Consider the following 230,686-nt stretch of genomic DNA (forward strand, 5'->3'; position numbering starts at 1 on the left):
ACCAGCCGACCCCGGCGCCCAGGCCGCGCGACGCGACGATCGACCCGTTCGTCGAACACCGCAGGCTACTTTTCGGCACCGCCTATCACATGCTGGGCAGCGTCGCCGACGCCGAGGACATCCTGCAGGACGCTTGGTTGAAGTGGCATGCGGCAGACCAGGCTTCGGTGGAGCACCCGAAGTCCTACCTGGTGCGCACCGTCACCAATCTCGCCCTGAACCGCCTCACATCCGCCCGGGCCACCCGCGAAACCTATCTAGGACCATGGCTGCCCGAACCGCTGATCACGGCACCGAACGCCGCTGAGGAGACCGAAATGGCCGACACGGTGTCGACGGCGATGCTGGTCGTCCTCGAAACCCTCAACCCCACCGAGCGAGCCGTATTCGTGCTGCGCGAGGTCTTCGGCTACTCCTGCGCCGAAATCGGCGGTTTTCTCGATCGCCCCGAGGCCACCGTCCGCCAGATCTCGCACCGCGCCCGCTCGCACATGCAGGCCCGCCGCCCCCGCTTCGAGACGGACGAGGCGGCCCGCCAGGAGATCACCGAGAAATTCATGGCCGCCTGTCACGGCGGCGACCTCAACGCCCTCATGGAACTGCTCGCCCCGGAGGTGACGCTGTGGAACGACGGCGGCGGCATCGTCACCGCAGCGCGCCGTCCGCTGCACGGCCCCGACCATGTGGCGCGCTGGCTGCTCGGCGTCATGGCGAAACCGGTCTCCGCAGGCATTCGCCTCGAATCCGCTGTCGTCAACGGCGAGTTGAGCATTGTCGGCTTGATCGGCGACTATCCCGTCGGCGTACTGACCTACGACATTCACGCCGGCCACGTCGAGAACATCCGCTTCCAGGTCAATCCACAGAAGTTGGGTGGCATCCAGGCGGCTGGCGACCCCTCCTGAGCACCGCGCTTTCGCGCGCCGCCTCCTCCCCCGCCGCTGCGCCCTCCGAGCGCGGAGTCGCTCGCGTCCGGCACCGCCCCTACCGCACGGTGGGGATGGCCGAGCGATGCTTGGCAGAAGCCCTCGGACGTAATTCACGGACGCTGCAGGCCCTTTGAACCGGAGCCGTTGCCAGGAGACGGAATCGCTGGCACGTGTGGTGGGTCAGCCGTTCTCGGTGACGGTGGTGTCGGGGTGGCGGCGGCTGGTGTCGGGCTTGACGAAGTGCCCGGTGATCGCCGAGCGGTCGCGCCGGTTGTCACCGCCGTGCGGCTCATCCTCACCGAGAGTGGTCTTCGGATTCTCCGCCGCGGTCTCCTCGCTCACGTATTCGCCGGTTTCGGCGGAGCGATAGCTCTTCTCGGCCACGAAATCCTCCTTGAACAGTCTGGTCGAAACCCTCAGCAGGGCACTGTGTCCGGTACTTCACCGAATAGCACCTCCGCGCCGCGGGAAACCTTCCGCAGCAGAAGTTTCGACCTGTTCCACGCGGGTGAAGGTCGCGCCGCCGGGTCAGGCGGCTCGGAGCAACTTCGCCAGTCCAGGGCAGCAGCCGTGTAGCCGGCCGGCGGCGGGTGTCATTCCTCGAAGCCTTCGATGAATGCTGAGCGATAGGTCTGCTGATGATACTTTCAGGGGCATAGCCGCCGGTGCATCCGTGTTCAGCAGCCAGCACAGCACCGTTGGTCGGCGACCCGCCGTGCGCGGTGTCGCGTCCTATACGGGTGGGGCAGAACGAGGATGAGCATGACGGATACGGCGGCATCTGTCCGCGCCGCGGCGGAGCAGGCTGTCATGGCCGCGGACCAGGACGAGTTGCGCCAGTTGCTGGCCGGGTTGACGGCCGTGCGCGACGGTGATTTCGGCACTCGGCTACCGACCGACGCCGACGGGCTGCTCGGCGAGATAGCAACGGTGTTCAACGGCATGGTGGATCAGCTGTCGCTGTTCACCTCGGAGGTCACCCGGGTTGCGCGCGAGGTCGGGACGGACGGGCGACTGGGTGGTCAAGCCGAGGTGCCGGGCGTGTCCGGTACCTGGAAGGACCTCACCGACTCGGTGAACGCGATGGCGGGCAACTTGACCAGTCAGGTGCGTGACATCGCCCAGGTCGCGACGGCCGTGGCGCGCGGCGACTTGTCCCAGAAGATCGATGTGGACGCGCGCGGTGAGATCCTGGAGCTGAAGAACACCGTCAACACGATGGTGGACCAGCTCTCCGCGTTCGCCGACGAGGTCACCCGCGTCGCCCGCGAAGTCGGTTCGGAGGGCCGCCTGGGCGGTCAGGCGGAGGTGCCCGGCGTCGGCGGCGTGTGGCGCGACCTCACCGCCTCGGTGAACTTCATGGCGGGCAACCTGACCGATCAGGTCCGCAATATCGCCCAGGTCACGACCGCGGTGGCGCAGGGCGATCTGAGCCAGAAGATCACGGTGAGCGCCCGCGGCGAGATTCTGGAACTGAAGAACACCATCAATACGATGGTCGATCAGCTCTCGTCCTTCGCCGACGAAGTGACCCGGGTATCGCGCGAGGTCGGCACCGAGGGCATCCTCGGTGGCCAGGCGGACGTCAAGGGCGTCTCCGGCACCTGGCGCGACCTCACCGACTCCGTGAACTTCATGGCAGGCAACCTCACCGCGCAGGTCCGTTCGATCGCCCAGGTGGCCACCGCGGTGGCGCAGGGCGATCTGTCCCAGAAGATCAGGGTTGACGCGCGTGGCGAGATCCTGGAGTTGAAGAACACCATCAACACCATGGTGGACCAGCTCTCCGCGTTCGCCGACGAGGTCACCCGCGTCGCCCGTGAGGTCGGCACCGAAGGCAGGCTGGGCGGCCAGGCGGACGTCAAGGGCGTCTCCGGCACCTGGAAGGATCTCACCGAGTCGGTCAACGTCATGGCCGACAATCTGACCGCGCAGGTCCGGTCGATCGCGCAGGTGACCACCGCGGTGGCCCGTGGCGATCTGAGCCAGAAGATCAGGGTGGACGCCCGCGGCGAGATCCTGGAGCTCAAAGAGACCATCAACACGATGGTCGATCAGCTCTCCGCCTTCGCCGACGAAGTCACCCGCGTCGCACGCGAGGTCGGCACGGAGGGCAATCTCGGCGGCCAAGCGACCGTACGTGGCGTCTCGGGCACCTGGAAGGACCTGACCGACAACGTCAATGTGATGGCCTCCAACCTGACCGGCCAGGTGCGGTCGATCGCCCAGGTCGCCACCGCGGTGGCACGCGGTGATCTGAGTCAGAAGATCACGGTGGAGGCCAAAGGCGAAGTCGCGGCACTCGCCGGTGTGATCAACACGATGGTCGACACGCTGTCCGCGTTCGCCGACGAGGTCACCCGCGTCGCCCGCGAGGTCGGCACCGAGGGCATGCTGGGCGGTCAGGCTCGCGTTCCGAACGTGGCGGGCACGTGGAAGGACCTGACCGACAACGTCAATTCCATGGCGAACAATCTGACCAACCAGGTCCGCAACATCGCCCAGGTCACCACCGCGGTCGCGCAGGGCGATCTGACCCGCAAGATCGACGTGGACGCCCGCGGCGAGATTCTCGAGTTGAAGACCACGATCAACACGATGGTCGATCAGCTGTCCGCGTTCGCGGCCGAAGTGACCCGCGTCGCCCGCGAGGTGGGCTCGGAGGGCCGGCTGGGCGGGCAGGCCGAGGTCGAAGGCGTCTCGGGCACGTGGAAGCGGCTGACCGAGAACGTCAACGAGCTGGCGGGCAACCTCACCCGCCAGGTCCGCGCGATCGCCGCGGTCACCAGCGCCGTGGCCGAGGGCGACCTGACCCGCTCCATCACCGTGGAGGCTTCCGGCGAGGTCGCGGAGCTGAAAGACAACATCAACGCGATGGTGGAGTCGCTGCGCGAGACCACCAAGGCCAACCAAGATCAGGACTGGCTGAAGACCAACCTGGCCCGTATCTCCGGTCTCATGCAGGGCCAGCGAGACCTGCACGTGGTGGCCGGGCTGATCATGGACGAGCTGGCGCCGTTGGTTTCCGCGCAATTCGGCGCGTTCTACCTCGCCGACGACAGCGAGGAGCAGCCGGAACTGCGGCTGATCAGTTCCTACGGCAGCCCGGAGGAGCCCGGCAGCCCGTCGCGATTCGCCTTCGGCCAATCCCTGGTAGGCCAGGCGGCCCGCAGCCGTCGCACGATCGCCGTGGAGAACGTGCCCGGCGACTATGTCACCATCTCCTCCGGACTGGGACAGACCGCGCCGGTCCATCTGCTCATGTTGCCGATCGTGGTGGAGGACCAAGTCCTCGGTGTGATCGAACTGGCCACCCTGCACCGCTTCACCCGCATCCACCGGGACTTCCTCGACCAGCTGATGGAGACGGTGGGCGTCAACGTCAACACGATCATCGCCAACGCCCGCACCGACGAGCTGCTGGTCGAATCCCAGCGCCTGACCACCGAACTGCAAGCCCGGTCGGAGGAATTGCAGGTACAGCAGGAAGAGCTGCAACGTTCCAACGCCGAGCTGGGAGACAAGGCGGCGCTGCTGGCCATGCAGAACCGCGACATCGAAGCCAAGAACTTGCAGATCGAGCAGGCTCGGCAGGAACTGGAGACCCGCGCCAGGGAACTCGCGCTCGCCTCGAAGTACAAGTCGGAATTCCTGGCCAACATGAGCCACGAGCTGCGCACTCCGCTGAACAGTCTGCTGATCCTCGCGCAGCTGCTTGCCCAGAACCCGAGCCGCAATCTCACCCCCAAGCAGGTCGAGTACGCGGGCATCATCCATTCTGCGGGTTCGGACCTGCTGCAGCTGATCAACGACATCCTCGACCTGTCCAAGGTGGAGGCGGGCAAGATGGACCTCGCCCCGGAGCGCGTGTCGTTGCGTCAGCTGCTGGACTACGTCGAGGCCACCTTCCGGCCGATGACCACCCAGAAGAGTCTCCGCTTCCATGTCACGACCGCGCCCGGCCTGTCGTCGGACCTGCTCACCGACGACTCGCGGCTGCGGCAGGTGCTGCGGAACCTGCTGTCCAACGCGGTCAAGTTCACCGAGACCGGATCGGTGCAGCTGCGGATCGAACCGGCGGAGGCGAGCGAGCTGCCCGCCGCCGTGCGCCAGCACGGCGCGGCCGTCGCGTTCCGGGTGATCGACACCGGTATCGGCATCGCCGAACACCAGCTGGAGTCGATCTTCGGCGCCTTCCAGCAGGCCGACGGCACGACCAGCCGCAAGTACGGCGGCACCGGTCTGGGCTTGTCGATCAGCCGCGAGATCGCCTACCTGCTCGGTGGCGCCATCACCGCCGAGAGCGTGCCCGGCCAGGGCAGCACGTTCACCCTGTATCTTCCGGTCGCCCGCCCGGACTTCCAGGAGGCGCCGCCCCGCGAACGGGAGGACGCACCGCGGGCCGACAACCGCCCCGAGCGCACTCCCGCTCCCTCCGCGCCCCCACAGCACCGCAGGCTGCTGGTCGTGGAGGAACGCCCGCAAGGTCTGCTGTCGCTGGTCGCGCAGAGCGCCGTCGCCGAACTCGCGGACAGTAACGATCCCCGCGGGCCGGTCCAGGTCGTCACCGCGGTCGGGGTGGAAGAAGCCGCGGCGGCGATGGCCGCCGAAGCGTTCCACTGCGTGGTGCTCGAGCTGGACATGCCCGACGGCGCCGCGCTGCGGTTCCTGGAGACGATGAACGGGGACGCCGCGTTGAGCAGCGTTCCGGTACTCGTCCACAACCGCCGGCTCGACGCCGAGCAAGAACGCCTGCTGCAACATCGCACCACGCGTCAGCCGCTCGAGCTGCTGTCCAGCCTGGACGATCTGCGGGAACGGATCGCGCTGCACGTCACCGCCGAGGCGCCCGGCGACATGCTGCCGCTGGTCCGTCGCGAAGACGCACCGACCGCGGCGCCGCAGCGGCTCGACGGCAAGCTCGCCGGCCGCACAGTGCTCATCATCGACGACGACGCCCGCAATCTCTTCGCCCTGAGCAGCATCCTCGAACTGCACGGCATGAGCGTGCTGCACGCGGAGGACGGTCGCGAGGGCATCGACAAGCTCCTCGCTCATCCGGAGACGGACCTGGTCCTGATGGATGTGATGATGCCCGAGATGGACGGCTACACCGCCACGGCGACGATCCGCGAGATGCCGCAGTACGAGAGCCTGCCGATCATCGCCGTCACGGCCAAGGCGATGCTGGGCGACCGCGAGAAAAGCCTCGCCTCGGGTGCCAACGACTACGTCACCAAGCCGGTCGACGCGGACGCCTTGATCGCGTGCATCCAGCACTGGCTGGGTGCCTGATGACGGAGTTGGACAGCCCCGACGCGGAGACCGATACGACAGCGAACGCCCACCCGGCGACGGGGCCCGCCGTCCACCGACTCGCCGCCACCGTGGAGCGGTTGCGCGCGCAGATCCAGCAGGCCCAGGCCACCGCCGACGGGCGAGCGCTGATCGAGATGGCCAAGGGCGTGCTGGTGGAACGGCTGCACTGCGGACCCGCGCAGGCGGCGCGGCAACTCGACGCCCTCGCGGAGCAAGCGGGCATCACACCGCTGGAGTTGGCCGCCGAGCTGGTCGACCAAGCGGCCCAGGACGAGGTCAGCGCGGTCGTCGGAGAGTTCCTGCTGCGCACCGCCACGCGGGAGGAGCCATCGGCGGCTGTGCGGTTGCGCACCGCCGAAAGCGGGCTGCTCGCGGCTGGCGACACGCACCGTGTGGCGGAGTCGGTGCTGGAGCACGCCGTGACGCCGCTGGGCGCCACAGCCGTGGCGATCTGGGCGGCAGGCGCCGACGCGTCGCTGACCCTGGCGGGTTTCGCCGGCATCAGCCCGCAAGAGGCCGAGCGATGGCGGTATGTTCCGCCTGGGGTGGCGACCCCGGCGCGGCAGGCGCTGGTGGAACGCAACGCGGTGTGGATCCGGGACCTGGGCCGGTCCGGGCTCCCGTCGATCGGCGCCCGCGACGGCGGCCGTGCGGCGATTCCGGCGGGTGCGGGAGGCAAGCTGCTCGGCGTGCTGGAGGTGTGCTGGCCACAGCCGCTCGCGCCGCAGCCGCCCCCGGTGCACCGGCAGCTGGAGGCGTTGGCCGAGCTGTGCGCGCACACCCTGGAGTCGGACTCGGCCGCGGTGCGCACACCGGACCGGCCCGACGTCGCGCTTCTGGTGCGGCTCGCGGACGGCCTTTTCGACCCAGCGCTCGTGCTGCTGCCCCACCTCGACGACAGCGGCGCGCTCGTCGACTTCTGCATTCACTACGTCAACAGTTGCTTCGTCGACCCGGCCGGCCGGCCCCGCGGCCTGGTCAACGGCGCGCTGCTGCTCGAGGCGTACCCGATGGCCGCGAGCGATGGGCAGCTGTTCGAGCGAATCGAGCACGTTTTCGCCACCGGTGAGACCTACCGTGCCGACCGGGTCTTGCTGACCGAACTGGTGGACCAAGTGCCGCTCACCGTCTCGGCCGCGCTCAGCATCAGCCGCCATGGAGACACCGTGCTCGTGGTATGGCGGGTCGAGGACGAGACGGCGCGATTGGCGGCGCTGCTACAACACGCCCAGCGTCTGGGCCGTGTCGGCGGATTCGAGGAGAACGCGGCCACCGGCGAGATCACCTGGAGCAACCAGCTTTTCGACCTCTACGGGCTGGCGCCGACCGCGGACCCGATTCCGCTGTCCCAGCTGCCCGCGCACGTCCACGACGACGACGCGAATGCGGTGGGGCGGTTCCTGCGTACCCTGCTGCGCTACCGCCGCTCGGCCTCCACGGCCTTCCGCCTGATTCGGCCGGACGGCGTGGCCCGGCACATCCGGATCGTCGCCGAACCGGTCCTCGAGGCGGGGCACCTGGCCGTCGTCCGCGGCGCCTATCAGGACATCTCCGCGCAGCACTGGACCGAGGTCGCGTTGTCCGCGACGCGCGACCGGCTGGCGCACACCGAGCAGCACGCCGCCGAACAGAGCCAGCTGGCGCGGCAACTCCAGCAGGCGATCATGCCGGACGCGCAGCCGTCCATCGAGGCGTTCGGGCTGCGCATCGCGGTGCGCTACCGGCCTGCCGAGCAGGATTACACGGTCGGCGGCGATTGGTACGACGCGATCGTGCTGCCCACCAAACAGATCCTGGTGTCGGTCGGGGACATCACCGGCCATGGCATCAAGGCGGCCACCGGCATGGTCGTGCTCCGCAACGCCCTGCGCGGCCTCGCCGCCACGGGCGCGGGCCCGGGCCAGATGCTGACCTGGCTGAACCAGGTCGCCCACCACCTGACCGACAACATCTTCGCCACCGCCATCTGCGGGCTCTACGATCCGCACACCCGGGTGCTGCGCTGGGCCCGCGCGGGCCACTTGCCGCCGGTGCTGGTGCGTGCGGGCCGGGCCTCCAGCCTGCCCATGCTCAAAGGAATGCTCCTCGGCGCCGTGGCGGAGACGACCTTCGAAGAAGCAGAACTCCAGCTGGAAACCGACGACACTCTGCTGCTCTACACCGACGGGCTCATCGAGCGCCGAGACCGGCTTCTGGACGAGTGCGTAGACCGGTTGCTCACGACGTCGGCACAACTCACCGGCAGCCTGGAGGACCGTCTGGACGACCTGCTCGACGCCAGCGATGCCGACACCGACGACGACACCTGCGTGGTGGGCATCCAAGTGGGGCCGAGTCAAGACGCGCCGGGCGGCGGATAACCGCGGTCGCCCCCGCGGGTCATTCCCGCCGGGCGGATTCGGCGGCTCGGACCGCTTCTTTGTCCGCGTCGTCGAGCTTGCGGGTGTCGCGCGGGACGGCGAAGGGCTGCAGTTCTTCGGGAAGCCCCTCGGCGATGGCTTTGCCGTGGTCGAGTTCGGCGTTGATCTCCGCTCCGAGCAGCAGCGCGATATTGGTCAGCCACAGCCACACCAGAAAGATCACCACCCCGGCAAGCGAGCCGTAAGTCTTGTCGTATGAGGAGAAGTTGGCGATGTAGACGGCGAACAGTACCGAGATGACCAGCCAGATGAGGACGGCGATCACCCCGCCGGGGCTGATCCACTTGATGCCGCCTTGGCGGGCGTTCGGGCTGGCCCAGAACAAGATCGCCAGCAGCACCGACACCAGGACGAACAGCACCGGCCATTTGGCGATGTTCCAGATGGTCACCGTGGTGGCGCCCAGGCCGAGGAGGTCGCCGATCTGCTGGGCGACCGGCCCGCTCGCCACCACGATGGCGGCGCTGACGACGAGCAGGATCACCGCGACGATCGTGACGCCGAGCCGGATGGGTGTGGTCTTCCAGATCGGCCTGCCCTCGCCGATGCCGTAGACGACATTGGAGGCGCGCATGAAGGCCGCCACGTACCCCGACGCGGACCACAGCGCGACGGCGAGGCCGAGGATCGCGCCCCAGCCCGCGCCGTGTTTGTTGGCCTGGGCTTGGTCGACGAGGGTGCGCACGAAATCCGCGCTGGAACCGGGCGCGATCTGCTGGGCCTGGTCGACGAGTTCGTCGGTGGCGGTCGGGCCGAGCAGGCCGAGCAGGGAGACCATGACGATCAGGCCGGGCACGATCGACAACACCGCGTAATAGGTGAGGGCGGCGGCCAGATCGGTGAGGTTGTCGCGCTGGAACTCTTTGCTCGCACGCTTGACCACCGCGAGAAGGGAGGATTTCGACAGGTCGGCCGGGCTGTCGGGCTCGTCGGAGTCCAGATCCGGCCGGGCTCCGGTATCGGTCGCACCGATCGGCGGCCCGAGGTGATCGTGGGTATTCGCCAGGTCGGCTCGCTGGTCCTCGTGCCGGTTTCCTTCACCGCGCTCTGTCGTCATGGGCTTGCCTCGCTCAGACACGTCCGTCTCGATTTCCACGCCGGGCGCCGCAACTCCCGCGTCGAACGAGTAGTGCCCGAAGCGGCGTTGCCGAAACCGCTCGGCCCGGGTTTCCACGGGCGGGTTCGGCACGCGTCGCACAGCTGCCTCCCAGCTCCTTCCGCTCAGCGCAACCGTGGTACGGCAGACAACCAGGATTCGCCAGGAGGCGGCGGGACGGCAATCGCCGAGGTCGAGCAACCAGCGCCGCAGGGTCTCGGCGTCGGGTCGACGACCGACCGGTCAATGTGCAGGCACTTCCGCGGCACATGGTGCGCCCACGCTGAACCCTGCGCGGTGGCGGGCTACAGAGCCGCCGTTACCGCGGGCCTCCGGCCCATCTATCGAGCTGATAGATAATTGAAATCGCCGTTCTCACAACATTTTTCGCGCAAAAATGATGAAATGCTCATGCGTGGTGGTGTTGTGGATGAGCGATGTACCCCAGTCAGGAGCGCGCACGTGCCCAGTGAAATCGATTCTGCCGTCTTCCCGCATTTGGATGCCGACCTCGACCGCGTCCGAGATGTCCTCGGCCCCGTCCGATTCGAGGGCAGGCCCGAACTGACCGCGCTCACCGACGAGGGTTCGGAGAGCACCCGCCGTCTGGTTCGTCCCACTTTGACCTTGTTGTCGTACTATCTGCTCACCGATCCGTCAGCACCGGCCGATGACCGTGCCGTGCGTGCCGCTGCCGCGGTCGAGTTGCTGCACCTGGGATCGCTGTACCACGACGACGTCATCGATCATGCTTACCAGCGTCGGGGTCGCCCCAGCGCCAACGCCGTCTGGGGTTCGCATATGGCGGTATTGGCCGGTGATTGTATAACGACATCGGCCACGCGCTTGCTCGCCGAACTCGGCCTGCGCGAAGTTCTCGCGGCGACCATCGCCGGCGAGCAGATGTGCGCCGGCATGGTGATCGAGGCGGCGGATCAGTACGCGGCATCCCGCAGCGAACAGGCATACCTGGACTCGATCGACGGCAAGACCGCGGCGATCCTGTCGCTGGCATGCCGTGTCGGCGCCATGCAGGCGGGGCGGCCCGAGGATGACGAAGAGGCGCTGGCATCGTTCGGTCGACACTTCGGACTGGCCTACCAGCTGTATGACGACATCCTCGACCTGACCTCGACCGCCGGAGAAATGGGCAAACCCGTCAACGCGGACCTGCCTGAGGGCATCTACACATTGCCCGTGATCCGCGCGGCTGCCGTCGACCGGAATCTCACCCGTCTGCTCCACAGAGCGATGACCGCCGAGGAAGCTGCCCGTGCCCGGGAACTCGTCCTCGCCTCCGGCGCCGTGACCGAGGCGCACGCGCTGGCCGACGAATTCATGGACGAGGCCGCCGGTCGGCTGGCCGCCGTGGCCGTCGACCCTCGCGCCCGCCACGAGATGATCGCCTATGCCCGATCCATACTCGACCGCAGAACGCCAGGTGCTGCTGTCGCCGAGCAGTCGACGCAGCCGCAGGCCGACGGTGCGGTGTTCCCACCATCTGTCATGAGCTGGCTGCGAAATTGGATGGCCGACACCGGATTGATCGCCTCTGCGGAGGAGTTCGATCGTCACCACCGGTGGGCAGGGGCGTTCCGCTTTCCGATGCGTGTCGCGGCGGCGATGGACACGCCCCGGGAACAGGCTTTCGTCGGAATGGCAGCACTGGCCGTGGTGTGGGATGACATGTTCGAGGATCCCCGCTGGAGGGATCGCGAAGCTGTCACCGCGCTGCGGCGGGGACTGGTGGCCATGCTGCGCCAGGACCCGCAGGCTCCGCGTTCCGGCGCGATCGCGACTGCGTGGGCCAGCGTATGGCCGCGCTTGCGCGAGGGCCGCACCATCGGCTGGCAGGAGCGGTTTCTCGACAGCGTAGAAGACTGGTTCGAAGCCTGCGAACGCGAAGCGCACCATCGCATCGACGGCTACATCCCCACCACAGCCGATTACCTGCCGCTGCGGAAATCGACCTTCGGGGCCGACATCTTCCTCGCCTGCATGGAGGTGTACTACGACCTCGAACTGCCGTCGACGCTGCGTCGCCACCCGGTGTTCCGCCGTTTCGAGGAACTGCTCTTCGCGGTGACCGCGGCAGAGAACGATCTGGCGGGACTGGACCAGGACGAGGCCGACAACACTCCCTACAACCTGGTTCGCGCGATCTGCCACGAGACCGGATGCAGTCGTGACGAAGCCGTCGAGCAGGTGCGACACCAGGTGGCCGAGAAGCGTACTCAGATCGACGCGATCATCCGCTATATCCCGCCGCTGCTCCGCATGATCCCAGGTCTGTCCGGCCGACGGAGAGAGTACCTGGCGATCTTCGAGAACGGTAAGGACCTGGCGTTGCGGCTACATCAGGCCGATCGGTACACGCCGACCACGTCCTCCGGTACTCCGGACTTGGAACGCCTGCGTCGTCAGCTCTACTACTACCCGGCCCCCGACCCGGCGCGTACCGGAGTGTAAGCCCGGCACTGCCCGGCGACGCGGGTGCTCCCGCACGGTGCATCAGATGGTTGCGCCGTGCGGGATACCGGTCATTGCTTCGCCGGTTGTCCTGGAAGGCCGATCGGTGTCGTGGCGTCGAGAGCCGAACGGGTGCGCAGATGAAAAGCGACCAGCCCGACCAGGACGCTCGCGGTGAACCAGCCCAGCTGCACAACGAATCCCGTGAACAGTGTGGCGTCGGAGAAACCGGCCGCGGTCGAAGCCTGCATGGCGCCGTAGGAAGGCAGCCACCGCACGACATCACTGTCCGCGCCGATACTCGCCACGGGGTTCTGCACGACCATGTCGAAGCAGCTGATCATCGCGATCGCGAACATGCCCTCCACCTCTCGGCGCAGCAGCGTGCCGAACACGACACCCAGCGCCCCGTAGGTCATCGCGTCGCAGAACAGCGCCACGGCCAGCACGATCGGCTGGTGCGGCGACCAAGACAAGCAGATCGCCACGGTGGCGTAGACGCTGACCACCATCGCAGCCAGCGCCAGGCAAGCGACCTTCGCCAGACCCAGCGCGACCCGGGGATACCCGGCCATACACAGACGCCGATCGAACGCCCCGCTGCTGAAGGTCGCCGCGAACATCATGAACCCGACGATCAGGCAGACGGCGGTCAGGGCACCCGAAATCTGCGCCAGTTCATTGCCTTTGGCCTGCAGGACCACACCGGTGTCGCGGAGCCGGAACGGTACCTGCGTATCGGTGATGATCAGGCCCGCCAGTGTGACGAACACGGGGATGAAGACAGCGACCAGAAGCAAGGCGAACCGGTTACGAGCATGCTCGACCAGACCGTAGCGCGTGGCTATCACGAACAGCCGCACGTTCTCGTTCGTTCGATCCATCACTCCCTGCCTCCTAGGACGCCGTCGTGCAATCGCCACACCTGATCCAGTCGATCGGTGTCGTAGGCCAGATGCGACACGACCAGAACCGAGCCGCCGGAGTCACGGAACTGCTCGACCAGATCCCAGAAACGCAGATACGTTTCCCAGTCGAAGCCCTGGTACGGCTCGTCGAGAAGCAGAACCTGCGGGTTGTGCATCACCGCCAGCGTCAGGTTGAGCTTCTGCCGGGTACCGCCGCTCAACGTCGCGACCCGCTCATCGGCGTACTCGGAGAAACGCAGAATCTCCATGGTCTGCTCGGCTCGCCGCAGGTCCGGTACCGAATAAGCCGCGGCGAAGAGATTCAAGTGCTGACGAACTGTGAACGCGTCGTTCAAGACGACCCGCTGCGGGCAGTACCCGAACCGCCCCCGATGGCGGACCACGCCCCGATCCGGTCGCAGCTCTCCCGAGAGAACCTTCAACAGTGTCGACTTGCCCGTCCCGTTCTCGCCGACGACGCCCGCCACCATCCTCGGCGGTAGGGCGAAATCCACGCCACGCAGCACCGACCGCCTGCCGTATGAGTGGTGGACGCCCTCTACTTCCATCAACACCGCCCGCCGATGTAGTCACCCCACCAACGCTCGAATATTACCCGCAACTCACGAAACACCGTGCCGGAAAGGCCAATTCACGAGTCCGCACGTGGTCTCCGCCCACACCACAACACCCGTTATCACCGCGAAGTCCGCAGGTCTTCGGCCCTCGCCACCGCAGGCGTCCGTCTCGCTTGACCTCTCGCGCGTCAGTCCGGCAGCCAGTGCAGCTCGTGCGCGAGGGTTTTGGCGACGGCACGGATGCGGCGGTGTAGCGGCGACTGCTCACGTGGGAGGACCAGGTGGATCGTCAGGCTGGGCGCGCCCCGCAGCGGTCGCCAGGTGAGACCGGCCGGTTGTGTCGTGACCGCGGCTTCTCCGGCCGGGGCGAGGGTGAGCCCGTCGCGTAGGTCGCGCTGAGACATGTCGAAAGAAACTGCGGGCGTGTGGAATCGGGGGCGTGGTCGGATGTCGCGGAACAGTGCGGACAGCTGATCGTGGACCACGGGGTTGGCCGCACGGTCGGGCAGTCGCAGCGGATACGCGGCCGCGTCGGCGATCTCGATCTCCGGGTGTTCGGCCAGCGGATGGTGCTGCGCCAGCTGGACTCCGACGCGCATACGCCGCAGCAGGAACCGGCGCACGCCACGACCCGGCTGTTCACCGCGGGTGATCCCCACATCAATGCGGCCGTCGGCGACCGCGGGAGAGATCTCCGGTGTCGCCATCGGGACCGCGCCGACCTCGAGTCCCGGGCTGCTGCGAATGAGCCTGTCCACCAGGGCCGGCGCCGTCCCGGCTCCCGCGCTGAGGCTGTATCCGATGCGCAGCGTGCCCAGTTCACCGGCCCCCGCGCTCCGGGCGGTGTCCCATGCCCGGTCCAGCGCCGCCAGCGCGGGCGGCGCGGACTCCGCCAAAGCCGCACCGGCCGTGGTCAATACCACGCTACGCGTGTTGCGAACCAGCAGGGCAGTACCTAGTTCTGCCTCCAACCGGCGCATCCGGGCGCTGAGTGCGGGCTGTGCGATACCGATCCGTGCGGCGGCGCGGGTGAAGTTCAACTCCTGCGCCAGCACCAGGAAGTACCGCAGGCTCACCGTATCCGGCGCCACGTGTCCTCCCTGTCGATTGATAACGATCCGTTCTGAGTCTAGCGCGTACCGATCTTTCCCTCGACCGCACATCAAGCCCTAACCTGCGCATATGACGATTCAACTGACCGCAGTACCCGTCGCCGGGATCGATCGATCCGAGTGTCGATTCGAAGTCGGACGTGTCCGGCCGAACACAGGAGGTTTCCATGGCTAAGGGCTACTGGGTCAGTGTCTACCCCGCCATTTCCGACCCTGAGAGGCTGACTGCCTACAACAAGCTGGCCCGTCCGGCTGTCCAGGCTGGGGGCGGGCGCCTCCTGTCCCATGTCGGTAGTCGAGTCGTCGCCCACGAGGCCGGAATCACGCAACGCGTCGTTCTGATCGAGTTCGACAGCTTTGAACAGGCCGTCGCGGCATACGAGAGCGAGGCATACCAGAAGGCGCTGGCGGCCCTTCCCGACGGCGTCGAGCGCGACTTCCGCATCATCGAAGGCATCGACTGACCGGCGGGCCCAGCCATCGCTGAGCAACCGTCACCTGATACGCACACCGTCATGGTCGTCCACCCGCACCAAAGAGCTACTGACGAGCAGCGGCGGTTCCGCGCGATCACCTTCGCCGACCTCCCGGCATTCGACGCAACAGCTACGATCAGGGGCGACTCGATGACGTGATGGGGATCCGTCCAGGGCCGGAGGGGCTACAGGCATGAGCGGTGCTGCGCACGAATCCGGTGATCAGGTGCGGGCGGTGGACGCCGCTTCTGCGACACGGCCACCGGATTCTCCGACACATGGCCGGCCGGTACCGGATTCGGGGGACTACTCTCCTATGTCGTCTCCGCCCTCCGGTCACCCCTTCGCCGGGCACCAGCCGCCCGGTGGCGGGCACTGGCCGCCGCGACAACCTCTCCCACCAGCCGATCCGACGCGGCAGTTGGGTCGCCGCAAGCCCGGGTTCATCGTCGCCGGTCTTGTCGGGCTCGGCGTGATGATGCTGGCGATCGGGGTGGTGATCGGTTTCGTCGTGCGTGATCGACACAGCGACAGCGTCTCCGCGGGCACATCGACCAGCGCGCCGCCGGGACCGGTGACTTATTCGGTGAGGGCGATCACCGATGCCTGCGACCTTGTCGATCTCACCCCGTTGACCAGGTGGGCCTCAGCGCCGCGCATCGCTCCCGACCATGAGGAGACGTCGTCATCCGGCGACTTCGGCACGCTGAGTTGCGCTGTCCACTACGGCAATTCCGCCGGTGATGCCTTTCCCATGAATACCGCGACGGTCCGGGTCCGCGCCGACGTCATGGACGGTTCGGCTTCGCGAAAGTACGACCATTGGAAACGCAGCGCCGCCGACCTCGCCGCCGACGGTTCCGTGGTGACGTCCGGGGAATTCACCGGAATCGGCACTCGAGGATATTGGCAGTTCGAAGCCGACAACTTCGGTGGCATCGTGGACGCGATGTACGTGATGTGCGTGTGGGACGGCGGGGTCGCGGTGCGGGTGGAGATCGACCTCTCCCGCGAGAAGGACGCACCCGTAGTCGACAGAGACGAACTCGATTCGGTCGCCAGATCCCAAACCCGCAAGGTGCTGGCCGGACTGCGACAGAATTAGCAGCCGTCGACTCGAACAGACCGACGAGGCCGGTCGGTGGTAACTCGGCAAGGGGGAAAGTACGATCGGCGCGAAGCGGAGGGCCGACGGGAAGCACGTCGAGAATCGAAGGGCTGCAAGAGATGACAGACCCACAGCACGCACCCGACAACTCGACCCCGGGCGGCTTCGAGCACACTTCGCCGCGACCATCTTCCTCGGAAGGGGACTGGACCCGGTCCGACACAGGGTTCGGCCGAATCGGCCAGGGGTATCAGCCGCAGCCGGTGGCATCGCAGGGTGCGTCCGCGTCTGACGATCACCGTAAGCCAGTCCTGTTCGCCGCTGGTGTGATCGCGTTGGTGGCCATGCTGGGCGCTGGTGTGATGATCGGCATCATCATCGCCGACGGCGACAGTGGCAGTCGGTCCGCCGCTGTCGAGGCGTCCGCCGGCGCACCGGCGACATCGTCGACCGCCACGGTTACTCCACGCCCGGAACCGGCGCCGGGCATCTATTCGATGAACGGGATCGCCGATGCGTGCGATCTGGTCGATCCCGCCCCGTTGCACAAGTGGTCGTCCATACCGGACCGGCCGCCCTTCCACCACGAGACCCCGCCGAGCGCCGACGACCCGGGCCGTCTGTCCTGCCAATTCAGCTACAAGAGCCTCGCCGGCGACGGCGTGCACTGGAATCAAGCGGGCATCGACCTTCGCGTCGAGTTCACAACGGCCGGAGCAGCTCCCGCCTACGACGATTGGAAACGCCAGGACACCACCCCGGGGTCGGGGTCGGGATCCGGCGAGTTGACCGGAATCGGTGCCCAGGGTTACTGGCACACCTCGGTATCGGAATTCAGCTACACCACTGGAATGGACTACCTCGTCGGCGTGCAGGACAGCAACGTCTCGGTGCGAGTGCGAATCCCCATCCTGCGCCAGCACGGCGAGCCGCCGGTGAATCCGGACGAACTCGGCGCCATCGCCAGAAATCAGGCCAAGCAGGCCCTGGATGGACTGCGGAAGAAGTAACCACCAGTGGCGTCGCGGCCGCTGGTGACCGCGGCGGCGAATGCGGCGCTGCCTTCGGAGTGAACCGTCCAGGGTGGCGCCGTGAATCTGGCAGCCGGTGCGAATCGCCCGATGCGCTCGGCGAGGATTGGCGTCGCGCCGTGAAGTCGGAGCGTAGGCGGCTGCACGGGTTCACTCGAAAGAGGTGAATCGGTCGCATTCGGATGTTCCTACAGTCGACTTTGTGGCCCTGGGGTGTCCGGCCAGGAGCCGCATCTGTGGACCGGGGCTTCGCCGGATACGCGGCGGAGTCGATCTGCGTGGCGTAATCGCTCATCTCATGCACGTCCGGCCTCGAGGAGGATCTGACAATGACGACGTATGCACCGGTCACCATCCAGCAGGCCCAGTTCCCGATCGTCGAATCGTTCACCCACGACACCGTGACCAACCCGCACTGGCAACTGCTGGGCAGCGCACGGCTGCACGACGGCAGCCTGGAACTCACCCCCAACGCCAACTCCCAGGCGGGGACGGCGTTCCTCGATCAGGCGTTCTCCTCCACCCTCGGGGTCACCATCGACTTCGACTATTCCTGCGAGGGAGCAGCCAACCTCGGCGACGGCTTCAGCGTCTATCTGATCGACGGCGCGCACACCACCCAGCCCGGCGGTCTCGGCGCCGCCCTCGGCTACTCCGTCACCAAGTCCGATTCCGGGCAGATCGTCGCGCCGGGAGTCACCGCCGGATTCGTCGGCGTCGGCTTCGACAACTACGGCAACTTCGCCACACCATTGGCCGGCACCGGAGGCGGTGCGCAACGGCCCAAGACCTTGGGGGTGCGTGGAGCCGGCAATCTGCGGGAGGGGTTCGGCTGGCTCACCGGCGTTGCGGTGCCGGGCGGATTCCGCGCGGAGTGGGAGCGCGGCGCCCACATTCAGGTCTCCGTCATCGGCGGGCGGCTGACCGTTCGTCATGCCGACAAGACCAACCCGAACGGCACCCTGCTGATCGACAACTTCGATCTCGCCGGCGCCGACGGTCAACCGCGTGTGCCCGAGACCTTCAAACTGGGCTTCGCCGCCGGGACCGGCGCCGCGACCGCCCACCACCGGATCAAGAACCTGAAGGTGACCCTGCCCGCGGAAATGCCCCTGGAGATCAGCGGCCCGCAGACCGCGCAATCGGGACACCGGATCACCTACACCATCGGCGTGCAGAACCTCGGCCCAAACGACGCCCCCGACGCCGTGCTCGACGCCACTGTCCCGACAGAGCTGACCGATCTGGAACTGAGCTGCCAGGCCGAGAATGGAGCCGTCTGCGGCACCGGCTCGGTTCGCGACGGCTTGCACATGCCGATCGACCTGCCCAAGGGCAGCAAGGCGACCATCACCCTGACCGGCACCATCGACCCCCGATTCGAGGGCCGACTCACCTGCACCAGCCTCATCACCTCGCCCTCACGCGCCAACACCGCCGAACGGCACTCCGGCTCGGTCACCACCGAGGTCGATCGGCCTCCCGTCACCGTCTCCCCCGTGATCGTCGGGCAGTGGCCCCAGACCTGGCCCGAGGACGCGACCGGATGGGTCATCAGCTACGATCTCACTCTGGCCGCCCATGAGCAGCGGGTGGTGTGGTGGGAAATCCGTTTCGACGTTCCGCCGCGAACCCGCATCAATCCTCAGCAGAGCCAGTGGTACCGCGTGATCGAGGACGGCACCAGCGGGTCGGTCGTTATCGCCACGCCGGATGACACCCACACCATCGAGCCCGGCACACCCCTCACCGTGGCCGTGCAACTGCTCTACCCCTCCCAGCACGAGGCCGGGGACGGCGCCCTGCGCAACCTTCAGGCCACCGAGGTGACTCGCCCGTAGCCCGATCTCCAGCCAAGGCCGGCAGAACAGCGTCAGGTTGGGGAAACCACTTCATCCTGACGCTGTTCGCGCCGTTGTCGGGTAGCGCAGGGATAGACCGAGCTCTGGACACTGACACGTCGAGCATGGGTGCCCATGTTCTCCGTCGCGGATGCGCGGCAGAACTGGGCCGGCCGCAGTAAACGTGCAGCGCTGATTCAGAAGAGCCGCAGGTTTCCGACGTAGATCTTGCCGCCGACCGATACCGGTGCGGACTTGCTGGTTATCTCCCACACCGAGTTCCTATCGTTCCATACTTCCAGTGAATATCCCGGACCCGCGGTGTCGGTGGCGACGGCAATCCGGCTGCCGTCGGTGCCGAGTTCGGTGCCTTCCGGCACGTAGCCGGGGATCACGTAGTCGCCGGTATACGCGTCCACCAGGCGGCCCGATTTCGAGGTGAGGATCAGATTTCCGATACCGCGCAAGAGGAGTGGATCGTCGCTGTCGCCGGCGCTGAAGGACTGCTGCTTCCACAGCACGGCCCCGGTGCGCGGACTGATTCCCGCGTAGGTCGTCTTGTCGCCGTCGACCTGGATCGCGGTCGGTACCGAGGTCTCGGCCGGCCCTGGCCCCGACATCGTCGGATGCCGACTCGGCCGCCAACCCCTCGGCAGTTGCGCGGTCTCCGTGCCGTTGCGGTCGTAGATCCCGTACGGTGCCGCACCGCCGCCGACGACGAATCCGTCGATGAAGACGTTCCATTCGTCGTCCGCGATCTCCTCGACGGAGTCCCGCCGGAACACTTCTTTTCCGTCCTCGAGCCGGATCACCTTCAATTCCCACTTGGACAGCGGTTGCGCCGGGTCCGGTGCGGACCTGACCACGGCCAGCCGGACCAATCCGAAGATATCTATCGAATGCCGCGTATTGGCCGACGATCTCGCCGCGGGCCAGCCGATCATGGGAAGTTCCCGGCCGTCCACACCGATCGACCGCAGTGCCGGGGGCGCACCGTAGCTCTGCCTGTCCACGAAAACGAAACGCTCACCTGCGGCGGTCAGGCCGGAGATATCGCCCGCGGCAGCCACTGTGCCGGTGATTCGGCTCGTCGCGAAATCGACCACTAGCAGCGTGTCGGAGTTACGGCCGTTGAGGTGGCAGGCTGCCCCCGTGTGAGTTTCGCTGACGACACAGCGCTCGGCACTCAGGTCACCCGTCGAATCAATCACGACGGGTTGGGTGCCGGCCCAGGGCCGACCGGTGTTCGCATCGATGATCTCGAGATATTCGAGTGCGTCCCCGCGGTCCGGATAGACGGTGCGGCCGAAGAGGACGACCTCCGAATCGCCGCCCAGCGCCGACGGGCCACTCGGCTGGCCCGCGGGAGTACCCGGAATATCCCCCAGCGTCCAGATCGGAGTATCCGGTCGTTTCTCCAGTGACGGAAGTATGGGCGTCACAGGCCGGCGGGGCAGCTGCGCGGCTTCTTCCGCGCCGCCGTCGTGCTGAAACCCTCGGATACCGAGCACTCCCGCCACGACCAGCGCCACCGCGGCAACCAGCGCACCGATGAGCAGAGATCCCCGCCGACCGGTTGACCCCTGCCGGGGCGCACCAAGACCCGGTGATGCCGGGGGCGGGTGATGCGGACTGCGGCCGGCCGGGGCCGGGTTGACGACTGTGGCCGCGTAACGGTCGGCAGGAGCGGCCGGCCAACGCGGGTGCGGTACGGAGACCGCGCCTGCACGGCCGAGGGCGGCCGCGAATTCCTCGGTGGTGGCGAAGCGATGCTCCGGAGTTTTCGCCATTGCCCGTGCGAGCACCGAATCGACCTGCGGCGCTAGATCGGGCCGCCGCTCGCGCACACTGGGAACCGGCTGCTGCGCATGCGCCATGATCACCGCGACCGGGCTGGTGCCGGTGAACGGCTGAGCACCGGTGAGCAGATGAAAGGCGGTAGCGGCCAGCGAATACTGATCGGATCGCGGATCGACCGGAAGCCCCTGCATCTGTTCCGGCGAGGCGTAGGCAACCGTGCCGAGGGTCAGGCCGGTTCCGGTGAGATCGGAGGTCCCCGGGCCCATGCGGGCGATCCCGAAGTCGGTCAGCAGGTAGTGACCGGTCCCGGCGAGCAGGATGTTCGCGGGTTTCACGTCCCGATGGACCAGCCCGCGAGCACCCGCGTAATCGAGCGCACGGGCGACCTCCGTGACCGCCCGCACCACATCGGCTGTGGGCAATCCGCCCGGCGCGGCGGTGAGCAATGCCGACAGATCGGTCCCGTCGATCAGCTCCAGCGCGATCCACAACCGCCCGTCGAATTCCCCGCGGTCGTGGACGCTGACGATGCCGGGATGCGACAGCGACGCGGCGAGATCGGCCTCGCGCTCGAAGCGGCGCCGGTACGATTCGTCGCCGGTGAACTGCGCGGCGAGCACCTTCACCGCGTCGGAGCGGGGCAGCCGGGGATGCCGGGCGACGTACACCTCTCCCATCCCCCCGGCACCGAGCAGGCGTTCGATGGTGTATCCGGCGAACACCGACCCCGGTTCCAATGCGGCCAACGTGCGATACCTCCCCAAACGAAACGTCGAGATTGATCACAGCCCATCCCGCCCACATCGGCAACTCTGTGAGCGATCAACGCGGGCCGTATGTCCTCCAACCAAGTCCCTGCCATTTGCGAGATTGCCCGGCTTGTGACCGCACAGCTCCGGAACTGGAGCGGCCAGCAGGTCTTCAACAGTGACTGTCCCGAAGCGCGCCGGAGCGGTGTGATCGTGCCACGAACGGATTCATCCGCTTTCCCACATCCGCTCTAGCAGATCCGACCGCGTCCGCTGGTTGGACCGGATCCGCGATCCAGTCAGGTACGGCCGGCAACGCAACGGATTACTTCCACGCGTCCGGCGAAGGTGCACGTGCGGACCTCCGCCCCCCACAAGTGGGGGCAGCCGAGATGGTAACCGGGGTTGGGGCGGGGGCGATGTGCCTGGTGGAGTTCGTCGAGAGCGGAGGCCGGGCGTGGGTCTGGGTATGAGAAGCGTTGCGGTGGCGGCTATTACGGTGGCCACGTCGATGTTGGGGGTTGGTGCACCGGTGATGGCGCAGGCCGCGCCGGACGGGCTGAGGCACTGTGCGGTCAGCAGTGGACGGGTGCCCGAGACGGCGACGCCGGAGGAGGTCGGACTCGATTCGGCGGCGCTGCGCGAGGCGGTGGCTCTCGCGGCGGATTCGACGCGCACGACGCTGCAGATATTCCGGAACAATTGCCTGATCGCGACCGGCCCGAACAACGCGCGGGCCGCCGGTGTGCCATGGAATCTGTGGAGCAGCACCAAGAGCGTGGTTTCGATGGTCGCCGGGATCGCGGTGGACGAGCAGCGGCTGCGGCTCGATGATCCGATCGGCGCCTATCTGCCGCCCGAACTCGGTGATGCCGGACATCGCGCGATCACGGTACGGAATCTGCTCACCGAATCCAGCGGCATGCGGGTCGCGGTGGCCTCCGAGGGCATCACCGGGTTGGCGCAAATCGACCCGAATGTGGTCGCGCAGGCGTTGGCTATGCCGATCGATCAGCAGCAGGGCACCGAGTGGCGCTACAGTCAGCGCGCTGTCGATCTGCTCGCCTACGTCATCCAGCGTGCGGTCGACGAGGACTTCCAGGCGTACGCGCAGCGAAAACTGTTCGATCCGTTGGGTATTCCGCCGACCGACTACTTCTGGGGACGTGACCGCAGCGGAAACACCTACGGCTACGCGCATCTCCTCCTGCCACCGGACGATTTCGCCAAGCTCGGCCTGCTGCTCACCAACCGCGGCCAGTGGGGCGGTCATCGGATCATTTCGGCCGATTATCTCGCGCAGGCCGGCCGGCCTACCCCGACGAACCCGTGCTACGGCTTCCTGTTCGTGGTGAACGGGCCGGACTGCGCCAACTACTTCCCCGGTCTGCCGCCGGATGCGATGCAGATGTCGGGAATGATGCGCCAGGACAATTTCGTCGTGCCCAGCCTCGGATTGATGGTCAGCTGGACCGGTGTCACGGTCCCGGGAAGCGCGTTGAGCTTCCCGCACGATGTCCTGCGTGCGGTCGGCGCCGCCTTCCGGGAACCCCGCCTACCCGCCGCGGCACCCTACGAACAGCAATCGGATGTCCAACTGTCCGATCCGATGATCTCGAATCCGGACGCCACCCTCGCCGCACTCGGTATCGGCCCGATGGCCTATCCGGGCTGCAACCCGCTGTCCTGCCTGGGCAAGCCCATGTCCGCGCCGTTCGCGAACTGGCCGCCGGGCTGCTTCATCCTCGGCTGCGTAGGCCCGCATCCGACGACCCCTGGGATCCGGTAGCAGCACACGGTCGATGTCATCCCGCTGCCCGGCGGTTCCGTCCTGGGCGCCGCCGGGCTCGAGTTCGGCCGACTACTTCACGAAGTCGCGCACGCCCTCGAAAACCGTCGACGACGACAGCAGCGCGACATGGCCGATGCACTGCGTCTGGGTGTTGGTGGCACCGCTGAGAATGGTGCTGTCATCGGGGTTGATGATCTCGTCGCACGGTGACCACCAGGTGCCGTAATTCACCCGGCCGGGGGTTTCGTCGGTGCTGTTGAGCTCCGCGAGGAAGGCCGAGCCGAGCCGCATCTCCTCGCAGGATGCGTCGAGGCATCCGTTGGCGGCGTCGGTGCCGTGATTGGGGCCGCCGATGGAGACCCAGTCGTCGACGGAGTTCAGGCCATCCAAGTTCTTCAGGTACCAGCGACTGTTGAGGCCGCCCATCGAGTGGGTGACGATATCGACTTTGGCGGCACCGGTTTTCGCGCGCAGCGCATCGACCTGCGCTTTCACCTCCAGCGCAATGTCCTTGTTCGACCGGGTGGAATCGTAGCTGAATCGCGCCATCTGCTCCGCGGAGTACCCGGCGTCCAGGAATCGGCCCCACATGTAATTCCAGTCCGACGCCGATCCCCGCCATCCGTGAACGAAAAGGATGGGATCTCGCGCCGGCGCCGCAGCCGCCTGTGGCGTGGCGATACCGAGTGTGGCGGTAGCCGTCGCGACCAGGGTGATTGCGGCCATCCCGAGAAGGCGCGTGATCGATGTGATGTGCATGCGTTGACTCCGATCTGCTCGCAGCACTGCGAGCAGACAGAAGGTAGCGCCTCGACCGCCCATCCGAGCATTGTGAAAGCTGAAGATTTCAATTCGCCCCCGGGTTCATGATGTCTCGCCGGCATCGCGGGAGGAACAGCGCCGACGCGCCTGTCCGTTGATCGCCGATGAGTTTCGACCGCGTAGGAGGTCTACTCGATCATGAGGAAACTGATCTACGGATTCAGCGTGTCCCTGGACGGCTACATCAACGACCGCGACGGCGGCATCGACTGGACCAACCCGGACGAGGAGTTGCACCAGTTCCACAACGACCGCTACCGCGAGATCGAGGTCTCGCTGCACGGCCGTCGCCTGTACGAGCTGATGGCCGAGTACTGGCCGCACGTGCCCGAGGACGCGCCGCGCATCGAGCGTGAGTTCGGCAGGCTCTGGACGGACAAGCCGAAGGTCGTCTTCTCCCGGACGCTCACCGAGGTCCACTGGAACAGCACGCTGATCAGCGAAAACGCGGTCGAGGAGGTCCGCAGGCTCAAGGCCGGAGGCGATGGCGTCATGGAGGTGGGTGGTGCGAGCCTCGCGGCCTCGCTGATGCCACACGGGCTCATCGACGAGTACCAGCTGTTCTTCTTGCCCGTGGTACTCGGCGGCGGCACACCGGTCTTCCCATCGCTGGACAAGCGCGTCCAGCTCCGGTTGGCCGAGACAAGGCACTTCGACACCGCGGTGATGCTGCGCTATCTCGCCGACTGAGATCCGCCCGTTGGCTCGGCATCCGCTGCGCAACGCAGGCTTGCCGACCGGACGGGTCAGTGGTCTGTAGGCCGATGCGGATTGTGGCGTGCAGGTGAGTCCGCACGATGCTCCCGGCGGGGGTCGCCGCCGAACACGGGAAACCGGCCACCGTGGCGTGGCCGGAGGGCTCAGCCCGCCAGGTCTGAAACCCGCCCCATAGGTACTATGGACTTCATACCTTCGGCAATCGCTCGCGGGATGATGTGGTGGAGAGGAGTGGGTCGTGGCCGATGCGGATGGGCATCCCGATATCGGGGAGTTCGATCTCTCCGCGGTGCTGGCCGCGCTCGCCGATGACAATCGGCGCAGTGTGATCGCGCAACTGTACGCGGAGCCGGAGGGGACCGAGCAGTTCTGCAGTGTGTTCGGGATGCCGTGGGCGCCGTCGACGCGCACCCATCATTTCCGGGTGCTGCGCAAGGCAGGGTTGATCTGGCAGCGCGACGTCGGCAACGGCCGGATGACGAGCCTGCGACGCGAGGACATGGAAAAAGTGTTTCCCGGCCTGCTGGCGGCGATTCTCGACGCCGACAGGGGTCGTCATCCGGCCGCGCCGGCTACCACGTGACCGGCAGTGATGTCGGCCGGTGGACGAGAATGCCGGTCTCCCAAGGGATCCGGTCCTCGGGCACGGCGAGCCGGAGCGTCGGCAGCTCGGTGACGAGCCTGCGCAGCACCTCGGTGATCTCCATGCGCGCCATGGCCGCACCCATGCAGTGGTGCATGCCGTAACCGAATTGCAGGTGCCGCTTGCCGTTACGGGCCGGGTCGATCACCGCCGGGTCCGGGTACACCTCGGGATCACGGTTGGCCGAATGCGCGTCGGCGTAGACGATGTCGCCGGGATACAGCGTCCCCTGCGACAGCGTGAGCGCACGGGTGGTGACGCGCGGGAAGGTCGAGATCCGTCCCAGCGGCAGCAACCGCAGGAACTCCTCCACCGCGGCGGGGATGGCGTCCGGATTGTCCACCAGGTATTGCCACAGCTCCGGCCTGGCGAGGGCCACATAGGCGATCTTGGCGATCACCGACAGGATGTTCTGGTCCCCGCCGACCAGTGAGCCGAGCAGGATCGCCGCGTACTCCCCGTCGGTGACCGGCGGGGACACGGAATCGCGCGCCGCGAGCAGGTCGAGGATCAGGCCGGGCCGCAGCTCCCGCCGCCGGGCGACGAGATCCTCGATGTAGTGGTACAGGGTCCAGAAATCGGCCAGCAGTTTGTCCACGTCGCTGTCGTCGCCGAGCTGCATCTCCCGCGACAGGTGCCGGAAATAGGCGAGATCGGCAGTCGGTATGCCGAGGTAGTCGACGTTGACGCCGATGGTGACCGGATCCAGCAGGGCGCGAACGAGATCGGCCGATCCGCGCTCGTGCTGTGCGCGCAGTTCGGCGAGCGCGTCGTCGAGTACCCGGTGCACCGCGGGCACTCGCCGGGCCATGGTGGCGGCACTGTAGGCGGAGGCCACGAAGCCCTTGAGCCGCCCGTGATCGGGGTGGTCGAGGTTGAGCAGCATTTCCGTCGGCATGATGGTCGGCAGGAAGCTCGGCCCGTCCTCGACGTTGGTTTCGGCGCGCGCGAAGCTGAGGTCGGTCAGCACCGCGTGCACGTCGCGGTAGGCGGTCACGTGCACGGCGGTGTGGCCGCTGGGCAGTTTCACCTGCGGTAAGCCGCCGGTGGAACGCTGCGGTAGCGGTTCGATCATGAGCGGCGGCGCGATATTGGCGATACCGTCGAGATCGACCCGGACCGCGTCGAGTGCGTGGGTCATGAGGTGACTCCTTCTGGACTGGAACCGATGTCCCGGTTCTCGGTGGCTCGTGTGTTGCCGCGCACCGCGACGATGAGGATGGTGAGCACCACGAGCAGGGCGATGAGGACGCCGACAGTGATCGTGAAGGCGGAGCGGTAGACGTCGGGATGGCCGAACTGGCCCGCGGCGGTGTCGTCGGCGGCCTTTCCGCTGAGCCGGGTGCCGACGACCGTGGACAGCACGATGGCGTATCCGGCCACGAACAGCGCTTCGCTGCCGATGCGGAAGAAGTTCAGCAGGCCCGCGGCGGTGCCGCCGCGTTCGGCGGGCACCACGGAGAGCGCGTGACCGTCGACGAGACCGATGGGCAGGCCGAAACCCAGGCCGAGCAACACCATCGGCACGACGATCCAGGCCACCGAACGATCCGGGGACAGCGCGAGCACACCGGCGTTGCCGAGGATCGCGGCGCCCAGCGCGAGGTAGACCACCCGACCGACGGTCAGCGACGGGAAGCGGGTGACGAGCTGTCCGACGGCCACCGGCGCGACGAAGACCGGAATGGTCATCGCGAGCATGAGCAGTCCGGAGGCGCCCGCCGAGAGGTCGGTGATGCCGCTCAACGCCGAGGGCAGGTAGGTCAGCAGGGTGACGAAGCCGATCGATCCGGCGACCGGGACCAGGCACATGGCCAGGAACTCCCGGTTGCGCAGCAGGCCGAGATCGAGGATCGGACCGTGTTCGGCCACAGCGGGTTTCACGGCGGGCAGCACCCGTGTGCCGACACCGGCGGCCGCGAGGATCACCGCGTGCACCAGGAAGACGCCCCGCCAGTCCAGCAGTGAGATCAGAATTCCGGAGATGGTGGGGCCGAGCGCGAGGCCGAGCCCGTTCACGGTGCCGAAGACGGCGAACGCCTTGGTCCGGCGAGCCCCCTCGTAAGCCGCCGACAGCAGCGCGGTGGCGCCGGTCAGGATGGCCGCGGCGCCGATGCCCGCGACGACGCGCGCCAGGTCCAGGACGAACAGGTTCGGTGCGGCGACGCTGCCGACACTCCCCGCGACGACGAGCGCGGTACCGATCCCGAAGGTGCGCCGATGTCCGATGCGGTCGCTGACCGCACCCCACAGCAGCGTGGTGAGCGCGAAGGCGACATTGAATCCGTTCACGACCCATTGCAGCGCGGCGGGATTCGATCCGAGGTCCTGCGAGATGAGCGGAAGCGCGATGGCGGTGCCCGCGATGGCCATCGGCGTGACGAACTGGGCGGCGAGCACCACGGGCAGTGTCGCGCCGCTGGGTGGCGCGCCGCGAGTTTCGGTTTCGGTGGTGACGGTCGACATGGATACCCCCTGGGGCGATGGTCGGGTGGGCTCGGCACGGCGGGAGGACTTCGGAATGCGCGAGGTACCACCGAACTAATAGGTATTATGATATTAGTAGCTACGATCATCTTCGTACAACTGCTGCCGCGGACCAGATCCCCGACCTCGCCCCAGGAGCATGTGATGAGCACGGCGCACCGGCCCGGACCGGATTTCCTCGACACCGATGTGCTGGTGGTCGGCGGCGGCCCGGTCGGCATGCTGGTAGCCGCCGAATTGGCGCTGCAGCGCATCCGGGTCGTCGTGGTCGAGACCCGCACCGAACTGGACCTGCGCCCGCGGGCGGGCACGGTGCACGCCCGATCGCTGTCGCTGCTGGCGCGCCGCGGATATCTCCCCTCCGTGAATCCCGAAGCGATCCAGCGTGATCCGCACGGTGTGCGCCGGACCCCGTTCCAGTTCGCGGCACAGCCGGTGCTGACGATCAGCGCGCCCAGCGTCGAGCCCGGTCCGATCGCGGGGATTCCGCAGGCACGGCTGGAGGCGGCGTTCGAGGAGCGCGCGGGTGATCTCGGCGCACGAATCCTGCGCGGTCACACCGTCACCGGACTCGAGGTCCACGACGACGCGGTGGTGGCCGAGGTGGCCGGCGAGGACGAACACCGCTCGCTGCGTGTCCGCGCCCGCTACGCCGTCGGCGCCGACGGCGCCCGCAGCCTCGTCGCCCGCACCGGCGACTTCCCGGCCAAGGTGTACCCGGCGACTATGAACGCCATCGCTGGGCTTGCCGTCACGGCCCCGGACGACGGGATCCCGCCGGGCTGGAGTCCGACGCCCACCGGATGGACCCTGCACAATCCGAATCCCTACGGTCCCGCGCGCATCATCGCCATGGATTTCAGCGGCGCCCTCGACCACCGGCCCGAGCCCGACGCGCGGGAGTACCGGCAACGCCTGGAGTACGTGCTCGGCGCATCGCCCGCACTGAGCGAGATCAGCCACCTCACCCGGTTCAGCGACCACGGCCGCTACCGCACCCGCCTGCGGGACGGACGCCTGCTGCTGGCAGGCGACGCCGCGCACAGTCACTATCCTCTCGGCGGCCAAGGCCTCAACACCGGCATGCAGGACGCGTTCGCGCTGGGCTGGCGACTGGCCCGCGTGATCACCGGCCACGACGGGCCCGCCGTCCTCGACGAGTACTCGCGCGAACGGGTCGCCGTCGCGGCGGCGGTGGTCGCCAACACCGTGCTGCAATCGCGGATGATGAACCCGCGTGAGCCCGAGCTGCGTGCGGCGATGCTGGCCATGCTCGCGGTCCCGGCGATCCACGACGCCGTCGCGCAGCTCATCAGCGGCCAGTTCCAGTCCGGATTCCAGCACGATCTGGTGGTCACCGAGGCCGACGGCGGCGTGCTGACCCTCACCGAGCTGTTGCGGGCGGGCCGGTTCGTGGCGATCCGGCCCGACGAGCACGTCCCGGTCCCGCACGCCCCCGCCGACGCCATCACGGTGACCGGCAAGGTGACTCCGGACCAGGCGTGGACCTGCGCGTTGATCCGCCCGGACGGCTACCTGGCCTGCGCCTGGTGAGACAGCGCTCAGCCCGGCCATCGTTCCAGCACCTCGCGCACCTCGGCGATCGCCTGTCCGGCAGCACGGAACCGCACCGCCTGCCAGCCGGATTCCCGTGCCGCGGCGCAGTTCTCCGCGAGGTCGTCGATGAGCAGACACTGACCGGCGGCGACGCCCGCCTGCTCGGCGGCCAGGGCGAAGATCTCCGGATCGGGCTTGCGGACCCCGACTTTGCACGAATCGACCAGGGCGCTCAAAACCCCATCCAGATCGATCATCTCGTGCCAGTAGGGCTCCCATTCGACGACATTGTTGCTGAGCACCCCGACCGGAGTTCCGCTGTCGGCCAGCTCGATCGCGAAGTCGCGGACCGCGCTGTTGGCGCGGTGGCCTGCGAACCACTGCCTGCCGAAATCCGGTTCGCTGCGCGAGAGGTCGAGCTCGGGTTGCTTGGCCCTGAGCACGGCGTGCAGCTTGCCGACCCACTCGCGTTCGTCGAGCAGCGCCAGTTCGATCGGGGCCAGCGGCGCCAGCCCGTATTCGGCGCCCACCTCGGCGATGGCGAATTTCAACAGGTCGGGCGGAATGCCCGCGACCTCCTCGTAGCGCAGGAACAGGTCGTCGAGCGGCGGTGAGAGCACCCCGCCGAAATCGAACCAGACGAACGGCCCCGCCGTCTTCGCGGCGGTCACTGGACCATCGTCCCGACGTCGGCCGGACGGAAGCGCAGTTCCACCTCACCGGCGGCGATCACATCCGCGCCCTGGGTCAGGTCGACCCGCGCCCGCACGCCGCCGCCCGCACCGGGAAGTGCGGCCACGGTGGCCCTGGCGATGGTCTCGCGCTCGAATTCCCCGAACTTGGTGAACTCGATCTGGAGCTGCTGCATCACCATGCGGCTGGTGTCCAGGCCGAGGACAGCGTTCGCGGCCGCCATCGCGACCTGCCGGGCCGCTTCGAACTGCAACATGCCGGGGACGTGATCGAGGGCATGATCGAAGAGAGAAGGATGGTCGGTGTCGATGATGGTCAACGCCGTCAGCTCGCGCTCCCCCGACAGCACCGGATTCGCCAGGATCGCATTGCGCGGGTTGTGCCTGCCTACCGAACCCGGCCGCATCCGCGCGACCGGTAAATGCCCCGGAATCACATGCTGGGCGGGCAGACCCAGCGCTTCGCGCCCGCGGACCCTGATCCGGTTCCACACCGCGGCGGGCATCCACTGGTAGACCATCACCTCCCGTGCGGCTTCCCTCCCCTCGATCTCGGCGACCATCTCGAGCGACAGGCCGACGACCTGATCGTCACGGCGCTTCTCGCCGATCACCCGCGCCTCGATGACGCAGTGCCCCGGGCAGTTGCCGATCCGCAGGGTGTCGGGGTCGGCGATGGTGAAATCCGCCGATCCGAAGATGAACTTCTCCGTGCGGGCCACCCCGAGGAAGGTGTGCGCGTAATAGATCGCGACCTGCCGGAACACCTCGATGAGCAGGAGTGGATCGTAGGTGGTCGCGGTGCCCCGATGGTCACTGAAATACGAGTGGTTGCGGGGCAATTGGGCGGCGAACACCGCACCGTCGGGAATCGGTTGCGCGTCGGTGAGGAAGACCTCGGCGATCGATTCCCGGTGCACGATGCCTCGCGGAATATTGCGATCGAAGGTCAGGGTTTGGGTTGCGGCGGTCATGATCGTGCCTTCCTGGAAGGGTGGGTTGGCGGCAGACTGGTCAGCGGACGGCGATGTCGTATGCCCAGGCATTGACGGTGTTGCGGGGCGGGTCGAACAGTGAGGTCACGTTGTGGATCGCGGAACTCGCCGCGACACTGTTGCGGTCGGTGTAGAGCGGGATCGCGACGGCGTTGTCGAGCAGGTGCGCGGTGATGGTGTCGAACAGCTGCTTGCGCTGTCGCGGGTCGGTCGCCTTGGTCGATTCGATGAGCCACCGGTCCACCTGCGGATCGGCGAGTTTCGCGCCCGCGACGATGGAACCGAGGGTGATGCCGTCGATCTGGCCGTACTTCAGATCGGGGGTGGTGGAGCCGTAGGCGCGGTTGAACTGCAGCGACAGGTCGAGGCCGCCGACCTGGCGCGGGAACGCCTCGTACTGGTTGCGCGCCAGCAGGTCGTAGACCTGGGCGTTCTCGACGAACTGCAACTCGACCCGGATCCCGAGGTTCTGGCGCAGCTCGGCCTGCCATGCCTTCAGGAAATCGTCCTCCGGATAGGTCGGCGTCGTGGCGAGCAGCCGGACGGTCAGGCGCTGTCCCGCCGCGTCGGTGCGGTAGCCGTCGGCGTCCTTGCCGGTCCAGCCCGCTTGATCGAGCAGGGCGCGGGCGGCGGCGACATCGGGTTTGCCCTTGGTCTCGTACTTGGCGTCGTAGTAGGCGCTGTCCGGAGAGACGAGGCTCCAGGCGCGCTGCTGGGAACCCTTGGTCAGACTGTCCACCACCGCGGCGATGTCGACGCCGCCGGCGATGGCGCGCCGCACCCGCACGTCCGTGGTCGGGCCGTTGGTGAGATTGAGCATGATCACCGTGGGCGCGGCCGACGAGCCGATCTGTTCGTACTGGAATCGGTCGATCCCGTCGAACAGGGAGATGTCGGTGGCCTTGACCGTGCCGATCGCGTCGACCTCGCCGCTGCGCAGCAGGCCCGCGCGGGTGGAAGCTTCCGGGATGTACTTGACGACGAGGTCGTCCACGTACGCGGCGCCCTGATGCGTCGCGGTGGCGGGACCCCACCGGTAGTCGGGATTCCGGTGGAACCGCAGTTCCTGTCCCTGGACCGCCTTGTCCAGGATGAACGGACCCGAACCGACCAGCCCGGTCCCGCTGGTGAGGGTCTCCTTGTCGACGTTCAGCGTGCTGGGAGCCACGATGGCGCCGCTGAGTCCGGCGAGGGTGGACAGGAAGTCCGCGCGAGGTGTGCTCAGCGTGATCCGCACCTTGTAGGGGTCGAGCACGTCGACCGCGCTGACGCTGGAGTACTGCAGGAGGCCGAGCACCGTCCAGGACGGGGTGTCCGGATTCCTCAGCACATCGATGTTCGCCTTGACCGCGGAGGCGTCGAACTTCTCCCCGTTGTGGAAGGTCACGTCCCGGCGCAGCGTGAATTCGTACACCGTGCCGTCGGGGGAAACGGTCCACTCGGAGGCGAGCCACGGGTGGAACTTTTCGTCGCGGTCCTCCGCGATGAGACTGTCGTAGCTGTTGCGGAGCACCTGGGAGGCGTCGAAGGCCGCGCCGACGTGGGGATTGAGGCCGCGTGTCGGATAGGACGGCAAGGCGATGGTGAAGGTGCCGCCCGGCTGTGCGGGCGAGGTCGGTCCGCCCTTGCCGCTGCCGGGTTCCGGGTCCGAGGCGCAGGCTCCCGCGGCGAGGACGACGCCGACGGCCAGCGCGATGAACAGTCGAGTGAGGCGATTACGCACGCGAAGGGCTTTCTGTGGTGTCCGGTACCGCCAGGCGCGGCACGGAATCGAGCAGGGAACGTGTGTACGGGGAAGCCGGCGCCGTGAAAACGTCGTCGGCCGAACCGGATTCGACGATCACGCCGCCATGCAGAACGAGCAGGCGGTGACAGATCTGCCGGACCACGGCGAGATCGTGGGAGATGAAGACGATGCCGACCCCGCGCTCACGCGCGAGTTCGGCGATCAGCTCGAGGATCTGGGCCTGCACCGAGATGTCGAGTGCCGACACCGGCTCGTCGCACACCACCAGTTCCGGCCTGCTGCCCAGCGCCCTGGCGATATTGACGCGCTGACGCTGTCCGCCCGACAGTTCGCGGGGGTGGCGATCGATGCTGCCTGTCGGCAGGTGCACCGCGTCGAGCAGATCCAGCACCTCGGCGCGCCGCCGGCGACGGCCGACCCGCAAGGCGACGCTCTCGCCGATGATCTCGCCCACCCGGTAGCGGGGGTCGAAGGAGCCGGTCGAATCCTGCGCGACCAGGCCGATCCGCCCGGGACGGCGGGTGCGCGGCGTCAACGGCGCTCCGGTGAAACGCATCTCGCCGCCGTCCGGCTGGATCAGCCCGGTGATCATCTTCGCCACCGTCGACTTGCCCGAACCGGATTCGCCGACCACGCCGAGCACCTCACCGGCCCGGACCTCGAAGCCGATGTCGGCTACCGCGGGCACCGCACGGCCCCGCACCCGATACGACTTGGTCAGCGCCCTCGCGGTGAAAACCGGTGCGCCCGAACGTGACGGCGGTGCGCCCGCCCGGCCCCGCGGCACCGCGGCGATCAGTGCCTTGGTGTACACGTGCCGCGGATCGCCGATGACCTGCGCCGCGGGCCCCTGCTCGACGACGCGGCCCGCTTTCATCACCAGAATGCGATCGGCCACCGAGGCCACCACCGCCAGATCGTGGCTCACCAGGATCATCGACCGCCCGCCCGCGACCTGCCGGACCAGCAGTTCGAGCACCTGCGCCTGGACCGTCACATCCAGCGCCGTGGTCGGTTCGTCGGCGATGAGGATGTCCGGATCGCCCGCCAGGGCGGAGGCGATCAGCGCGCGCTGGCGCTGGCCACCCGACAGCTGGAACGGTCGCTGCCGCTTGCGCACCTCGGGATCGGCGATCCCCACCGAGCGCAGCAGCTCGTCGATGCGGGCCGCGCGCAGGGAGCGCGGTGTCGCGCGCAACGCCTCGGCCATCTCGTCGGCGATGGTGCGCAGCGGATCGAGCGCGACGAGCGCGTCCTGGAACACCAATCCGATCCGGGCGCCACGGACCCGGCGCCACTGCCGTTCGCTCAGTCCTAGGGCCGGGGCGCCGAACAGCTCGAAACGGTCGGCCCGCACCCGGGCGCCTGCCCCCGCGAGGCCGACAAGGCTGCGCGTGGTCACCGATTTGCCCGAACCCGATTCGCCGACGATGGCGAGGATCTCGCCGCGCCGCAGGTCGAAGCCGACGCCCTCGACGACATCGCCCGCGGTCCCTGGGAAACCGACGCGCAGGTTCCGCACGCTCAGCACGGTGTCGGTCACGGTGTCCGTGCTCGGCACGGCGGCGGCGGTGAGCGTCATGGCTGTGCCCTTCGTTCGAAGCGGTGCCCGACGTGGCGGCCGAGCACCGTGGTGGCCAGGACCACGACCGTGACGGCGGCGCCGGGGAAGGCGACCGACCACCACGCGGTACGCAGATCGCCGTGCGCCTCGGCGAGCATGGAACCCCACTCCGGATCGGGAGGTTGCGGGCCGAAGCCGAGGAAACTCAAGGCGGCGGCGCCGAGAATGCTGGTCCCGAGGCCGAGGGTGACCACGACCGGCAGCGACCGCAACGCGTTCGGCAGGATGTGGCGAACGACGATCCGCGCGCGTGACCGGGTCAGCAGGCGCGCCTGCGCGACATGGTCGGCGGCGCGCACCGCCCGGGTCTCCGCCCGCATCACCCTGGCGAATCTCGGTGCCGCGGCGATGCCGAGGGCGAGAACGAGATTGCCGGTTCCGGTGCCCGTGAAGGTGATGAGCACCAGGGCGAGCAGCACCTCGGGGAACGCGCCGAGCAGATCGAAGGCACGCGAGGCGATGGCGTCCACGACCCGGCCACCGATTCCGGCCACCAGTCCGGCACTCACGCCGAGCAGCACCGCGAGCGCCGTTGCCGACACCCCGATGAACAGCGACAACCGGGCGCCGTGCACGACACGGGTGAACACGTCACGGCCGAGTTGATCGGTGCCGAACGGATGTGACAGCGACGGCGCCAGATGCGCGGCGACCAGGTCGGTCCGCAGCGGGTCGCCGGAGGCGAGCAGGGCGGGCACGAGGGCGGCGGCCACCGCGAGAACGAGCACCGCGCCTGCGATCAGGACGGCGACGGGACGGTGCGGCACCGGGAGGGTCAAGCGTTGCCGCAGTATGGCTGTCGTCATGCGGAGGCCTCCTGCAGGCGCGGGTCGATCCAGAGATAGGCGATGTCGACGACGACCGTGACGATCAGATAGACCGCGGCCGACAGCAGTGCGACACCGAGCACCACCGGAACGTCGGAATAGCCGACGGCCTCGACCGTCGCCCGTCCCACGCCGGACCGGCCGAAGACCTCCTCGATGACGACGGTCCCGGTGAGCAGTCCGCTCACGGCCCATCCGGCCAGAGTCGCGGCGGGGATCAGGGAATGGCGCAGTCCGTGGCGCAGGCGCAGGCGGATGGCGCCGATGCCACGCGATCTGGCCGTCAACGCGAACGGCTGCTCGAGCGCGCGCTCGATCCCCTCACGCATCACCTGGGACAGCACCGCGGCGATGGGCAGGGCCAGGGTGACGGCCGGGAGGATCACGCGCTGGAACTCGTTGCCCGCGGTCACCGGCAGCACCTTCAGCGTGAAGGCGAAGATCCAGATCAACAGCAGTCCGGTCCAGAAGGGCGGCGCGGAGGCCACCACGATCTCGGCCGTGGTGATCGACCGGCTCAGGACGTCGCGCCTGCCCGCGGAGAGTACGGCCAGCAGTGGCGCGAGGACGACCGCGAGGAGCAGGGCGAATCCGGCGAGTTTCGCGCTGCTGCCCAATTGTTCGCCGAACACGATGTCGGTGACGGGTTCGCCGCGCACGTACGAGTAGCCGAGGTCGCCGTGTAGCAGCCGTCCGAGGTGTCGCCCGTACTGCACGAGCAGTGGGCGGTCCAGACCCCAGTCCTGTTCGATCCGCGCACGCAGGGCCGGATCGCTGGACTCTCCCATGATCGCGGTGACCGGATCACCGGGGGCGATGTGCACGGCCAGGAATGCCAGGGTGACCGCGGCCCACATCATCGCCACCGCGGACAGGACAACGCCCGCGATGCGGCCGAACACGCTGCGCCGGTGTGGATTCATCGCGGCTCAGTCCTCGATGGGCGCGCCGACCAGGCTGCCCCATTCGGTCCAGGATCCGTCGTAGACGCGGATCCGGTGATCGTCGAGCAGGTCGGTGAACACCAGCCAGCCCAGCGCGGCGCGATGGGAGAGCCGGCAGTAGGCGATGATCCGGTCGGCGCCGTCGATGCCGAGCGCCGCCACCCGCTCCCGGAGTTCGGACACCGGCCGCAGCAGTCCGTGCTCGTCGAGCAGATCCTGCGCGGGCAGGCTCCGCGCGCCCGGAATCCGGCCCGCCCGTTCGGCGCCGTGGTCGATCGGCTCGGTGAGCGGGGACACCCGCAGACCCGAATACTCTTGCGGCGAGCGCAGATCCAGGATCGCGATGGGCGATCCGAGGGCGGCGCGTACCTCGTCCCGGCCGACGACGATTTCGTCGTGGCGCGGCGCGACCTGAGGCAGCGGTTGCGGCGACTCGGAGACCCGCGCCTCGGCAGCGCGCTCGATCGGTGCGGCGGAGGCGCTCGACGGGGTGCCGTTCGCCGCTTCGGCGGCGCGCCACGCGGGCAATCCACCGTCCAGATAGCGCAGGTCGCCACCGACCCCGACGGCCGCGGCCACCCAGAGGGCGTACGCGGCGAACTGCGTCGGCTCGCCCGCGAAGACCACCGTCGACTCGGCACCGGCGCCCCGCGCGCGCAGACGATCTATCAGAACCGGCGCCGAGGGGAATTCCCGGCGCGAGCGGTGCCAGAGCAGATCCTTCCAGTACACAGTGCGCGCACCCGCGATGGCGCCGCGGTCCGACTCGGCAGCCGGTGTGTTGGTCACCTCGATGACGACGACGCTGGGGTCCCAGAGGCGGGTCCGCAACCATTCCGCGTCGACGACTCGGCTCGTCAGGATGTCTCCCACAGCAGCCCCTCCCGCTGATTTGTGCCGGGTCGGGCGACCTCGGCGGTGAAAACATATGAGCGGCACCGCGATACTGTGAACACAAAAAGTCACGAAGACTGGAATTATGTTTCCAGCGCGTCGGAATACATATCCTCGGCACCGCGCATCGTCCGAGCGTCGAAAGGAACGCGATGTCCGGCGCCCGTGCCGCCCACCTCATCTCCGCAAGCAGGTTGCGTGACGACCCACCGAAACAGCTGGTGCTGCTCGACGTCCGGGTCGGCGCGGTCGGACCCGACCCGAACGGATTCCGGCGCGGGCACCTGCCCGGAGCGCGGTTCGTCGACGTCGACGCCGACCTGGCGGGCGCCGCCACCGCGAGCTCCGGCGCCCGCCCGCTTCCGGAAGCCGGACCACTCACCGCCGCGCTCCGGCGCTGGGGCATCCGCGCCGACAGCACCGTGGTGGTCTACGACGACTCCCGCTCGGTGCCCGCCGCCCGCGCCTGGTGGGTCCTGCGCTGGGCGGGACTGACCGACGTCCGGCTCCTCGACGGTGGGCTGCGGGCGTGGCGCGCGGCCGGCGGCCCCGTCGTCCGCGGCGCCGAAACCGTCGCGGCGGGAACCGTGTCCGCGCGGCCCGGTGGACTTCCCGTCGTCGGCACCGCCGCCGTCGCGACCCTGCCCGCACGCGGCATCCTCCTCGATGCCCGCCCGCACAGCCACTATCGCGGCGAGGGCCAATTCGCCGGTCACATCCCCGACGCCGTGAGCGCGCCGGTCTTCGACGACTTCGACGAGCACGGACTGCTCCGCGACGAACACACCTTGCGTGCGCGCTATCACGGCCTCGGCCTCGGCCCCGCGACGCCCGCGGCCACCCACTGCGGCAGCGCGATGGCCGCGGCCCTGCAGGTCTTCGTCCTCGCCACGCTCGGCATCGAGATCGCCCTGTATCCCGGCTCGCTCTCGCAGTGGACCGCCGACCCCGCACGCCCCCTCGTCCGCGGCGACTCCCCCGCGCCCGGCCCCGTCCCGTCACTCTGATCCCCCGGAGATCCGCCCATGGCCGACCAGCCACGACATGTCATCCTCAACGCCAACCTGATACCCGGCGGCACCCTCGGCAGCCCGTGGCGGCGCGCCGAACAACCCGCGGCGCATTTCGTCGGGATCGAGCACTACCTCGACGTGGCACGCATCGCCGAACGCGGACTGCTCGATGCCGTGTTCCTGGCCGACTCACCGGACATCCAGGCCAAGGACTGGAATGCGCCGAGCCGGCTGCTCGACCCGTTCATCGCCCAATCCGTGCTGGCCGCGCACACCAGCCACATCGGCCTGATCATCACCGCCACGACGTCCTACAGCGACCCCTACAATTTGGCACGCTCGTTCGCCGCGCTGTCGGCGGTGTCCGGTGGCAGGGTGGGCTGGAACTACGTCGTCACCGGCGGCGACGCCGCAGCCCGCAACTACTCCCTGGACCAGGCCCTGCCGAAGTCCGAACGGTACGCCCGCGCCGCCGAATTCCTCGACGTGGTGACCGCGCTGTGGGATTCGGTGCCCGCCGACGCGGTCGTCGGGGACAAGGCCACCGGCCGTTACCTGGACCCGGCGGTGGTGCGGCCGATCGACCACGACGGCAGGTTCTTCCGGGTGGCCGGGCCGTTGAAGGCGCCTCCACTGACCCACGGCAGGCCGGTATTGATCCAAGCGGGCGCCTCCACCCACGGCGTGGAACTGGGCGCGAGGACGGCGGACGCCGTCTACTCCGCACACGTCGATCCCGAGTCCGCGGCACAGCGCCGCAGCGAACTCCGGCGTCGGGCCGCCGACGCAGGGCGCGCCCCCGACAGTGTGAAGCTGTTGCCGGGGCTGATCGTCGTGCTCGCCGATTCCGAAGCCGCGGCCCGGCGACGCGAGCGCGAGCTCATCGACCTCATTCCCGACGACGTCCAACTGGTCAACCTCGCCGATCGGCTCGGCGTCGACCCCGCCGATCTCGACCTGAACGCACCGTTCCCGTGGGAGCGGATCCCCGACGAGACCACCGACGCGGGATCACGCGGACAACGCGCGGTGCTGCTCGAGTACGTGCGCTCCAGTGGCGCGGACACGCGCGGCGCGGCACGACTGCTGGCCTCGGGCAGTGTGCACGCCAAGGTGGTCGGCGGCCCGGACCAGGTGGCCGGATTCATCGCGGACTGGTTCGAGGCGGGCGCTGTCGACGGTTTCAACGTGATGATCGACGAATTGCCCGGCGGGCTGGCCGATTTCGTCGACCATGTCGTTCCGCTGCTGCGCCGTCGCGGCCTCTTCCGCACCGAATACGACACCACCACCCTGAGAGGGCACTACCGGCTGTGATCACTTCTTCGTCGCCGGCCGTGACCGACGCGCCGTCGTTGTTCGTGCAGTTGCGCAGCGGCCCGCCCGTCGCCGAGGTCTACCGGCACACCATCGACATCGGTGTGCGCGCTGAACGACTCGGGTTCGGCACCGTCTGGTTCGCGACCCGGCATTTCGAGGCCCATCACGCCGCACTGCCCTCCGTGTTCCCCTTCGTCGCCGCGGTCGCCCAGCACACCGCCACGATCCGGCTCGGCACCGGCGTGGTCGCGTTGCCGTTCGAACATCCGGTGCGCCTGGCCGAGGACGCGGTGGTCACCGACGCGCTCAGCGGTGGACGGCTCGAACTCGGTGTCGGCAAGGGCCTCGGATTCGGCCACTCCGCCTCCAGCTACAGCGGATTCGGTGTTCCCGACACCGACCGGGAGTCGCTGTACGCCGACCGGCTGGCCGCGCTACAGCGTCTACTGGCTTCCGGGCGCGTCACCGACGACATCGCCCTGTATCCGCCACCGGGCACCCTGCGTTCCCGGCTCTGGCAGTCCACCGGCAACAGCGACACCGCGCGGCGCGCGGGCGCGGCCGGCGACGGACTGCTTCCGCACGGCAACTCGCAGGCGCGTGCAGGCGGCGATGTCGCCGAACTCGTCGACGCCTACCTGTCCTCTTGCCGCGGCACGCCGCGCATCGGGGCGAGCGTCACGGTGCTGCCCGGTGACAGCGAGCGCGACGCGCTCGACCTGCTCGACACCGACATCCGACTGAGCCCGGCCTACTACCCGCAGCCGCCGAGCGCCGCCGACCGGCGACGGCTTCTGGCGGACAACCGCATCCGGATCGGATCCGCCGAGCAGATCGTGGAACAGCTGCGCGAGGACCGAGGCCTCGCCGCCGCCACCGAGGTGCTGTTCCAGATCCCCCTCGCGGTCGGCCATCCCCGATACACGGAATGCCTGCACCGCGTCGGCGCCGAGATAGCCCCGCGGCTGCATCCACGGTCGGTCCGCTAGTCCAGGAACTCCCGATGCGTGGCAGCGGCGGCCTCGGCGAGCAGGCGAGCGAGTTCGGCGAGCCCGGCGTCCGCATCGGGTAGCTGCGGCACCGCGACGCGCACCACGCCAGGACGCGGCGGCGCCACATACGATTTCGCACCGGATCCGACGACGATCCCGTGCCGGGCCAGCCCGAGCAGCGCCGCCTGTTCATCGGCGACCTCCACCCACACCACCAGGCTGTTCACCCCGGAACGTGCGGTGACGCCGCGTTCGCGCAATGCCGCGAGCAGCCCTTCCCGACGGGCGGTGTAGCGATCGCGAGCGGTATCGATCAGTGCGGCGGTCGCGGGGTCGACGATGAGGTGCGCCAAAGCGTTCTGCAGGATCCGACTGTTGGCGGCGATCCCGTGGACCCGGGCACGGATGGCCCGGTCGACCAATTCGGCGCTGCCGCCGATGACGCAGGTCCGAATGTCCATGCCGTAGGCCTTGCAATAGCTGCGCACCCGCACGCTGTGGCGCGGGAACCAGCGGCCGAGCGAGGGCGCCTGGGCCAGGGCCAGTGGTCCCACCGCATCGTCCTCGACGATCCAGGGCACCTGCTCCGCCGCGGCGAGCACCGCGGCCAGCTCCGTGGCCCGGTCCTCCGACAGCGCGCCACCCATCGCGTACCCGCCCTCCGGCTGGAGCACCACCACCGACGGCTGCCGCCGCAGCGCCGCCGCCAGCGCGCCGGGCAGCGCCCCCTGTTCGTCGGACTCGATACCGAGCACCTCGTACCCGACCTCCGCCAGAGTGTCGAGGAAGCCCGGCATCACCGGCTCCTCCACAGCGACAAGGGAACCCGCGGGCGCGGCGGCGTCCACCGCGAGGAACAATCCCTCCGAACCGCCGCCCGCTGCGGCGAAGGCCTCGGCCGGGAAGGGCCAGCCGTCGACGACGGCCTCGCGCAGCCGATCGGTGATGTAGTCACGCCCGGGCCGGTTGAGCTGATCGGTGTGCAATCCGGCCAGCATGGCGGGCGCCAGATCCGGTTGCAGCGCGTAGTCCGGGCTTCCGGTCAGCAGGTCGCGGGCCGCGAGCGCACGGCCCGCGGGGACCTCCGCGAGCGCGGCCACCACCGTGCCACCGCGTCGATTGGTGGCAATCAGGCCTTCCGCGCGCAGCGCGCTCCAGGCGGCGACGACCGTGCGCGTACTCAGTCCGCAGCGCCGGGCGACCTCGCGAATGGTCGGCAAGCGCGCACCCGAGGTGAGCGCACCATCCCGGATCAGCCGGGCCGTGACCGCCCGTACCGACTCGGGGGTGTGCGAAGCATCGGCCTGCAACGCCCGCACCAGCAGTGCAGAATCCTCCGTCACTGACACTCCACTCGTCGTCGGCCACCCGTACGGAGAATATATGTGTCCAGCGAACCAATTTGTTCCCGGATGCTCGAGATATGTATCCACCCGTCCAGCGACCCCGGAGCGACCGGCGGATCAGCCGATGGATCGGCGGCCCGTGCCCGGGGCCCGTGTGGGCAGGGGGGCGATCTCGCGACCATCCGCGCGACCGTCATAGCCGACGAGAACGCGGCCGGGCAGCACCCGCTCGGCGGGGCAGGACACCGCGCTCTGGAGGTGCCATATCCCCCGCGGTGCGAGTGCTTCCGCAGATCCTTCCGCGGTTCGGATCCGGTAAGGAATCGAGGTGGCCGTGGCGGGTCGGAGCGTCACAGGAACGCTCGGCACATCGCCACCGGGCCACCCTATGAACGCCTTGCCGCGAGTGACTTCACCTTCTCCGGATGAATTCGCGAGAAAGATCGCACAGCGCTCTCCGCGTATGCCCGCGAGACACCCCCATGGGGTCGACCCGTGTGTCCGGCCCGCACCCGAAATCACCCGAACTGGGCGATCAGATTCTTCCTGCCGAGATCCTACGCTGCTGACGACAGCTATCGGATCAGCACGGCGTAAAGCTCAGTGGCGGTATGCCCACAGTGAGGAGAGACCATGACCAAGTTCCCCCGCGAGGGCCGGTACCAGATTCTCAACCCGCAACTCGACGGCGCCGCGATGGGGCTCACGGGCGCCGACACCGGCGGCCGCGGCGTGGCCGTCGGGCTGGTGGGTCCGGACCGCAACGACTACGGTCAACTCTGGCTCGTCGAGGTGGACGACGATTCGACTGTCCAGCTGACAAACGAACAAACGAACACGATGCTGCTCCTGGGCGGAACGGGCCACAAAGGTGATCCCGTTGTGTGCGGGGGCGGGGAAATTCACGGTGCCATGCCATGGAGCTTCGACGGGGACGCCGAGGAGGAAGCGGCCGTTCTCGTACCTGGTTTCAACCACGCCCTCGCCCTCGCCCCAGCAGGGCCCCACTACGGGCTCACGGTCGTCGACAACACACGTGACGGTACCCAGCTGTGGCGCTTCGTCCCTTGGTGAGAAGGCGGACAAGGCTCGGCCTGCTTCGTCGGGCCGGCGTTGTTCGTCATTTGCTTTGAGGCTCCGCGGCCAGGGCTCGATCGATAACCACAGGAGCCGCCGTAGTGGCGATCACGTCGTCGTCGAGTCGCCTGTGGCGACCCGCTCAAACGAGCGCCGCAGCAGCCAGTATCGGCGGACCACCGACCACCGTTCCGGTGGAGCTGAATGGTTTCACCAACCTGATCGGAGTGCCGTTGATGTTCGTCAACGTGCCGCTCCACACTGCTTGGTACAGCCGCTTCAGGTCGTCCCGATCGTCCTCGGTCAGCTGGCTCTGGTTGCCGTAGTTCATGATGGTCAGCGGGTTGTGCTTTCCGAAAATCTCGCTCGCAAAGTCCGTTTCGCTGAGGTTGGCGAAAAAGTGCCGCAGTCCGAAGACGTGTCCGATCTCGTGTGCCAAAGTTTCCATCTGCTCTTGCGCGCTCTGCTCGAACAACTTGGGATAAATCGTCAATCGATGTCGACCCGAGTCGGGAAAGAAGGCGCTGGCCAGAACACACCCGTTGATGTTGCATCGGTCGGCTTCCCTGATCACGATCTCGAAATCCCAGGCGTCATCGCGCTGGCTGAATTTCACAGGCGCCGCATCACCCCAAGCCAGCAGCGCCTTCCCGAGTAGTTCCTTGATTTTTGCTTTGGCAGCATCCGGCTGCTCGAACAAGGCGATCGAACGGTTCTGAAAACGCCATCGCAGCGTCGTGCTTTTGTCCCACAGCGGGATGAAGCCCTCTGAGGCGTCGACGACTATCTCGGTCAGCGATCGATTCTGGGGCGTGGCGTAGCCTCGTGAGTCCGTCTCGCAAATGACTTTCTGCCCGTATACGTGGACGTCGGCCTCGACTTCACGGGCCGCATCATCGACGTCCCGTAGCCGCAACGCACCGGTTGCCGAACTCGCCCGCCTCGCGGTGTTGATGGATCTGGCCATGACGTACTCCTTCTCTGTGTATTTGTGTTGCGTTATGCGACGACGTCCAAGTCATCCAACGGGGACCGGGTGCCCCGCACACACGGTGAACGATGGCATGTTCAAGGTCAGTGCAGAAAAGACGCCGTTCGCGCCGCTGTTTATGATCCAGGCCCATACCCAGACTTCAAGTCTTTCTCCAGGCAACAAACTGCCTGGAATGGGGGCCAAAGTAACCTTGAACGGACCGGTCCCGGGAGTGTAGGCGTCGGCGATTGCGCCCTCGCCGTGGAAGCCGTGCAGCTGCCCCAGGCCCTGCACGTCCCACAGTGTAATCACGCGCCGCAGTGACGGATTGGGATTGTTGCCGACAAAGGTCACCGTCGCCAATCCACCCCTGCTGCGTGCGTTCGGTACCGCGTTGGACGCGAGAACGCTCCAGGAGTATGTCCCAGCTGGTATCACACTTACATCCAGGCGATTATCGGAAAACAGATCGATAGCGGCTCCACCTGCCGACTCGCCATCGGTCGCCCCAACGACCTGCGGCTTTCCATCGAGCTTGCCGGAGAATCCGGTTCCCGTTGTGTACGCATGATCGTACGGCGTACCGACGACACTGCATCCCGGGCCGATAGTGAGGCTGGTGAGGGCGTCCCGGCTCTCGAGAATGTCTCGCGCGATCGTGCCCACCCCTGCTTCACCGTCCAGCCTGAACGGAAGCAGGGCTACCTCCCAATCCACGCGCGCTTGCTCATCTACTATCTCTTCGAGCAGTTGATCTTTTGCCCGCTCAAAGCGGTGAGCACACTCGCGCGAACTCTCGCCTGCCTGGGCACCGTCACCCGCTGGAGGCCGTATCGCAACCACCTCTCGACTACGCATCGCAGTCTGCAGCTTGTCGATCAGATCGGGGGTTTGCCGCGTTGTCGTCATTTGTTGTGTTCCTTTCTCTGCTCACGCTCGGCGCGCCGACACGATCATCGTGGCCGAACAGCCTCGTCATTGCGCGAGTAGTGGCCTACTCGAATTGCGGTCGACATGCATGCGACTTCTGAAACGGACGTGTCGCCAGCTCCAACACCGGATGAACTCGGTCCTAGGATCCGGCAGTGAGAGCCCGACCAACCCTTTCCATGCCGCAACCGCGCGCATTCGAATGCGCAACGCGCGGGGGCCGACGGACGCTACGGTGTAGTTCCCCGGGCCGGAGAACGAGGATTGAATGCCGAGTCGATGGCCTTCCTCGGCAGCCGTCCTTCCCGGTCCCACGCGGCCCGACACAGCGACCAGTAGCCGCAAGGAGGGGCCGACCCCGCTCGAGAACTTTGGCTCGTCGGCATTCGTCCAGCACAGATCCAGGAGACGCACGAACTCGCGAAACTCTCTGCTCCACATGCGTTCTGATAGATTCCGCCAGTATGGGGTACAAGATCGGCTCCGCTCGGGCCTCTGCGGCCGACCGGGACCCAGAATCGCATCGCACCCTCTCGGGGGCGCTGTATGTCGCCGTCGCGGCTGTGCTCACGCTGGTGTTCCTCGTTCCCCAGATTCGGCTGTATCGGGATGAGCAGCCGCGCACCGATGTCATCGCCCAAATGCGGTTTCTTCGTTCCGAATTGCGATCGGGGCTCGGGGAGGAGATGCAGGGCATGTTCCCCGAGGGATTCTTCTTTTCGCACGTTCTGTACGGGTTGGCGTGGACTGATCTGGCGCGCGGCGACACGACCTATCGGGACGAAGCGCTCCGGGAGGCACGCTGGGCGCTGGAGCGTTTGGAATCCGGCTCGGGCCGTGGCGCTTTCGATGCGCGACTGCGCCCGGCATACGGGGTGTTCTATGTCGGATGGTCCAGCCGGTTGCGCGGGGCCGTGATCGAACTCGCGGGCGCCGCCGCACCGGAGGCGGCGCAATTCATCGCGGACTGCGAAGCACTCGCGGTGGCCTTCGGTACGGACGGGCCGTTCCTTGCGGCGTATCCGGGTCAAGCTTGGCCGGTCGACAACGTGGTGGCTGTGTCCGCGTTGCGGTTGCACGATCGTATCTTCGGCTCGCGTTTCGAGCCGGTGATCGCCGAATGGCTCACCTCGGCTCGCGCGCACCTGGATCCGGCGACCGGTCTACTTCCGCACCGAGCCGCACCCATGATGGAGGGTGCGCGCGGCTCGTCACAATCGATGATCCAGCGGTTCCTGCCCGAGATAGACCCCGCGTGGGCCGCGCAGCAGTACCGTACTTTCCGCCGACTCTTCATAGATACCCCGCTTGGCCTGCCCGGAGTGCGGGAGTATCCGCACGGCCGCAGCGGCGCGGGCGATGTCGATTCCGGGCCACTTATTCTCGGTGTCAGCGCCTCGGCCACGGTGGTCACCATCGGTGCGGCCCGGGTGCACGGCGATCGCAACCTCGCCGGCCCGATCACCGGCCTCGGCGAAAGCCTGGGCATGCCGGTCACTCTCGGCAATTCCAAACGCTACGCCTTCGGCGCCCTCCCCATCGGCGACGCTTTCCTGGCCTGGTCCTTCGCCGCGCCGCTCGCATCCACCGCAACGTCGTTCCCGCCGGTCGTCTCATGGTGGTGGCGGCCCCTCTGGCACGCACTCACGCTCACCGTCCTCACTCCGCTCTGGTTCCCGATAGCCCGCGGACTCGTTCGGCGAGTGCGCCGAGGTCGGTCCAGCACCTCGACCGTCGGCCGACTGCCGGGCTGATCCATCGCCGCCAGTCGGCCGGGCAGCCCAATTACGCAGGTGTTCTGCTCTACCTTGCGGATCGAGGGACTCCGGCCCTGCGACAGCGCACGATTGACGTAGCAAGCAGTGCCGATGCCGGTCTCTGACGAGTAACCGTGGCTGCGGAAAGTAGCGGATTCGCCGGGAATTCATCAGTTGCGGTTGCTCGATGCCGGATGGCTCATCCTGGCCCCGGCCTTGTTCGGTGAACTCCTGCTTTTCGGCCAGCGGCGACTCCTTCCACCCTGATCGCGAAAGCCATCGAACGGCTGCGCCGGGACCGGGACCGGCAAGGCTGACCAGACCTAGGTAGCGACCTCGAGCGGGGCCGGTCAGTCGGGGACGACGACGGCACGGGTGCGCCCGTGATGCGCCCATGCCTCGCCGACGCGGCTGAGCGGGTAGGCGGTGTACGGCGCGTCGAAGGTGCCGTCGGCGAACCTGGCGAGGACCTCGGGAAGCTCGGCGATCATCGCAGCCTTCGAAACCGAGCCGGCGCCGCTGCCGCTGAGCCGGATCCGCCTGCCGCGCAGCAGCGCCGCGGGCAACGCCGCCTCGGTTCCGGCGAGCGAGCCGATCTGCACGTAGTCGATCGCCGTGCTGTCGTCCTCCGTGCCGCGCTTCTCCAGCGCGGCGAAGGCGGCCTCGGCGACGGGGCCCCACACGAAGTCGAGCACGAGCGTGGGCTGCGCCTCGGCGACAACGGTGGCGAGGGTGGCCGCCCCGGCATCGGGTGTGGCGGTCGCGAGCGCAACGGTGACGACGCCCAGGCCTCGCAGTCGCTCCAGCGCCTCGTGATCGCGCCCGGCCGCGACGACCTGTTTCGCGCCGAGAGACATCGCCGCCCGCACGGCCAGGCCGCCTGACATGCCGGTCGCCCCGAGCACCAGCACGGTGCCGAGTTCGCCCGTCTCCTTGCGGCGGGTGATCAGGGGCATCCAGCCCGACAAGGCGGGGTTCACGCCGGCGGCGGTCACGAGCGGATCGGCCCCGACGGGCAGCTCCACTTCGAACGGAGTGACCAGCCGTTCGGCCATCGTTCCCCACGGCAACCGGGCGAGGCCCGTGTAGACCAGCCGCCCGTCGTCGGTCCGGGCCACGGCGTCGACGCCCGGCACGACGGGGTAGGCATGGTCGCTGCCGTAGTGGCGGCCGGAGGCCAGCCCGCGAACGACGTGGTGCAGACCCGCGCCCACGAGTCTCAGCGGCGCCCGGCCCGGCCACTGTTCCGGGTCGGGAAAGTCTCCGCAGACGGGTGTCGCTCCTGGGGCGTTGACGACCGCAGCGCGCATGACAAACTCCTTAACTAAGTTAGGTTTGACCCTGTCACCCACCTTTCCTGAACTTTGTTAAGGTGTCAACCGTGGCGAAGGGCATCACCCGGGAGCGGATCGTGGCGGCGGCGCTCGAGTTGCTCAACGAGAAGGGCATGGACGCGCTGACCGTCCGCGCGCTCGCTTCCCGGCTCGAAGTGAAGGCCCCCGCGCTGTACTGGCACGTCCGCAACAAGCAGGAACTGCTCGACGAGATGAGCACGTTCGTGATGCGCCGCGTCACCGACGCCCTCTCGGCGATCGCTTCCGGCGACGACTGGCGTGACGACGTAGCCGCCTACGCCCGCGCCTTGCGCGCGGAGTACCTGCGCCACCGGGACGGCGCGCGCATCTTCAGCGGCACGCGCTTCTCCGACCCCGACGTGGTGAAAGCGAAGGAATCCTGGCTCGCGCGCTTGACCGCGGCCGGGTTCTCACTGGCGGAGGCGGACGACGCCCTCGACCTGGTCACCGCGTACGTCGTCGGCTTCGTCATCGAGGAGCAGGAGCGCAGCCAGTCGGCCGACGCCGACCCGGCCCGGTACTCGGTCGCCGAACGCGACGAGTGGCTGGGTGAAGGCGCCGATCTGGTCAAGGCCGCCGGGCACCTCCGCGACGACGGTGACAGCAGGTTCGAACGACACCTCGGCGTCGTGCTCGACGGGCTCGCGGCTCGGTTGCGCTGACGGCCGGGTCGCCGAATGCCGCGATAACCGATCAGAGATTATTCCCGACCGGTATTACGACAAAACTTCATACCGGACACCTATCGACATTGCCGATGTCGACGGAGAAAGATCAGGTTGACGGACAATGTCGCCCGCCCGGGGGAATTCCAAATACATCGTCCGATGATTGGACTTCCCGAGGTCGAAGGGCTGCTGCATGACGCACTGCTCGTCGGGCTCTTCGTGGGTGCCGCGATCGGATGCGCCGTAGGCGTTCTGATCGGTATCTGGTTCTTCCTCGTCGGCACCGTCATCGGTTGCGCGGTCGGCGCTGCCATCGGTGCGACCATCGGCCTGTTCTTGCCGTTCTGATGTTCTCCTGAAGAATCGAATCGAGGTGGTCGAGACGGCCGGGCGGATCACGAATCCGCCCGGCCTCTTTCTGCACGGAATGCTCCGGCAACAGAAATCAATCCGCGACACTTCCCCGGGGCAGCACAACGATTGTGTCCCGCCCGCGCCACCGACCGCGCCGACCAACCTTCCATCAGTGCCGATCGATGCTGCGGAAAGGCTGTGCCCAGCGATAAAATGATCAACAGGTCGGGGAATCGCAGAAGATTCGATCTCGGAAGGAGATGAGATCGATGGACTCCTTCGGCCTCGATCTCGGCGCCGGCTTCCACGCGGTCCTCCGATGGCTCGCCCTCACGTTCGGAATCGGATTCGGCCTCAGCTGACCAATGCGCCGGACCATCGCGGCAGCAGCAGCGGTCGCGCTACTCCTCACTTGCGCCGGCTGGTAGTCGTCGGAGACCACCGGCCCCTCCCCGACCGCCCCCGCCACCGCGTCCAGCGGACTGGAATCGCCGCCGGTCCCGGAGAAGTTCCGGAACCGGCGATCGTTGATCAGCCCACGATCCGGCACCACGCGTTCGCAAGGTAGCTCTCCAGGTCGCCGAAAATCCAAAGACCTTCCGGGCCTCCTGGCTGGGATTCGAGGCCAGCGCGCTGCGCGTGCAAGCAATCCAGGACATTGGGCCAAATTCGCGCTCGGGCCGAAAGGAACGGCTACCAGCGTCTCCGGTGACCGCGCGGAGCCTCCGCCGGCAGGCGACGACGTCAGGTCCCGGACGGGCAGATTATTCGCCCGCATGTGTGGTGGATCGTCTAGAGTCCTATACGCAGCTACCGGTCCGGGATGTTCTGTCCCCGGCGCGGGTGCGGCGTGTGAATTCGCGTCACCGCTTTCTCCTCTCTGTTTCGGATGAAACTCATACGGTAAGGAGCGGTACATGACTGCACGATCCACGACGATCAATGAGCCGACTCTGCAAGACAAGATCACATATCAGCTGTGCGAGTACGCGAATCTGGTCAACAGCATCAGCAAAGAAGACAGCGACCTGGAGGCCACGCTCTATCAGAAGATCCAGCAGTATCTCGACACCAACCAGGAGGTCATCGGAGGGTGGGAGATCGTCTGGGGTCCGGGAGTCGCGCTGTTCGACACCGACTTGTACGCGGTCAATGCCCTGTATATGGTGCGAAGCACCGAGGATCGCTCCCGATACGTGATCGCCATGGCAGGCAGCAGCGACGCACTGGTGTTCGACTGGCTCGTCGAGGACTCCTTCATTCTCCAGACGCCGTGGTTCGCGAATAACGCCGCCTGGCACACGATCGGCACGGCCATCGGGGTGAAAACCCTTCTCGGCATCAGACCCTCCGGGCCCCGTCCCGGCGCCGGTCACAGCTTGCCCGAGTTCCTGAGCGCGCTCGACGACAAGGCGATCAACCTGACCGTCACCGGCCACAGCCTCGGCGGTGCCCTGTCACTCACGCTGGCCCTGTTCCTGCGCGACACCCAGTGGCTTTGGGACAATTCCGAGAAAGCCAGGATCAGCGTGCTCTCGACCGCCGGACCGAGTTTCTGCAATCAGGAATTCGTCACCTACACCACCCAGCGCCTGCAACAAGTGAAGCGCTACGCGAACGACCTCGACGTCGTCCCGCACATGTGGAACCCGCCCGACATCGATGGCGCCAAGGCTCTCTACTCCAAGAACAACCGGCCCGCCCCCGGTGGTATGGAGGTTGTGTTCGAGTTGCTCGAGATACAGGCGTCCGTGTCAGGCCAATATGCACACTTCGACCCCACCAGCGGCGTGTTCCACGGCACGTTCAACAATGAGATAGATCAAACGCAAGGCTCGACGCCAGATGATTTGTACTGGAACCAGGTCGGATACCAGCACATAGGCGGCTACCATGGGTTCTTCGAAATCAACGGCGTGCAGTGGCCGCAGGGCGTCGTCGCCCTCCCGCCGGTCGGCACCGACATCGTGATGAACCGCATCCGGGCGGCGGCCGGTCTACCGCTCGGCGACGGTGCCGGAAAGGTGCTCGCGGACCGTCGGCCGGTAACCGTCCCGCTCGACGGACAGCCCGTGGAGCTGCCCACCGACCACGACAGCCCCGAAGCCAAGAACCTCGTGGACCGCGTCACCGCCGCGTTCGATCCCACCTCCGCATGAACTGATGCCCCGGGCCTCGCGCCCGGTGGCACGCGAGGTTGAATCCGGTACAGCGCGAAAGTGCTCCAACGAGGCAGGACGTGGCGGTCGATTCCGGCGGGCAGCGCTCGGCGACAACACATCAGTCGACGAGGCGCAGCGCAGGCCTCGGGAGTCGGCCGCCACGACTACGTTGTGTCTCCCCGTGGTTCGAGCCGTTCGTAGGTCTCGGTGTCGAGGCTCGGTGGCCGGCCACCGGAGCGGCCCTTGCGTTTGCGATCGCGTGATCGGCGAGCTCATAGCCCGGTCACCGAGTCGTCGGACGCGCCGACGCCGTGGCATCCACCGGCCCGCTGCGCGATCCCGATGCCGGCGACGATGAGTGAGCAGGCGTTGCCCAGTGGCTGACCCCCCTCGTCGTCGACGCCGACCGATCCAGGAAGAGGATCGACTCGGGATGCCGGAATGGTTGTCCAGCACAGCGATCGACCGAGCTGGCTCGCGACGCGGCAGAGCTTGGTGGCGCGCTCCGCAGGACAGCAAAGGTCCCGGGGGATGCGTACGCCGTCGAGGATGTGTTCTCGGGGCGCGGGTCGTGTTGCCGAACGCGTCCGCTCCGGGTACTGCGGGGCTCGCGTCGATTATCTTGCGCGGCGAGCGATTACCGACGCCCACTTACTCGATCCGTTCGGCACCGGCTGGAGCGGGTGCTCGACCTGGCGATCAACTCGGTCGCAGACACCGGTGGCTTCCTGGTGGGCGCCGAGCGCGAAGGTGACGCTGCTCAGGAAGTCGTCGGTGACCGTGTCCGGCCAGTCGTAGAAGTTGGGGCCGAAGTCCTTCACGACCTCCGGCGCCGACGGCGGCCTCCCCTCGTGCGGGCCTCAGGCAGGCGTTCATCTGCGCGGCGGCAAGCGCATGCCAGGTCCGGATCGCGGCCGCGGTCGTCGAGTGATGCATCCCGTCAAGCCGCTCTCGTCTCCATCGCCGGCATCCAAAACGGACCGAAAACGGATCGCAGACACATTGCCCAGCAACTAGTGGTGGGCGTTAATGGAAGAGCGGGCCCGCGAATCCAGTCGTGCACCGATCCGGTGCAGAGCAACCAGCACCACAGCGACGAGGAGGCTCCGCCATGCCTACGATCACTTCCATTTCCCCCACGTCAGGTCCAACGTCGGGGGGCACCAGCGTCACGATAACCGGCACCGGATTCACCGGCCCCACGACGGTCAGATTCGGCAGCACCGCAACTACATTCACCATGAACTCCCCCACCCAGATCACGGCCATCGCACCCGCCGGGTCAGCGGGTACCGTCCAGGTCACCGTCACCACCGCGGCCGGAACCAGCAACGGGGTCTCCTATACCTATCTGCCTGTTCCCTCCCTGAGCGGTGTCAGTCCCAGCCAAGGATCGACCTCGGGTGGAACGACGGTCACCCTCACCGGTTCGGGCCTGACCGGAGTCACCGCGGTCAATTTCGGTAGCACACCGGCCACTTCGTTCACGGTCAACTCCGATTCCCAGATCACCGCCGTCTCCCCGGCCGGGACCGGCATCGTGTCGATCACCGTGACCGGGCCGGGCGGTACCAGCAACCCGGTCACCTTCGTCTACGTCATCGTCCCGACCATCACGTCCATCTCGCCGACCGCGGGATCCGCGTCGGGCGGCAATAGTGTCGTGATCACCGGCACCAACTTCACCGGCCCGCTGACGGTACGGTTCGGTAGCACCGCAGCCATTTTCACCGTCAACTCACCTACCCAGATCACGGCCACCGCTCCCGCCGGGTCGCCCGGTACCGTCCAGGTCACCGTGACCGGCTCGGGTGGAACCAGCAATGGCGTCTCCTACACCTATGCCGGAGTTCCCAGCCTCACGTCGCTCAACCCCACTTCGGGGCCGGTCACCGGCGGCACAACCGTCGTGCTCACCGGCACGGGGCTGTCCACCACCAGCGCGGTCACTTTCGGTGGTACACCGGCGACCTCGTTCACGGTCAATTCCAACACGCAGGTCACGGCGGTCGCCCCCGCGGGGACAGGGACGGTCCAGGTCACCGTCACCACTGCTGGTGGCACCAGCAACGGACTCCCCTACACCTACGTCGCCGTGCCCACTCTGAGCTCGGTGGTGCCGAATTCCGGGCCAGCGGCAGGCGGAACGACGGTCGTGCTCACCGGAACAGGATTCACCGGAGCCACCGCGGTCAACTTCGGTGGCACACCGGCTACCTCGTTCACGGTCAACTCCGCGACACAGATCACTGCCGTCGCACCCGCCGGAACAGGAACCGTGCAAGTCACCGTCACCACCGCAGGCGGAACCAGTAACGGGGTGTCCTACACCTACATCCCCGTACCGACTCTGACCACGGTGGTTCCCAGTTCGGGACCAGTGACCGGCGGAACGACAGTGGTCCTGACCGGAACAGGATTCACCGGAGCCACCGCGGTCAACTTCGGTGGCACACCGGCAACCTCGTTCACGGTCAACTCCGCGACGCAGATCACCGCCGTGGCACCCGCCGGAACAGGAACCGTACAAGTCACCGTCACCACCGCAGGCGGAACCAGCAACGGCGTCGCCTACACCTACGTTCCGGCCCCGACCCTGAGCACGGTGGTGCCGAGCGCAGGTCCGGTCACCGGCGGGACAACGGTCGTTCTCACCGGAACCAACCTGACCGGAGCCACGGCCGTCACTTTCGGTGGCACACCGGCAACCTCGTTCACGGTCAACTCCGCGACACAGATCACCGCCGTCGCACCCGCCGGAACAGGAACCGTGCAAGTCACCGTCACCACCGCAGGCGGAACCAGCAACGGCGTCGCCTACACCTACGTTCCAGCTCCGACCCTCACCACCGTGGTGCCGAGCGCAGGTCCGGTCACCGGCGGGACAACGGTCATTCTCACCGGAACCAACCTGACCGGAGCCACCGCGGTCAGTTTCGGTGCGACACCGGCAACCTCGTTCACCGTCGACTCCGCGACACAGATCACCGCCGTCGCACCCGCCGGAACAGGAACCGTGCAAGTCACCGTCACCACCGCAGGCGGAACCAGCAACGGCGTCGCTTACACCTATGTTCCGGCCCCCGCCCTGACCACGGTGGTGCCGAGCGCGGGCCCGGTCACCGGCGGAACGACCGTCGTTCTCACCGGAACCAACCTGACCGGAACTACAGCCGTCAGTTTCGGTGGTACACCGGCGACCTCGTTCACGGTCGACTCCGCCACTCAGATCACCGCGGTCACCCCGGCGGGCACGGGGTCCGTGCAGGTTACCGCCACGACGGTCGGTGGGACCAGTAACGGGGTCACGTACACATATGTCGCGGTTCCCACACTGAGCACGGTGGCGCCGAGTGCGGGGCCGGTCACCGGCGGGACGACGGTCGTGCTCACCGGAACAGGGCTGACGGGAACAACCGCGGTCACCTTCGGTGGCACACCGGCAACCTCGTTCACCGTCAACTCCGCGACACAGATCACCGCCGTCGCACCCGCCGGAACAGGAACCGTACAAGTCACCGCCACCACCGCAGGCGGAACCACCAACGGCGTCGCCTACACCTACGTTCCGGCCCCCGCCCTGACCACCGTGGTGCCGAGCGCAGGTCCGGTCACCGGCGGGACAACGGTCGTCCTCACCGGAACCAACCTGACCGGAGCCACCGCCGTCACTTTCGGTGCGACACCGGCGGCTTCGTTCACGGTCGACTCCGCGACACAAATCACCGCGGTCACCCCCGCGGGGACGGGTTCCGTCGCGGTCACCGTCACGACGGTCGGCGGAGTCAGTAACGGCGTCACGTACACCTACGTCGCCGTCCCCACGCTGAGCACGGTAGTGCCGAGTGCGGGGCCGGTGACCGGCGGCACGACGGTCGTCCTCACCGGAACAGGGCTGACGGGAACCACCGCGGTCAGTTTCGGTGCGACCCCGGCAACCTCGTTCACCGTCGACTCCCCGACCCAGATCACTGCGGTCGCACCCGCCGGGACAGGAACCGTGCAGGTCACCGCCACCACCGCGGGCGGCACCACCAACGGCGTCGCCTACACCTACGTTCCGGCCCCCGCCCTGACCACCGTGGTGCCGAACTCGGGGCCGGAGGGTGGTGGGACAACCGTTGTTCTCACCGGAACGAATCTGACCGGAGCGACCGCGGTGACTTTCGGTGCGACGCCGGCGGCTTCGTTCACGGTCGACTCCGCGACCCAGATCACCGCGGTCACCCCCTCCGGAACGGGAACCGTGCAGGTCACCGCCACCACCGCGGGCGGCACCAGCAATGGTGTCGCCTACACCTACGTTCCAGCTCCGACCCTGACCACGGTGGTACCGAGTTCAGGTCCGGTCACCGGGGGCACGACAGTCGTTCTCACCGGGACCAACCTCACCGGTACGACAGCTGTGGCTTTCGGTGCGACACCGGCGGCTTCGTTCACGGTCGACTCCGCGACCCAAATCACGGCAGTCTCTCCGGCCGGATCGGGCACGGTGCAGGTCACCGCCACTACCGTGGGTGGGACCACCAACGGCGTGGCCTTCACCTACGTTCCGGCTCCCGCTCTGACCGCGGTAGCACCGAACACGGGAACCGCGGCGGGCGGGACGACGGTTGTCCTCACCGGATCCGATCTGACCGGAGCGACCGCGGTCAGTTTCGGTGCGACACCGGCGACCTCGTTCACCGTGGATTCCCCCACACAGATCACGGCAGTCTCTCCGGCCGGAACCGGAACGGTCCAGGTCACCGCCACCACCGTGGGCGGCACCAGCAATGGCGTCGCTTACACCTATATTCCGGTTCCCGCTCTCACGAATGCGGTTCCCAGCTCGGGACCGGTGGCGGGTGGGACGACGGTCGTGCTGACCGGATCGGATCTGACGGGAACGACCGCGGTCAGTTTCGGTGCGACACCGGCGGCTTCGTTCACGGTCGATTCCCCGACGCAGGTCACGGCAGTCTCTCCCGCCGGCACCGGAACGGTGCAGGTTACCGCCACTACCCCGGGTGGTACCAGCAATGGCGTGGCCTTCACCTTCGCACCGGTTCCGGCAGTGACCACGGTGGTACCCGGTTCGGGAACGGCAGCGGGCGGGACGACGGTCGTGCTCACCGGAACGGATCTCACCGGAGCGACCGACGTCAGTTTCGACGGGACACCGGCGACGTCGTTCACCGTCGACTCCCCCACGCAGATCACCGCCGTAACTCCCGCCGGAACGGGAACGGCGCAGGTCACCGTTACCACCGCGGGTGGTACCAGTAGCGGCGTCTCCTACTCCTATGTTCCGGCCTTGAGTTCGGCGTTCCCCTTCCAAGGACCGGAAGCGGGCGGAAATCAGGTCTTCCTCACGGGGAATGGCCTGACCGGGGTCACCGCGGTCGCCTTCGGCGCGACCCCGGCGACGTCGTTCACAGTCGACTCCGACACGCTGATCACGGCCTTCGCCCCCGCGGGGACGGGCGCCGTGCAGGTCACCGCGACGGGCCCGAATGGAACCAGCAACGGTGTGTCCTACACCTATATCCCGGTTCCCACCCTGACCTCGGACAGCCCCACCTCAGGGCCCGAAGCAGGCGGTAATACGGTCACCCTGACCGGAACGGGTCTGTCCACCGCGGGTGCGGTCCTGTTCGGTATCTCCGCGTCCGACTTCACCGTTGTCTCCGATACACAGATCACCGCGACCGCTGTTCCGGGGACGGGGACTGTGCAGATCACTGTCATCACGGCGGGTGGAACCAGCAATGGTGTCACGTACACCTATGTCCCGGCGCCCACCCTCAGTACGGCCACCCCGAATTCGGGGGCGGCAGCGGGCGGCACGACGGTAGTCCTCACCGGAACCGATCTGACCGGGACCACCGCGGTCGATTTCGGTGCGACACCGGCGGCTTCGTTCACGGTCGACTCCGCGACCCAGATCACGGCAGTCTCTCCCGCCGGAACCGGCACCGTGCAGGTCACCGCCACGACAGGAGGTGGGACCAGTAACGGCGTCGCCTACACCTTCATCTGACAGGTGATTCGGCCGGGCCGCCGGCACGTTGTTGCCGGCGGCCCGGTCTCGTATCCGCGCCCCTTCGGGGGGCAATGCTCGACAAGGTAGCGGCTGCCGCGCGAAAAGCGAATTGGAAACGGACCAAACCGGATTGAAGATGCATTGCTCGGCAACCGGTGCAGGGGCGTTAATGGCAAGGCGGGCCGCCGATACAACCGAGCACCACACGGTGCCGAGGAACCACTTCAGCAATAAAGGGGCAGCGCCATGCCTACCATCACCTCCCTCGTCCCGACGTCCGGCCCCACGACGGGGGGTACCGGCGTCACGATCACCGGTACCGGCTTCGCCGATACCACAAGCGTGCAATTCGGTACCACCTCAGCCGCCTTCACCATCGATTCCCCCGCCCAGATCACCGCCACCGCTCCCGCGGGGACGGGCACCGTGCAGGTCACCGTCACCGGCGCTGGTGGAACCAGTAATGGTGTCTCCTATACGTATTCACCATCCGCCGGTACCACGACCATCACCGTGACCGGGACGCTGCAGTTCACCATCACGAAGACGGGTAACTGTATTCCTTGCAGCTGTGCCGCGGCTCCCACTCTCACCGCGGTCACCCCGAGTTCGGGATCGGCCGCAGGGGGGACCACGGTCACTCTCACCGGTACGAATCTGTCCGCTGCCAGTGCGGTCTCGTTCGGAGGTACGGCGGCGACGTCGTTCACCGTCGATTCCGATACGCAGATCACGGCCGTTGCCCCCGCGGGAACGGGCACCGTGCAGGTCACGGTCACCGCTGTGGGTGGTACCAGCAACGGCGTCTCCTACGCCTATGTCCCGGCGCTGGCGTCGATCTTCCAATTCCAGGGGCCCGAAGCAGGCGGACACCTCGTCTACCTCAACGGGAGCGGCCTGACCGGAGTCACCGCGGTCACGTTCGGTAGTACGCCGGCGACGTCGTTCACCGTCAACTCCGACACGGAGATCGCCGTTTTCACCCCTGCCGGGACGGGCACCGTGCAGGTCACCGCCACCGGCCCGAGTGGTACCAGCAACGGTGTGCCCTACACCTATGTTCCGGTTCCCTCTCTGACGTCGGCCAACCCGACGTCGGGGCCGGAAGCAGGCGGGAACACGGTCGTCCTCACGGGGACAGGTCTCGCTACCGGCGCATCGGTCAGATTCGGCATCGTGGCGTCCGACTTCACCGTGGATTCCGATACACAGATCACCGCGATCGCCGTTCCCGGGACGGGGACGGGGACGGTGGATATCACCGTCATCACCGCGGGCGGAACCAGTAACGGCGTCAGCTACACCTACGTCTGACAGGTGATTCGGCTGGGCCGCCGGCACGTTGTTGCCGGCGGCCCGGCCCGCGACGGGAGTGTCGATGCCGCGGATGAGATTTCCCGTTTCCGCGCTGGCGGCTGGTTCAAGCCCGGGAGGGCTCGGCCTTCTCCAGGGCAGAGAACATCGGGAACGAGTCATCACCGAGCCAGCGCACCAGGTCCTCGGCCTGTGCGTGGTAGCGGCGGAACGGCTCCGCGGTAATGGGACCGCCGTGCAGCCGGTGACATTTGCGCATAGCCGCGGGCAGCTGCGCAGTGATCCAGTGAGCGAGCGTACCGAGTTCGTCGCGGACCCGTTCGTCATACTCGAGATGGTCGCGTCGATGCGACAGCAATTGATTCGCCGACCGCGATGCTGTGTGCAACAGCCGCGACACGTCATGGACCTCTTCGAACTCTCGTCTCGCCGCATTGACCTCGGCGGGCGCCAGCCCGAACCGTCGATGGATACGGATGTGTTCGGTGAGCAACCTCAGCAGTCCTTGGAGCAGCCCGTTGGCGACGGAACCGATTGTCGCCAGCGCCAGCCGCTGCAGTGGCGCAGCGCCGTCGATCAACAATTGTTCCACCGGGATCTCAGCCTGCTCGAAGTACACCGAATACTCCGGTGCACTACTCACACCGGGGCTTCGAACACACCTGACGCCAGGAGCGCAGGAATCGACGACGGCGACTCCGCAATCCGTAGGCACCAGAATCCAGCGTGCAGACCCGGCATACGGGACACACACCTTCTGACCAGTGATCCGCACCGACCCACCCTCGACGACCGCCACTGTCCTCGGAGTCGCCACGAACGGTGCGCCGGGCTCATTGAGCGCGGCGGTAAGTATCGCGCCCTGCGCTACAGCAGGGAAAATTCTCTGCGTCACACTTTTCGGAGCGGCTTCTGCCAGCGGTAGTACTCCGAAGCCGAATGTCGCCAACGCCGGCACCTCCACAGCGTCGGTGGCCAGCTCGGTGAGCATAGCCGATACCTCGAGCAGGCCCGTATCCTCGCCGCAGCGCTTGGGCAATGGGAGCGAGAGTAAGCCGGACTCGGCAAGTTGCGGCCACAGCGTGAAATCACGCGCAATCTCGCGTTCGAGCACGCTCACGACAGCTTCGGCGACAACATCCTCACTGTCGACTCCGGTGAAACCCAAAATCACTCCTCTCATCATCGATCGGCGCGGTTCGAGTCATCGTTCGGTGGATCCGCCCGCCAGGCCGCCGATAACAGCAAACTGCTCGGCCCCTATGTCGTCGAAACGTGTATCAACTGGTCGCAAACCGGAGCGTCAGCCGCCCCGGGTAACAGTCGGTCGGCCGGTTTTCTCCCACAACGTGTCGATTGATTATGCCGCGCCCAGTCGGCAAATGAACTCAACGACCGTCAACGGGATTCGGCGTGGCGCGCGTATCCCAGCGGTACGCCCGGTCAGTCCGCCGCACGGGTGATCGCTCGCGAAATCAACGGTCCCATCCACAGTCGGACCACCTTTCAATCTCCCCAAGCGTCCAGTTCGGCAAATAGCCAGATGCACCCTCGATGAGGAACCAAGAGCACTGACCACCACAGCAGCACGACCGGAACGACACCGCCACCGTGCGACACCACGGGGCGGCTGGTCTCATCACCGTGATGCAGTCGGATCTCGGGCATCGCCGCTACCCGTCGGCCAGCGTCCTGCACGCTTCGGGCACCTTGCGGGCAACAGATACTGCCACCGCTGGACGGCATCAGCGTGGCCCGCACCCGCCCCGGCAGACCCCAACATTCGGAGGCGGGGTGGGCCGAAGCGCTGCGCCAGCGCTCCGCACGATGTGGCGATTGTTCCGGGACAATCCCGCGCTGTGCCATCTGGTCACCATGCGTTCTCACATCCACGGCGCCCACGGCGAGCACACTTTCGAATACGGCCTGGAATGCTTCATCGAGCGCGCGCAGCGCAGATTCGAGTCCTCCTCCGAACAGCCCGCGCCACCCGGGCGACGCCGCAAGAAGACGTTTGACCCGTCCGGCCCCAGCGCGCTTGCGCGGTGGCCACGCCAGCCTGGTCATGCACGCACGGTGCACTCCTACGACAGCGTGACCGATCCGGAGCCGTATAAACGCCTGCGCCGTCCGCACACCCCGACTGCGAGATCGAGGGCCGTTACTGCTTGCGTACGACCAATTCCAGCGCGATGTTGTCCGGATCGCGGAATTCGAGAATGTACATAGGACCGAGGTCTTTCACCCCCGCGTGCGCGATACCGAGTTCGTCGAGCAAGGCAGCCGCCGAATCGAGATCAGACCGGGTGGCCAGGGCGAAGGCGAGGTGGTCCAGTCCTACTCGATCTTCGTCGAACTCGTCGTCGGCGACAGGGCGGAGTCCGAGCAGTGCATCACCCATCTGGTAGATCACACCGCCGAAGAGGAACCCGAACCGCGCACGGGTGGCTTCGTCCGCGTCCGCAGGGCACTCCCAAGCGATCGGCCATCCGAAGACGGCGTCATAGAAGGCCCTGGATCTGGCGATGTCGGTCACTGTCAAGCGGACATGGTCGAACGAACTGGTGGAAATCGGCATGATCGAGATCCTGTCAGATCAACCAGCTCCGTCCCGGCGACAGGACCGCGAAGTCTTGCCGGTGAGGATATCGGCGCCGGGCACCGACGAGGATCGGGCCGGGCTGCGAGACTACAGTCGCAATGCCGTGCGGGCGCGCCCCACAAGGTTCGCCCGCGGTCGCGGTCGCGGTCCCGCTCCGCGAAGAGGACGGCGAACTCTTTCTCCAATGCGGCACGGACAACGGACTGAAGTTCGGGAGCCCGGTCTTCCGCGCCGCGCCATCCCTTGCGGCCCTCCAACTTCAGGACGTACTTCTCGTGCTTGCGACGGATCGCCTCCCGGGTGCCGCCGGGCAGCACACACCGCTCAGATCCTGGTGACCCCGACCTCCGGACCGTCCAGCGCGGAGACCGAGCGAGTACAACTAGCTCAGCCGCCCGCACAGCGCCCGGGGTTACTGCCACGTCGCTCAACGCTTTCGGCAGTCGCCCCGGGACCTGCGCCTTCGAAACCGCGCCCCTGCCCCGCCAATACGCCGACGCCCTCGAAAGACATCGAAATCACCTCCTCGACATGCGAATCGCGCTCGAGGCAATCGTCAACCGCGCCTCCGACCTGGTGGTGAGCTTCGAGGGGCGCTGCGGTCACACCCGACGATGCGGCGCGGGTGAACATTCCGCTGCAGGGCAGTGAATTGAGCGGAACGTCGTTGTTGCACAATCGATTTCGAGGACAAGTTGCCCCACTGTGGGGGATGATGTGTCTCGCGGTAGATAGGCAGTTCGTCGGTCGATCCGGAAACAAGGGGGCACATCCGCCATGGGAAAAATTGACACAAGGGGCGTTTGGACGCGCGTCAGCGTGAACGAGTCGCAGTTCGAGGGTTTACGGCAGCCCGGCGTCAGGTCGAGTACGGGCGTCAAATCGAGTATCAGATGGGGCAGCGGCCAGGACGAGGAGAAGAGCGGATACGACTTCACCGGCCTCACCGGTGTCGACGCGCGCCTCGACGGCCAGAACTTCAGGCTCGGCATCTTCGCGCACTACAACCGTCGAATTCATCTGCCGCACAGCCAGTTCTCGGTGTTCCTGAAGGTGACGGTCGACTTCCACGACGAAGGATTCGACCACACGTTCACCCTGCGTTTCCGTCACGACGAGACGCCCAACCAGCCGGGCGATGTCCCCGATGTGGTGCGACCGCCGGTCGTCCACGAGAACGACATCGTGCGCGTCGACGGCACCGAATACCGGGTGACCATCAGCGGTTTCCTGGATGACAAAGACGAGGTGAAGCCGTACTTCGAAAACCCCGAAGGGGAGATCAAGCGTGTCTGGCTCGTTGCCAAGTTCGAACCTCAGGATGAGCCGGGTTCCTGAACCGGGAGACGCGCTCCAATGCCCGGACTGTGCAGTCAGGTGACTGCACAGCCCCAGGTCATCCAGAATTGCGGTGTCCGGCTTCACCGACGACCCAGGCCGCTATCTGAGCGCGAGAATTCCGGAACCCACCGCCGATGTGAGCGATACCGAAATCAGCCAGCGCCGGCTCACCGTACTCGGTCAGCAGGATATTGCCCGGCTTCACGTCCCGATGCACGATATCGAGCCGATGCGCGGCGGCCAAGGCACCCGCGATCTTCACCCCGATGTCCAACACGCCCCCACCGGCAGCGGACCATTCTTGCGAATCCACGCATCCAACGAATCCCACGGGTAATACGGCAATGCCGCGCGCCGTACGGCTTACAGGACGTTCTGTCCGCCGGAGTCTCTCGCTCCACCGCCGGGCTCCCCATCCGATAACGGCCGATTGCGGGTGGGTGGGTAGATGGGCTCCGGCCGATTTCCGAACAGATAGTCTCGGAAGGCCCGCAGATACTCGTCCAATTCCTGTTGGTCGAAAAATCGAGATTGCGTCGGGTCGAACCATTCGTTCGGCGTCGGCTGCCGCGCGATCATGTAGTCGAGCGCTTCGCGCACCATGTCCCCGTAGGCGGAATTCGTGGCGACGTGTTCGCGTTCTGTCGGGGCAAGGGTCCGCATCTGGTCGGCCAAGCCCGCGGAGTGCATGATCACGAGCGGAAACAGCAGGCGATTGATGTGTGGGATTTCGTCCCACCACTTATTGTTCGTGTGCAAGAGCTCACTGGCCGTCGTCGGCTCGTAGGAAGGGTTGATAGCTCGGCCGACGCCACTGGGGTGCCACGTCGGCCCGATCTCGAGGTTCACCGGCGGGTACCAGACGCCTCGCCACACCGAAACTCCGAGCGCCAGCGGGTTCACCGGAAGTTCCTGGGCCAGTGAGATGTCGGCCGTGATCCGACGCACAGGCGGCAACTCCTCGTAGGAGGGGAGAAGATCGGCCACCATCGCCAAGCAGTCCCGCTCATCGAAGCCGGTCACACCGGCGTACGGCTCGGCCCACCAGAGAACTGATCCGTGAACATGTAGCCGTGGTGGCCATATGATGACCGCGATCGGCGACCTATTCATCACCCGATCGCGGCATCACCGAACGTTCGAGCCGTGCCTGTCGTCGACCTTTTGCCGAGCGTCGCCATCCGTCGCCCAGGCAGGCAGTGGCTCTCGCGCCGATAACCACTGCGGGGGTATTCCGCGTACGCCGCTTCGCGTGCCGATGCCCGTGCGCGCTGCCACGATCCCGCCGACGATCGCGGCCGTGGTGTCCGCATCACCACCGGCCTCGACACATGCGGTAACAGCGGCGGGATAGTCGTCGAGAAAGGTCGCGGCGACCCACAGCGTGAACGGCACAGTGTCGTGGGCGCTGACTTGCGCACCGTTACCGAGTTCATATGCCGCTTCGGCCACCGAGCGCCCCAACAACCGCCGTGCCCGGCGGACGCCACTGGCGGTCCGGCCCTCGACCAGGTACGGCTCCACGACGGCCAGCAATTCCTCAGGCGCGCAATCTCTTCCGCGGGTGGCCGCGGCGTGCCCGGCCGCGACAGCAACCGCCATGGCGCCCACAATGGCTTCCGGATGCCGATGCGTCACCTCGGCCGACAATGCGGCTTGGGCCGCCGCACGGTCCAGATTCCCGGCGAAATACGCTCCGAGCGGAGCGACCCTCATCGCAGCACCGTTGCCCCAGGAGCCACGCCCGTCGAAGAGGGCGCCCGCCGCGTCGGCCCAAGGCCGTCCGTCGCGAATCTCATGCAGCACAGCGACTGTGCCGCCACTGTAGCCCCGGTAGGGCTCGCAACGGTCGGCGAAGGCTGCCGCCAGCCCGTCACGGTCGATCCGGCCGCAGCCGCGGATCTGCACATACACCGAGCAGGCCATCTCCGTGTCGTCGGTCCATTCCCACGGCGCCGCCGGCGGTCGGCCGGCGAGAAGATCAGGTAGCGAACGGCCCGGCACGAAGAATTGAGCACCCAGCGCATCACCGACGGACAAGCCCTCGAGACTGTCACGAGCGACATCGGAAACCAGTGGCATATCGGCAACCATGCTGCCAGACCAGGACGAACCACGCGACCTGGGGCTCACCGCGTGGCGAGGCTGCGTGGGTCGCGGCGATGCGCGCGCACATCTGGCATCGCCGATACCCGCCGTCCTCGGTGATGCAGGCGCTGGGCACCCCCGACAGCCAAGCCCGCCTCACACCACACTTCGCACTCATCGAGGCCCACCGCCCCGGCGATCCCATCACCCTCCCGTTCCCCGCGCCCGCGCCCGCGCCACCGACCGCGCCGGCCTCGGCGCCCGCTCCTCGAGCGAACAGCCCGACAGGTGAACCCCCCTCGCCCTACAGGTCGTGCGCGGGCGATCGCGCCGGAAGAATGAGCACGGGAGTGCTGCCGGTGACCGAATCGGCTCGGCCGGTGGTGGACTCGACCTCGTCGAAGGTGAGTACCGCGCCACGCCGTTCGGGCTGAACCCTGCGGTGTCGCTGCCTGCCGGCGCGGAGCCGATACCCCTGGGACAGAGACTGGGGATCCATCGAGCAATTCATCCCACTCGACCCCACCACACGCCCCGCAACCATGCCCTATCAGGGTGATGTGCCTCGGCGGGGCGGCTGTCAGGGGCGGACGGACATCGTTCCTACACGTGCGGACTATCCGGGATAGGTATGGCCGACGGCCCGTAGAACGTCGGCGAGCCACACGAGGTGGTATCCCGGCGCGTGCTCGTCACCGGCGAGCAGATCCCGCACCGCCAGGAATCGGAAACTTGACCGAGCGTCAGACTTTTCGGCTGGTCGAATTGCCGTACAGCTCGTCGGTGGGAATTGACCAGAAGTAGTCCTCAGCCACGGCGACGGCGTCGTTCGCCGTGTTGGCCTCACAAAATCGAGGTGGCACAGCACGCGCCAAGCCGGTGCTGTGCCACATCGATTCAAGCCCTCTGCCTAGAGGGAACTCACGTTGTTCACTTGGTTCGGGGTCATGGTGCCACCGGCGTTGTAGTGGATGGACATGTCCGGATCCCAGGTGATCATCGTCGCCGCGCCGGACTCGGCCCACCGAAGGCGCACGACGGCCGCGTCCTCGTACTGGGCGCTGGTGGCGCCGGGGGCCAACACGAACTGTTCCATAACCGTCCAGTCGTCGTTCCGACGGACGATCGAGACGTGGTAGTCGGTGTCGTTGTACAGCTTGTACCAGCCCGACCAGCTGCGCCCATCAGCCTTCTGGGCCCTGGCAGACGACGGCTTGGTCTCCTTCTCGGTCTGCATCTTGGTCGTGTCGGTCATGGAGATCCTCCTTGCGCAGATGCGTTTCGTCTTGCCGCATCAAGGCTCGCAATTGCAGGCCACGCGTCGACTCACCCTGCGCGGATGATCTTTACCGAACCCGCGCTCCGACCTGGCCGATTCCTTGTCTCGTCACCCACGGAGTTCGAGGCATCACGTTCCCTAACGGCAGAATCGCTTCAACTCCACCCGGGGCAACACACCGAGCGTAGCCGGGGCCGCCATCGTCAATCGCGGCCGACATGAATTCACCGGCACAACAACAGGATTCGCCCTGTCCGCTTAGCGTGACATCGACCGCCGCCCGAGGACGGCGGGTCGAGCGGCCGGTCGGGGCGCGCCTTTCTCGGCATCGAGATACTGGTGATCTCGCCTGTAATCATGTGCAGCCCCAACCTGTCGTCACCTCAACCCGATTACACGCTGCAGGCCGCCAGCCCCATTACCGCTATTCCGGGACGACGACAGACCAGGGCGCCGACCGAATCGCTCGACATACGACACCGACAGCGATGGCGCCGGACGAGGCACGGCGAGGTGGTGGTGACCGCGTCGACCGCGGTGAGATGGTGGTCGCGGCGACGAAGGACGCGATCGGCAAGACACCGATGCCGAAGCTGGCTAGTATGCAGCCCGGAGATTTCGCAAATACCCCGCGAATCCCGGCGTTCTGTGCCTGGAGGTGACGTGTCAGGGGTCTCGGCGGGCGAAGTGGCCCGGCCGCTGGTCGGACGGGTCGCGGAGATGCGCGAGCTGACCCGGGCCCTCGCTGCCGCGCGGAAAGGACGAGCATCCGCGATCGCCGTTACCGGAGAGCCGGGTATCGGCAAGACTCGCCTACTCCAGGAGATCCGCACGGAAGCACTCGCCCAGGGTTTCCAGGTGCTGGAGGGGCGAGGCACCGAACTGGAGCGAGAATTTCCCTACGCGGTCGTGATCGACGCATTCGACGAACCGCTCGGATCACTGTCCCGAACCAGCCTGAAGGCGCTCGGCGAGGAATGCCTGTCGGACCTGAGTCGAATTCTCCCATCGCTGCACCGGTGGGGCCGGGCACCGGCACGATCCACCCGAATAGACCGGCACCGCTGTCACCGCAGTGTACGGGTGGCACTCCAACGGCTGGCGGCTCGGCGCCCACTGTTGTTGATTCTCGACGACGTCCACTGGGTCGACCACGCCTCACTCGAGGTGATCGCACACCTACTGCGGAACCCCGTGCCGCGGTGTGCGTTGATGCTGGCCCACCGCTCCCGGCAACTCCCCACCGCACATACGAACGCGCTGGCTCGAGCCGTGTACGACAACACCATGTCATCAGTCGAGCTCGGTCCGTTGTCGATTGCCGAAGCCGCCGAACTGCTGTCGGACCGAGTCGACACGGCCGACCTGTCCGACTTCTATCGCGAATGTGGTGGTAATCCATTCTATTTACAGGAAGTTTCACGTGCGCGAATTCGCCTCGACGGGCTTCTCGGCGGGCATCGGACCAGCACCGGTGATTCGTACCATATCCCCACGATCGTTCATGATGTCCTGGAGCAGGAAATACAGGCACTGTCCATGCACGCGCGCAACCTGCTGCAAGCCGCGGCGGTAGCAGGCGAACCATTCGATCTCGAGCTGGCGAGCGATATCGCCGAACTGGTCGAAACCGAAATATGGCAGACAGTGGACGAGCTGGTCGCGAGTGGATTGATCTGCGAAACGGAAACCCCCGGGCGCCTGACCTTCCGCCACCCCTTGATTCGCCGCGCAGTCTACGAACGAAGTGGATATGGCTGGCGCAGAAATGCGCACAAGCGGGCAGCGAAGGCACTCGCGAACCGCAGCACCACCCTGTCGATCCGAGCGCACCACCTCGAACACTGTGGCGAGCCAGGAGACGAGGAGGCCATCGCGGTTCTGGTCGACGCGGGGACAGCTGCCTCGCAAGGAGCCCCCGTCGCCGCGGCCCGGTGGTTCCGGGCCGCCTTGCGTCTGCTGCCGAACGAGGAATCCGCCGATCGCCGACTCGCCCTGTCCATGTCGCTGGCCGAGGTCTTGAATGCCTGCGGTCGGCTCCGGGAGAGCCGAGAAGTGCTGAACCGGACTCTGGCACTGACCGCGCCCGCCGAACCCGGCGAACGCGCTCGCCTGATGGCCATGCTCGCCGTGATCGAACAGGGGCTCGGCAACGCCGTCGAGGGTCGGCGTCTGTTGACGACAGCGCTCACGCTCGTCCGACCCGACGGTGTGGCGGCCGCCGCGCTCGAACTCGAACTCGCCAAAACCCACCTGGCGCTGCGGGACTGGGCACAGGCTGTGGCCGTCTCGGCGAAGGTGCGGCGATCAGCGCGCGCGCAAGGCGACCGCCGCATGGACTTCCTGGGTACCGCGGCAAGCGCGTTCCTGAAGACGACGCAACTCGGCGACACGCTACGGGAAGCGGGCCGCGACCTCGACGAAGCCGTGCGCACCCTCGACACGCTCACCGACGCGGAAATACCCCTCGCGTTGATCGACGGACTGGTCGATGTGGTGATCTCCGCGATCTCCCTGGAGCGGTTCGCGATGACCGTCGAGTACACGACTCGGGGAATCCGGCTCTGCCGCAGCACCGGACATGGCAGACGTCTGGTCGACTTCCTGCATTTGCAGGGATTGGCTCTGCTGATGCAGGGGCAGCTCGAGCGCGGGCTCGCGGTGGCCGACGAGGCCGTCGAGGTAGCGCTGATGCTCGACAACCCACCGATGGTGGCGATGGCCGAGTCGACGCGCTGCTGGATCTTGTCCCTGCTGGGCCACACGGACCAAGCGTTCACTGCCGGTGCGGGCGCGGTCCGTATCACCGAGCAATTGCCCAGAGGGCGATACTCCTACTACCCCCCGCTGATATACGGCATGGCGCTGATCCAGGCGGGACGGTATCGACGTGGCCGTCGGCTGATCCTCGGCGCGGGGGGCCAATTCGAGATCTACCCGTCGTTGATCCCGCAATTCCATCCGTATCTCGTCGAGGCCGAACTGGCACTCGGTCGGATCGACGCCGCGGAGCACGCGACTCGTCGGATCGAGATCATCGCCGATGCGTCGCCGTTTCTGCCTATGCGAATCGGCCACACTCGCAGCACCCGCGCCCGCGTACTGCTCGCGCGAGGCGAGATCCGTGCTGCCGCCGACCATGCCGAGCAAGCGGTCGCCGAGTACCAACGAAGCGGGTGCTCGCTCGAAGTCGCCCGGGCGCGCCTGTTGCTCGGTCATGCCCTGGCCGAACTGGGCGCGAAGCCCGCCGCCAGACGCGAGTTCGACAGCGCGCTCACGATCTTCGACAGCCGGAACGCCGCACGTCTGGCCGAGCAAGCGCGCCTGGCGCTGCGCCGGGTGGGCGAGCGACACACGTCCGGCCACCGAAGCCGATCTCGTGCGACCCACATCGGATTCGGCGATCTCACCGAGCGGCAGACCGAGATCGTCAACCGCATCGTCCTGGGGAGAACCAACCGCCAGATCTCGGAGGATCTCTACGTCAGCGAGAAGACCATCGAAGCCCACCTCTCGCGCCTGTTCGCCAAGCTGGGCGTCTCCTCCCGAACCGAACTCGCCGCCCTGGTCGCGGCTCAGCAAGACCACCACCGAACCCGGCCCGCCCGTGACCGGAACAGCGCGTCTCGCGCGGCCGAATGACCCGACAGCGTTGACGGCAGGTCGCTGCGACGATGCGATGGATCACTCGTCATCCGTCTCCACCGTGCCGGAAGGCGTGGAAGGCGGACAGGTAGGCGGCGCGGTCATGGTAGGAGCGAGCGAGAGCGTCCCCGTACGCCACCAGGTCGTTGTGCCCAGAGCGGCGGATCTCGTACTGTTGCTGGAGCAGCGGCTCCAGGCGGCCGCGGCCGTCGTAGGCCCGGGCCAGGATCTCCGCCAGCACTGTCGCGTCTTCCAAGGTGTAGCTCATTCCCTGGCCGGTCATCGGATGGGGAGAGAACACCACGCTGCCCAGGAGAATGACGTTGTCGCGATGGTAGGGCTTGCTGGTGAAAACCGCCACGGGGGCGGGCGTGAACCGGTCCTCGTCCAGCCGCGCGAGGGCGTCGTCGCTCTGGGTGACGAAGGTACTGAGCCGCCGTTTCAGATCGATCCTGTGTTCGTCGAACACCGGCTCCTCCAGTTCCCGGGGTACTCCGACGAACACCCTGGCCATCTCGGCACTCACTGGGTAGAAGTAGGCAAACCAGCCGCGGGAATCGAAGTAGAGCCGGTTGCGCGTGGCGACGCTGTCCGTGATCGGAATCGTGCTCATTCGCAGGGCGTGGGGATAACGGTTGTCATCCCGTTCAGAGCCGACGAACTCACGCAGCCCTGCGCCGGATCCACCGGAATCCACCAGCACCCGAGTCCGCACCTCGGTGCCGTCGTCCAGCGTGCAGCTGGTGAGCAGAGCATCAGCGACCCCGAAATCAACCATCCGACAACCGAATCGGACGTGCACGTGCGACAGATCGGCGCATGCCGCAATGATCGTCCCCACGATCTCGCTGTAGGGGGCGATCAAGAAGTGACCGAGCTGGGTGTGCTCGGCGAAATCGTAGGAGAAGAGCAACTCACCGTCGTGGTGGTAGTCGATGACGTGCCTTTTCAAGGCGCCTCGACTCGCCAGCGTGTCGAGCAAGCCCTGCTCGGCGAGCACACGGATGCCGCGGGGCTTGAGGATCTCCGCACCGCGCGTGGCCACACCGGGTCCGGGGTCGACCACCAGCACCCGGCGGCCCTGGCGTCCCAGCAGCAAGGCCAGCATGGCACCGCCGATCCCAGCGCCCAGAATGACACAGTCGAAGTCCACGGTGGCTTGCGCCGTCCTTGTGGCGCTCATCGGTTCACCACCAGGTATCGGCCGGGCGAGATGATGTCGGCGGGATCGAAGAGCCGTTTGAGTCCCTCGAGCGGTACATCTCGGTAGGTGCCCGACCGATCGACGAGTTCCCATGGCATCTGGTCGATGTTGGAGCGGTAGGGCGGGAAACCCGCTTCCAGGAACACACGGCGAACCGCGTGGCGGAGCGCGTGTGCCCGCTCCATCGCTTCTGGCTCCCGCACGAACGGGATTTGCGCAACCATGTTCGTGGTGTGCGGTGAGATCACGTTGAACTCGAGCATGCCTGCGACGCCGTGGCGTTCCGCCTCGAGCCCGAAGAGCTCGACCGCCTTGCACAACGCATGCTGCTGGAGCGGAACCACTGGCAGGAACGTCAGCCAGCCGATCCGCGCCTCGTCGGCCCGAGCGCACTCGTCGATTCCGAGGGACTGCCGCAGGTGCAGGCAGGACGCAATCCCACGGGCGAACAAAGTACGCGGGTACAGCGGGTCGGTGATCGGCGTGGTCGCAGTGTCCAGGGAGCGGTACGACACGAGCCCGTCCACTCGGCCGAGCGTGTCGCGCATGTCGTTCTCGGCGATCCAGACGGCCTCGCGAGACCCGAGCAGGGGTACCTGGACGGTGAAGAGGTCGGGGTCGGCGGTATCGGCAATTGCCGCGCGGCCCGCCGCGGGCACCACGAAGAGCTCTTTGAGCCGCAGCATGCCGTGCGTGGCCACCCGTGTCCGGCCGACCCGGACCACGGTGTCGACGACCTCCGCGAGAGCGGTCCTGGCGTAGGTCGCGTTGACAAGGGTGACCGCCTCGGGGCGCGGAACGAAACCGATCGCCATCGCGGTGACCACGCCCAGGTTGCTTTGCAGGAAAGCCCGAGTCAAGTCGGGTCCCGCTACGGTGCCGGACCAGCCGCCGTGACGGTCGAGACCGCCGGTGGTCATGATCTCACCGGTGCCGAGCACGACTTCCAGTCCCAAAAGGTCCTCGACCCGCGCCCGGATTGTGCCGTCGCCGCGTTCGATCGTGTTGCCGACGAGGCTGGCATCGGCACAGCCCGAGGTCACGTTCAGCATCCACGGTGTACCGTCGAGCAACTCCACGAGCTGCCGTTGGGTTACCCCCGGTTCGACCACGGCGTAGCCCCGGTCCAGGTCTGCAGTCCGGATGGTGGTCATCCGGCTGAGATCCAGGATGGTGCAGCCGTCGAACACCGGATGACGTGAGCCCATGCCCCAGTTCCGACCGGTGCTCAACGAGTAGACCGGTGTCCCCTCTCGCGCTGCCCGCAGCACCAGCCGTTGGACTTCGTCGGTATCGAGCGGATGGCACGTACCCCGGATCTCTCGTGCTCGATGGGCCCCCAAATCCTGTGATCGAATGTCCTGGGGAGAATTTCGTCGATCAGCGGAGCTGCCTGTTTCGACGCGGTGAACGCTCATCGTTACTGCCTGTCCTCGAGCCGGGCGGGTGCCCGGCCGATGTCGAGATTCGGTGGAAGCCGAGTCTTGACTCACAGTTGCAGGCACGGGCAGTAGGGAAATCCCCACTTTCGTTCGCCGCGTCCGCCTCTCCGCGCCCGTTCTGTCGCACACCATGCGGTTTCGACGCCACCGATGCCGTCCTGCTCCGGCCGAACCGGCCCACTGCTGATCAGCGCCTCGTCAACAGACCCCGCACAGGCCGACCGAGATGGCGTTCGTGCCGCATGAATTCTTGTATTCGCCGACATGGTTCACATCAGCAACGGGCAGACAGGCCGACCGAAGCACATGCTGCGTCCCACCTTCGTCACGAAAGTGTTGTCCCGGGCGTCACCGCCTGCCGCGTTCAGATCGGCTGCCCCGCTTGCGACCGTAGTGCCGCGGTGACGATGGCCCGCGCTTGGATCTCGACCAGTCGCTCCAGAGGCACCGGCTGTCCTGGCGCGTGGCGCTCGATCTCGCCGCTCCATCCATCGAAGATCGCCCCGAAGCGCTCGCGCTCGGCCGCCACCTGCGCGTCGTCCGGCCGACGCGTGGCGAGGTCGTCGAGCACGCGGCACATCATGCCGCCCATGCGAAGTCGGAACATGCCGAGCCAGACGTAGTCCTCGACGAAGATCTCGCCGAGCGTCGCCGGACGGTCGGGTTCGGCCGCTGCCTCCTTCTCCGCCGCCATGTCGGGCAGATCCGCCAGCGTCGCGCGCACTGAGCGCTCCAGCGCGGTACTGCCGTCGAGTCGATCAGCTACTCGGTCCAGCGACTCGCGGACGGTGGCGGCGAGCTCGCGGTAAGCCGTTGCGGTGGAGGCGAAGACGTCGCCGCGGGGGCGCGCGCTCGGTGTCTCGTCTGCGATCCGGGGATCCACCCACAGCGGCAACTCGCACACCAGCACGGCGGTGCCGTAGGGCGCGGCGTAGTCCCGCGAGCCACCGCCGCCGAGCGCCGCCACCGGATCCACGCCCGCCTCGGTCAGCGCGGTGGCCATCTGGTCGAAGGTGGGGACCTCGAAAACGCCGGGGGCCCAGGCCCGCCCTCCGGGTGCGTCCGGTGCACCGGTGTGGATCGGCACGTCGGCCGCGGTGAGCGAGTCGGTCAGCGCCGACCAGTAGGACTGGTCGCCGCCGGAGGTGTAGAAGAAACCACCGCCGAAGTCCGCGTTGTGCAGCGAGGCGATGAACGCCGGGCGGGTGCGGTCGATCAGTGTCATCAGGGCGCGAGTCTCCGGCATCGGCGTGCCGACGGGAGTGCCGCGCCAGGTGATCGGGAAGGCCCACTCCGGCTGCTCGGTGACCGTGGGCCGATAGAAGTGGCGCGCGACGTCGGTGCGGGTGCGCGGACCTGCGAACCAACCCTCGTTCAGTCGGGTGCCGTCGGGATCGATGCACAGCACGAAATGCCAAGTGGCACCGGCCGAGAGCGTTTCATCGGCGGCGAGTCTGCCGACCAGGTGCGCGATGGTGGCCATGCCGATGGGCTCGTTGGCGTGCGGGCTGCCGAACACCAGGATGTTCCGCTCGCCCGTACCCACCTGCACCGCACGGATCGGATCGCCGGCGCGCGAGCGACCGATCTCGATGACCCGCAATCGATCAGGCGCGGCGGCCGCCACGCGGTCGATCTCGGCGTTCAGTTCGTCCACGGTGGGGAACGCGTCCAGCGGCTCGACCGGGCCGACGATACGGGCGACCTCGTCCGTCGCGTCAGGTGTGTCTTCGCGGCCGCATCCGACGGTCAGGGTGGTGCAGGCCACGGCGGCCAGGCCCAGCAGAGTTCGACGATCCATCTCGGTCATGCGCAGCTCATTTCGATAATTCGATTATTTGAATAATCAGATTATCATCAACGGCATGCGACGCGCCGAGACTCGGGAGGCCAACCAGCACGCTCTGATCGACGCCGCGATCGCCGATATCGCCGAGCACGGCTACCAGGCGGCCCGGCTGGCCGATATCGCCGCGCGCGCGGGGCTCACCACCGGCGCGATCTACTCGATCTTCGGCAGCAAGCGCGCGCTGCTCATCGCGGCCACCAAGCGGCTGGTGGAGGAGTATCAGCAGACACTGCGGCCGCTGGCGGACCCGGACCTGGATCTGCCCGGGGTGGTGCGCGGTTACGCGAGCGCCGTACTCGACTCGACCGACTCCCCCCGCGCCCGCGAGCACTTCGCGTTCGAACTAGAGGGCTTGGCCGCCGCGCTACGCGATCCGCAGCTGATGTCGGAGGTCGACACGCAGGTGCCGAGCACCCCGAGCCTGCTCACCGCGCTGTTCACCGATCGCCGGATCGGCGCGGCGCGCACCACGGCGGAGCAGGCCGAGCGGCTGGCGCCTGCGGTGCACGCGCTGGTCACCGGATTCGCGCAACACGCGGTGATCGACCCGAACAGCGTGGACCGCGACTTCGTGATGGCGAGCGCGGTCCAACTGACCGCGCTCGTGAGCCCGGGTGACTGTGACGTGCCCGACGAGTGATCAGCCGGTCTTGTGTCCGCCAACACGCGAAAACAGCCGAAGAGATGTTCGCGGCATTGCTCGCGTGGCGCGCTCATCGTCGCGCCGGTGAGCGCACGAGCGGCCAGGGTTCGGAGCAATCGCAGCAGCCGGGCGTAGAATTCTCTGCGGCGCAGGCCGAATCGAACGAACGCCTCCTCGTCGTTCCCGCCGTAGGACGCCCATTTGGTAGCGAATTCCAGCATGTCGTTCTCGTAGGCTCATCACCACCGACCTTCGATCCGGGGGCCATGCAAGTACCCCCATGGGTGTAATGGCCGATCGAATCGGCGATATCCCAGCCAGCACGTGCCCGAGCGGCGGCCGTCGCGGGATCCACGACGAATCCGCCGCATCGCCGATGCGATAGGTGAGATTCGACTGCCCGAGGCCGATCCGTTGCAGGCGCAGCGGCGCGGTAGTCGATGCGGATCATGGTCCTCACACCGCTGCCGCGTGATACAGCTCGCGATGCTCCGCCCACGGACGCTGTCGCTCCTCCGGACTCATCGCCAACAACGCCCGCAACTTCCCCCACGCCACCTCATCCACCGGCGTATACACCTGCATCCACGCATTCGGCACCGACGGCAACGACATACTCGTCAAAAACATCTCCAACTCCCCCACCGCCAAATTCCGCACCTGCTTCGTCCGGCTCACCGGCACCGCCACATCATTCAACGCCCACAACGACGCAAAGTTCTCACTCTCCGCACACAGTTCCGCGATGAAATCCTCCCACCCCGGATCACCCAGATTCTTCGCATACGCCCCACGCAAATACCCCACCATCCGGCGCAGATCATCCCAATTATGGCGATACGCGTTGCAGCACTCCGGGGTCAGAAACACCCGACGCGCCACATTCCGCTCCTCCGCTAGGAAACCAGGGCACAGCGCCTCGTACGAGCCGTTGTGCGCCAACACGTCATACCTGGCACTCAACACCACCCCCGGCAACGGTTCCAGGTGATCCAGGATGACCTGCAATTCCTCCGGTAACGCCGATCCGGATTCCACCGAGGGCACCGTCGGCACATCCGCCAACCGATACAAATGCGCCTTCTCCGCCGCATCCAACGACAACACCCGAGCCACCGCGTTCAACACCTGAACACTCACATTGATACTGCGGCCTTGTTCCAACCACGTGTACCAAGTGATCCCGATTCCGGCCAGCTGTGCGACCTCTTCCCGGCGCAGGCCCGGGGTGCGTCTGCGTGGGCCCGGGGGTAGTCCCACGTCTTGCGGCGCGATCCGGGCGCGCCGGGACTTCAGGAAGGCTCCGAGCTCGGCGCGCCGGGCTTTGCGGACCGCCTGAACATCGACGACATCGGTCATCCTGAGATCCTCCCGTACCGTGCCAGAGGTATCCAGGTGCTGCTGATACCAGTTTCGGGGAGATCCGCGTGATGATGTTCGGTTCGGCCTCGATGGGTACGCCAGTGGAGTGGTGCGGCGGAGTGAGGTGCTCGAAGGCGTCACGGCGTTTCTGGCTACCGCGGTGGCCGGGTTGCTCCTGGTCGTGCCGCTCAGTTTCGGCCGCACCTGCCATTGCACGCCCTATCAGGTCAACCAACTGGTGCTCAGCGTGCCGCGCGAGGCGGCGATCGGCGTCCTGGTCGCGGCGGTCACCGCGGTGGTCGCGGTCAGCCTGGCCCGGGCGCGCACCGCGTGGTGGATCGCGCTCACGGCGACACTGGTGCTGTTGGTCACGCACACCGTCGAAGCGAACAGCGCCTCGCCCGACATCCTCACTACCACCGCCTACCTCGACGCGATCGGCAGCGGCATCCTGCTCGGCGCGACGGGGGTGGCGGTACTCGGCCGCCGCGCGCCGGGGATGGGGTTCGTTCTGGGCGGTGTCGGGTGTTTTGTGGTCATCACGCTCTCGCAGGCGTCGGGGCTGCTGGGCAACCCGCACCGGGCGACGTCCGAACCGCACGTGTGGTCGGTGTTCGGATCCCAGCCACTGTGGTTGCTCGCCGCGGTGGCCGTACTGATCGTGGCGTGCCAGGTGCTCACACGACAGCGCTTCACCCCGGAGCCGACCTATCCGGAATTGCCGCTGAGCCCCGTCATAGCCGCGATCGTGCTCGTGATGACCGAACTGGCCGTCGCGGAGTGGCGCTTCCGCCACGGCGACGGCAGCGTCGAACTCGTCGTGACGGCCCTGTGCACCCTGCTGGCGACGACCGCCGCCGCGTGGCTGCTCCCGCGCCGGGACGGGATCATGATCTATCTGGCGGTCGGGCTCAGCGCCACGGGCAGCGCGGTGGGCAACGGACCCCGACCGGCGTGGAGTGTGCCGCTGCTGCTGGGGTTGATCCTGTTGGGGTATTTCGGCGGGGCCCGGCTGTCGAATCCGCTGGTCGGCGCCGGGTTGCTCACGGCTGTCGCACTGTTCGCGGCGCTGGTTCCGCCTGGTGCGGTGCGCCATCTCGGAACTGCCGCCCTCGCCGTGGTCGCGGGTTACTGCGCGTCCTACATCCAGCCCAGAACGGCGGGCAGCATTCTGGCGATCGCCATCCTGTGGCGGCCCTCGACCGTGGCGCCGGTCCGGACCGAGTCGTTCGACTGGACGATGGTCTCGCCGCATCGTCTCCCCGACTGGGGCCCGGTCACGGTCGTCTCGGGTTCGGAATGGGCAGCGTTCGCCATCGTGGCCGGCTGCGGGCTCGGGATGGTGCTGCGCGCCCTGCCGAAACGGAAAGCACCCGCGCCGCGGCGCGCCCCGGCCCCTATGGCGGCGATACGGGAGGTGATCTCCCGGGTTTCGGCGGCTGGGCACGAGCGCATGGAGCCGAGCTAGGCGTTTCGCGCGGTGGCCGGCGCCTATGCGGTCCGAGCCGCCGCAGCGTCACGGTGCGGCACCGCTCTGCCGAGCGGCATCTGCGGAACCGGAGGCGCGGGCGGCACGAATCGCAGAATCTCGGGGAAGCCGTGGAATCCACCGGGAATGGGGACCTCCACCGGGACATCGGGTGCGCTGCGAAGTACGGGCTGCGCCGTCGCGGGCGCGGCGGCCAATACCGCGGCGGCGACGGCCACAGCGCCCGACGCCACGGCCGGCCAGGACTTACGCCGCGAGCGTCGGCCAGGTCGAGCTTCGGTCTCGAACGACATGAGCCGGTCCTCCCATCTGCGTCGGCCGGCCCGGTACGACCCATCAGGCGTCACCGAGCCTCGAATTGATTCGAAACACCACGGTGCTTGCGGTGCACTGGATCCGACGTTCATGCTCGCGCATTCGATCGAAGAGCCCGCGCGGGACACACGGAAGCCGTATTACGGAAAGATAACCGGCACGTCTACCGTCGGGCTTCGACCTGCGCCGACGAGCGCTCCGGACTTGCCTGGCCTCCACTGCTCGAGCTGCGGTGGGCGGACCGAAGGAACCGGTTCGACCACTGGATCCGCCGGAAAGCCGTGCGCGGACGACCCGAGAGCGGTTCTTTGATACACCGTCCGAAGGGGCGACCCGGCGTCGGCTGGGAGCTGGCGGCCGGAACGTCCGAAGCCGACATCGTGGTGCAGGTGAGCGCGCAGCGAACGGTGGACGAGGCCGCGGCCGTTGTGGTGGCCGCCGAGCGGAATCTCTGCTGAGCCCGGCGGCCCCGGGACCCCGTTCGCCGAGGTAATCGGCCGCGAAACGGCGTGCGGTGCGGGCTGACCGGAATTCCGGCTCCCGTTGGGTAGATTCCCCCGCGATGTCCAGAATCCCTGCCACATCCGGTGCTGGCGACACGACCGATGCCGCGGTTCCCGCCTCGATGGTCGGGCGCCGGTATCGCAGCAGCGATCACTACGTGGTCGAGCGCGAGAAGATCCGGGAGTACGCCCGCGCGGTGCGCAACCGCCATCCGGCGCACCGGTCGGAGGACGCCGCGGCCGACCTGGGCTACGGCAGCCTGCTCGCTCCCCCGACCTTCGGCGCAGTGCCCGGGTACCTCGCCTACGCCGAGGTGTTCGACACGATCCTGCCCGGCTACGACCTGAGCCGGACCATCCAGACCGATCAGATGATCGAATTCCACCGGCCGCTGCTGGCCGGCGACCGGATCCGCTTCGAGATGTGCCTCGACTCGTTCCGGCACGCGTTCGGCGGCGACCTCATCGGCTTGCGCCAGACCATCGTGGACCAGGACGATCGGCCCGTCCTCACGTCTCGGACCAGTTTGGTCGGGCGGGCCGACGAGGCCCTGCCGACGTGGTTCGACGCGGTCGTGATGCACGGCGCACGCCCGGACGAGCGCACGCCGCGCCGCGCCGCGCACCCGCGCTACGTCGGGGCCGGTGACGAACCCGCCCGCGAGATGCCGACCACACCGGTGTGCCCGAAAGCCCGGCGTCGGTTCGACACCGTTCGTCCCGGAGCCGAGCTTCCCCCACATACGCTCATGGTCAGCCGCGGCGATCTGGTGAACTACGCCGGAGTCGCGGGAGACCCGAATCCCATTCATTGGAGCCCCGAGGCAGCCGCGCGGATGGGTTTGCGAGACATTGTCGCGCAGGGCCTGTTCACGATCGGACTGAGTGTGGACTTGCTCACCTCGTGGTCGAGCGACCCCACCGCCCTGCGCTCCTACAACGTGCGCCTGACCAATCCCGTCCACGTCGGCGCGACCGGCGGCCGGATCGAATTCTCCGGCCGGGTGAAACACCTGGATGAGGACACGCGCACCGCCACCGTCGCGATCATCGCCGAGCACGACGGACGCAGGATCTTCGGTCGCGCGACAGCCGAGGTCGCCCTCGCGTGATCGCACGACCCGTTCGCGCCGCCGCATCCGCTGGGTTTGGTCCGGAGCAGCCGGGGCACGTTGGAGGCGGAGCGCGCGCCCGCCGGGACCGGCGGACGCGAACTCGGCACCCGATCGAGCGGGCAACCGGCCCGCTCGCACCCGAAAGGACCGGTATCTGTCGTGGTTGTGCTTCTTGCTGTGATCGGCTCGGCTTCCCTTGCCGTCATCGCGGTCCATGCCACGGTCGTAGCGCGCAGCTTGGCGGAGCTTCGTTCCCCGCGCCGCCCCGGCGCGCTCCGGGGCGAGCGGGACGCCGCGGAACTGACGGGCACAACGGTCTGATTCCCGCACCATCCCCGCGGTCGGTGCCTTCGCGCAGGTCGACGCCGTCATGTCTCGATCGGATGGAGAATCGGATACGATCTTGACTGCCTCTCGGTCCAGCAAACGGCCGCTGAGACAGTCGGCGTGCGCTGGTGCCGCCCCATGGTGATCGGAGGCCGGGTTGTCGGTGTTCGCCGACGACGGCAATGGTGCTGTCATTCGTCCTGCCACAAGTGGACCCTCGACCGGTGGCGTTCGTGCGGCGTGACGGGACAAACGACGATCCCGAACTGATCGTGGGCGCGGAGTGGCCGTGGCAGCAACCTTCAGTGCTCCTGATCGAGGACGATCCGGGAGACGCGCTGCTGGTGGAGGAATTGGTCGTCGACGGCGCCCCCGGCCTGCAATTGCACTGGGTGCGGTCGCTGGCCGAGGCCGCCGAGCATCTGGCCGCCGCCGAACCCGACTGCGTGCTGCTGGACCTGCATCTGCCCGACGCTCAAGGGCTCGAGGCGGTGGAACGCATCCGTACGCACACCGATCAGGTCGCGATCGTGGTGATGACCGGGCTCGACCAGGAGCAGACCGGTTTGGCGGCGGTCGCGGCCGGAGCGCAGGACTATCTGGTCAAAGGACGGGTCGAGCCCGAGTTGTTCGGGCGCGCCGTGCGCTACGCGATCCAGCGCAAGCAAGCCGAGCGCACAAGCGCGGCCTTGCAGGCGATCAATATGCGTGCGCAGGAGAACGCGCGCCTGGAACGCGGTCTGCTGCCCACCCCGCTGCTGCGCGGCAGGCAGGTCGTCGACGTGGTGGCGCGCTACCGTCCCGGGCGGGCGCACGCGCTGCTCGGGGGCGATTTCTACGACGTGGTGCAGGACACCGACGGCACGGTGCACGCCGTCATCGGCGACGTGTCCGGGCATGGGCCGGACGAGGCCGCGACCGGCGTGGCGTTGCGCCTGGCCTGGCGCACCCTGGTCCTGAGCGGGGTGACCGGCGCACGGCAACTGCGGCTGCTCGAACAAGTCCTGCTCGCCGAACGCACCGGCAAACAGACCTTCGCGACGGTGACCAGCCTGATGCTGCATCCGGGTGAGCGCCGCGCACAGGTGTTGCGGGCCGGGCATCCGGGCATGCTGCTGCGCTCGGCATCCGGATTGGACTGGGTCGAAGTACCCGGCGGACCCGCCCTCGGCTTCCTGCCCGGTCGAGCCGAGTGGCCCGCCGAGCAGGTGGACCTGCCGCTCGGCTCCGGGCTGATGGTGTTCACCGACGGACTGTTCGAGGGACGAGTCGGGACGGATCAGGAACGGCTCGGGGAAGACGGGCTCGTGGAGGTCGCGCGCGCGGTGCGCGCCGCCGATCCCGACTGGTTCGTCGACGAACTGATCGGCCGCGTCGAGGCGCTGGCGGGGGAATCGGGCGGATTGGATGACGATGTCGCCATCCTGTATCTGGGATGGAACGACGACGGGCGAGGACAGGACCGGAACCGATGACGACGAAGACCGGTCGGCCGCCGGTGAGCGCGCGGCTGACCGCCCAGGCTTGGTTTCAGCTGGTGCTGGCCGCGATGGTGCTGGTAGTGATCATCGGCACCGTGGCGGGCGCGCAGGTGATCGCGCAGACCAACCGGGTGACCGACCGGCTGCTGGACAAAACGTTGCCCGCGGCAGCCGAGGCCTACCGGTTGCAGAACGCCTTGGTGGACCAGGAGACGGGGCTGCGCGGCTACGGCATCACCGGCGACCGGCAGTTCCTGCAGCCCTACCAGGACGGCGCCCGGGACGAGGCGCAGTCGGTCGCCAGGCTGCGCGAGCTGCTGGCCGACCGGCCGTCGCTGCTGCACGAACTCGACGCCATCGAGAGTTCCGCGCGGCGGTGGCGCACCGAGTACGCCGAGCCGCTGGTAGCGGCGTTGGCCTCCGGGTCGACCAGCGGCACCGAGCCCACCTCCCCCGCGCGCGGCAAACCACTGTTCGATGAACTCCGCGCGCGCTTCGATGTACAGAACACCAGTCTCGCGGCGGCCATCGCGGACGACGAGGACGAACTCGCGCACACTCGCGCGGTCCGGGACGCGGTGCTGGCCGGGATGGTCATCGCGTTCCTGCTGACCGGCGTGCTGCTGACCGTGTTGATCCGGCGCCTGATCGCCCGTCCCCTCGGCTCCTTGACCGACGCGTCGCTGCGGGTGGCCAGCGGCGAGTTCGATCACCACATCGACGCGCACGGTCCGGCCGACCTGGTGACCGTCGCGAACGCGGTGGAGAGCATGCGCAGGCGCATCGTCGCCGAGCTGGCTTCCTCGCGCGCCAAGGAAGCCGTCCTCGCCGAGCAGAAAACCGATCTCGACCTGCAGGCCGTGGAACTGCGCCGGTCCAACGCGGAGCTGGAGCAGTTCGCCTACGTCGCCTCGCATGATCTGCAGGAGCCGTTGCGGAAGGTGGCGTCGTTCTGCCAGCTGTTGGAGAAGCGCTACGGCGACAAACTCGATGAGCGCGGCAAGCAGTACATCGACTTCGCCGTCGACGGAGCCAAGCGGATGCAGGGGCTCATCAACGATCTGCTCACCTTCTCCCGCGTGGGCCGGATCACCGATCGCACCGAATCCACCGGCCTCGGTCAAACCCTGGACAAGGCCATGACCAACCTCTCCACGGCCATCGACGACACCACCACGCGCATCCGGCGCCCGGAGGAGTTGCCCGAGATCGTCGGCGATCCGACGCTGCTGACGATGTTGTGGCAGAACCTGATCGGTAACGCCATCAAGTTCCACGCACCCGACCGCGCACCGGAGATCGAGATCACCTGCGAGCCGGCCGAGGAGGACGACGCCTGGTTGTTGTCGGTCTCCGACAACGGCATCGGGATCGCGCCCGAATTCGCCGAGAAGGTGTTCGTCATCTTCCAGCGGCTGCACAATCGTGAGGAGTACAGCGGAACAGGCATCGGGCTGGCCGTCTGCAAGAAGATCGTGGAGTATCACGGCGGCCGGATCTGGATCGACACCGATTACACCGCGGGCACCCGCTTCTGCTTCACCCTGCGCGCCGCCGGAGCCGACGGCACCGCCCGCACCGCCGACGTCCCCGTTCAAGAAGGAGCCCCCGCATGACCTCCGGCCAGCCCATCGACATCCTGCTCGTGGAAGACGACCCCGGCGACGAGCTGATGACGCGAGAGGCCTTCGAGGACAACAAGATCGGCAACACCCTGCACGTCGCCAGGGACGGCGAGGAGGCGCTCGAGTTCCTCTACCGTCAAGGCAGGTACGCGGACGCGCCCCGGCCGGACCTGATTCTGCTCGACCTCAATCTGCCCAAGTACGACGGCAGGCAAGTGCTGGAGAAGATCAAAGCCGATCCCGACCTGTCGCACATCCCGGTGGTCGTGCTGACCACCTCCGCGGCCGAAGAGGACATTTTGCGCAGCTACCGCCTGCACGCCAACGCGTACGTCACCAAGCCCGTCGACCTCGACCAGTTCGTCGCCGCCATCAAACAGATCGACGACTTCTTCGTCCAGGTCGTCCGGCTGCCGCGCCAGAGTCTGTGAGGCGTTCCCCCCGCGGCAGTGGGCTCGGGCACGTCGATTCACGGATGTCACGGGACGGCCGGGGCCGGGTTCTCACGGACGGAGCCAGCCGACGAATGGGCGATGATCAACTGGGTATAGCCTCGGGGAGCACACGCGCGGCGAACACCGCAGCCGAGCCCGACGATGGTCCACGCGCTCGGCGTGGCGCGGGTACAGCGCACCGATCCCCGACAGGGAGGTAACGAGGTGACGGCGCATCGACGCCCTTGGCACGGCACGACGACGGGAAGACCGCGCCACGACAGACGCACTCCGGTCCCGGCGGTTGGTGCGCGGTCGTGAGCGCGGGCGAGCGAGTCCCGCTATCCGACGCCATGACGCCGCTGGAGCTGGACTTCCCCGCCGAGGCGGTGCAATTGGCCAGTGTTCGCCACACCCTGCAGGAATGGCTCGCCGAGTGCGGCATGGCGGCGGCCCCGGCCTATGACGTGCTGCTGGCCGTCGGTGAAGCCTGCACCAACGCCGTCGAGCACGGCCATCACGGCGACGGCGGCACGGTCCGCTTGCGCGCATCGATCGACGGCGACGAACTCCGGGTGACCATTTCCGACAGCGGTCGATGGAAACAACCGGATCCGCAGCCCGATTCGCTGCGCGGGCGCGGCATGCCACTGATCCGCGCGTTGATTCCAGAGGTCACGGTGACCACCGGCGATTCCGGCACGGTGGTCGATCTGCGCACGCGCTTCTCGGGGTAGTCACGGCGTCTGGGCCTCATCGGCCGAGTTGTCCCGCGCATCCCGCAGGCGGACATTGTCGGCCTGCAGCCGGTCGTTGGCCGCGTTCAGCCGGTCGTTGTCGGCGTGCAAGTCGGCATTCGCATCCTCCAGGTCGAGAATGCGCCGGATGCCCGCCAAGTTCACGCCCGTGGCGACCAAGTCGGTGATCCGCCGCAGACGGGCGAGATCGTTGCCGCTGTAGCGACGGGTACCGCCGTCGCTACGCGCGGGAGTCAGCAACCCGTGACGCTCGTAGAGTCTGAGCGTCTGCACCCCGATGCCGGCCAGCCCGGCAGCGACCGAGATCCCGTACACCGCTTGACCGGGATCCGGCAGATGCCCCGAGTTGCCCCTCTCCTGCGCCATTCATCCTCACCTCGTGTTGCCCGATAGATTTCCTAGCTTAGCGCCTTGCACTCAACTTCTCTCGATGCTATAAAAAATCTATGCCAGATGACAGAGGTTATCTGGCCCCTACTACGGAGAATGGAGTGAGTTGGAGGTGGCGACCATGCTGATGCGCACCGATCCGTTCCGCGATCTGGACCGTCTGACGCAGCAGGTGTTCGGCACGAAGGCACATCCCGCGGTGATGCCGATGGATGCCTGGCGCGCGGGCGAGGAGTTCGTCGTCGAATTCGACCTGCCCGGTATCGACCCCGAGTCCTTGGACCTGGACATCGAGCGCAACGTGGTGACGGTGCGCGCGCGTCGTCCCGAACTCGACTCGGGCCGCGAGATGATCGCCGCGGAACGCCCCCGCGGCGTGTTCAGCCGTCAACTGTTCCTGGGCGAGAATCTGGACACCGACAATATTCGCGCCGACTACACCGACGGCGTCCTCCGCCTGACGGTTCCGGTCGCGGAGAAGGCCAAGCCGCGCAAGATCGAGATCGGTCGCGGCAACGGCCACAAGGCGATCGACGCCTGAGATCGCCGCGGCCAACGGGGAAGCCCCGGCCCCGTTCCGGGCGGGCCCGTATGCGCGGGCCCGCCCCTGGCCGGAACGCGAAAGGCGTTATCACCCAGCGGTATCCTTGCGGAGGAACACCTGATGGAGAGCTCGCTCATGGCACGCACCGATCTACGCGACCCGCTGCCCGCACCGACCGAGTCCGGACCCGAAGCGACGGTCGTCTGGCCCGACCCCAGTCCATTGGACGCCTGGTGGCAGCGAATCATGCACGCCGATCCAGTGCGCCGCGACGCCGCCTGATCCGGACCGATCCGGCATGACAAGCCGACCCCACCACTGTGCCGCGGCGGATTTCTGGCGCCGCGGCACAGTGGTCTGGTTCAACATCGAGAAGGGCTTCGGCTTTCTCCAGCCCGCGGACGATCCCACGCAGGTGTTCGTCGAGTACACCAGCATCGAGATGACCGGCTACAAATCGTTGTACGCGGGCCAGCCCGTCCTGTTCACGGCCACCATGCGCAAGCGCGGCCCCGAAGCCACGGCGGTGCGTCCACTGCTTCCCGACGCTCGACCACGACCTCGGTGACCCGCCCGGCCGGGAGCCGGTCAGATGATCGTGCCGACGTCCTGCGCGACCAAGTTGTCCAAGGCTCGCTCGGCCACCGCGGCAATCGTCATCGACGGGTTGCAGGCTGCGGTGTTGCCGGGCATGAGCGCGCCGTCGAGCACGTACAGACCCCGCTGACCGCGCACCCGGCCGTCCAGGTCGCAGACGGCCCCCATGCTCGCACCGCCGAGAGGGTGCCAGGTCGACGGGAACAGCAGGTTGGTGTCGGTGAGAATGCTTGCCGGACCGGCGATCCGGTGCGCGGCGGGACCGATGTGGTTGTCCTGGATGTAGCTGTCACCGTCCTGCGGCCACTGCAGAACGGCGTCGTCGCGGGCCGCGTCGTAGACGAAGTGGCCACGACCGTCGCTGACGCCGTAGCCGACCATCATGGTGCTGTTGGCGTCGGCGCCCATCGGTGGGATGGACGCCTGGATCACGGTGTGGGCGGTGTGCGGATCGTCCCAGTTCTCGCTTCCGTAGACGACCGGCCCGCCTTGCTCCGCGCCGAAACTCGCCGTGGGATCGGTCCACAGATAGATGCGGTCGGCGTTGGTGCCCCAGCCCTGACCGAGACCGTCGGGCATGTCGGGGATGAGCCCTTTGCCCGAGGCGCGCATCAGCAGCCTCGTCGTGTTGAGGCTTCCGGCCGCCATCACGAGGGCGCCGGTGGTGATGATCTTGTTCTCCAGCACGGCGCCGCTGGTGTCCAAGCGCTCGACGTGGACGATCCACCGGCCGTCGGCGGCACGCTCCACGTCGGTGACCTGGTGCAGCGGCTCGACCGTCACCAGACCGGTCGCCTCGGCCGCGGCGATATAGGTGACGTCCACCGAGTGCTTGCCGCCGTTGTTCACCCCCATGGCGCCGTCACCGTTGGTGTAGGAGGGCTTCATCTCCCCCCGCAGTTCGGCCAGCGCGTAGTTCCAGTCGATGGGCATCGGGATCTTCGACAGCGGAAGTCCGGCGCGCCGCACGTGGTCGGCGAAGACCCGCGAGGCGGCGTAGCTGGGACTGGCGATCAGCTCGTCCGGGGCCACGGCCAAGCCGAGCATGTGCGCGACCCGCGGGTAGTGCACGCGATCCATGGTCGCCCAGTCGAGGGCCTCGGGGAAGTGGGTGTCGAACACCGCTTGCGCCGGTTGCAGGGACATTCCTTGATAGACCAGCGATCCACCGCCCACGCCCGCCGCGCACAGCGCGGTCATGTTGGTCCCGGGCACCGCCTCCACCAAACCGGTGAACGGCTCGAAAACCAATGGCTTACCGAACAGCACCGGGCTGGACTTGTACCAGAGCACCCGCTTGTCCAACGCCGAGGCGCGCGGGAAGGTCTCGGAATTCGGACCGGTCGGCCAGCGCAGGCCCCGTTCGAGCACGAGTACCCGGACTCCGGCCTCGGCAAGGCGCAGGGCGGTGACGCCGCCGCCGAACCCCGATCCGATGACGACCACCCGATGCTCCTCGCGGGTGAGCGGAACGCTGTTCACCCGCGCGGCGATCGGACCGGTCGTGTTCGCGTAGCGCGAAGCGGCCAGCAGGCCACCCGCCGCGGCAGCCCCGGTCAACAGTGACCGGCGCGTAATTGCTGACATCACACACCCTCGAAGATCAGACGCGAGCAGGGAACTCGCGCGGCCGACCACGGCCGCTACGGGACAGTAATATGACCGGACATATGTGTCCGGTAGTGTGCGAATCTGTAGCAAAGATCACAATTCCGGGGAGGTACGCGCATTCCGGCGCACCACGGTTGGGCCGAGCCGAAGTTGCCGGAGGAGCCGCCAGTGCAAAGTACGGAATGCCCGGCGGGCGCATCACCGCGGCAAGAACGCCATGTTGCTCGTCGGCGATTCAACACCCATCCCGCCGAGAACGAAGGATTCTTGGGGAACCGTCCCGGGGCCGCGTAGGCGCCGCCCTTGCTGCGCTGCGCTCGAATGGCGGGCTACAGGGTTCCACGCTTGATTCGTTTGCTGCGCGCGTTGCCGCTCGATGCCACCCGAAAGGCGATGAAGGACCGTTCGCGGCAGCGGATTCCGCACGCTGCCGCTCCCCGGATATCGTGCAGATGCCGCTCGCAGAAAGGATGCCGCATGACCGACTTCCCCGATTTCGACGCCCTGCGCGCCGCGGTGGGCACCGAGTTCGGCCCGGGCGAGTGGCTCGAGATCGACCAGCGGCGCATCGACCTATTCGCCGAGGCGACCGGCGACCACCAGTGGATCCACGTCGATCCGGACCGCGCCGCGAATGGCCCGTACGGGGCCACCATCGCCCACGGGTTCCTCACCCTCGCGTTGCTCGCCCCGATCAGCCAGCAGCTGATGACGGTGCGGTCGGCCCGGATGGCGATCAACTACGGGCTGAACAAAGCGCGCTTCGTCAGCCCGGTGCGCGTCGGCAGCCGGGTGCGCGGCACCGTCACGCTCACCGCCGTCACCGACGTGCCCGGCGGCGTGCAGGCCGAACGGACCGTGACCATTACCGCCGAGGATGCGGACAAGCCGGCCTGCGTCGCCGAACACCTGGTCCGTTACCTGGACTGAGGGGGCACACTGATTCGCAACACCTCACTTGCCGATCGGCGAGTTCACTCGGCCGAGCAGTAGCGGGGCGACGCTTCGGGCTGTCCATGGTTCAGCGGACAGCGCGGGAACGATCACGACGGCGCCCCCGGATCCCGCGCCACTGCGCGACGACGGCTGAGCACTGCGCCATACCCTCGGGTTCGGGGCACACAGCTAAGGGGCGGTGAGCCGCTCGACGTCGGAAGCGCGGGAGCGGCACGCCGACGAACCGCGCGGCCGGCGTGCCGCTCCCCGGCCCACGCCGGGCTCGAGTCCAGCGACCTGCGGCGCCTCGCCGTGCAGCGGCTCGCCGACGGCCGGCGCCGCGACCGGGTGGGGAGAAAAGCGCCAGGCCCGCATGTCGGGGTTTCCCCCGGTCGGCGGAGGTGCTATACATTAGGGGAGGCTTACCTCGTTAGTCGAGGCTAACCTCAGCGGAAAGGTGATCCTGGCTGTGAGGCTTCATGTACGTCTGTATTTGTAACGCGGTGTCCGAAGGCGATGTGCACACCTGCGTTGCGGCGGGCGCCGACAGCATCCGCCAGGTGAAGAACGCCTGTGGTTGGAAACCCGGCTGCGGCAGTTGCACGGCGCGATTGGCCGAGGTGATAGGCCGCGCTCGGGCGACGACCGGAGCGCAACCCACGGCCGCCTGAAGCGACACACCAGGCGGTCTCTCCCGCGCTGCGCACTTTTTGTGCCACGATCGCTGCTATGGACGGCGACAAGGACATCGTGGCGTTGCTCAACGAGCAACTGACGGCCGAACTCACGGCGATCAACCAGTACTTCCTGCACGCCAAGATGCAGGAGAACTGGGGTTTCACCAAGCTGGCGCGGCACACTCGGCACGAGTCCATCGATGAGATGAAACATGCCGAGCTCCTCACCGACCGGATTCTGTTCCTGGAGGGGCTGCCGAACTATCAGAAGCTCAATCCGCTGCGCATCGGGCAGAGCGTGCCGGAGCAACTGCGGGCCGATCTGCAGATCGAGCTGGAAGCGGTGGAACGACTCCGGCGAGGCATCGAATTGATGCGTTCGCGCGGGGACGTGACTTCGGCGCGCATCTTCGAGCACATCCTCGAAGACGAGGAACAGCACGTCGACTACCTGGAGACCGAACTCGATCTGGTGGAGAAGCTCGGCGAGCCGCTGTACCTCCAGCGCTTCACCGAGACCCCGGACGACTGACCCGGCTTTCCGCCGCGCCACGCCGGGACTGCCCGGCGATGCCCTCCAGCGCTCGCCGCGCCGGGGCGTATCGCCGGGTCAGTTACTTCCGATGCTCGCCAGCCACCGAACAGCTACCGATCCAGCCTGGCGATCGTCCGGAGATGAAGGGCATCCTCGGGTCCGCGCCGGACGAAGCCGGGTCGTGAGCGACCGTCTCGCTCAGCGGTCCGGCCAGACGTCTTTCAGCCGCCGCGCCGCCTCGGCGGCCTGACGCACGCCGGCCGCGTGTGCGGGGGCCAGCGCGGCCGGGGCGAACACGTCGAGTCCGAACGCGGCGATGGCGTCGTTGTCGGGGACGATGGAAATCTCGGTGGCCGAACCCAATTCGCGATCACTGGGGATACGCGGGAACATGTGCGCCAAGGGTTCCGCGATCACCACGACATCGGCGCCCGCGGCGAGGTCGGCGTTGACCGGCGAGCGCAGCCCGCCGTCGACGTAGAGACTCCCGTCGATCGGAATCGGCGGGAAGACGCCCGGCACCGCGGTGCTCGACGCCAGCGCCGCGGGCAACGACGCCGCGCCGTCCCTGGTCCACGCCCGCAGGTCACCGGTGGTGATGTCGATCGCGGTGACGACGAGGTCGCGCTCGGGCCACTGCGTCACCCCGGCCAGCCCGCCGATACGCGCGATGTGCTCGTCCGGATCGCCGACCCGGGCGGCCAGCGCCAGCGCACCCGCCCGGCGACGCCCCTCAGCGGGATCCTGCCCGGGCGTGCGCAGCACGGCGAGGATCTCCCCCATCCGCGCCGGATCCGCGCGCACCGGCGCCGATGCCGAGGGCGGCCGCAACAACCGCGCCGGATCGCCACCATCGGCCAGCACCGCGCCGACCACCGCTCCGGCGGAGGTCCCCACGAAGCGGTCCGCCAGCGCCAAGTCGACACCGCTTTCCCGCAACCCGGTGGCCAACCCCGCCAACCACGCGATGCCGACCGGACCGCCCCCGCCCAGCACGAGCGCGACCGAAAACTCTCTGGGAACCACCGAGTCCGACATACCGCCAGCCTATCCGCACCGCGCCTGGCCGACGGCTGCTCGCCGAGCCGACTCGACGATCCTCGTAAGACCATCGTGCCGCCGCTGTGTCCGCGGCTACCCGACACGACGACCGTCCGCTGTATCAACTCCTGCCTGGGCATAACTCGCACCGATCGCGGACCGCTGTCGCGTATCGGACGGGAGGCGAGGAGCGCGCTCGGGTGTCTTCTCCGGTCTGATGTTGGGCGACGTCAGTTTGCCGGTGCGTGCCGATAACGTCGTGGCTCACCGCGATGCCGCACCGGCGCGGATCACCTCGACCGACAACTGCCGCCACGGCGACGTCAACCGGACCAGCTCGTCGACGGTCGGCTCGGCCGCCTCGGGCAAGTCGTGGCCCGGCCGGAAGTGGACCGTCGTCCCGGTCGTGCCGTCCGCGGCGACCGGCAGCAGATCGGTGACCGGGACGCCGTTCTCATAGCGTTGCGTCCAAGCTCCGTGCCGCCGGCGATTGGTGTGCACGAGCCATGGGCTCAGCGCCGCGACGACGGACATGCCACGGCGCGGATGACCGTCGGGCAGGCATTCCGCATCAGGGAAGTCGAAGAACCGCAGATCTTTCGTCGCCATGATCGGCTTCTTGACGTGGCGGCCGCCGGCGTCGATGCGGGTGTCGGTGCCTCTTCCATCGTCGGACACCGACACCGAACCATCGGTGTGCAAGGTCACGACGCACCGTCCGCCGTTCCCGCATGCGGCTTCGTCCGCCGCGTAGGCGACGACTTCGAGAATCAGGTGACGGATACCGCCGGGAGCCATCGCTTCCGGCTCGCGGCGAATCCGTTCCAGGTGGGCGAGGTCCACGGTGCCGGCCCAGTCGTGCGTCGTATTCTCCCAAGGGCTTCCAGTACCGTCCATGGCATCAGTAGAGCGCACTTCACCAGTAGACCGCCCATCGTTTCCGGGTCGCAGTGCCTGCGGGACGGTCTCGACGGCATGAATCCGACCGGGCTGCCGATCAGGGATGCCTCGACCAGCGAAGACCCTGTGGGATAACCGAATCCGTCATCCTGGGGTCGAGTCAGGGAGGCTGCTCATGCCAATCGGATATCGTCAGCGCAAATCGTTCGGACCGCTGAAGCTCAACTTCACCCAATCGGGGCTGTCGTCGGGGAGTATCAGAATCGGCCCCTGGTCGCGGAACTCCCGAACCAAGAAGAACCGTGTGGACCTGCCGGGTCCGCTGGGCTGGCGCCAGCGCTGAACAGCGCTGGACTTCACCCCAGGGTCGGACCGATTCAGGCCCAGATCCGCGACAGCGCCGAGCGGGCGTACGTCTGCTGGGGCGTCACGGTGATCAGGTCGCAGACCTCGACCAGTTGCGCCGGTACCGCATTGCCGAAGTGGTGCAGACCGGGAGCGATCACGGCGTCGACGCCGAACGTGCGGACGACGTCGACGAGGCGATCCACCGGTGCGTCGGTACCGGCGCCGAAGGTCACCGTCTTGCACAGCTCGTAACCCAGCCGCTTGGCCAAACTCCGCATCTGCGCTTCGTCCCAATCCTGGGACACACCCGAGACGTCTTTGCGGAGATATCCCAGCGCGGGTGGTTTGGCCCTCATCGGTGCTCCCTTGCCGCGATCGTTGCCGAAGTAGTCGAAGGCCTGCACTCCTGCGGCTCGCGCGGTTACGGCGCGGAGTGCAGGCTGAGCAAGTTATTGACATCATATGTTGTCAACAGCAGTCGATGTCAACATGTTCGGCGTTCGGCAAGCCAGCTTTCCGGCATCACCCGGATCGAGCGCACCGCCGAGAACCCGGCGGCGTCGGTGAAGCCCGTTCGGCTGTGAGACCAGTTGACCTGCAGCAACTTTCGTTGCTACTACCCGCACCGGCCGCGGTTGGGGGTGTCGGCTACTCCAGGATTCCGGTCTGCCTACCCGCTCCAGGCGCCTGAGTCATGGGCCGCCGCGCCAAGACCACGCCGAGGGCGATCATGCCCGCGCCGAGCACGAAGTGCAGCCAGTTGTCGGCCGTATCGAGCGGCACGAAGTTCGCGTCGCTGTCAGGGTTCACGACCAGTCCGTACAGCCACAGCACGAGATACACCACGCCGCCGCCGATGAGGAACGCGCGCGCCGACGCAGCAGTGCGCGCGGCCAGCACTCCGGCGATGCCGAAAGCCAAGTGGACCACGTTGTGCAGCACCGACACGCGGAACAGACCGAGCAACTGGGCCTGGGAGTGATGCCCCGCCCACTCGAGTTCGCCGTAGTCGGTCGTGATTCCCGGAATGAACCCCAGGATGCCGACCAGCAGGAACGTCGCTCCGACCGCCATGGCGGCGACCTGGAGCGGAGACCGCCGATCCGTTGTCGCGCCGGATGTGGAATTGGACATCGCCGAACCAGCCCTTCGCTGTGGGTTGACCTCCGTCCCCACCGTGCTACCCGGGCGAAAACGAGGCAAACAGCGAGCCCTCGGGCCACTGCGCGCGACGAACGAGTGGGACCTGAGACGCCACCCACACACGTGCGGTCACGGCGTGATCGTGATCCCCGTCTCCTCCGATCGCCGCACCGGACCCGAGTCGGCGATGTTCGCGCTGGCACACCCGTCCGCCACAAGATCAGTGGCGGGTTTCGGACGAAGCCGGGACACCTCGGCCCCGCGCCGAGGACTCGCGCGCGCCATCCGGTCGGTGAATACTGTCACCGACTCGAAAACAACTGTCCGCCTTGGTGAGCCGACGCAGTCTGTCAACCGGATGGTGATGCCAGGGAGGCAAGGGCCATGTTGGTCTGGTGTGTTGTGACGATGATCGTGGTCGTTCTGCTGGGCGCGGCCGCGTCGGCGATGGCATGGGATCCGCGGGGTAGCCGCCGCTCGGCTGCCGCCCCGCCGGTTCCGGCACCGGCGACCTCGGAATCCACCGCGGTGAACCCGAGTGACTGGCCGCGCACACAGGACACCCGACGTCCGGCCCGCACGATGGAAACGAGTTCACGCGCGCGGTAGCGCGATCCCCGATGCGACAGGCGTATCCGCAGATCATCACCCCCGCACGGGCGGGGCGAGCACGGAAACGGCCGAGGCGCTCGCGCACACACCGACGAAACTCGTGCGATGGGTGACGCGACGCCTCGGCCGCGATCGCTACGGTCGGTTCAGCTGACGGAGACGCTGCCGCCCTTGGGCAGGTAACCGATCTTCTCCACGGGCAGCTCGCCGACCACGGAACCGGTGCAGTCCCTTCCGGAGTACAGCGTGACGGCACGATCGGTGCTGTTGACGACGGTGATCTGGAACGTGGTGTAGAAGGTGCCGTCGGTGTTCAAGCAGCCCACCGGATCCGCGTGCAGCTCACCGTTGATCCCCAGCGTGCCGACCGCGGCCTGCGCCGTTCCCGCCGACAGCATGGCCGCGGCCCCTGCCAGGGCGAGCGCACCGACAAACCCAGCAGTACGAATCATTCGTGCCTCCAGTTCTTTTCGATGTCGACCAACCCCGAAGCCGACGTCTCGTGAAAATGCGCCTGTGATTCTGTCACGAGTTCCGACCGGACGGAACCGTGCTGGTCCCGGCGCCGGGAGACACGACATCGCCCGGCCGGGCGCCGATCGCGTCCGGCCGGGCGAAAATCCGTGGTCAGGCGGCGGCGTGCGCGGCGCCCACCGTCCGCACGTCCCTGCGGACCCCGAACGCCACGACGATCTCCATGATGCCGAGGATGATCAGCCACACCCCCGCCAAGACGGCCAGCGTAGCCACCGACCGAACCGGCCAGACGATCAGGACGACACCCGCGGCCGCGGTCACCACGCCGAAGAACACCTGCCACCAGCGCCCGGGCATCGCGGGTTCCGAGATCGCCGCCGCCAGCAGCGCGATCCCGCGGAAGAGCCAGCCGATGCCGATCCACAGTCCCAACAGCAGGATCGAGGCCAGTTCGTCGCGGAAGCAGAACACGCCGACCACGATGGACAGCACGCCGATGATGAACGACAGCACCCGCAGCCCGGCACTGGCCGGCGCGCCGAAGGCCGCGATCAACTGCAGGAAGCCGGTGACCACCAGATAGATGCCGAAGACGATGCCCGCCGCCTGCAGGGTGATGTCCGGCCAGACCAGGATCAAGATGCCGAGGATCACCGCCAGAACGCCGGTGAGCAGAACCGTTTGCCACGCACGGCGGGCAAGAGACTGCAAGGGACCCTCTACCACGCTGTTTGTCGTCATGCATTGATGCTATAGCTGAGGTTCCGCGTTTTCTGATCATTTGCCGACCCGGCCGCACGGCGGTTGTTCGGCCGGTACCGCGGCGTTGCCCGGAGTTCACGTTTCGCCGTCCGGCCGGTCGGGTAGTCATCACGGAGTGACTCTTCGTTGGCGCCCCTGGGGTGAACGGGTGGGTCGGGGTTCGGTGAGACTCGGGTGGCTAGGAGAAGAGGGTGGCGGTTCTGCTCGTGTTGCAGGCGCGTGGGCTCGGTGATCTACTCACCGCGGTCCCGGCTCTACGTGCACTGCGCCGGGCCAAACCCCACGATCGCATCGTCCTGGCGGCACCGCAGCGGCTCAAGCCCATCGTCGACTTGATCGCCTCGGTCGACGCGCTGGTGCCGACCGCCGATCCGAGCAGTCTCCGCTGGGACGCGCCCCCACCCGAATTGGCGGTCAACCTGCACGGCGCCAGCGCGGAAAGCATCGTCATGCTGGCCAAGACCGACCCCGGACGCATCCTCTCCTTTCGCAACGCCGCGTTTCCCGAGCTACCCGGCCCCGAGTGGGAAACCGACATGCACGTTGTGGACCGCTGGTGTCACCTGCTCGAGTACGACGGCATCGGAGCCGATCGACGCAACCTCGGACTGGTACCGCCGGTGTCGACGACCAGCCGCCGCGACTGCGTGGTCGTGCACGTCGGCGCAGGCGCGCCGGCCCGCCGCTGGCCCCCGGACCGTTTCGCCGCGGTGGTGCGGCACTTGCTGGTCCTCGGGCGCGAAGTGGTCCTGACCGGCGACGAGAACGAACGCCAACTCGCACTGGGCATCGCCGCGCGGGCCGGGCTGCCGGTCGGCCGGGTGCTCGCCGGGGAACAGAACCTCATCGATCTGGCCGCCACGGTCGCCGAGGCGGCGCTGGTGATCTGCGGGGACACCGGCGTCGCCCATCTGGCCACGGCGTTCGGCACCCGCACCGTCCTGCTGTTCGGCCCCACGCCCCCGCGGTGGGCGGGCCCGCCCGCGCACCTGCTGGGCAGGCACGCGGTGTTGTGGAGCGGCCAGATCGGCGACCCGCACGCCGACACCCCCGACCCCGGGCTGTTGCAGATCGGGGTCACCGAGGTGATCAATGCGGTCGACAAACAGTTGAGCACGCGCAACTGGCCCCGCACGAACACCGACCGCCGCAAACCTGCGTATCGGCGCGTCGGATGACCGCCCCCCGACGCCACCCGGGATGACGCGTCCGCGGTTCAGGCGTTCGCGGTCGCGATCGCCGCGGAGTACGCGGCGATGGCACTCGGCCAGAACTGCTCGAGATAGTCACGGGCGTCGGCCAGGCCACGCGGATCCAAGGAGTACAGCCTCCGGTTGCCTTCCGGCCGCATCATGACCAACCGTGCCTCGCGCAGCACGCGCAAATGCTGGGAGACCGCCGAGCTGGTGACGCCCAGGTCGTGCGCGATGTCGCCGACCGAGCGCGGGTTCTGCGGCAAAGCCTCGAAGATAGCGCGCCGGGTCGGGTCCGCCAGCGCCGTCAGGGCACGAACTCCATTAGTCGCCACTCACATAGTGTGGGCGTCCGACGTTTCTCCGGTCAACAGTTGGGCAAGAGAGCGTATTCCCAGCTCATGCGCCGAACAGCGAATCATCGTTACCTACCCGTGACCGACGAGCTGGGCGTTCGATGCCCGGTGACGATAGCCACAGGATTGCCGACCGGCGCGCCGGCTCCCTTACGTTCGATGCATGCCCGTGACCTTTCCGTTACCGATTCGCCGGAGCGTGACCCGGCTGCGCCGCGACAGCGCCGCCGCCCGTGTCCTCGCCGCCGCCGCGGTCGTCACCGCCTCCGTCGGCATCCTCGCCGCGGCGCAGCAGGACCAGGACACCGACGCCTCCGCCCGCCTCGTCGCGGGCAAGATCGCCTCGGGCGAGATCCGCCCGGCCGAGGGCACGACGCAGTTCGCCGTCTTCGCCCCGGACCAGAACCAGGCGCCGCAAGCCGCCCCGCTGCCCGCACCGTGGGACCCGAACCGGATCGCCCAGGACTTCACCCCACCGAAGACCGTCCGTCCCGTGGCCGGCGTGCTCACCTCGAATTTCGGGACTCGCTGGGGCACGCTGCACGCGGGCCTGGATTTCGGCGACCCGCTCGGGGCGCCGATCGCCGCGGTCACCGACGGCGTCGTGATCGAGGCCGGACCCGCCTCCGGCTTCGGCCTGTGGGTGCGGGTGCAACAGGACGACGGCACCGTCGGCGTCTACGGCCACGTCAACGACATCCTCGTCGCCGTGGGCCAGCCGGTCCGCGCGGGCGACGTCATCGCGACGGTCGGCAACCGTGGCTATTCCACCGGCCCGCATCTGCACTACGAGGTCCACCTGCCCGACGGCGCACCGATCGACCCGCGTCCCTGGCTGGCCGAGCGCGGCATCGACGTCGGGTTCGCCGCGGAGGACTGATCCCGGACCCGTTCGTGGGACATGAGCCCGCGAACAAACTCGGCGACAATGCCGTCGCCCTCGACGGGGCCGCGAACGCAACGGCGCGTTCGCGGCCCTTTCCCGATCTCCCCACCATGCCGCCTCCCTGGTATCGCCGGGACGCTCGACCCGATACCGGGGTACTAGGCGCGAATGGCGCTGCGGCGGGACGCTGTGCGGGGTTCGCGGTTTCTACGTTCGGTCCATGTCCACAACACATTTCGCCACGGCGCCGCAGGGCGAGTCCTCGACGCCGCGATCGCGGGCGAGCACGACAGTGGCGGGGCGCGCGCGACTGCATCGACCGCTACTCGGCACGGTCACCGCGATGGCCGCGCTCGTCCTGTTCTGCCTGGCGGCGATGCTGGTCGACGCCCGCACGCTGCTCGGCGAGTCGGTCTGGCTCAAGCCGATGAAGTTCGGGCTGGCCTTCTTCCTCTACAGCCTCACTCTGGCATGGCTGCTGTCGTTGCCGCACAAGGGAAACCGCGCTACCTGGTGGCTGGGCACGGTATTCGCGGTGACCGGATTCATCGACGTCGGATTCATCGTGGTGCAAGCCGCCCGCGGCACCTTCAGCCACTTCAACACCCAGGACGACCCGGTGAACTCGATCGGGCAGGTGGTCTTCGCCTCCGGCGTGCCCGGCCTGTTCCTCGCCAATCTGATCATCGTGCTGATCCTGGCCTGGCAGCGGTTGGTGGACCGCCCGACAGCGCGGGCCATCCACGCCGGTCTGGCCCTGGCCGTCGTCGGCATGGCGCTGGGCTACCTGATGGGGTTCACCGGTAAGCAACTCGTCCGCGACAGCGACGGGCGCGTGGTCGAGTTGGCCGCGGGGCACACGGTCCTGGCCGACGCGGGCGATCTCGCCCCGCGCGACGCCATGGCGGGCATGCCGATCACGCACTGGAGCACCGTCGGCGGTGACCTACGCGTTCCGCACTTCGTCGGGCTGCACGGCATCCAGGTCCTGCTGCTGGTGGCTGTCGCGCTCGCCTGGCTCGCTCCCCGCTACCGCTGGCTGCGGCCAGAACGCGCCCGCGCCGCGGTCGTCGGCGTGCTGGCCGCCGGGTACGCCGGTGTGCTCGCGCTCGTCTTCTGGCAGGCGATGCGGGCGCAGTCGCTGGTCCACCCGGACGAGGCCACCTGGCTCGCGGCAGGCGGACTGGCCGCGACCGTCGGCGTGCTGCTCGGCGCGGTGTACCTCCGTCACCGCGGCGCCGGCGCGGGGCATCCCCGTTCGGCTGCGGAGCCGGTCAGCGGAGGCGTTCGGCGTCACGGGTGAGCGCGACCAGGGTCTTGCCGAGCGCGGCGAGTTCATCGGACGTCGCACCCTCCGCGATGGCGGTGGCGACGTCCTCGGCGGCGCAGCGGGCGGCGAACCAGCGATCGGCCAAGTCGGCCGCCTCCTGGGCGCTGAGCACAACCGCGTCGTCGGGGATCCCGGTCCCCTTCAAGCTGTTGCGATGTTCGTAGGCGCGTTGGCGACAGGACTGGCGGCAGTACCGGCGACGGCGGCCGGCCTCCGATTCCACGATCTCCCGCCCACACCACTGGCAGGACAAGCGGCGCGACATGACGCAGAACACTAATAGCCCGCGACCCGCGATCCGCTCACTGACCCCCGGAGAATCGCCCCGCATCGGGCATGGCGAGGCAGGCGTGCCGAGGGCACTACAATGGAACGGTTCACCGCGGCCGCGTCGGGAACTATCGGCGCAGGCCCGATCGTTGTACATCAAGTCCGGCGGATGCCCCGCGCACTCGTGCGGACACGGTCGCAGCGCACGAAGACTCGAGCACACAGGGAGAGGCACACCATGGCAGATCGCGTACTCCGAGGCAGTCGGCTCGGAGCGGTGAGCTACGAGACCGATCGCGACCACGACCTGGCTCCGCGTCGGATCGCCCGGTACCGGACCGACAACGGCGAGGAATTCGACGTTCCCTTCGCCGACGACGCCGAGATCCCGCCGACCTGGCTGTGCCGCAACGGCCAGGAGGGCGTGCTGATCGAGGGCACCACGCAGGAGACCAAGAAGGTCAAGCCGCCGCGCACGCACTGGGACATGCTGTTGGAGCGCCGCAGCAAGGAGGAACTCGAGGAGTTGCTCAAGGAGCGCCTCGAACTGCTCAAGACCCGCCGCCGCGCCTGACGGTTCGCGCGGTACGGAAACGGCCGCCGCATCGTTCGATGCGGCGGCCGTTCGCTGTCCGGGTCAGCGGCTGGCCACCTTGCGGTAGCGAAGCAGCGCCAGCGGCACGGCCACCACGAGGATCCCAACCGAGCAGGCCACCGCGTACTCGACGCAGTGGTCGGCGGCCCAGCCGCTGGGCGGGACGAAGGTGGGCGGCGAGTCGTTGTCGAACAACTTGCGTCCAGCCGCCGAGACCGCGGTGATCGGATTCCATTCGGCGATCGTGCGCAGCGGGCCGGGCAGGGTCTCGGCCGAGATGAACGCCGAGGAGATGAACGTCAGCGGGAAGAGCCAGATCAGCCCGGCGCTCTGCGCCACCTCGACGGTCGGTGACAGCAAGCCGGTCAGCGCGCCGACCCAGGACATCGCGAACGCGAACAGCAGTATCACGCCGAACGCCAGCACGGCGTCGGTGACGCTGCCGTGGATGCGCCACCCGACCACGTATCCGCACCCGACCATCACCGCCAGGCTGAGGATGTTGACCACGAGGTCGGACAGCGTGCGGCCCATCAGCACGGCCAGCCGCGACATCGGCAGCGCCCGCATCCGGTCGATGATGCCCTTCTGCAGGTCCCCAGCCAGCCCTACCGTGGTGAACGCGGCGTTGAACGCCACCGTCTGGGTGAAGATGCCCGCGAGCAGGAACTCCCGGTACTGGCCACCCCCGAGCGACGCGCCGAAGATGTAAGCGAACAGGAACACGAACATCAGCGGCTGAATCGTCGCGGTCACCAGCAGCGTGGGCACGCGCAGGATGGTCAGCAGATTGCGATGGGCCACGATCGCGCTGTCCCGGAACAACCGCAGCCGGGGAGCGGAATCCGGCTGCGCCGCGGCCTTTCTCGACCGCGGATCCGCCTTCGGGGCCGCCTCCCGCACCATTGCCGTACTCACGACATGATCTCCTCTGGTACGTCATCGGTCTCCGGTTCCGCGACGGGCGTGTCGCCCGGCTTGCCGGTGAGGGAAAGGAATACGTCGTCGAGGCTCGGCCGGTGCACGTTCGCGTCGACCACGCAGACGCCCGCGTCGTCGAGCCTGCGCAGCGCCTCCACCATGGTGCGCGAGCCGTCGCCGACCACCACCGACACCTCATCGGTGCCCGCCTCGTGCGCGGGGTTGCCGACGCCGACCTGCGCAAGCACGGCCAGCGCGGGTTCGGCGGCCTGCCCGGCGGCCAGGGTGACGGTGAGCCGGTCACCGCCGATCGAGGTCTTCAGCTCGTCGGCCGACCCGCGCGCGATGACCCGCCCGTGGTCGATGACCGTGATGCGGTCGGCCAGCAGATCCGCCTCTTCCAGGTATTGCGTGGTGAGCAGCACCGTGGTCCCGTCGTCCACGAGGTCGCCGATCACCCGCCACATGTCCAGCCTGCCGCGCGGGTCCAAGCCCGTGGTCGGCTCGTCCAGCACCACCACGGGCGGCCGGGCGACCAGCGCGCCCGCGAGGTCGAGCCGCCTGGCCATGCCGCCGGAGTACGTCCCCGCCCTGCGGTGCGCGGCGTAGTCGAGTCCGAGGGCGCCGAGCAGTTCGGTGGCCCGAGCGGTCGCCCGGCGCGGGGACATCCCGTACAGCCGGGCCACCATGCGCAGGTTCTCGTAGCCGGACAGGTTGGCGTCGACGGCGGCGTACTGGCCGGACAGCCCGATCCGCTTGCGCGCCGCCGAAGGATCGTGCAGCACGTCGACGCCCGCCACCCGCACCGACCCGGCGGAGGGCTTCAGCAACGTGGTGACGATCCGCACGGTCGTCGTCTTGCCCGCACCGTTCGGTCCGAGCAGTCCCATCACGGTGCCCGTGGGGATTCGTAGGTCGATCTCGTCCAGGACGCGGGCCCGGCCGTAGTTCTTCACCAGGCCGGTCACCTCGACCGCGAAGCTCACCTGTGCGTCTCCTTCGTCTCCAGCCACCTCCGCAGCACCGGCCCGATCACCGCCAGTGCGTCCGGCGTGGTCATCGCGGAGTGCGCGCAGCGCAGCTCGTGGTCGTGGACGGCACCGGTGACGTACGGCTGCCAGGCCTCGGCGCACCGATCGGGATCGGCCCGGTTGACCGGGTCGTCGCCCGCCGTGAAGAACAACAGGTCGCCGTCGAACGGGCGCGGCCGGAAGCTGTGCGCGAGCACGGTGCCGTTGTGGTAGCCCGCGTAGAGCCGTTCCAGATGCTCGACGGTCAGCGCCGCGAACGGCCCGGACCGGGCGCGCAGCAGCTCGGCTGCCTCTCGCAGGCTCAGGTCCGGATCGATTTCCGCGCCGAGTTCGTCGCTGCCGAACTCGCCGACGATCTCGGCGACGCTCGGGGTCGCCTGGTCGAGCAGGTCGTCGGACAACCGGTAGCTGTCCATCATGGACAGCAGCGCGACCTCGTCGCCGGCCTCCTGCAACTGCACCGCCATCTCCTGGGCGATCAGTCCGCCGAGCGACCAGCCGAGCAGGTGGTAGGGGCCCTCCGGCTGGATCCGCTTGATCGCGGCCACGTAGTGGCGCGCGGCCTCGCCGATCGTCGCGTGACCGTCCTGCCCCGCGACGTGCGGAGCCTGCAAGCCGTAGACCGGCCGGTCCGCCGGGAGGTGCGCGAGCAACCCCGAGTAGCACCAGGCCAATCCGATCGCGGGATGCACGCAGAACAGCGGCGCGCGGCTGACCTCGGTGCTCGGCCGGATCGGCAGCACCGGCGCCAGCATCGCCGCCACCGCGGCGCCCGAAGTGGCGTCCGCACCGTCCAGCCGCGCCGCGATCGCCGCGGGCGTCGCGTCGCCGAACATCAATTGCACCGGCAGGTCCAGGCCCGACTCCCTGACGTGCGCGACGACCTTCGTGGCCAGCAGCGAGTTGCCGCCGAGTTCGAAGAAGCCGTCGTCCACACCCACCGACTCCACACCGAGCACCTCGGCGAAAGCGGCGCACAGCGCTTCCTCGGTCGGGGTGGAGGGGGCGCGATAGCCCTCGCCCGCGGTGAACACCGGCTCCGGCAGTTTCGCGCGATCCAGCTTGCCCACCGGGCTCAGCGGCACCTCGTCGAGCAGCATGATCGACTGCGGCACCATGTAGTTCGGCACCAACCGGGTCAGGTGCGCGGTCAACTCGGCCGCGGTGAGCGTCACTCCGTCGCGCGCTTTCACATACGACACCAGCGCGGTCGCCCCGGCCGGAGTGCGATGCCCGATGGTGGTCGAGAACGCCACCGCGCCGTGGCGGGCGAGCGCGGCGTCGACCTCGCCGAGTTCGATGCGGAAGCCGCGGATCTTGACCTGATGGTCGGTGCGGCCGACATATTCGATCTCCGGCGCGGCATCGGCCGACGTCCCGTTCTCCCGCTGCCCGGCCCACCAGCGCACCAGATCGCCGGTGCGGTACATCCGCTCCCCTGGTTTGCCGAACGGGTTGGCGACGAACCGCTGGGCGGTCAGTCCCGGACGGTTCAAGTAGCCGCGGGCCAGCGCGTCACCGGCCAAGTGCAGTTCGCCGGTCACCCCGAGCGGAGCCGGATGCAGGCGTGCGTCGAGGATCGCCGCGTTGACGCCGCGGATGGGTCCGCCGATGGTGATCGGCTCGCCGGGCGCCATCGGCTGCGAGATGACGGTGACGATGGTGGTCTCGGTCGGGCCGTAGACGTTGTACAGGTTGCGGCCGGGCGCCCACCGGGTCACCAGGTCCGGCGGCAGCGCCTCGCCGCCGACCAGCACGTGCTGCAACTCGTGCAGACCCCGGGGGTCGACCGTGCCGAGGGCGGAGGTGGTGATGAACGCGTGGGTGATCCGCTCCGCGGCGAAGACCTGCCGCAGTTCGTCGCCGCCGACCACACCGCCGGGCGTGATCACCAGGGTCGCCGCGCCGCCGAGGGACAGCAGCAGATCCAGCATCGCCGCGTCGAAGCTCGGCGTGGCGAAGTGCAGCACCCGGCACCCCGGCTGGACATCGAACCGGTGCGCGGTCTCGGCGGCGAAGTTCGACAGTCCGCCGTGCGTGACCATCACGCCCTTCGGCGTGCCGGTCGAGCCGGAGGTGTAGATCACGTACGCCGGGTTGTCGATGCGCAGCGGAGCGAGACGCTCGGTATCGGCGACCGGCGCGTCCGAGGCGTCGAGCACCGCACCGCGGAACACCGGATCGTCGAGCACGATCCATTCGGTGTCCTCGGGCAGTTCCCGGCGGTAATCCGCCAGCGTGATACCCAGCGCCGCACCGGAATCCGACAACATGTGCGCGATGCGCTGCTGCGGGTACAACGGGTCCACCGGCACGAACGCCGCTCCGGCCTTGGCCACCGCGAGCACCGTCGCCACGGACTCGATCGATCGCGGGATGCCCAGTGCCACCAGGGTTTCCGGGCCGACGCCGCGGTCGATCAGCACGCGCGCCAAGCGGTTCGTCCAGCGATCCAGCGCGTCGTAAGTCACCTCCGTACCGTCGAAGACCAGGGCGATCGCCGCGCGATCGACGCTCGCCGCCCGCTCGAACACCTCGGGGAAGGTGATCGGGCGGTCCGGTTTGCCCCCGCGCACCGGGGCCAGCCCCGACCACTCCGCCGGGTCGAGCAGCTCCAGATCGCCCACCGCGGTGGTCGGGCTCGCGGCGATGGCGGCGAGCAAGCGCGCCAGGCGCTTGCCGAGCCGCTGCGCGGTCGGCTCGTCGAACAGATCCGTCGCGTAGTTCACCGCCACGGTGATGCCGGCCGGATCCCGCTGCGCGGTCTGCGTTTCGGTCAGGGTGAACTGGAGATCGAACTTGGCGATCCCGGTGTCGATGTCGGCGGCCTCGACGCGCAGCCCCGGCAGTTCCAGCCCGCCGACCGGCTCGTTGCGGACCGAGAGCATCACCTGGAACATCGGATGGTGCGCCTGGGACCTGGCCGGGTTGAGCACCTCCACCAGCCGCTCGAACGGCAGGTCCGCGTGCGCGAAGGCGTCCAGGTCCGTCTCGCGCACCGCGTGCAGCAGGTCGGTGAACCGGACGCCCGGATCGATCCGCGTGCGCAGCACGAGCGTGTTGACGAACATGCCGATCAGCCGGTCCAGGGCGGGATGGCCACGGCCCGCGATCGGGGTGCCGACGGTGATGTCGTCGGTGGCGGTCATCCGGTGCAGCAGCACCGCGAGCGCCGCGTGCAGGACCATGAACAGGCTGACGTTGTTGCTGCCCGCGATCGCTTGCAGCTCGCGATGCGTGACCGGGTCCACCGTGCACTCCACGGTGCCGCCCCGGTAGGACGGGGTGGGCGGACGCGGACGGTCGGCAGGGACGGTGAGCAACTCGGGGATGCCGTCCAGAGCCTGCCGCCAGTAGTCCAGTTGCCCGTTCACCGCCGAGTCCGGGTCGTCCTCGCTACCGAGCACCTCCTGCTGCCACAGCGTGTAGTCGGCGTACTGGACCTCCGGCTCCGCCCAGGCCGGCGCGTCGCCGTCGCATGCCGCGCGGTAGGCGACGGCGACGTCGGCGGCCATCGGCTCGAGCGACCAGCCGTCCATCGCGATGTGGTGCGCGACCACGACGAGAACGTGCTCGGCGGGCTCGTCGGCGCGGGTCGGCACCGCGATCAGCGCCGCACGGATCGGTACGGCGGTGGCCAGATCGAATCCCGGTGCGGCGAAACGCCGAACGGCGGCCTCGATCTCGTCCGGGTGCGCTGTCATCCGGGTCAGCGGGATCGCGGCCTCGGCCGGGTCGAGCACGACCTGCGCGGGCGAGCCGTCGGTCTCGGGGAACACCGTGCGCAGGGTTTCGTGCCTGGCCTGCACCTCGTGCAGCGCGGAAACCAACGCGCCGACGTTCAGGTCACCGGTCATGCGCAGCACGAGCGGGACGTTGTAGGCGCCCGCCGAGTGTCCGCCGCTCGGCCCGCCGCCGGCGTTGAAGCGGTTGAGGAACCACAGCCGCCGCTGGGCGGCCGACAACGGGATGCGTTCGGGACGCTCCCGGCGCACCAGGGCCGGGCGGTCCGCGTCGGACCCGGCGCCCGCGTCCAGCAGCTCGGCCAGTCCGGCGACCGTCGGCGTGGCGAACACGGTGCGCACGGCGAGCCGCACGTTCGTCGCGGCGGCCAGCCGCGCGACGAGCTGGGTCGCCAGCAGCGAATTCCCGCCGATATCGAAGAAGCTGTCGTCGGCGCGCACGCCGTCGGCCCCGATCAGTTCACCCATCACCGCGGCGACCAAGCGCTCGGCGTCGGTTCCCGGCTCGCGTCCGGTCGAATCCCCGGTGAACCGCGGTTCGGGCAGCGCGTCGACGTCCAGCTTGCCGACCGGAGTCAGCGGGATGGTGTCCAGCACGGTGATGCCGGAGGGCACCATGTGCGTGGGCAACCGGCGCCCGACGAAAGCGCGCAGCGTTTCGATGTCCACTCCGGCCGCGCGGTCGGCGGGCTGGACGAAGGCGACGATGCGGTCCGCCCCCGCGATGCGGCGCACCTCGGTGTGCGCGAATCGCACCGACGGGTGTTCGCCGAGGGCGGCGGTGATCTCGCCGAGCTCGACGCGGAAACCGCGCAGCTTCACCTGGTGATCGCTGCGGCCGAGGTAGACCAACTCCCCCGAAGCGTTCCAGCGCACCACGTCACCGGTCCGGTACATCCTCGCGCCCGCCGGGCCGTACGGGTCGGCCACGAAACGTGTTGCGGTGAGCCCGAACCGGTTGAAATATCCGCGCGCGACGCCGGGCCCCGCGAGGTACAACTCGCCGGGGACGCCGACCGGAACGGGACGCAACCGCTCGTCGAGCACCAATCCCTGGGCGCCCCGCACGAGGCTGCCGATGGTGATCGGATCGCCGACGCCCAGCGGGCCGGAGATCGTGATCACCACCGTGGTCTCGGTGGGCCCGTACACATCGCACATCACCCGTCCCGGCGCCCAGCGTGCGACCAGATCCGGCGCCACGGCCTCACCGCCGACCATGAGGGCGCGCATGTGCGGCAGCGGCCAGCGTTCGTGGTCGATCGTGGCCAGCGCGGCCGGCGTCATGAAGCCGTGCGAGACCCGCTCGCGTTCCATCAAGGCGGCCAGTTCGTCGCCGCCGTAGATGTCGGTCGGGCAGATCACCATGGCCGCGCCCGCTCCCAGCGCGATCAACAGATCCAGGATCGCCGCGTCGAAGCTCGGCGTCGCGAAGTGCAGGGTACGGGAATGCTCCTGGACACCAATGCGGTCGCGGAGTTCGTCGGCGAGGTTGGACAGGCCGCTGTGGGTCACCGCGACGCCCTTGGGCGTGCCGGTCGATCCCGAGGTGTAGACCAGATAGGCCAGATCCGCCACCTGGACGGTGCGCGAGCGCTCGTGGTCGTGGATCGGCGCGTCGTCGTGGCCGTCGAGTTCGGCGGCGAACTCGCGACGATCCAGCAGCAGCCACTCGGTGGCGCGGCCTTCCGGGGCGCCCGCGCGCAGCTTCTCCACGTGCGCGCTGACCGTCAGACCGGTAGTGCAGCCGGAGTCGGCGAGCATGTGCCGGATGCGGTCGGCGGGGTACTTCGGGTCGACGGGTACGAACGCTGCTCCGGCCTTGGCGGCCGCCAGCATCGCCACCACCGAGTCGATCGAGCGGGTGAGCCCGAGCGCCACCCGGGTTCCCGGACCGAGTCCACGCGCGATCAGCGCGCGCGCCAAGCGATTGGAGCGCCGGTCCAGCTCGGCGTAGGTCAGTGACGTCGTGCCCGCGCACAGCGCCGTGTTCTGCGGATACCGCTGTGCGGTGGCGGTGAAGTACGCGGCCAGCGTGCACGGCGGTGCCGCCTGCCCGCCCCGCGCCGGGGCGAGTGTGCGGCGCTCGTGATCGGTGCGCGCGTCGACGTTCCGGATCAGCACGTGCGGGTCGCCGGTGACGGCGGTGAGCACGCGCAAGAATCGGTCCGCCAGCGTCTCGATCGTCATCGCGTCGAAAAGCTCGGCGGCGTAGACGAATTCGAACACGCCCTCCGCCGCGTCCGCGACGGATCCGGGCGCGCCCGTGTCGTTCGCGACGCGCAACTCCAGGTCGAACTTCGCCAGCGCGATGTCCAGTTCCTCCGCGCGCAGGGCGAGGCCGGGCAACTCCAGTGCGGGCACCGGGGTGTCCTGGACGCTCAGCGCCACCTGGAACAGCGGGTGCCTGCCCGAAGTGCGCGCGTCGGCGCCGAGTTCGTCCACGATGCGCTCGAACGGGATGTCGGCGTGCGCCATCGCGGACAACTCGGTGTCCCGGTCGGCGCGCAACAGGTCGGTGAAGTCGCGGTCCGGGTCCACGTCGGAGCGCAGCACGAGCGTGTTCACGAACATGCCCACCAGTCCGTCGAGCTTGGTGTCGGTACGTCCCGCCACCGGCGTGCCGATCACGATGTCGCGCCCACCCGTGACGCAGCGCAACAGCACCGCGAACGCCGAACGCAGCACCATGAACTTGCTGACGCCCTGCTCGCGGGCCAGCGCGGAGAGCCCGCGCTGCACTCGCTCCGGCACCGTGAAGCGCACCGTCCCCGCCTCCTGCGTGGGCTCCGCGGGACGCGGCCGGTCATAGGGCAGCGGAAGCTGATCGGGGATGTCGGCCAGCGCGGTGCGCCAGTACTCCAGCTGGGTCGCCGCCGCGCTGCCCGGATCGTCCTCCTCGCCGAGGCAGGCCCGCTGCCAGAGCCCGAAGTCGGCGTACTGCACCGGCAGCGGCGTCCACGCCGGCGCGACGCCCTCGTGCCGTGCCGCGTAGGCCGCGGCCAAATCCCTGGTCAGTGGACCGAGCGACCAGCCGTCGGCGGCGATGTGGTGCACCACCACGCCGAGCAGGTAGCGCTCGGGCGCGGTGCGCAGCAGCGACAGACGCAGGGGCACCTGGGTGGTGAGATCGAAACCGCTGTGCGCCAGAGCTTCCAGCGCGGCCTTCGCGCCGGAGTCATCGATGTCGGTGACCACCACTTCCGGCACCGCCCGCTCGACCGGCAGCACCACCTGCTGTGCGCCTTCGGCGTCCTCCGGGAAGACGGTGCGCAGGACCTCGTGCCGCCGCACCACGTCGCCGAGCGCTTCGCGCAGCGCGGGGACGTCCAGATCACCGGCGACGTGGATCACGAAAGCGATGTTGTAGGCGCTCGATTCGGGCGCGAATCGGTTGAGGAACCACAAACGCTGCTGCGGCAGCGACAATGGAATACGCCCTGGACGCGGCGTCTGCACCGCCAGCGCCGGACGCTGCGTCCGGGGCGCTCGGTCCAGTTGCCCGGCGACTCCGGCGACGGTGGGCGCCTCGAAGATCGATCGCACCGGCAGCTCCACACCGAACTCAGCGTGCAGCGCGGCGGCGAGCCGGGTGGCCAGCAGCGAGTTGCCGCCGAGATCGAAGAAGCTGTCCTCGGCGCCGACGACGGGACGTCCGAGCACTCCGCCGAAGATGCCCGCCACACCGAGCTCCAGCGCGGTGCGCGGCGGGCGAGAAGTACCCGCGGCCCCGAACTCCGGCTCCGGCAGCGCCTTCCGGTCCAGCTTGCCCGCGGGCGTGACCGGAATCTCGTCGAGCACCGCCACCGACGCCGGGACCATGTAGCCGGGCAGTCGCCCACGGGCGGTCTCCAGCACGGCCCGCGCCTCGATCGGCCGGTCGGCCGTGACGTACGACGCCAGTCGTACCTGACCGTGCTCGTCGGTGTGCACGACGGTGTGCGCGAACCGGACGCCGGGATGCAGCCGCAGCACGTTGTCGATCTCGCGCAGTTCGATGCGGAAACCGCGGATCTTGATCTGGTCGTCCGCGCGGCCGAGGAACCGCAGCTGTCCGGACCGCTCCACGACGACCAGATCGCCGGTGCGGTACATCCGCTCCCCGCGCCTGCCGTGCGGGTTGGCCACGAACCGCTGCGCGGTCAGGCCGAAACGTCCGTGGTAGCCGCGAGCGACGCCCGGACCCGACACGTACAGCTCGCCCGGCGTACCAGGCGGAACCGGATGTAAACGATTGTCCAGCACGAACAGTCGCATGCCACGCACGGGAGAACCGAGCGGCACCGGACGGCCCGGCTCCATCGGCCCGCTCGCGGTCGCCGCGACGGTGGCCTCGGAGGGGCCGTACATGTTGTGCATGCGATGCCCGGTCGTCCAGGTCTCGACGAGTTCCTCCGAGCAGGCGTCACCGCCGACGATCACCGTCGTCAGCTCGGCGAGGTCCTCGTTCGGCACGGTGGCCAGCGCGGCGGGCGTAACGAAGGCGTGGGTGACCCGCTCCGCGCGCAGCAGTGCGGCCAGTTCGGCGCCGCCGTACATGCCCGCCGGGGCGATGACCATCGTGGCGCCCGCGGCGAAGCCGAGCAGCATCTCCAGCACCGACGCGTCGAAGCTGGGCGAGGAGAAGTGCAGCGTCCGCGCCGCGTCCGAGATGCCGAACAGGTAGTTCTGCTCGCCGGCCAGGGACGCGATACCCGCGTGGGTCACGACGACCGCCTTCGGCGTGCCGGTGGACCCGGAGGTGTAGATGAGGTAGGCCGGATGACTCACCCGCATCGGATGGTGCCGGTCGTCGTCGGTGATCGGATCCGCCGAGTGATCGGCGAGTTCGGCGCTCAGTTCGGCGGAACCGAGCACCAGCCAGTCGACCTCGGCCCTGCGGTGCCTGCCCCGCGCCGCGGGCCAGGCGGGCATGGCCGCCGACGATTCCGGATCGGTCAGGCCGAGCATCGCCCCGGAGTCACCGATCATGTGGGCGATGCGCTCACCTGGGTAGTTGGGGTCGATCGGCACATAGGCCGCGCCGGTTTTGGCGACGGCCCACACCGCGGTGATCGCGTCGAGACCGCGTGGCAGCGCGATCGCGACGACCGTCTCGGGCCCGGCGCCGTGCTCGATCAGCGCGCGCGCCAGCCTGTTCGAGCGCTCGTCGAGTTCGCGGTACGTGGTGTCCGTGCCCAAGTAGCGGACCGCCACCGCGTCCGGCAGCCGGCGCGCGGTGGCGGTCAGCAGGGTGGCCAAGGTGATCGAGGGCTCGGCGGGCGCGCCCCCGATGGGCACCAGGTTCTCGGTTTCCCTGCGGTCCAGGATCGGCAGGTCGCCCACCGGCAGTTCGGGGGCGGCCACGCCGCCTGCCAGCACCGCGATGAACCTGCGGGCGAACGACTGCACGGTGTCCCGATCGAAAACGTCTGTGGTGTAGCCGAATTCGGCGGAGAGCGGTCCGTCGCCCGAGTCGTCGTGGACGACCAGCTGCAGATCGAACTTCGCGACGTCCGAGGCGATGGGCAGCACCTCCGCGCGGACACCGGGCAGATCGATCCGCAGGTCGGGAGCGTGGTCGTAGGACAGCATCACCTGGAACAACGGGTGCCGCGCGGGGGATCGCTCCGGGTTGACCACCTCGACCAGCCGCTCGAACGGAACGTCGGCGTTGGCGAAGGCGTTGAGATCGGTCTCGCGCACCACGTCCAGCATCCGGTCGAACCCGGCCGCCGGGTCGACCGCGGTGCGCAGGACGAGGGTGTTGACGAACATGCCGACCAGATCGTCGAGCGCCGGATCGGAACGGCCCGCGATCGGGGTACCGATCGCGATGTCACCGCTCGCGCACAGCCGCGACAGCAGCGTCGCCAGCGCCGCGTGCAGCACCATGAACATGCTCACGCCGCGGCTGGCCGCGAGTTCGATGGCAGCACGGCGGATCTCGGCCGGGATGGCGAATTCGACCCGGCCGCCGACGGTCGATCTGCGCAGTGGGCGCGGACGGTCCAGCGGCAGATCGAGCTGTTCGGGCAGTCCGGCCAGGGCCTTGTGCCAGTGGGTGAGCTGACGGCTGAGCGCGCTGGCCGGATCGGACTCGTCGCCGAGCAGTTCGCGCTGCCAGAGCGCGAAGTCGGCATACTGCACCGGCAGCTGCGTCCACTGCGGCGCGACACCGTTCGCGCGCGCGGCCACCGCCGTCATGAGGTCCTTGGCCAGCGGTGCGATGGACCAGCCGTCACCGCAGATGTGGTGCAACACGATGAGGAAGACGTGCCGCTGCGGGCCGGTGCGGTAGAGCGCCACCCGGATCGGGGCCTGGCTGCGCAGATCGAAGCCGTAGCCGGCGTATTCGGTCGCCAGCTCGGCCACGTCGGCGTCGGTGACATCGATCGGGTCGAGCGTCAGCGGGATCGCCGCGGCCGGGTGGATCAGCTGGTAGGGCCCCTCCGGCGCCTCGGGGAAGGTGGTGCGCAGGCTCTCGTGCCGTTCGATGACGTCCACCAGCCCCGCGCGCAACGCGGCCACGTCCAGCGGTCCTTCCACCGCCACCGCCAGCGGCATGTTGTACGCGGCGGCATGCTCGGAGAACCGGTTCAGGATCCACAACCGCTGCTGCGCCTGCGACAACGGAATCCGCTCCGGGCGCTCGGCCGGCGCCAGGCGCGGCGAGGACGCGTCGGTGGTCTGCATGGCGAAACGCCGGGTGAGCGCCTCGATCGTCGAGGCCTCGAACAGATCCCGGATGGTCAGCGCGGTACCGAGCGCGGCGTTGATCCGGGACACCGCCCGTGCGGCGATGAGCGAGTTGCCGCCCAGGTCGAAGAAGCTGTCCTCGATGCCGACCTCGGTGTCGAGCACCTCGGCGAAAATGCCTGCGAGCACCCGCTCCACCTCGGTGCGCGGTTCGGCGATCGGCCCGATCGAACGCGTGCCCGGCGCGGGCGCGGGCAGCGCCTTGCGGTCGATCTTGCCGTTGGCGCTCAGCGGCAGCTCGTCGAGTTCCATCAACGTGGAGGGCACCATGTATCCGGGCAGCGTGTGCCGCAGCGCGGTCAGCAGCGCGGCCGTGTCCAGACGGGCCTCGTCGTCCTCCTGCTTCGCCGCGACCACGTAGGCGACCAGTTCGTCACCGGTGCGGCCGGTGTGCGCCACGCACACCGCGCGAGCCACCCTCGGGTCGTCGAGCAGAGCGGCCTCGACTTCGCCCAGTTCGATGCGCAGACCTCGAATCTTGACCTGGAAGTCGCTGCGGCCCAGATACTCCAGTACACCCGGCTCGGCGCCGGAACGGCCGATCTGCCAGCGCGCCAGGTCGCCGGTGCGGTACATCCGCGCACCCGGGGTGAAGGGATCGGCGACGAACCGGTCGGCAGTCAGCCGCGGCTGTCTTAGATAGCCGCGGGCCAGCTGGACCCCGGCCAGGTACAGTTCCCCGACCACGCCGGGCGGGACGGGCTGCAGCCGATCGTCCAGCACGTAGGTCTGGGTGTTCCACACCGGCGAACCGATGGGCACGGCGCTCGCGTCGGGCGGGCAGGCCCAGTAGGTGACGTCGACGGCGGCCTCGGTCGGGCCGTACAAGTTGTGCAGTTCGGCGGCGGGCAATGCCGCGTAGAACTCCCGCACGGCGGCCGCGGGCAGCGCCTCACCGCTGCAGAACACCCGATGCAGGCAGGCGCAGCCGTCCAGATCGGCCTCGGTGACGAACACCGATAGCATGGACGGCACGAAATGCGCTGTGGTGATGCCCTTTTCGGCGATGATCCGGGCCAGGTACGCCGGGTCGCGGTGTCCGTCGGGGGCGGCGATCACCAAGCGCGCGCCGATCTGCAAGGGCCAGAAGAACTCCCACACCGAGACGTCGAAAGTGGCCGGGGTCTTCTGCAGGACTGCGTCGTCGCCGCCGAGCGGATACTCGTGCTGCATCCAGCGCAGGCGGTTGACGATGGCCGCGTGCGTCACGCCGACGCCCTTGGGCTTCCCGGTGGATCCCGAGGTGAAGATGACGTAAGCGAGGTGGTCGGGGCGCAGCGCGCACCGGCGGTCGGCGTCGGTGACCGGCGCGTCGTCGAACCCGGAGACCCGCGCGGTGTCGATGTCCAGCCGGGCGACCGCCGCGGGCAGCTCCACGTCGTCGCGGCTCGCCGTGAGCACGCACAGCGGTTCGGCCTGACGCACGATCTGCCCGATCCGTTCGGCCGGATGCTCGGTGTCCAGCGGCAGGTACGCGGCTCCCGCTTTGACGATCGCGTACATGCCGACCACGAGGTCGAGACTGCGGCGCAGGCACAGTCCGATCGTCGTGTCGGGTCCGGCGCCGCGCGCGATGAGCAGCCGGGCCAGCCGGTTGGCGCGGGCGTCGAGTTCGGCGTAGGTCAGCGCCTCGTCACCGAACTCGAGTGCGATCGCCTCCGGGCCGGCCGCCACACGCTCGGCGAACAGGCTCGCGAGCGTGCCTTCCTGCCGGGGCGCCTCGGTGGCGTTCCACCCGCGCAGCACCTGTTCCCGTTCGGCGTGGGTGATCGCACCGAGCGACTCGGCAGGCAGGCCCGCATCCGCGGCCAGGAACCGGCCGAGGAAGTCGAGATAGCGCGCGTGGTGCACGTTGACCTCGGCCTCACCGTAGAGGCGGGGGTTGGCTTCGAAGTCGACGTGCAGGCGGCCGCCCGCGCCGTTGTAGACGTTGACCGAGAGATCTTCCACCGGGCCGGTGGCCAGCACGTGCATGGAGCCGACCAGGCTGCCGAAACGCAGCTCGTTGTGGAACAACATCAGGTTGACCATCGGGCCGAAGAATCCGCGAGCGTCGCGCGAGTAGCCGCTGTCGCGCCGGATGTCGTCGTGCCGGTAGCGCTGGTGCCGCAGCGCGCCGGTGATCTGGAGTTCGGCCGCCTTCACCAGGTCGCCGATCGTGGTCGCCTCGTCGAATCGCAGCCGAATCGGCACGACGTTGGAGATCACGCCCGCCGAGCGGCGCAGCGACACCGTGGTGCGCGCCGAGACCGGCAGGCTCAGCACCACGTCCGCGTTGCCCGTCACCGATCGCACGTAGGTGGCCAGCGCGGCGACGAACACCGCCGAGTCGGTGGTGTTCCACGCGCTGGTCGCCGCGCCGATCGCGGCATGGCGCTCGTCGTCCAGCACCGCGGTGGCGAGCCTGCGGCCCGCGTCGTGGTTGGCGGCGCCGAGCCGGGTGCCGCCGAGACTCACCGGCTCGCCGACACCGGACAGCTGCTCGAGCCAGTACTCGCGATCGTTCTGGAAACGGCCGGATTCGTGGTAGCGCGCCTCGTCGGCGTAGATCTCGGCCAGGGCGGTGGCCCGCGAGGCGACCGGCTCGGTCTGGTTCTCCAGCGCGGTGTAGATCTCCGCGGTGCGGGTGAGCGCGTTCATCGCGCCGTAGCCGTCGATGACGATGTGGTGGGCGAACGAATACCAGATGTAGTCGGAGTCGCCGATCCGCAGCACCGCGTTGGAGGTCAGCGGATCGCGTTCCAGATCGATCGGCGAACTCGTGTGCTCGTGCATCCAGCGCAGCGCCGCGGCGTACGGGTCGGCCTCGCCGCGCAGGTCGATACGGACCCATCCCGGACGGTGCACCGGATCCACGATCTGATACGGAGTGCCATCCACCTCTATCAAGCGAACTTGGCCCACCTGGGTCTCGGCCCCGAACCGCTCGATCGCGTACAGCAGCCGTCCCTCGTCCAGGTCCCCGTGTATCTCGACGTACTGGGAGATCGTCAACGGTACGTCGGGCCGGATGCGCTGCGCGTACCAGAGAGCGGTCTGTGCGGGTGACAGCGCAAACGGTTGAGCCGAGAATTCGCCGGATGAACATTGGTCGACGCGATCCGTGGCCAATGAACTCATCAATCACTCCGTTCTGCCGCTGTTGACGCAACTCCCCGAGCACCGTCCCAGCAAGCGCACGCGCCTACCGGAGGACGTGATCCACGCCCTATGATTCGGAGCATCGCTTCAGCCGGATTGCCGACGTATTGGATTTGTTTCACATCCAACGTCCTTGGCAGAAGGCCACTTTGGTTGGTTACATTTCCGCAAACATTGCGACTCAACTAGGTCGAGCTGAACCAAAACGGGTCCTGACCAGACTGTTCGATGGTACTCCGACGATCGATTTCATTGCCAGGCGAACAATGCGCAACTCAATTCCGTACCATTGCTTTCGGGCCGACGGGGGACGGAACAAACCTGACGCTCGGTTATCGGTGGCCCGACGGGAGGTGTTACCGACTATTTGCGGCTCGCCGAGCCATTCGCGGATCCTCCCGCGCGGAGCGGCCGCCGGAGGGCCGCCGCCAGCGCCGCCGAAGCCGTCAGGACGACGAAAACCCGCTCCGGTGCGGGGCCTATTCGCGTCGCGAGCGTGCTGTCCGCGCGCAGCGGCAGCTCGGCGACCAGGGCGGCGGGCACGAATAACGCGGTTTCCTGCCGCACGCTGCCGTCGGCGGCGATAATGGCGCTGACACCCGACGTGGCCGCGACGACCAGGGCTCTGCCGTGCTCGACGGCACGGATGCGGGACATGGCCAGCTGCTGATAGGTCATCTCGCTGTCGCCGAAGGTGGCGTTGTTCGTCGGCACGGTGAGCAGCTGGGCACCGGCCCGCATCGCGTCTTCGAACGACCGGTCGAAGGCGACCTCATAGCACGTTGCGACGCCGATGTCGATACCCGCCGCGCGCACCACGCCGTCGCCATGTCCCGGCACGAAATAACCCGCGCGATCGGCGTATTCGGAGAAAAGCCGGAAGAAGCCGCGCATCGGCAGGTACTCTCCGAACGGCTGGATGATCTTCTTGTCGTGCCGCTCACCTGGGCCGTCCGCGCCGTTCCACACCATCACCGAGTTGGTCGTGGTCCGATCCGAGTTGATCAGCACGGCGCCGACCAGGATGGGTGCGCCGATCCGCTCGGAGGCCGCGGTGATCAGGGCGGCCGCGTCGGCGTTGCGCAACGGGTCGATATCCGAGGAGTTCTCCGGCCAGATCACCACATCGGGACGCGGAGCGCGGCCCGCCGCCACTTCGTCCGCCAGCTCTTCGGTGCGCCGGACGTGGTTGTCCAGCACCGCGCGCCGCTGTTCGTTGAAATCCAGCCCGAGACGCGGCACGCTGCCCTGGATCGCCGCGACCGTGACCATCCTGTCGCCCTGGTCCGGATCCGGCAGCGCGGACCGGAGCAGCAGGCCGGTGAGCGGCATGACGAGCACGGTGAAAGCCGCAGCGGCGTACCCGAGTCGGGTCACGGGGATGTGACGGTGAACCGTTGTCGCGGCAGTGCCGCCGGTCTCGGCATCGGCGGTCCGGCGCCTGTCATCGGCGGCTGCCGACCACAGCAAGGACGCGAATGCCGCCGCACCGGTTCCGGTCAGCGCCACCGCGAACCCGACCAGCGGGGCGCCGCCGACCGCGGCCAGCGAAAGGAACCAGCCGTCGGCCTGGCCGAAGGCCAAACGGCCCCAGGGAAAACCGCCGAACGGGAAGCTCGATCTGCCCCACTCGGCCGTGGCCCAGGCCAGGGCCACCCATAGGGGCCAGCCGGGCAACGTGCCGACGAGCCGGGCGAGCAGGCCGAAGACGCCCAGGTACAGCGCACAGACGGTGGACAGCGCCAGCCAGGGCAGCGGACCGACATAGATGCCCGTCCATGGCAGCAGCGGAACGAAAAACCCCAATCCGGCCAGGAACCCATAGCCGAAACCCGCCCGCAGCCGACCGCCGCCACGTACGGTGAGGGTCAGTATCGCGATGCCGACCGGGGCGAGAAACCACCACGGCCGGGGCGGGAAGCTCCCGAAAAGCAGCAGCCCCGCGAAGATCGCCGCCACCGAACGCGTCGCCACCCGGTGTCGGCGTAGCACTTCGGACACCTGCCGCACCGATCCGAGCACTCGCTCGCGCACCATCACTCGGCCACTGTCCGCCATCGGACCGGCGATGGCCAATCCGCCGCTGACCGCCTCCACGCCGGTCGGCACGAGGCGGACCGGCGCGACCGAGCCGGAACCCGTCCGTCGACGGAACGCGGTCGGCACTCGGACGTGGCGTTCGTCACACACGATGTGGCCGCCGCCATGTCCTGCGGGCGCGCGCAAATCTCGACGCGCCGGTGTTGGCGCGTCGGCTGCCCGGTAACGATCGCACTCCGCGCAACGGATTCGGCGGAGCAGCGGTGCAGAAAACCGCAGGCCACCACCGAACCGGAGTCAAGAGGCGTCCACCCCGTAATCGCCGCAGAACATCGGATCGTTAGCCGCCGTTTCTTCGAAGTCGGCGTTTCGGCCGTCCCGCCTCGGACCGATCGCCGAATATCAGCGGGATCCGGCGAACCGACAGTCCGCGGTCGCGGCAGGTCGACAAGCGATTCGGCCGCCGTACGTCGCGGACTCACCTTCCGGCAGGGGACGAGCTCGCGGCGCAGCGGAATCCACTCGGCAACCGGGGAGGCTACCGGCTCGACCCGCGCGGCTGCCTCCCGCCGCGACCACCTCGTCCGGTTTCCCGTGCGTGTTCGCCCGGAGAACCCATCCGATCGGCAAACGTGACGCCCTCCGCTTCGAGACCCCTGACTGACACTCAGTGCCATATCGACACCCGATCCTGTGCGGTGCCACCGCTTCAGGCCCGTTGAGCGCGCCGAGCGCAAGGGGCCCCGCCGACCCACCCGAACCGTAATCATCTCGATGGAAGAGGCGGTGACATCCGCGAAGGGGCCCAAGCGGGTCGGACGCCACGAAACCGACGCCGACCCGCCGCCTGGTCGCCACCCCACGCGGCCGGGCCACAACGCAGTGCCGAGGCGATCGACGGACCGGCCGCGTTGTCGGCACTCGGCATCCGCCGCGACGCTGCCGCGTCCGAAATCCCCTGCCAGGCGACCGAGCGGAAGAAACTCGGTTACCGACTCTGAGCGGCAGCCGCCGACACCGTGTACTCCCTCCTCCGGCACACGCTCCGTCCTGGATGCCGATGAGCTGCCGAGCGTCGGCCGAGCAGCCCTCCCTTGGCCGACCGCACTGTGGTCGTCGGCGCCAGAGCGATGTTCCCCTGTCCTGCCGGGCCGCCCGTGGCGGCGCATGGAAGTCCCGGACACGGGCCGGTCGGGAGCAACCATGAGCTCCGCGATCGTCCGCTCATTGCGCATAGATCGTCACCCCGCGGTGGACGGTACGCAGGCATGTGGGCAGCGGCGCGCCGGCATCCAATGCGGGCAGCCCCGGCACGCGCGAGCGCGGGTCGGTGGACCAGCGCTGCACCGAATCCGCGGCCGCGGTGACGACGAGTTCGCCGGCATCCCAGATCGCGTACGACGCGGGCGCTCCGGGCACCAGGGTGCCCGCGACTCCGTCGCGAACGCCCCCGGCGCGCCAGGCGCCGCGCGTGGCCGCGGCGAAGGCGGCGCGCGGGGACAGGCCGTGGCCGGGTGTGCGGTGGTTGGCCGCGGCACGCACCGCCGCCCACGGATCGAGCGCCGTGACGGGGGCGTCGGAGCCGATCGCTAGGGCGACGCCCGCGGAAGCCATGGCGGCGAACGGGTTCAGCGTCGCGGCGCGCTCGGCCCCCAGCCGCGCGGCGTACATGCCGTCCGGTCCACCCCACGCGGCGTCGAATCCGGGTTGCACGCTGGCGATCACACCCCAGCGCGCGAGACGTGCGATGTGCTCGCCGTCCAGGAGTTCGGCGTGCTCGACGCGATGCCCGAGCGCCGCGATCGCGGGGCCGCCCAGTTCGGCGGCCACCCGTTCGACACCGGCGACGACGGCGTCCATGGCGGCGTCACCGATCACGTGGAATCCGGCCTGGATACCGGCGACGGTGCAGGCCCGGACGTGGTCGCTGATCGCGTCGGCATCGAGATAGCTTCGGCCACAGCCCGTTTCGTCGACGTAGGGCGCGCGTAGCCAAGCGGTGTGCGATCCGAACGACCCGTCCACGAACAGATCCCCGCCGAGGGCGTGCACACCGAGTTCGCCGACCAGGGCGCGGGCCTGCTCGGCGCTGCGCACCGCCTCGCCCCAGTAGGCCCGCACCTGGACCCCGTGCTCGAACTCGAGCAATTCGCGGACGTCGGCGCGGCCCGCGATCTCCGGGCCCGCGCATTCGTGGACCGCGACAACGCCGTGTGCGGCGGCGTGGTCCAGTGCCGCGGCGCGCGCTCGATCCCGTTGCGCCCGAGACAGACTCGTGAGCGCGGCGGTGCGCACCATGTGGTGGGCGGCGGCCCGCACCGGCTCGCCACGGGTGAATCCGTCGGCCGCAGTCAGCTCGGGCAGTGCGTCCAGCAGCGCCGAGGACGCTACCGCGGAATGCGCGTCCACCCGCGAGAGGTAGACGTGCCTGCCCGCGCCGGCCGCCGCGTCGATCTCCTCGACCGTGGGCGGCCTGCCCTCCGGCCAGGTGGTCTCGTCCCAGCCGTCGCCCAGTACCGTCCCCTCAGGGTGCGCCCGGGCGAACTCCCCCAGCAACCGCAGGCAGTGCTCGAGCGACCGGGCGGCCGAGAGATCGAGCCCGGTCAGCTTCAGACCCAACGCGGTGACGTGCACGTGCGGATCGACGAACGCGGGCGCGACGAAGGCGCCGTCGAGGTCCACGACCTCGGCGTCCGGATGCAGCGCGCGACCTGGTTGCGCGGCGCCCAGCCAGACGACGGTCCCGTCGCTCACCGCCATCGCCGTGGCGTCGGGCGAACTGGCACTGTAGAAACGACCGCCGATCAGCAACTGGGTACTCACGAGGCACCAGTCTGCCGTATGGCCGCTCCGGCGGTTTCGGTCAGCCGTTCAGCACGGGGTGACGCGCCAGATCCTCCGGCTGCGCCAGCACCGCCATCACCTCCGCGTACTCCGGCGGCGCACCTCCGGCACCCCCGGCCGCCGTGGGCAGGCAACCCGCCTCCACGGCGATCAGTTCCAGCCGCAGCGCCGCCGCCGCGAATCCGGAAATCGACTGTCCCGCAGCCGCCGCCGCTCGTTTCACCGCGGCGGCCAGCTCCTCGCTCACCGTCACGGTGAGTTGCTCGGTGGCCATCGCGCCACGATAGCCCGTCGCGACGCCGCACGGAACCGGGTGCGCCGAGTTCGCCGTCAGGGCGCGCTGATCGCGCGGAGCGCGGTGCCCCGGCCGTCGTCGTACCACTGCCCCACCACGACGCCGTCGACCACTTCGCCGCCCTCGACCACCACGCCACGGTAGGGAGCCGCCGCGACCAGCCTGCGGAAGCGCCGTGCGGCGAACGCCGTGACCAGGGGCCGTACCAGCAACCGCGTCGGCGGCAGCAGCAGGAGCAGGCCGAACACCGAGGTGACCAGGCCCGGCACGAACATCAGCACCCCGCCCGCCGCGACCAGGGCGCCGTCGGCCACGGCGGTCCCGGGAGCCACTTCCCCACGCGCGGCGCGGCGGAACTGCTCGAACACCCGCCGCCCCTGCGAGCCGACCAGCAGCATGCCCGCGGCCGATCCGGCGATGAGCAGCAGGATGGTCGGCAGCACGCCGATCAGCTGACCGACCGCGACCAGCGCGGTGACTTCGACGACGACGTACAGCACGAACAACAAGGCGGGCATGGCGATCCTTTCGGACGATCTACCCGGTCAACGTCCCGCATCGGCGTTTTGCTCCCCGATTCGCCTGATAGGTCGCTGAGATCCGTCTCGTCTCAGCCGCCCGGACGCACCAATCCGGTCTCGTAGGCCAGCACGACCGCTTGAACCCGGTCGCGCAGACCGAGTTTGGTGAGCACCCGGCCCACGTGCGTCTTGACCGTGGCCTCCGACAGGTACAACTGTTCGGCGATCTCGGCGTTGGAGCGTCCGGCGGCGATCTGCTCGAGCACTTCGCGCTCGCGGGCGGTGAGCACGTCGAGCACGCCCGGGTCGCGGGTACGCGCCGGGTTCTCCGCGATGAGCCGGTCCAGCAGGCGCTTGGTGACCTTCGGCGAGACCACGGCGTCACCGGCGGCGACGCTGCGGATGGCCGAGACCAGGTCCTCCGGCGGTGTGTCCTTCAACAGGAACCCGCTCGCCCCCGCGCGCAGCGCGCCCAGCGCGTGCTCGTCGAGGTCGAAGGTCGTCATGACCAGCACCCGGCTGCCGTGCCCGGCCTCCACGATGCGGGTGGTGGCGACGACACCGTCCACCACGGGCATCCGCACGTCCATCAGCACCACGTCGGGTCGCAGTTCGGCCGCAGCGGCGACCGCGGCGGCGCCGTTGGCCGCCTCACCGATCACGTCGATGTCCGGGTGCGCGCCGAGCACCATCTTCAATCCCATCCGCATGAGTTCCTGGTCATCGACGACGAGAACGGTGATCGGCACGTCCCCAATGTAACGTGAACGCCTCGGCGCACCGGACGAGCTGCGCGGGACGGTTCGCACCGTCGCCGATCCTCCTGCGCCGCAGCGGTTTACGCGATGTGCGCCGGGGGTTGGTGACCAGGCTCACTCACCGAGGCCGGACCGCAGCGGGATGCTCGCGTGCACGCGCCAGGCTCCGTCGGCGTCGCGGCCCGCGTCCAGGCTGCCCCCCAGCACGGCGACGCGTTCGCGCATCCCGACCAGGCCGAGCCCGCTGCCCTGGATGCGCGCCGAGTCCTGCGGCGCTATCCCGCCGGTGTCGGTGACGTCGATCAGCACATCGGCGTCGGTGCGGCGCACTCGCACCCACGCCTTCGGGTGCGGCCCCGCGTGCCGCAGCGTGTTGGTCAGCGATTCCTGCACGATGCGATGCACGCCCAGACTCACCTCGGGCGCGATGTCGTCGAGTTCGCCGCTCAGCTCGAGCTCCACGGCCAGACCGGTGCCGCGCATCATCTCCACGACCTTGGCGATGCCCGCGGTGCCGTGCTGGGGCAGTTGGTCGGGAGCGTGCTCGGTGCGCAGCAGAGCCACCGTCCGGCGCAATTCCCGCAGCGCTTCGCGGCCGGTCCCCGCGATGGTGCCGAGCGCCTGTTCGGCCGCGTCCGGGTCGCGGCGCAACGCGTATTTCGCGCCGTCGGCCTGCACGATGATGACGCTCACCGCGTGCGCCACCACATCGTGCAACTCCCGCGCGATGCGGGTGCGTTCGGCCGCGACGGCGTCGTGCGCGCGACGCTCCTTGTCGTAGTCGGCGACCGCGAGCCGGGCCGCCACCTCGGCGTCGTAGGCGTGCCGCGCGCCGATGAACTCCGCGAGCGTCCAGCACAAGGCGTAGAACATGACGGTGAACACGCCGTCGGACCCGGCGGGTTTCCCGATGGCCACGATCGACAGCGAGAGGTCCACCGCCAGGCCGAGCCCGTACCACAGTCCGGCCCGCCTGCCGACGTAAGCGACCAGCGTGTACAGCATGATGCCGTGGGACAACTGCGCGATGTGGTCGGCGTCGTCCTCGGCGAGGAAACCCACCAGCGTCTCGGTCAGCGACAGCGCCAAGGTGAGGGCCGCCATGGCCCGGGGGTACACCCGCCGCAGCGTGAGCGGTAGCGGCAGCAGCACCCCGACAGCCAGGTAGGCGAGCTTGTTGTGGGCGTTACCCACGCCGATGACCTCGAGCAGCACGAAAATCGCCGCCAGCACCGAATCGGCCACGACGGGCTTTCCCCGGAGCCACAGACTGAAACGACGCACGGGATCAGCCTAGGTGCGACCGGCACGCGGGCAGGACGGCCCGGCGGGCAGATCTCCCTCGCGCGTACACCCGGCGTGGCCCGGATCCGGGTCTGGTTGTCTGACGTCGTGGAGATCGGAGACTGGGCGGTTTTGTTGACGGCGGCGACGGCCGCGGGCTGGGTGGACGCGGTGGTGGGCGGCGGCGGGCTGATCGTGCTGCCGACGCTGTTCGTGGTGGCGCCCGGTATCGCGCCGCAGACCGCGCTGGGCACCAACAAGCTCGCCGCGGTGGCCGGGACGAGCGCGTCGGTGCTGACCTTCGCGCGCAAGGTGCCGATGCGCTGGCGGGTGCTGCTGCCCGCGGCGGTGATCGCCGCGGCGGCGGCCGCGGTGGGCGCGGCCGCGGTCTCGCTGATCGACCGCGAACTGTTCATCCCGATCGTGATGGTGGTGCTGGTGGGCGTCGCCGTGTTCGTCACGCTGCGCCCGTCGATCGGCGTCACCCTGGCCACGCATCCGCCCACCCGGCGCAAGGTGGTTCTCACGGTGGCGCTGGCGGCCGGGTTGATCGGCTTCTACGACGGGCTGCTCGGGCCCGGCACCGGCACGTTCCTCATCATCACCTTCGCGACGCTGCTCGGCACCGAGTTCGTCCGGGCCGCCGCCATGGCCAAGGTGATCAACTGCGGGTCCAACCTCGGCGCTCTGTTGTTCTTCGGGGCGACCGGGCACATCCTCTGGGCGCTGGGCGCGGGAATGGCCGTCGCGAACGTCCTCGGCGCCGTGGTCGGCGCGCGCATGGCGCTGCGCAAGGGCGCCGAGTTCGTGCGCATCGTGCTGCTGGTTGTGGTGATCGGGATGGTGATCCGGCTGGGCTGGCAGCAGTTCGGCTGATCAGCCCACCGGTTCGGCGCGTTGGGCGAGCCAGGGTCGCAGCACCTGCGAGGTCGTCTCGTGGATCCTGCGCTGCAGGCGCTCGGCGTCCTCGACGCCGGCCACCGGTTGCTGGAACAGCACCGTCAGCGCACCCGACACCGCGCCGACGACCGCGCCCACCAACGCGGCGGCGCCGACCTCGTCGAGTTCGGCGGGGAACGCCTTGTGCAACTGTCTGGCGATCTCACGCTGGGTGACCAGCTGGGCGTGCGCGGCGCGGCCGCTCACCGCCGGGACGGTCCGCGACACCTCGGCGCGCAGCGCTCCGATCCGGGCGTAGAGATCGTCGACGAGGTGCTCACCGGGATTGTCGCCCGCGGCACGCAGCGCGCGCAGCAAGACCTCGACCGGGCGTTCTCCGGGACGTCTGCCCGCGATGGCCACCACCGCCGCGCGCACCCGCTCGTCGGATTCCGGGAAGAGCAACTCTTCCTTGCTGGCGAAATAGTTGAAGAACGTGCGGGTGCCGACGTCCGCCGCGGCGGCGATGTCGGCCACCGTGGTCTCCTCGTAGCCTCTGGTCTCGAACAGCTCGGCTGCGGCTTCCAGGATGGCTCGGCGGGTACGTTCGCGTTTGCGGTCACGAAGGGCGGATGGCGGCACGCGGGCACAGTACGGCATCCGGCGAGCAACACGCCGTAGGCGCGAGTGTCCCGCGCGCCGTTCACCCTGCGCCGCGCCACATCCGGCGCGCACCGGCACGCGATGCGTTTTCGCACAGCGTGTGATCACCGCGCGGGCACCGGCTAGGTTGGTGCGGGTGAGCATCGCGACTTCCAGAGACGTGGACGCCGAGTTCCTCGACCTGCCCTTGGCCGCGCTCGCCGACGCCGCCCTGAGCGCGGCCACGGCAGCGGGCGCCCAGCACGCCGACCTGCGGGTGCATCGCCTGGTCACCCAGTCGATCCGGTTGCGCGACGGCCGGGTCGAGGCCGTCACCGACAGCACGCGGCTCGGCTTCGCCGTGCGGGTGATCGTCGACGGCACGTGGGGTTTCGCGTCGCACGCCGCGCTGACACCCGCCACCGCCGCGGAGGTGGCGCGCACCGCGGTCACCGTCGCCACCACGCTGCGCGCCCTCAACCGCGAACGCGTCGAACTCGCCGACGAGCCGCGCTACGCGGGCGCGCGGTGGGTCTCGGAGTACGACATCGACCCGTTCACCGTGCCGACCGGCGAGAAGCTCGCACTGCTGCAGGACTATTCGGAACGCCTGTCGCACGCCGACGGGGTCGACCACGTCACCGCGAGCGTGCTGCAGGTCAAGGAGCAGACCTACTACGCCGACACCGCTGGGTCCTCGATCACCCAGCAGCGGGTCCGGCTGCACCCGAGCCTCGAAGCGATCACGGTGGACACTTCGGCGGGAGTGTTCGAGACGATGCGCACACTGGCGGCGCCCGCGGGCCGCGGCTGGGAGTACGTCACCGGCGCCGACGGCGTGTGGGACTGGGACGGCGAACTCGCCCGGATCCCGGAGTGGCTGGCGGAGAAGGTGAAAGCGCCCAGCGTGCAGGCCGGGCCCACCGACCTCGTCATCGACCCGACCAACCTGTGGCTGACCATCCACGAGTCCATCGGCCACGCCACCGAGTACGACCGGGCCATCGGCTACGAATCCGCTTACGCGGGAACCTCGTTCGCCACGCCGGACAAGCTCGGCACGCTGCGCTACGGCACCCCGATCATGCACGTGACCGGCGACCGCACCGAATCGCACGGGCTGGCCAGTGTCGGCTACGACGACGAGGGCGTCGCCGGGCAGCGCTGGGATCTGGTCCGCGACGGGGTCCTGGTCGGCTATCAACTGGACCGGGTGTTCGCGCCGCGTCTGGGTTTGCAGCGGTCCAACGGCTGCTCGTACGCGGACTCCGCGCATCACGTGCCGATCCAGCGGATGGCCAACGTCTCGCTGCAACCCGACCCGGACCGCGACACCAGCACCGAGGAGCTGATCTCCCGCGTGGAAGACGGCCTGTACATCGTCGGCGACAAGTCGTGGTCGATCGACATGCAGCGCTACAACTTCCAGTTCACCGGGCAGCGGTTCTTCCGCATTCGCGGCGGCAAGCTGGACGGCCAGGTGCGTGACGTCGCCTACCAGGCCACCACCACCGATTTCTGGGGTGCGATGGAAGCCGTGGGCGGGCCGTCGACCTGGCAGCTCGGCGGTGCGTTCAACTGCGGAAAAGCGCAGCCCGGCCAAGTCGCCGCGGTCAGCCACGGCTGCCCGTCGGTGCTGGTGCGCGGCGTCAACATTCTCAACACCCGGACGGAGGCAGGCCAGTGAGCGACGATCTGTTCCCCGCGAGCGTGACCGTGGAGCGGGCACTGGCGCTGTCCCGCGCCGACGAGGCGATGGTGATCGTCCGCGACGAGCACGAGGCGTCGTTGCGCTGGGCCGGGAACTCCATGACCACCAACGGGTCCTCGGTGTCGCGGGACTGGGCGGTGATCTCGGTGTTCCGCGAGGGACCCACCCTCGCCCGCGTCGGCACGATCGCCTCGACCAGCGTCGACCCCGAGGACATCGAAGCCGTCGTGCGCGCCAGCGAGGCGGCGGCGCGCGACGCCGAACCGGCGCGGGACGCGATGCCGCTGCTGGAGCCGGACACCGTCGACGACGACTGGACCGCTCCGGCCGGTAGCACCGGCATCGAGGTGTTCACCGGCCTGGCCGACGGCTTGGCCGACGGCTTCGACAGCGCCGATCGCCTCTACGGTTTCGCGCACCATCAGATGCACACCACCTGGCTGGGCACGTCGACCGGCATCCGCCGCCGCTTCGTGCAGCCCACCGGTTCGGTGGAGATCAACGGCAAACGCGGCGAGGGCGCGGAGCTGGCCAGCGCGTGGGTCGGCGTGGGCACCGCGGACTTCACCGACGTCGACGTGTCCGGCCTGCTCGCGGACCTGTCCCGACGGCTGGACTGGGCCAAGCGCAAGGTCGAGCTCCCCGCAGGCCGCTACGAGACGTTGCTGCCGCCCTCCACCGTCGCCGACCTGATGATCTACCTGGCCTGGTCGATGGAGGGGCGGGGCGCGCAGGAGGGCCACACCGCGTTCGCGCGGGCCGGCGGCACCCGGGTCGGCGAGCGCCTGAGCGATATCCCGCTCACGCTCTACTCGGATCCGCGCGCTCCCGGGCTGGAATACCGCCCGTTCGTGGCGGCGACCGCGTCGTCGGAATCGATGTCGGTGTTCGACAACGGCTTGGCCGCCGAACGCGTCGACTGGCTGCGCGACGGCGTGATCTCCGCGCTGATCTATCCGCGCGCCACCGCTGCCGAGTTCGGCGCACCCGCCACTGTCCCGGGCGAGAACTTGCTGCTCACCGGCGGTTCCGAGGCCACCATCGACGACATGATCGCGCGCACCGAACGCGGCTTGCTGTTGACCACGCTGTGGTACATCCGCGAGGTGGACCCGGCCACGCTGCTGCTCACCGGTCTCACCCGGGACGGGGTCTATCTGGTGGAGAACGGCGAGGTGACCGCCGCGGTGAACAACTTCCGGTTCAACGAGAGCCCGCTGGACCTGCTCCGGCGGGTGAGCGAGGCGGGCGCCACCGAGCTCACACTGCCGCGCGAATGGAAGGACTGGTTCACCCGCACCGCCATGCCGCCCTTGCGGGTTCCCGACTTCCACATGTCGTCGGTGAGCCAGGCGACCTGACGCCGCGGGTCAGGCCGCGGGGCTGATCTCGATGCCGATGGTGCCCGACTTGCCGCGCCGCAGATTGCTGCCGAGGATGACCAGCGGGCCGGTGAGCCAGTACTTGCGCCGCAGCAGCTTGCGCACGTGTTCGGTGCCCTCGGCATCGAGGAGCCGTCCGGTCCCTTCGATCACCGCACCGCGCGGTTTGCCGCTCGCACTGCACGGTTGCAGGGTGACCGCCGGATTGCGGCGCAGGCGCTTGACCTTCCAGCTGTCGGTCACGGTCCAGACGTACAGTTTGCCGTTCTCGGACACCGCCCACACCGCGGTGCCGACGGGAGTTCCGTCCTTGCGGAAGGTGGTCAGCAGCACGTAGTCGGCCTCGGCGACGGCGTCCAGCGAATTCGTCATGCGGGCAGCGTATCCCGCGTGCCGTCGCGACGAGCGGCGCGGGAAGGCGGCTCCGCTCGACGCGCGGACGTCCACAGCCGTGACCTACTCCGGCATCCGGTACTCCCCCGCTTCCAGGCGCGCCAGCACGCCCTCGGTCCACGTCGACAGGTTCCCGAACACACCGCTCCACAGCTCCAGCAGATCGGTCGCGTGCGGCGCTTCGTAACGCCCAGGGTAGTCCGGGATCATGGCGAGCAGGTCGGCACGCACTTCCTCGCTGCGGCGGCGCTGTTCGCGCAGCTTCGCGATGACGTGCGCCCTGGGCAACGCGTCCATGAAGGCGATGCCCGCCCCCAATTCCTCCATATCGACGCTGACCAGCGCTTCGTCCATCAGCCGGTGGAACTCCGCCACACCCGCCTCGGTCAGCTCGAACAGCGTGCGCCCCGGGCCCTGGTCGCTGGCCTGGGTGCCGAACGCGCTCAGCTTTCCCTCGCGAGTCAGCTGCTTGAGGGCGTGGTAGATCGAGCCCGGCTTGACGTTGGTCCAGGTCTCGGCACGCCAGGACAGCAGTTCCTGGCGCACGGCGTAGCCGTGGACGGGCTGGCGTAGACGCAGCACTCCCAGCACCAGCAGGCGCACCACCGACATCGCGCGCTCCTTTCGCTCGGAACGCATGGTAGTCAAGTTTGACTTCCACGATCGAGCCGCCCTACGCTTTGCTAGTCAAAATTGACTACCGCAGGAATCGGGAGGATTCATGGGCGATACGGCGGTGCCGCAGCTCTGGACCAGCGATCTGGCCGGCACGCTCGAGTTCTACAAGACGCTGGGCTACACGGTGACGCACGAGCAGACCCGCCCCTACGTCTACGGCGCGGTGGAGGATCACGGCTGCGCCCTGCACTTCGTGCCGGCCCCCAAAGACACGGAGGTTCCCGCCGAACGCACCGGCTGCCTCGTCATGGTCGACGATGTCGCGCACCGGCACCAGGATTTCACCGCGGCGCTGCGCAACCGCTACGGCAAGGTCCCGGCGAAGGGTCTGCCCCGGATCACCCGCTTCCGGCCGGGGCAGACCCGGTTCACCGTGGTCGATCCAGCAGGCAATCAGCTGATCTACATTCAGCGCGACGAACCACCGAAGGTGGAGTACGGCGGCTCCAAGGAGCTGACCGGGCTGGCCAAGGTGCTGGACAACGCCCGGATCCTGCGCGATTTCAAGATCGACTACCCAGCCGCGTTCCGTGTGCTCGAGGTCGGTCTCGGCCGGTATCGGGCCGAGGCGCCGCGGCTGGACGTGGCGCGGGCACTGGCGGCGCTGGCCGAACTGGCCGTCGCCCTCGAGGACCCCGGCCGCGCCGAGTCTTTCCGGACCGAACTGCGCGCGATGGAGCTGTCCGCCTCGGAGCGCGCGTCCCTGGCCGGCGAGCTGCGCGCCTCCGACGACCTGGCCTCCTGGCTGTCGGAGATCTAGCCGGCGCACTCACGCCGCGGTGAGCACCTCCGGCCCGTCCGGCGTGATGGCGACGGTGTGCTCGGAGTGGGCGGTCCGCGAGCCGTCCGCCGAGCGGATGGTCCAGCCGTCGGGATCGGTGACGATGCGGTCGGTCGTGCGCGCGAACCAGGGCTCGATCGCGATGGTCAGTCCGGGCCGCAACCGATAGCCGCGCCCGGGGCGGCCATTGTTCGGCACGTGCGGGTCCTCGTGCATGGTGCGGCCGAGGCCGTGTCCGCCGAATTCGGTGTTCACCGGATAGCCGTAGTCCCGCGCCACCGCGGCGATGGCGGCGGAGATGTCGCCGATGTGGTTGCCAGGCACCGCGACGGCGATCGCCGCGGCCAGCGCCTCCTCGGTCGCCCGCACCAGCCGCAGGTCCGCGTCCGCGGCGGTGCCGACGACGACCGTGGTCGCCGCGTCCGCGACCCAGCCATCGATGCCGACCGCGAGGTCCATGGTCAGCACATCGCCGTCGCGCAGCGCGTAGTCGAACGGAAGACCATGCAGCACAGCATCGTTCACCGACAGGCACACGGTGTTCCGGAACGGCCCGCGCCCGAACGAGGGCGCGTAGTCCCAGTAGCAGGACTGCGCGCCGCGCTCGCGGATTCGTTCCCGGACATGGGCTTCCAGGTCGAGCAGGTTCACTCCCACCCGGGCCCGCGCACGCAACCCGGCGAGCACGTCGGCGACGAACCGACCCGCCACTCGCATCCGCGCGATCTCCGCGGGGCTCTTCAACTCGACCATCAATCCTCCACTGTGCTGGTATTTTAATACCAGCCTAGCCTGATCGGTATTTTAATACCAGCCGGGTAGCTTGCGATGCCGGAACACCGTCCGTAGCCTGTGCGCATGGTCCGCCTCCCGTTGACTCCCGCGCAGATCGAGGCGGGCCGCCGCCTCGGCGCCGCCTTGCGCGCGGCGCGCGCGGATCGCGAACTCACCGATGTCGCGCGGGCGGCCGGGATCTCCCCGGAAACGCTGCGCAAGATCGAGACCGGCCGGTTGCCCTCCCCCGCCTTCGGCACCGTGGTGGCCTTGGGCCAAGCGCTGGCGGTCCCGCTCGACGACCTCGCGGACATCTGGCGCTCGGCCGGACTCGCCGAATCCGCCTAGGCCGGGCCGCCGGCCGCCTTCGGATCGATGGCGATGCCGACGGACGCGTCCGCGCCGCGCAACAGCTTGTGCCCGCGAATGGCGAGCTTGCCGATGATGCCGTACTTGTCCGCGACCACCTCCCGCACCCGCTGTGTGCCGTCCGCGTCGAGGATGCGCGCACTGCCGGGCAAGACCTCCTCCCCGGTGGGGCGGCCCCGTCCGTCGCAGGCTTGCAGCGTGACGTCCGGATTGCGGCGGATCCGGCGCACCTTCCAGGTCGTCGGATTGGTCCAGACGACGATCCGGTCACCATCCGGTGCGACCCACACGGGTGTGCCGACCGGCGTCCCGTCCTTCTTGAAGGTGGTCAGCAGGACGAACTTGCTCTTGCTCATCTCGTTCCACGTCATAGGGAAACGGTAGGCCCGAGCGACGGCGGCGACATCCGGCCGGAGAACGGTCCGCGGTTACGCATGCGGACGTAGCCGCGAGCCGGAGCGGCGCCGCCCCGCTTCCGCTATCCGCGATAGTGGCGGAAGAACGTGCGAACATCCGCCACGAACAGCTCCGGTTGCTCGGCCGCGGCGAAGTGCCCGCCCTCGGTGTACTCGGTGAAATGCTCGATTCGACCGTCGGGGTCCATCACCCGGCGCATCAGCGGATGCGTGTTGAACACGGCCCATCCCTGCGGGACCCCGGACGGCGCGACCCAGGCCATCCCGGAATGGGCTGTCTCCCAGAGGAATTGCGCCGCCGACGCGCCGCTGCGGGTGAACCAGTAGATGCTGACGTTGGTCAGCAGCAGGTCACGGTCCACCGCCGTACCTTCCACCCGCGCCGGATCGGTCCATGCCTGGAACTTCTCCGCGATCCAGCCGAGTTGCGCGACGGGTGAATCGGTCAGCGCGGCCGCTACCGCGTTCGGCTGGGTGGTCTGCAGCGTGAGGTATCCCTTCTGCTGGTCCCACTTCTCCCGCGCGGCGGCGAGGGCGGCGAGTTCGGCATCGGCGAGCCCGTCCGGCATCGGCAGTTGCTCGCCCACCAGCCCGAGCGTGCCCTGGTCGCTGTTCACGTGCGTCGCGATCACCCGTTCCGGATGCGTCGCGGCCAGCCGCCCGGTGACACCGGCGCCGATATCGCCGCCCTGCGCCACGAATTTCTCGTACCCGAGCCTGCTCATCAGCTCCGCGAACGCCTCGGTCGTGCGCGCCAGTTCCCACCCTGTCGAGGCCAGCGGCGTGGAGAATCCGAATCCGGGCAGCGACGGGATCACCACGTGGAACGCATCCGCAGGATCACCGCCGTGCGACCGTGGATCGGTGAGCGGGCCGATCAGATCGAGGAACTCGACCACCGAGCCCGGGTAGCCGTGGGTGAGCAGCAGCGGAATCGCTTCCGGCTCCGGTGAGCGGACATGGAAGAAGTGAATGGTCTGCCCGTCGATCTCGGTGGTGAACTGGGCGTGCGCGTTCATCCGCGCCTCCTGCGCTCGCCAATCGAACTCGTCGCGCCAGTACGCCGTCAGTTCCCGCAGATAACGCGGCGCGATTCCGCGTGCCCAATCCGTGTCGGTGCCCGGCACCGCGTGCGGCAACCGTGCCCGTCCGAGCCGGTCCCGCAAGTCGTCGAGGTCCGTCTGCGGGATGTCGATGCGGAAGGGCCGGATCTGCTTCGTGTTCGTCATGCGCACCACTGTTCCGCCCATTGCGGAAGAATCGCTTCCGCAATGTAGAAATCGGGTCCTCGATTCCCTGTGCGTTCGCAAGTTCCCGTGGCACCGACTCACGGAGCGCCGAGAATGGGTGTCATGACGGCCTGGCACATCGACGGCGCGGCCGGCTCGGCGGCTCGAGCGGCTCCGGCCGGGGATCGAGCGGAAGCGCCCCGGGGCACGGACCTGATCTGGTATGCCGCGTACGGCTCGAATATGAGCCTCACCAGACTGCGCACCTATCTTCGGGGCGGCAGGCCGCAAGGGGGGACGATCACGCTGCCCGGCTGCCGTGACCACGCCGACCCGATCCGCTCGACGCCCCTCCTGCTGCGGGGCGTGCTTTACTTCGCCACCGAATCGCTGACCTGGACCGGCGGCCGCGCCTTCTACGACCCGAGCTGCCCGGGCGAGATCGCCGTGCACGCCCACCTGCTCACCGGCGAACAGTTCTCCGACATCGTGGCGCAGGAGATGTATCGCCCGCCGGGAGCGGAGGTGGACGCGCGCCGGGTGATCGAAGAGGGCAAGGTGACGCTCGGTCCCGGACGGTACGAGACCTTGGTGCACGCGGGCACGCACGCGGGACACCCGGTGCTCACGTTCACCGCGCCCTGGCGCTGTCGCGACGTACGGGGCAATCCACCCGCCGCCGCCTACCTGCGCCACATGGCGGCGGGCCTGCGCGCGGCACACCGCTGGTCCGCCCGGGCGACCGCGGGCTATCTCGCCACTCGCCCCGGCGCCGACCTGCGGTGGACGCCCGAGGCAGTGCACGGCCTGCTCGGCGCGGACGACGTGCGCGGCCGGATCTACGAGGAGACCGCGGCCGCCCCGGGCCACGCCACGACCGGCGATCCGTCCTCGGAGTCCCGGTAGCTCCGTGCGACCAACGCGGCCCGCAGGTACCACACCCCGGATGCCTGGGCGGGGTCGAAGCCGGTGAGCTGGCCGATGCGCTTGAGCCGGTAGTCCACGGTGTTCGTGTGGATGTGCAGCGATCGCGCGGTGCGCTGGCGATTCAGATTCGTGCCGATGTGCCGTTTGAGGGTTTCGAGCAGCTCGGGGTGCTCATCGAGCGGATCGAGCAGTGTCCGAAGGGTTTCCAGTCCCGGTCCGGGCCTGGTGAGCTGGTATTCCAGCGCCAGGTCGTCGAAGCGGAACAGCCCGCGCGTCCAGCGCAGCCGCTGCACCATGTCGAGCAGCTCGTGCGCGCGGTCGGCGGCCGTCGGCACCTCGACGGGCGTCGCGGCGATCACCGTCGCGACGATGGGGACCTGCGCCGCGCGGCCGAGCCGGTCCACCAGTTCGTCGAGCGCCTTGTCGTCGGGCGAGGCGGACGGCAGCAGGATGGTGCCGCCGTCGACGCTGAGCAGCGACAGCACCGTTTCGCCGCAGCGGGTCGCGAGTTCGGACTGCACCCGGCGCAGCTTCCGCCGCGCCACCACCGCACCGTCGAGTTGCGGATTGCGCTCCTCGGGATGCGGCGGGATGGCGAGCGCGAGAACGGAATACGAGTCGGCGATCTGGATGCCGCATTCGCGGGCCATGGTGAAGGTCGGGTGCCCGCCGAGCAGGGCCGAGGCCAGCGTGTGGGCGGCCGTGTGATGCTCGCCGACCACGGCGCGCAACTCGGTCACATAGGCGCGCGACACGGTGGAGGTGATGGTGTCCAGGATTTCCAGCAGGCGGCGGCTGATGTCCTTGAGACTGTCGAAATCGGCGGCGGTCGCGTTCGCGACGATCAGATCGAAGCCGAGCTTGAATCCCTCGTGCACGGCGTGGTGGATGGTGTCGATCGGGATGCCCTCCCGCGCCCAGCCCGCCGCGGCGTTGCGCAGCAGGAGGGTCTTCTCCGGAATGTCGGTGCCGTCGAGCATGCTCACGGCCAGTTCCAGGCACAGCCGGGTGATGTTGGTGATGTCGCCGTTGAGCGCCTCGCCGGGCAGCGTCCGGCAGTGCGCGACGGTCTCGATGAAGTGGCCGACCATTTTGCGAGACAGATTCCGCACGTCCCGTAGCGAAGAACTGGCCGGGCGGCCCGACAGGGTCAGATCCGGGCCTGCCGAATCGGTGATGGACATGTGACTCCTTCCCTCCCCGATCGCGGAAAGTACTCAACGGTAACTTGACCGGCTCGGCGTGCCGAGGGCCGAGCCCGCGGTTGGGGACAGCACCCGAACCGCGCCGTGCCCGCCTGTGAAGGCTCACAACTCGTATTCGCGCGGTCGAATTCTCTCGATCCCCGTCGTAACGTCGGTGGCAGCAGGGTCGCCGGGCGGAGGGAGGGCCATGAACATCGGCCCGCACGAAGAAGATCGGGACGGCGTCGAGGTGTCCGCGAGATTCGATCGTTGCGCCCATCGCGGCGGTCCGGACGCGCTGATCAGAATGGGTTTGGAGCTGGCCCTCGTCTTGGTCGACGCGGCCGAGGCGGCCGGGAGCCTGGCGCTGGGCCGGTTCGAGCACGCGGCGAACCGGTGCGCCCAGGCGGGCATCCCGATCGAAGCGGTGCACGCCGTCCTGCGCGACAGCGTCGACGCGGGCTTCGCCGTGCCCGTGACCGACTCGCCCGGCGAACGCGCACCGCGTGACCGAGTCGAGCCCGGGGTGCTCAGCGAATTCCTGGAGGCGCTGAACTCGGTGGTGGCGCGCAGCTACGCCAACTGATCCGGCCGAATGGTCACGGCGCGGCACTCACAGTGCGGCGACGAGCGCGGCGCTCTCCAGCGCGCAGCCGTGACCGATGGTGATGCCGGAGCCACCGTGGCCGTAGTTGTGGACGACGGGCGTACCGGGCAGCACGGCGGTGTCGAGTTCCACGCGGACCGCACGGCGGCCGGGGCGCAGCCCCACCACGGTCTCCAGCACTTCGCTGTCGGCGAGACCGGGGGCCAGATCGCGGCACCGCCGCAGAATCGACCGGGTGAGTTCGGGATCCGGCGCGGTGTCCCATTCGCCGGTGTCCAGGGAACCGCCCAGGACGCAGTCGTGCGCGCGCGGATGGACGTAGGCGCGGCCGAGCGGATGGGCTTCGTCGCGGACCGACACCGACAGCCCGGGATTGGCGACCCGCACGATCTGCCCGCGGATCGGGTACACCTCCGGGTCGTCGACCAAGTCGGCGGCCCGCAGACCGGCGCAGTTGACCACGACGTCCGGAGACAGGTCGGCGAGATCCTCGAGACTCCGCACCGCCCGCAGCACACGGCGCGCGCCCGCGGCGTCCACTTGCGCGCTGAGGAACGGCAAGTAGGCCGGCATCTCCACCAGGGGCACTTCGAACCGGAACCCGAATTCGTAGCCGGGAGGCAGCTCGCGGCGCTCGGCGACGCGGAACGAGCGCACCGATCGCGACCAATCCGGTATCGCGGGCGCGTCGCGGTACAGCGCCATGGACTCGCACATCCGCACGCCCGGCGCACCGGCCGCGGCCAGCGCGGCCAGATGGCCGAAGGTGGTCTCACTCCACGCCCGGACGCGATCGGCCGGCCCCGCGGCGGTCGGAAACCACACCGCGGCGGCGAGGAAGGACGTCGTCGCCGTGAGGGGCTCGGCGCTGACCACGATCACCTCGTGCCGCGCGCGGAGCAGTTCGGCCGCGGTGGACAGACCCGAGATGCCCGAGCCGAGGACGACGATCCGCATGGCAGCGAGACTATCGAGACCGGCCTGCCCCGCGCCGTTCCCGCAGCACCGCCCGTGGGAGGCGCCGTTCGGCCGGGCGGCTCAGTCGGCGTCGTCGAGCGACGTGACGCCGGTGGTCATGGCCACTCCCGGCCACTGCGGCCCCACGCAGGTGGCGGCGACGGTGCTGCCCGCCGCGAAACCGCCGCGGCTCTCGCCGGTCCGGGCCATGTCGACCCGCGGACCGGCCTGCTCGGCCGAGCCGACGAGCAGACAGTTCCACTCCTCCGCCTGCGGCTGGCTGCTCACCGCGATGGTGCCCTCCTCCTGCGTGTCCGCCGACAACGTCGGGCCCGCACCGGCCGCCCCGGCGCCGGCGGCGGCCACGATCGCGGCGGAGCTCCCAGTCACGGCGAGCCGTAAAGCGATCCGAAACATGCGACAACTCCTCTTCGAAACGCCCCCTGCCGTTCGCGTTGCCGCCTCCCGATCGTTCAAACCCGCTTCGCGACGGATGGCAGTCGCTCGGCGACCTGGTGATCGACTGGACTACGCGGCCGGGCCCTGGGTATTGCGATCACATGGACGATGGGCTCCTGACCGTCGGCGTGGAAGAGGAATTCCTCCTCGTCGATCCCCGTACCGGCGAACCGCTGGCACGCAATGTCGAAGTCGCGCGCACCGCCGAGGAGATCGGCATCGATCTGCAACTCGAGTTGACCCGCTGCCAAGTGGAGACCAGCACCGCGGTGCACACCGAGATCGGCGCACTGCACCGGCAATTGCGCGACTTGCGCCGCGGCATCGCCGCCTGCGCGGAGCGCAACGACGCGCGTCTGCTCGCCGTCGGTATCCCGCCGACCGTCCCGCACGACTTCCCGGTCACCGATACCCCGCGTTACCAGCGCATCGCCGAGAACTTCGGCATGCTCGCCCACGAGCAGGGGCTGTCGGGCTGTCACGTCCACGTGGGCGTTCCGGACCAGGAAACGGCGATCCAGATCAGCAACCACCTGCGGCCGTGGTTGCCACAACTGCTGGCCATGACCGCGAATTCGGCGATCTACCGCGGTTCCGAGACCGGCTTCGCCAGCTGGCGCAGCATCCTGTGGCGGCGCTGGCCCAGCGCCGGACCACCGCCGTATTTCGACTCCGCGCGCGACTACGAGGCGATGGTCGCGATGATGCTCAACAGCGGCAGCATCCTGGACAAGCAGATGGTCTACTGGGATGTCCGTCCGTCGGTCTCGTTCCCGACCGTCGAAGTGCGGGTCAGCGATATCCCGGCGACGGTGGAGGAGACCGCGCTCCTGGCGGCACTGGTGCGCGCGATCGTCGTCATGGCGCGCAAATCGCTGGCCGCGGGGCAGTTCGCCCAGCCGGTACCCGCCGAGGTGCTGCGGGCCGCGTACTGGAAGGCCGCCCGTTCGGGACTGGCCGGAGACGGCGTCGATCCCCACGACGGCAACGTGACGCCCATGCGCGACCTGCTGTTCCGGCTGATCGAGCACGTCGGGCCCGCGTTGGACGAGGCAGGTGACCGCCGGTTCGTCGAGGAGGCGTTCGCACGCCTGCTCACGCGCGGTAACGGCGCGCACCGCCAGATCGCGGCGCTGCGGGCGCGCGGTGAGATCGATGACGTCGTCGAGGCGGTGGCGCGCGCGACCCTCGAAGGGTGCGACTAGCCGCGAAACGCGCGGCTCGGCCCGTTCAATCGAGCGGGACGACAGCCAGCCGCGCCGAGGTGGGTCGCGGCGATCCCTGCGCGGGTTCGATCGTGAGGGCCAAGACGTCCGCCGGGGCGAACTCGGTCGTCACGTCCAGCGTCGGCATCGTGGTCAGCACGCCCGCCGAACGCGCGGCGCCCGTGGCGGACACCACCCAGAGCTGATAGGACTGTCCGGGCGGTGGCGGGGGTACCGCGTCGAAGCCGACCGCGACGGCTGCGAGCCGGTCCGACGTGCGCACCGTCAGGGTGCCGCCGACCGGCAATTCGATCAGCCTGGATCGCGCGTCCGGTTGCCGCAGGATCTGGTCGCCCGCGACCGGCTCGACGTGCGACCCCGCGATCCGATCGGCTACCACCACGGCGCCCGCACCAGCTCCGATGGCCACCGCGGCGACTACCACCAGCCGGATCGCGCGGCGTCGACCGGACAGCCGGCGCAGGTCACCGCCGCGGCGGCGCGAATCCGGGCCGGAGTCGTCGATCGCCCGGAGAATCTTCGATTCCAGAGTGGGCGGCGGGTTCACCGCGGCGGTCACGCTCAGCGCCGCCAGCGTCTCCCGGATCCCGTGCACCGCGGCCGCGAACGCCGCGGCGGTGCGGGAATCGGCCGTCGCGACCCGGTCGTCGATGTGCCTGCGCTCGATCTCGGCCACCGCGTCCATCGCGTAGGGGTAGGCCAGGTCGAGCAGATCCCCGCGGGACGGCTCGGTGCCGGTCATGGCCGATCACCATTGGCCCCGGCCCGGAGCGCTGGGGGCGCTTCGTCCACCGGTCGCGCGTTCGCCGCCGGCGCGCCGCGCGAACGGACCGGGGACTCCGCAGGCGACCGACCGCGCGAGGAGCGACCCGCGCCGCGGTCTCGGCGCACCTGCCCTGTGCCAACCCGCATGCCTTGACTTCGCGGCGAACGGCCGCACGGATTGGATTCTCGCCCTATCGGGCGCGAACACCGGTACTCTTCTCGTCCGCCGGAATCATTCCGGTGTTCGCCCGGAGGCCGGCCACGCACCACGGCGGGACCGCCGAGCCGTGTCCGCGTCCCGACGCAGAGGAGAACACCGATGCCGACCGAGCTACGCGACGAGCGCGGCGCGCCGCTCCAGCACATCACCGTGGCCCTCGGCTGGGACCCGGCCACTCGCTCGCGCTTGTTCGGCCGGCGCGCGGAGATCGACCTGAACGTCGCGGCCCTGCTCTTCGCCGCGGACCGGCTCGTCGACGTCGTCTACCACGAACAGCTCAGCTCCGCGGACGGTTCGGTCCGCCTGCACGGCGACAGCCTCACCGGGGAAGGCGCGGGCGACGACGAAATCGTCAGCGTCGATCTGTCCCGCCTCGCCGCGCACGTCACGACGGTGCTATTCCTCGTCACCTGCTACACCGGCCAGACTTTCGAGCGGATCGCGAACGCCTACTGCCGCGTGGTCGACACCGTGGCGGGCACCCAGCTCGCCCGCCACGAGCTGACCGGCGGCGCACACCCCGGCTTGGTGCTCGGCCGAGTGCGGCGCGGCGACGGGGGCTGGCACTTCGAGGCCGTCGGCAAGGGCTTGCAGGCACGGCATCCGGTCGAGGCCATTCCGCACATCGGCCCCTACCTGTCCTGACCTCGCGGCCAGTTCGTCTGCACGGCAAGACTTTCCAAGGATTACCGGGATCCTCGCCCAGCGTCGGCCGTCCGCACGCACCGGACATCGCGCCGTGCCCGGTCCACCCCGGCGCCCCGATTGGAATCCGGGCGCGCGGGTAGTCGCCGTGCAGGAGGTGTGACATGCCGAAGGAGGTCTCATGACCGAGACGACACAGATTCGCCCGCCCGCGAACGCGCGATCGGTCACCGAACTCGTCGAGGACGCCACGGCCCAGGTGTCCCGGCTCATCCGCGACGAGCTCCAGCTCGCCCGGGTCGAGATGCGCGAGAAGGGAAAACGATTCGGCCTCGGCGCGGGCCTGGCCGGCGTCGCGGCGCTCCTGGCGTTCTACGGTGGGGCCGCGTTGGTCGCCGCGGCGGTACTCGGTCTCACCGAGGTGCTGCCGGGCTGGGCGGCCGCGCTCATCGTCGCGGGCGCCCTGCTGGTGGTCGCGGCGATCCTCGGACTGTCCGGGAAGAAGAGCGTGGAGCACGCGAGTCCGCCGATACCGCAGGAGGCGGTCGAGGGCGTGCGCGAGGACATCGAGGTGATCCAGGACAGGAGGCGGGGATGACTGACAGCCGACCCGGGGCCGGGCAGCCCACCGACGACGTCGAGGCCCTGCGGCGCGACCGCGACCAGGCCCGGGCGGAGCTCGGCAGGACGGTCGAAGAGCTCGGCCACAAGCTGGACGTGCCCGCGCGGAGCAAGGAGAAGGCGCACGACGCCGTCGAGGCGACGCAGCACGCGGCGTCCGAGGCGGCGCTGGCGGTAGCGGACAAGGCCCAACAGGCCCGCACGGGCGCCGCGGACCTCGCCCACCGCGTGGCGGCGGCGACACCGGAACCGGTCGCCGAACGCGGCAGGCAGGCGGGTGGCGCACTGCGCGCGTATCCGATCCCGGCCGCCATCGGCGCGGGGGCGCTCGCCGCGCTGGTGTGGCAGATCGTGCGGAGGCGGCGATGAAGACACTGTACAAACCGCTCGGCCTGCTGATCAGCGTGCTCGGCGGCCTCGCGGCGAACGCCGTGTTCACCAAGGTGTGGCGGCAGATCACGGGTGAGGAGCAGGCCCCGACCTCGACCGCGCGAGATCATTCCTGGCGCGAGGTGCTGTTCGCCGCGGCATTGCAGGGCGCGGTCTTCGGCTTGGTCAAGGCCGCGATCGATCGCGCGGGCGCGACGGGCTACGAATCGCTCACCGGCACTTGGCCGGAATAGCGCCACCAGGCGAGCGCGGCGCCGCCGCTCGAATTCTCCTCCGCCGCCGTGAGTTCGGACACTCCGCGAGGAACTCCGAACCACGGCGGCGGCGCTCGCTGTCCAGGGATCGGCGTGCGGGTGGTGACGAGGCGCCGAGGTCGCTCGGCCGCGCCGGCGTAATGACTTGGTACATATCGCGGTCCGGCAAGTCACACCCCGCGCACACCGGCTGCTGAGACGAGGACTTCCGGACCGGTGCGACGGCGACCTCCGATCCCGCGGTGCCGCCCGGTCCTAGGGGGACGACGCGGCAGTGTGATTGCCCCGAGCCGCGATGGGGTAAGTTGACCGCGGAATGCTCGCGCTCTGCGCCGTGCCCTGCGTGCGTAAGAGGAGCGAACCGGAGAGGTCGACGTGACGTACTGCCGAGGACGCGTCGCCGGCACGGGAGGTGGATTGTGAGTTCCGAAAGCGCGCCCCGGGCGCTGGAGGTCGAGGTGCGGTCGGCGGAGGACACGGTGGTGGTCACCGTGCACGGCGAGATCGACATGGCGTCCGCGCCACGCTTGCAATCGGCGCTCGACGAGGCCCTGCGCGACGGGCCGGCCGCGGTCGTGGTGGACATGTCGAACGTCGGGTTCCTCGGCTCCGCCGGTCTCAGCGTGCTGCTGGCGGCTTCGGAGGCCACCGGCTCGGGCGGCCTGCGCGTCGTCCCCAGCGACGCGGCGCGCAGGCCGATCGAGGTGACCGCCCTGGACCGGTTGCTCACGGTGTTCGACTCGGTCGAGGACGCGCTCGCGGTGGACGAGACCCAGACCCCCAGCTGAGCTTCCCCGGCATCAGCTCGGTGCCGCCCGGACCCCGCCGCGGTTTCGACCCCGGCGTCGCCGGGTATGTGCCCGGTCGTCGGCATCGTGTCGACCTGAGCGCACCGGGAGGAGGCCGTATGGCAGAAAACCGCGAACACCGACTGGTGGGAGTGCCCGCGGTGGCGGCGTTGGCGGATCTCGGATTCGCCTCGGTCGCCTCGGGGGTCATCGCCCGGCGTCGGCCGGTGCTCGGCTTGCTGGAGCGCACCGGAGCCGATTCCCGGGCGATCGAGCGTGTGCGGCAGTTGCGGCGTGAGTTCGGCGCGGGCCCGGTCGAGCTCGTGGTGCCGGGGCGCCGGATCGTGGTCGTCCTCGATCCGCACGACGTCGGGCGGGTGCTGGCCGACGCGCCCACGCCGTTCCACCCGGCCAATCGCGAGAAGCGCGCCGCGCTGCGCCAGTTCCAGCCACACGGCGTCCTCCTGTCCGAGGGCCCGATCCGTGACCAGCGCCGGGCCGTGAACGAGGCCGCATTGGACTCGGCCGAGCCGCTGCATCGCCTGGCCGGGCCGTTCGCCGAGGCCATCGCGGAGGAGGCGCGCGAGCTGATCGTGTCGGCCCTGCACCGCGGTCACCTGGACGCGCGGCAGTTCACGATCCGATGGTGGCGGCTGGTACGGCGGATCGTGCTGGGCGAGCGAGGACGCGACGACACAGTGCTCACCGACGAGCTGTCCCGGCTGCGCTCGGCGGGCAATTGGTCGTTCCTGGCGCCCGCGCACCGCAGGCAGCGCGATCAGTTCACCAATCGGCTGTACCGGCACGTGGAGTCCGCTTCGCCGGACAGCCTGGCCGGGGCGCTGGCCGCGGTGCCCGCGGGCGGGGCCACCGATCCGGTCGGGCAGATACCGCACTGGTTGTTCGCCTTCGACGCGGCGGGCATCGCGCTGAGCCGGGCACTGGCGGTGCTGAGCACCCATCCCGAGCACCATGCCCGCGCGCTCGCCGACGCCGTCGATCCGGACCGCGTCGATCTGCGCGGCTATCTGCGCGCCTGCGTGCTCGAATCGGTGCGGCTGTGGCCGACCACGCCCATGTTGCTGCGCGACATCACCGCCGACACCCAGTGGCGGGAGGGCGAGGAACGCTTCACCATCGCGGCGGGCGCCGCCCTCATGATCACGGTGCCCGCGTTCCACCGGGACGCCGAGCTGCTGCCGTTCGCCGACCAGTTCGTCCCGGAGATCTGGCTCGACGGCCGCGCGGAGCAGTACCCCCAGCTCGTGCCGTTCAGCGCGGGTCCCGCCGACTGCCCCGGCCGCAACCTGGTGCTGTTCGTCACCAGCACGCTGCTCGCACACCTGTTGACCTCCGCCGACTTCCGGCTGCGGTCCACCCCGCGGCCGAACCCCGACGCTCCGCTGCCGGTCACCTTGAACAATTTCGGGCTCGATTTCACCGTGGAGCCGTGCATGACCCAAGCGGGTTGACGGGCTGACGCGGAAGAAACACTTCCGCGAAAGCTGTCATGATCGACCGATGCTGGAAACCTCCGCACGCCTGTTGCGGTTGCTGTCGCTTTTGCAGCTTCGGAGCGACTGGACCGGGCCCGCGCTTGCCGAAAGACTCGGCGTGTCCACTCGGACCATCCGCACCGATGTCGAGCGGTTGCGAACGCTCGGATACCCCGTGCATGCCACGCCCGGCGCCGCGGGCGGCTACCGGCTCGGGGCCGGGTCGGCGATGCCGCCGTTACTGCTGGACGACGACGAGGCCGTCGCGGTGGCGGTCGGACTGGTCACCGCCGCCAACGGCGCGGTCACCGGCATCGAGGAGACATCGGTGCGGGCACTGGCGAAACTGCAGCAGGTGCTGCCCTCGCGATTGCGGCACCGGGTCGACTCGCTGACGGCGGCCACCGTGCACGTGCCCGGCAGCGGACAGTCGACCGTGGACGCGGCGGTACTCACCGCGGTAGCGGGCGCGATCCGGGCGAGCGAACGATTGCGCTTCGACTACGAGAGCCACGACGGTACCCGTTCCAGCCGGGATGCCGAGCCGCACCGGATGGTGCACTGGTCGGGCCGCTGGTATCTGGTCGCCTGGGATGTGGGGCGCCGCGACTGGCGCACCTTCCGCCTCGACCGGATCACGCCGAAGATTCCGAACGGGCCGCGGTTCACGCCTCGCATCCTGTCCGAGGAGCAGATCGCCGAGCGAGTACAGCGCGGCGTGGGCGCTGCCACCTGGCGCTACCGCGCCCGGGTGCGCATGGCCGCCCCCGCCGAGGCGATCCGGGCCCGGCTGCCCGCGGCAGTGGAGGTCGAGCCGGACGGGCCGCAGCACTGTGTCGCGCAGGTGGGCTCGGACTCACCCCAGCTGCTGACGCTGTATCTCGGCCTCGCCGACGTGGAATTCGAGGTGCTCGACTCCCCCGCACTCGCCGAACACCTGGTCGCCGCGGCCGAGCGTTTCCAGCGAGCGGCCGGGCGGAAATGACGTGGGACCTTTCGCGTGAACGGAAACGGCCGCGCTCGGTGCCGCAAGCGCCGAGCGCGGCCGAGGTCGCACTCCGAGTCAGTCCGCCACTACCGGCTGGCGCCCGCGGCGGCGCCGATGAGACCGCCGACCACACAGCCGGGGAAGACGCCGACGATGAAGAACACGAGACCGACCAGCGCCCCGATGGCACAGCCGATCGCCACCCCGCCCAGTGTGGAGCCCGCGTCACCGATGAACTGCGGCGCGCCCGGCTCCGGGATGGCGGCTCCGACCGGAGTCAGTGTCAATGTCGTCCCGGCCGCATCGATGTCGGTTGCCACTTCGACCTGCTGACCGAACATGGACACCATGGTCGTCGGCACCGTGGTCACGACCGACCCGTCGGCACCCAGCACCGCGATCCCCTCCGGCGTGCGGGCGAACGTCCCGTCGGCGGGCGTCACCGCCGCGCTCGTGCGGTCCGGCGCGACGGACGCGGTGTAGGCGACGCCGCTGTCGTTCCCGCTCACCACGGGGTCGTAGATCTCGGGTTGCCCGTACGCGGTCGCCGCGGTCACGCCGGTGGCGGCGATAGTCAGCAGCGTGGTCGCAACCAATTCTCTGAACTTCATGAGCCTTCCCATCCTCAGCAGATTCGATCTGTCGTTACCTGGGTACAGCCGTGAAACACTAGCGATTATAGACGTTACGCATCACCATTTCCGGCACTTGGCAATGCCCGAAATGTCTTGCAAGCCAGGGTTTTCGGCAATCTTCCAGCTAAGATGGGAGGGTGCGGTCCGTTACTCCAACTCCCCTTCGGTCTCCAGATAGACCTGCCGCAGCCGATCGAGCGTGTCTCGTTCGGGGTGCTCCCACAGTTTCCGCTCGGCCGCCTCCAGCAGCCGCTCGGCGATGCCGTGCAGCGCCCACGGATTGGACTGCTCCATGAACTTCCGGTTCACCTCGTCGAAAACGTAGCTCTCCGTAAGCTTTTCGTACATCCAGTCGGCCACCACGTTGGTGGTGGCGTCGTAGCCGAACAAATAGTCGACGGTCGCCGCCATTTCGAACGCGCCCTTGTAGCCGTGCCTGCGCATGGCCTCGAGCCACCGCGGGTTGACCACACGGGCCCGGAACACCCGCGCCGTCTCCTCGGACAGCGTCCGGGTGCGCACCGCGTCCGGGCGGGTGCTGTCACCGATGTAGGCCTCGGGGTTCTTGCCCGTCAGCGCGCGCACGGTGGCGACCATACCGCCGTGGAACTGGAAATAGTCGTCGGAATCGGCGATGTCGTGTTCGCGGGTGTCGGTGTTCTTGGCCGCCACCGCGATCCGGCGATACGCGCCGCGCATGTCCTCGGCGGCGGGCGCGCCATCGAGGTCGCGCCCGTAGGCGTAGCCGCCCCAGGTCGTGTACACCTCGGCGAGGTCGTCGTCGGTGCGCCAGCTCTTCGCATCGATCAGCTGCAGCAGACCCGCCCCGTAGGTGCCGGGCTTGGAGCCGAAGATGCGGGTGGTGGCGCGCCGCGAGTCGCCGTGCTCGGCGAGATCGGCCTGGGCGTGTGCCCGCACGTAGTTCGTCTCGGCGGGCTCGTCCAGGTCGGCGACCAGGCGGACCGCGTCGTCGAGCAAGGCCAGGACATGCGGGAAGGCGTCCCGGAAGAAGCCGCTGATGCGCACGGTGACATCGATGCGGGGACGGCCGAGCTCGGCGAGCGAGATCACCTCGAGCGCGCTGATCCGGCGGCTCGCCTCGTCCCAGACCGGCCGGACGCCCAGCAGCGCCAGGACTTCGGCGATGTCGTCGCCCGAGGTGCGCATGGCGGAGGTGCCCCAGATCGACAGTCCCACCGACCGCGGGTATTCGCCGTGGTCGGTGCGATAGCGCTCGAGCAGGGATTCCGCCATGGCCTGCCCGGTCTCCCAGGCCAACCGGGACGGGACCGCCTTCGGGTCGACCGAGTAGAAATTGCGTCCGGTGGGCAGGACGTTGATCAGGCCGCGCAACGGCGAACCGCTCGGACCGGCGGGGATGAACCCGCCGTCGAGCGCGTGCAGCACCCGCTCGATCTCCACACCGGTCTGCCGCAGCCGCGGCACGACCTCGGTCGCCGCGAACCGCAGCACCCGGCGGACATCCGGGTCGTCGGTGAGGCCGTCGACCGCGTCCGGCGACCAGTCCGCCGCCTGCAACGCCGCGACCAGAGCCCGGGCCCGCTCCTCCGCGGCGTCCACGCGCTCGCGCGCCTCCCCGCCCGATTCGTCGAGGCCGAGGGCTTCCCGCAGGCCGGGCACGGTGCGCTCGCCGCCCCACAACTGGCGCGCGCGGAGCATGGCCAGCACCAGGTCCAGTTCGCTCTCCCCCGCCGGGGCTCGTCCGAGCACATGCAGGCCGTCGCGGATCTGCACGTCCTTGATCTCGCACAGCCAGCCGTCGACGTGCAGCAGCATGTCGTCGAAGGACTCCTCGTCCGGACGCTCGGAGAGGCCGAGGTCGTGGTCCATCTTCGCCGCACGCATCAGCGTCCAGATCTGCTGCCGGATGGCGGGCAGCTTGGCGGGGTCCAGCGCGGAGATGTTGGCGTGCTCGTCGAGCAGTTGCTCGAGACGTGCGATGTCGCCGTAGCTTTCGGCGCGGGCCATCGGCGGGATCAGGTGATCCACCAAGGTGGCGTGCGCGCGCCGCTTGGCCTGGGTGCCCTCACCGGGGTCGTTCACCAGGAACGGATAGATCAGCGGTAGGTCGCCGAGGGCCGCGTCGGTGCCGCAGGAGGCCGACATACCCAGCGTCTTGCCCGGCAGCCACTCCAGGTTTCCGTGCTTGCCCAGGTGCACCATCGCGTCGGCCCCGAAGCCTTCGGGCGCGCTGAGCCACCGGTAGGCCGCCAGGTAGTGGTGACTGGGGGGCAGATCGGGATCGTGGTAGATCGCGACGGGGTTCTCGCCGAAACCGCGCGGCGGCTGCACCATGAGCACGACATTGCCGAAACGCAGGGCCGCGATGACGATCTCGCCCTCCGGGTCGGACGAGCGGTCGACGTACAGTTCCCCCGGCGGCGGTCCCCACGCTGCCACGACAGCGTCCCGCAGGTCCTCGGGCAGGGTGTCGAACCAGGCCGTGTAGGTGGCCGCGCCGATGCGGATCGGGTTGCCCTCGAGCTGCTCGGCGGTGAGCCAGTCGGGGTCCTGACCACCGGCCGCGATCAACGCGTGGACGAGGGCGTCACCGTCCTGCTCGTCCAGACCGGGGATCTCGCCGGGAGCGCCGAGATCGTAACCAGCGGAACGCATTTCGGTAAGCAGCCGGATGGCGCTGGCCGGGGTGTCCAGACCGACGGCGTTGCCGATGCGGGCGTGCTTGGTCGGGTAGGCCGACAGCATGACCGCGACGCGCTTGCGCGCGGCGGGGATGTGGCGCAGCCGCGCGTAGCGCGTCGCGATGCCCGCGACGCGGGCGGCGCGCTCGGGATCCGGGACGTACGTGGACAGGCCGTCGGCGTCGAATTCCTTGAACGAGAACGGGACGGTGATGATTCGGCCGTCGAACTCCGGCACCGCCACCTGGGTGGCGACGTCCAGGGGCGACAGCCCGTCGTCGTTGGCCTCCCATTGGGCCCGGCCGGTGGTCAGGCACAGCCCTTGCAAGATGGGCACGTCCAGGTCGGCGAGCGCGCCGACATCCCAAGCCTCGTCCTCGCCGCCCGCCGACGCGGCGGCGGGCTTGGTGCCGCCCGCGGCCAGCACCGTCACCACCAGCGCGTCGGCCCGGCGCAGGGTCGCGAGCAATTCGGGTTCGGCGGTGCGCAGCGACGCGCAGTACAGCGGCAGCGCCCGTGCGCCCGCCTGTTCGATCGCGGTGCACAGCGCGTCGACGTAGGCGGTGTTGCCCGCCAGATGCTGCGCGCGGTAGTAGATCACCGCGACGGTGGGCCCGTCGGCCGACTCGGCCGCGACCCGGTCCAGTTCGCCCCAACTGGGCAACTGGACCGGCGGCTCGAAGCCGTGGCCGGTCAGCAGCACCGTGTCGGACAGGAAATTGTGCAGCTGCCGCAGGTTCTCGGGGCCACCGGCGGCGAGGTAGTTGTGCGCGTCGGCCGCGACGCCGCCCGGGACGGTGGAGCATTCCATCAGCTCGGCATCGGGCGCGATCTCACCGCCGAGCGCGACGAGCGGAATCCCGCTGCCGCGCAGTGCCTCCAGCCCATCCTCCCAGGCCCGTTTACCGCCGAGGATGCGCACGATCACCAGATCGGCGCCGTCGAGCAGGCCGGGCAGGTCGTCGACCAGCAGGCGAGCCGGGTTCCCCCAACGGTAGTCTGCGCCGCTGGCGCGGGCACTGAGCAGATCGGTGTCGGACGTGGACAACAGCACAATCACGGGTGGCAGCCTTCCTCGGGTGACGCGCCCATCGGGGGGTTCGCTGCTCGCCGGGGAGGGTCTGGCTTTCTACAGTGGCGCGACCGCACCGGACTTCCACCGGTTTCCTCGTCGTCCGCCGAGCACGCCGATGCTACCTGCCGTTCGGATCGGCCTCGTCCACGCGTCCGGCGAGCTCGGTCGCGCGGCGGTCGCGGTCGCTCGCCCGCGCGGCCAGGAAATCGTCGACCAGTCGCGCGCACTCGGCAGGTGTGACCGGCGGGAGTCCGACCAGCCTGGCGAAGACGATCGGGCCGACGAGCTGAGTCAGCGCGAACGTCACGTCCGGATCGCCGAGCTGCGCGCGCACGTCGGGATCCCCGAACAGCTGGTCGAACGGCTGGCGGTACTGCTCGACGAGCCGACGGCGCAGCGACGTGAACGCCGGTCCCGCGCCCGGTTCGCCGCGCTCGCCGGTGGCCAGCCAGGCCAGCGTGGACACCTGCAGCGGGGCCTCGTTGACGACCGCGGCCTGCCTGCTGAGCAGGTCGATCAGCCGCTGCCGCAGCGGGCCACCGGGAGCCGCCTCGATGACCGGAGGAAGCAGGCGCTCGAGCGTGGCGGCGCGCAGTTGCATGGCGTTGTCGAAATGCCGGTACAGCGTGGTGCGGGCGACCTTCGACATGGTCGTGACCGCCTCGACGGTAACCGCTTCCAGCCCACCGGTTTTCAACAGCGCGGTCGCGGCGTCCAGCAGCCTGGCACGGGAGCGCAGTTTGCGCGGGTCGACGTCGTCGTGCGCGGACTCGCGCGGCGTCGGGTCGGCAGCACCGGTCATGGGTCGAACGATCCTCCTCCGCTGCGCCTATCGCCACCCGGCCAACTTATGCTACTGATAGTAGCGTAGCGATACCGACAGTTTCGTACTGCCCCGGGAGGCGCCGTGGAGTCCACCACGACACATTTGTCCGCCGCTCAACGCTGGATGCTGACGATCTCGTGTCTCACGGTCGCGCTGGTGATCGCCTCGATGGCCGCCTTGTACACCGCGCTGCCGGAGATCGCCGCCGCGACGGGCGCCAGTCAGCAGCAGCTCACCTGGGTCGTCGACGGGTACACCCTGGCGCTGGCCTGCCTGGTCCTGCCCGCGGGCGCGCTCGGCGACCGTTACGGGCGGCGCGTAGTGCTGATCATCGGGCTGTTCGTCTTCGCGGCGGCCTCGGCGACTCCGGCACTGCTGGACACGCCCGGCTGGCTGATCGCGGGCCGAACGGCGGCCGGAGTGGGCGCCGCGCTCGTCATGCCTTCGACGCTGTCCCTGATCACCGCCGGATTTCCCGAAGCGCGCCGGGGCAATGCCGTCGGGCTGTGGGCGGGCGTCGCCGGTGCGGGCGCGGTGCTCGGCATCCTCGGCTCGGGCCTGCTGCTGGAGTGGTGGTCGTGGGTGTCGATCTTCCTCGCCATGGCCGTGGCGGGACTGGTCCTGATGATCGCGGGATGCACCCTGCCGGAATCGGTCGACCGGGATCGTCCCCGGCTGGACGCGTGGGGCGGCGTCACCTCGGCCGTGGCCGTCGGGTCATTGGTGTCGGCGGCGATCGCCGCGCCCGAGCGCGGATGGGTGGATCCGGTGGTGATCGGCGCCGCCGTCACGGCGGTCGCGGCGGCCGCGGCGTTCGTGGCGATCGAGACGCGGGTGGCGCACCCTCTGCTGGATCTGCGTCTGTTCGCCGATCGCGGGTTCGGCTCCGGCACCGCGTCGGTGACACTGCAGTTCCTCGTATGCTTCGGGACCTTTCTGCTGATGGTGCAGTTCCTGCAGCTGATCCTCGGGTTCCGGCCGATCGTGTCGGCGCTGGCGATGGCGCCGATGATGGTGCCGATGGTGGCCGTCTCGGCGGTCGCGCCACGACTCACCGAGCGGGTCGGACTGCGGCTCCCGATCGCGGGCGGGCTGGTGATCATCGGCGTCGCGCTCGTCGCGCTCTCCCGCGTCGACGTCGACACCACCTACCTCGACCTGCTCTGGCCGTTCCTGATCATGAGCGCGGGGACCGGCCTGTGCACCGCGCCGGCGACGGCCGCGATCATCGCGGGCACCCCGGTGGAGAAGCACGGCGTCGCCGCGGCCGTGAACGACGCGGCGCGCGAAGTGGGCGCTGCCATCGGCATCGCCATCGCGGGCAGCATCCTGGCCGCCGGATACAGCCACCGCATCGCGCCCGCCCTGCCCCGGCTCCCCGACCAGATCCGCGAACCGGTCGGCGACTCGCTGGCCGCGGCGCTGGAGACTACCGAGCGGATGGGCCCGCAAGCCGCGCCGCTGGCCGAATTCGCCGAGTCGGCTTTCGTGCACGGCGCCGGGCAGTCCGCGCTCGCGCTGGCCGTCATCACGTTCGTCGCCGCGATCCTCATCGGCGTCTGGGCGCCGGGCCGGTCCCGCGCGACGGCGAAACCCGCAGCGCCTCGACCGGAAACGCAGCCGACGACCACGCCCTGACGATCGCTCGCAGGTGACACCTCGGGACGAAGCGCGCCACCCCCGCGGCAGCCCGTCGAGGTTCGCGAGCGGTCGGGGCCGCGGGCGATCCCGCGCCGGACCTAAACGAGATCCGCGTTCCCGTCGATCACCTCGAGGTGGTAGTGGAACCGGTTGACCCGCCACCCGTTCACCGTGCGTTCGACGCCGAGGGAATAGCTGCCGACGAAGGTCCGGGTCTTGCCTTCGGTCGCGGTGTTCTTGACGTGCACCGCGATGGCGTCCGCGTGCACGCGCGCCGCATCGCCGTCCAGATCGATGAGATGGTTGCCCGACTGGTGGTGCACTCCGTCGAGGTCGGCGAGCCCGGTACGCCAATCGGCGATGATGTCGGTCGCGGCGCGCTCCCCGACCGGGCCGCCGAATCCGCCGTCGAAATCCACGGTCGGTGTGAAGACCTCGGCCGACAAGTCTTCCCACCGCTTCTGATCGGTGTACACGAACATTTTGGTGATCACCTCGACGATGGCGAGCCGGTCTGCGAGCGCGGAGATTTCGGACATACGCCGACCTTAGTCGGCGCGCGTGTCCAAAGGTTTGCGGACCACCCCGCCCAGCAGCACCAACCCGGTGTCCGGCAGGTCGTCGCCGAGCCACTGCTGCAGCGGAACCACACCGGGATCGAGCATCTCGAAACCCTCGAAGAACGACTCGACCACGGCCGGCGAGCGATAGACCACCTGAGCCGAGGAATTGGCGGTATCCGACGACGACTGGGTGATGAATTCGGAATTGCTGTTGTCGCCGCCGTGCGTGAACGCCAGATAGCTTCCCGGCGCCATGGCTTCGCGCAGCCGAGCGACGATCTCGGCCGGGCGTTCGTCGTCCATCACGAAGTGCAGCACCCCGACGAGCGTGATCGCCACCGGTTCACCGAAGTCGATCAGGCCCGCGTTCCGCAGCCGATCGATGATCTCCTCCGGACGGCGAACGTCCCCTTGCAGCGCCGTCACACCCTCCGAATTCGCCAGCAGCGCATTGCAGTGCGCGTAGACGACCGGGTCGAAATCGACGTAGACCACTCGCGCCGAGGGATCGGTCTTGCGCGCGACTTCGTGCACGTTCGGTGAAGTCGGGATACCCGCGCCGAGGTCGATGAACTGCCGGACCCCCGCCTCCGCGGCCGACTGGACCGCACGCACCAGGAACTGGCGGCTGAACCACGCCAACGTGCGGGTATCCGGGGCGATGGCCAGCATCCGATGCGCGACCGCCCGATCCACCTCGTAATTGTCCTTGCCGCCGAGCAGGTAGTCGTATACCCGAGCGGAATTCGGCCGATTCGGATCGACGCCGCGCGGTGCTCGCTCCATGCCGGACACCGTACCTCTCCGCGCTCTCTCGATCAGGATGGGAAAGAACCGGATTCCCGCACGCACGAACTCAGTCGCCGGCCGCGAGCACCCGGGCTCGCGCCATGAGCTCATCCGCCACCGGACGAGCGCGACGCCCGAGGCCGCAGGCGCAGGCGACTCCGTCGACCGGGCGGCCCAGCGCGTCCTCGATGACCCGCAACGTCCGCGCCTGCTGCGCCTCGGTGGGCACGTCGTGCACGAACCCGGCATAGAAATCGGTGCCCTCACCCAGAGCCAAATCCGACAGGGGAGCATAGAATCCGGGCTCCGCCGACGGCGGTATATCGCCCGCCGCGAAGGGGCCGTGCACGAATTGCAGAACGCGCCCCCGCGGCCACCGCCGGACGACGGAATTGGCCAGATCTACCAGCGGCCGGGCATCACGCAACCTGCCCCGGGCTTTGTTGCGCAGACTGCCCAGGCACAGGTGCACTCCGAAACGTGTTCCCTCGGGCGTCGCCGCGGCCAGCGCGGCGATCCCCTCACCCAGTCCCAGCGCCCGATCGACCAGGCGGTGCAACGGCTGCGCCCTGGCCATGAGCACCAGTTCCGCAGTGGCCTCGAGTTGCACCACGACGTCGTCGCCGGCCAGCTCGCGAATCCCGGCGATGGCACGCACGGTGGCCTCGCGGAAGGCCGGGCGATGCCGCCGCAGACCGGCGGCTCCCATGGCGATGAAGGTCAGCGTGAAGTCGGTCGGCATGCCGATCTGGAGTGCGAGATCAGGCAGTTCGCGTTTCGCGCGTAGTTCGCGGAAGATCGGCAACGCCTCCTCGGCCTCACCGAGATAGCCGAGATCCATCACGTCGGCGGGCAATTCCGCGCCGCGCGCGACCCGATGGATCGTCCGCTCCCGGCTCGAGCGCCACGTCCCCGGCTTCTTCACCGCCAAGACACCTTGGGCGACCAGATCTTCGATGATCGGCTGGATGTAGAACTCGTAGCGCCGGGTCTCCCCCGTCGGCAAGGTGCGCAGTCGCGCCCCCGCGCTGTCCAGCATGGCCCGCATCGCGACATCCGTGCTCCCGGCCGGAAAACTCCCGACGAAGTGCACCGCTCGCGTATCCGCCCCTGGTCTTGTCGCACCCACGTTCCCGCGCTCCTCGTTGACCGCGTCGTCCCGGACATCCGCTCTCCCGAAGCGACATCGGGTGCGGCCGGGTGCACGCGTGCGGAATCAACTATGCGATAGCCAAGCGACATTGTGCGCGGTATCGTCCTTCGCCGGACAATCGGACGCGCGATCGGCCCCGCTCGGAAGGCATTCGGCATGTGAACGGTCGTCGCCGGAGCGGTCGATGCCGAGGCTCCCGAGGTCGGCTTCGCCACACTTGTTCCGCCCGTGCGGGATCGGCGGTCACCGAATCGAAATCGTCTGCTGTCGCGCCGGTTCGGCAATCCTGTGCGTTCATCGGCGACACGTATTGCGCACCATGATGTTCGCGCATAGCCTGCGTCGCGTGCGAACCTCGCTCCGGTCGATCGTCGCGTCCGCGGCGGCGATACTTCTCTGCCTGACACCGAACACGGCACACGCCGACGACACCGCGCCGGGCCGCTGTACACCGGTTTCCATCCCCGTCCCGCTCGGGGAGATGGCCGGTTCCTTGTGCACTCCCGCGGCGCACGCCACCGACACCGTCATGGTGCTGATCGCGGGTTCCAACTACAACCACACCTATTGGGATTTCCCTTACGCCCCGGAGACCTACAGCTTCCGGCGCGCGATGAACGCCGCGGGCGTGGCGACGCTGGTGATCGATCGGCTCGGCAACGGTGCGAGCACCAGACCACCGAGTACGCAGGTCACCGCGACGGTCTCCGCCCGCGCCCTGCACGACATCGTCCAGGCCCTGCGCCGGGGACTCGCGGGCGCGCCCCCGTTCGGCAAGGTCGTCACGGGCGGCCATTCGCTCAGCTCGGGCATCGATGTCCTGGAGGCGACCACGTACCAGGATGTCGACGGCATCCTGCTCACCGGCTTCTCGCACGCCCTCAACGTGTCCGAGGTCCTCGGCGTCATCTCGACCTACCACCAAGCGGCCGAGGACGCCCGTTTCGCCGATCGGGACTACGATCCCGGGTATCTGACGACGCGGCCCGGTACCCGTGCCGCGAGTTTCTTCGCACCCGAGACGGCCGATCCCGAAGTGCTCGCGGTGGACGAAGCGACCAAGGAAGTCTTCTCGCCGGCGGAGTATCCGGACGGCCTGACGTCGACCCTTCCGCCGATGACCAACTTCATCAACGTCCCGGTCATGGTCGTCAACGGCAGCCGGGACCGGCTCTCCTGCGGCCCCGAATACGCGGTCTGCGCGGACGCCGAGATACTGCGCGCCACCGAGGCGCCGTTCTTCGGCCCGGCGGCGCGACTGCGCACCTACGTGCTGCCCGGCAGCGGGCATTCGGTCAATCTCGCCCGCAACACCGCCGAGTATCGAGCCGCCGTCATCGACTGGGTGCGTTCGATCGGGCAGTGACCGGCCGTTCGCCGCGCCCGGCCCACGCGTCCGTACGCTGGAGTCGTTATGACGCGACGTGCTCCTGATTCCTGCCCGGGTGTGCTGCGGTTGCACGAGGCGGCCGACGGGCCGCTGGCACGCATCCGCGTGCCCGGCGGTCGTCTGGAGCCCGCCCAGGTGCAGGCCCTGGCCGAGGCCGCCCGAGACCTGGCGGACGGCACCATCGAACTCACTTCGCGGGGCAACGTCCAGTTGCGCCGGGTGAGCGACGCCGGGGCGCTGACCGACCGGCTCGCGGACGCGGGTCTGCTGCCGAGCAGCACGCACGAACGGGTACGCAACATCATCGCCTCGCCGCTGTCGGGCCGGATCGGCGGCCTGGCGGACGTGCACCCGCTGGTATCCGCGCTGGACAGCGGCCTGCTGGCGGCGCCGCGGCTGGCCGGCCTGCCCGGCCGTGTGCTGTTCACCCTCGACGACGGACGCGGCGATGTCAGCGGGCTGGGTCCCGACATCGGGGTGCACGCGGTCGGGGCGGACGAGTTCGCGTTGCTGCTGGCGGGCCGCGACAGCGGTCTGCGGCTCGCCGCCGCCGACGCGGTCGACGTCGTGCTCGCGGCCGCGCACGAATTCCTGGACCTGCGCGGCGACGACGCCGGCCGCTGGCGGTTGCACGAGATCGCCGACGGCGCCGAACGCGTCGTCGATCGCCTCGGCTTGTCCCCCGGCACGGAAAGGCTCGACTTCCCTGCCGCGCCGAGCATTCCGATCGGCTGGCTCGAGCAGGACAACGGGTTGGTCGGCCTGGGCGCCGGTGTGCGCCTCGGCTCCCTGCCCGCCCGCACCGCCGAGTTCCTCGCCGCGGTCGAGCGACCGGTCTTCGTCACGCCATGGCGCAGCCTGGTGCTCACCGATCTGGCGGAGTGGGTCGCCGAACAAGTGGTGCGCGTGCTCGCGCCGATGGGCTTGATCTTCGACGCCGACTCGCCGTGGCTGCTGGTCAGCGCGTGCGCCGGGCAGCCCGGCTGCGCGAAGTCGCACACCGACGTCCGGGCCGATGCCGCGGACGCGGTCGACACCGGACGGGTGCTGCCAGGGCCGGCCCATCCGGCAGACGTCCCGCAGACGCTGCCCGCGACGGACGTCGCGGTGGCCGGGCGCCAGCACTGGTCCGGGTGCGCTCGCCGCTGCGGCCGCCCCCAGGGCGAGGTCACCGACGTCGTCGCGACGGACGAGGGCTATCGCGTCGACTGACCGTCGCGCGCCGGCCCGCCATGGATCTCGAGGGTGCAGCACTTGACCGAGCCACCGGCCTTGAGCAGCTCGGACATCTCGATTCCGACCGGGTGATAGCCACGGGCGCGCAGCGCGTCGCTCAAGTCGGTGGCCGCGCTGCTGAGGAAGACGTGGTAGCCGTCGCAGACGCCGTTCAACCCGAGCACCGCCGCATCGGCGTCGGTGGCCACGATCGCGTCGGGATAGAGCTCGGCGAGCACCGCACGCGCCGCCGGACCGAACGCGGGCGGGTAGTAGGCGATCGTGTCGGCGTCCAGCGGGAGCAGCACGGTGTCGAGGTGATAGAAGCGCGGATCGACCAGCTCCAGCGACACCACGGGCAGACCGAAGTGGCGCGACACCTCGTCATGCGCGGCGCGCGAACTGCGGAACCCGGTTCCGGCCAGGAGCCGGTCGCCGACCAGAAGGAAGTCGCCTTCGCCCTCGTTGCATTCCCCGGCCGCCACCAGGTTCGCCAGTCCGTAACGGGCGAACCAAGCGTGGTAGGCCGGGCCTTCCGCGGCACGCTCGGGGTGCGTGAAGCGGGCCGACATGGCGCGGTCGCCGACGATCAGCCCGCCGTTGGCGGCGAACACCATGTCGGGCAGGCCCGCGACTCCGGGCACCACCTCCACGGTGTGCCCGTGCTCGGCGTAGGTGGCGCGCAGCGTCTCCCACTGCGCGAGGGCAAGCGAGCGGTCGACCGGCTCGGCGGGATTCATCCAGGGATTGATGGCGTAGGTGACGTCGAAGTGATCGGGACGGCACATCACGAACCGGCGCGGCGACCAGCGGCGGGTGGCGGATTCGACGGGGAGGGTGGCTACAGACGTCAACGGAACTCCCTGGCGTGAGCGAGGACTTGGCTGCCACGACAGTAAGTCGCCTAGCATTGCGTGAGAAACGGCGATTCATTGCGAATCACACGCTGAGAACGGCGAATCGTTGCTTGCGAGCGCGAAAGGTGTGACGTGGACGACCTCGACAGGCGCATTCTCGAGCAACTGCTGAAGAACGCGCGCGCTTCCTTCCAGGAGATCGGCGGCGCGGTGGGATTGTCCGCGCCCGCGGTGAAACGGCGGGTCGACCGGCTGGTCGCGGGCAAGCAGATCACCGGGTTCACCGCGCTGGTCAATCCCGCGGCGCTGGGGTGGAGGACGGAGGCGTACGTCGAGGTGTACTACCGCGACAACATCTCCCCCGCCGAGCTCAAGCGCAGCCTCGAACCCATCCCGCAAGTGGTCGGCGTCTGGACGATCGCGGGCGAGGCCGACGCGCTGGTGCACGTGATGGCCACCGACATGGCCGAGATCGAGGTGACCGTGGAACGGATCCGGGAGAACGCGCGGGTCGGGCGCACCCGCAGCGCCATCGTCATGTCCCGGATTCTCGAACGTCCGCGCACCTGATCCGGCGGCCCGGCCCGGGATGCTCGGCGCCCGACCCGGACCGCTCTGTCCGGACCCGCACCCATATGGTTGACCGCATGTCCGACGTACGTGCCAGCTACCTGACCGACGGGGCCGAGATCTACCGTCGCTCGTTCGCGACCATCCGCGCCGAGGCCGATCTGAGCGGATTCCCGCCGGACGTGGCGCAGGTGGTGGTGCGGATGATCCACGGCTGCGGTCAGGTGGATCTCGCCGCGGACATCGCCTTCTCCCCCGGCGTCGTCGCCGCGGCGCGGGCGGCGCTGCGCGCGGGCGCCCCGATCCTCTGTGACGCGACCATGGTCGCCTCGGGCGTCACCCGGAAACGGCTGCCCGCCGACAACGCGGTCGTGTGCACCCTCGCCGATCCCCGGGTGCCGGAATTGGCCGCGGCCAACGGCACGACCCGCTCCGCCGCCGCGCTCGACCTGTGGCGCGACCAGCTCGACGGCGCGGTCGTCGCGATCGGCAACGCGCCGACGGCGCTGTTCCATCTGCTCGACCTCCTCGACGCGGGAGCGCCCCGGCCCGCCGCCGTGCTCGGCATCCCGGTCGGATTCGTGGGCGCGGCCGAATCGAAGGACGCGCTGATCGATTTCGGCGGCGTCGAATACCTCACGGTGCGCGGCAGGCGCGGCGGCAGCGCCATCACCGCGTCGGCGTTGAACGCGATCGCGAGTGAACGGGAATGAGTATTCCGGGCAAGTTGTGGGGCGTCGGACTCGGACCGGGCGATCCCGAATTGGTGACGGTCAAAGCGGCCAAGGTGATCGGCGCGGCGGATGTCGTCGCGTTCCACAGCGCGCGTCACGGCCGCAGCATCTCCCGTCGCATCGCCGCGCCGTATATGCGCCCCGGTCAGGTGGAGGAGCATCTCGTCTACCCGGTGACCACCGAGACCACCGACCATCCCGGCGGCTACCAAGGCGCGATCGACGAGTTCTACGAACAGGCCGCCGAACGGCTGGCCGGGCACCTCGCCGCGGGCCGCTCGGTGGCGCTGCTCGCCGCGGGCGACCCGCTGTTCTACAGCTCGTACATGCACATGCACCGGCGGCTGGCCGACCGGTTCGACGCCGAGATCATCCCGGGCATCACCTCCGTGAGCGCGGCGTCGGCGGCCCTGGGCACGCCGCTGGTCGAAGGGGAGCAGGTGCTCACCGTGCTGCCGGGCACCATGCCGGTCGACGAGCTCACCCGGCGGCTGCGCACCACCGACGCGGCCGCGATCATGAAGCTGGGACGCACCTATCCCGCTGTGCGCCAGGCTCTTTCGGATTCCGGTCGACTCCCGGGCGCCTACTATGTCGAGCGCGCGAGTACCACTGAGCAGCGCGTACTGCACGCCGGCGCGGTGGACGACGCGGAGGTGCCGTATTTCGCGATCACCCTCGTGCCCGGCCCCGAGCCCACCACGCCGCTGCCCCGCCTCGACGCGGAGCCGGGACCGCGCGCGGGCGACGCGGAGGCGACCGAGCGCGTCGGCGAGGTCGTCGTGGTGGGACTGGGCCCCGGCGCACCGGAATGGACCACCGACGAGGTCCGCGCGGCACTGGCGGAGGCCACCGATCTGGTCGGCTACACCACCTATCTGAACCGGGTGCCCGAACGCCCGGGCCAGCGTCGCCATGCCAGCGACAACCGCGTCGAGTCCGAGCGCGCGGCCATGGCCCTGGATCTGGCCAAACGGGGCGCGCGCGTCGCGGTCGTCTCGTCGGGAGATCCCGGTGTCTTCGCGATGGCGGCGGCGGTGCTGGAGGAATCCGCCGACCCGCAGTGGCGCGGGGTGCCGGTGCGGGTGCTGCCCGGTCTCACCGCGGCCAACGCGGTGGCCAGCCGGGTGGGCGCACCGCTCGGGCACGACTACGCGATGATCTCGCTCTCCGACCGGCTCAAGCCGTGGGAGGTGGTGGCGCAGCGCCTTTCCGCCGTCGCGGCGGCCGACATGGCGATCGCGGTCTACAACCCGGCCTCCTCGCAACGCACCTGGCAGGTCCGCGCGATGCGCGACCTGCTGCTGGAGCATCGCAAGCCGGACACGCCCGTCGTCGTCGGGCGCGACGTCGGCGGGCCGAACGAATCGGTGCGGGTGGTGCCGCTCGGCGACCTCGACCCCGGCGAGGTGGACATGCGCACCTTGCTGATCATCGGCGCGTCCACCACCACCGCGCTCGAGACCGGCGCGGGTACCCGCGTCTTCACCTCCCGCCGTTACGGTCGCACGGACGACGCGGCCGCCGGCGGCGCGTAAGATCGCCTGACGCACCGAAGATCGGAGGGACCTTGGCCGCGACACTGTCGGAGCTGACGCTGCGCGCCCGAGCCCTGGAGGCCAGGGCCACCGCGAGCGAACAGGCACTCGACGAGCAGGGCGAGGTCCTCAACGTACTGGCGGCGCTGACCAGGAAGGCGCTCGACGGCATCGGCCGGATCGACCGGCGCACGGAAAACGCCGGCGACGCCGTCGGCGAGCTCCGCCGCGAGGTCGGAGACCTGCGCGAGAATGTGGGCGAACTCAACCGCAGGGTCACCGTGCTCGAACAAGGACAGGTCCGTCTCGAAGAAGGCCAGGCCGCGCTGGCCCGCGGTCAGGCACAGCTCGAACAGGGACAGACGCGGCTGGAGCAGGGAATGGCGCAGGTACTCGCCCGGCTCGACAAGCTGACCGGCGACGCCTGACCCGGCCCCGTTCCGGTAACATTCCACTATGGAATGTTGAGAGCGAAGGGAGCAGTCGTTGACCAACACCGCGACCAAGCGCAAGCCACTGAACTCGACGGCGGCGTCGTTGCTCGGATTTCTGCACGAAGGCCCGATGTCGGGGTGGGATCTGGTGACCGAGGCCCAGGACCGCATCGGCGACTTCTGGACGATCACGCAGAGCCAGGTCTACCGGGAACTCGCCACGATGGACGCGGCGGGACTCGTCGAGAAGGGCGAGACCGGAGCCAGGGAGCGCACGCCGTATCACATCACCGAGGCGGGACGGGAAGCGTTCCTGGAATGGGTCGCCCGCGATCCCGGCGGGGAGACCATCCGGGTGCCGTTGCTGCTCACGCTCTCCTTCGGCAAGCATCTCGATCGCGATCGGCTCGACGGCATCATCGCGGCCAACCGGGAGATCCATCAGGCGCGGCTCACCCGGTATCTCGCCGAAGATCCGGAGGAAATGCCCACGTTCGCCCGCGCCACCCTGGATTTCGGAATCCGCTACGAGCGGGCGGTGCTGGAGTGGTTCGACCAGCTGCCGGAACTCCTCGGCAACTGACCGCGCCCTGCCTCAGCCGCGCCGAGTCCGCATGTCGCGCAACCACTTCAGCGCCTGCTCCGGCGTTTCCACGACCGGTGCGCCCTCGGGCAACGGCGGACGGTCCACGACGACGACCGGGATTCCCGCCGCCCGGGCGGCGGCGAGTTTGGCTTCGGTCTGATCGCCGCCGCTGTCCTTCGTGACGAGCACATCGATCCGATGCCCGGCGAGCAGTCGCGCTTCGTCCTCGAGCGCGAAAGGGCCACGCGCGAGCAATAATTCGTGTCGCGGCGGTAGGGGGCCTTCCGGCGGGTCGATGGACCGGATCAAAAACCATTGCCGGTCGAGTCCGGCGAACGCGTCGACGCCTTGCCTGCCGATGGTCAGGAAAACTCGCTCACCGAGGGCGGCCGTTTCCGCTGCGCCGGTGGGGAGATCAGGGACCCGGACCCAGCGGTCCCCCGTTCGCTCCACCCACCTGGGCCGCCGCAGGTGCACCAGCGGCACATCCGAATCGCGCGCGACCGCAGCCGCGTTGGCGGTGATAGCCGCCGCGAACGGATGCGTGGCATCGACAATCGCGGCCACGTCGTTGGCCGCCAGCCAAGCCCGCAGCCCCTCCGGGCCGCCGAAGCCGCCGACGCGGACCGCGCCTTCGGGCAGCAAGGGCGCACGCACGCGACCGGCGAGCGAGGACACGATCTCGAATCCTCGCTCGCCGGAAGCGATGTGGGCCAGCTCCCGCGCTTCCCGGGTGCCGCCCAGAAGCAGAACTCTCAGGGCTGGCCGCTGAAGTAGGCGATGCCCGCGTTCAGCAGCGACGGCCCGCCCGCGACGGCGAGACCGATCAGCGCGCCGAGCACCGCGCCCGGCAGGATGCCGACGCCGAAGAAGACGATGCCGATGGCAGCGCCGATCAGGCCGCCGACCAGAGCGCCGAGCGAGGCGCGCTGCAACTCGGCGAAGAACCATTCCTGCGCGCCGATGAACTCGGCCGCGACCGGCGCGTTCGCGGTCGGAGCGACCTGCGGGGTCAGCGTCAGCTGCCTGCCCTCGTCGGCGACGGCCGCGGCGATCCGGACCTCTTGGCCCTTGGCGGTCGCGGTGAGCGGAATGGTGGTGACGGTCTCGCCCGCGGAGTTCTTCAGGGTGACCGCCTGGTTGTCGGTGTCGACGCTGAACGCGCCCCCGGTCACGCTGGTGACGACCGACTTACCCGCGTCGGCGAGTTGCAGCGCGTAGCCGACGCCCTGATCGGCGCCGGTGACGGTGGGCGCCGCCGCAGGCTGGTCCTGGGCCGCGGGCGGCGTCGGAGCGGCGTAGGAGGTACCGGCGGTGACTCCGGTGGCGGCGACAGCCAGCAATGCGGTAGCGGCGAACTTCTTGTATCTCATCTATCTCCCCAACAGGAATCGGGTTTCCGATCATGACCGGAACTCGGCCCCGACCCTACCGCGTGACCGATAACATGTTCACCCCTCCGCGGGGAACGCCGGCGCCGTTTTCACCACCGACCACTGCGTCACCGGAAGCTGCGGACGCCACGCGGTGAAGGATCCCAGGGGCTCCCCGCGATAGATCTGGAACTTCCGCAACACTCCGCCCTTGGCGCTCGACCAGCTGAGCAGCAGTGATTCCGACTCGGCGGTCACCGCGTTCGCGACGAGCCTGCCGCCTGGGCGCAACTGCGCCCAGCATGTCTCGAGTACGCCATCTTGGGTCAGGCCCCCACCGACGAAAATCGCGTCGGGCGCGGCGATTTCGGAGCCGGCGGCAAGTTCGGCGCGCACCTCGCCGCGCACCGAGATGTGCGGCACGCCCAGCGCCGCCGCGTTGTCGGCGATCTGCCGCCGCCTGCGCTCGAGCCGCTCGAACGTGACGGCCCGGTTGCCCGGATGCACCCGGCACCATTCGATGGCGATGCTTCCCGAACCGCCGCCCACGTCCCACAGTAGTTCTCCGGGTGCCGGCGCCAGCGCCGCCAGCGTCAGCGCGCGGACCTCGTGTTTGGTGAGCTGGCCGTCGCCGCCGAACAGCTCGTCGGGCAAGCCGGGCACGCGCGTGGCGCGCGGCCCGCCCGGGTCGGCCGAGCAGGTGATCGCCACGATGTTCAGCGGGTCGCCCGGCGGATGCGCCCATTGCTCGGCGATTCCGGCGCGGTGCCGTTCGGCGCGACCGCCCAGCTGCTCGAGGACCGTCAGCTCGGAATCGCCGAAACCGTGGCGGCCCAGCAGGTCCGCGAGATCTCCTGGCGTGTGCTCGTCGGCGCTGAGCACCAGCAGCCGTCTGCGTTCGGCCAACTCGGGCAGCACCGTCGTCAGCGGCCGCCCCACCACGCTGACCACCGGCGTCTCGGCCAGCGACCACCCGAGCCGAGCACAGGCCAGGGATGCGGAAGACGGCTGCGGCAGCACCCGCAGCGCCTGCGGGCCCAGCAACCGCGCCAGGGTGACGCCGATTCCGTAGAACATCGGATCGCCGCTGGCCAGCACACACAACCGGGCCCCGCCGTGCTGTTCGAACAGCCCGGGCAGAGCGGGCAGCAACGGCGACGGCCACGTCACCCGCCGCGCGGCCACGGTGGGCGGCACGAGCGCGAGCTGACGCGGGGAACCGAACAGGATCTCGGCGTCGCCGATCGCCTCCCGCGCGACGCGACCGAGGCCGTCCCAGCCGTCGGCGCCGATGCCGACGACCGCGATCGGCGCGCCGGTCCACGACACGGGGGTGACGTTCACCGGGGCATCCGGCGCCAGATCGGTTGCGGCAGCAGGCGCATCGCGAAGAACACCGGCCGCAGCACGCGGGGCACCCAAACCCGGCTCGCGCCGCGGCGCAAACCCTTGACCACGGCGTCGGCGACCTGCTCCGGAGTGCTGGAGAACGGCGCCGGAGACATCCCCTCGGTCATCCGGCCGATGACGAAGCCGGGACGGACCAGCAGCAACCGGACCCCAGTGCCGTGCAAGGCATCCCCGAGACCGGAGGCGAACCCGTCCAGTCCCGCTTTGGCCGATCCGTAGACATAGTTGGCGCGCCGCACCCGCACGCCCGCGACCGAGCTGAACACGACGATCTGTCCCGCGCCTCGCGCGCGCAGCAGGCTCGACAACGTCGTGAGGACGGTCGCTTGGGCGACGAAGTCGGTGTGCAGGATCGCCGCCGCGTGGGCGGGATCCCGCTCGGCACGCCCCTGGTCGCCCAGCACACCGAACGCCAGCACCGCGATGCCGATCGGCCCGTGCTCCGCGTCGACCTTCTCCAGCAAGGCGGGATGACTCGCTGTGTCGTCGGCGTCGAATTCGACGGTGTGCACCTCGCTCGCACCCGCCGCCGCGATCTCCGCGCACTGCGCGTCCAGCTCGCCGCTGCGCCTGGCCGCCAGGACCACAGCTCGCCCGGGCGCCAGCCGTCGCGCCACTTCGAGCCCGATCTCGCTGCGGCCGCCCAGCAGCAGGACGGTGCCCTCGGCCAATCCACGCGTTCCCATGCGCCCAAGTCTTTCATTGCCCTCGGCACGGCCTGTCATCGCGCACCCGGCGCATGCTCGGTAACGGGGTCGGGCTGGTGCGGCGCCGACGGACGCCGGGGGCTACGGTCGGGGAATGCCGACGAGTACTGCTGAGTTGTCGCCCGCCGCCCTGGAGTTCGTCGCCGAGCGGCACCTCGCCACGCTGACGACGTTGCGGGCGGACGGTACGCCGCATGTCGTGGCGGTGGGGTTCACCTGGGACCAAGAGGCCGGGATCGCGCGCGTGATCACCAACGACGGGTCGGTGAAGGTGCGCAACGTGCGCCGCTCCGGATACGCGGCGGTCAGCCAGGTCGACGGGATCCGCTGGATCACCTTGGAGGGTCCGGCGACCGTGCTCGACGCCCCGGACGACGTCGCGGAGGCCGTCGAGCGGTACGCCGGTCGCTATCGCGTGCCGCGGGAGAACCCGACGCGCGTGGTGATCGCCATCCAGGTCCGGCGCGTCTTGTCCAGCAGCACTTTGGTCGCGCCGGAAGCCGGCGGGAACGGCGCCGGCGCGTAAGCGCCCCCGGCGCGGGTCAGCCGTCGATCACAGCACCGTGAGACCGTGCGGCCGCTTGTTCAGGGATTCGCCGCCGTCGTCGGTGACGACCACGATGTCCTCGATCCGCGCGCCCCACTCACCGCGGAAGTAGATCCCGGGCTCCACGCTGAAGGCCATGCCGGGCTGCAGGACGAGGTCGTTGCCCGCGACGATGTAGGGCTCCTCGTGCACCGACAGGCCGATGCCGTGGCCGGTGCGGTGCACGAAAGCGGGCCCGAAACCCGCTTCGGTCAAGGGGTTTCGCGCCGCGGCGTCGACCGCGGCCGCGGTGACGCCCGGGCGCACGGCCGCGACCGCCGCCGCCTGGGCGCTCTCCAGTTCGGCGTACCGGGCGGCCACCTCCGGATCGGGCTCGCCCAGGACATAGGTCCGGGTGGAGTCGGAGTAATAGCCCGGCTCCACCGGGCCGCCGATGTCGACGACCACCACGTCCCCGGCCTCGATCCGGCGCTCGGACACGCCGTGATGCGGGTCCGCCCCGTGCGGGCCGCTGCCCACGATGACGAACGCCGCCTCGGTGTGGCCCTCGGCCACGATGGCGGCCTCGATATCGCGGCCCACCTCCGCCTCGGTGCGTCCCACCTGCAAGAACTCGCCCATCCGCGCGTGCACCCGGTCGATCGCCGCGCCTGCCCGGCGCAGCGCGTCCACTTCGGCCGGGTCCTTGATCATGCGCAGTTCGCGCAGGACGGGGGTGGCCGACACCGGCAGGCCGGTGAAGGACTCGGCCAGCGGCAGCAGATGCAGCGCGGGCATCACGTCGGCCACCGCGACCCGGGAGCCGACGTGCAGCGCGGACTTCACCAAGGCGTAGGGGCTGGTGCCGTCGACCCAGTCCAGCACCTGCAGGCCCAATTCACCCGCCGCGGAGGCCTCCAGCGACGCCAGCTCCAGTTTCGGGATCACGACCGACGGCGTCGCGCCGTCCGCGGGAATCACCAGGCAGGTCAGCCGCTCGAACGACTCGGCCGCCGATCCGATCAGATAGCGCAGATCCGGCCCGGGCGTGATGAGCAGAGCGTCGAGGTGGGCAGCCCGCATCAGCTCCACCGCCCGTTCCAGCCGTGCACCGTAGACGTCCGCCGCGAACCTCGAATCCGTATGCGAGCTCATTCGTCCGACGTTACCCGTCCCAGGTGCGGGATGAACGGCGAACTTCGCCGAGGCGGTGTCGGTGCGAACGAGTAGCCTCAGCCCGTGACCTCTGCTTCCGGTGGGCCCCTGCTGCTGTTGGACGGAGCCAGTCTGTGGTTCCGCGCCTTCCACGCCATCCCCGACAAGATCACCGCGCCCGACGGCCGGTCGGTGAACGCGCTGCGTGGGTTCACCGACATGGTGGCGTCGCTGATCACCAAGTTCGCGCCGGGCAGGCTGGTGGTGTGCCTGGACTTGGACTGGCGGCCCGCCTATCGGGTCGATCTGGTGCCGTCGTACAAGGCACACCGGTTGGACAGCTCGCCGGAGGCCGCCCCCGGCGCGGAAAGCGTGCCCGACACGCTCACTCCGCAGGTGGAGATGATCTTGGAGGTGCTCGAGGCAGCGGGGATCGCGACCGGCGGCGCGGAGGGCCTCGAGGCCGACGACGTGCTGGGCACCTTGGCGACCCGGGAACGCGCCGACGAGGTCGTCGTGGTCAGCGGCGATCGCGATCTGTTGCAGCTGGTGCGCGACGAGCCCGCACCCCCCGTGCGAGTGTTCTACGCCGGGCGGGGCCTGGCCAAAGCGGAATTATTCGGTCCGGCGGAGGTGTCGGCGAAGTACGGGGTGCCGCTGGAGAACGCGGGCCCGGCCTATGCCGATATGGCGACGCTGCGCGGCGACGCCTCCGACGGCCTGCCCGGCGTGGCGGGCATCGGTGAGAAGTCCGCCGCCACCCTGATCTCCCGTTTCGGCTCCTTGGAGGCCCTGGTCGCGGCCGTCGAGGATCCCGACGCCGACTTGGCCCAAGGCGTGCGCGCCCGGCTGCGCGCCGCCGGGGACTACCTGAAGGCCGCCGCACCGGTCGTGCGAGTGGTCTGCGACGCCGAGGTGGCCCTGTCCCGCAGCGATGTCCTCCCCACCGAACCGGCCGATCCGGATCGCCTGCGCGCCCTCGCCTCGGCTTACAACGCGGAGAGCCCGGTCACGCGCCTGATCACGGCACTCGGCGCCCGCACCGCCTGACCTCGGAAGCCGACGGCCCCATCGCGTACCTCGATGGGGCCGTCACCCGGACAGTGGCGACGACATCGCCGCACGACACGCTAGCTCGGGCGACCGACCTCGTAGGTGCCGTCGTCCTTGGTGATCTTGATGGTCACCTTCTTGGCCTCGCCGCTCACCTTCACACTGCATTCGAAGGTGGCGTCGACCTTGACTTCCTGGCCGGACGGGCAGGAGACGTCGCTGATGTCCTGGATGCCGTAGGAATCGGACAGCACTTTCTTCACGCCGTCCTGCACCGCGGCCTGGTCCAGTTGGTCCTTGGCGGTCAGCACGAGCACGAGCGCGACGATCGCGCCGACCACCGCGACGCCGAGCAGCGAGAGACCGATGATCAGGCCTTTGCCCTTGCCACCCTGCTGCGGCGGCTGGCCGGGAGCGCCCCACTGCGGCTGCGGCTGCTGGGGCTGACCCCACTGCGGCTGCTGCCCCTGCTGGCCCCAGTCCTGCGGCTGCGGCTGACCCCACTGCGGCTGCCCCTGCGCGGCCTGCTGGCCCCATTGCGGCTGCTGAGGCTGCTGAGGCTGCTGCGGTTGCTGGCCCCACTGCTGCTGCTGGGGTTGCCCCCACTGCGGCTGCGGTTGCTGCTCACCCCAGTGCTGGGTCGGCTGGGCCGAGGCCGGGGTCTGCGGCTGACCGCTCCACTGCTGCGTGGGACCGGCTCCGCCCGGCGCCTGCTGTCCACCCCACTGCTGGGTGGGATCGTTGCGTCCCTCCCCGGGGTCGTTCGGTCCGTACGGGCCGCTCATCTGCTTGCCTCCACTCGCATCGTTGTACACACGGTAGCCCCCCGCGTGGGCCTCGTCGCATGACACGACTACTCCGCCACGGTCGGTACGCGAAAGAAATCAAATCACAATCGAATCCGCCGTGTTGATATTGCCGCCGCCGCGCGCCCCGCGCGCACACCGCTCAGGCGGCGTCCACCGCCACGACACCCCGCCGGATCGCCCGCACCGCTTTGGCCGCGGTGGCGGCGACCTCGGGATCGTCGGCGGTGCCGTGGATCTGGTCGAGCAGATCGATCACCTGCCTGCACCAGCGCACGAAGTCGCCCGCCGACAGCGGTGCGCCCGCGTCACCGCTGGCGAGCAACGACTCGGCCAACCCGTCGCCGCGCGCCCACTTGTAGACGCCGTCGACGAAACCCAGATCGGGTTCCCTGGTCGGCGGCAGCTTGTGCCGCGCCTCGTCGGTGCGCAGCTCCGACCAGACGCCGATGGTCGCGCCCACCGCACGGCGGATCGGCGCCGTCGGCCCGCTCGCGCCGAGATACCCGCCCTCCTGGCGGGATTCGTAGACCAGGATCGACACCACGCCCGCCAGCTCGGCCGGACCGAGGCCGCGCCACAGCCCCTTCCGGAGGCATTCGGCGACCAGCAAATCGCTCTCGGCGTAGATGCGAGCCAGCCGGCGTCCGTCCGCGGTCACCTCGCTCTCGTGCACGAAACCGCGTTCCTCCAGCAGGCCGAGGATCCGATCGAAGGTGCGCGCGAGCGAATTGGTGGTAGCGGCAACCTTCTGGCGCATCGACTCCGTCTCGCGCAGCAGCCGGTTGTAGCGTTCACCCACCCGCGCCAGCTGCTCGCGATCGGGCCGGGCGTGCGCCGGATGCGCGCGCATACTGCGCCGCAACGTCGCCAGCTCCCGGTCGTCGGCCGCTGCGGACTGCCTGCCGCGCCGTGGCCTGCCCGGCACCGAGATCCCCGTGCTGCGCAGCGCGGAAGCCAGATCCCGGCGGGTGCGTGCGGTCCGATGATCGACCCGGCGCGGCAGCCGCATGTGCCCGAGCGCTTCGGCGGGCACCGGGAAATCGGCGACCGACACCCGTCCAGCCCACTTGTCCTCGGTGAGCACCAGCGGCCTGGGATCGCCCGGCGTCGCGTCCGGCTCCAGGATCACCGCGAGCCCGGCGCGGCGGCCGGAGGGAATGGCCACCACGTCGCCGCGGCGCAGGGCGCCGAGCGCGTCCACCGCGGCGCCGCGCCGATCGGCGCGATTCTGCTGGGCCAGCTGCCGCTCCCGCTGCTTGATCCGGTCGCGCAGCGCGAGGTATTCCAGGAAACCGCCTTCCGCGCCGCCGAGCTGATCGCGCAGCTTGCGCAGCGCCCCCTCGTTGCGCTCGATGCCGCGCACCAGCCCGACCACCGACCGGTCCGCCTGGAACTGGGCGAAGGATCGCTCCAGCAGGGCCCGCGATTCGTCGGCGCCCATCCGATCGATGAGATTGATCGACATGTTGTAGCCCGGCCGGAACGAGCTGCGCAGCGGATAGGTGCGCGTAGAGGCCAGACCGGCGACCGCGCTGGTGTCCACTTCGGGCTGCCACAGCACCACCGCGTGGCCTTCGACGTCGATGCCGCGCCGCCCGGCACGCCCGGTCAGCTGGGTGTATTCCCCGGGTGTGAGTTCCGCGTGCGACTCGCCGTTGAACTTCACCAGCCGCTCCAGCACGACGGTACGGGCCGGCATGTTGATCCCGAGGGCCAGCGTCTCGGTGGCGAAGACGGCACGCACCAGCCCGTTGACGAACAACTCCTCGACGGTGTGCCGGAACGCGGGCAGCATCCCGGCGTGGTGCGCGGCGAGGCCGCGGTGCAGCGCCTCGCACCACTCCCAGTAGCCGAGCACCTCCAGATCGGCCTTGGGCAGGTCGCCGGTGTGTTTCCGGATGATCGCGTCGATCTCGTCGCGCTCCTCCGGACGGCTCAGGTCCAGCCGCGACCGCAGGCACTGCGCGAGCGCGCCGTCGCATCCGGCCCGGCTGAAGATGAACGTGATCGCGGGCAGCAGGCCCTCTTCATCCAGTTTGGCCAGCACCTCCGGCCGCGGCAGCGGACGGAAATCCCGGCGCGGGCCGCCGCGGCCGTTGCGCGGGGCGCCCCAGCTGTTCATCCGGTCGGCGGCCTCGCGGTGGCGGATGAACCGCACCAGGTCCTCGTCGACGAGCACCTTCTGCTCGGTGGATTTCGTGTCGAACAGGTCGAACATCCGCCGACCCACCATGACGTGCTGCCACAGCGGCACGGGCCTGGTCTCGTCGACCACGACGGCGGTGTCGCCGCGTACGGTCTCCATCCACGCGCCGAACTCCTCGGCGTTGCTCACCGTGGCCGACAGGCTGACCAGGCGCACGTCCGGAGGCAGATGCAGGATGACCTCCTCCCAGACGGCGCCGCGGAACCGGTCGGCGAGGTAGTGCACCTCGTCCATCACGACGTAGGACAGCCCGCGCAGCGCGTCCGAGGAGGCGTAGAGCATGTTGCGCAGCACCTCGGTGGTCATCACGACCACCGGCGCGTCCGGATTGATCGATTGATCGCCGGTCAGCAGGCCGACGTTGTCGCGGCCGTGGCGTTCGGTGAGGTCGGCGAACTTCTGGTTCGACAGCGCCTTGATGGGCGTGGTGTAGAAACACTTGCCACCGGCAACCAGCGCCAGGTGGACGGCGAACTCGCCAACGACCGTCTTGCCCGCGCCCGTGGGTGCGCAGACCAGGACGCTGTGGCCTTCTTCGAGCGCCGCACAGGCATCGCGCTGAAACGGATCCAGCCGGAACTTCAGTTCGGCGGAAAACGCGTCCAACTCGCCCGTCTGCGACCGGTCATCTGTCACTCGTCAGAGCGTATCGGAGTAGTCCGACACCGGTCGTGCGGATTTCTCCGCGGGCGTGGTGATCGACTCGGCCGGATCGATCGGCTCCGGCTCGCCCAGTTCGGAAGCTTCCTCGTCGGACAGCGCACCCCAGCCCTCGCGCTCCTTACGCGCCCGGCGCAGGTCGTTGACCCGGGAGAATTGGATCGCCACCTCGAACAACACCGTCAACGCCAAGGCCAGCGCCAGCATCGAGAAGGGATCCTGCGGCGTCACGATCGCGGCGAACACGAACAGTCCGAAGGTGATCCCGCGCCGCCACGCCTTGAGGCGCTGATAGGTCAGCACGCCGACCAGGTTCAACCCGATGATCAGCAACGGCGTCTCGAAACTGACGCCGAAGATGATCAGCAACTGGATGATGAACCCGAAATACTGCGACCCGCTCAACGCCGTGATCTGCACGTTGTCGCCGATGGTGAGCAAGAAACTCAACGCGTGCGCGATCACCACATAGGCCAGCACCGCCCCCGCGGCGAACAGCACCGTGCCCGAGGACACGAACCCGATCGCGTACTTGCGTTCCTTCGCGTACAAGCCCGGCGTGATGAACGCCCACATCTGGTACAGCCAGATCGGCGCCGCGAGCACCACGCCCGCGGTCATGCCGACCTTCAACCGCAAGGTGAACTGCTCGAACGGCGCGGTGGCCAGCAGACGGCACTCCCCGTCCGGGCTCAACGACGCACGCGCCGACGCCGGCAGCGAGCAGTACGGTCCGCGCAGGATCTCACCGAGGCTATCGATCCCGAGGAACCCGTGCGCGTACCACAGAAAGCCCAGAATCGTCGTCGCGATCACCGCCGCGATCGACACCAGCAACCGGTAACGCAGTTCCTGCAGATGCTCGACCAACGACATCGTGCCGTCGGGATTGGTCCTGCGCTTACTGCGGCGCGGATCGAACGGGATTCGCATGGTTGGTGATCGCCCCTGGGTTCACGTGCCTGGCTCAGCTCGGCAACAGCACTGAGTCCGGAGTGAGCCCCTGCTCACTCCGGCGCGAGCGGATCCGCTCAGACCGACTTCTGCTCGGTACGGGACTCCGTGGCCTGCGACGGCGTCGACTGCTGCGCGGCGGGCAACTGCGGTGCGGGCTGCTGAGCCGACGCGCCGTTGCCGGGCGCGTTGCTCTCGTTCTGCATCTGACTGACCTCGCTCTTGAAGATGCGCAACGACCGGCCCAAGCTGCGGGCCGCGTCGGGCATCCGCTTCGCGCCGAAGAACATCACGAAGACCACCGCAATGATCAGCCAGTGCCAGATGCTCAGACTGCCCATGATCTACCTCCCAAGACTGTGATGTCTCGATGCTACCGGACCGTGACGTGCGCGAACGCCGCCGTCACTGCTCGTTCGCCCGGCGTTGGGGCGTGGCGCTCACCGCGGCGCCCCGCAACTGGCCGAGCAGCTCTGGGCCGGTCCACCCGCGGCGACCGCCCTGTTCGGCGGCGACGACCAACTCGATCAGCCGCTGATTCACCGGCGTCGGTGCCCCGACCATCGCGCCCAACCCCACGATTTCCCCGCACAGCCAGGGGATTTCGGTGGTGCGGCCGAGCTCGAGGTCGTCCGCCATGGACGAGCGCGCCATCGGGTCGATGGCCAGCACCTGCCCGGCCACCCGCCGGAACACGGCGTCGGGGACGGTCAGCAGCGTGGCCATCACCCGGGGCGGCAGCGGTGTCAACCGGGCGGGGCGAATTCGCGCCTTGTTCATCACAGCGAGGGCTTCGCGCTGGGTCAGCGCGAGACAGCGGCGGTAGTCCCGATCCGCGAGTTCCTCCCGCAGCGGGCGGCCCGACAGCGCGTTGATCGGGTTGTTGAGGTTGAGCAGCAGCTTCGCCCACTGCACGGGACGCAGGTCGGGATAACGGCGCAGGCCCAGCCCCGCCCGCTCGAACACGTCCAGCAACGGCGCCAGCGCCGGATCGTCCTGCACCGCGAGACCGCCCTCGGTGCCGCGGTGGAACCGGCCACCGGGATGGTGCACGACGTTGAACATCACCATGCCGGCCAGCACCACGCAGTGCGGCAGGATCTCCCGGATCACCGAATCGTTGCCGATGCCGTTCTGCAGGCTGAGCACTACGGTGCCCGGCCTGATCTTGCCGGTCAGTTCGCGCACCGCCGCCGCGGTCGCCGCCGATTTCACCGTGACCAGCACCAAGTCCGCCGAGCCGACGTCATCCGGTTCGGTGGCGCGGTGGAATCGGTCCGGCGCCAGCGCGTCGTCACCGCCGTCGAGATCGGTGAGCCGGAGCCCGGACGCGCCGAGCTCGTCGAGCACTCGCCTGCGGCCCACCAGGGTGACCTCCGCGCCCGCCACGCCGAGCTTGCCGCCGACGAAGTTGCCGATGCTGCCCGCGCCGACCACGAGCACCCGAACGTTCATGCCGGTAGGGCCTCTTCGTTCCTCATCTGCCCTCCAGGTATCCGGCTTCCTCATAGGCGGCCAGCGCGGCGTTCGACCGCTCACGCACTGCCGCCACCAGTTCCGGCGGACCGAGGACGGTGACGCCCGCCCCGAAACCGAGCAGCAGCCGGGCCATCCAGTCCAGCGTGGCGAACCGCATGGTCGCCTCCAAGCTGCCGTCGGAGTGCACCGCCAGCCGGTGCATGGGGTACTGATCGAGCACCCAAGCGTAATCACCGTGAATCCGCAGGCGAGCCAATGGGACCGCCGGATCGTCCTGGAACAGGTCCAGGCCGGCCGTCGCCTCGGTGGCGTGCTTGGGCGGCCGAGCGGCCTCGTCCAGTTCGGTCGCGGCCTCGATCCGGTCGAAGCGGAACAGCCGCACCCCCTCGGCCTGCCTGCACCAGGCTTGCAGATAGCTGTTGTCGTCCACCAGGACGATGCGGATCGGGTCCACGATGCGTTCGGACACCACGTCGCGGCTGGCGGAGTAATACACCAGCCGAAGCACCCGGCCGAGCGCCAGCGCCGAGCGCACGGCGGCCACCGCCGGCGCCTCCGGCGGCGCTGTGCGGGATCGCCCGTCCGCGGCCGGCTCCACGCCACCCGCGATGGCCGATTCGATCTTCGCGATGGCCGCGTGGGCCGCGGTCGGATCCACCATGCCGGGCATGTCGACGATCGAGCGCAGCGCGACCAGCAGCGCGGTCGCCTCGGTGGAGGTCAACCGCAACGGCCGATCGATGCCCGCGGAGAAGGTGACCTCGATGCTCTCTTCGGAGAACGACAGGTCGATCAGGTCACCCGGGCCGTACCCGGGCAGCCCGCACATCCACAGCTGATTGAGGTCGCTCATCAGTTGCTTGGTGGTCACGCCGAGGTCGGCGGCGGCCTCCGCGGCGCTGATCCCGGGGTGGGCGATGAAGTACGGGATCATGTTCAACAGCCGGGAGAGCCGGACCGAGAGCCGCGAGCTCATGCCCGCACCTCCGTGCGGTCGAACACCGAACGCAGCCGCGTGATCACGTCGGCACGCAGGGACTCCGGGGCGAGCACCACGGCGTCCGGCCCCAAACCGGTGATCAGCCGGGCCAGCCAATCGCGGGAGCGCACCGGAAGCTCGACCACGGCGCCCGCCCGGCCGCCCACGACGCGCTCTCCGGTCACCTGGCCGAGCCTGCGGATCTCCCGCCCCCGCCCCTCGGCCACCCACACCGTCGCCGAGCCGCTGACCGGCCCGCTGCTGGTGACCTGGTCGACGATGGCGCGCAGATCGACGCCCTCCGGCTTGCGCACGGCGTTGCGCGGGCCGTACGCGGTCACATCGTCGCCGATGCGGGAGAGCCGGAAACTGCGCACGGCGTCCCGGTCCCGGTCGTGCCCGACCAGGTACCAGCGGCCGTGATGGGTGACGACGCCCCACGGCTCGACGTCGCGCATCAGATACGGCGCGTTGATCGCGCCGCGGTGCTCGAACCGAACCGCCCGGCCGGCATCGATCGCGGCGAGGAGTTTGCCGAGCACCGGTTCGGAGCCGCGAGCGCGAGCCGGAACGGCGGGCACCGACGCCACCGCGGCGTCGGTCTCCACGTGGATACCGGCCGCGCGCAGTTTGAGCAGCGCGCCCTCCGCGGCGGCGGCCAACTCGGGCGATTCCCACATCTGCACGGCGACCGCGACGGCGGCGGCCTCCTCATCGGTCAGGTCGATCTCGGGTAGCTCGTAGGCGTCGCGGTTGATCCGGTAACCCTCGAGCGTCGAGTACCGGCTCACCGGACCCACTTCCAGCGGAATGCCCAGATCGCGCAGCTCGTTCTTGTCCCGCTCGAACATCCGGCTGAACGCTTCGTCGCTGGCGGAGTCCTCGTATCCGGCCACACTCTCCCGGATCCGCTCCGCGGTCAGGAACTGCCGGGTCGACAGCAGCGCGATGACCAGATTCATCAGCCGCTCGACCTTGGATATCGCCACCCGATAGAGGGTAATCTGCGCGGCCAGGCTGTGTTGTCCCGGCCGCGACTTCGTCGCGGCGTGTTCGGACCGCTTCGCCGGTCAGCCTTCGGCCAGGTAGCGCTCGACCTTCTCCACCTTGGCGGTCATCGCGTCCGTCACGCCGGGGCGAATGTCGGCCTTCAGCACCAGGCTGCACCGCGGCGCTACCGCGAGGATGGCGTCGGTCGCCTGTTTCACCACGGCCATCACCTCGTCCCACTCGCCCTCGACAGTGGTGAACATGGCGTCGGTGCGGTTGGGCAATCCGCTGGCGCGCACCACGCGGACCGCTTCGGCGACCGCGCGCCCGACATCGGCGCCGGTCCCGAGCGGTGTGACGGAGAACGCGACGATCACATCGACGCGATCAGGCGATCGACGCGCTCGTCGACCGAGCGGAACGGGTCCTTGCACAGCACGGTGCGCTGCGCCTGGTCGTTCAGCTTCAGATGCACCCAGTCGACGGTGAAGTCGCGACCGGCCTCCTGGGCGGCGGTGATGAAGTCACCACGCAACTTGGCCCTGGTGGTCTGCGGCGGGGTGTCGACCGCGGCGTCCACGGCCTCGTCCTCGGTGACGCGCTTGGCCAGGCCCTTGCGCTGCAGCAGGTCGAAGACGCCGCGTCCGCGCTTGATGTCGTGGTAGGCCAGATCCAGCTGGGCGATCTTGGGATCGGACAGCTCCATGCCGTACCGGTCCTGGTAGCGCTGGAACAGCTTGCGCTTGATCACCCAATCGATCTCGGTGTCGACCTTCGCGAAGTCCTGTGCCTCGACCGCGTCCAGGGTGCGGCCCCACAGGTCGACCACCTGGTCGATCTGGGGATCGCGGTCCCGGTTGCGCAGATGCTCCACGGCGCGGGCGTAGTACTCGCGCTGGATGTCCAGGGCGCTGGCCTGCCGTCCGCCGGCCAGGCGCACCGGACGGCGGCCGGTCAGGTCGTGGCTCACTTCGCGGATCGCGCGGATCGGGTTGTCCAGCGCGAAGTCGCGGAACGAGACGCCCGCCTCGATCATCTCCAGCACCAAGGCGGCCGTGCCGACCTTCAGCATGGTGGTGGTCTCGGACATGTTCGAGTCGCCGACGATGACGTGCAGGCGGCGGTACTTCTCCGCGTCGGCGTGCGGCTCGTCGCGGGTGTTGATGATCGGCCGCGATCGGGTGGTCGCCGAGGAGACGCCCTCCCAGATGTGCTCGGCACGCTGCGACAAGCAGAACGTGGCGGCCTTCGGCGTCTGCAGCACCTTGCCCGCGCCGCAGATCAGCTGGCGGGTGACCAGGAACGGCAGCAGCACGTCCGAGATCCGGGAGAACTCGCCTGCGCGAACCACCAGGAAGTTCTCGTGGCAGCCGTAGGAGTTGCCCGCCGAGTCGGTGTTGTTCTTGAACAGATAGATGTCGCCGCCGATGCCTTCTTCGGCCAGACGCTGCTCGGCGTCGATCAGCAACTCTTCGAGGACCCGCTCGCCCGCACGGTCGTGGGTCACCAATTGCGCCAGGTTGTCGCACTCCGCGGTCGCGTACTCCGGATGGGACCCGACATCGAGGTAGAGCCGAGCACCGTTGCGGAGGAACACGTTCGAGCTACGGCCCCAGGACACCACCCGGCGGAACAGATACCGGGCCACCTCGTCGGGGGACAGTCGACGGTGACCGTGGAAGGTGCATGTCACACCGAACTCGGTCTCGATCCCCATAATTCGTCGCTGCACACCATCGACATTACAGCCATGTCAGGGACTTGCGTGGTGCACCGAACAACCCGCATGCATACGTCTTCACAACAATTTGGCCCGCTTTGTCGGAATTTGCCCGGCTGATGCCCCGCTTTCGCCGGAGGATGCACACAGCGAGACCGGTCGCGGGCATGCCGACGCGGCCCGCGAACGAGGCGTCGTTCGCGGGCCGCCGAGCTCGTGGCCCGGGCGGATCACTCCGAAGGCGGGGTGTCCTTCGCCGAGGGCTCCTCGGCCTCGGCGCCACTCTCCTGCGCAGCGGACGCGCCGTCCGGCTGCGCCGGGTTGAGCAGGCGCTCCAGCACGGCATTGGTCACCCGCCGGAACGCCCGGCGCGGACGCGCCTGCTCCAAGGTCGCGACCTCGAGCGAGCTCACGCCCAGCACCCGCTTCTCTTTCTCCGTCCCTTCCGGCACGCCCGCCTGCAGCGCGCGCACCGCCACACCCACCGCGGAGGCCAGATCCAGACCCGGCTGATAGGACGACTTCAACGCGGTGACGATCGGCTCGGTCGTGCCGCCCATCACCACGAACTCCCGCTCGTCCACGATCGACCCGTCGAAGGTGATCCGGTACAGCACCGACTGCGGCGCCTGTTCCGGATAGCCCACCTCCGCCACACAGATCTCCACCTCGTACGGCTTCAGCTGATCGGTGAAGATCGTGCCGAGGGCCTGCGCGTAGGCATTGGCCAATGCACGGCCGGTGACGTCGCGGCGGTCGTACTGATACCCGCGAATGTCGGCCTGCAGGATGCCGCCCCTGCGCAGATTCTCGAACTCGTTGTACTTGCCGACCGCGGCGAACCCGATCCGGTCGTACAGCTCACTCACCTTGTGCAGCGTCGTGGACGGGTTCTCCGCGACGAACAGCACACCCTTCTCGTACGTCAGCACCACGACGCTGCGCCCCCGACCGATGCCCTTGCGCGCGAGCTCGGTCTTGTCGCGCATGATCTGCTCGGCCGACGCGTAGTACGGCAACGTCATGATCAGGCGCTCCCTTCTTCGGCGGCCGCACGGTCGGCGACGATGCCGCGCGCGATCTCCTCGAGCCGCGACTCGGTCACCTCGACCGCACCCTCCTCATCGATCACGATCGCCGTCGGGAAGATGCCACGCACCAGATCCGGGCCGCCCGTCGCGGTGTCGTCGTCGGCCGCGTCGAACAGCGACTCGACAGCGATGCGCAGCGCGCGCTCCTGATCGATTCCCTTGGCGTACAACTTCTTCAGCGCGGACTTGGCGAACACCGAGCCGGAACCGACCGCGGCGTACCCGAATCGCTCCTCGCTGCGTCCACCCACCACATCGAACGACACGATGCGGCCCGCCTTGTCCGGATCGGTGGCGTTCAGGTCGTAACCGACCAGCATCGGCACCACCGCCAGACCCTGCAGGGCCGCGGGCAGATTCTCCCGCACCATCTTCGACAGCTTGTTGGCCTTGCCGTCGAAGGTCAGCGGCACGCCCTCGAGCTTCTCGTAGTGCTCCAGCTCCACCGCGAAGATCCGCACCATCTCCACCGCCATGCCCGCGGTGCCGGCGATGCCGGCCGCGGAATAGCTGTCCGTGATGTAGACCTTCTCGATATCCCGGCTGGCCAGCAGGTTCCCCTGCGTGGCACGCCGGTCGCCCGCGATCAGCACACCACCGCGGTAACTCACCGCGACGATGGTGGTGCCGTGCGGAGCGATCTCCTTCGCGGAAGTGCCGCCGGAGATTCCGGCGGCACTCTGTCCGAACCTGTTGACAGGCAACAAATCCGGAGCATGCATACGGAGATAGTCGGAGAAGGAAGAGAGGGCGTACCCCAGGTGGAGACGCGAGGGGTCACCGACTGTCACTGGCCACCTTTCTGCACGTACGCGCGGACGAAGTCCTCGGCGTTCTCCTCGAGCACATCATCGATCTCGTCGAGCAGGTCGTCGGTTTCCTCCGCCAGCTTCTCGCGGCGCTCCTGACCGGCGGCATCCACACCGTCCGGGCCCTCGTCCTCGTCGCCACCCCCGGCGCGCTTGGTCTGCTCTTGTGCCATGGCAGCCGACCTCCTCTGTCCTCACCATGACCGGGATCCATCGTGAGCACGATCCCGATCATGAGCATTGTCCGTGCTCGTTCCTCAACACTACCTACCAGCACCGACAGTGTGCTTATTTTGCTGGGTCCTCGGCCGCGCGGGCGCGGCGTGTTCGCGGCCCTCTCATGGCTCGCGTCCGAGCGGCCGAGCCGTCAGCCGACCCGGCGCGTGCCGGAGGCTACGTCGTCAGCTGCTCCACCAGGTCGGCGGCGGTGGTCACGCCGTCGAGGAGTTTGCCGACGTGGGCTTTCGTGCCGCGGCGGGGTTCCAGGGTGGGGATGCGGACGAGGGAGTCGCCGCCCAGGTCGAAGATCACCGAGTCCCAGCTGGCCGCCGCGATGTCGGCGCCGAAGCGGCGCAGGCATTCGCCGCGGAAGTAGGCGCGGGTGTCGGTAGGCGGGTTGGTCATGGCGTCGAGGACCTGCTGCTCGCTGATCAGGCGCTTCATCGAGCCACGGGCGACCAGGCGGTTGTAGAGGCCCTTGTCCAGCCGTACGTCGGAGTACTGCAGGTCCATCAGGTGCAGCTTGGGAGCCGCCCAGCCGAGTCCCTCCCTGCTGCGCATGCCCTCGAGCAGGCGCAGCTTGGCCGGCCAGTCGAGCAGGTTCGCGCACTCCATCGGATCGCGTTCGAGCAGGTCCAGCACCATCGCCCAGTTCTCGATGATGTCCTGGACTCGCTTGTCGTCGTTTCCGGTGCGGTCGACGAATTTGACCACCCGGTCCAGGTAGACCCGCTGCAAGGCGAGGCCGGTCAGCTCGCGGCCGTCGGCGAGCGCGACGGTCGCCCGCAGCGTGGGGTCGTGGCTGATCGTGTGCACCGCGGTGACCGGGCGCGCCAGTTGCAGGTCCGACAGGTCCTCGCCCGCCTCGATGAGATCGAGGACCAGGGCGGTGGTGCCGACCTTGAGGTAGGTCGACATCTCGGCCAGATTGGCGTCACCGATGATGACGTGCAGTCTGCGGTACTTGTCGGCGTCGGCGTGCGGTTCGTCGCGGGTGTTGATGATGCCCCGCTTGAGTGTGGTCTCCAGGCCGACCTCGACCTCGATGTAGTCCGAACGCTGGGACAGCTGGAAGCCCGCGTGGTCGCCGGACTGACCGATGCCGACCCGGCCGGAGCCGCAGACCACCTGCCGGGATACGAAGAACGGCGTGAGCCCGACGATGATCTGGTTGAACGGTGTGTCCCGGCTCATCAGGTAGTTCTCGTGGGTGCCGTACGAAGCGCCCTTGCCGTCGACGTTGTTCTTGTACAGCTGCAGCCGCGGGGCCCCCGGCACGCTGGAGGCGTGCCGGGCGGCGGCCTCCATCACCCGCTCGCCCGCCTTGTCCCAGATCACCGCGTCCAGCGGGTCGGTGACCTCCGGCGCGGAATATTCCGGGTGGGCGTGGTCGACGTAGAGCCGGGCGCCGTTGGTGAGGATCATGTTGGCCGCCCCGACCTCGTCGGCGTCGATCACCGGTGCGGGCCCGTTCATCCGGCTCAGGTCGAATCCGCGCGCGTCGCGCAGCGGCGACTCGACCTCGTAGTCCCAGCGGGTGCGCTTCGCGCGCGGCACGCCCTCGGCCGCGGCGTAGGCCAGGACCGCCTGGGTCGAGGTGAGGATCGGGTTGGCCGACGGCTCGGTCGGGGTCGAGATGCCGTATTCGACCTCTATTCCGATGATGCGCTGCATGGCATCGAGCCTAGGTCACGCACCCGGCCGAACCGGTCGCGACCGGCGGAGTCCAATGTCATACCGCAGGTGGTACTTCCGGAGGACTCCTCGCGGCGCAGGTCGGCGTGATAGTCGGGACATGTCCGAATCGCCCGCGGCCCGCCGCACGCAGACCACCGAACCGCACCGCGCGGCCGCTCCCCCGCCGCCGCCCGCACCCGCCCGGCTCGTCGCGTTGGACGTGCTGCGCGGGATCGCGATCCTGGGCACCCTCGCCACCAATGTCTGGATCATGACCGACCCGGAGGGGCTGGTCGGCTACCTCCACGGCCTGGGCGGGCAGGCCGACGGCCGGTTGTGGACCGAGCGGGTGCTCCAGCAGCTCGCCCAGGGCAAGTTCCTCGGCCTGCTGACCATCATGTTCGGCATCGGCCTGGCCATCCAGCAGCGCTCGGCGACCAAGGCCGGGCGTCGCTGGCCCGGCAACTACCCCTGGCGCGCGGGTCTGTTGTTCGTGGACGGTCTGCTGAATTTCGTGTTCGTCGCCGAGTTCGACGTGCTGATGGGGTACGCGGTGACCGGACTGGTCGTCGCGTTCGTGCTCGCCACCGGCGAGCGGGCGCAGCGACAATGGCTGATCGGCGCGGCGGCCGTGCACGTGACGCTGTTGACCCTGATCGCGCTCGCCCTGGCGCTGGCGCCGCGACAGGACTCGGCGGCACGCGGTGCGCTGGATCCGAACCCGTATGCGGACGGCTCCTTCTGGGATCTCGCGATGTTCCGGATCAGCAACGCCGGGCTGTTCCGGATGGAGGCGATCTTCGTGTTCGCGATGTCGGTCGCGCTGTTCCTGACCGGCGCGCGGCTGTTCCGCGCCGGCGTGTTCGGTCCGGGTGGCGCGCGAATCCGTAAGCGGCTCATGATCGTGGGCTTCGGCGTCGCCGCACCGATCGACCTGGCCGTCGGTCTCGCGGGCGGCGGCGACCTCATCCTGTTCACACGCTACGGCAGCGCGCCGTTCGTCGCCCTGGGCATGCTGGCGGCGGTCGCCGAGTGGTACGTGCGGCGGCCCGCGGCAGGGTTCGCCGGGCGCCGCCTCACCGAGATCGGCCGCACCGCCCTCAGTTGCTACATCCTGCAGAATCTGGTGGCTTCGACGCTGTGCTACGGCTGGGGTTTCGGACTCGCGGCCCGCGTCCCGGCCGACGACCGCGTCCCGTTCACCATCGGCGTCTACCTGCTGGTCGCGCTGCTCATCGCGAGCGGAGCGCACCTGTGGTTACGTCGCTTCGAGCGGGGGCCGGTGGAGTGGTTCTGGAACGTGAGCTACCGGACACTGGCCCGGGAGAGCTGAATCCGTACGTCCGCATCCACGCGCCGCGGGACGCGGACGTGACCACCCGGACCAGAGCAGCGCCTAACCCGGCTACACCTCGAGCATGTCACCCCGCTGCCCGCGGAAATCCGGCGGACACGATCCCTCGGTGACCGCTACCGTCATCCTGTGACGCTCGCCGACCGCTATCCCGTGCTGCACACACCGGCCCACTGGGCGTGGGGCGATCTTGATGTGCGATTCTCCACCGCGCTGCCGCCGGACGAATTGGTCACCAACATCCACGTCGTCTGTTTCGTCGGCAAGGAGATCGTGCTGTGCCGCGACGATCGCGGCGTCTGGCTGATCCCCGGCGGCACCAGGGAGCGCGACGAGTCGATCGATGAATGCGTCCGCCGGGAACTGCGCGAGGAGGCGGGAGCACGCCCGATCGGACCGCTCCGATGGTTCGGCGCCCACCACGCGACCAGCAATCGCCCCGCGCCGTATCGCGAATGGCAGCCCCACCCGCACAAGGCGTGGCTCTGGTGCACCGCGGACGTGGTGCTCGACTCCGCGCCGACCAATCCCGGCGACGCTGAGCAGATTCTCGAGGTCCGCGCCTTCCCTGTCGCCGAAGCGATGCGGCGGGCCGAATCCGACGGCGAGCACCTGGGCGAACTGGTGGCGTTGGCCGTCGAACTCCACCGGCGCGCGGCGCGGCCGGACCGTCCCGTATGACCGCACCGTTCCGCGCGACGCCTTCGGCCGCCGCCACCGGGTGAGATGAGGGCAGAATCGACGTATGGCAACGGCAACTTGGCACGGCCGCGTCCTCGCGACCAGCAACGACACCATCATCGTCGAGGGCAACCACTACTTCCCGCCGGATTCGATCAGCCCGGAGTTCTTCCAACCCTCCGACACGCACACCTACTGCCCGTGGAAGGGCACCGCCAGCTACTACACCGTGGTGGTCGACGGAGAATCCAATACCGACGCCGCCTGGTACTACCCGGAGCCGAAGACCAAGGCAGCGCAGATCAAGGACTACGTAGCGTTCTGGCGCGGCGTCGAGGTCGCCGAGAGCTGACCGGCATTCTTGCACTGCGAGCAATCGAGCGGCGAACTCATGATCGATGCCGGAATCCGGCCGTGGGGTGATCGCCGGGGTCGGCCGTAATCGGAGGAATCGGGAATACCGCCCGAGCGAAACCGATACGCTCATCCCAGGATTCAGCGTGCGTGTCTCAGCCGGGAGCATCCCATGATGAAGGCTCTGGTCACCGACGGCTTCTCGATGTCGCCTGTGGGCGCAGCGGACGAACCAGCGCAGGCGGGTGTCGCGCTGCTCCGGCCGGGCGTCCTGGCCTTCGCCGGATCGATCGGCCCGACGGAGTTGCACGCGCACCACGCGGTGCAAATCGTGGCCGCGAGCACACCGATCGTGGTGGTGGACGGCAGCGGCGTGCGCAAGCACGGCACGCATGTCATCGTGCCGACCGACGCGCCGCACCGGATCGACGTGGGGTCCGCGCACGGCACGGCCGTCTACCTCGACCCCGAGACCGCCGCAGGCGCGGCGGCCGACCGGAGGGCCCACCTCAACGGCTGGGCCGACAGCGCCGACACGCTGGGCATCGTCGCCGCGGGCGGCGACCTGACCGCACAGGTCACCGCGGTTGTCGAGGACCTGCTGCCGCAGGACGAATCGTCCGGCGCGGACGAGCGGCACGCGGTGATCACCGCGGCTCTGCAACTACTGCCCGCTCTGGTGCGCGCGGGCTCGGTGCGCGGCTCGGATGTCGCTCGGCAACTCGGGATTCCGGCGCCGCGGCTGTCCCACCTGTTCACCGAACAGATGGGAATCCCGTTGCGCCGCTACATCCTCTGGCTGCGGCTGCACATCGCGCGCACCCGCGCGCTGGCCGGAGACGATCTCACGGCCGCCGCACACGCGGCGGGTTTCTCCGATGGCGCCGACCTGACCCGCACCTGCCGCCGGACGTTCGGACTACCACCCTCGGTACTGAGCCGCACGGTCGAGTCGGTTCAAGGCGCGTAGCCAGTCCGACGCGCGGTTCACCGGGCCGGACGGGACTCCACGTAATACTCCGCCGAGATCGTCTTCAGTACCTGCCGCACCCCCACCGGCGCCCACGCCGCGGACGAATCCTGCCGCACGACCGGGTCGGTCAACTCGACGACGCGACCGTTGGTCTCCAGCGCGAACCCGCCCGCCGCGCGAATGTTCTTGACCCAGTCGACATCACGGCCGTACGTCAGCGCGATCCGGTAGGCGCCGTCCTGTTCGAAGACCATCACCGGGGTGCGGTAGGACCGTCCCGACTTCCTGCCTTTGTGCAGCACGATGCCGAAGCCGGGCGCGCGTCCCGCGACCAGGCCCGCGGTCGGATTGGTGACATGCCGGTTGAACTTCGCCAGTGCGTGCGGAAGCACCATGGGCGGCGATCCTCTCTCCCTGTGGCGTGCGGTGTTCACGTTACTCTCGACCCATGTCCGCACCACCGCAGCACGGGTCGCCCCACGCCGGAGATCCGGGGGCGGAACTGATCGCGGTCTACGATCCGACGGGCAACCCGGTGGGCGCGGCCGAGCGGGCTACGGTCTATCGCGACGGATTGTGGCACGCCAGCGCCGGTGTCCTCCTGCGGTCCCGGGACGGTCTGCGCGTTTACGTGCATCGCCGCACCGATACCAAACTCGTTTTCGCGAGCATGCACGACTGCCTGGCCGGTGGTGTGGTCGCGCCGGGTGAAGCGCCGCGCGAGACAGCCCTGCGCGAGGTCGCCGAAGAACTGGGTGTCACTCCGGACCCTGCCGATGTCTCCCCGCAACCGCTGGCCCGGGTCTCCTGGGACGGCGAATGGAACGGCCTGCCGATGCGCTGCCACCTGTTCGCGTACGAATTGCGCTACGACGGCCCGGTGCGCCACCAACCCGACGAGATAGCCGAGGGCTGGTGGTGGACCGACGCCGAGTTGCTGGCGCACCTGGCCGACCCGGACTGGCCTTTCGTACCGGACACCCGCCTGCTCGTCACCGACCTGCTGTCCGGTGCCGATTCCCCGGCGGACGGATGACCGCGAATCAACTGGACGAAGCAGCCGACCCGGCCCAGGCGGCGAACGCGCCGGGATTGCGCGTCTGCAGCAGCACCCGGCCGGGGCCGGTGAAGTCGAAGACGAAGCCCTCGCCCGACTTCAACGACTGGATCGATCGACCCGAGACCGCCCGCCGGATGGCGAAATTCATGGCCAGGTCGTAGGCGACGACGTGCCCGGTGTCGATCGTGATCGGCTCCCCCGGCTGCAGGTCGATCACATCGATCGCGCCGAACACACCCACCACGATCTCGCCCTCGCCGTGCGCGCGCAGACCGAACCCGCCCTCGCCGCCGAACAGATTGGCGAAGCCGCCCCATTTGCTCTCCACCTGCACGCCGTGCGAATTGGCGATCCAGCCGCCGCGGCTGATGAAGAACGGCCGGTCCGGGGTGATCTGCAGGTTGAGCACATCACCGGGGAGCGCGGGCGCCACGTCGACCCAGCCGCCCTGCGGCGGCGCGGTGAAGGTCGAGACGAAGAACGACTCCCCCGCCAGCACCGACCGCTTCAACCCGGCCAGGATGCCGCCTTCGGCCTTGGCCTGCAACGTGACTCCCGCCGAGTGCGCCACCATGGCGCCGCTCTCCACCCGCATCGGCTCGCCGCCCGCGAGAAAGCAGCGCGCGATGGCGGCGGCCGGGCTGTGGCGCAATTGTACCTTCATGTTCGCGACCCTACCGCCGAGGCCCGCCCTCCGGGACGGGCCGGTCGGCAGCGGTCAGAGCAGGTCGCGCAGCGCGGCGTCGTCGCGGGCCACCACTGCTCCGCCGTCAGCGGTGAGCACGATCGGCCGCTGGATCAGTCCCGGATGCCGGACCAGCGCGTCGATCCAGCGGTCCCGGTCCGCGTCGGTCCGTGGCCAGCTCGCCATCCCGAGTTCTTTGGCGACCTGTTCCCCGGTGCGGGTGATGTCCCATGGTTCGGCGTCCAGCCGCCGCAGCACCTCCCGCAACTCGTCGGCCGTCGGCGGCTGATCCAGATACTTCCGCACGGTGTAGCCGACACCGGCCTCGTTCAGGAACGCCGTGGCGTTGCGGCTCTTGCTACACCGCGGGTTGTGCCAGATCTCTGTCTGCCCGGAAGTCATGCACGCAGGGTACCGAGGCAGCGCGCCGCGCCCGTCCGGTGCCCGTTGGCGGATCCCGGACGTCGTACCGCACCGCGCGACGCGAGCTCCGATACTGGGAGCATGAGTGAGCACGCGTCGTCCGAAAACCCTTACGGCACACCGACCACGTCCGGTCCCGAACCCATCCCGTCGCATCAGGCCGTGATGAACGGGGTCGTGCGCGCCCTGCTGCGGGTGCCCGGCCTGTCCGGCATCGTCGGCAAGCGGCTGATGATCCTGCACGTCGTCGGACGCAAGTCGGGGAAGGTCTACGACGTACCGCTTGCCTACACCACGCACGGCGACAATCTGCTGATCGGCACCGCCCTGCGGCCGTGGGTGAAGAACCTGCGGGCGGGCACTCCCGTGCAGGCGTCCTTCGGCGGCAAGCCGCGCACCTTCGACCCGGTCGTCCACACCACCGAGGCCGACGTGCTGCGGCTCTACGAGATCATCGCACGGGACAACAAGCAGAACGCGAAGTACAACGGCATCGGCTTCACCGCCGACGGTTCACCCTCGAAAGCCGACATCTACCAGACCTGGCAGCAAGGCGGCGTCGTGGTGGAGCTGACGCCGCACTGAGCGGTGTCAGCTCGTCCGGAGGTAGCCGTCGGCGACGTCGAGCACTTCGTCGACGATCTCCAGGCCGGTCCGCAGTTCGTCGGCGGTCGTGGTCAGCGGCGGTGCGATCTGGAAGCGGTTGCCCGCGTTGAACGGCCACAGCCCGCGCGCCTTGGCGGCCGCGGTGACCGCGAGCATCGGTTCGGCGTCCGCGCCCGCCGCCGCGAACGGGATCAGCGGTTCCCTGCTGCGTTGATCCCGGACCAGTTCCAGCGCCCAGAAGAAGCCCATGCCCCGGACCTCCCCGACGCTCGGATGCCGGGCGGCCAGCTCGCGCAACCCTTTTCCGAGCACATCGGCGCCGACCGACCGCACGTGATCGAGGATGCCCTCCCGCTCGAACACCGCGATCGACGCCACGCCCGCGGCGCACGCCAGGGGGTGCCCCGCATAGGTGAGACCGCCCGGATACGTCACGTGGTCGTAGCGCTGCGCGATGCGTTCGGCCATCAGTACGCCGCCGAGCGGGACGTAGCCGGAGTTCACCCCTTTGGCGAAGGTGATGATGTCCGGCTCGACGCCGTAGGCCTGCACCGCGAACCATTCGCCCACCCTGCCGAACCCGACCATCACCTCGTCGGCGATGTAGACGATGCCGAACTCGTCGCACAGCGCTCGCACGCCTGCGAGGTAGCCGGGCGGCGGGACCAGCACACCATTGGTGCCGACCACGGTTTCGAGGATCAGCCCCGCGATGTGCTGTGGCCCCTCCAGTTCGATCACCTGCCGCAGGTGCGCCAGCGCGGCGGCCGTCTCTTCCTCCGGACCGGCCGTGCCCCACGGCGATCGATACGGGTAGGGCCCGAAGAACCGCACCACGTCGACGTTGGTGGGCTCCGCGCCCCACCGCCGTGGTTCTCCGGTCAGGCCGATCGCGACACCGGTGCCGCCGTGGTAGGAGCGGTAGGCCGCGAGCATCTTCGTGCGCCCGGTGTAGCTGCGCGCCAACCGCACCGCGTGCTCCACGGCCTCCGCGCCGCCCGTGGTGAACAGGATGCGGTTCAGCTCGCCGGGAGCCCGCTCGACGATCAGCCGCGCCAGTTCGCTGCGCATGTCGTTGCCGACCGTCGGTGAGATCGTCGCCAACCGCTGCGCCTGCGCGACGATCGCGGCGACGATATCCGGATGCTGATGGCCGATGTTGACGTTGACCAACTGGGAGGAGAAGTCGAGGTAGCGCTTGCCTGTGTCGTCCCAGAAGTAGGAGCCGAACGCACCGGTGATCGGAGCCGGGTTCAACTCGGCTTGCGCGCTCCAGGGATAGAAGACGTGATCTGACCCGCTCATGGGGCGAATTCCCCCTTCGATCCTGAATAGAACAGCACATTGGCACCCTAGCCCTATCGGGGCGCCTGCGCGGCTGGAGGCGCGGCATATGACGAGAACTGTCCCGCCTGTGATTCACCCCAGGTCAGGAAGCCACGGCCACGCCGTCACGCATTTCCGAAGCCACGGCGGGAGATCCGCGCAACGATCGTCGAAGTCGCACAAGCCCTCGTCGGCTTCACCGCGGAACCGCATCCGCTCGTCCGTCACGTCGAGCGCGACATCGTCGGCGATCACACCGGTTCACCGCAGCGGACGGACATCGAATGACATTGATTATCGCCACGACTCAGCAATGCCTGCGACCGCAGCATCTCGACGAAATCGGCATGCCCGATCATGCCGGACCAAGGTCGGCGCATTGGCCGCGGCGGGGTTCGATGTCTGGGTCGTGGAACGCCGTGGCACCGCAGGCGTGATCCAGGCGGCGGGGTTCGAGCCGGGGGGAGGAGTCGCTGCGCCACGATCTGCCCGTGGTCCAACAACAACTCGTTGCCGACACCGGCGCCGGTCCCGCGTTCTGGATCGGGCATTCCTTCGGCGGCGTGCTGGTTCGACCGGTCGTATGAGAACCGAGTCGTCGCGGCGGCTCGTGCACGCCCCAGCGAGGTGGCCGGTCCCGCCGGCGGCGTGCACCAGCCTTCCCCGGCGCCGCGCCGAATCGCGGTGCGTCCTCGGAAAACGATCCCGTCGGCGACAATTTCGACTGCTGGACATTTGTGAGAACACACGAAAACATTTCCGGGACCGTCGATCTGACCTGGATGTTTCGAACGCATGAAGGCAGTTTTATATCGAATCGTGATTGTCACAAATTGTTGCGTACTGACCGGTAACAACCGGATTCCGTGCTGCGCGACCAGCGAATTATCCCAATTGTTGCGAACGGCCGTGCGGTGCCGTCGAGGCGTGATCTGATAAGCCCCGTCCCGATCCTGGGGCGAGTCACATTGCACTACCGAGGATGACTGTATGACCTCCAAGAAAAATCGCTCGCTCGCCATCGCCGCCCTGGCCCTGACCGCGGGCGCCCTCGGCGCCGGCACCGCCTCCGCCGCGCCTACCACCCCCGCCGCGACCCCCGTCGCCGGTTCTGTGGAGGTGTGCCTGCCGATCCCGGCTGGCCCGATCGAGCTGAGTCTCTGCTTGTAGCAGGAAGTTGAGCGGCGGTGGTGGTTGCCGCGGAAGTGCCACCACCGCTGCAGCCGGGCATTCAGTCGACAGCGGCGTCGATTCCTGCCGGCCAGGTCGAGCAGAAACACCGTGATAGTTCACCGCTCGGCTATCGATCGCACGGGAACAGCCCCACTGCTGGGAACCCGCGGTGAGGGCCGTTACGTCGATTCTCCGGAGCAGTCCGCCGCAGCGGGTGGCGTGACCGTAAATCGACACATCGACGCGAATCGAATGCGCCGAAAATTAGTAAAAATAGGACTTCTGTAGTCGGCGACCGCTGGGCTGGGACCGATGGCGTGAACTCGACGAGCGGTACATGGTCGGCCTGATCCACGACTGGGTGGATCAGTTGATCCGAGCCGACGTTTTCAAACCCCATTCGGCCGAGCTCACGACCCGCGCCATCTACGGGCTGTTCACCGAATTGGCTTGGAGTATCGCCGACGCGACCAATGAGGCTGCGCGGCGGAAGCGGGACGGATCGCGCTCGACATGATCGGTTCCCTACACCGCACAGCCGAGTGACGATGGACGTTCGCATGTCCATCGTGGATGAGGCACGAGTATGGCCCGCCTACGACGCTGAACCCGAGAAGCTGTGTGCGAACTCAGCGCGATGCAGCAAGCACAGTCCCCGAGCTCTAAACGTCTACACAGGACACGGCGACCAACCCGCACCGGCAATTGCCGGGCGGCACGCGGCTGCACGACGGCAGCCTGGCGCTGACACCGGTGACCTGGACTCTTGGCTCACCTTCGGCCGGATCATCCACGACGTGCGCGGACCTCACAACGGGTGGCAGGCGGTGGATCTGGACATACTCCCTGCCGCCGTATAGCACAACCAGCCGCGGCGAGGTCATTTTCTATGACTTGCCAGGAATCTACCGGGCTCGCAGTTATGACCATCCATGGAGTTGGCTCGATGCGATGGCTTCGCGCAAGGCCCACTGGCAGTATCGACACTCACAGAAACTGGACAACTGACCAACTTTTTCGAAGGAGTGCCGATGGCCGGTACCGGCCACCCGATCTCTGCCGAATGGACCCACGACAGTAGTGCTGGAAGCCAGCAGGCGGTGGTGAGCACCACCGATGGAGGCCGGTTCCGCCTTACCCGTCTGGGTTTGTACGGCGGTCCGCCGGTCGTGCTGGTTCCGGGCACCTTCGACAACAGAGGAGTGTACCTGTGGCCGGGAGGAGGTGGCCTGGCCGTCGTGCTGGCCGAGGCCGGCTTCGATGTCTGGGTCGCGGAGCGGCGCGGTACCGGCGGGGTGCTGCCCGATCCTCGGGTCCGGGCCGGGTGGGACGAGGCGTTGCGCTGTGATCTGCCCGTAGTTCAGCAGCTCATCGCCGAGACCGGGACCGGCCCAGCATTCTGGGTCGGGCATTCTCTCGGCGGGGTGCTGGTGGCGCGAGCGGTCGCCGAGACGCTGGACAGGCACCGTGTGGCCGGGATGGTGCTCATCAACGCCGCCGTGGAAGTTCCGCTGCTCACCCATCGGCTCGCCACCAGGCTGCTCACCTCGCCGCGGTGGGGCAAGTCGTTTCCAGCTCGCGCGCTGAGGTTGGGACCGGAGGACGAACCGGTCGAAGCGCTGTCGGACGCCACCATGTGGGCAGCTCACGAGCGGGGCCGCACGGCCATCAGCGGAGCGCTGGCCGGTGTCGATGTGCCGGTGCTGGCGCTGACCAGCCCCCGTGACGTCATCGCCGCGCCCAGGCTCTGCCGTCGACTCCTCGACGGCTGCGGTGCACAAGATGTCCGGGTGCAGTCCGCCTCGCGCCGATACGGCTTCGCCCGCAACCACACTCACGAATCGCCGCTGACGCATCCCGACGCCGTGGACGACGTCTTTCCCTTCGTCCGGGACTGGCTGATCGCCCGCAGCCCGGCCCGAACCTGGGTGCGGGTGTTCGAACCTGTCGATCAGGTGCGCCGCCGCCACCGTCTGCGCTTCACCGCCGATCTCGACGCCGACAGCGACACAGTCTTCGATGTGCTCACCAACCAGTGGCCGGCGCTGTGGCCAGTGCGCCTGAGACGCGTGCGCGACGGCGTGGTGGCCGGCGTGCCCAACGGACTCGGGTCGGTACGCGCCGGACGCGCGCTCGGGCTCTGGCCGATCCAAGAGCAGATCACCGTCCACCATGACCCCTGGCTCATCGAATACCGCACCATCCGCGGACCCGTACGCCGCCACCAAGGCCGCATCCAGCTCACCCGCCGCGGCCAGGGCACCCACCTGGACTACCGCATCGACTTCGACACTCCCGCCTGGATCCCCGGCCGACTGCTGACCGCCGCACTGCAGCACACCTGGCACCACTACAGCCTGCCCCGACTGCGCTCGCTGGTCTCATGCCCCTACGGTCAACCATCGGACAACCTGCCCGTCGGATCCGCGCGAGACTGACCCCCCGATGTCACCAGGCCGGACACCGGCTCCGGTATGAGCACTCGAAATAACCACCCCACCAAGTACCACCCGGCGTCAGGCCGATGCCGCCCGCCGGAAATACCGGCTTGCTCCGGGAGACCCGCACAGCAACGGCGCACGCCTCCTCAACACCGGGGGCATCCCTGATGCATTGAAAGAGACGACGTCGTGAACCCCCAAGCCTCGAATCAAAAAACTTTCGTCCAAGCAGATGGCATGCTCGCCGAATTCATGTGCCAAGTCCACCTGCTGGGACTCACCGCGCAACGCGCTCGCGAGCTTCGGCACATCCACCGCTTCCACCACCCGGACGAGTGCATCGTGCATCTGGAGGCAGCCCATCTCCTCATCGTCCAGTGAATACACAGCAACCAACCTCGCCCGGAGGTTCGGCTGCGCGCGCACCGCCTCGGCACGGCGGTCGACAGCGTGTGCACACCCGCGAAACCACCCGTGCTCCGGCGTCGTCGAACCGACCGAGCGCGCTAGCGGCCGGCCTCACGCGTCGTGCCGGTAGCCGATGTCGGCGCGACGAATAGGCGCCGATCGGGTTCGCTCAGCAGCGGTCGGGTTCGATCGCTGCGTGCCGACAGAGCAACCAGTCGATGGGTCGCTCCACGATCCGCTTGCTACTACTCGCCGATGCGGGCGATCGTGTCCGCTACCCGTTGCAGGTGATCGGCCATCGCTTGGCGCGCGGCCTCGGGTGAGCCCGCCTCGATGGCCCGGACGATGGCCTCGTGTTCGCGATCGGAGTCGGCGCGGCGGTCTTGGGTCAGATTGAGGAATTCCGATTGCGGGTCCAGCGCGCGGCGGGTGTCGGCGACCACCGCGGTCAGCATTCTGTTTCCGCTGGCGGCCGCGATCGCGGTATGCAACTCGCCGTCGTAACGGACCCACTCACGGGCGTCGGTGGCCCCCGCCAGCTTGCCGAGCAGCTCGAAGAGCCGCCGCAGTTGGTCCGGCGTGCGGCGTTGCGCGGCGAACCCCGCGGTGGGGATCTCGATGAGTTGGCGGGCCTCGATCAGATCTGCGGCGTCGACACCGGCGAACGTCAGTTGCGGGCTCTCCTTCTTGGAGACGACGAACGTTCCTCGGCCCGTGTGCGTTTCGGTGAGGCCGAGGGTCGCACAGGCGTGCAGCGCCTCCCGCACCACCGGACGGCTGACGCCGAACTGTTGAGCCAAGGCGAGTTCGGCGGGCAGGCGGTCGCCCACCGCGTACTCGCCACTCTGGATCAGCTCCTTAAGCCGACGAAAGACCGCTTCCGTGGCGCCGATGCGGTGCACCCGGCCTTCTTCGACTGTCACGTGACCAAGTATGGAGACCCGCCGATAGAGCGTCAAAACGCTAGCTCCAGCACGTTTCGCGCCGAGATCGAGATTGACAGGGCGATGTGACCCGAATTACAATACAACCTGTCTTACAGCCTGACCGCATGGCAGCCATACTTCTAGTGGCCGGTCGCGCCGCGCAGGCTGGATACGGCCCAAGGAAGGTTTCCATGACGCACTACGACGAACTGTCGGCCCGGCCAGCCACCCCACCACCAGCGGCGAAGCACGATATCGGCGACGTCGGTTATCAGAAACAGCTCCGTAAGCGCCATATGCAGATGATCGCGATCGGCGGCTCCATCGGCACCGGGCTTTTCCTCGGAGCCAGCGGCCGCATGGCGCTGGCCGGGCCGTCGCTGGCCATCGTCTACATCGTGTGCGGCGTCTTCACCTTCATGGTGGTGCGCGCGCTCGGCGAGCTGGTGATGTACCGGCCGTCATCCGGTGCGTTCGTCTCCTACGCCCGCGAATTCCTCGGCGAGCGCGGGGCCTATTCGGTCGGCTGGTTGTACTTCCTGAATTGGTCGACCACCTTGGTCGCCGACATCACCGCCGTGGCGCTGTACGTGCACTTCTGGTCGCCGTTCGTGCCGATCCCCCAGTGGGTCCTCGCGCTGATCGCGCTGGCGGTGGTGGTCGGGCTCAACGTGGTGTCGGTGCGCCTGTTCGGCGAATTCGAGTTCTGGTTCGCGCTGATCAAGGTCGGCACCATCGTCGCGTTCATGCTGCTGGCGGTGGTCTTCCTCGTCACCGGCACACCGGTCGACGGCAATGTCCCCGGCTTGTCGACGATCACCGATAACGGCGGTTTCTTCCCGCATGGTCTCGCTCCGATGCTGACGATCGCGCTCGGGGTGGTGTTCGCCTTCGGCGGGACGGAGATGATCGGCGTGGCCGCCGGTGAATCCGACGACCCGGCCGCCGTGATCCCGAGGGCCGTCAACTCGATCATGTGGCGGATCATCCTGTTCTACGCGGGCTCGGTGGTGCTGTTCACGCTGTTGCTGCCGTGGACGGCCTACTCCCCCAGCGAGAGCCCCTTCGTGACCGTCATGAGCTCCATCGGGATCCCGCATGCGGGTGATGTCATGAACCTCGTCGTGCTCACCGCCGCGATGTCGAGCTTGAACGCGGGTCTGTACGCGACCGGTCGCACCTTGCGGTCGATGGCCGTGGCCGGGGCGGCGCCACGCTTCGCCGCCCGGATGAATCGCCACGGCGTTCCCTACGGCGGAATCCTGATCACCAGTTCGGTGGGCATCGCCGGTGTCGTGCTGAATCTTCTCGTCCCCCAGAAAGCCTTCGAGATCGTGCTGAACCTGGCCGGTCTCGGCATCGTCGGGACCTGGGCTTCGATCATGATCTGCCACTGGATATTCGTGCGGAAATCCCAGCGCGGCGAGTACCGCCGACCGGCGTTCCGGCTTCCGTTCGCTCCGGTGCTCAACATTCTCACCCTGGTGTTCCTGGCCGGTGTCGTCGCGCTGATGTTCTTCGACGACGAGATCGGGCGTATCACGCTGGCGGTGTTCACCGCCGTCGTCGCGGCCATGGTCGCCGGATGGTTCCGGATCAGAGGCCGCCTCGACCCGGATGTCCTCGCCCCGCTGGATCGGCCGGACGCCGCTGAGGGAGCGCGGGGCGCATGATCACTCACCGAACAGCACATCCCACGGCGTTGCGGGTTCACGTTCTCTACACCGGCGGCACGTTCGGAATGGCCGACCAGGGAGCGGGTATGGCACCGCGGTCGGGAATCGCTGCCGAAGTCTCCGAGGTCATCGCCCGATACGAGGACACGAGGGGGCGGCCGGTCGAATTCTGGTACGCCGAATCCGACCGTGTCATCGACAGCGGCGCCGCCGACTCGAACACCGCCTTCCGGATCGCGCAGTGGGTGCGGTACCGCGTCGAATCGGAGCGCCCGCACGGCGTAGTAGTCATTCACGGAACCGACACCATGGCCTATATCGGCGCCCGCGTCGCCTTCGAACTGCGCGGTCTCGCAGCCCCAGTGGTGCTGACCGGTGCCCAGATCCCGCTCGGTCAGCCCGGCAGCGACGCGCAACACAACATGCATCTGGCACTGGATTCGATTGCCACTCGACCAGTTCCGGGAACATATATCGCGTTCGGCTCGGGGTTGCATCCCGCCGTGCGGGCCAGCAAACGTGCGTGCGACGACTACGACGGCTTCACCACCGTCCGAGAATTCACGCCGCCACCGTCCCCTGTGGCATCACTACCGCATCGGGGCAGCACTGCGGCACGCCTTCCAGTGGGACTGCTCACCGTCTTTCCGGGACTGCACAGCGATCTGCTCAACGCGGCGATCCGGCAGTATCCCGGTGGAGTCGTCCTGGAATGCTACGGCTCGGGCACGATGCCGCACACAGCCGAGGTCATCGAGACGATCCGGACGGCGACGCGGCGCGGAACCCCGATCGTCGTGATCACCCAGTGTGACAGCGGTTCGGTCGATCTCGAGCGGTACCTGCCAGGACGATCGCTCCTGGACGCAGGAGCGATCAGCGGAGGGGACATGACCAGAGAGGCGGCACTGGCCAAACTGGCCTACCTCGTCGACCTCGGCGTCTCCGGTGGTCGGCTGCGGGACTGGATGACGACCAACATGCTCGGCGAGCTGTCGGACACGGCCACCTTGCCCCCGGTGTCCACCCACGAAGACGCCCTCACCACACGGAGCCGATGATGACCGGCAGCACCCGAACCGAACAAGACTCCCTCGGCAGCCGCGCTGTGCCCGCCGACGCCTATTGGGGCATCCACACCGCACGCGCACTGGACAATTTCGCCATCACCGGCGACAACATCGGCCGATACCCGGCGCTCGTCGCCACGCTCGCCGCGGTCAAGCAGGCCGCCTGCCGCGCCAACCGAGAGCTCGGCATCCTCGACGCTCGCCGCGCCGAGGCGATCGAATCGGCCTGCGCCGAAATCAGGGGCGGCGCGCTGCACGACCAGTTCCCGATCGACCCGATCCAAGGCGGCGCGGGAACCTCGACGAACATGAACGCCAACGAGGTCATCGCCAACCGAGCGCTGGAGTTGCTCGGCTACGACCGCGGGACCTACAACGAAGTGCACCCGCTCGACCACGTCAACCTCGGCCAATCCACCAACGACGTGTACCCCACCACCATCCGGCTCGCCGTCGTGCGGCACATCCGCGACCTCGTCGCCGCCCTACGACGCCTCGCGGATACCTTCGGCGCCAAAGCCGATGAATTCGCCGACGTCATCAAAATGGGCCGCACCCAACTACAAGACGCCGTGCCGATGACCCTCGGACAGGAATTCGGCACCTTCGCGATCATGGTGGGCGAGGACTGCGACCGGCTCGAAGAAGGCATCACCCTGCTCTGCGAGAGCAACCTCGGCGGCACCGCGATCGGCACCGCCATCAACGGCCACCCGAGCTACCCGGCACTGGCCTGCGCCCACCTCGCCGAACTCACCGGCGAACCCGTCACCCCCGCGGCCAACCTGATCGAGGCCACCCAGGACTGCGGCGCCTTCGTTCAGGTCTCCGGCATCCTCAAGCGGGTCGCGGTGAAACTGTCCAAGATGTGCAACGACCTGCGGTTGATGTCCTCAGGCCCGACAACCGGTTTCGGCGAGATCAACCTGCCGCCGGTCCAAGCCGGGTCATCGATCATGCCGGGAAAGGTCAACCCGGTCATTCCGGAGATCGTCAACCAGGTCGCGTTCGAGACTATCGGCAACGACCTGACCGTCACCATGGCCGCGGAGGCCGGGCAGCTGCAACTCAACGCCTTCGAACCGATCATCGCCTACGGCATGCTGCGCACGACCACGCACCTGACCGCCGCGGTCGACACCCTGGCAACCAAATGCGTCGCGGGCATCACCCCCAACCGCGACCACCTCGAGCAAGGCGTTCGACGTTCCGTCGGCATCGTGACAGCGCTGACCCCCTACATCGGCTACGCCGCCAGCGCCCACATCGCCAAACAGGCGCTGCAAACCGGGCAATCCGTCGCGGAGATCGCGATCGAACGCGGCTTGCTCACACCCGAAGCCATCGAGGAGATCCTCGCGGCCCGTCGACTCGCGGGCCTCACCGGCTCGGCGGCCGACACCAAACCACTCGGCCGTCCAGTCCACACACGCGCCGCGGGACAAGCGCCGACAGATCGGCACCGCTTCGGAACCGCACGCTGAAACCAGGCGTGCTCGCCCCGGACGCCGAGCGGATGCCGGACAGGTGAGCATCGGTCAGTCGCCGGGAGTCGAGCCGAGGACCTCTCGCGCGGCCCTCCGAGCTGCGGCCGGGTCGGCGGCCGTCAACGCCGCGTCCGCGGCGCGGCGGCACTGCTCGCGAGTGGTCTCGGCGAGGCGGGCGCCTACCGCGGCGACGGCGCCTGCTGCCATGGACAGTGATCCGACGCCCAGGCCGACCAGCACGCAAGCCAGGGCTGGATCGGCTGCGGCTTCGCCGCACACGCCTACGGGCTTGCCCAGTCGTCGACCCGCGGCCGCGGTGCGCGCGACGAGAGCCAGCACCGCCGGCTGCCACGGGTCGGTGAGGGCGGCCAGTGCGGGCGACATCCGGTCGGCCGCCATCGTGTACTGCGCGAGGTCGTTGGTGCCGACGGAGAGGAAATCGACGTGGCGCAGAATGGCTTCCGCAGTGAGCGCGGCGGCGGGCACCTCGATCATCGCGCCGGGGATCAGCCCCCGCTCCCGCGCCTTCTCGGCGAAGGATTCCGCTTCGGCCGCGGTCGAGATCATCGGTGCCATCACCCACGGCGCCGGTGCGCGGCCGACGGCGGCTCGGGCGATCGCGTCGAGTTGCCGGTCGAGGATTCCGGCGTCGCGGGCGGCGATGCGGATACCCCGTATTCCGAGCGCGGGATTGGCTTCGTCGGGATGGTCGGCGAACCGCAGGGGCTTGTCCGATCCGGCGTCCAGGGTCCGGATCACCACCTTCGCGCCGCTGTAGGCGTCGAGCACTTCGCGGTAGATGCGTTCCTGCTCGGCTACCGTGGGCTCGGTTTCCCGGTCCAGGAAGCACAATTCGGTGCGGAACAGGCCGACACCTTCGGCCGGTGTCCGGCGCGCGGCTTGGGCGCTCGGGCCGTCTTGGACGTTGACCAGGACTTCCACCCGGTGCCCGTCCGCGGTGGCGCCCGGCCCGGCCCAGGCGGCGTCGCGTGCGGTCCGGGCACGGAACTGCTCGACCGCGCGTGCCGCGAGGTCGGGATCGGGATCGCTGACGATGCGCCCGGACGAGCCGTCGAGCAGGACGGGTGTACCCGCCGCGATCGCGTCGAGACCGGTCACCGCGACGACACAGGGGATGCCGAGTTGCCGCGCGATGATCGCCGTGTGGCTGGTAGGTCCGCCGAGCGACGTGGCCAAGCCGATGATGACCGAGGGATCCAGCCCCGCCGCATCCGCGGGCGCGAGGTCCTCGGCGAGCAGAATCGCGGGCTGTTGCGGTACCGGGATGCCGGGTTCGGGCGCGCCGGCCAGTTCGGCGACGACCCGATCGCAGACGTCGCGGAGGTCTGTCACGCGTTCGGCCATGAGCCCGCCGAGCTTGGTGAACATCTCGGCGAACTGGTCGGTGGCCGCGACCGCCGCCGCACGCGCCGGTGTGCCCGCCGCGATCAGTTTCTGCGCCACACCGAGCCAGCCGCGGTCGGTGGCCATCGCGGCGTTCGCGGCGAGAACTTCCGCGGCAGCGCCACCGGCCCGCGCCGCACGCCCCCGCAATCGGTCAGCGACCGCCGTCGCCGCGGCCAGCAACGCCGCCTGCTCGGATGCCCGATCGGACTCGGGAACCACATCAGCCGCCTCCGCGACACGCGGCCGGGCGCCCGGCCGGACAGCGGGCGCGTACGCCACCCCGGAGACCGCCGGTGTGCCGACCAGCACTACAGATCCCGTTTCTACCTGCAAAGATCCTGTCACCTGTCGCCTACCTCCACAGCTGAACCAGCGAGCCCGATTCCATGCCGGCCCGGCCTTCGATGTGATCCACACTACGCCACATCATTGACAAAGCAACACAGACAGAGATAAAACAACATAAACCAACACCTAATCGGGAGGTCGGATGTACGCCGAGGAACGGCAGCAGGCGATCGCGACGCTGGTCGGGCAACGAGGCCGCGTGTCGGTCACCGAGCTGTCCGACCAGTACGGCGTCACCACCGAGACGGTCCGGCGTGATCTCGCGGTCCTGGACCGGATGGGCTTGGTCAGGCGTGTGCACGGCGGCGCGGTGCCTGCCGCGGCGCTGACCGCGATCGAGCTCGGCACCGGCGAACGTGAGCACAGCCGTGCGGCGGAGAAGGACCGCATCGCCAAGGCGGCCTTGGATTTCCTGCCGCCGACCGGCGGCAGCGTCCTGTTCGACGCGGGCACCACCACCGCGCGGATCGCCGCCCTGCTGCCGACCGACCGCGAGCTGGTAGCGGTCACCAACTCGGTGCCGATCGCGGCCCGCCTCAGCGGGCACGCCGCGGTGCGGTTGCACCTGCTCGGCGGACGCGTCCGCGGCGTCACCCAGGCCGCCGTCGGCCCGGAGACCCAGCGCATGATCGCCGAGCTGCGGGTCGATGTCTGTTTTCTCGGGACCAACGCGCTCACCACCGCCCACGGCCTGTCCACCCCGGACATCGATGAGGCCGCGGTCAAGCGAGCCATGGTGGCCAGCGCGCACCGCGTCGTCGTGGTCGCCGATTCCACGAAGGTCGGCCGCGAGGACTTGGTGCGCTTCGCCGAGGTCGAGGACGTCGACGCCCTGGTCACCGACACCGGCGTACCGGATTCGGTGCGTAGCGAGCTCAGCGCGTCCGGCCTCGAGGTGGTCACGGCATGATCGTCACGCTCACCGCCAACCCCAGCATCGACCGCACCGTCACCCTCACCGGCGCGTTGCACCGCGGCGCGTTGCACCGCGCCGCCACCGTGAACTCTCATCCCGGCGGTAAGGGCGTCAACGTCTCGAGGGTGATCGCCGCCGCGGGCCGTGAAACCGTGGCCGTGCTGCCCGGCAACACCGGAGATCCGCTGCTACGGCAGCTCGGCGACGCCGGTATCGCCTACCGGGCCGTCCCGATGCCGGGGACGGCGCGAACCAATCTCACGATCACGGAAACCGATGGGACCACGACGAAGATCAACGAACCCGGTCCCCCGCTGACCACTGCCTGCACCGCTGCGCTGGCCGAGACGCTCGACGGCCTCGCCGCTGCCGCGTCCTGGGTGGTGCTGTCGGGCTCGCTGCCGCCGGGAGTACCTGCCGACTGGTATGTCGCGCTACTGCGGCGGCTGCGCGGCATACCGGTGGCGATCGACGCCTCGGACTCGCCGCTGCGGGCGGTCGCCGCCACCGTCGGCTCCCACCCGCCGAGCTTGCTGAAACCGAACGCCGAGGAACTCGGTCAGCTCACCGGCGCCGACCCCGCCGAACTGGAGAATCCGGTGGTCGCCGCCCGCGCCGCCGCGACGCTGGTCGAGCGGGGCGTCGATACGGTTCTGGCGACCCTCGGTAAGGCGGGCGCCGTCTTGGTCACCCCGGAGGGCGCCTGGTACGCGCCCGCGCCGAGGGTGACACCGCGCAGCACGGTCGGCGCGGGGGATTCGGCCTTGGCCGGGTACCTGCTCGCCGACTCCGAGGGCGCCGAGCCCACCGAACGGTTGCGCCGCGCGGTTGCCTACGGCAGCGCCGCGGCCGCTCTTCCCGGCACCGGCGTACCCGGCCCGCATGACATCGACCTCGACGCCGTCCGCGTCACGGCGCTGAACGCCCTGCACAACAGCTGAAGGAGGCCATGGTGGCCGACTCGATCATCTCCGAGGATCTGATCACCCTCGACACCGACCTCGGCGCCGCCAAGGAGGCGGTGATCGCCGCACTCGCGCAGCGCCTGGCCGCAACCGGCCGCGCACGCGACGCGGCGGCGCTGCGGGAGGCGGCGCTGGCCCGGGAAGCCCAGTCCGCGACCGGACTTCCCGGCGGGATCGCGATTCCGCACTGCCGCGCCGCGGCCGTCACCGAAGCCTCGCTCGCGTTCGCCCGGCTCGCCCCGCGGGTCGATTTCGGGGCCCCGGACGGTCCCGCCGACCTCGTCTTCCTCATCGCCGCGCCCGAAGGCGCGGGAGCCGAGCACATGAAACTGCTCTCCAGCCTGGCGCGTGCGCTGGTGAAGCCCGAGTTCGTCGCCGACCTGCGCGCGGCGGCGACACCCGCGGACATCGTGTCCCTGGTCGAGGACGTGCTCGACGCGCCCACTACCACTGCCACCGCGCGCAGCACGACCGCCGCGGAGAGCGCGACCGCGGGCACAACACCCGAGCACCAGGAACCGGCTGCCGAGCGCACCATCGTCGCGGTCACCGCCTGCCCGACCGGAATCGCACACACCTACATGGCCGCCGACGCCCTCGTCGCCGCGGGCAAACGCGCCGGTGTCAGCGTGCGCGTGGAAACACAGGGGTCCAGCGGCGCCACTCCCCTCGGTGACGAGGTCATCGCGGCCGCCGCCGCGGTGGTCTTCGCCACCGACGTCGGCGTGCGCGGGCGCGACCGGTTCGCGGGCAAGCCCGTCGTGGCTTCCGGGGTCAAACGAGCGATCAACGAGCCGGACGCGATGATCGCCGACGCGCTCCGCGCCGCGGACGATCCGCACGCCGCGACCGTCCCCGGCCGCGCACCCGACGAAAAGCCCTCGGCCACAGAGAAATCCGAAACTCTCGGCTGGGGCACCCGCTTGCGCCAGATCCTGCTGACCGGCGTCAGCTACATGATCCCGTTCGTCGCGGCGGGCGGGCTGCTCATCGCGCTCGGCTTCCTGCTCGGAGGCTACGAGATCGCCGACAACGCCAAGACCATCGTGCTGGACAACTCGCTGACGGCGTTGCCCCAGGGCGGACTGGCCACCTATCTCGGCGCGGTGCTGTTCCAACTCGGCACTCTCGCCTTCGGCTTCCTCGTGCCCGCGCTGTCGGGCTACATCGCCTTCGCCATCGCCGACCGCCCCGGCCTCGCACCGGGATTCACCGCCGGAGCCGTCGCGGTGTTCGTCGGGGCCGGATTCCTCGGTGGTCTGGTCGGCGGACTGATCGCCGGGTTCGCGGCGCTGTGGATCGCGCGACTCACCGTCCCACAATGGGCTCGGGGCTTGATGCCGGTGGTGGTGATACCCCTGTTCGCGTCACTGATCGTCGGCGCGGCCATGTTCATCGTGCTCGGCAAGCCGCTCGCCGCGGTGACCAGCGGACTCACCCACTGGCTCAACGGACTGTCCGGCACCTCCGCGATCACCCTCGGGACCATCCTCGGCCTGATGATGTGCTTCGACCTCGGCGGCCCGGTCAACAAAGCCGCCTACTCCTTCGCCGTCGCCGGACTGGCCGTCACCGACACCGCGTCACTGCGCATCATGGCCGCGGTGATGGCCGCCGGCATGGTGCCACCCCTGGCCATGGCGCTGGCCACCACGATCAGACCACGGCTGTTCACCACCGCCGAACGCGAAAACGGCAAAGCGGCTTGGCTCTTGGGCGCGTCGTTCATCTCGGAGGGCGCCATTCCCTTCGCGGCCGCCGACCCGCTACGCGTCATCCCGTCCATGATGGCGGGAGGCGCCGTCACCGGCGCGCTGATCATGGCCACCGGAACCACGCTCAGCGCACCACACGGCGGCATCTTCGTCTTCTTCGCCGTCGGCCACATCCTCTGGTTCCTCGCCGCCCTCGCCGCGGGCACACTCGTCGGCGCGGTCTGCGTCACCGTCGCCAAAGAACTAGCCCGCACGCGAACCGCCGTGCCCTCCCCCACCACCGTCACCGCCGGATAAACGTCCACCACAGAAGGAGTCACGCCATGCCCCAGACAACCGTCGAAGTCGGCTCGTCCATCGGCCTGCACGCCCGTCCCGCCAACATCATCGCCGAAGCCGTCCAGGCGGCCGGCGTTCCCGTCACCCTTTCGCTCGTCGGCGGCGATCCGGTCGACGCGGGCTCGGCACTGATGATCATGACCCTCGGCGCCACCCAGGGCACCCCGATCGTCATCAGCAGCGACGACCCAGCCGCGCTGGACAAGGTCGCCGCACTGGTCGCCGCCGATCTCGACATCTGACCGGCACTACGACCGACGACGACATCTCAGGAGGTGTCGCCGCACCGTCGGACGCATTTCCACGCTGGCTGAGTCGCGGAGCCCCGGGAGGAACCAAGCCGCTGTTCGCGCTGTCGGCAGCGTCACCGAATCCGGCGCTCCACTCTTTGCCGCGCTTGCGGCCTCGCCGTCATCGACGGCTTCGCCATCCAACGACTGGCCAACCCCGCGACGAGGAGAGCGACACCCCGCGGGCCGCCCTCACGACCTACTGACCGGGTTCGGCACCTCGAACCCTTGATAAGACCGCACGCCGGCCCCACGGAATTCGCCATCGCGAAGACCGTGCGACCGAAAAGAGCTGTTTCGACGGTAACCGAGGCCGGGCGGCGGGAGTTGCTCCGCGCGGCGCACAGCGAAGGAGCTCACCAGTTCGGCCAGGCGGGGTGCGCCGCTGCACCGAACAACTGCACTGACACTGGCCGGCTACCGTGACCCCGGGTGATACGGCGTTCGGAGCGCAGTTGTGGAAGTTCGAGCGCGCGACGGGGCCACCACACCTCTTCGGGACAGCTGGAGATCACCGTCGAATCTTGACCGGCGACCCATCGCGTTGCCGGCGAAGAGGCCAAGGTGAGTGACGACGTTTCGTGTCGCCTCTGGTCTTCTGTTTCATCGACGTCTACGCCCTGGCCCGCAATGCGTGACCCCGCACGATCGGCGCCGGCCGCGCTCGCCGTCGCGGCACCAGGATCGAACTGCGCCTCGGCGACCCGTCGGACTCGGAGATGGATTGTCGTGTCGCAGTGGGCGTTCCGATCAATCGCCCGGGCCGCGGCATGGCTCCCGACAAACTGCACATGTTGATCGCGCTGCCCCACCTCGACACCGACGTCGACCCGGGGAACCTCGCCGAGGGCGTCGCCGCGGCCAAGGAAGCGATGGTGCGGGTCTACGGTGACCGCCACGCACCCCCGTGCGCCAACTCCCGCTGGAATTGGACCGGGCACAGGTGCTGGAAACCGCACGGGCGCAGGGCATGCGCCTGGACAACAAGCGGGTTCTGATCGGACTGAGCGAATCGGAACTGGCGCCGATGGTGCTCGACTGCGAGGATCGACCGCACCTGCTGGTCTTCGCCGACGTCAGCTGCGGCAAGACCACATTGCTGCGCAATATCGCGCAGGGAATCGTGGAGAACCCCAGCCCGAACGATGCCCGGGTCATTATGGTCGACTATTGCCGCACCATGCTCGGCGCCATCGATGGCCCGCACCTGGCCGGATATTCGACCTCGGGGCAAACCTCGGTCCCGACCCGCCAAGAGGCCGCGGGATTTGTGTCCCAGCGGATGCCGGGCGCCGACATCACCCCCACGCAGCTTCGGGAACGCAGCCGGTGGACCGGCCCGGAGGTCTATGTGATCGTCGACGACTACGATATGATGGCGTCGAACAATCCGCTGCTGCCGCTGATCGATCTGCTCCCGCAGGCCCGCGATATCTGCCTGCACGTGGTGAGCGCGCGGCGAGCCGACGGCGCGTCGCGTGCGCTCTACGTCAATGCCCTGGGCCTGCTCGAGGACATGTCGATCGACGGCATTCTGATGCGCACCCCAAGGACGAGGGTGTGCTGCTCGGTGACGTGCGCCCGCGCGGTGTCCGCCGGGCCGGGGCATGCTGGTGTCACGCACGCGTGGGCGCGAGCTCGTCCAGATCTATCAGCTGCCCGCCCTGTGATTTGATCCGATCGGAAAGGCTTGTGATGAAAGAGCCGAACGTCCCCGCGCACCTGCCGAGGATCGTGGCCGAGCGCGGCGATCGAGCCCCTGTCGTCGCGGTCGGCAGCGTGTGCATCGTCGTCGACCCGCGCTCGGTCGATGCCGCGGGTCGCTACACGGTGGCGCCGGCTGATCTCCAGATACTCGCCCTGGCCGCACTGCTCGCCCGGCCGGGCTTCACGCGCCGCGACGAACCGGTACCCGACCGGCTGCTGACACCCGAGCACATCACCGAAATGCGATGCCAGTCCGACGCTTTCGAGGAAATCCGGTTCTGAACGACGGTCGCTGAGCCGGCGCACGCCCGCTCAGCGACCACACGCTCAGGTCGCGACGGCGACCGCCGCCTTGACCGCACCGGCGAGCAGCCGCATCGATGCGGGAGCGCCGGGATTGATCAGGACATCGATGCCCTCCTCCGGCAGCGCCGCGGCGAGTTCGGCCATCGAGACCTCGGTCCAGCCTTCGACCTGCGCGTGCCGACGGTGTTCGGGCGCCGAGGTCACCAGCACGCAGGGGATCTGATCCGGGGACGCCGCGACGACCGGATTGCCGTTCTCGTCGACCGCGACACCGACCACCGCGCCGCGCAGGGTCGCCAGCAGCTGGCCCGGTTCGGCTCGCTTCTCCAGGACCAGCCGCAATGTCGCGTCGATCGGATCGATGAAGGGCCCCTCGTCGGCGGGGTGGTAGTCGGGGTTGGGCTGGAATTCGCCTGCTGTGCCGTGGGTATCGACGAACCAGCCGCCCAGCACCGCGTGCGCGGGCGGGCGATCGTCCTCGTCGGCGGGCTGCCAGCCCGGATCTATCAGGAACAGCCATTCCGCGTCGTTGCCGTTGCTCTGCTCGGTCATTGATGAGCCCTTCTCGATCAGTCTTCTCAGCTGGGTTCGGTCGAATCGGGGTGTGGCGGTGGGTGCCGAGTATGGTCGTGCCGGATCTGCTGGCCGTTGCGATAGGACATCCAGCCGGCATTGTGGCTCGCACCCAGCCAGCTGATCCGTATCGGCGACTCCTCCTCGTTGTCGACCCGCAGGACATGAGCGTTGATGGTGCCAGTGCTCGCATGGACCAGGCGCCCTGGGAACACCCTGTCGAAGACCTCGGCGAAGCCGGATCCCGCATCGCCCGCTGCCGCCTTGCATGCCATCAAGACGAATGATTTCGGCGTCCCCAGGGCGGCGGCGAGCCCGGAGGCAAGCGCGGCGCCGAAGGGGTGCGCGGACTGGACGATCGAGGCGAAGGTCCTCCCGTCGACGTCGATGGTCACCCCGGATCGCAGGTTGATTTCAAAGACGTTCGCATCGGCGTGTGCACTGATGTATACCGGTCCATTCTTCCCGTTCGCATAGTCGAGGGCCCACGGCGCACGGACGTTGTCGGTGCGCGACGACCCTTCCTGCATGATTCGTTGCACCACCACACTCAAATCGTCTTCGCCGTCGCGCATTCTGGTGACCACGTTGTGGAAATTCTCCGTCCGCGCCCACAACAGCTCGTCCTCGAGATGGTCTGGCTGATGAAAACTGACGCCGATCGTGTCGCCGTGGTGATCGAGCATCGGGTTGACGAGTACATCCGCGACGAAGAACCCGACTACCCGGCCGTCACTGGTCACCGCGAAGTACGGCTCCTCACCGAAAAATCCCTCCGTCGAGCGCAACTGCTCGACCCAGTCGCCGATATCGGTGCCATTCGCCGTCTGTTCGACGAATGCCGCCCTGCCCTCGGTGGCCGGAGCGTCGTACCTCGTCGCGGCGTGGTCGGTCGCGACGGCATTCAGGTAGGACATCCACCCCGCGTTGTCGCCGGCAGCCAGCAGGCCCACCCCGCGACCACTCTCCGCATGGACATCGACATCGCCGCGAGACCCGTAGATCCGGCGGTCGGGGAAAGTCTGGTGCAGTGCCGCCGAGAACTCCTCGCCCGCCGAGCCGTTCGCTACCGCACAAGCGATCATGACGACCGACCGCGACGGACCCGATGTCATTGCCGCCTGAAAGGCCGGCGACGCCTGCACGATGGCAGCGAAGGTCGTGCCGTCGACGACGATCGACCGCCCGCCGCGCGACCGGACTTCGAAACCGCGGCTGTCGGCGTGCACCGAAATGTAGAACGGACCCGGCTTGTCCTGCTGGTACTCGGCCTCCCACGGAGCCGGGACGAACCGGTCCAACCCGATTCGACTCCGGTCACCCGCGAGCGCGGCGGCGCCGGCTTCACCTTGCCGCGTGCGAAAGACCATCCCGTGGCCGTTCGGCGCCCTCCCCCAGGTACGCAGCACCTCCAACTCGTCGGGCCCGTAGAGGAAGGTGATGCCCACCGTGCGGCCCTGGTGATCGAGGATCGGCTCCTGGACCAGATTCTTGGCGCGGAACCGTACAACGTTGTGATCCACGATGCCGGACAACTTCTTTCCACCGACCAGCTGTCCGATTACACCGAGGTGCTTCTTCCAATCGATCGGATGCGAGACGTGCGCGACCGCTGATCCGTCGGCCTCGTCGGTCGCAGGCAACTCGACGCCGAGAAGCTCGGTCTCGTCGGCGGTCTGCGCCGTTTCCGGTGACTCCGAGTGAGTTCCGACCAGGTCGTCGGCGCCCGGCGGGGCGAGCCGGTCGAGTCCGAACAGGCCGCGCGCACCCGGACCACAGATCGCGAGGGTGGCGAATTTGTTGAGATGCCGCAGTTCCACGTCCACCACCCCGTCGGCCTGGAAGGTGATTCCGGGCAGCGGAGGTTGTGCCGATCCGTTCGTGCCCCATGGGTTGCGCAGCCGCAACGCCACTGGGTTGCCGTCCTCCTCTCGCTGCACGCCGAGTGCTGTGTAGCCGTGATTGCCCGCCAGGCCCGGGAATTGCACGGTGTCGTCGCGACCCCAGTTGCGCGTACCCAGCATCACCAGATCGCCTCGACGCAAGGCGAAGTCGACGCGTTCGGCGATGTGCCTGCCGATCTGCTGGTCCAGCTCGAGGGTGCGCCAGGACGCCGCCCGGTCCACGGAATCGACGAGGCGCTCGATGTTCGAAGCCCAGCGGGTGCGCAGCCGCGGGCTCAACTCATGGTTCAGGAAGCGCCGGAACCCCTCGGTCGAGCCGGGGTTGTCCGGCCGGATCAGCCGGTAGAACTCACGCACGGCCGCCCACACGTTGTTCCCGTTGCCGGCCACCAGTGCCAGCACCTGTGCGCGATCCGCGTCGGCGCCCATCGGATTCGCCTCGCGTGCGCGATGATCGCGCACCCGGTCTTCCCACTCGCCACGCAATGCGGAGACCGCGCGAGCGAACTCGTCATCGCTGCCGGCCAGGCTGCGGAGCTCGTCGATGTCCATGCGCATCGGATGATGGAAATAGGCATCGGTGACCGCCCGGGACGGCTGGAACCGCAATCCGCCGGACAGCATGGCGGGCAGCATCGTCGCGGCGGTGGCGCCGGGACTGCCGCCGTCGAGTCCGGCGTAGCCGAATTCACCGGCGAAGACCGCGTATGCCTTCTCGAGAACCGCGGGCCACAACACCCCCCGGTCGGCGGCGTAGCGAGTGCTGTTGTCGCCGTCGACATAGAGATCCTTGGAGACCCGCACCCAAGACGCGTCACCGCTCTTGTCGAAGAACCGGACGGCGACGGAGTCACCGAGATCTATCATCATCTCGCGGAGCAAGGGCAGCGGGCTGCGGGCCAGCGCCATCATGTTGGCGGCCAGGAAGCAGTTGCCCAGCGCGCCCTGCCGCACGTCCGACACCCGGGGACCACTGATCTCCTCCCAGAGCGGATTGTTCGACCGGCGCAGCTCGGGGACGAGTGGACCGAGGATGTCGCTGTCCAGGGTGTGCCAGGTAGCGGCCTTAGGGCGCCCGAGCATCGTCCGGCTCGGATCCGGTGTCCCATCGGAATTGTGCGCGTGTTTCACCGCCACAACGGCACGCGGAGGTAGCCAGACCGGGGTCTCGCCGGACCCTTCGATTCCGATACCGGCACGGGCCAGGAAGTAGGTGGTCTCCCAGAAGAATGTGGCGGCATTCTCCTCGAACGCCTCGGCGAGCAACGTCTTACGGATCCGGATCGGACTGGCGTCGTGCTTCTGATCCAGCGGAACCAGCCCGACGTATTCGGCGCCGGTGCCGGGATGGCTGAACGTTCCCTTCACGGCGCGCCAGCCGCTGCCGACATCGAGCCGGTGCCCGGTACCGAGTCCGTCGATCAGCACGCATCGATCGCCGCGAACGAACGCCTCGGCGGCCGGGGCGACGTGCAACGGCAACGCCGCCAGGGTTTCCGTGGTCGGTGGGTGATGCTCCGCCGTCGCAGCGGGGGCGCTCAGCGCCGTCGCCGTCGAGCCGGCGTCCGGATCGGCGAACAGCGCGGCGAGTTCGTCATCACTCCACTGGATCTCGGCGGTATCGGCGAGCAAGCCCGCGCCCGGCGCCGGGTGCCGGGCATCCTCGGACATATCCTCGAAATCGGACAGTTCCTCGAGACCGGACCCGTCGCGCAGCGTGCGTCCACGCACCGCGTGGTCAAACGCATCGTCGAACATGTTGCGAGTCAGCCACTTCCACAGTCGCGCCTCGTTCGCGGCCGCTTCTGCTGAGGTTACCGTCGGGAACACCTCGGTGGCATCCTGGTCCGAGGAGAAACGCAGCGGAGCGCTGAGCGCCCTACCGATGGTCGATCCGGAGCCGACCACGCCACTCGAAGCGGCGGCCGGGCCTGGGTAGCGAGTGGACGCGTGCTCTGTTCGAGTGCCGTCGCTGTGCAATGTCACCCAACCGGCATTGCGGTCCGCCGCGAGCAGGCGATAGTCGACATTCGGCCGTGCCGGATAACGCATAGTCGACTGCCACACCGAGGTAGCGGCGGCATGAACCGGCACATGCGGGAAGTTCTGGTGCAGCGTGCTCGCGAACTTCGTTGCCGCCGATCCCTTTGCTGGTTTGCAGGCCAGCAAAACGATCGAGGTCGCCGCACCGGTGCTCAGCGGGCCTCGCAGTCCCGGTGACCTCTCGACGATCTTCGCGAACGTCGTACCGTTCACCTCGAGCGTGGTTCCGGTCCGAAGCCGGATCTCGAACGTGTTCGAACCCGCGTGGGCGGTGACGAAGACCGGTCGGTGCCCGGTCTGGATGAACTCGGCGGCCCACGGCGCGTCGACCACCTCCTGTCCGACCCTGAGGGGACCGTGGAAGGCCTGCTCCCCGGTCTGCCCCGGCTGGGTGCGCACCACCTTGTCGCGCCACTCCGTCGCGGCCGCCCAGCGTCGATTCACGTCGAGTTCCAGATCGCGGTTCTGGAAGCAGACGCCGGTCAATGCTCCGGTCGAGCCGAACATCTCGTGCGCGACGACATCGGCGTAGGTGAAATTGATCGGCAACTCGAAGGCGTTCTTGCCGTGCAGGACGTCCGGATCGTTGGATACCCGCCACGAGTTCAGATACGTGCGCCAGCCACTGCTCACCGCGGGGGCGACGAGTGCCCCGGACTCCGCGGTGGCGTCGGCCACCGTCTCCTCGGGCACCGCGCCGGTCGGCGTCCCCGTAGACCGCCCGGGTGTCCCGCTCACCGCGGCAGACGCATGCTTGATCGTGTTCTCCTGCGACACCTTCGCGCCATCGGGACCGATGGTGACCCAGCCCCGGTTGTGGTTGACGCCGAGGGTGGCGAAGGCCTTCTGCGCCTTCTTGACGCCGACCACCACCACGCCCGCACCCACGTGCACCGGGGCGGTGGGCAGCAGATCGCGCATCGCCAGCGCGAAATCGGTCGCCGCCGTCCGCTTGCCCGCCTTGCACGAGATCAGCACCAGCGACCGGTCCGTCGCCTGACCACCCGTCCGCGGCGACTCCCGGAAGTACTCGGCGGCCTTCACGATTTTGGCGTAGTCGGCACCGTCGACCCGCACCGATCGAGTCGACTCCTGCTTCGTCCCCTTCTTCCAGATGATCTCGACCATGAACCCCTCCGAGTCCGCGTGCGCGTCGATGAATACCGGACCCGGACCGTTCTGGGCATAGTCGGTCTTCCATGGCGCGTCGACGACATCCTCGCCGAATTCCGAGCGCCGCTTGGTGACCTGGTCCACGGCCTGACCGGTATCGGTCAGCACCACGCTGTCCTGTCCGGATGCCGTGCGCGCCCACTTGTTCGCCTCGCGCTGCCCCTCCGACTCGAGGACGAACGACACTCCGATCGTGGTGCCGTTCTTGTCGAGCAGCGCTCGGGTGAGTACGTCCGAGACTTCGAACTCGGTGCGCTGCTTGCTCGCGCCGCGCACGCCTTCCGAGGTGGTCGTCGTCAGGGGCGAGCTCACCGGTGGATCGAGGACTTCCTTCCATTGCCGCACGATCGGATTGCGGCTGGAAGCCAGTGAATTCGATCCGGTGAGCTCGGTGGCGGCGGTGGTGGACGATCCGGTCGCGCCGGTGGGATAGCGGGTGCCGGCGTGCTCGACCCGGGTGCCGTCGCTGTGCAAACTCACCCATCCGGCATTGTTGTCGGCGGCGAGGTAGCGGTAACGGACAGTGGGCACGGCCGGGTTCCGCCAGTTGGAGATCCATACCGCGCTGGCGGCGGCGTGCACCGGCGCGGCCGGAAACCTCTGGTGCAGCGTCGCCGCGAAATCGGTGGCCGCCGAACCTTTCGCAGGCTCACACGCGACCAGCACGACCGAGCTCGGACCGCCGACGGCGCGCGCGGCTTCCAGCGCCGGGGACTGCTCGACGAGCTTGGCGAATGTCGCGCCGCTCACCTCGAGCGTCGTTCCGGTTCGCAGCCGGATCTCGAAGGTGTTCGGACCAGCGTGGGCGTTGACGAAAATCGGTTCCCGGCCGACCCCGCCGTATTCGGCCGCCCACGGCGCCGCGACGACCTCGTGCCCGACCCTGGTCTGACCAGCGAAGACAGCCTTGCCGGTTTGACCGGGCCGGGTACGCACCACCTTGTCGTGCCACTGTTGCGCACCCGCCCAGCGCTCTGCCCCCTCGATCTCCGACTCCACGTGCTTGTAACCGACCCCGATCGGCGTCCCCGCCGGTCCGATCAGGTCCTGGGTCACCACGTCGGCGTAGGTGAAACCGACCGTGACACCGAGGAAGTTCTTGCCGTGCAGCGCATTCGGATCATCGGATACGCGCGCGGAGTTGAGATAGGTTTTCCATCCGCTGCTGATCGCGTGGTCCGCCTGCCCCGGCTTGTTCACTATCGGCGGGACCGTGTGCTCGAGTACCTTCCAGGGAATTCCGGCTGCACGGAGCTGATCCCGCAGGGCTGTTTCCGGCTCCCACTTGAAGACCACATGGTCGATGTCGGCACTGGTGACGCCACCGTGCACCTGCGCCTCCACATACCCCCACTTCCGGAAATCCGGATGCGTCAGGTCTCGCCGCAGACCGATATGGGCGGCCGGCAGGCCGGGCCTGCGGGGCGGGTAGACGCCGAAGGACTCCGGTGCGGGGTCCTCGAGGCTCGAAGGATAGACATTGGACTTGTGCTCGATGGAATCTCCCACGCACACCGTCGTGCGGGCCCGCACCGCGGACTTCAGGACGACCACGGCGTCGCCGTAGACATTCAATCGTTCGTCGTGCAGGTCGCCGACCGGCTGTTCACCGCCGACGCGAACGTACCCGTAGACGGCCCGCTTATCGATCGGATGGTCATTCACGTCATGGCCGAACCAGCGGGCTTCGAGCAGCGCTCGGTCATTCGTTCCGGTGCCGATGTCGCCCAGATCGAATACCGTTTTGAACCGGCCATCCCGCAGTACATCCAGCAGCGATTCCTCGGAGATCCGCACGGCGATATCCTTGCCCGCGAGCGCCGTGACCAGCTCGGCCTTCATCTGTGCGCGCGCCGTCTCGAGCGAAATACCGTGCCTCTCGGCAAGTTTCGCCGTGTGCAGATCGATCCTCCCCAGCTGCATCGCGCGCGCCACAGCGATAAGGCGCTGCTCCACCGGCAGCGTCGCGAAGTGATTCTCCAACTCGTCCGCTGCCGTCCGCTGCGCCGTCGACTTGTCACGCAGTACGGCAGCGTCGCGAGTGGCTTTGATCTCGTCGGCCAGCTCCGCCAGCCGCATGCCCAGCCCACGACTCTTCGGGTCCGCGAACACTACCGCCGGCGCGGGTACGTGGGTGTTGACAATCGCCGCTTCGGGGACATGGTCACGCTGGAGCGGGCCGGTCGCCCGGCGTGGCGTCACGCCGATCCGATTCGCGTCCACGGACAACCAGCCGACATTCGATCCGCCGTACAGCGTGAACTTGGTCGAGTCGAGCGGATCAGGACGCCCGTAGACGGACCCGGCGGGCAACACCGACGTTGTCCCGGCGGTGACGACATGCGCCCCCGTCGCCGTCGAGCTCACCACCACCGTGCCGTCATCGCGCGTCCGGGTGGTGAAGAGGTCAGCCACCAGTGCGCTGTCGAGCACCACCGGACCGGAGACCGGATGTTCGATCTCGTGCACGAGGTTCTGCTCGTGCGAATAGGTCCGCACCACCGGCATCTCCTCGTTCCCGAACGCGACCAGATGCCCAGTGGTATCGGCTACGAACAGGCCCGGGAAGTCGACGACGGCCAGCGGCGCCGGCGGACCGAACTGATCGTCGCCGAGCAGTTGCGGCAGTTCGGTACCGGTCAGGTCGTCCGGGAGCGAACCGGTAGCCGACTCAGAGACATCGGCATCCTGCTGACCGAGGTCCGCCCGCTGCTCGTGTATCGGCGACGGGATATCCAGGTCCCGTGCGGATGTGGGTGCTGCCACGCTCGCGGGGACGGCGGTCGGCGGCAGCACCGTGCGGCCCATCCGCCGTGCGGCGTTTTCCGCTTGCAGGTGCGACGCCGCGGCCCGCACCGCGGCCTCGGCGGCTTCGCGTTCGGCCGTCGCCGCCTGGTGCGCGTCCTTCGCGATGGTGTAGTCGCCGAGCGCCGCGTCCCGGACCGTGCGGGTTTGCACGGTGCGACGCAGGTCATCGGCATGCTCCGCGCGGTCCTTCGTGGCCAACGCCTCGTCGAGCCGGACGGTCGCGTTCTCATGTCTGGTGACCGCGTCGGTGTAGCGGATGATCGTCTGGGCGTGGTGCGGAGCGGTGGCGAACAGCGCGTCATCGGCGGCCAGGAAGTATTCGACACTGCCGTGCTGGCCGTTGCGCGCGGCGCGGTTCTCGGCCTGGATATCGATGTCACGCACATCCGACTTGCCCGAAATGCTGACATGCAGGCCACCGGCCGCGTTGACGGCATCGCTGATCTCGATATCGACGCCACGGCCGCCTTGACGGTTGATGATCAGGATCTTGCCGAGCTGACCCGCCTTGTCGAAGATCGCTTTCAGGTCGGCTTCCGCGGTGGGGCCCCGGTCGGCGAACCACCGGGCATCGACGACCTCGTGCGGAATATCCGCGAGCTTCAACCGGGCCGAGATCTCGGCGACCTCACTGTTGCGGTTGGTGATCACCAGTTCGGGCCGCGCCTGGGCACTGTGCCGACCGATGAGTTTGTCGGCGATCGCATCATGCTTGGCCGATTGGTTCGGAGCCAGATTCGCCTCGAGAGTGTCCAGTTTCGATTCCGTGAAGCGCGGAACCGTGACTACCGGCTTCATCCCGTAGTTGTCGATCAGGTGGCCGGACACCCCCTCGGCCGTGCCCGAAGCGCCCGAGAGCCATTCGTACCGCTCCGCGAGCATGGTCTTGGCGGTGAGGCTTTGTGAAGACACCGAGTCGCCCCGGATCGTGATCCCGTGCTTGGCCTCGATGGCCTGCGCCAAACCGCCGTTCCACCGGCTCTCGGTCGAGGTCGCCGGATCGAACATCACCTTGTGGGTGGTTTGGTCGATGATGTAGACCTTGTCGACGCCGTCACCACCTCGGTGCACGATGTAGTGGTCGTTCTCGACAAACTCCCAGTGCGCCGAGGCGGCGGAATTCACCCGGTCGATCTGGACGGCGAGGTCGTCGGGGCTCGCGCCGGGATCCTCCTCGGCGAGCAGTCTTCTGACCTTCTCGGCGCCCTCGGCGTTGAGCTTCGCCGGGCCGCCGATCTGCCCGTCCGTCCGATCGAAGTCCGCAGGGGTCAGATCCCCGGAAGCGAGCCGATTGTCGAGGAAGTGCCGAGCCGCCATGATGCGGGAGGCGATATGCGGATCCGCGGCCAGGCTGGGGCCGTCGGAGATGATCCAGGTGGTGTCGGCGTAGTACAGCGCCTCGTCGAGTTCGTCGATGACGGCGATATCGCCGCGCATGAACTTGCCGCGGAGTTGCCCGAATGCCGCATCGTCGAGGGTGCCGATGTAGATGGTCGGCTTCGCCGGATCGAGTCCGGTCTCGTCGGCGCCGTTCGGGTTCATCCTGACCACGTTGAACACGTCCGGGCCGAGCACCCCGAGAACCTGTTTGTACAGGTTGACCGCATCGTTGGCCAGAGTGTCGCGAGTGGTGAAGACGTGCACCGAGTCACCGGCGGCGGCCTTCAGAATCGAATCGGCGAGGAAGACGAACGTCTTACCCTCGCCCGCGTCCATATTGATGGGGCCCTCGCGCATTCCCATCGTGCCCATGACCTGGGTCCAGCGCAGGATCTTGCCCGGCGCCACCTCCGCACCGTCGTCGTCGAACTTCGTTGTCCCCCGCCGGATGGTTTCGACAGCGGCGGTCACCGCGCGGTGATATTTCGCAACGCTTTCCGCGTCTCGCGCATCGTGGTGGACGCTCCCCCGCAGCGCCTCCCGCAGGTCCTCGGGTGCGGCGTTCTCCCAGTCTTCGCGCTTGTACATCCGGGTGATGTCTTCGGCTTCTCGGAGAAAGTCCCGCTGCGGCTCATCGGAGACGACACGGGTGAGCGGCTCGGTACGCTCAGTTGAATCACTCTCTGTCGCAGTCGCTTTGCGCGATGTCGGCGTCGGTTCGGCGGCCTGCGTCCAACCCTCGCGATCGGAATCGGTGTACTTGCGTCCCTGCTGGTCGTAATGGTCCAGGTCGCCGTAGATCCCGAGCTTTTCCAGCGCGGCTTTCACCCGGGTCGGCGAGGGCTGGTACGCACCTGCCCAGTCGTGCACCGCGACCATTTTCCCGTTGACGAAATGGGCTTGGAAAGCCACGTAAACGCCCGCGTTGTGGAATTGCTCGTGGTGCAGGTTCTTGCCGACGTACCAGTTGCCGTCATGGTCGCCCACCACGGTACGCATTGCGGGCGCCGACATTTCGGCCCAGCGCTGCAGAATCGGGCCCTGGCGCGGCACCTCGATCGTCGTGGCGCCCTTGCGCGGGATCGCGTCCGATTCGGGATCCGGCTTACCGTTGGATTCCGAATCGGAGGCTTTGGACCAGAGGCCGTCCTTGTCGATCGTGTACCGGTGATCGGGCAGCTCGTCGGTGTTGAACCGGAACACACCCCGGGAGTTCCGTTCGTCGTAACCGCGGACGCCGCCGCCCGCGCCCCCGCCGAAATCGTCGGAGTCGGCCGTCTTCTTCTGGCCGAAGCCAGGCCGCATCGGCAAGTCGCCGTCCTGGAACGGCCGGAACAGCTCCCGGCCTTCGTGCGGGGACTTGTTGCCACGGAGCATCTGCGTTGTCTGCTCGAAGCCCAGGACTTCCCGGATGAAAGCCTTGCCACCCGGCCAGGCCGGATCGAGCAGCGATGTATCGACCAGCCGCCAGCGCAGGCCGGTGGCCTCGTCGATTCTTCCCACGAGAGCCAGGTCGTCGCTGATGCCCTTTATGCCTTTGGCGCCCGCGCGGGCCCGCGGTTCGGCCACGGGCGCCGCCGAGGTGTCGCGCGCCGGAGCCCTGTCCCCTTTGTCGCTTTGGGGTTTCGGAGCACCAGCTGGTTCCTTGACCGGTGTTGTCTTGTCGGTTGCCGCAGCCGAATTCTCGGGGTTCGGCCGGGTTCCCTGCGGAGCGTCCGAGCGGTTCGGGGACACCGAATCGGTCTCGGGTTGCTCGGATTCCGCACGCGGTTGCACCGGGGACGACGGCACCTCGTCCGGCTCGAGCGCGACGGTCGAGTCGGTGTGTTTCGCTTGAATGGACTCCGGAGCACCGAGTGCGCCACCCGCCCGCGGTTGCGCGCGCACCGAGTGGTCAACGGATACGTCGCTCTTCGGTGCCGTCGTCACGTTGTCTCGGCTCGCAACTTTGGTGTCCGCGACACGTTGGGCGGATGGCGACGAACTCGGGGACTTGTCCCCGCCGGCCGCGTTCGACGCCGGCTGCTGGGATGCGTTTGCCGCGTTGGGTGGCTGCGGTACGAGCAGACTGCCGTCGTGCTGCTGCGGCGCGGGCTCGGCTGTTTCGGAAGTGTGCTGCTGCGCAGTCGTTTCCGATTGTTCATGGTTCGCGGGCGCGCGACCGGTGTTCGGTGCGGAAGAGTCGTCAGCACCCGATTTCGCGGACGACTGCTGCGACAGGTTGTCTTCGGCGGTGTTCTGGTGCGGTGAGCTCACGGTCGAGGTGGTCTGATCACCGGCCTGGTCGGATGCCGAGGACCCATTGCGGTATTCGGACAGCGATTCGTTCGACTGCGCGCCACTCCCTCTCCCCGCGTTGACATTCGGCGAGGCCGAAGCGCTCTCGGGCGCAGCCGCGGCCCCTGTATCCGACGCCGACGGCGGCACTTTGGTCGGTGGTGTCGATCCGGCCGGACTGCGCGGGCCGCCGACGGGATCGACGTGCACTTTGCCGCTGCCGCCTGCGCCACGCCAACGTCCCGCGCCGGAGCTGAACGCGCCCGCGGCACCGGCGCCGAGCATCCTCGGGTCCAGTTCGAATTCGCCACCGTTGATGACCTGGTTGGCGAAGCCACCGCCGATCATTCCGCCGAGACCACCGGCGCCGCCCTCGACGGCGCCGCGCATGAGCTGCTGAAACCTGCTGTCGAATTGTGAACGGGTGATCTTTCCGCCCAGGAATTGGAACAGATCACCACCGAGCTTGCCGAACATCGCGCCGAACGCACCACCCAGCGCGCCGCCCAGCGCCGCGAACCACAAATCCTTACCGTTGACACCGTCGCGGTGCCCGGCCGCCATTTGTCCCAGCTGGATAAGGAGCGTCAGAATCACCTGCTGCCCCAGGGCTTTCAGCGCGGCGACGAGCATCTGCCGCAACAGCTGCTTCAAGTATTGGAAGACAATGTGGTACCACCCGATCAACGCCGCCTGAGCCGGGCCGGCGGTCGGCGGGAACAGCCACGCGAGCGCGATCTCGTAGACCAACTGGACGAGGCCGACGATGATCATGATCTTGTTCTGCTGAATCGCGCAACCGACCTGATCGCACGAATCAGCGAGCTGACCGAGCGATTTGGCGATAGCCTGCAACGAGGCCTGATCCGACTCATCGGTGAGGTTCCGCAGGGTGCGCGCCATGGCCGAACCCGCACCGGCCGACGGATACGCCGAGAGGATATCGTCCACCGCGTCTTCGATAGTCGAGACCAGACCGGTCAATCCCGCCGAGGCTTCCGACCAGGCGTCGGCGAGGGCGAACATGCCGTTCTCGCTGCCCTCCGGCCAAGCGCTGCCGGCGACCCAGCTCAACCACCGCAGGTCCTCGGGCAGGTTGATATCGGATTGCCGGACCGCATCGGGAATCGACATCACCGGCCGCCGTCTCGCAGACCGGGCCCATGCCACGGGTCGGCAGCGTCGGGCTCGGGCTCGAACTGTTCCTCGACCGGCGGCTCACGACGCTCTTGCCGCTTCTCCTTGCCGGAGACCGACTGACCACTACTACTCCCCATCGCGGGCGTCCCCGGCATCCCCGGCATCGCGGCCTGGGGCAGTACGCCCGCACGCGACTGGGCGGCGCCGATGCCACCGGCTTTCGGCACCAGCTTCTCCCCGTCATAGGCCGCCCCGAGCATCCGCGGCAGCGGCGCCGACGGAATGCCGCCACCCTTGCCGCCGGTCGCCGGACTACCGGTCTTGTCGACTGACACACCCGTTCCCGGATCGGTCGCGCGGTACGCGTTCGGACCGAGAGCACCGGGGAACGCGGGCACGCCGGGGTGTGCCGGGATGCCGCCGAGGGTCGGTCCCGGCGTCGCGAGTGCGTCGATCGGGTTCGAGGAGGAAGCCTTTACGCTCAGTGGCGCGGCAGGATCGGGAGTACTGGTGGCCGCGAGATGCGGCGTGGAAGGCATGTTCGGCCGGTTGGCATCCGGGTCACCGGTCGAGGAACCAGCGGGATCAGAACCACCGGAATTCGAGCCACCGCCGGTGGACCCACCCGAATTCTGTCCGCCTCCATTGCCGGACTGCTGGTCCTGATCACCCGGCGGCGGGCCGGACGGGTTGTTGTTTCCGGTGTTCTTCCCGAAGTTCGGATCGGAGCTGAGCGGGCCCTTGTACGGACCGGGGTCGCCACTGGCGTTCTCGTCCACGTAGTTCTTCAGGATCCACTGGGCGTACAGGTCCTCGCCCGCGGCGAATGCTCTGCCCGCCTGCTCGATTGTGGTGCCATAGTTGACCAGCAACTGTCCGAAGATCGGAATCGCTCCGGTGGCGTCCGGCCCCCGGCTCGCGTTGCCCACCAGCGCTTCGGCCGACGCCGAATAGCCCGTCGCGCCTTCGGCGAACTGTTTACCGAACTCGTCTGCGCCCCACGGATTTCCCAGCCGCTGCAAGGAGTCGCTCAGGGTGCTGAGAATGTCGAACAGACCCTTCGGCGAGCTCGGCAGGTCTGCGAGCCGCTTACCCTTGTTGATCAGATCCTGTGGATCGACCTTGATCGGGCCGCCACCGGTGTTGTAATCGGCAGGGCCGCCACTGTAGGGGTTGCCGCCGCCGTTGGAGTTCGAACCGCTGTTGGGCTTGCCGCCAGTGTTCGGGTTCCCACTGCTCGGGCGGTTGTTGCCGGGTGGACCGCCACTCGGCCCCGCACCGCCGCCTTTCGGCGCGGAGTTGCCGGAGCCACCCTTGTCCGAACCGCCTCCGGACGGTGCGGTGGGATCATCCTTTTTGCCGTCTTTGTCTTTGTCGTCCTTGTCCGTGTCCTTGCCGTCTTTTTCGTCTTTTTCGTCTTCGGGCTTGCCATCGCCGTCGAGATCCCAGGGAAGCCTGAACGATTGCCAGTCCCCCTTCAGATCCACGAACGACAACCCCGCCGGCAACCCGAATTGCCCCGACTCACCGATCAGCGAAAGGAACGGGTTGCTACCGGCGTCAGGGTTAGGTGCCACAGGGCGATCGTGCCGTCGCCCTCGTGCCGCTCGCGCGGCACGCCGACGGAGTTCACCGAACCTTCAGGCGTTCACCTGGATGTAAGGTTCGTCGCGACCGAAGCCGGAAAACCGGCCGTGACCAGACCGCACGGGTCGGCACCACCATGATGGTGGCGAGCAACGCCTGCCGGTTGCCGACCAACAACCCGAGTTTCGCACCTGGCGAGCGGCCCACCGAGCGTGTCGCCGACCGAGGCCGCCGTTGCCATCTTCATGCCGAGTGGTTGCGCGACCGCGACGATGCCTTCGTGCGCGGCGACCTTGACCGCCCCGGGTCGGTACCACGCACCGCCTGCAGATACTGGATCGTCCAGGAAGACGATGCCGAATTCCGCCGCGACCGCCGCGGAACGCGCGAACATCGCGGGCTGCGCCCGCGGATCGGCCCGCAGCAGAATGTCGTGCGGCAACTCGCCGCCACGGCGGGTGGCCGCCGCCAGTACAAGAGGACGGCGCCTGCCCCCAGCAGCACGATGACGGGAGCGGCGGTCCAACCCCAGTCGGGCGCCGATGAGCGACAGGATCAGTGCGCGCCGCCCGCGGTTCGACGGCAGCGCCGGTTGCGCCCGGATCACTCGGCCTGGACGGGTGATCTCGACTGCCATGGTGCGCTCTCAACCCGATAGCTCGGCCACCCCCGATCGGAAGCCTCGACTATCGGTGGCGATCTCGCCAGTCGGCACGGCGCCGGCCACCGCGGTCGGCATCAGCCCAAGTGATCGCGCAATGAGGTGATGGTGGCGAACAGGTCGTCCAGTTTGGGCGCCTCGGCCTGGTCGACGTCGAGCGGCGCCATCAGTTCCTTGGCCTTGCGCGCGACGTCGAGCACGGCCGCCCGCGACGCCGCGGTGACCGCGTCGGCGAGTTCCGCCGGGGTCAATTCGCCGATCGCGCCAGAAAACTTGATGTCGGTGGCGATTCCGTCGGCATTCACGGTGACGCGCACCCGCCGTCGCGCAGTGGTGCCTACACCGAGCAGTAGCGCACGTGCGGCTTGCAGATCGGCGATCTCGGCCACCTTGGCCTGAAATCCCTCGACGGCAGCATTGAAATCGTCATCCATGGTGGCGGGCCCTCTCGTCGCGCTGGAGAATTCGGTGGGGCGGCTCATCGGTCCAGAATTCGATGACCATCATTTCGCCGATCGTTCAGCGTGTTCCCCGACGGCGGAGTCAGCGGTGCCGGCGTGTGCGTCGGCAGTTGCGCCCGCAGCTCGGCCAGGCCCGCGAACAGATCCTCGGGCTTGGGCATCCGCGAACGCAGCTCGGCTGCCGGGGCCAGCAGCGTTTCCTGCGCGGCGGCCACCTTCGCGGCCGCAGCCTGCGCCGCCTGAACCGTCGCGCGGGCGATTTGGCCATAGCTGAGTGTGTTGATGTCCTCGGCGTAGTACGTCTCGATGATCGAGCCGGAAACATTGACCACGACGGTGATTCGGCCGTGTTCCACAGTGGCGGACGCGGTCAGCGCGTCGCGGGCGCCGCGCAGATCGCGCATCTGGCTCAGCGCCCGGCCCACGGCGTCGATCAGATCAGCGGCATCGGCCGCCGCGCTCGCGTTCTCCGGTCGTATCATTGTGCCGCCACCTCTGCCATCGCCGCCCGTTCATCGAATTCGACCCATAGTCCGGCGTATCGCGCCAGATACGCGATCACCGCCACGGGATCTTGCCGGCCGGCGAGATCGGGCAGCAGCACCATGAACCGGGCCGGGTCCGGGCCCTGCTCCCCTACCAGCGCGATCAGCTGCCCAGTCCGTAAACGTAAGACCAGCAACGCCTGATCGTCGTCGGGAACCTCGGCAAAGCCCGCCTTCACGGCCCACTCCAGAGCCGAGATGCCGATATCCACCCAGCCGATCAGCCTGCTCGACCCCGGCGTCGGCCAGGTGGCTGGGTCGACGGCGACCGTGACCGGGTCCGGCCAGGGCCGCCGCCGATCCAGCTCCGCCAGCAGGCGGCCGAAGAAGCCCAGGATCTCCACCTGGTCGACGCCGCCGGCCGCCGCGACGGCGGAAGCGGGCACCGTCTGCGCCGAAACAGCGTGCGCCAGTGCGGGATAGAACTCCTCCACCGTCTCGGCATAGCTGACGCGGTCGATCAGGTCTTCGGCTGCCGCGGCGACGACCTCGGCGGCGGACAGATTCTCGACGTGGGCCATCGATGCGCAGAGCTGAACCAGCGGCGCGGACTCGTGGTCGGTGAACTCGAGCGCATCGGACGGCGCGACCGGTGCGGGCACGGGTTCGAGTGAGAAGAACGGGCGGTCGACCTCCGCCAGGGCCAGAGTGTTCGGATAGTCGTCCCCGGTATCGGGTCGATAGCGCAGGTAGAGTTCGGTTTCAGCACCGCTCAGTCCGGGCCGCTCACTATTGCCTGGTTCGCCCTCGACGAACCCGACCTCCCAGGCCAGGATCGCTGCGAGCTGCGCCGCCGACAGCAGACCGGCGGGCATCGGCTCGTCGGTAACGGTGCAATCGGCGTCAGTGGCCGTAGCGCTGACCAACATCACCCGCAGTTGTTCCGGCGGGGTCGTGCAGTGTCCGGCGGCGTCGAGGGCGTCGGATCCGACGATGACACACACCCCGCCGACAGCGACGACGACGCCGCCATCGTTTCGCCTGCCCACAATCCGCGGCATCAGCAAGTCCCCTTCGCGTTCGACTGCCCGGAAAGTACCCCGCCGACCCACGGGCGGCGACCGGGCACGATCTGGTCGCCACAGCCGTTCACCTTCTCGTCACCCGCGGACACCGGCTACGACCCGTCCGTGCGGACGACCGAATCCGACCGGGGCGCCCGGACACACCGCTGAGACCGTGGCATGCCGGAGACCGCCACGCCGGCAGGGTGCGCCCGCGTATGTGTCGAGGTGTTGATACGGGAACTCGGACCCCCGCCTGTGTGTCGCGCGGCGGCGCTCCGGTACGGAGTCGACGGGCCGATGCCAGCTGTTCGTATAATATGAACCTCGTATCACATTCCGGGTGCTGGCGGAAAGGACGAGGATGGGAACGGGCCGGGCCGGGTCGCAGCATAACCGGAAGTTGACCGTAGAGGTCAAGGATGCCTTGCGGGACTTGAACATCCAGTTGTCGTTGCTCAACCGGCGGTTCAGCGGGCGGGCGGAGCTGCGTGAGGTGGACATGACCTGCCTCGACCTGGTCAACCGGCACGGGCCGATGTCACCCACAGAGCTGTCGCGCCGGGCCGGACTGCACCCGGCCACCTTGACCGGCATCCTGGACCGCCTGCAGAAAGGCGGCTGGATTGTGCGGGAGCGCCACCCGGACGCCGCGGATCGCCGCGCGGTCACCTTGCGGGCCGTCCGCGAGCGCAATTCCGCCCTGTTCGACATATTCTCGGGCATGAACAAGCGCATGGACGAGCTGTGCCACACCTACTCCGACGCCGAACTCGAGGTGATCGCCGATTTCCTGCGACGCACCGGCAATGCCGGGCAGCAATCGGCCGAAGAACTGGCGCTGGACAACTGACCTCGAGGCACCCGTTGCCCACGGTGACCAGGGACAAGTTGGCGTCCCGCCAGCGCGGCACTGCTACTCCGCCACCGGCACCGGGTCTCCCCGACCGCCGCGCGGGTCATTGGTACCTCGATCCGGACGCCGTGGACTCAGGCGGTCAGTCCCCCGTCGGCGGCGATACTCTGGCCGGTGACCCAGCGCGCGGCGGGAGAGGTCAGGAAGCCGACGACGTCGGCGATATCTTCCGGTTCGCCCAGCCGGCCCAGGGGTGTGCGAGCGATGCGTTCCGTCAGCAGTTCCCGGATGCCCTGCGTGGCATCGGTGTTGGTCGGTCCCGGAAGAACGCTGTTGACGGTGATGTGGCGTGGTCCGACCTCGCGGGCGAACGCGCGAACCAGCTGTTCGCCCGCCGCCTTGCTCGCCGCATACAGAGGCATGAACGGATCGCTGGCCCGGGTGACCGAGGAGGAGATGTACACGATGCGGCCGCCGTCGCGAATCCGCCGCGCCGCGTGCCGGAAACCGGAGAACGCCGCCTGCGAGTTGGCGGCGAATGTCCGTGCGTAGTCCTCGTCGGCCGCCGCGGCGATCGGCCCGGCAGCATACCCATAAGCGTTGTGCACGAAGATATCCAGCCCGCCGTGCCACCGTTCGGCGGTGTCGAACAACGACTCGAGCTGGGCGGGATCGGTGACGTCCGCGGGCACGACGAGGGCCTGCCCACCGGCCGCTGAGATCGTGGCGGCCACCTCCTCGGCGGCCACGGCATTGCTCTTGAAATTGACGACGACCTTTACCCCGTCAGCGGCCAGGCGCAGCGCGATCGCCCGGCCGATGCTTCGCCCGCTACCGGTAACGACGGCGACCCGCTCGGTGTGTGCCATGACATTTCCCTCCGTTGAACTGACAGCGGAAATCCGCGCATGATCGCTGGCCGACGCAGCGAGGATCGGGCCGGTCGCGGGACGGCGCTCTCCACGTCCGACGCACTCACTAGCGCATATTATATCTGATAAATATAATATCAGTCTCATATTTTCACTGGAGAGTTCGGAAGTGGTGCGCTACGGGTGGCGCGGCGCCGCCGCTGCAGACCGGGATGAGCGCCCCGAGGCAGCCCCGCGTGCGCGGACGCGCGACGGAGGAGCTGGATCAACCGAGCGCGCTCGGCATCGTCGAGAGGGGCAAAGATTTCCTCCTCGAGCGCCTCGGCCTCCGCCGTCGCCGCGGCCAGCAGCGTGTGAGCAGGCTCGGTCAGGTGGACCGCGTGAGCGCGTCGATCTGCCGGATGCACGCGCCGCTGTATCAGACCCTTCTCTTCGAGCTCATCGATGAGGCCGACCATCGCATTGCGGTGCACTCGCAACAGGTTGGCGAGTTCCTGTTGACTGCACCCGTCGCTCCTCGCCAGATGGGTCAAGATCCCGAAGTGGGCAGGCTCGATCCCGAGCGGGACGAGCCGCTCGGTGAACCTGTGCGAAACGTGATGACCGAGCTGAGACAGCAGGAAGGCACCACGATCGTCCAATGACGGATTCAGCACACGATCAGTATAGCCATTTAATAAGATTGTCTTCTAAGATGACATTATGAGCTTGCCTACCGGACATGTCACAGCCCGTACCGAACAGCCCGTGACTCTCATCAACGCCTTCTCGGTGCCGATGTCGCAGAAGGACCGATTCCTCGACCGCTGGAAGGACAACGCGCGGTGCATGGCATCGGCGCCGGGGTTCATCCAGGCCCGCATGCTCCAAGCTGTCAGCGACCAGGCGGAGCTCACCTTCGTGAACGTCGCAGAATGGGAAAGCGGCACCGCCCTGGACGCGGCGCGCACCGACCCGCAGTGGCAGCAATCGATCCGGCGGATGATCGACGACCCCGACTTGGATGTCATCGCGCGGCCGATGGTCTACCGATCCGCCATCGACGTGGCGCCAGGCGACACGCTCCGATGACCGGCTGAGAAGCGGGCTCTGCGCGAGGCCGACTCGGCACTACGCGGCCCGGCAGCGAATCGCCTGCCACGCAACGCCGTACCTGATCTCAGCTCGCGTTGAGGCACTCGCGTCGGGGTGCCCTCGACGACAGGGATGCCAAGGCAGCCAGGCTGAGAATCGGTGCTGTCGATGTCGCCGCAGGCCGATTCCTGCCTCGATGTGCTGCGAACGCAAGCGAAGCCCTTCAGCACATGAGCGTCGCCAGTACCGCATCGAGCGCTTTGCGCATGTCGTCGGACTCGATGCGCATGAGCGTATTCTCGTCCAGCGCGCGGAGGTCGAGACTGTCGTCCATCGCGAGGCGGTATTCCCGTTCTTCCTCGGCACTTTCGATAACATTGCGAATGAACCGGCCGTTACCCGCGAGGTCGACACCGCGGCGGGGCAGGCCGCTCTGATCGGTGCCTTCGCTGGCGTACAGCTCCGCACACGCCTGGCGCAACAACTCGACCGCCTCGTCCGACACCGCCGAATCGCGTCGGGCCGCGATGAATCGTCCGATCTCGCACAGCTCCTCGGGCGAGTACGAGTCGAATTTGACCCGCTTGGCGAAGCGGGAGGACAGGCCGTCGTTACTGGCCAGGAAGCGGTCGATCTCGCCGTCGTAGCCCGCGATGATGACGACCAGCCGATCACGGTCGTTCTCCATCCGCGCGAGCAGGGTGTCCACGGCCTCACGCCCGAACGCGTCACCGCCGGACAGGCCCGCCTGTATCAGGGTGTATGCCTCGTCGACGAAGAGCACGCCGTCCATCGCCGAGTCGATCAGCGCGTTGGATTTGATCGCTGTGGAGCCCAGATGCTGGCCGACGAAGTCGGCACGTTTGGCTTCCACGACCTTGTCGGTCTCGAGCAGGCCGAGCCCGCAGTAGATTTTCGCCACCACCCGCGCGATCGTCGTCTTGCCGGTGCCGGGTGGGCCGGTGAAGGCCAGATGCTGGCCCCGCGGCATGCTGTTGAGCCCCTTCTCGGCCCTGATCTTGGCCATCGTCGCCGAGGACTGGAGCTTGGCGACCTGAACCTTCACCGCCCCGAGGCCGATCTGGGATTCCAGTTCCCGGCGGGCCGCGGCGAGAATCATCTCGGCCCGGTGATGCTGCTCCGCCTCGGCCGCCTCGGCCCGCGACGGCGCCGACGCCGGATCCCACCGATCCGTGCGCGCGTCGATCTGATCCTTGGTGGTGACCATGATGCGGAACTTGGGGTCACGCATCGCGGTCGCATTGGACGCGAACCCGGGCACCTGGGTGTAGACGGTCTCGAACAACGCCCGCGCCTCGTCCTCGTGGCCCTGCTCGCGCAGTGCCAGGCCGCGGCAGTACATCGCGGCGGTGCGCGCCGCCGGAATCGGCCCTCGCTCAGCCAGTTCCAGCCGCCGGGTCGCCTCGCCGAACAGGCCGAGGTGGGCGCAGGCGGTGCCGACCATGACATGAGCGCCCGCAGCCATGTACTGGTCCTGCCATTCGGCGGAGCCGGCCAGTACTGCCATCACATCGGGCCACAGTTGCCCGGTGAAATACAGGACGCCGCGCGCATAGGCGCAGATCTTGTCGTCGATGGCGCGATCGGGATCGTCGACGAGCCGGCCGCGCCGCTGATCGAGTTCGTCGAGCACCCGTTCAGCCTCGTCGTAGTCTCCGTCCTCGAGCAGGTGCATGGCCTGGGCGAGCCAGATCTCGGTGAGGCTCGCGATCGGATAGTCGATGTACTGCCCGATCTGGAACCGGCCGGCGAGCTGTCGCGACGGGAGCCCGAGGCGACGTTGCTCGCGCAGGAGCGACGTGGTGGAGGTGCGATGCAGATTGCGCAGCACGTCCTGGGTGACGTCGCCCGCTGCCGCCCGCCCGAGCCAGGCATCACACATGTCGGGATCGAGTTCGGTGGCTCGACGGAACGCGACCTTGGCGTACTCGAGATTCTTGGCGGCCTGCTGGCCGTCGACCATCAGACCAAGCGAGAGCACGCCCGCGTCGAAGATCTGTTGCGCTTGCCGAATGGCTGACATGTCCGCAACGTAACCCGGGCTTCCGCGCGCGGCGCGGTGGACTCTCTCGGTTCCCACCGGGCATTCATCGGCGGTTCACCTGCACTCGCCCGCCTTCACCGAAAACCGCATGTCGGAGTCGTTCGACGGTTACGGCGAGGCGAACTCCGCCGGCGCACCCTGTCACCACTGATGCGAGGTGGCTACGTTCGGCGAACGTCGCAACCCACAGAGTCGGAGTTCTCAGCGTTATGGAGTCAACGGCGGTCGAGCCGCAACTGTGCCGGGTCTCGGTGATCGGCGGGAACACCCAGGTCGATGTAGTCCTGCCCGCAACGGTGCCGATCGCGAATTTCATTCCGGATGTGGTGGCACTCATCGCTTCTCACAATCCGGACCTGTCCGAGCAGGAGGAGGAAGGGCCGGTGACCGCGCAGCACTGGACGCTGTCGCGGCTGGGGCAGACTGCGATCGATCCGGTGCGCACCCTGACCGAGGCCGAGGTCTTCGACGGCGATCTGCTGGTGCTGGGCGCGGTGGATTCGGTCGAGTCGCCCGCGCTCTTCGACGACGTCATCGATGCGGTGGCCCGGCTCACGGACAGTTCGTTCCGCGGATGGACCGCGGAGTCGGCCGGCTGGGCAGGGCTCGGTGGCGCGGTCGCCGCGGTCGTGGGCGCGTGCGTGCTGTTACTGTTCGCCGCCGCGGATGTCGGCGGCGGCCTTCCGGGCGCGGCCGGCCTCGCCACCGGGCTGCTGTCCCTGGTCGGGGCTGCGGTGATCGCACGGATGTACGCGGCGCCGCTGGCCGCCACCGCCGTGGCACTGTGTGGGCTGCTGCTGTGCGGCGCCGGCGCGGGCGCGCTGGTTCCCGGACCGCTGGGCGCTCCGCATCTGTTGCTGAGCTGTGCCGCCATCGTGCTGCTGGCGGTGATCGCGATGCGGGTGATCGCCGTGCGCCCCACCATGTTCACCGCGGTGATCACGGTCGCGGCCTTCGGCACCGGCGCCGCGGGCACGGCGACCCTGTGGCAGGCGTCCCCGTCGAAGATCGCGGCGTGCGTCGTCTTCGTCGCCCTGCTCGGCATCACCCTGGCCCCGCGAATCGCCGTGGCCGCCGCGCGCCTGCCCGTCCCGCCGGTGCCGACCGCGGGCGGGGTGATCGACCCGCGCGACCACGAGCCGCGACCGACCATCGAGGGCATCGGCGCGATCGGCGCGACCACGATCCCGTCGGCCGCCGGTCTGGCCGAGCGATCCCGGCTCGCCAACGACTATCAGTCGGGCATGATCGCCGGCATTGTCACGGTGACGGTGACGGCGACGATCGTGGTCGTCGCGGCGGCCATCGACCATCTCTGGCAAACCGCGTTGCTCGCGGTGGCGGTGGGGATCGTGCTCGCCCGGCGCGGACGCGCCTTCTCCGACCTCACCCAGGCGGCGATGATGGTGGCAGGCGGATGCGCGGCACTGATCCCGCCGATCGTGCTGCTGGGCGTGCACATCACGGGTGCGGCCCTGCCCGCGGCGGGTGCGTTGCTCGGGGTGGCGGCGCTGGCGTTGCTGATCGGTGTGGCCGGGCCCGAGCTCGAGATCTCGCCGGTCGTGCAGCGCGCGGGCGAACTGCTGGAGTATCTGATGATCTGCCTGATCGGGCCACTGATCTTCTGGATCGTCGACGTGTACGCCATGGCGCGCAATGCGTGAGTACCTGCGGGTGGCCAGATCAGCCGCGGTGGGGACGGCGGCCGCGACCCTGGTGGCGACGACGGCATTGGCCCCCGCCGGTCCGGCGGCGGCCGTCGCACCACCCGGAGTCGATCCCGGCGCGCTGGTCACCGACGCCCCGGTGGCGCCTCCGGAGCCCTCGCAGCAGCGGCTGCTGTGCTCGGAACCTCGCTGGTCGGGTCCCGCGCCGGTGGGCGTGCCCGCGGTGCAGAAGGCGCTCGCGCTCGCCGACGCCTGGGAGTTCAGCCGGGGCGAAGGACAACTCGTCGCCGTGATCGACACCGGAGTCAACCGGCATCCGCGCCTGACCGTCGAGGCCGGCGGGGACTACGTCTCCGATTCCGACGGCACCGCCGACTGCGACGGGCACGGCACCATGGTCGCGGGCATCATCGCTGCCCACCCGTCCTCCGACGGCAGCGACGGTTTCGCGGGGGTCGCGCCCGCCGCCACGGTGCTGACGATTCGCCAGACCAGTCTGGCCTACCAGGCGAAGAACAGTTACGGCAGCGACCGGCCCGGTGGCATGTCGGCCGGTGGCTACGGCACGGTGGCCACGCTCGCGCACGCCGTGGTCCGCGCGGTGGACCTGCGCGCGTCGGTCATCAATATCTCCGAAGTGTCCTGCCAGCCCGCCGGGTCTCCCCCGGTGGACGGAATGCTGGGCGCCGCTTTGAAATACGCCTACGACCACGATGTCGTCGTGGTCGTCGCCGCGGGCAATCTGCAGTCCCAGGGGGCGTGCAAGGAGCAGAACGGCACCTCGGGGTGGGATGCGGTCCGCACCATCGCGACGCCCGCCTGGTTCTCGCAGTATGTGCTGTCGGTGGCCTCGGTCGAGCCCGACGGGGCACCGTCGTCGTTCACGCTGTACGGACCGTGGGTCGGGGTGGCCGCACCCGGGGACAACCTGATGTCGCTGGACAGCAAGCCCGGTGGCACCGGACTCGTCAACGGCACCCCGCAGGCCGACGGCGGGGTGTCCCCCGTCGCGGGAACCAGTTTCTCCAGTGCCTATGTCGCGGGCCTGGCCGCGCTGGTCCGCGCCCGCCATCCCGCGCTGTCGGCAGGTGAGGTGATGACCAGGATCATCGCTACCGCCCACGCGCCGGGCGACGGTCACGACTCGCGGCTCGGCGCGGGCATGATCGACCCGGTCGCGGCGCTCACCGCCGTCCTGCCTGCCGAATCGGGCCGCGATCCGGCCGCGGGCACACAGATCGCGGGCCCGACACCGCCGGCGCCGGTCAACCCGTGGCCCCGCCGCATCGGGCTGACGGGCGCGGCCGCCTGCCTGACCGTGCTGGCCATCCTGTCGACCCTCTCGATTCCCTTCCGGCGCGACCGGCACACACCGCTGGCCCTGCCCGGCGACGACCGAGAAATGGAACAGCCATGACGACACAGGGTTTCATCCGGCTGGCCCGGATCGCGCCGCCGCGCCCGCCCGGCGGCGAAGTCGTCCTCAACGCCCCGCCGGAGATCACCGCGCCGGTGCCCGCGCCGCTGTGGCAGCGGCTACTGCCGCTGGTCATGGTGGTCGCCATGGTCGGCATGATGGCGCTGATGTTCACCATGAGCGGCAAGGCCGCGCTGACCAACCCCATGGCGATCATGTTCCCGATGATGATGCTGATGTCGATGGTCGGCATGTTCGCAGGCCGCGCCGGCGGCGGTGGCAAGAAGGCCGCCGAGCTCAACGAGGAACGCAAGGACTATTTCCGCTACCTCGGCCAGCTGCGCCGCGATGTGCGCGGTACCGGCGCAGCGCAGCGTGCGGCGCTGATATGG

At 68.6% G+C, this 230,686-nt stretch carries 196 protein-coding genes and 2 pseudogenes (2 of these 198 only partly in view); 92 read left to right on the forward strand and 106 right to left on the reverse strand.

The window, feature by feature from the left end; all coding sequences use genetic code 11:
* Positions 1 to 905, forward strand: the 3' portion of a protein-coding gene (locus ABZ552_RS15430; protein ID WP_357437755.1) for an RNA polymerase sigma-70 factor. It extends 19 nt beyond the left edge of the window; only the last 905 of its 924 coding nucleotides appear in the window; its start codon lies beyond the left edge, outside the window; the stop codon is at positions 903 to 905.
* 204 nt (positions 906 to 1,109) lie between these two features.
* Here the strand turns inward: ABZ552_RS15430 and ABZ552_RS15435 are convergent, their stop codons facing one another.
* Positions 1,110 to 1,313 (reverse strand): hypothetical protein, encoded by a 204-nt coding sequence (locus tag ABZ552_RS15435; RefSeq protein WP_281918160.1) that lies wholly within the window; start codon positions 1,311 to 1,313, stop codon positions 1,110 to 1,112.
* Between the two features lie 378 nt (positions 1,314 to 1,691).
* Between ABZ552_RS15435 and ABZ552_RS15440 the strand changes: the two genes are divergently transcribed.
* Both ABZ552_RS15440 and ABZ552_RS15445 read left to right on the forward strand, forming a co-directional pair.
* The gene (locus ABZ552_RS15440) at positions 1,692 to 6,224 is read left to right on the forward strand and encodes a HAMP domain-containing protein (RefSeq protein ID WP_357437758.1); all 4,533 of its coding nucleotides are present in this window, start codon (positions 1,692 to 1,694) and stop codon (positions 6,222 to 6,224) included.
* Positions 6,224 to 8,608 carry a SpoIIE family protein phosphatase gene (locus tag ABZ552_RS15445; RefSeq protein ID WP_357437761.1) on the forward strand — a complete coding sequence of 795 codons (2,385 nt, stop codon included), beginning with the start codon at positions 6,224 to 6,226 and terminating at the stop codon, positions 8,606 to 8,608. Before ABZ552_RS15440 ends, ABZ552_RS15445 begins: the two co-directional genes overlap by 1 nt.
* 19 nt (positions 8,609 to 8,627) lie before the next feature.
* On the opposite strand, the gene ABZ552_RS15450 is transcribed toward ABZ552_RS15445, so the two are convergent.
* Positions 8,628 to 9,725, reverse strand: a complete 1,098-nt coding sequence (locus tag ABZ552_RS15450; protein ID WP_357437764.1) for a YihY/virulence factor BrkB family protein — start codon at positions 9,723 to 9,725, stop codon at positions 8,628 to 8,630.
* Between the two features lie 399 nt (positions 9,726 to 10,124).
* Here ABZ552_RS15450 and ABZ552_RS15455 point away from each other — a divergent pair, with 399 nt between their 5' ends.
* Positions 10,125 to 12,233 carry a polyprenyl synthetase family protein gene (locus ABZ552_RS15455; protein WP_357437767.1) on the forward strand — a complete coding sequence of 703 codons (2,109 nt, stop codon included), beginning with the start codon at positions 10,125 to 10,127 and terminating at the stop codon, positions 12,231 to 12,233.
* 71 nt (positions 12,234 to 12,304) lie between these two features.
* On the opposite strand, the gene ABZ552_RS15460 is transcribed toward ABZ552_RS15455, so the two are convergent.
* The 3 genes from ABZ552_RS15460 to ABZ552_RS15470 all read right to left on the reverse strand — a co-directional run bounded on the left by ABZ552_RS15460 (position 12,305) and on the right by ABZ552_RS15470 (position 14,810).
* Entirely contained in the window at positions 12,305 to 13,156 is an 852-nt protein-coding gene (locus tag ABZ552_RS15460) for a hypothetical protein (protein ID WP_357437770.1), read from the reverse strand.
* On the reverse strand, positions 13,117 to 13,710 hold the full coding sequence (locus ABZ552_RS15465; RefSeq protein ID WP_281880928.1) for an ABC transporter ATP-binding protein: 594 nt from the start codon (positions 13,708 to 13,710) through the stop codon (positions 13,117 to 13,119). Before ABZ552_RS15465 ends, ABZ552_RS15460 begins: the two co-directional genes overlap by 40 nt.
* Positions 13,711 to 13,907: 197 nt before the next feature.
* Entirely contained in the window at positions 13,908 to 14,810 is a 903-nt protein-coding gene (locus ABZ552_RS15470) for a LysR family transcriptional regulator (RefSeq protein ID WP_281879637.1), read from the reverse strand.
* A gap of 188 nt (positions 14,811 to 14,998) precedes the next feature.
* Here ABZ552_RS15470 and ABZ552_RS15475 point away from each other — a divergent pair, with 188 nt between their 5' ends.
* The 4 genes from ABZ552_RS15475 (at position 14,999) to ABZ552_RS15490 (ending at position 19,287) form a co-directional block, all read left to right on the forward strand.
* Positions 14,999 to 15,295 carry a DUF1330 domain-containing protein gene (locus ABZ552_RS15475; RefSeq protein ID WP_281918156.1) on the forward strand — a complete coding sequence of 99 codons (297 nt, stop codon included), beginning with the start codon at positions 14,999 to 15,001 and terminating at the stop codon, positions 15,293 to 15,295.
* 433 nt (positions 15,296 to 15,728) lie between these two features.
* Positions 15,729 to 16,412 carry a hypothetical protein gene (locus ABZ552_RS15480; protein ID WP_281879634.1) on the forward strand — a complete coding sequence of 228 codons (684 nt, stop codon included), beginning with the start codon at positions 15,729 to 15,731 and terminating at the stop codon, positions 16,410 to 16,412.
* Positions 16,413 to 16,741: 329 nt separating this feature from the next.
* A complete protein-coding gene (locus ABZ552_RS15485; protein ID WP_281879633.1) occupies positions 16,742 to 17,425 on the forward strand; it encodes a hypothetical protein in 684 nt (227 codons plus the stop codon).
* A 350-nt stretch (positions 17,426 to 17,775) separates the two neighbouring features.
* Positions 17,776 to 19,287: a hypothetical protein gene (locus ABZ552_RS15490; RefSeq protein ID WP_357437776.1), complete on the forward strand. Its 1,512-nt coding sequence runs from the start codon at positions 17,776 to 17,778 to the stop codon at positions 19,285 to 19,287.
* 197 nt (positions 19,288 to 19,484) lie between these two features.
* Here ABZ552_RS15490 and ABZ552_RS15495 read toward each other — a convergent pair whose 3' ends face one another.
* The gene (locus ABZ552_RS15495; protein ID WP_357437779.1) at positions 19,485 to 21,833 is read right to left on the reverse strand and encodes a serine/threonine-protein kinase; all 2,349 of its coding nucleotides are present in this window, start codon (positions 21,831 to 21,833) and stop codon (positions 19,485 to 19,487) included.
* Positions 21,834 to 22,347: 514 nt separating this feature from the next.
* Between ABZ552_RS15495 and ABZ552_RS15500 the strand changes: the two genes are divergently transcribed.
* Entirely contained in the window at positions 22,348 to 23,625 is a 1,278-nt protein-coding gene (locus ABZ552_RS15500; RefSeq protein ID WP_357437782.1) for a serine hydrolase, read from the forward strand.
* Positions 23,626 to 23,697: 72 nt separating this feature from the next.
* Here ABZ552_RS15500 and ABZ552_RS15505 read toward each other — a convergent pair whose 3' ends face one another.
* Complete coding sequence (locus ABZ552_RS15505) at positions 23,698 to 24,387, reverse strand: triacylglycerol lipase (RefSeq protein WP_357437785.1); 690 nt, start codon at positions 24,385 to 24,387, stop codon at positions 23,698 to 23,700.
* Between the two features lie 201 nt (positions 24,388 to 24,588).
* Between ABZ552_RS15505 and ABZ552_RS15510 the strand changes: the two genes are divergently transcribed.
* Complete coding sequence (locus ABZ552_RS15510; RefSeq protein WP_281879627.1) at positions 24,589 to 25,140, forward strand: dihydrofolate reductase family protein; 552 nt, start codon at positions 24,589 to 24,591, stop codon at positions 25,138 to 25,140.
* 265 nt (positions 25,141 to 25,405) lie between these two features.
* On the forward strand, positions 25,406 to 25,750 hold the full coding sequence (locus ABZ552_RS15515; protein WP_281879626.1) for a helix-turn-helix transcriptional regulator: 345 nt from the start codon (positions 25,406 to 25,408) through the stop codon (positions 25,748 to 25,750).
* On the opposite strand, the gene ABZ552_RS15520 is transcribed toward ABZ552_RS15515, so the two are convergent.
* Both ABZ552_RS15520 and ABZ552_RS15525 read right to left on the reverse strand, forming a co-directional pair.
* On the reverse strand, positions 25,740 to 26,951 hold the full coding sequence (locus ABZ552_RS15520) for a cytochrome P450 (protein WP_281879624.1): 1,212 nt from the start codon (positions 26,949 to 26,951) through the stop codon (positions 25,740 to 25,742). The genes ABZ552_RS15515 and ABZ552_RS15520 overlap by 11 nt on opposite strands.
* Positions 26,948 to 28,276, reverse strand: coding sequence for an MFS transporter (locus tag ABZ552_RS15525; RefSeq protein ID WP_357437790.1), 1,329 nt, complete (start codon positions 28,274 to 28,276; stop codon positions 26,948 to 26,950). The genes ABZ552_RS15520 and ABZ552_RS15525 overlap by 4 nt, the downstream gene beginning before the upstream one ends.
* Before the next feature lie 165 nt (positions 28,277 to 28,441).
* On the opposite strand from ABZ552_RS15525, the gene ABZ552_RS15530 reads away from it, so the two are divergent.
* Positions 28,442 to 29,851 (forward strand): FAD-dependent monooxygenase, encoded by a 1,410-nt coding sequence (locus ABZ552_RS15530; protein WP_357437793.1) that lies wholly within the window; start codon positions 28,442 to 28,444, stop codon positions 29,849 to 29,851.
* Positions 29,852 to 29,859: 8 nt separating this feature from the next.
* Here the strand turns inward: ABZ552_RS15530 and ABZ552_RS15535 are convergent, their stop codons facing one another.
* Genes ABZ552_RS15535 through ABZ552_RS15565 form a run of 7 tightly spaced genes read right to left on the reverse strand, consistent with a single transcriptional unit; the run spans position 29,860 to position 37,556 of the window.
* Positions 29,860 to 30,525: an HAD family phosphatase gene (locus tag ABZ552_RS15535; RefSeq protein ID WP_281879620.1), complete on the reverse strand. Its 666-nt coding sequence runs from the start codon at positions 30,523 to 30,525 to the stop codon at positions 29,860 to 29,862.
* Positions 30,522 to 31,520 carry a ScbA/BarX family gamma-butyrolactone biosynthesis protein gene (locus tag ABZ552_RS15540; RefSeq protein ID WP_357437796.1) on the reverse strand — a complete coding sequence of 333 codons (999 nt, stop codon included), beginning with the start codon at positions 31,518 to 31,520 and terminating at the stop codon, positions 30,522 to 30,524. The genes ABZ552_RS15535 and ABZ552_RS15540 overlap by 4 nt, the downstream gene beginning before the upstream one ends.
* 40 nt (positions 31,521 to 31,560) lie before the next feature.
* Positions 31,561 to 33,264: an ABC transporter substrate-binding protein gene (locus ABZ552_RS15545; RefSeq protein ID WP_357437799.1), complete on the reverse strand. Its 1,704-nt coding sequence runs from the start codon at positions 33,262 to 33,264 to the stop codon at positions 31,561 to 31,563.
* On the reverse strand, positions 33,257 to 34,870 hold the full coding sequence (locus tag ABZ552_RS15550; protein WP_357437802.1) for an ABC transporter ATP-binding protein: 1,614 nt from the start codon (positions 34,868 to 34,870) through the stop codon (positions 33,257 to 33,259). The genes ABZ552_RS15545 and ABZ552_RS15550 overlap by 8 nt, the downstream gene beginning before the upstream one ends.
* The gene (locus ABZ552_RS15555) at positions 34,867 to 35,718 is read right to left on the reverse strand and encodes an ABC transporter permease (RefSeq protein ID WP_357437805.1); all 852 of its coding nucleotides are present in this window, start codon (positions 35,716 to 35,718) and stop codon (positions 34,867 to 34,869) included. The genes ABZ552_RS15550 and ABZ552_RS15555 overlap by 4 nt, the downstream gene beginning before the upstream one ends.
* Positions 35,715 to 36,662: an ABC transporter permease gene (locus tag ABZ552_RS15560; RefSeq protein ID WP_357437808.1), complete on the reverse strand. Its 948-nt coding sequence runs from the start codon at positions 36,660 to 36,662 to the stop codon at positions 35,715 to 35,717. Before ABZ552_RS15560 ends, ABZ552_RS15555 begins: the two co-directional genes overlap by 4 nt.
* Before the next feature lie 6 nt (positions 36,663 to 36,668).
* Entirely contained in the window at positions 36,669 to 37,556 is an 888-nt protein-coding gene (locus ABZ552_RS15565; protein ID WP_357437811.1) for a rhodanese-like domain-containing protein, read from the reverse strand.
* A gap of 173 nt (positions 37,557 to 37,729) precedes the next feature.
* Here ABZ552_RS15565 and ABZ552_RS15570 point away from each other — a divergent pair, with 173 nt between their 5' ends.
* The 3 genes from ABZ552_RS15570 to ABZ552_RS15580 are packed head-to-tail and all read left to right on the forward strand — an operon-like array spanning position 37,730 to position 40,899.
* Positions 37,730 to 38,584, forward strand: coding sequence for a rhodanese-like domain-containing protein (locus ABZ552_RS15570; protein ID WP_357437812.1), 855 nt, complete (start codon positions 37,730 to 37,732; stop codon positions 38,582 to 38,584).
* Between the two features lie 18 nt (positions 38,585 to 38,602).
* Entirely contained in the window at positions 38,603 to 39,907 is a 1,305-nt protein-coding gene (locus ABZ552_RS15575; RefSeq protein ID WP_357437814.1) for an NtaA/DmoA family FMN-dependent monooxygenase, read from the forward strand.
* Positions 39,904 to 40,899, forward strand: a complete 996-nt coding sequence (locus ABZ552_RS15580) for an LLM class flavin-dependent oxidoreductase (protein ID WP_281918143.1) — start codon at positions 39,904 to 39,906, stop codon at positions 40,897 to 40,899. The genes ABZ552_RS15575 and ABZ552_RS15580 overlap by 4 nt, the downstream gene beginning before the upstream one ends.
* On the opposite strand, the gene ABZ552_RS15585 is transcribed toward ABZ552_RS15580, so the two are convergent.
* Positions 40,896 to 42,245 carry an aminotransferase class I/II-fold pyridoxal phosphate-dependent enzyme gene (locus ABZ552_RS15585; RefSeq protein WP_281918142.1) on the reverse strand — a complete coding sequence of 450 codons (1,350 nt, stop codon included), beginning with the start codon at positions 42,243 to 42,245 and terminating at the stop codon, positions 40,896 to 40,898. The two genes, ABZ552_RS15580 and ABZ552_RS15585, sit on opposite strands and share 4 nt — an antisense overlap.
* 636 nt (positions 42,246 to 42,881) lie before the next feature.
* On the opposite strand from ABZ552_RS15585, the gene ABZ552_RS15590 reads away from it, so the two are divergent.
* Positions 42,882 to 43,322, forward strand: coding sequence for a hypothetical protein (locus ABZ552_RS15590; protein WP_281879606.1), 441 nt, complete (start codon positions 42,882 to 42,884; stop codon positions 43,320 to 43,322).
* A 145-nt stretch (positions 43,323 to 43,467) separates the two neighbouring features.
* Here the strand turns inward: ABZ552_RS15590 and ABZ552_RS15595 are convergent, their stop codons facing one another.
* Together ABZ552_RS15595 and ABZ552_RS15600 are read right to left on the reverse strand one after the other, a co-directional pair.
* Positions 43,468 to 44,292 carry a matrixin family metalloprotease gene (locus ABZ552_RS15595; protein ID WP_281879605.1) on the reverse strand — a complete coding sequence of 275 codons (825 nt, stop codon included), beginning with the start codon at positions 44,290 to 44,292 and terminating at the stop codon, positions 43,468 to 43,470.
* A 51-nt stretch (positions 44,293 to 44,343) separates the two neighbouring features.
* Complete coding sequence (locus tag ABZ552_RS15600) at positions 44,344 to 45,207, reverse strand: hypothetical protein (protein WP_357437818.1); 864 nt, start codon at positions 45,205 to 45,207, stop codon at positions 44,344 to 44,346.
* A 485-nt stretch (positions 45,208 to 45,692) separates the two neighbouring features.
* Between ABZ552_RS15600 and ABZ552_RS15605 the strand changes: the two genes are divergently transcribed.
* A complete protein-coding gene (locus tag ABZ552_RS15605) occupies positions 45,693 to 46,982 on the forward strand; it encodes a hypothetical protein (protein ID WP_357437821.1) in 1,290 nt (429 codons plus the stop codon).
* A gap of 353 nt (positions 46,983 to 47,335) precedes the next feature.
* Here the strand turns inward: ABZ552_RS15605 and ABZ552_RS15610 are convergent, their stop codons facing one another.
* Positions 47,336 to 48,295 carry a zinc-binding alcohol dehydrogenase family protein gene (locus ABZ552_RS15610; protein WP_357437824.1) on the reverse strand — a complete coding sequence of 320 codons (960 nt, stop codon included), beginning with the start codon at positions 48,293 to 48,295 and terminating at the stop codon, positions 47,336 to 47,338.
* A gap of 71 nt (positions 48,296 to 48,366) precedes the next feature.
* Here ABZ552_RS15610 and ABZ552_RS15615 point away from each other — a divergent pair, with 71 nt between their 5' ends.
* The 3 genes from ABZ552_RS15615 to ABZ552_RS15625 all read left to right on the forward strand — a co-directional run bounded on the left by ABZ552_RS15615 (position 48,367) and on the right by ABZ552_RS15625 (position 51,521).
* Complete coding sequence (locus ABZ552_RS15615; RefSeq protein WP_281918138.1) at positions 48,367 to 49,002, forward strand: TetR/AcrR family transcriptional regulator C-terminal domain-containing protein; 636 nt, start codon at positions 48,367 to 48,369, stop codon at positions 49,000 to 49,002.
* Between the two features lie 165 nt (positions 49,003 to 49,167).
* The gene (locus ABZ552_RS15620; protein WP_357437827.1) at positions 49,168 to 49,356 is read left to right on the forward strand and encodes a hypothetical protein; all 189 of its coding nucleotides are present in this window, start codon (positions 49,168 to 49,170) and stop codon (positions 49,354 to 49,356) included.
* Positions 49,357 to 50,279: 923 nt separating this feature from the next.
* Positions 50,280 to 51,521 (forward strand): hypothetical protein, encoded by a 1,242-nt coding sequence (locus ABZ552_RS15625; RefSeq protein ID WP_281879598.1) that lies wholly within the window; start codon positions 50,280 to 50,282, stop codon positions 51,519 to 51,521.
* Positions 51,522 to 52,141: 620 nt separating this feature from the next.
* Here ABZ552_RS15625 and ABZ552_RS15630 read toward each other — a convergent pair.
* Positions 52,142 to 52,345 (reverse strand): hypothetical protein, encoded by a 204-nt coding sequence (locus ABZ552_RS15630; RefSeq protein WP_281879597.1) that lies wholly within the window; start codon positions 52,343 to 52,345, stop codon positions 52,142 to 52,144.
* 290 nt (positions 52,346 to 52,635) lie between these two features.
* Here ABZ552_RS15630 and ABZ552_RS15635 point away from each other — a divergent pair, with 290 nt between their 5' ends.
* Positions 52,636 to 57,546: an IPT/TIG domain-containing protein gene (locus ABZ552_RS15635; protein WP_357437831.1), complete on the forward strand. Its 4,911-nt coding sequence runs from the start codon at positions 52,636 to 52,638 to the stop codon at positions 57,544 to 57,546.
* Between the two features lie 249 nt (positions 57,547 to 57,795).
* On the forward strand, positions 57,796 to 58,863 hold the full coding sequence (locus ABZ552_RS15640; protein ID WP_281879594.1) for an IPT/TIG domain-containing protein: 1,068 nt from the start codon (positions 57,796 to 57,798) through the stop codon (positions 58,861 to 58,863).
* A 106-nt stretch (positions 58,864 to 58,969) separates the two neighbouring features.
* Here the strand turns inward: ABZ552_RS15640 and ABZ552_RS15645 are convergent, their stop codons facing one another.
* The 3 genes from ABZ552_RS15645 to ABZ552_RS15655 form a co-directional block, all read right to left on the reverse strand.
* Positions 58,970 to 60,037 (reverse strand): acyl-CoA dehydrogenase, encoded by a 1,068-nt coding sequence (locus tag ABZ552_RS15645; protein WP_357437835.1) that lies wholly within the window; start codon positions 60,035 to 60,037, stop codon positions 58,970 to 58,972.
* 332 nt (positions 60,038 to 60,369) lie between these two features.
* Positions 60,370 to 60,930 carry a hypothetical protein gene (locus ABZ552_RS15650; protein WP_357437838.1) on the reverse strand — a complete coding sequence of 187 codons (561 nt, stop codon included), beginning with the start codon at positions 60,928 to 60,930 and terminating at the stop codon, positions 60,370 to 60,372.
* Between the two features lie 94 nt (positions 60,931 to 61,024).
* Complete coding sequence (locus ABZ552_RS15655) at positions 61,025 to 61,441, reverse strand: VOC family protein (RefSeq protein ID WP_357437841.1); 417 nt, start codon at positions 61,439 to 61,441, stop codon at positions 61,025 to 61,027.
* An 801-nt stretch (positions 61,442 to 62,242) separates the two neighbouring features.
* On the opposite strand from ABZ552_RS15655, the gene ABZ552_RS15660 reads away from it, so the two are divergent.
* The gene (locus ABZ552_RS15660; RefSeq protein WP_357437844.1) at positions 62,243 to 62,803 is read left to right on the forward strand and encodes a choice-of-anchor K domain-containing protein; all 561 of its coding nucleotides are present in this window, start codon (positions 62,243 to 62,245) and stop codon (positions 62,801 to 62,803) included.
* A 124-nt stretch (positions 62,804 to 62,927) separates the two neighbouring features.
* On the opposite strand, the pseudogene ABZ552_RS15665 reads toward ABZ552_RS15660, so the two are convergent.
* The 5 genes and pseudogenes from ABZ552_RS15665 to ABZ552_RS15685 form a co-directional block, all read right to left on the reverse strand.
* Positions 62,928 to 63,151: pseudogene (locus ABZ552_RS15665) on the reverse strand (protein kinase); the annotation flags it as partial.
* A gap of 18 nt (positions 63,152 to 63,169) precedes the next feature.
* Positions 63,170 to 63,655 (reverse strand): hypothetical protein, encoded by a 486-nt coding sequence (locus ABZ552_RS15670; protein ID WP_357437847.1) that lies wholly within the window; start codon positions 63,653 to 63,655, stop codon positions 63,170 to 63,172.
* 279 nt (positions 63,656 to 63,934) lie between these two features.
* Positions 63,935 to 64,888 (reverse strand): ADP-ribosylglycohydrolase family protein, encoded by a 954-nt coding sequence (locus tag ABZ552_RS15675; protein WP_357437850.1) that lies wholly within the window; start codon positions 64,886 to 64,888, stop codon positions 63,935 to 63,937.
* Between the two features lie 310 nt (positions 64,889 to 65,198).
* A complete protein-coding gene (locus ABZ552_RS15680; RefSeq protein ID WP_357437853.1) occupies positions 65,199 to 65,393 on the reverse strand; it encodes a hypothetical protein in 195 nt (64 codons plus the stop codon).
* A gap of 411 nt (positions 65,394 to 65,804) precedes the next feature.
* A complete protein-coding gene (locus tag ABZ552_RS15685) occupies positions 65,805 to 66,149 on the reverse strand; it encodes a hypothetical protein (RefSeq protein WP_281879585.1) in 345 nt (114 codons plus the stop codon).
* A gap of 687 nt (positions 66,150 to 66,836) precedes the next feature.
* Between ABZ552_RS15685 and ABZ552_RS15690 the strand changes: the two genes are divergently transcribed.
* Positions 66,837 to 69,815: a BREX system ATP-binding domain-containing protein gene (locus ABZ552_RS15690; protein ID WP_357437856.1), complete on the forward strand. Its 2,979-nt coding sequence runs from the start codon at positions 66,837 to 66,839 to the stop codon at positions 69,813 to 69,815.
* Between the two features lie 49 nt (positions 69,816 to 69,864).
* Here ABZ552_RS15690 and ABZ552_RS15695 read toward each other — a convergent pair whose 3' ends face one another.
* The 3 genes from ABZ552_RS15695 to ABZ552_RS15705 all read right to left on the reverse strand — a co-directional run bounded on the left by ABZ552_RS15695 (position 69,865) and on the right by ABZ552_RS15705 (position 74,274).
* Positions 69,865 to 71,001, reverse strand: a complete 1,137-nt coding sequence (locus tag ABZ552_RS15695; protein ID WP_357437858.1) for an FAD-dependent monooxygenase — start codon at positions 70,999 to 71,001, stop codon at positions 69,865 to 69,867.
* Positions 70,998 to 72,596, reverse strand: a complete 1,599-nt coding sequence (locus tag ABZ552_RS15700) for an FAD-binding oxidoreductase (protein WP_357437862.1) — start codon at positions 72,594 to 72,596, stop codon at positions 70,998 to 71,000. Before ABZ552_RS15700 ends, ABZ552_RS15695 begins: the two co-directional genes overlap by 4 nt.
* Positions 72,597 to 72,828: 232 nt before the next feature.
* Complete coding sequence (locus ABZ552_RS15705; RefSeq protein ID WP_357437865.1) at positions 72,829 to 74,274, reverse strand: M14 family zinc carboxypeptidase; 1,446 nt, start codon at positions 74,272 to 74,274, stop codon at positions 72,829 to 72,831.
* A 55-nt stretch (positions 74,275 to 74,329) separates the two neighbouring features.
* Between ABZ552_RS15705 and ABZ552_RS15710 the strand changes: the two genes are divergently transcribed.
* A complete protein-coding gene (locus ABZ552_RS15710; RefSeq protein ID WP_281879580.1) occupies positions 74,330 to 74,953 on the forward strand; it encodes a TetR/AcrR family transcriptional regulator in 624 nt (207 codons plus the stop codon).
* 318 nt (positions 74,954 to 75,271) lie between these two features.
* Here ABZ552_RS15710 and ABZ552_RS15715 read toward each other — a convergent pair.
* A pseudogene (locus tag ABZ552_RS15715) lies at positions 75,272 to 75,388 on the reverse strand (phosphotransferase family protein); the annotation flags it as partial.
* A gap of 24 nt (positions 75,389 to 75,412) precedes the next feature.
* Entirely contained in the window at positions 75,413 to 76,315 is a 903-nt protein-coding gene (locus ABZ552_RS15720; RefSeq protein WP_281879579.1) for a helix-turn-helix transcriptional regulator, read from the reverse strand.
* Between the two features lie 109 nt (positions 76,316 to 76,424).
* On the opposite strand from ABZ552_RS15720, the gene ABZ552_RS15725 reads away from it, so the two are divergent.
* Positions 76,425 to 77,786 carry a hypothetical protein gene (locus ABZ552_RS15725; RefSeq protein ID WP_357437869.1) on the forward strand — a complete coding sequence of 454 codons (1,362 nt, stop codon included), beginning with the start codon at positions 76,425 to 76,427 and terminating at the stop codon, positions 77,784 to 77,786.
* Positions 77,787 to 77,809: 23 nt separating this feature from the next.
* Here ABZ552_RS15725 and ABZ552_RS15730 read toward each other — a convergent pair whose 3' ends face one another.
* Entirely contained in the window at positions 77,810 to 78,100 is a 291-nt protein-coding gene (locus ABZ552_RS15730) for a hypothetical protein (RefSeq protein ID WP_357437871.1), read from the reverse strand.
* A 330-nt stretch (positions 78,101 to 78,430) separates the two neighbouring features.
* Here ABZ552_RS15730 and ABZ552_RS15735 point away from each other — a divergent pair, with 330 nt between their 5' ends.
* The 6 genes from ABZ552_RS15735 to ABZ552_RS15760 all read left to right on the forward strand — a co-directional run bounded on the left by ABZ552_RS15735 (position 78,431) and on the right by ABZ552_RS15760 (position 84,344).
* Positions 78,431 to 78,580 (forward strand): hypothetical protein, encoded by a 150-nt coding sequence (locus ABZ552_RS15735; RefSeq protein ID WP_281879575.1) that lies wholly within the window; start codon positions 78,431 to 78,433, stop codon positions 78,578 to 78,580.
* A gap of 104 nt (positions 78,581 to 78,684) precedes the next feature.
* Positions 78,685 to 79,737 (forward strand): fused (3R)-hydroxyacyl-ACP dehydratase subunits HadA/HadB, encoded by a 1,053-nt coding sequence (locus ABZ552_RS15740; RefSeq protein WP_357437874.1) that lies wholly within the window; start codon positions 78,685 to 78,687, stop codon positions 79,735 to 79,737.
* Positions 79,738 to 80,300: 563 nt separating this feature from the next.
* Complete coding sequence (locus tag ABZ552_RS15745) at positions 80,301 to 81,542, forward strand: SpoIIE family protein phosphatase (protein WP_357438053.1); 1,242 nt, start codon at positions 80,301 to 80,303, stop codon at positions 81,540 to 81,542.
* On the forward strand, positions 81,539 to 83,164 hold the full coding sequence (locus tag ABZ552_RS15750) for a CHASE3 domain-containing protein (RefSeq protein ID WP_357437876.1): 1,626 nt from the start codon (positions 81,539 to 81,541) through the stop codon (positions 83,162 to 83,164). Before ABZ552_RS15745 ends, ABZ552_RS15750 begins: the two co-directional genes overlap by 4 nt.
* Positions 83,161 to 83,604 (forward strand): response regulator, encoded by a 444-nt coding sequence (locus ABZ552_RS15755; RefSeq protein ID WP_281879571.1) that lies wholly within the window; start codon positions 83,161 to 83,163, stop codon positions 83,602 to 83,604. Before ABZ552_RS15750 ends, ABZ552_RS15755 begins: the two co-directional genes overlap by 4 nt.
* Before the next feature lie 320 nt (positions 83,605 to 83,924).
* A complete protein-coding gene (locus tag ABZ552_RS15760) occupies positions 83,925 to 84,344 on the forward strand; it encodes an ATP-binding protein (protein ID WP_281879570.1) in 420 nt (139 codons plus the stop codon).
* Here ABZ552_RS15760 and ABZ552_RS15765 read toward each other — a convergent pair whose 3' ends face one another.
* The gene (locus ABZ552_RS15765) at positions 84,345 to 84,731 is read right to left on the reverse strand and encodes a MerR family transcriptional regulator (RefSeq protein WP_281879569.1); all 387 of its coding nucleotides are present in this window, start codon (positions 84,729 to 84,731) and stop codon (positions 84,345 to 84,347) included.
* 145 nt (positions 84,732 to 84,876) lie between these two features.
* Between ABZ552_RS15765 and ABZ552_RS15770 the strand changes: the two genes are divergently transcribed.
* The 3 genes from ABZ552_RS15770 (at position 84,877) to ABZ552_RS15780 (ending at position 85,867) form a co-directional block, all read left to right on the forward strand.
* Complete coding sequence (locus tag ABZ552_RS15770; protein WP_281879567.1) at positions 84,877 to 85,296, forward strand: HSP20 family small heat-shock protein; 420 nt, start codon at positions 84,877 to 84,879, stop codon at positions 85,294 to 85,296.
* A 123-nt stretch (positions 85,297 to 85,419) separates the two neighbouring features.
* Positions 85,420 to 85,581, forward strand: a complete 162-nt coding sequence (locus ABZ552_RS15775) for a hypothetical protein (protein WP_281918117.1) — start codon at positions 85,420 to 85,422, stop codon at positions 85,579 to 85,581.
* Positions 85,582 to 85,597: 16 nt separating this feature from the next.
* Entirely contained in the window at positions 85,598 to 85,867 is a 270-nt protein-coding gene (locus tag ABZ552_RS15780; RefSeq protein ID WP_281879564.1) for a cold shock domain-containing protein, read from the forward strand.
* A gap of 20 nt (positions 85,868 to 85,887) precedes the next feature.
* Here ABZ552_RS15780 and ABZ552_RS15785 read toward each other — a convergent pair whose 3' ends face one another.
* The gene (locus ABZ552_RS15785) at positions 85,888 to 87,483 is read right to left on the reverse strand and encodes a GMC oxidoreductase (protein ID WP_357437881.1); all 1,596 of its coding nucleotides are present in this window, start codon (positions 87,481 to 87,483) and stop codon (positions 85,888 to 85,890) included.
* A 501-nt stretch (positions 87,484 to 87,984) separates the two neighbouring features.
* Between ABZ552_RS15785 and ABZ552_RS15790 the strand changes: the two genes are divergently transcribed.
* The 3 genes from ABZ552_RS15790 (at position 87,985) to bfr (ending at position 89,652) form a co-directional block, all read left to right on the forward strand.
* A complete protein-coding gene (locus ABZ552_RS15790) occupies positions 87,985 to 88,437 on the forward strand; it encodes a MaoC family dehydratase (RefSeq protein ID WP_357437885.1) in 453 nt (150 codons plus the stop codon).
* A 485-nt stretch (positions 88,438 to 88,922) separates the two neighbouring features.
* The gene (locus ABZ552_RS15795) at positions 88,923 to 89,114 is read left to right on the forward strand and encodes a (2Fe-2S)-binding protein (protein WP_281879561.1); all 192 of its coding nucleotides are present in this window, start codon (positions 88,923 to 88,925) and stop codon (positions 89,112 to 89,114) included.
* A gap of 58 nt (positions 89,115 to 89,172) precedes the next feature.
* On the forward strand, positions 89,173 to 89,652 hold the full coding sequence (bfr, locus tag ABZ552_RS15800) for a bacterioferritin (protein ID WP_067807548.1): 480 nt from the start codon (positions 89,173 to 89,175) through the stop codon (positions 89,650 to 89,652).
* Positions 89,653 to 89,853: 201 nt separating this feature from the next.
* Here bfr and ABZ552_RS15805 read toward each other — a convergent pair whose 3' ends face one another.
* The 6 genes from ABZ552_RS15805 to ABZ552_RS15830 form a co-directional block, all read right to left on the reverse strand.
* Positions 89,854 to 90,693, reverse strand: a complete 840-nt coding sequence (locus ABZ552_RS15805) for a patatin-like phospholipase family protein (RefSeq protein WP_357437889.1) — start codon at positions 90,691 to 90,693, stop codon at positions 89,854 to 89,856.
* Positions 90,694 to 90,960: 267 nt separating this feature from the next.
* Complete coding sequence (locus tag ABZ552_RS15810; RefSeq protein WP_357437892.1) at positions 90,961 to 91,593, reverse strand: hypothetical protein; 633 nt, start codon at positions 91,591 to 91,593, stop codon at positions 90,961 to 90,963.
* 380 nt (positions 91,594 to 91,973) lie between these two features.
* Positions 91,974 to 92,300 (reverse strand): hypothetical protein, encoded by a 327-nt coding sequence (locus tag ABZ552_RS15815; RefSeq protein ID WP_281879556.1) that lies wholly within the window; start codon positions 92,298 to 92,300, stop codon positions 91,974 to 91,976.
* A gap of 292 nt (positions 92,301 to 92,592) precedes the next feature.
* Positions 92,593 to 93,078: a DUF4383 domain-containing protein gene (locus ABZ552_RS15820; protein WP_281879555.1), complete on the reverse strand. Its 486-nt coding sequence runs from the start codon at positions 93,076 to 93,078 to the stop codon at positions 92,593 to 92,595.
* Between the two features lie 767 nt (positions 93,079 to 93,845).
* The gene (locus ABZ552_RS15825; RefSeq protein WP_039801814.1) at positions 93,846 to 94,151 is read right to left on the reverse strand and encodes a hypothetical protein; all 306 of its coding nucleotides are present in this window, start codon (positions 94,149 to 94,151) and stop codon (positions 93,846 to 93,848) included.
* Between the two features lie 175 nt (positions 94,152 to 94,326).
* A complete protein-coding gene (locus tag ABZ552_RS15830; RefSeq protein WP_281879553.1) occupies positions 94,327 to 94,917 on the reverse strand; it encodes an HdeD family acid-resistance protein in 591 nt (196 codons plus the stop codon).
* Between the two features lie 212 nt (positions 94,918 to 95,129).
* Here ABZ552_RS15830 and ABZ552_RS15835 point away from each other — a divergent pair, with 212 nt between their 5' ends.
* Positions 95,130 to 96,116, forward strand: coding sequence for a glycosyltransferase family 9 protein (locus tag ABZ552_RS15835; protein ID WP_281918110.1), 987 nt, complete (start codon positions 95,130 to 95,132; stop codon positions 96,114 to 96,116).
* Positions 96,117 to 96,154: 38 nt separating this feature from the next.
* Here ABZ552_RS15835 and ABZ552_RS15840 read toward each other — a convergent pair whose 3' ends face one another.
* On the reverse strand, positions 96,155 to 96,466 hold the full coding sequence (locus tag ABZ552_RS15840; protein WP_281879549.1) for a metalloregulator ArsR/SmtB family transcription factor: 312 nt from the start codon (positions 96,464 to 96,466) through the stop codon (positions 96,155 to 96,157).
* A gap of 184 nt (positions 96,467 to 96,650) precedes the next feature.
* Here ABZ552_RS15840 and ABZ552_RS15845 point away from each other — a divergent pair, with 184 nt between their 5' ends.
* Positions 96,651 to 97,367 carry a M23 family metallopeptidase gene (locus ABZ552_RS15845; protein WP_281918109.1) on the forward strand — a complete coding sequence of 239 codons (717 nt, stop codon included), beginning with the start codon at positions 96,651 to 96,653 and terminating at the stop codon, positions 97,365 to 97,367.
* A 226-nt stretch (positions 97,368 to 97,593) separates the two neighbouring features.
* Positions 97,594 to 98,676, forward strand: coding sequence for a hypothetical protein (locus ABZ552_RS15850; RefSeq protein WP_357437897.1), 1,083 nt, complete (start codon positions 97,594 to 97,596; stop codon positions 98,674 to 98,676).
* Here the strand turns inward: ABZ552_RS15850 and ABZ552_RS15855 are convergent.
* Positions 98,648 to 98,968 carry a hypothetical protein gene (locus tag ABZ552_RS15855; RefSeq protein WP_159844287.1) on the reverse strand — a complete coding sequence of 107 codons (321 nt, stop codon included), beginning with the start codon at positions 98,966 to 98,968 and terminating at the stop codon, positions 98,648 to 98,650. The two genes, ABZ552_RS15850 and ABZ552_RS15855, sit on opposite strands and share 29 nt — an antisense overlap.
* A 243-nt stretch (positions 98,969 to 99,211) precedes the next feature.
* On the opposite strand from ABZ552_RS15855, the gene ABZ552_RS15860 reads away from it, so the two are divergent.
* Positions 99,212 to 99,547, forward strand: coding sequence for an RNA polymerase-binding protein RbpA (locus tag ABZ552_RS15860; RefSeq protein WP_043719627.1), 336 nt, complete (start codon positions 99,212 to 99,214; stop codon positions 99,545 to 99,547).
* A gap of 63 nt (positions 99,548 to 99,610) precedes the next feature.
* Here ABZ552_RS15860 and ABZ552_RS15865 read toward each other — a convergent pair whose 3' ends face one another.
* The 9 genes from ABZ552_RS15865 to ABZ552_RS15905 all read right to left on the reverse strand — a co-directional run bounded on the left by ABZ552_RS15865 (position 99,611) and on the right by ABZ552_RS15905 (position 122,884).
* Positions 99,611 to 100,393, reverse strand: a complete 783-nt coding sequence (locus ABZ552_RS15865) for an ABC transporter permease (RefSeq protein WP_281880922.1) — start codon at positions 100,391 to 100,393, stop codon at positions 99,611 to 99,613.
* An 89-nt stretch (positions 100,394 to 100,482) separates the two neighbouring features.
* On the reverse strand, positions 100,483 to 101,475 hold the full coding sequence (locus ABZ552_RS15870) for an ATP-binding cassette domain-containing protein (RefSeq protein WP_281879547.1): 993 nt from the start codon (positions 101,473 to 101,475) through the stop codon (positions 100,483 to 100,485).
* On the reverse strand, positions 101,472 to 115,121 hold the full coding sequence (locus tag ABZ552_RS15875; protein ID WP_357437901.1) for an amino acid adenylation domain-containing protein: 13,650 nt from the start codon (positions 115,119 to 115,121) through the stop codon (positions 101,472 to 101,474). Before ABZ552_RS15875 ends, ABZ552_RS15870 begins: the two co-directional genes overlap by 4 nt.
* 384 nt (positions 115,122 to 115,505) lie before the next feature.
* Positions 115,506 to 117,179: an apolipoprotein N-acyltransferase gene (lnt, locus tag ABZ552_RS15880; protein ID WP_281880920.1), complete on the reverse strand. Its 1,674-nt coding sequence runs from the start codon at positions 117,177 to 117,179 to the stop codon at positions 115,506 to 115,508.
* 1,227 nt (positions 117,180 to 118,406) lie between these two features.
* Positions 118,407 to 120,005 (reverse strand): amidohydrolase family protein, encoded by a 1,599-nt coding sequence (locus ABZ552_RS15885; protein ID WP_357437904.1) that lies wholly within the window; start codon positions 120,003 to 120,005, stop codon positions 118,407 to 118,409.
* 40 nt (positions 120,006 to 120,045) lie between these two features.
* On the reverse strand, positions 120,046 to 120,300 hold the full coding sequence (locus ABZ552_RS15890) for a hypothetical protein (protein WP_281879542.1): 255 nt from the start codon (positions 120,298 to 120,300) through the stop codon (positions 120,046 to 120,048).
* Positions 120,301 to 120,356: 56 nt separating this feature from the next.
* On the reverse strand, positions 120,357 to 120,839 hold the full coding sequence (locus tag ABZ552_RS15895; protein ID WP_357437907.1) for an FxsA family protein: 483 nt from the start codon (positions 120,837 to 120,839) through the stop codon (positions 120,357 to 120,359).
* A gap of 92 nt (positions 120,840 to 120,931) precedes the next feature.
* On the reverse strand, positions 120,932 to 121,591 hold the full coding sequence (locus ABZ552_RS15900; protein ID WP_159844273.1) for a response regulator transcription factor: 660 nt from the start codon (positions 121,589 to 121,591) through the stop codon (positions 120,932 to 120,934).
* A gap of 123 nt (positions 121,592 to 121,714) precedes the next feature.
* Positions 121,715 to 122,884: a histidine kinase gene (locus tag ABZ552_RS15905; RefSeq protein WP_357437911.1), complete on the reverse strand. Its 1,170-nt coding sequence runs from the start codon at positions 122,882 to 122,884 to the stop codon at positions 121,715 to 121,717.
* A 108-nt stretch (positions 122,885 to 122,992) separates the two neighbouring features.
* On the opposite strand from ABZ552_RS15905, the gene ABZ552_RS15910 reads away from it, so the two are divergent.
* A complete protein-coding gene (locus ABZ552_RS15910) occupies positions 122,993 to 123,760 on the forward strand; it encodes a TSUP family transporter (protein WP_039798343.1) in 768 nt (255 codons plus the stop codon).
* Here the strand turns inward: ABZ552_RS15910 and ABZ552_RS15915 are convergent, their stop codons facing one another.
* Complete coding sequence (locus ABZ552_RS15915) at positions 123,761 to 124,405, reverse strand: TetR family transcriptional regulator (RefSeq protein WP_281879539.1); 645 nt, start codon at positions 124,403 to 124,405, stop codon at positions 123,761 to 123,763.
* Positions 124,406 to 124,568: 163 nt separating this feature from the next.
* On the opposite strand from ABZ552_RS15915, the gene ABZ552_RS15920 reads away from it, so the two are divergent.
* Together ABZ552_RS15920 and ABZ552_RS15925 are read left to right on the forward strand one after the other, a co-directional pair.
* Positions 124,569 to 126,092: a TldD/PmbA family protein gene (locus ABZ552_RS15920; RefSeq protein ID WP_281880918.1), complete on the forward strand. Its 1,524-nt coding sequence runs from the start codon at positions 124,569 to 124,571 to the stop codon at positions 126,090 to 126,092.
* A 68-nt stretch (positions 126,093 to 126,160) separates the two neighbouring features.
* Positions 126,161 to 127,477, forward strand: coding sequence for a metallopeptidase TldD-related protein (locus tag ABZ552_RS15925; RefSeq protein ID WP_281880917.1), 1,317 nt, complete (start codon positions 126,161 to 126,163; stop codon positions 127,475 to 127,477).
* Between the two features lie 9 nt (positions 127,478 to 127,486).
* On the opposite strand, the gene ABZ552_RS15930 is transcribed toward ABZ552_RS15925, so the two are convergent.
* Together ABZ552_RS15930 and ABZ552_RS15935 are read right to left on the reverse strand one after the other, a co-directional pair.
* Positions 127,487 to 127,870 carry a PPOX class F420-dependent oxidoreductase gene (locus ABZ552_RS15930; protein WP_281918104.1) on the reverse strand — a complete coding sequence of 128 codons (384 nt, stop codon included), beginning with the start codon at positions 127,868 to 127,870 and terminating at the stop codon, positions 127,487 to 127,489.
* An 84-nt stretch (positions 127,871 to 127,954) separates the two neighbouring features.
* Positions 127,955 to 128,530, reverse strand: coding sequence for a PadR family transcriptional regulator (locus tag ABZ552_RS15935; protein ID WP_281918103.1), 576 nt, complete (start codon positions 128,528 to 128,530; stop codon positions 127,955 to 127,957).
* Positions 128,531 to 128,612: 82 nt separating this feature from the next.
* Here ABZ552_RS15935 and ABZ552_RS15940 point away from each other — a divergent pair, with 82 nt between their 5' ends.
* A complete protein-coding gene (locus ABZ552_RS15940) occupies positions 128,613 to 129,329 on the forward strand; it encodes a glyoxalase (RefSeq protein WP_281918102.1) in 717 nt (238 codons plus the stop codon).
* A gap of 9 nt (positions 129,330 to 129,338) precedes the next feature.
* Here the strand turns inward: ABZ552_RS15940 and map are convergent, their stop codons facing one another.
* Positions 129,339 to 130,103: a type I methionyl aminopeptidase gene (map, locus tag ABZ552_RS15945; RefSeq protein ID WP_357437917.1), complete on the reverse strand. Its 765-nt coding sequence runs from the start codon at positions 130,101 to 130,103 to the stop codon at positions 129,339 to 129,341.
* A 105-nt stretch (positions 130,104 to 130,208) separates the two neighbouring features.
* Here map and ABZ552_RS15950 point away from each other — a divergent pair, with 105 nt between their 5' ends.
* Entirely contained in the window at positions 130,209 to 130,472 is a 264-nt protein-coding gene (locus tag ABZ552_RS15950) for a helix-turn-helix transcriptional regulator (RefSeq protein WP_084488594.1), read from the forward strand.
* Here the strand turns inward: ABZ552_RS15950 and ABZ552_RS15955 are convergent.
* Positions 130,469 to 130,864 carry a PPOX class F420-dependent oxidoreductase gene (locus ABZ552_RS15955; protein WP_281879533.1) on the reverse strand — a complete coding sequence of 132 codons (396 nt, stop codon included), beginning with the start codon at positions 130,862 to 130,864 and terminating at the stop codon, positions 130,469 to 130,471. The genes ABZ552_RS15950 and ABZ552_RS15955 overlap by 4 nt on opposite strands.
* 107 nt (positions 130,865 to 130,971) lie before the next feature.
* Positions 130,972 to 132,138 carry an epoxide hydrolase family protein gene (locus ABZ552_RS15960; RefSeq protein WP_357437921.1) on the reverse strand — a complete coding sequence of 389 codons (1,167 nt, stop codon included), beginning with the start codon at positions 132,136 to 132,138 and terminating at the stop codon, positions 130,972 to 130,974.
* A gap of 123 nt (positions 132,139 to 132,261) precedes the next feature.
* Between ABZ552_RS15960 and ABZ552_RS15965 the strand changes: the two genes are divergently transcribed.
* A complete protein-coding gene (locus tag ABZ552_RS15965; RefSeq protein WP_357437923.1) occupies positions 132,262 to 133,044 on the forward strand; it encodes a histone deacetylase in 783 nt (260 codons plus the stop codon).
* On the opposite strand, the gene ABZ552_RS15970 is transcribed toward ABZ552_RS15965, so the two are convergent.
* Positions 132,978 to 134,249: a helix-turn-helix domain-containing protein gene (locus ABZ552_RS15970; RefSeq protein ID WP_281879529.1), complete on the reverse strand. Its 1,272-nt coding sequence runs from the start codon at positions 134,247 to 134,249 to the stop codon at positions 132,978 to 132,980. The two genes, ABZ552_RS15965 and ABZ552_RS15970, sit on opposite strands and share 67 nt — an antisense overlap.
* Before the next feature lie 208 nt (positions 134,250 to 134,457).
* On the opposite strand from ABZ552_RS15970, the gene ABZ552_RS15975 reads away from it, so the two are divergent.
* On the forward strand, positions 134,458 to 134,835 hold the full coding sequence (locus ABZ552_RS15975) for a hypothetical protein (protein ID WP_281879528.1): 378 nt from the start codon (positions 134,458 to 134,460) through the stop codon (positions 134,833 to 134,835).
* Between the two features lie 27 nt (positions 134,836 to 134,862).
* Here the strand turns inward: ABZ552_RS15975 and ABZ552_RS15980 are convergent, their stop codons facing one another.
* A complete protein-coding gene (locus ABZ552_RS15980; RefSeq protein WP_281879527.1) occupies positions 134,863 to 135,813 on the reverse strand; it encodes an FAD-dependent oxidoreductase in 951 nt (316 codons plus the stop codon).
* 81 nt (positions 135,814 to 135,894) lie between these two features.
* On the reverse strand, positions 135,895 to 136,230 hold the full coding sequence (locus ABZ552_RS15985; RefSeq protein WP_281879525.1) for a hypothetical protein: 336 nt from the start codon (positions 136,228 to 136,230) through the stop codon (positions 135,895 to 135,897).
* 143 nt (positions 136,231 to 136,373) lie between these two features.
* On the opposite strand from ABZ552_RS15985, the gene ABZ552_RS15990 reads away from it, so the two are divergent.
* Positions 136,374 to 137,477: a glutamate--cysteine ligase gene (locus ABZ552_RS15990; protein WP_281879524.1), complete on the forward strand. Its 1,104-nt coding sequence runs from the start codon at positions 136,374 to 136,376 to the stop codon at positions 137,475 to 137,477.
* A 25-nt stretch (positions 137,478 to 137,502) separates the two neighbouring features.
* On the opposite strand, the gene ABZ552_RS15995 is transcribed toward ABZ552_RS15990, so the two are convergent.
* Positions 137,503 to 138,240 carry an anti-sigma factor gene (locus ABZ552_RS15995; RefSeq protein ID WP_357437926.1) on the reverse strand — a complete coding sequence of 246 codons (738 nt, stop codon included), beginning with the start codon at positions 138,238 to 138,240 and terminating at the stop codon, positions 137,503 to 137,505.
* 342 nt (positions 138,241 to 138,582) lie between these two features.
* On the opposite strand from ABZ552_RS15995, the gene ABZ552_RS16000 reads away from it, so the two are divergent.
* The 7 genes from ABZ552_RS16000 to ABZ552_RS16030 all read left to right on the forward strand — a co-directional run bounded on the left by ABZ552_RS16000 (position 138,583) and on the right by ABZ552_RS16030 (position 143,662).
* Entirely contained in the window at positions 138,583 to 139,128 is a 546-nt protein-coding gene (locus ABZ552_RS16000) for a TerD family protein (protein WP_357437928.1), read from the forward strand.
* A 181-nt stretch (positions 139,129 to 139,309) separates the two neighbouring features.
* Positions 139,310 to 139,726 carry a phage holin family protein gene (locus tag ABZ552_RS16005; RefSeq protein WP_357437930.1) on the forward strand — a complete coding sequence of 139 codons (417 nt, stop codon included), beginning with the start codon at positions 139,310 to 139,312 and terminating at the stop codon, positions 139,724 to 139,726.
* Entirely contained in the window at positions 139,723 to 140,118 is a 396-nt protein-coding gene (locus tag ABZ552_RS16010) for a DUF3618 domain-containing protein (RefSeq protein ID WP_281879519.1), read from the forward strand. Before ABZ552_RS16005 ends, ABZ552_RS16010 begins: the two co-directional genes overlap by 4 nt.
* Positions 140,115 to 140,372, forward strand: a complete 258-nt coding sequence (locus ABZ552_RS16015; RefSeq protein WP_281879517.1) for a DUF4235 domain-containing protein — start codon at positions 140,115 to 140,117, stop codon at positions 140,370 to 140,372. The genes ABZ552_RS16010 and ABZ552_RS16015 overlap by 4 nt, the downstream gene beginning before the upstream one ends.
* A gap of 440 nt (positions 140,373 to 140,812) precedes the next feature.
* Entirely contained in the window at positions 140,813 to 141,181 is a 369-nt protein-coding gene (locus ABZ552_RS16020; RefSeq protein WP_159844212.1) for an STAS domain-containing protein, read from the forward strand.
* Positions 141,182 to 141,300: 119 nt separating this feature from the next.
* Positions 141,301 to 142,653, forward strand: a complete 1,353-nt coding sequence (locus ABZ552_RS16025) for a cytochrome P450 (RefSeq protein WP_281879515.1) — start codon at positions 141,301 to 141,303, stop codon at positions 142,651 to 142,653.
* 49 nt (positions 142,654 to 142,702) lie between these two features.
* A complete protein-coding gene (locus tag ABZ552_RS16030; protein ID WP_357437934.1) occupies positions 142,703 to 143,662 on the forward strand; it encodes a YafY family protein in 960 nt (319 codons plus the stop codon).
* Between the two features lie 89 nt (positions 143,663 to 143,751).
* On the opposite strand, the gene ABZ552_RS16035 is transcribed toward ABZ552_RS16030, so the two are convergent.
* The 3 genes from ABZ552_RS16035 to ABZ552_RS16045 all read right to left on the reverse strand — a co-directional run bounded on the left by ABZ552_RS16035 (position 143,752) and on the right by ABZ552_RS16045 (position 148,840).
* Entirely contained in the window at positions 143,752 to 144,276 is a 525-nt protein-coding gene (locus ABZ552_RS16035; protein ID WP_357437936.1) for a hypothetical protein, read from the reverse strand.
* A 171-nt stretch (positions 144,277 to 144,447) separates the two neighbouring features.
* Positions 144,448 to 148,023: a cobaltochelatase subunit CobN gene (gene cobN, locus ABZ552_RS16040; RefSeq protein ID WP_357437939.1), complete on the reverse strand. Its 3,576-nt coding sequence runs from the start codon at positions 148,021 to 148,023 to the stop codon at positions 144,448 to 144,450.
* Positions 148,024 to 148,156: 133 nt separating this feature from the next.
* On the reverse strand, positions 148,157 to 148,840 hold the full coding sequence (locus ABZ552_RS16045) for a TetR/AcrR family transcriptional regulator (protein ID WP_357437942.1): 684 nt from the start codon (positions 148,838 to 148,840) through the stop codon (positions 148,157 to 148,159).
* A 147-nt stretch (positions 148,841 to 148,987) separates the two neighbouring features.
* On the opposite strand from ABZ552_RS16045, the gene ABZ552_RS16050 reads away from it, so the two are divergent.
* Positions 148,988 to 150,502, forward strand: coding sequence for an MFS transporter (locus ABZ552_RS16050; RefSeq protein ID WP_357438058.1), 1,515 nt, complete (start codon positions 148,988 to 148,990; stop codon positions 150,500 to 150,502).
* Positions 150,503 to 150,603: 101 nt separating this feature from the next.
* On the opposite strand, the gene ABZ552_RS16055 is transcribed toward ABZ552_RS16050, so the two are convergent.
* The 3 genes from ABZ552_RS16055 to ABZ552_RS16065 all read right to left on the reverse strand — a co-directional run bounded on the left by ABZ552_RS16055 (position 150,604) and on the right by ABZ552_RS16065 (position 152,905).
* The gene (locus tag ABZ552_RS16055; RefSeq protein WP_281918094.1) at positions 150,604 to 151,044 is read right to left on the reverse strand and encodes a nuclear transport factor 2 family protein; all 441 of its coding nucleotides are present in this window, start codon (positions 151,042 to 151,044) and stop codon (positions 150,604 to 150,606) included.
* Positions 151,045 to 151,053: 9 nt separating this feature from the next.
* On the reverse strand, positions 151,054 to 151,854 hold the full coding sequence (locus ABZ552_RS16060; protein WP_357437945.1) for an SAM-dependent methyltransferase: 801 nt from the start codon (positions 151,852 to 151,854) through the stop codon (positions 151,054 to 151,056).
* A gap of 70 nt (positions 151,855 to 151,924) precedes the next feature.
* On the reverse strand, positions 151,925 to 152,905 hold the full coding sequence (locus tag ABZ552_RS16065; RefSeq protein WP_357437948.1) for a hypothetical protein: 981 nt from the start codon (positions 152,903 to 152,905) through the stop codon (positions 151,925 to 151,927).
* 451 nt (positions 152,906 to 153,356) lie between these two features.
* Here ABZ552_RS16065 and ABZ552_RS16070 point away from each other — a divergent pair, with 451 nt between their 5' ends.
* Together ABZ552_RS16070 and cobG are read left to right on the forward strand one after the other, a co-directional pair.
* Positions 153,357 to 154,376: an alpha/beta fold hydrolase gene (locus ABZ552_RS16070; protein WP_281918092.1), complete on the forward strand. Its 1,020-nt coding sequence runs from the start codon at positions 153,357 to 153,359 to the stop codon at positions 154,374 to 154,376.
* A gap of 48 nt (positions 154,377 to 154,424) precedes the next feature.
* The gene (cobG, locus tag ABZ552_RS16075) at positions 154,425 to 155,612 is read left to right on the forward strand and encodes a precorrin-3B synthase (RefSeq protein WP_281918091.1); all 1,188 of its coding nucleotides are present in this window, start codon (positions 154,425 to 154,427) and stop codon (positions 155,610 to 155,612) included.
* Here cobG and ddaH read toward each other — a convergent pair.
* On the reverse strand, positions 155,597 to 156,469 hold the full coding sequence (gene ddaH, locus ABZ552_RS16080) for a dimethylargininase (RefSeq protein WP_281879502.1): 873 nt from the start codon (positions 156,467 to 156,469) through the stop codon (positions 155,597 to 155,599). The two genes, cobG and ddaH, sit on opposite strands and share 16 nt — an antisense overlap.
* A 135-nt stretch (positions 156,470 to 156,604) precedes the next feature.
* Here ddaH and ABZ552_RS16085 point away from each other — a divergent pair, with 135 nt between their 5' ends.
* The 5 genes from ABZ552_RS16085 (at position 156,605) to ABZ552_RS16105 (ending at position 160,331) form a co-directional block, all read left to right on the forward strand.
* A complete protein-coding gene (locus ABZ552_RS16085; RefSeq protein ID WP_281879500.1) occupies positions 156,605 to 157,042 on the forward strand; it encodes an Lrp/AsnC family transcriptional regulator in 438 nt (145 codons plus the stop codon).
* A 77-nt stretch (positions 157,043 to 157,119) separates the two neighbouring features.
* Positions 157,120 to 157,755 carry a precorrin-8X methylmutase gene (locus tag ABZ552_RS16090; RefSeq protein ID WP_281879498.1) on the forward strand — a complete coding sequence of 212 codons (636 nt, stop codon included), beginning with the start codon at positions 157,120 to 157,122 and terminating at the stop codon, positions 157,753 to 157,755.
* Complete coding sequence (gene cobJ, locus ABZ552_RS16095) at positions 157,752 to 159,314, forward strand: precorrin-3B C(17)-methyltransferase (RefSeq protein WP_357437954.1); 1,563 nt, start codon at positions 157,752 to 157,754, stop codon at positions 159,312 to 159,314. Before ABZ552_RS16090 ends, cobJ begins: the two co-directional genes overlap by 4 nt.
* 32 nt (positions 159,315 to 159,346) lie before the next feature.
* Entirely contained in the window at positions 159,347 to 159,742 is a 396-nt protein-coding gene (locus tag ABZ552_RS16100; protein WP_357437957.1) for a hypothetical protein, read from the forward strand.
* A gap of 58 nt (positions 159,743 to 159,800) precedes the next feature.
* A complete protein-coding gene (locus ABZ552_RS16105; protein WP_281879492.1) occupies positions 159,801 to 160,331 on the forward strand; it encodes a PadR family transcriptional regulator in 531 nt (176 codons plus the stop codon).
* A 12-nt stretch (positions 160,332 to 160,343) separates the two neighbouring features.
* Here the strand turns inward: ABZ552_RS16105 and ABZ552_RS16110 are convergent, their stop codons facing one another.
* The 4 genes from ABZ552_RS16110 to ABZ552_RS16125 all read right to left on the reverse strand — a co-directional run bounded on the left by ABZ552_RS16110 (position 160,344) and on the right by ABZ552_RS16125 (position 163,803).
* Positions 160,344 to 161,093 carry a cobalt-precorrin-6A reductase gene (locus ABZ552_RS16110; protein WP_281919560.1) on the reverse strand — a complete coding sequence of 250 codons (750 nt, stop codon included), beginning with the start codon at positions 161,091 to 161,093 and terminating at the stop codon, positions 160,344 to 160,346.
* Entirely contained in the window at positions 161,090 to 161,707 is a 618-nt protein-coding gene (locus ABZ552_RS16115; RefSeq protein ID WP_281879491.1) for a hypothetical protein, read from the reverse strand. The genes ABZ552_RS16110 and ABZ552_RS16115 overlap by 4 nt, the downstream gene beginning before the upstream one ends.
* 78 nt (positions 161,708 to 161,785) lie before the next feature.
* Positions 161,786 to 163,051: a precorrin-6y C5,15-methyltransferase (decarboxylating) subunit CbiE gene (gene cbiE, locus ABZ552_RS16120; RefSeq protein ID WP_357437960.1), complete on the reverse strand. Its 1,266-nt coding sequence runs from the start codon at positions 163,049 to 163,051 to the stop codon at positions 161,786 to 161,788.
* Entirely contained in the window at positions 163,048 to 163,803 is a 756-nt protein-coding gene (locus ABZ552_RS16125; RefSeq protein WP_281879488.1) for an SDR family NAD(P)-dependent oxidoreductase, read from the reverse strand. The genes cbiE and ABZ552_RS16125 overlap by 4 nt, the downstream gene beginning before the upstream one ends.
* A gap of 115 nt (positions 163,804 to 163,918) precedes the next feature.
* Between ABZ552_RS16125 and ABZ552_RS16130 the strand changes: the two genes are divergently transcribed.
* On the forward strand, positions 163,919 to 164,350 hold the full coding sequence (locus ABZ552_RS16130) for a PPOX class F420-dependent oxidoreductase (RefSeq protein WP_281879486.1): 432 nt from the start codon (positions 163,919 to 163,921) through the stop codon (positions 164,348 to 164,350).
* 27 nt (positions 164,351 to 164,377) lie between these two features.
* Here the strand turns inward: ABZ552_RS16130 and ABZ552_RS16135 are convergent, their stop codons facing one another.
* Complete coding sequence (locus tag ABZ552_RS16135; protein WP_281879484.1) at positions 164,378 to 165,505, reverse strand: Xaa-Pro peptidase family protein; 1,128 nt, start codon at positions 165,503 to 165,505, stop codon at positions 164,378 to 164,380.
* A gap of 84 nt (positions 165,506 to 165,589) precedes the next feature.
* Here ABZ552_RS16135 and ABZ552_RS16140 point away from each other — a divergent pair, with 84 nt between their 5' ends.
* Entirely contained in the window at positions 165,590 to 166,555 is a 966-nt protein-coding gene (locus ABZ552_RS16140) for a 5'-3' exonuclease (RefSeq protein ID WP_281918084.1), read from the forward strand.
* Positions 166,556 to 166,635: 80 nt separating this feature from the next.
* On the opposite strand, the gene ABZ552_RS16145 is transcribed toward ABZ552_RS16140, so the two are convergent.
* The 13 genes from ABZ552_RS16145 to dop form a co-directional block, all read right to left on the reverse strand.
* Complete coding sequence (locus ABZ552_RS16145; RefSeq protein ID WP_357437965.1) at positions 166,636 to 167,343, reverse strand: DUF4333 domain-containing protein; 708 nt, start codon at positions 167,341 to 167,343, stop codon at positions 166,636 to 166,638.
* A gap of 163 nt (positions 167,344 to 167,506) precedes the next feature.
* Positions 167,507 to 170,209 (reverse strand): RNA helicase, encoded by a 2,703-nt coding sequence (locus tag ABZ552_RS16150; protein WP_281879480.1) that lies wholly within the window; start codon positions 170,207 to 170,209, stop codon positions 167,507 to 167,509.
* Positions 170,210 to 170,212: 3 nt separating this feature from the next.
* The gene (gene tatC / locus ABZ552_RS16155; RefSeq protein WP_281879479.1) at positions 170,213 to 171,166 is read right to left on the reverse strand and encodes a twin-arginine translocase subunit TatC; all 954 of its coding nucleotides are present in this window, start codon (positions 171,164 to 171,166) and stop codon (positions 170,213 to 170,215) included.
* A gap of 98 nt (positions 171,167 to 171,264) precedes the next feature.
* Positions 171,265 to 171,528, reverse strand: a complete 264-nt coding sequence (gene tatA / locus ABZ552_RS16160; RefSeq protein ID WP_159844162.1) for a Sec-independent protein translocase subunit TatA — start codon at positions 171,526 to 171,528, stop codon at positions 171,265 to 171,267.
* A 64-nt stretch (positions 171,529 to 171,592) separates the two neighbouring features.
* The gene (locus ABZ552_RS16165) at positions 171,593 to 172,642 is read right to left on the reverse strand and encodes a 2-dehydropantoate 2-reductase (RefSeq protein WP_281879477.1); all 1,050 of its coding nucleotides are present in this window, start codon (positions 172,640 to 172,642) and stop codon (positions 171,593 to 171,595) included.
* A gap of 22 nt (positions 172,643 to 172,664) precedes the next feature.
* Entirely contained in the window at positions 172,665 to 173,642 is a 978-nt protein-coding gene (locus tag ABZ552_RS16170) for a YafY family protein (protein ID WP_281879476.1), read from the reverse strand.
* Positions 173,639 to 174,634 (reverse strand): YafY family protein, encoded by a 996-nt coding sequence (locus ABZ552_RS16175; RefSeq protein ID WP_281879475.1) that lies wholly within the window; start codon positions 174,632 to 174,634, stop codon positions 173,639 to 173,641. Before ABZ552_RS16175 ends, ABZ552_RS16170 begins: the two co-directional genes overlap by 4 nt.
* Positions 174,635 to 174,715: 81 nt before the next feature.
* A complete protein-coding gene (locus ABZ552_RS16180; protein ID WP_281879473.1) occupies positions 174,716 to 175,012 on the reverse strand; it encodes an MTH1187 family thiamine-binding protein in 297 nt (98 codons plus the stop codon).
* The gene (gene pafA, locus ABZ552_RS16185) at positions 175,009 to 176,367 is read right to left on the reverse strand and encodes a Pup--protein ligase (RefSeq protein ID WP_174186519.1); all 1,359 of its coding nucleotides are present in this window, start codon (positions 176,365 to 176,367) and stop codon (positions 175,009 to 175,011) included. The genes ABZ552_RS16180 and pafA overlap by 4 nt, the downstream gene beginning before the upstream one ends.
* Positions 176,368 to 176,585: 218 nt before the next feature.
* Complete coding sequence (gene prcA, locus ABZ552_RS16190; protein ID WP_281879471.1) at positions 176,586 to 177,380, reverse strand: proteasome subunit alpha; 795 nt, start codon at positions 177,378 to 177,380, stop codon at positions 176,586 to 176,588.
* Positions 177,381 to 177,382: 2 nt separating this feature from the next.
* The gene (gene prcB / locus ABZ552_RS16195) at positions 177,383 to 178,237 is read right to left on the reverse strand and encodes a proteasome subunit beta (protein WP_281879470.1); all 855 of its coding nucleotides are present in this window, start codon (positions 178,235 to 178,237) and stop codon (positions 177,383 to 177,385) included.
* The gene (locus ABZ552_RS16200) at positions 178,234 to 178,428 is read right to left on the reverse strand and encodes a ubiquitin-like protein Pup (RefSeq protein WP_014986166.1); all 195 of its coding nucleotides are present in this window, start codon (positions 178,426 to 178,428) and stop codon (positions 178,234 to 178,236) included. The genes prcB and ABZ552_RS16200 overlap by 4 nt, the downstream gene beginning before the upstream one ends.
* Positions 178,429 to 178,648: 220 nt before the next feature.
* Positions 178,649 to 180,148 (reverse strand): depupylase/deamidase Dop, encoded by a 1,500-nt coding sequence (gene dop / locus ABZ552_RS16205; protein ID WP_281879468.1) that lies wholly within the window; start codon positions 180,146 to 180,148, stop codon positions 178,649 to 178,651.
* A 121-nt stretch (positions 180,149 to 180,269) separates the two neighbouring features.
* Here dop and ABZ552_RS16210 point away from each other — a divergent pair, with 121 nt between their 5' ends.
* From ABZ552_RS16210 to ABZ552_RS16225, 4 genes are all read left to right on the forward strand, one after another.
* The gene (locus ABZ552_RS16210; RefSeq protein ID WP_281879467.1) at positions 180,270 to 181,484 is read left to right on the forward strand and encodes a DUF418 domain-containing protein; all 1,215 of its coding nucleotides are present in this window, start codon (positions 180,270 to 180,272) and stop codon (positions 181,482 to 181,484) included.
* A 150-nt stretch (positions 181,485 to 181,634) separates the two neighbouring features.
* The gene (locus ABZ552_RS16215; protein ID WP_357437974.1) at positions 181,635 to 182,186 is read left to right on the forward strand and encodes an NUDIX domain-containing protein; all 552 of its coding nucleotides are present in this window, start codon (positions 181,635 to 181,637) and stop codon (positions 182,184 to 182,186) included.
* A gap of 64 nt (positions 182,187 to 182,250) precedes the next feature.
* Positions 182,251 to 182,538, forward strand: coding sequence for a DUF427 domain-containing protein (locus tag ABZ552_RS16220; protein WP_281879464.1), 288 nt, complete (start codon positions 182,251 to 182,253; stop codon positions 182,536 to 182,538).
* A gap of 174 nt (positions 182,539 to 182,712) precedes the next feature.
* Positions 182,713 to 183,510: a helix-turn-helix domain-containing protein gene (locus tag ABZ552_RS16225; protein WP_350356380.1), complete on the forward strand. Its 798-nt coding sequence runs from the start codon at positions 182,713 to 182,715 to the stop codon at positions 183,508 to 183,510.
* A 17-nt stretch (positions 183,511 to 183,527) separates the two neighbouring features.
* Here the strand turns inward: ABZ552_RS16225 and ABZ552_RS16230 are convergent, their stop codons facing one another.
* The gene (locus ABZ552_RS16230) at positions 183,528 to 183,908 is read right to left on the reverse strand and encodes a nitroreductase family deazaflavin-dependent oxidoreductase (RefSeq protein ID WP_281879462.1); all 381 of its coding nucleotides are present in this window, start codon (positions 183,906 to 183,908) and stop codon (positions 183,528 to 183,530) included.
* A gap of 53 nt (positions 183,909 to 183,961) precedes the next feature.
* On the opposite strand from ABZ552_RS16230, the gene ABZ552_RS16235 reads away from it, so the two are divergent.
* Positions 183,962 to 184,549 (forward strand): NUDIX domain-containing protein, encoded by a 588-nt coding sequence (locus tag ABZ552_RS16235; protein WP_281879461.1) that lies wholly within the window; start codon positions 183,962 to 183,964, stop codon positions 184,547 to 184,549.
* 7 nt (positions 184,550 to 184,556) lie between these two features.
* On the opposite strand, the gene ABZ552_RS16240 is transcribed toward ABZ552_RS16235, so the two are convergent.
* Positions 184,557 to 185,237 (reverse strand): TIGR00266 family protein, encoded by a 681-nt coding sequence (locus tag ABZ552_RS16240; RefSeq protein WP_281879460.1) that lies wholly within the window; start codon positions 185,235 to 185,237, stop codon positions 184,557 to 184,559.
* Between the two features lie 54 nt (positions 185,238 to 185,291).
* Positions 185,292 to 185,660, reverse strand: a complete 369-nt coding sequence (locus ABZ552_RS16245; RefSeq protein WP_281879458.1) for an arsenate reductase family protein — start codon at positions 185,658 to 185,660, stop codon at positions 185,292 to 185,294.
* A gap of 102 nt (positions 185,661 to 185,762) precedes the next feature.
* Here ABZ552_RS16245 and ABZ552_RS16250 point away from each other — a divergent pair, with 102 nt between their 5' ends.
* Positions 185,763 to 186,266 (forward strand): nitroreductase/quinone reductase family protein, encoded by a 504-nt coding sequence (locus tag ABZ552_RS16250; protein WP_281879456.1) that lies wholly within the window; start codon positions 185,763 to 185,765, stop codon positions 186,264 to 186,266.
* Positions 186,267 to 186,272: 6 nt separating this feature from the next.
* On the opposite strand, the gene ABZ552_RS16255 is transcribed toward ABZ552_RS16250, so the two are convergent.
* Together ABZ552_RS16255 and ABZ552_RS16260 are read right to left on the reverse strand one after the other, a co-directional pair.
* The gene (locus ABZ552_RS16255) at positions 186,273 to 187,592 is read right to left on the reverse strand and encodes an aspartate aminotransferase family protein (RefSeq protein ID WP_357437981.1); all 1,320 of its coding nucleotides are present in this window, start codon (positions 187,590 to 187,592) and stop codon (positions 186,273 to 186,275) included.
* A gap of 114 nt (positions 187,593 to 187,706) precedes the next feature.
* Positions 187,707 to 187,868: a hypothetical protein gene (locus ABZ552_RS16260; RefSeq protein WP_281918076.1), complete on the reverse strand. Its 162-nt coding sequence runs from the start codon at positions 187,866 to 187,868 to the stop codon at positions 187,707 to 187,709.
* A gap of 735 nt (positions 187,869 to 188,603) precedes the next feature.
* Between ABZ552_RS16260 and ABZ552_RS16265 the strand changes: the two genes are divergently transcribed.
* From ABZ552_RS16265 to ABZ552_RS16280, 4 genes are all read left to right on the forward strand, one after another.
* Entirely contained in the window at positions 188,604 to 188,783 is a 180-nt protein-coding gene (locus ABZ552_RS16265) for a hypothetical protein (protein ID WP_281879453.1), read from the forward strand.
* Between the two features lie 301 nt (positions 188,784 to 189,084).
* Complete coding sequence (locus ABZ552_RS16270) at positions 189,085 to 189,303, forward strand: hypothetical protein (protein WP_357438061.1); 219 nt, start codon at positions 189,085 to 189,087, stop codon at positions 189,301 to 189,303.
* A 514-nt stretch (positions 189,304 to 189,817) separates the two neighbouring features.
* Complete coding sequence (locus ABZ552_RS16275; protein WP_281879451.1) at positions 189,818 to 191,224, forward strand: alpha/beta fold hydrolase; 1,407 nt, start codon at positions 189,818 to 189,820, stop codon at positions 191,222 to 191,224.
* Positions 191,225 to 191,464: 240 nt separating this feature from the next.
* Positions 191,465 to 191,608, forward strand: coding sequence for a hypothetical protein (locus tag ABZ552_RS16280; RefSeq protein WP_357437985.1), 144 nt, complete (start codon positions 191,465 to 191,467; stop codon positions 191,606 to 191,608).
* Positions 191,609 to 191,880: 272 nt separating this feature from the next.
* On the opposite strand, the gene ABZ552_RS16285 is transcribed toward ABZ552_RS16280, so the two are convergent.
* Entirely contained in the window at positions 191,881 to 192,558 is a 678-nt protein-coding gene (locus tag ABZ552_RS16285; protein WP_281879448.1) for a FadR/GntR family transcriptional regulator, read from the reverse strand.
* Between the two features lie 194 nt (positions 192,559 to 192,752).
* Between ABZ552_RS16285 and ABZ552_RS16290 the strand changes: the two genes are divergently transcribed.
* The 3 genes from ABZ552_RS16290 to ABZ552_RS16300 are packed head-to-tail and all read left to right on the forward strand — an operon-like array spanning position 192,753 to position 196,791.
* Positions 192,753 to 194,234, forward strand: coding sequence for an amino acid permease (locus ABZ552_RS16290; RefSeq protein ID WP_281879447.1), 1,482 nt, complete (start codon positions 192,753 to 192,755; stop codon positions 194,232 to 194,234).
* Positions 194,231 to 195,298, forward strand: a complete 1,068-nt coding sequence (locus ABZ552_RS16295) for an asparaginase domain-containing protein (RefSeq protein ID WP_357437989.1) — start codon at positions 194,231 to 194,233, stop codon at positions 195,296 to 195,298. Before ABZ552_RS16290 ends, ABZ552_RS16295 begins: the two co-directional genes overlap by 4 nt.
* Positions 195,298 to 196,791, forward strand: coding sequence for an aspartate ammonia-lyase (locus ABZ552_RS16300; protein WP_357437992.1), 1,494 nt, complete (start codon positions 195,298 to 195,300; stop codon positions 196,789 to 196,791). The genes ABZ552_RS16295 and ABZ552_RS16300 overlap by 1 nt, the downstream gene beginning before the upstream one ends.
* 54 nt (positions 196,792 to 196,845) lie before the next feature.
* Here the strand turns inward: ABZ552_RS16300 and ABZ552_RS16305 are convergent, their stop codons facing one another.
* A complete protein-coding gene (locus tag ABZ552_RS16305) occupies positions 196,846 to 198,546 on the reverse strand; it encodes a putative PEP-binding protein (protein WP_357437994.1) in 1,701 nt (566 codons plus the stop codon).
* A gap of 145 nt (positions 198,547 to 198,691) precedes the next feature.
* On the opposite strand from ABZ552_RS16305, the gene ABZ552_RS16310 reads away from it, so the two are divergent.
* The 7 genes from ABZ552_RS16310 (at position 198,692) to ABZ552_RS16340 (ending at position 204,763) form a co-directional block, all read left to right on the forward strand.
* The gene (locus ABZ552_RS16310) at positions 198,692 to 199,459 is read left to right on the forward strand and encodes a DeoR/GlpR family DNA-binding transcription regulator (protein WP_281879442.1); all 768 of its coding nucleotides are present in this window, start codon (positions 198,692 to 198,694) and stop codon (positions 199,457 to 199,459) included.
* The gene (pfkB, locus tag ABZ552_RS16315) at positions 199,456 to 200,406 is read left to right on the forward strand and encodes a 1-phosphofructokinase (protein WP_281879441.1); all 951 of its coding nucleotides are present in this window, start codon (positions 199,456 to 199,458) and stop codon (positions 200,404 to 200,406) included. The genes ABZ552_RS16310 and pfkB overlap by 4 nt, the downstream gene beginning before the upstream one ends.
* 11 nt (positions 200,407 to 200,417) lie before the next feature.
* Positions 200,418 to 202,442: a fructose-specific PTS transporter subunit EIIC gene (locus tag ABZ552_RS16320; protein WP_357437998.1), complete on the forward strand. Its 2,025-nt coding sequence runs from the start codon at positions 200,418 to 200,420 to the stop codon at positions 202,440 to 202,442.
* A 26-nt stretch (positions 202,443 to 202,468) separates the two neighbouring features.
* Entirely contained in the window at positions 202,469 to 202,726 is a 258-nt protein-coding gene (locus ABZ552_RS16325; protein ID WP_357438001.1) for an HPr family phosphocarrier protein, read from the forward strand.
* A gap of 785 nt (positions 202,727 to 203,511) precedes the next feature.
* Positions 203,512 to 203,772, forward strand: a complete 261-nt coding sequence (locus ABZ552_RS16330; protein WP_357438004.1) for a hypothetical protein — start codon at positions 203,512 to 203,514, stop codon at positions 203,770 to 203,772.
* On the forward strand, positions 203,745 to 204,449 hold the full coding sequence (locus ABZ552_RS16335) for a hypothetical protein (protein WP_357438007.1): 705 nt from the start codon (positions 203,745 to 203,747) through the stop codon (positions 204,447 to 204,449). The genes ABZ552_RS16330 and ABZ552_RS16335 overlap by 28 nt, the downstream gene beginning before the upstream one ends.
* A 59-nt stretch (positions 204,450 to 204,508) precedes the next feature.
* The gene (locus ABZ552_RS16340) at positions 204,509 to 204,763 is read left to right on the forward strand and encodes a hypothetical protein (RefSeq protein ID WP_281918061.1); all 255 of its coding nucleotides are present in this window, start codon (positions 204,509 to 204,511) and stop codon (positions 204,761 to 204,763) included.
* A 45-nt stretch (positions 204,764 to 204,808) separates the two neighbouring features.
* Here the strand turns inward: ABZ552_RS16340 and ABZ552_RS16345 are convergent, their stop codons facing one another.
* From ABZ552_RS16345 to ABZ552_RS16375, 7 genes are all read right to left on the reverse strand, one after another.
* The gene (locus ABZ552_RS16345) at positions 204,809 to 205,339 is read right to left on the reverse strand and encodes a type VII secretion system-associated protein (protein WP_281879417.1); all 531 of its coding nucleotides are present in this window, start codon (positions 205,337 to 205,339) and stop codon (positions 204,809 to 204,811) included.
* A 26-nt stretch (positions 205,340 to 205,365) separates the two neighbouring features.
* Positions 205,366 to 218,079 (reverse strand): C2 family cysteine protease, encoded by a 12,714-nt coding sequence (locus tag ABZ552_RS16350; protein WP_357438012.1) that lies wholly within the window; start codon positions 218,077 to 218,079, stop codon positions 205,366 to 205,368.
* On the reverse strand, positions 218,079 to 219,662 hold the full coding sequence (locus ABZ552_RS16355) for a hypothetical protein (protein ID WP_281879415.1): 1,584 nt from the start codon (positions 219,660 to 219,662) through the stop codon (positions 218,079 to 218,081). The genes ABZ552_RS16350 and ABZ552_RS16355 overlap by 1 nt, the downstream gene beginning before the upstream one ends.
* A 71-nt stretch (positions 219,663 to 219,733) precedes the next feature.
* On the reverse strand, positions 219,734 to 220,309 hold the full coding sequence (locus tag ABZ552_RS16360; RefSeq protein ID WP_281879414.1) for a hypothetical protein: 576 nt from the start codon (positions 220,307 to 220,309) through the stop codon (positions 219,734 to 219,736).
* A gap of 101 nt (positions 220,310 to 220,410) precedes the next feature.
* Complete coding sequence (locus ABZ552_RS16365; protein ID WP_281879413.1) at positions 220,411 to 220,815, reverse strand: YbaB/EbfC family nucleoid-associated protein; 405 nt, start codon at positions 220,813 to 220,815, stop codon at positions 220,411 to 220,413.
* Positions 220,812 to 221,219, reverse strand: coding sequence for a YbaB/EbfC family DNA-binding protein (locus tag ABZ552_RS16370; protein ID WP_281879412.1), 408 nt, complete (start codon positions 221,217 to 221,219; stop codon positions 220,812 to 220,814). Before ABZ552_RS16370 ends, ABZ552_RS16365 begins: the two co-directional genes overlap by 4 nt.
* A gap of 53 nt (positions 221,220 to 221,272) precedes the next feature.
* Entirely contained in the window at positions 221,273 to 222,340 is a 1,068-nt protein-coding gene (locus ABZ552_RS16375) for a hypothetical protein (RefSeq protein WP_357438017.1), read from the reverse strand.
* Between the two features lie 406 nt (positions 222,341 to 222,746).
* Between ABZ552_RS16375 and ABZ552_RS16380 the strand changes: the two genes are divergently transcribed.
* The gene (locus tag ABZ552_RS16380; RefSeq protein WP_357438020.1) at positions 222,747 to 223,196 is read left to right on the forward strand and encodes a MarR family transcriptional regulator; all 450 of its coding nucleotides are present in this window, start codon (positions 222,747 to 222,749) and stop codon (positions 223,194 to 223,196) included.
* Positions 223,197 to 223,333: 137 nt separating this feature from the next.
* Here the strand turns inward: ABZ552_RS16380 and ABZ552_RS16385 are convergent, their stop codons facing one another.
* Both ABZ552_RS16385 and ABZ552_RS16390 read right to left on the reverse strand, forming a co-directional pair.
* Positions 223,334 to 224,068: an SDR family oxidoreductase gene (locus ABZ552_RS16385; RefSeq protein ID WP_281918054.1), complete on the reverse strand. Its 735-nt coding sequence runs from the start codon at positions 224,066 to 224,068 to the stop codon at positions 223,334 to 223,336.
* A gap of 146 nt (positions 224,069 to 224,214) precedes the next feature.
* Positions 224,215 to 224,727 (reverse strand): MarR family transcriptional regulator, encoded by a 513-nt coding sequence (locus ABZ552_RS16390; protein ID WP_357438023.1) that lies wholly within the window; start codon positions 224,725 to 224,727, stop codon positions 224,215 to 224,217.
* A 91-nt stretch (positions 224,728 to 224,818) separates the two neighbouring features.
* On the opposite strand from ABZ552_RS16390, the gene ABZ552_RS16395 reads away from it, so the two are divergent.
* On the forward strand, positions 224,819 to 225,142 hold the full coding sequence (locus tag ABZ552_RS16395) for an antibiotic biosynthesis monooxygenase family protein (protein ID WP_281918052.1): 324 nt from the start codon (positions 224,819 to 224,821) through the stop codon (positions 225,140 to 225,142).
* A gap of 226 nt (positions 225,143 to 225,368) precedes the next feature.
* On the opposite strand, the gene eccA is transcribed toward ABZ552_RS16395, so the two are convergent.
* On the reverse strand, positions 225,369 to 227,189 hold the full coding sequence (gene eccA, locus ABZ552_RS16400; RefSeq protein ID WP_357438026.1) for a type VII secretion AAA-ATPase EccA: 1,821 nt from the start codon (positions 227,187 to 227,189) through the stop codon (positions 225,369 to 225,371).
* Between the two features lie 230 nt (positions 227,190 to 227,419).
* Here eccA and eccD point away from each other — a divergent pair, with 230 nt between their 5' ends.
* The 3 genes in view from eccD to eccCa are tightly spaced (each overlapping or abutting the next) and all read left to right on the forward strand, a layout consistent with a single transcriptional unit that may run on beyond the window.
* The gene (gene eccD, locus ABZ552_RS16405; protein WP_357438029.1) at positions 227,420 to 228,874 is read left to right on the forward strand and encodes a type VII secretion integral membrane protein EccD; all 1,455 of its coding nucleotides are present in this window, start codon (positions 227,420 to 227,422) and stop codon (positions 228,872 to 228,874) included.
* Positions 228,867 to 230,294 carry a type VII secretion-associated serine protease mycosin gene (gene mycP, locus ABZ552_RS16410; protein ID WP_357438032.1) on the forward strand — a complete coding sequence of 476 codons (1,428 nt, stop codon included), beginning with the start codon at positions 228,867 to 228,869 and terminating at the stop codon, positions 230,292 to 230,294. The genes eccD and mycP overlap by 8 nt, the downstream gene beginning before the upstream one ends.
* Positions 230,291 to 230,686, forward strand: the start of a protein-coding gene (eccCa, locus tag ABZ552_RS16415; protein ID WP_357438035.1) for a type VII secretion protein EccCa. It continues 3,633 nt past the right edge of the window; the window shows 396 of its 4,029 coding nt (coding positions 1-396); the start codon lies at positions 230,291 to 230,293; its stop codon lies off the right edge, out of view. The genes mycP and eccCa overlap by 4 nt, the downstream gene beginning before the upstream one ends.

The sequence above is a fragment of the Nocardia sp. NPDC019219 genome (genome assembly GCF_040632645.1).
GTDB lineage: Bacteria > Actinomycetota > Actinomycetes > Mycobacteriales > Mycobacteriaceae > Nocardia > Nocardia sputorum.

Excerpts from the sequence above, each read along its gene's own strand:
- ABZ552_RS15995 (WP_357437926.1), bottom strand. The coding sequence starts at position 138,240 with ATGACCGGCACCGAGCCGTCCCGCGGGGATCTGCTCGACCTGGCCTAC.
- ABZ552_RS15815 (WP_281879556.1), bottom strand. The coding sequence starts at position 92,300 with ATGAGGGCCAAACCACCCGCGCTGGGATATCTCCGCAAAGACGTCTCG.
- ABZ552_RS15700 (WP_357437862.1), bottom strand. The coding sequence starts at position 72,596 with ATGGTGTGCGACAGAACGGGCGCGGAGAGGCGGACGCGGCGAACGAAA.
- ABZ552_RS15590 (WP_281879606.1), top strand. The coding sequence starts at position 42,882 with ATGACCAAGTTCCCCCGCGAGGGCCGGTACCAGATTCTCAACCCGCAA.
- cobJ (WP_357437954.1), top strand. The coding sequence starts at position 157,752 with ATGAGTATTCCGGGCAAGTTGTGGGGCGTCGGACTCGGACCGGGCGAT.
- ABZ552_RS15440 (WP_357437758.1), top strand. The coding sequence starts at position 1,692 with ATGACGGATACGGCGGCATCTGTCCGCGCCGCGGCGGAGCAGGCTGTC.
- ABZ552_RS15490 (WP_357437776.1), top strand. The coding sequence starts at position 17,776 with ATGACGACGTATGCACCGGTCACCATCCAGCAGGCCCAGTTCCCGATC.
- map (WP_357437917.1), bottom strand. The coding sequence starts at position 130,103 with ATGGTCGAGTTGAAGAGCCCCGCGGAGATCGCGCGGATGCGAGTGGCG.
- ABZ552_RS15705 (WP_357437865.1), bottom strand. The coding sequence starts at position 74,274 with ATGACCGAGATGGATCGTCGAACTCTGCTGGGCCTGGCCGCCGTGGCC.
- ABZ552_RS16015 (WP_281879517.1), top strand. The coding sequence starts at position 140,115 with ATGAAGACACTGTACAAACCGCTCGGCCTGCTGATCAGCGTGCTCGGC.
- ABZ552_RS15625 (WP_281879598.1), top strand. The coding sequence starts at position 50,280 with ATGACTGCACGATCCACGACGATCAATGAGCCGACTCTGCAAGACAAG.
- ABZ552_RS15560 (WP_357437808.1), bottom strand. The coding sequence starts at position 36,662 with ATGAATCCACACCGGCGCAGCGTGTTCGGCCGCATCGCGGGCGTTGTC.
- ABZ552_RS15780 (WP_281879564.1), top strand. The coding sequence starts at position 85,598 with ATGACAAGCCGACCCCACCACTGTGCCGCGGCGGATTTCTGGCGCCGC.
- ABZ552_RS15755 (WP_281879571.1), top strand. The coding sequence starts at position 83,161 with ATGACCTCCGGCCAGCCCATCGACATCCTGCTCGTGGAAGACGACCCC.
- tatA (WP_159844162.1), bottom strand. The coding sequence starts at position 171,528 with ATGGGCAGTCTGAGCATCTGGCACTGGCTGATCATTGCGGTGGTCTTC.
- ABZ552_RS15940 (WP_281918102.1), top strand. The coding sequence starts at position 128,613 with ATGGGCGATACGGCGGTGCCGCAGCTCTGGACCAGCGATCTGGCCGGC.
- ABZ552_RS15640 (WP_281879594.1), top strand. The coding sequence starts at position 57,796 with ATGCCTACCATCACCTCCCTCGTCCCGACGTCCGGCCCCACGACGGGG.
- mycP (WP_357438032.1), top strand. The coding sequence starts at position 228,867 with ATGCGTGAGTACCTGCGGGTGGCCAGATCAGCCGCGGTGGGGACGGCG.
- ABZ552_RS16125 (WP_281879488.1), bottom strand. The coding sequence starts at position 163,803 with ATGGGAACGCGTGGATTGGCCGAGGGCACCGTCCTGCTGCTGGGCGGC.
- ABZ552_RS16230 (WP_281879462.1), bottom strand. The coding sequence starts at position 183,908 with ATGGTGCTTCCGCACGCACTGGCGAAGTTCAACCGGCATGTCACCAAT.
- ABZ552_RS15980 (WP_281879527.1), bottom strand. The coding sequence starts at position 135,813 with ATGCGGATCGTCGTCCTCGGCTCGGGCATCTCGGGTCTGTCCACCGCG.
- ABZ552_RS15475 (WP_281918156.1), top strand. The coding sequence starts at position 14,999 with ATGGCTAAGGGCTACTGGGTCAGTGTCTACCCCGCCATTTCCGACCCT.
- ABZ552_RS15445 (WP_357437761.1), top strand. The coding sequence starts at position 6,224 with ATGACGGAGTTGGACAGCCCCGACGCGGAGACCGATACGACAGCGAAC.
- ABZ552_RS16225 (WP_350356380.1), top strand. The coding sequence starts at position 182,713 with ATGATGAAGGCTCTGGTCACCGACGGCTTCTCGATGTCGCCTGTGGGC.
- eccA (WP_357438026.1), bottom strand. The coding sequence starts at position 227,189 with ATGTCAGCCATTCGGCAAGCGCAACAGATCTTCGACGCGGGCGTGCTC.
- tatC (WP_281879479.1), bottom strand. The coding sequence starts at position 171,166 with ATGCGAATCCCGTTCGATCCGCGCCGCAGTAAGCGCAGGACCAATCCC.
- ABZ552_RS15770 (WP_281879567.1), top strand. The coding sequence starts at position 84,877 with ATGCTGATGCGCACCGATCCGTTCCGCGATCTGGACCGTCTGACGCAG.
- ABZ552_RS16045 (WP_357437942.1), bottom strand. The coding sequence starts at position 148,840 with ATGACCGGTGCTGCCGACCCGACGCCGCGCGAGTCCGCGCACGACGAC.
- ABZ552_RS15610 (WP_357437824.1), bottom strand. The coding sequence starts at position 48,295 with ATGCGCGCTGCGGTCGTCAACGCCCCAGGAGCGACACCCGTCTGCGGA.
- ABZ552_RS16030 (WP_357437934.1), top strand. The coding sequence starts at position 142,703 with ATGCTGGAAACCTCCGCACGCCTGTTGCGGTTGCTGTCGCTTTTGCAG.
- ABZ552_RS16165 (WP_281879477.1), bottom strand. The coding sequence starts at position 172,642 with ATGAACGTTCGGGTGCTCGTGGTCGGCGCGGGCAGCATCGGCAACTTC.
- ABZ552_RS15575 (WP_357437814.1), top strand. The coding sequence starts at position 38,603 with ATGGCCGACCAGCCACGACATGTCATCCTCAACGCCAACCTGATACCC.
- ABZ552_RS15530 (WP_357437793.1), top strand. The coding sequence starts at position 28,442 with ATGAGCACGGCGCACCGGCCCGGACCGGATTTCCTCGACACCGATGTG.
- ABZ552_RS15895 (WP_357437907.1), bottom strand. The coding sequence starts at position 120,839 with ATGCCCGCCTTGTTGTTCGTGCTGTACGTCGTCGTCGAAGTCACCGCG.
- bfr (WP_067807548.1), top strand. The coding sequence starts at position 89,173 with ATGGACGGCGACAAGGACATCGTGGCGTTGCTCAACGAGCAACTGACG.
- ABZ552_RS16300 (WP_357437992.1), top strand. The coding sequence starts at position 195,298 with ATGACCGGCAGCACCCGAACCGAACAAGACTCCCTCGGCAGCCGCGCT.
- ABZ552_RS15925 (WP_281880917.1), top strand. The coding sequence starts at position 126,161 with ATGGTGATCGTCCGCGACGAGCACGAGGCGTCGTTGCGCTGGGCCGGG.
- ABZ552_RS16200 (WP_014986166.1), bottom strand. The coding sequence starts at position 178,428 with ATGGCACAAGAGCAGACCAAGCGCGCCGGGGGTGGCGACGAGGACGAG.
- ABZ552_RS15635 (WP_357437831.1), top strand. The coding sequence starts at position 52,636 with ATGCCTACGATCACTTCCATTTCCCCCACGTCAGGTCCAACGTCGGGG.
- ABZ552_RS15695 (WP_357437858.1), bottom strand. The coding sequence starts at position 71,001 with ATGAGCGCCACAAGGACGGCGCAAGCCACCGTGGACTTCGACTGTGTC.
- ABZ552_RS16235 (WP_281879461.1), top strand. The coding sequence starts at position 183,962 with ATGTCCGCACCACCGCAGCACGGGTCGCCCCACGCCGGAGATCCGGGG.
- ABZ552_RS15685 (WP_281879585.1), bottom strand. The coding sequence starts at position 66,149 with ATGACCGACACGACCAAGATGCAGACCGAGAAGGAGACCAAGCCGTCG.
- ABZ552_RS16290 (WP_281879447.1), top strand. The coding sequence starts at position 192,753 with ATGACGCACTACGACGAACTGTCGGCCCGGCCAGCCACCCCACCACCA.
- ABZ552_RS15970 (WP_281879529.1), bottom strand. The coding sequence starts at position 134,249 with ATGTCCATCACCGATTCGGCAGGCCCGGATCTGACCCTGTCGGGCCGC.
- ABZ552_RS15510 (WP_281879627.1), top strand. The coding sequence starts at position 24,589 with ATGAGGAAACTGATCTACGGATTCAGCGTGTCCCTGGACGGCTACATC.
- ABZ552_RS16345 (WP_281879417.1), bottom strand. The coding sequence starts at position 205,339 with ATGACCGAGCAGAGCAACGGCAACGACGCGGAATGGCTGTTCCTGATA.
- ABZ552_RS16220 (WP_281879464.1), top strand. The coding sequence starts at position 182,251 with ATGGCAACGGCAACTTGGCACGGCCGCGTCCTCGCGACCAGCAACGAC.
- ABZ552_RS16055 (WP_281918094.1), bottom strand. The coding sequence starts at position 151,044 with ATGTCCGAAATCTCCGCGCTCGCAGACCGGCTCGCCATCGTCGAGGTG.
- ABZ552_RS16115 (WP_281879491.1), bottom strand. The coding sequence starts at position 161,707 with ATGAGATACAAGAAGTTCGCCGCTACCGCATTGCTGGCTGTCGCCGCC.
- ABZ552_RS15810 (WP_357437892.1), bottom strand. The coding sequence starts at position 91,593 with ATGGACGGTACTGGAAGCCCTTGGGAGAATACGACGCACGACTGGGCC.
- ABZ552_RS16210 (WP_281879467.1), top strand. The coding sequence starts at position 180,270 with ATGTCCGAATCGCCCGCGGCCCGCCGCACGCAGACCACCGAACCGCAC.
- ABZ552_RS15845 (WP_281918109.1), top strand. The coding sequence starts at position 96,651 with ATGCCCGTGACCTTTCCGTTACCGATTCGCCGGAGCGTGACCCGGCTG.
- ABZ552_RS15820 (WP_281879555.1), bottom strand. The coding sequence starts at position 93,078 with ATGTCCAATTCCACATCCGGCGCGACAACGGATCGGCGGTCTCCGCTC.
- ABZ552_RS15805 (WP_357437889.1), bottom strand. The coding sequence starts at position 90,693 with ATGTCGGACTCGGTGGTTCCCAGAGAGTTTTCGGTCGCGCTCGTGCTG.
- ABZ552_RS16295 (WP_357437989.1), top strand. The coding sequence starts at position 194,231 with ATGATCACTCACCGAACAGCACATCCCACGGCGTTGCGGGTTCACGTT.
- ABZ552_RS16245 (WP_281879458.1), bottom strand. The coding sequence starts at position 185,660 with ATGACTTCCGGGCAGACAGAGATCTGGCACAACCCGCGGTGTAGCAAG.
- ABZ552_RS16000 (WP_357437928.1), top strand. The coding sequence starts at position 138,583 with ATGCCGACCGAGCTACGCGACGAGCGCGGCGCGCCGCTCCAGCACATC.
- ABZ552_RS15650 (WP_357437838.1), bottom strand. The coding sequence starts at position 60,930 with ATGACCAGGCTGGCGTGGCCACCGCGCAAGCGCGCTGGGGCCGGACGG.
- ABZ552_RS15450 (WP_357437764.1), bottom strand. The coding sequence starts at position 9,725 with ATGACGACAGAGCGCGGTGAAGGAAACCGGCACGAGGACCAGCGAGCC.
- ABZ552_RS16005 (WP_357437930.1), top strand. The coding sequence starts at position 139,310 with ATGACCGAGACGACACAGATTCGCCCGCCCGCGAACGCGCGATCGGTC.
- ABZ552_RS16060 (WP_357437945.1), bottom strand. The coding sequence starts at position 151,854 with ATGGAGCGAGCACCGCGCGGCGTCGATCCGAATCGGCCGAATTCCGCT.
- ABZ552_RS16280 (WP_357437985.1), top strand. The coding sequence starts at position 191,465 with ATGCTCGCCGAATTCATGTGCCAAGTCCACCTGCTGGGACTCACCGCG.
- ABZ552_RS16325 (WP_357438001.1), top strand. The coding sequence starts at position 202,469 with ATGCCCCAGACAACCGTCGAAGTCGGCTCGTCCATCGGCCTGCACGCC.
- ABZ552_RS16255 (WP_357437981.1), bottom strand. The coding sequence starts at position 187,592 with ATGAGCGGGTCAGATCACGTCTTCTATCCCTGGAGCGCGCAAGCCGAG.
- ABZ552_RS15740 (WP_357437874.1), top strand. The coding sequence starts at position 78,685 with ATGTCCAGAATCCCTGCCACATCCGGTGCTGGCGACACGACCGATGCC.
- ABZ552_RS16375 (WP_357438017.1), bottom strand. The coding sequence starts at position 222,340 with ATGCCGCGGATTGTGGGCAGGCGAAACGATGGCGGCGTCGTCGTCGCT.
- ABZ552_RS15975 (WP_281879528.1), top strand. The coding sequence starts at position 134,458 with ATGAACATCGGCCCGCACGAAGAAGATCGGGACGGCGTCGAGGTGTCC.
- ABZ552_RS15830 (WP_281879553.1), bottom strand. The coding sequence starts at position 94,917 with ATGACGACAAACAGCGTGGTAGAGGGTCCCTTGCAGTCTCTTGCCCGC.
- lnt (WP_281880920.1), bottom strand. The coding sequence starts at position 117,179 with ATGGTGCGCGAGCGAGTGCTCGGATCGGTGCGGCAGGTGTCCGAAGTG.
- ABZ552_RS15500 (WP_357437782.1), top strand. The coding sequence starts at position 22,348 with ATGTTGGGGGTTGGTGCACCGGTGATGGCGCAGGCCGCGCCGGACGGG.
- ABZ552_RS15775 (WP_281918117.1), top strand. The coding sequence starts at position 85,420 with ATGGAGAGCTCGCTCATGGCACGCACCGATCTACGCGACCCGCTGCCC.
- ABZ552_RS15730 (WP_357437871.1), bottom strand. The coding sequence starts at position 78,100 with ATGTCGTTCGAGACCGAAGCTCGACCTGGCCGACGCTCGCGGCGTAAG.
- ABZ552_RS15605 (WP_357437821.1), top strand. The coding sequence starts at position 45,693 with ATGGGGTACAAGATCGGCTCCGCTCGGGCCTCTGCGGCCGACCGGGAC.
- ABZ552_RS16240 (WP_281879460.1), bottom strand. The coding sequence starts at position 185,237 with ATGAAGGTACAATTGCGCCACAGCCCGGCCGCCGCCATCGCGCGCTGC.
- ABZ552_RS15855 (WP_159844287.1), bottom strand. The coding sequence starts at position 98,968 with ATGTCGCGCCGCTTGTCCTGCCAGTGGTGTGGGCGGGAGATCGTGGAA.
- ABZ552_RS16335 (WP_357438007.1), top strand. The coding sequence starts at position 203,745 with ATGCGCCTGGACAACAAGCGGGTTCTGATCGGACTGAGCGAATCGGAA.
- ABZ552_RS15860 (WP_043719627.1), top strand. The coding sequence starts at position 99,212 with ATGGCAGATCGCGTACTCCGAGGCAGTCGGCTCGGAGCGGTGAGCTAC.
- ABZ552_RS15985 (WP_281879525.1), bottom strand. The coding sequence starts at position 136,230 with ATGTTTCGGATCGCTTTACGGCTCGCCGTGACTGGGAGCTCCGCCGCG.
- ABZ552_RS15785 (WP_357437881.1), bottom strand. The coding sequence starts at position 87,483 with ATGTCAGCAATTACGCGCCGGTCACTGTTGACCGGGGCTGCCGCGGCG.
- ABZ552_RS16385 (WP_281918054.1), bottom strand. The coding sequence starts at position 224,068 with ATGGCACACACCGAGCGGGTCGCCGTCGTTACCGGTAGCGGGCGAAGC.
- ABZ552_RS15965 (WP_357437923.1), top strand. The coding sequence starts at position 132,262 with ATGACGGCCTGGCACATCGACGGCGCGGCCGGCTCGGCGGCTCGAGCG.
- ABZ552_RS15595 (WP_281879605.1), bottom strand. The coding sequence starts at position 44,292 with ATGGCCAGATCCATCAACACCGCGAGGCGGGCGAGTTCGGCAACCGGT.
- ABZ552_RS15955 (WP_281879533.1), bottom strand. The coding sequence starts at position 130,864 with ATGACGTGGAACGAGATGAGCAAGAGCAAGTTCGTCCTGCTGACCACC.
- ABZ552_RS15875 (WP_357437901.1), bottom strand. The coding sequence starts at position 115,121 with ATGAGTTCATTGGCCACGGATCGCGTCGACCAATGTTCATCCGGCGAA.
- ABZ552_RS15720 (WP_281879579.1), bottom strand. The coding sequence starts at position 76,315 with ATGACCGATGTCGTCGATGTTCAGGCGGTCCGCAAAGCCCGGCGCGCC.
- eccD (WP_357438029.1), top strand. The coding sequence starts at position 227,420 with ATGGAGTCAACGGCGGTCGAGCCGCAACTGTGCCGGGTCTCGGTGATC.
- ABZ552_RS15890 (WP_281879542.1), bottom strand. The coding sequence starts at position 120,300 with ATGGCCACCGAGCAACTCACCGTGACGGTGAGCGAGGAGCTGGCCGCC.
- ABZ552_RS16360 (WP_281879414.1), bottom strand. The coding sequence starts at position 220,309 with ATGGCAGTCGAGATCACCCGTCCAGGCCGAGTGATCCGGGCGCAACCG.
- ABZ552_RS15505 (WP_357437785.1), bottom strand. The coding sequence starts at position 24,387 with ATGCACATCACATCGATCACGCGCCTTCTCGGGATGGCCGCAATCACC.
- ABZ552_RS15620 (WP_357437827.1), top strand. The coding sequence starts at position 49,168 with ATGATTGGACTTCCCGAGGTCGAAGGGCTGCTGCATGACGCACTGCTC.
- ABZ552_RS15950 (WP_084488594.1), top strand. The coding sequence starts at position 130,209 with ATGGTCCGCCTCCCGTTGACTCCCGCGCAGATCGAGGCGGGCCGCCGC.
- ABZ552_RS15935 (WP_281918103.1), bottom strand. The coding sequence starts at position 128,530 with ATGCGTTCCGAGCGAAAGGAGCGCGCGATGTCGGTGGTGCGCCTGCTG.
- ABZ552_RS15555 (WP_357437805.1), bottom strand. The coding sequence starts at position 35,718 with ATGACGACAGCCATACTGCGGCAACGCTTGACCCTCCCGGTGCCGCAC.
- ABZ552_RS16130 (WP_281879486.1), top strand. The coding sequence starts at position 163,919 with ATGCCGACGAGTACTGCTGAGTTGTCGCCCGCCGCCCTGGAGTTCGTC.
- ABZ552_RS16025 (WP_281879515.1), top strand. The coding sequence starts at position 141,301 with ATGGCAGAAAACCGCGAACACCGACTGGTGGGAGTGCCCGCGGTGGCG.
- ABZ552_RS15750 (WP_357437876.1), top strand. The coding sequence starts at position 81,539 with ATGACGACGAAGACCGGTCGGCCGCCGGTGAGCGCGCGGCTGACCGCC.
- ABZ552_RS15790 (WP_357437885.1), top strand. The coding sequence starts at position 87,985 with ATGACCGACTTCCCCGATTTCGACGCCCTGCGCGCCGCGGTGGGCACC.
- ABZ552_RS16275 (WP_281879451.1), top strand. The coding sequence starts at position 189,818 with ATGGCCGGTACCGGCCACCCGATCTCTGCCGAATGGACCCACGACAGT.
- ABZ552_RS16170 (WP_281879476.1), bottom strand. The coding sequence starts at position 173,642 with ATGAGCTCGCGGCTCTCGGTCCGGCTCTCCCGGCTGTTGAACATGATC.
- ABZ552_RS16050 (WP_357438058.1), top strand. The coding sequence starts at position 148,988 with ATGCTGACGATCTCGTGTCTCACGGTCGCGCTGGTGATCGCCTCGATG.
- ABZ552_RS15675 (WP_357437850.1), bottom strand. The coding sequence starts at position 64,888 with ATGCCACTGGTTTCCGATGTCGCTCGTGACAGTCTCGAGGGCTTGTCC.
- ABZ552_RS16135 (WP_281879484.1), bottom strand. The coding sequence starts at position 165,505 with ATGAGCTCGCATACGGATTCGAGGTTCGCGGCGGACGTCTACGGTGCA.
- ABZ552_RS16310 (WP_281879442.1), top strand. The coding sequence starts at position 198,692 with ATGTACGCCGAGGAACGGCAGCAGGCGATCGCGACGCTGGTCGGGCAA.
- ABZ552_RS16350 (WP_357438012.1), bottom strand. The coding sequence starts at position 218,079 with ATGTCGATTCCCGATGCGGTCCGGCAATCCGATATCAACCTGCCCGAG.
- ABZ552_RS16145 (WP_357437965.1), bottom strand. The coding sequence starts at position 167,343 with ATGAGCGGCCCGTACGGACCGAACGACCCCGGGGAGGGACGCAACGAT.
- ABZ552_RS15990 (WP_281879524.1), top strand. The coding sequence starts at position 136,374 with ATGGACGATGGGCTCCTGACCGTCGGCGTGGAAGAGGAATTCCTCCTC.
- ABZ552_RS16265 (WP_281879453.1), top strand. The coding sequence starts at position 188,604 with ATGACCTCCAAGAAAAATCGCTCGCTCGCCATCGCCGCCCTGGCCCTG.
- ABZ552_RS15825 (WP_039801814.1), bottom strand. The coding sequence starts at position 94,151 with ATGATTCGTACTGCTGGGTTTGTCGGTGCGCTCGCCCTGGCAGGGGCC.
- ABZ552_RS16065 (WP_357437948.1), bottom strand. The coding sequence starts at position 152,905 with ATGCGGGCCATGCTGGACAGCGCGGGGGCGCGACTGCGCACCTTGCCG.
- ABZ552_RS15765 (WP_281879569.1), bottom strand. The coding sequence starts at position 84,731 with ATGGCGCAGGAGAGGGGCAACTCGGGGCATCTGCCGGATCCCGGTCAA.
- ABZ552_RS15960 (WP_357437921.1), bottom strand. The coding sequence starts at position 132,138 with ATGACGAACACGAAGCAGATCCGGCCCTTCCGCATCGACATCCCGCAG.
- ABZ552_RS16250 (WP_281879456.1), top strand. The coding sequence starts at position 185,763 with ATGAGTGAGCACGCGTCGTCCGAAAACCCTTACGGCACACCGACCACG.
- ABZ552_RS15850 (WP_357437897.1), top strand. The coding sequence starts at position 97,594 with ATGTCCACAACACATTTCGCCACGGCGCCGCAGGGCGAGTCCTCGACG.
- ABZ552_RS15930 (WP_281918104.1), bottom strand. The coding sequence starts at position 127,870 with ATGACGAATTCGCTGGACGCCGTCGCCGAGGCCGACTACGTGCTGCTG.
- ABZ552_RS16090 (WP_281879498.1), top strand. The coding sequence starts at position 157,120 with ATGTCCGACGTACGTGCCAGCTACCTGACCGACGGGGCCGAGATCTAC.
- ABZ552_RS15795 (WP_281879561.1), top strand. The coding sequence starts at position 88,923 with ATGTACGTCTGTATTTGTAACGCGGTGTCCGAAGGCGATGTGCACACC.
- ABZ552_RS15525 (WP_357437790.1), bottom strand. The coding sequence starts at position 28,276 with ATGTCGACCGTCACCACCGAAACCGAAACTCGCGGCGCGCCACCCAGC.
- ABZ552_RS16365 (WP_281879413.1), bottom strand. The coding sequence starts at position 220,815 with ATGAGCCGCCCCACCGAATTCTCCAGCGCGACGAGAGGGCCCGCCACC.
- ABZ552_RS16010 (WP_281879519.1), top strand. The coding sequence starts at position 139,723 with ATGACTGACAGCCGACCCGGGGCCGGGCAGCCCACCGACGACGTCGAG.
- ABZ552_RS15520 (WP_281879624.1), bottom strand. The coding sequence starts at position 26,951 with ATGACCCACGCACTCGACGCGGTCCGGGTCGATCTCGACGGTATCGCC.
- ABZ552_RS15540 (WP_357437796.1), bottom strand. The coding sequence starts at position 31,520 with ATGACCGCCGCAACCCAAACCCTGACCTTCGATCGCAATATTCCGCGA.
- pfkB (WP_281879441.1), top strand. The coding sequence starts at position 199,456 with ATGATCGTCACGCTCACCGCCAACCCCAGCATCGACCGCACCGTCACC.
- ABZ552_RS15550 (WP_357437802.1), bottom strand. The coding sequence starts at position 34,870 with ATGACGCTCACCGCCGCCGCCGTGCCGAGCACGGACACCGTGACCGAC.
- dop (WP_281879468.1), bottom strand. The coding sequence starts at position 180,148 with ATGCAGCGCATCATCGGAATAGAGGTCGAATACGGCATCTCGACCCCG.
- prcA (WP_281879471.1), bottom strand. The coding sequence starts at position 177,380 with ATGACGTTGCCGTACTACGCGTCGGCCGAGCAGATCATGCGCGACAAG.
- ABZ552_RS15570 (WP_357437812.1), top strand. The coding sequence starts at position 37,730 with ATGTCCGGCGCCCGTGCCGCCCACCTCATCTCCGCAAGCAGGTTGCGT.
- ABZ552_RS15655 (WP_357437841.1), bottom strand. The coding sequence starts at position 61,441 with ATGCCGATTTCCACCAGTTCGTTCGACCATGTCCGCTTGACAGTGACC.
- cobG (WP_281918091.1), top strand. The coding sequence starts at position 154,425 with ATGACGCGACGTGCTCCTGATTCCTGCCCGGGTGTGCTGCGGTTGCAC.
- ABZ552_RS15680 (WP_357437853.1), bottom strand. The coding sequence starts at position 65,393 with ATGGATCCCCAGTCTCTGTCCCAGGGGTATCGGCTCCGCGCCGGCAGG.
- ABZ552_RS15710 (WP_281879580.1), top strand. The coding sequence starts at position 74,330 with ATGCGACGCGCCGAGACTCGGGAGGCCAACCAGCACGCTCTGATCGAC.
- ABZ552_RS15660 (WP_357437844.1), top strand. The coding sequence starts at position 62,243 with ATGGGAAAAATTGACACAAGGGGCGTTTGGACGCGCGTCAGCGTGAAC.
- ABZ552_RS15600 (WP_357437818.1), bottom strand. The coding sequence starts at position 45,207 with ATGACGACAACGCGGCAAACCCCCGATCTGATCGACAAGCTGCAGACT.
- ABZ552_RS15465 (WP_281880928.1), bottom strand. The coding sequence starts at position 13,710 with ATGGAAGTAGAGGGCGTCCACCACTCATACGGCAGGCGGTCGGTGCTG.
- ABZ552_RS16035 (WP_357437936.1), bottom strand. The coding sequence starts at position 144,276 with ATGAAGTTCAGAGAATTGGTTGCGACCACGCTGCTGACTATCGCCGCC.